217 protein-coding genes, 4 tRNA genes, 1 other RNA gene and 2 pseudogenes (2 of these 224 only partly in view) are annotated in these 230,686 nt (G+C 64.6%); 157 read left to right on the forward strand and 67 right to left on the reverse strand.

Annotated elements, in window-relative coordinates:
• Window positions 1-752: the 3' portion of a ParA family protein gene (locus AC5WEY_RS11970; protein ID WP_495646057.1), read on the forward strand. 43 nt of this gene lie to the left of the window's left edge; 752 of the gene's 795 nt are visible here — the last part of the coding sequence; the start codon falls outside the window, past its left edge; it ends in the stop codon at window positions 750-752.
• A gap of 22 nt (window positions 753-774) precedes the next feature.
• Here AC5WEY_RS11970 and AC5WEY_RS11975 read toward each other — a convergent pair whose 3' ends face one another.
• On the reverse strand, window positions 775-2,028 hold the full coding sequence (locus tag AC5WEY_RS11975; RefSeq protein WP_495646058.1) for an Rv3212 family protein: 1,254 nt from the start codon (window positions 2,026-2,028) through the stop codon (window positions 775-777).
• 9 nt (window positions 2,029-2,037) lie between these two features.
• A complete protein-coding gene (locus AC5WEY_RS11980; RefSeq protein ID WP_495646059.1) occupies window positions 2,038-3,699 on the reverse strand; it encodes a DEAD/DEAH box helicase in 1,662 nt (553 codons plus the stop codon).
• A gap of 303 nt (window positions 3,700-4,002) precedes the next feature.
• On the opposite strand from AC5WEY_RS11980, the gene AC5WEY_RS11985 reads away from it, so the two are divergent.
• Both AC5WEY_RS11985 and AC5WEY_RS11990 read left to right on the forward strand, forming a co-directional pair.
• Window positions 4,003-4,722 (forward strand): ferritin-like fold-containing protein, encoded by a 720-nt coding sequence (locus AC5WEY_RS11985; RefSeq protein ID WP_032376916.1) that lies wholly within the window; start codon window positions 4,003-4,005, stop codon window positions 4,720-4,722.
• Between the two features lie 107 nt (window positions 4,723-4,829).
• Window positions 4,830-5,057 carry a DUF3107 domain-containing protein gene (locus tag AC5WEY_RS11990; RefSeq protein ID WP_200936588.1) on the forward strand — a complete coding sequence of 76 codons (228 nt, stop codon included), beginning with the start codon at window positions 4,830-4,832 and terminating at the stop codon, window positions 5,055-5,057.
• A 73-nt stretch (window positions 5,058-5,130) separates the two neighbouring features.
• On the opposite strand, the gene fasR is transcribed toward AC5WEY_RS11990, so the two are convergent.
• Entirely contained in the window at window positions 5,131-5,784 is a 654-nt protein-coding gene (fasR, locus tag AC5WEY_RS11995; RefSeq protein WP_032378141.1) for an HTH-type transcriptional activator FasR, read from the reverse strand.
• 300 nt (window positions 5,785-6,084) lie between these two features.
• Here fasR and AC5WEY_RS12000 point away from each other — a divergent pair, with 300 nt between their 5' ends.
• The 3 genes from AC5WEY_RS12000 (at window position 6,085) to AC5WEY_RS12010 (ending at window position 9,337) form a co-directional block, all read left to right on the forward strand.
• Entirely contained in the window at window positions 6,085-7,164 is a 1,080-nt protein-coding gene (locus AC5WEY_RS12000) for a DUF3152 domain-containing protein (RefSeq protein ID WP_495646060.1), read from the forward strand.
• A 91-nt stretch (window positions 7,165-7,255) separates the two neighbouring features.
• Window positions 7,256-8,422 (forward strand): adenylyltransferase/sulfurtransferase MoeZ, encoded by a 1,167-nt coding sequence (moeZ, locus tag AC5WEY_RS12005; RefSeq protein ID WP_495646540.1) that lies wholly within the window; start codon window positions 7,256-7,258, stop codon window positions 8,420-8,422.
• A 60-nt stretch (window positions 8,423-8,482) separates the two neighbouring features.
• Window positions 8,483-9,337, forward strand: a complete 855-nt coding sequence (locus AC5WEY_RS12010; protein WP_032403554.1) for a TIGR02569 family protein — start codon at window positions 8,483-8,485, stop codon at window positions 9,335-9,337.
• Here the strand turns inward: AC5WEY_RS12010 and AC5WEY_RS12015 are convergent.
• On the reverse strand, window positions 9,327-10,016 hold the full coding sequence (locus AC5WEY_RS12015) for a FadR/GntR family transcriptional regulator (protein ID WP_495646061.1): 690 nt from the start codon (window positions 10,014-10,016) through the stop codon (window positions 9,327-9,329). The two genes, AC5WEY_RS12010 and AC5WEY_RS12015, sit on opposite strands and share 11 nt — an antisense overlap.
• Window positions 10,017-10,097: 81 nt before the next feature.
• Here AC5WEY_RS12015 and AC5WEY_RS12020 point away from each other — a divergent pair, with 81 nt between their 5' ends.
• From AC5WEY_RS12020 to AC5WEY_RS12045, 6 genes are all read left to right on the forward strand, one after another.
• Entirely contained in the window at window positions 10,098-11,339 is a 1,242-nt protein-coding gene (locus AC5WEY_RS12020) for an MFS transporter (RefSeq protein ID WP_495646062.1), read from the forward strand.
• 225 nt (window positions 11,340-11,564) lie between these two features.
• Window positions 11,565-12,968, forward strand: a complete 1,404-nt coding sequence (locus AC5WEY_RS12025) for a nitrate/nitrite transporter (protein WP_495646541.1) — start codon at window positions 11,565-11,567, stop codon at window positions 12,966-12,968.
• A gap of 60 nt (window positions 12,969-13,028) precedes the next feature.
• Entirely contained in the window at window positions 13,029-15,524 is a 2,496-nt protein-coding gene (nirB, locus tag AC5WEY_RS12030) for a nitrite reductase large subunit NirB (RefSeq protein WP_495646063.1), read from the forward strand.
• Between the two features lie 124 nt (window positions 15,525-15,648).
• The gene (nirD, locus tag AC5WEY_RS12035) at window positions 15,649-16,026 is read left to right on the forward strand and encodes a nitrite reductase small subunit NirD (RefSeq protein ID WP_495646064.1); all 378 of its coding nucleotides are present in this window, start codon (window positions 15,649-15,651) and stop codon (window positions 16,024-16,026) included.
• Window positions 16,023-17,234 carry a uroporphyrinogen-III synthase gene (locus AC5WEY_RS12040; protein ID WP_495646065.1) on the forward strand — a complete coding sequence of 404 codons (1,212 nt, stop codon included), beginning with the start codon at window positions 16,023-16,025 and terminating at the stop codon, window positions 17,232-17,234. Before nirD ends, AC5WEY_RS12040 begins: the two co-directional genes overlap by 4 nt.
• A complete protein-coding gene (locus tag AC5WEY_RS12045; RefSeq protein WP_495646066.1) occupies window positions 17,234-17,950 on the forward strand; it encodes a sirohydrochlorin chelatase in 717 nt (238 codons plus the stop codon). The genes AC5WEY_RS12040 and AC5WEY_RS12045 overlap by 1 nt, the downstream gene beginning before the upstream one ends.
• On the opposite strand, the gene AC5WEY_RS12050 is transcribed toward AC5WEY_RS12045, so the two are convergent.
• The 4 genes from AC5WEY_RS12050 to AC5WEY_RS12065 are packed head-to-tail and all read right to left on the reverse strand — an operon-like array spanning window position 17,907 to window position 21,266.
• A complete protein-coding gene (locus tag AC5WEY_RS12050) occupies window positions 17,907-19,691 on the reverse strand; it encodes an NTP transferase domain-containing protein (RefSeq protein ID WP_495646067.1) in 1,785 nt (594 codons plus the stop codon). The two genes, AC5WEY_RS12045 and AC5WEY_RS12050, sit on opposite strands and share 44 nt — an antisense overlap.
• A gap of 13 nt (window positions 19,692-19,704) precedes the next feature.
• A complete protein-coding gene (locus tag AC5WEY_RS12055) occupies window positions 19,705-20,151 on the reverse strand; it encodes a PaaI family thioesterase (protein WP_495646068.1) in 447 nt (148 codons plus the stop codon).
• Window positions 20,148-20,489, reverse strand: coding sequence for an MGMT family protein (locus AC5WEY_RS12060; RefSeq protein ID WP_495646069.1), 342 nt, complete (start codon window positions 20,487-20,489; stop codon window positions 20,148-20,150). The genes AC5WEY_RS12055 and AC5WEY_RS12060 overlap by 4 nt, the downstream gene beginning before the upstream one ends.
• On the reverse strand, window positions 20,490-21,266 hold the full coding sequence (locus tag AC5WEY_RS12065) for an alpha/beta hydrolase (RefSeq protein ID WP_495646070.1): 777 nt from the start codon (window positions 21,264-21,266) through the stop codon (window positions 20,490-20,492).
• A 108-nt stretch (window positions 21,267-21,374) separates the two neighbouring features.
• Between AC5WEY_RS12065 and AC5WEY_RS12070 the strand changes: the two genes are divergently transcribed.
• Both AC5WEY_RS12070 and AC5WEY_RS12075 read left to right on the forward strand, forming a co-directional pair.
• Complete coding sequence (locus tag AC5WEY_RS12070; RefSeq protein ID WP_495646542.1) at window positions 21,375-24,686, forward strand: ATP-dependent helicase; 3,312 nt, start codon at window positions 21,375-21,377, stop codon at window positions 24,684-24,686.
• A complete protein-coding gene (locus AC5WEY_RS12075; protein ID WP_495646071.1) occupies window positions 24,683-28,090 on the forward strand; it encodes an ATP-dependent helicase in 3,408 nt (1,135 codons plus the stop codon). Before AC5WEY_RS12070 ends, AC5WEY_RS12075 begins: the two co-directional genes overlap by 4 nt.
• On the opposite strand, the gene AC5WEY_RS12080 is transcribed toward AC5WEY_RS12075, so the two are convergent.
• The gene (locus AC5WEY_RS12080) at window positions 28,065-28,451 is read right to left on the reverse strand and encodes a DoxX family protein (protein ID WP_495646072.1); all 387 of its coding nucleotides are present in this window, start codon (window positions 28,449-28,451) and stop codon (window positions 28,065-28,067) included. The genes AC5WEY_RS12075 and AC5WEY_RS12080 overlap by 26 nt on opposite strands.
• 105 nt (window positions 28,452-28,556) lie before the next feature.
• On the opposite strand from AC5WEY_RS12080, the gene AC5WEY_RS12085 reads away from it, so the two are divergent.
• Complete coding sequence (locus AC5WEY_RS12085) at window positions 28,557-29,624, forward strand: potassium channel family protein (RefSeq protein ID WP_495646543.1); 1,068 nt, start codon at window positions 28,557-28,559, stop codon at window positions 29,622-29,624.
• A 24-nt stretch (window positions 29,625-29,648) separates the two neighbouring features.
• Window positions 29,649-30,551 carry an NAD(+) diphosphatase gene (nudC, locus tag AC5WEY_RS12090; protein ID WP_495646073.1) on the forward strand — a complete coding sequence of 301 codons (903 nt, stop codon included), beginning with the start codon at window positions 29,649-29,651 and terminating at the stop codon, window positions 30,549-30,551.
• 7 nt (window positions 30,552-30,558) lie between these two features.
• Here nudC and AC5WEY_RS12095 read toward each other — a convergent pair whose 3' ends face one another.
• Window positions 30,559-30,828 carry a mycoredoxin gene (locus tag AC5WEY_RS12095; protein WP_057477747.1) on the reverse strand — a complete coding sequence of 90 codons (270 nt, stop codon included), beginning with the start codon at window positions 30,826-30,828 and terminating at the stop codon, window positions 30,559-30,561.
• An 89-nt stretch (window positions 30,829-30,917) separates the two neighbouring features.
• Here AC5WEY_RS12095 and AC5WEY_RS12100 point away from each other — a divergent pair, with 89 nt between their 5' ends.
• From AC5WEY_RS12100 to AC5WEY_RS12110, 3 genes are all read left to right on the forward strand, one after another.
• The gene (locus tag AC5WEY_RS12100) at window positions 30,918-33,032 is read left to right on the forward strand and encodes an ATP-dependent DNA helicase UvrD2 (RefSeq protein WP_495646074.1); all 2,115 of its coding nucleotides are present in this window, start codon (window positions 30,918-30,920) and stop codon (window positions 33,030-33,032) included.
• A 143-nt stretch (window positions 33,033-33,175) separates the two neighbouring features.
• On the forward strand, window positions 33,176-33,472 hold the full coding sequence (locus tag AC5WEY_RS12105) for a hypothetical protein (RefSeq protein WP_495646075.1): 297 nt from the start codon (window positions 33,176-33,178) through the stop codon (window positions 33,470-33,472).
• 154 nt (window positions 33,473-33,626) lie between these two features.
• The gene (locus AC5WEY_RS12110) at window positions 33,627-33,962 is read left to right on the forward strand and encodes a WhiB family transcriptional regulator (RefSeq protein WP_495646076.1); all 336 of its coding nucleotides are present in this window, start codon (window positions 33,627-33,629) and stop codon (window positions 33,960-33,962) included.
• 34 nt (window positions 33,963-33,996) lie between these two features.
• Here AC5WEY_RS12110 and AC5WEY_RS12115 read toward each other — a convergent pair whose 3' ends face one another.
• The 3 genes from AC5WEY_RS12115 to AC5WEY_RS12125 all read right to left on the reverse strand — a co-directional run bounded on the left by AC5WEY_RS12115 (window position 33,997) and on the right by AC5WEY_RS12125 (window position 37,804).
• Complete coding sequence (locus tag AC5WEY_RS12115) at window positions 33,997-35,307, reverse strand: ABC1 kinase family protein (protein ID WP_057477504.1); 1,311 nt, start codon at window positions 35,305-35,307, stop codon at window positions 33,997-33,999.
• An 80-nt stretch (window positions 35,308-35,387) separates the two neighbouring features.
• Window positions 35,388-36,272, reverse strand: a complete 885-nt coding sequence (locus AC5WEY_RS12120; RefSeq protein WP_495646077.1) for a hypothetical protein — start codon at window positions 36,270-36,272, stop codon at window positions 35,388-35,390.
• A gap of 122 nt (window positions 36,273-36,394) precedes the next feature.
• On the reverse strand, window positions 36,395-37,804 hold the full coding sequence (locus AC5WEY_RS12125; protein ID WP_495646078.1) for a zinc-dependent metalloprotease: 1,410 nt from the start codon (window positions 37,802-37,804) through the stop codon (window positions 36,395-36,397).
• 144 nt (window positions 37,805-37,948) lie between these two features.
• Between AC5WEY_RS12125 and AC5WEY_RS12130 the strand changes: the two genes are divergently transcribed.
• Window positions 37,949-38,974, forward strand: coding sequence for a YlbL family protein (locus tag AC5WEY_RS12130; RefSeq protein ID WP_495646079.1), 1,026 nt, complete (start codon window positions 37,949-37,951; stop codon window positions 38,972-38,974).
• A 26-nt stretch (window positions 38,975-39,000) separates the two neighbouring features.
• On the opposite strand, the gene AC5WEY_RS12135 is transcribed toward AC5WEY_RS12130, so the two are convergent.
• The gene (locus AC5WEY_RS12135; RefSeq protein WP_495646544.1) at window positions 39,001-39,579 is read right to left on the reverse strand and encodes a PPA1309 family protein; all 579 of its coding nucleotides are present in this window, start codon (window positions 39,577-39,579) and stop codon (window positions 39,001-39,003) included.
• A gap of 276 nt (window positions 39,580-39,855) precedes the next feature.
• On the opposite strand from AC5WEY_RS12135, the gene AC5WEY_RS12140 reads away from it, so the two are divergent.
• Window positions 39,856-42,816: a UPF0182 family protein gene (locus AC5WEY_RS12140; RefSeq protein WP_495646080.1), complete on the forward strand. Its 2,961-nt coding sequence runs from the start codon at window positions 39,856-39,858 to the stop codon at window positions 42,814-42,816.
• A 92-nt stretch (window positions 42,817-42,908) separates the two neighbouring features.
• Here the strand turns inward: AC5WEY_RS12140 and AC5WEY_RS12145 are convergent, their stop codons facing one another.
• Window positions 42,909-43,472, reverse strand: coding sequence for a transglycosylase family protein (locus AC5WEY_RS12145; RefSeq protein ID WP_495646081.1), 564 nt, complete (start codon window positions 43,470-43,472; stop codon window positions 42,909-42,911).
• Window positions 43,473-43,974: 502 nt separating this feature from the next.
• On the opposite strand from AC5WEY_RS12145, the gene AC5WEY_RS12150 reads away from it, so the two are divergent.
• Window positions 43,975-44,051 (forward strand) — tRNA-Met (locus tag AC5WEY_RS12150).
• A gap of 56 nt (window positions 44,052-44,107) precedes the next feature.
• The gene (locus AC5WEY_RS12155; RefSeq protein WP_495646082.1) at window positions 44,108-44,623 is read left to right on the forward strand and encodes a putative immunity protein; all 516 of its coding nucleotides are present in this window, start codon (window positions 44,108-44,110) and stop codon (window positions 44,621-44,623) included.
• 42 nt (window positions 44,624-44,665) lie between these two features.
• Here AC5WEY_RS12155 and AC5WEY_RS12160 read toward each other — a convergent pair whose 3' ends face one another.
• Window positions 44,666-44,836 carry a hypothetical protein gene (locus AC5WEY_RS12160; RefSeq protein WP_495646083.1) on the reverse strand — a complete coding sequence of 57 codons (171 nt, stop codon included), beginning with the start codon at window positions 44,834-44,836 and terminating at the stop codon, window positions 44,666-44,668.
• Window positions 44,837-44,905: 69 nt separating this feature from the next.
• Between AC5WEY_RS12160 and AC5WEY_RS12165 the strand changes: the two genes are divergently transcribed.
• Window positions 44,906-45,451, forward strand: coding sequence for a GNAT family N-acetyltransferase (locus AC5WEY_RS12165; RefSeq protein WP_495646084.1), 546 nt, complete (start codon window positions 44,906-44,908; stop codon window positions 45,449-45,451).
• Here the strand turns inward: AC5WEY_RS12165 and AC5WEY_RS12170 are convergent.
• The 4 genes from AC5WEY_RS12170 to AC5WEY_RS12185 all read right to left on the reverse strand — a co-directional run bounded on the left by AC5WEY_RS12170 (window position 45,424) and on the right by AC5WEY_RS12185 (window position 49,924).
• On the reverse strand, window positions 45,424-46,701 hold the full coding sequence (locus tag AC5WEY_RS12170) for an RNA polymerase sigma factor (RefSeq protein ID WP_495646085.1): 1,278 nt from the start codon (window positions 46,699-46,701) through the stop codon (window positions 45,424-45,426). The two genes, AC5WEY_RS12165 and AC5WEY_RS12170, sit on opposite strands and share 28 nt — an antisense overlap.
• A 16-nt stretch (window positions 46,702-46,717) precedes the next feature.
• Window positions 46,718-47,062 carry a YciI family protein gene (locus AC5WEY_RS12175; RefSeq protein ID WP_495646086.1) on the reverse strand — a complete coding sequence of 115 codons (345 nt, stop codon included), beginning with the start codon at window positions 47,060-47,062 and terminating at the stop codon, window positions 46,718-46,720.
• 184 nt (window positions 47,063-47,246) lie between these two features.
• Window positions 47,247-48,470, reverse strand: coding sequence for an acyl-CoA dehydrogenase family protein (locus AC5WEY_RS12180; RefSeq protein ID WP_057477513.1), 1,224 nt, complete (start codon window positions 48,468-48,470; stop codon window positions 47,247-47,249).
• A 44-nt stretch (window positions 48,471-48,514) separates the two neighbouring features.
• Window positions 48,515-49,924: an acyl-CoA dehydrogenase family protein gene (locus AC5WEY_RS12185; protein ID WP_495646545.1), complete on the reverse strand. Its 1,410-nt coding sequence runs from the start codon at window positions 49,922-49,924 to the stop codon at window positions 48,515-48,517.
• Between the two features lie 142 nt (window positions 49,925-50,066).
• Here AC5WEY_RS12185 and AC5WEY_RS12190 point away from each other — a divergent pair, with 142 nt between their 5' ends.
• The gene (locus AC5WEY_RS12190; protein WP_495646087.1) at window positions 50,067-50,435 is read left to right on the forward strand and encodes a DUF1304 domain-containing protein; all 369 of its coding nucleotides are present in this window, start codon (window positions 50,067-50,069) and stop codon (window positions 50,433-50,435) included.
• Window positions 50,436-50,442: 7 nt separating this feature from the next.
• Here the strand turns inward: AC5WEY_RS12190 and hisN are convergent, their stop codons facing one another.
• Entirely contained in the window at window positions 50,443-51,234 is a 792-nt protein-coding gene (hisN, locus tag AC5WEY_RS12195) for a histidinol-phosphatase (protein ID WP_495646088.1), read from the reverse strand.
• 92 nt (window positions 51,235-51,326) lie between these two features.
• On the opposite strand from hisN, the gene prfB reads away from it, so the two are divergent.
• From prfB to AC5WEY_RS12290, 19 genes are all read left to right on the forward strand, one after another.
• Window positions 51,327-52,439, forward strand: a complete 1,113-nt coding sequence (prfB, locus tag AC5WEY_RS12200) for a peptide chain release factor 2 (RefSeq protein WP_027496571.1) — start codon at window positions 51,327-51,329, stop codon at window positions 52,437-52,439.
• A 3-nt stretch (window positions 52,440-52,442) separates the two neighbouring features.
• Window positions 52,443-53,342 (forward strand): mechanosensitive ion channel family protein, encoded by a 900-nt coding sequence (locus AC5WEY_RS12205; protein ID WP_037155702.1) that lies wholly within the window; start codon window positions 52,443-52,445, stop codon window positions 53,340-53,342.
• Complete coding sequence (locus AC5WEY_RS12210; protein ID WP_057477517.1) at window positions 53,339-53,785, forward strand: Rv3103c transmembrane domain-containing protein; 447 nt, start codon at window positions 53,339-53,341, stop codon at window positions 53,783-53,785. The genes AC5WEY_RS12205 and AC5WEY_RS12210 overlap by 4 nt, the downstream gene beginning before the upstream one ends.
• Window positions 53,786-53,871: 86 nt before the next feature.
• Entirely contained in the window at window positions 53,872-54,561 is a 690-nt protein-coding gene (ftsE, locus tag AC5WEY_RS12215) for a cell division ATP-binding protein FtsE (RefSeq protein ID WP_027496574.1), read from the forward strand.
• Window positions 54,562-54,627: 66 nt separating this feature from the next.
• On the forward strand, window positions 54,628-55,533 hold the full coding sequence (ftsX, locus tag AC5WEY_RS12220) for a permease-like cell division protein FtsX (RefSeq protein ID WP_057477518.1): 906 nt from the start codon (window positions 54,628-54,630) through the stop codon (window positions 55,531-55,533).
• Window positions 55,534-55,616: 83 nt separating this feature from the next.
• The gene (gene smpB / locus AC5WEY_RS12225) at window positions 55,617-56,090 is read left to right on the forward strand and encodes an SsrA-binding protein SmpB (protein WP_032397704.1); all 474 of its coding nucleotides are present in this window, start codon (window positions 55,617-55,619) and stop codon (window positions 56,088-56,090) included.
• Window positions 56,087-56,953, forward strand: coding sequence for an EamA family transporter (locus tag AC5WEY_RS12230; protein ID WP_495646546.1), 867 nt, complete (start codon window positions 56,087-56,089; stop codon window positions 56,951-56,953). Before smpB ends, AC5WEY_RS12230 begins: the two co-directional genes overlap by 4 nt.
• A 31-nt stretch (window positions 56,954-56,984) precedes the next feature.
• On the forward strand, window positions 56,985-58,445 hold the full coding sequence (locus AC5WEY_RS12235; RefSeq protein ID WP_495646089.1) for an SDR family NAD(P)-dependent oxidoreductase: 1,461 nt from the start codon (window positions 56,985-56,987) through the stop codon (window positions 58,443-58,445).
• Window positions 58,446-58,510: 65 nt separating this feature from the next.
• Window positions 58,511-58,881: a transfer-messenger RNA gene (ssrA, locus tag AC5WEY_RS12240) on the forward strand.
• 118 nt (window positions 58,882-58,999) lie between these two features.
• Window positions 59,000-59,659: an alpha/beta hydrolase gene (locus tag AC5WEY_RS12245; RefSeq protein WP_495646090.1), complete on the forward strand. Its 660-nt coding sequence runs from the start codon at window positions 59,000-59,002 to the stop codon at window positions 59,657-59,659.
• Entirely contained in the window at window positions 59,656-60,927 is a 1,272-nt protein-coding gene (locus AC5WEY_RS12250) for an NAD(P)/FAD-dependent oxidoreductase (RefSeq protein ID WP_495646091.1), read from the forward strand. The genes AC5WEY_RS12245 and AC5WEY_RS12250 overlap by 4 nt, the downstream gene beginning before the upstream one ends.
• Window positions 60,918-61,697, forward strand: a complete 780-nt coding sequence (locus AC5WEY_RS12255; RefSeq protein ID WP_495646092.1) for a DUF1365 domain-containing protein — start codon at window positions 60,918-60,920, stop codon at window positions 61,695-61,697. The genes AC5WEY_RS12250 and AC5WEY_RS12255 overlap by 10 nt, the downstream gene beginning before the upstream one ends.
• Window positions 61,694-63,007 (forward strand): class I SAM-dependent methyltransferase, encoded by a 1,314-nt coding sequence (locus AC5WEY_RS12260; protein ID WP_495646093.1) that lies wholly within the window; start codon window positions 61,694-61,696, stop codon window positions 63,005-63,007. Before AC5WEY_RS12255 ends, AC5WEY_RS12260 begins: the two co-directional genes overlap by 4 nt.
• Window positions 63,004-64,329 carry an SAM-dependent methyltransferase gene (locus tag AC5WEY_RS12265; protein WP_057477524.1) on the forward strand — a complete coding sequence of 442 codons (1,326 nt, stop codon included), beginning with the start codon at window positions 63,004-63,006 and terminating at the stop codon, window positions 64,327-64,329. Before AC5WEY_RS12260 ends, AC5WEY_RS12265 begins: the two co-directional genes overlap by 4 nt.
• A 56-nt stretch (window positions 64,330-64,385) precedes the next feature.
• Window positions 64,386-65,117 (forward strand): DUF1295 domain-containing protein, encoded by a 732-nt coding sequence (locus AC5WEY_RS12270; RefSeq protein ID WP_495646547.1) that lies wholly within the window; start codon window positions 64,386-64,388, stop codon window positions 65,115-65,117.
• Window positions 65,118-65,203: 86 nt separating this feature from the next.
• Window positions 65,204-66,844 carry a phosphoglucomutase (alpha-D-glucose-1,6-bisphosphate-dependent) gene (gene pgm, locus AC5WEY_RS12275; protein WP_057477525.1) on the forward strand — a complete coding sequence of 547 codons (1,641 nt, stop codon included), beginning with the start codon at window positions 65,204-65,206 and terminating at the stop codon, window positions 66,842-66,844.
• A gap of 77 nt (window positions 66,845-66,921) precedes the next feature.
• Window positions 66,922-68,079: an MFS transporter gene (locus AC5WEY_RS12280; protein WP_057477754.1), complete on the forward strand. Its 1,158-nt coding sequence runs from the start codon at window positions 66,922-66,924 to the stop codon at window positions 68,077-68,079.
• 25 nt (window positions 68,080-68,104) lie between these two features.
• Window positions 68,105-68,851: a DsbA family protein gene (locus AC5WEY_RS12285; RefSeq protein ID WP_495646094.1), complete on the forward strand. Its 747-nt coding sequence runs from the start codon at window positions 68,105-68,107 to the stop codon at window positions 68,849-68,851.
• A gap of 127 nt (window positions 68,852-68,978) precedes the next feature.
• Window positions 68,979-69,051: transfer RNA gene (locus AC5WEY_RS12290), tRNA-Ala, on the forward strand.
• Window positions 69,052-69,134: 83 nt separating this feature from the next.
• Here the strand turns inward: AC5WEY_RS12290 and AC5WEY_RS12295 are convergent.
• Complete coding sequence (locus AC5WEY_RS12295; protein ID WP_057477755.1) at window positions 69,135-69,479, reverse strand: histone-like nucleoid-structuring protein Lsr2; 345 nt, start codon at window positions 69,477-69,479, stop codon at window positions 69,135-69,137.
• Window positions 69,480-69,998: 519 nt separating this feature from the next.
• On the opposite strand from AC5WEY_RS12295, the gene AC5WEY_RS12300 reads away from it, so the two are divergent.
• Together AC5WEY_RS12300 and AC5WEY_RS12305 are read left to right on the forward strand one after the other, a co-directional pair.
• Window positions 69,999-71,105, forward strand: coding sequence for an N-acetylmuramoyl-L-alanine amidase (locus AC5WEY_RS12300; protein WP_495646095.1), 1,107 nt, complete (start codon window positions 69,999-70,001; stop codon window positions 71,103-71,105).
• 11 nt (window positions 71,106-71,116) lie between these two features.
• Window positions 71,117-72,160: a CobW family GTP-binding protein gene (locus AC5WEY_RS12305; protein WP_495646096.1), complete on the forward strand. Its 1,044-nt coding sequence runs from the start codon at window positions 71,117-71,119 to the stop codon at window positions 72,158-72,160.
• Window positions 72,161-72,165: 5 nt separating this feature from the next.
• Here the strand turns inward: AC5WEY_RS12305 and AC5WEY_RS12310 are convergent, their stop codons facing one another.
• From AC5WEY_RS12310 to AC5WEY_RS12320, 3 genes are read right to left on the reverse strand one after another with little or no spacing between them, the layout of a single operon-like run.
• Entirely contained in the window at window positions 72,166-72,579 is a 414-nt protein-coding gene (locus tag AC5WEY_RS12310; RefSeq protein ID WP_495646097.1) for a molybdenum cofactor biosynthesis protein MoaE, read from the reverse strand.
• Window positions 72,572-73,591 carry a bifunctional molybdenum cofactor biosynthesis protein MoaC/MoaB gene (gene moaCB / locus AC5WEY_RS12315; RefSeq protein WP_495646098.1) on the reverse strand — a complete coding sequence of 340 codons (1,020 nt, stop codon included), beginning with the start codon at window positions 73,589-73,591 and terminating at the stop codon, window positions 72,572-72,574. The genes AC5WEY_RS12310 and moaCB overlap by 8 nt, the downstream gene beginning before the upstream one ends.
• Window positions 73,579-74,769 carry a molybdopterin molybdotransferase MoeA gene (locus AC5WEY_RS12320; RefSeq protein ID WP_495646099.1) on the reverse strand — a complete coding sequence of 397 codons (1,191 nt, stop codon included), beginning with the start codon at window positions 74,767-74,769 and terminating at the stop codon, window positions 73,579-73,581. The genes moaCB and AC5WEY_RS12320 overlap by 13 nt, the downstream gene beginning before the upstream one ends.
• 180 nt (window positions 74,770-74,949) lie before the next feature.
• On the opposite strand from AC5WEY_RS12320, the gene moaA reads away from it, so the two are divergent.
• Window positions 74,950-76,011: a GTP 3',8-cyclase MoaA gene (gene moaA / locus AC5WEY_RS12325; protein WP_495646548.1), complete on the forward strand. Its 1,062-nt coding sequence runs from the start codon at window positions 74,950-74,952 to the stop codon at window positions 76,009-76,011.
• A 22-nt stretch (window positions 76,012-76,033) separates the two neighbouring features.
• Window positions 76,034-76,288 carry a MoaD/ThiS family protein gene (locus AC5WEY_RS12330; protein WP_495646549.1) on the forward strand — a complete coding sequence of 85 codons (255 nt, stop codon included), beginning with the start codon at window positions 76,034-76,036 and terminating at the stop codon, window positions 76,286-76,288.
• 34 nt (window positions 76,289-76,322) lie between these two features.
• On the opposite strand, the gene nadE is transcribed toward AC5WEY_RS12330, so the two are convergent.
• Window positions 76,323-77,168 (reverse strand): NAD(+) synthase, encoded by an 846-nt coding sequence (nadE, locus tag AC5WEY_RS12335; RefSeq protein ID WP_495646100.1) that lies wholly within the window; start codon window positions 77,166-77,168, stop codon window positions 76,323-76,325.
• Between the two features lie 67 nt (window positions 77,169-77,235).
• On the opposite strand from nadE, the gene AC5WEY_RS12340 reads away from it, so the two are divergent.
• On the forward strand, window positions 77,236-78,018 hold the full coding sequence (locus AC5WEY_RS12340; RefSeq protein WP_495646101.1) for a fructosamine kinase family protein: 783 nt from the start codon (window positions 77,236-77,238) through the stop codon (window positions 78,016-78,018).
• Between the two features lie 10 nt (window positions 78,019-78,028).
• Here AC5WEY_RS12340 and AC5WEY_RS12345 read toward each other — a convergent pair whose 3' ends face one another.
• Entirely contained in the window at window positions 78,029-78,628 is a 600-nt protein-coding gene (locus AC5WEY_RS12345) for a TetR/AcrR family transcriptional regulator (RefSeq protein WP_495646102.1), read from the reverse strand.
• 104 nt (window positions 78,629-78,732) lie between these two features.
• On the opposite strand from AC5WEY_RS12345, the gene AC5WEY_RS12350 reads away from it, so the two are divergent.
• The 7 genes from AC5WEY_RS12350 to nrdF all read left to right on the forward strand — a co-directional run bounded on the left by AC5WEY_RS12350 (window position 78,733) and on the right by nrdF (window position 85,022).
• Window positions 78,733-79,299: an NAD(P)H-dependent oxidoreductase gene (locus AC5WEY_RS12350; RefSeq protein ID WP_057477759.1), complete on the forward strand. Its 567-nt coding sequence runs from the start codon at window positions 78,733-78,735 to the stop codon at window positions 79,297-79,299.
• A gap of 43 nt (window positions 79,300-79,342) precedes the next feature.
• Window positions 79,343-79,465 (forward strand): type B 50S ribosomal protein L36, encoded by a 123-nt coding sequence (gene ykgO, locus AC5WEY_RS12355; RefSeq protein ID WP_027496600.1) that lies wholly within the window; start codon window positions 79,343-79,345, stop codon window positions 79,463-79,465.
• A 414-nt stretch (window positions 79,466-79,879) separates the two neighbouring features.
• Window positions 79,880-80,113: a redoxin NrdH gene (locus AC5WEY_RS12360; RefSeq protein WP_032398330.1), complete on the forward strand. Its 234-nt coding sequence runs from the start codon at window positions 79,880-79,882 to the stop codon at window positions 80,111-80,113.
• A 24-nt stretch (window positions 80,114-80,137) separates the two neighbouring features.
• Window positions 80,138-80,599 (forward strand): class Ib ribonucleoside-diphosphate reductase assembly flavoprotein NrdI, encoded by a 462-nt coding sequence (nrdI, locus tag AC5WEY_RS12365; protein WP_057477534.1) that lies wholly within the window; start codon window positions 80,138-80,140, stop codon window positions 80,597-80,599.
• 35 nt (window positions 80,600-80,634) lie between these two features.
• The gene (nrdE, locus tag AC5WEY_RS12370; protein ID WP_057477535.1) at window positions 80,635-82,800 is read left to right on the forward strand and encodes a class 1b ribonucleoside-diphosphate reductase subunit alpha; all 2,166 of its coding nucleotides are present in this window, start codon (window positions 80,635-80,637) and stop codon (window positions 82,798-82,800) included.
• Between the two features lie 91 nt (window positions 82,801-82,891).
• Entirely contained in the window at window positions 82,892-83,986 is a 1,095-nt protein-coding gene (locus tag AC5WEY_RS12375; RefSeq protein ID WP_495646103.1) for a hypothetical protein, read from the forward strand.
• Window positions 83,987-84,056: 70 nt separating this feature from the next.
• Window positions 84,057-85,022: a class 1b ribonucleoside-diphosphate reductase subunit beta gene (gene nrdF, locus AC5WEY_RS12380; RefSeq protein ID WP_057477537.1), complete on the forward strand. Its 966-nt coding sequence runs from the start codon at window positions 84,057-84,059 to the stop codon at window positions 85,020-85,022.
• A 24-nt stretch (window positions 85,023-85,046) separates the two neighbouring features.
• On the opposite strand, the gene AC5WEY_RS12385 is transcribed toward nrdF, so the two are convergent.
• The 4 genes from AC5WEY_RS12385 to AC5WEY_RS12400 form a co-directional block, all read right to left on the reverse strand.
• Window positions 85,047-85,244: a type II toxin-antitoxin system antitoxin gene (locus tag AC5WEY_RS12385; RefSeq protein ID WP_495646104.1), complete on the reverse strand. Its 198-nt coding sequence runs from the start codon at window positions 85,242-85,244 to the stop codon at window positions 85,047-85,049.
• A gap of 3 nt (window positions 85,245-85,247) precedes the next feature.
• Window positions 85,248-86,165, reverse strand: a complete 918-nt coding sequence (locus AC5WEY_RS12390; protein WP_495646105.1) for an SPFH domain-containing protein — start codon at window positions 86,163-86,165, stop codon at window positions 85,248-85,250.
• Between the two features lie 99 nt (window positions 86,166-86,264).
• A complete protein-coding gene (locus tag AC5WEY_RS12395) occupies window positions 86,265-86,738 on the reverse strand; it encodes an NUDIX hydrolase (RefSeq protein WP_495646106.1) in 474 nt (157 codons plus the stop codon).
• A 4-nt stretch (window positions 86,739-86,742) separates the two neighbouring features.
• Window positions 86,743-87,828, reverse strand: a complete 1,086-nt coding sequence (locus AC5WEY_RS12400) for an iron-siderophore ABC transporter substrate-binding protein (protein WP_495646107.1) — start codon at window positions 87,826-87,828, stop codon at window positions 86,743-86,745.
• A 301-nt stretch (window positions 87,829-88,129) separates the two neighbouring features.
• Here AC5WEY_RS12400 and ctaD point away from each other — a divergent pair, with 301 nt between their 5' ends.
• The 4 genes and pseudogenes from ctaD to yczE form a co-directional block, all read left to right on the forward strand.
• Window positions 88,130-89,920, forward strand: coding sequence for an aa3-type cytochrome oxidase subunit I (ctaD, locus tag AC5WEY_RS12405; RefSeq protein ID WP_057477541.1), 1,791 nt, complete (start codon window positions 88,130-88,132; stop codon window positions 89,918-89,920).
• Between the two features lie 144 nt (window positions 89,921-90,064).
• Window positions 90,065-91,291 carry a phosphoserine phosphatase SerB gene (gene serB / locus AC5WEY_RS12410; protein ID WP_057477542.1) on the forward strand — a complete coding sequence of 409 codons (1,227 nt, stop codon included), beginning with the start codon at window positions 90,065-90,067 and terminating at the stop codon, window positions 91,289-91,291.
• Window positions 91,288-92,109 (forward strand): peptidyl-tRNA hydrolase, encoded by an 822-nt coding sequence (locus tag AC5WEY_RS12415; protein ID WP_495646108.1) that lies wholly within the window; start codon window positions 91,288-91,290, stop codon window positions 92,107-92,109. The genes serB and AC5WEY_RS12415 overlap by 4 nt, the downstream gene beginning before the upstream one ends.
• Before the next feature lie 79 nt (window positions 92,110-92,188).
• Window positions 92,189-92,770 (forward strand): annotated as a pseudogene (yczE, locus tag AC5WEY_RS12420) (membrane protein YczE); the annotation flags it as partial.
• An 11-nt stretch (window positions 92,771-92,781) separates the two neighbouring features.
• Here the strand turns inward: yczE and glgX are convergent.
• Entirely contained in the window at window positions 92,782-94,947 is a 2,166-nt protein-coding gene (gene glgX, locus AC5WEY_RS12425; protein ID WP_495646109.1) for a glycogen debranching protein GlgX, read from the reverse strand.
• Window positions 94,948-94,978: 31 nt separating this feature from the next.
• On the opposite strand from glgX, the gene AC5WEY_RS12430 reads away from it, so the two are divergent.
• The 5 genes from AC5WEY_RS12430 to AC5WEY_RS12450 are packed head-to-tail and all read left to right on the forward strand — an operon-like array spanning window position 94,979 to window position 99,754.
• On the forward strand, window positions 94,979-95,821 hold the full coding sequence (locus tag AC5WEY_RS12430) for an ABC transporter ATP-binding protein (protein ID WP_057477763.1): 843 nt from the start codon (window positions 94,979-94,981) through the stop codon (window positions 95,819-95,821).
• A gap of 50 nt (window positions 95,822-95,871) precedes the next feature.
• A complete protein-coding gene (locus tag AC5WEY_RS12435) occupies window positions 95,872-96,687 on the forward strand; it encodes an NUDIX hydrolase (protein ID WP_495646110.1) in 816 nt (271 codons plus the stop codon).
• Between the two features lie 26 nt (window positions 96,688-96,713).
• Window positions 96,714-97,493, forward strand: coding sequence for an enoyl-CoA hydratase/isomerase family protein (locus AC5WEY_RS12440; protein ID WP_057477544.1), 780 nt, complete (start codon window positions 96,714-96,716; stop codon window positions 97,491-97,493).
• 58 nt (window positions 97,494-97,551) lie between these two features.
• Window positions 97,552-98,541, forward strand: coding sequence for a class I SAM-dependent methyltransferase (locus tag AC5WEY_RS12445; protein WP_057477545.1), 990 nt, complete (start codon window positions 97,552-97,554; stop codon window positions 98,539-98,541).
• A gap of 40 nt (window positions 98,542-98,581) precedes the next feature.
• Window positions 98,582-99,754 carry a THUMP-like domain-containing protein gene (locus AC5WEY_RS12450; RefSeq protein WP_495646111.1) on the forward strand — a complete coding sequence of 391 codons (1,173 nt, stop codon included), beginning with the start codon at window positions 98,582-98,584 and terminating at the stop codon, window positions 99,752-99,754.
• Here AC5WEY_RS12450 and AC5WEY_RS12455 read toward each other — a convergent pair.
• A complete protein-coding gene (locus AC5WEY_RS12455; protein ID WP_495646112.1) occupies window positions 99,742-101,064 on the reverse strand; it encodes an outer membrane protein assembly factor BamB family protein in 1,323 nt (440 codons plus the stop codon). The genes AC5WEY_RS12450 and AC5WEY_RS12455 overlap by 13 nt on opposite strands.
• A 148-nt stretch (window positions 101,065-101,212) precedes the next feature.
• Between AC5WEY_RS12455 and AC5WEY_RS12460 the strand changes: the two genes are divergently transcribed.
• The gene (locus AC5WEY_RS12460) at window positions 101,213-101,974 is read left to right on the forward strand and encodes an acyltransferase (protein ID WP_495646113.1); all 762 of its coding nucleotides are present in this window, start codon (window positions 101,213-101,215) and stop codon (window positions 101,972-101,974) included.
• A 57-nt stretch (window positions 101,975-102,031) separates the two neighbouring features.
• Here AC5WEY_RS12460 and AC5WEY_RS12465 read toward each other — a convergent pair whose 3' ends face one another.
• From AC5WEY_RS12465 to AC5WEY_RS12475, 3 genes are read right to left on the reverse strand one after another with little or no spacing between them, the layout of a single operon-like run.
• The gene (locus AC5WEY_RS12465; RefSeq protein WP_495646114.1) at window positions 102,032-103,279 is read right to left on the reverse strand and encodes a glycosyltransferase family 4 protein; all 1,248 of its coding nucleotides are present in this window, start codon (window positions 103,277-103,279) and stop codon (window positions 102,032-102,034) included.
• Window positions 103,276-104,808 (reverse strand): 1,4-alpha-glucan branching protein domain-containing protein, encoded by a 1,533-nt coding sequence (locus tag AC5WEY_RS12470; RefSeq protein WP_495646550.1) that lies wholly within the window; start codon window positions 104,806-104,808, stop codon window positions 103,276-103,278. The genes AC5WEY_RS12465 and AC5WEY_RS12470 overlap by 4 nt, the downstream gene beginning before the upstream one ends.
• 23 nt (window positions 104,809-104,831) lie before the next feature.
• Complete coding sequence (locus tag AC5WEY_RS12475; protein WP_495646115.1) at window positions 104,832-105,620, reverse strand: class I SAM-dependent methyltransferase; 789 nt, start codon at window positions 105,618-105,620, stop codon at window positions 104,832-104,834.
• Between the two features lie 220 nt (window positions 105,621-105,840).
• On the opposite strand from AC5WEY_RS12475, the gene AC5WEY_RS12480 reads away from it, so the two are divergent.
• The 10 genes from AC5WEY_RS12480 to ligA all read left to right on the forward strand — a co-directional run bounded on the left by AC5WEY_RS12480 (window position 105,841) and on the right by ligA (window position 116,735).
• Window positions 105,841-106,641: an electron transfer flavoprotein subunit beta/FixA family protein gene (locus AC5WEY_RS12480; RefSeq protein ID WP_057477551.1), complete on the forward strand. Its 801-nt coding sequence runs from the start codon at window positions 105,841-105,843 to the stop codon at window positions 106,639-106,641.
• Window positions 106,642-106,683: 42 nt separating this feature from the next.
• Window positions 106,684-107,640, forward strand: a complete 957-nt coding sequence (locus AC5WEY_RS12485; protein WP_057477552.1) for an electron transfer flavoprotein subunit alpha/FixB family protein — start codon at window positions 106,684-106,686, stop codon at window positions 107,638-107,640.
• A 148-nt stretch (window positions 107,641-107,788) separates the two neighbouring features.
• Entirely contained in the window at window positions 107,789-108,607 is an 819-nt protein-coding gene (locus AC5WEY_RS12490) for a GNAT family N-acetyltransferase (protein WP_495646116.1), read from the forward strand.
• On the forward strand, window positions 108,604-109,533 hold the full coding sequence (locus AC5WEY_RS12495) for a lysophospholipid acyltransferase family protein (RefSeq protein ID WP_495646117.1): 930 nt from the start codon (window positions 108,604-108,606) through the stop codon (window positions 109,531-109,533). The genes AC5WEY_RS12490 and AC5WEY_RS12495 overlap by 4 nt, the downstream gene beginning before the upstream one ends.
• Before the next feature lie 83 nt (window positions 109,534-109,616).
• On the forward strand, window positions 109,617-110,855 hold the full coding sequence (locus tag AC5WEY_RS12500; RefSeq protein ID WP_495646118.1) for a cysteine desulfurase family protein: 1,239 nt from the start codon (window positions 109,617-109,619) through the stop codon (window positions 110,853-110,855).
• Complete coding sequence (gene mnmA / locus AC5WEY_RS12505; protein ID WP_495646119.1) at window positions 110,855-111,943, forward strand: tRNA 2-thiouridine(34) synthase MnmA; 1,089 nt, start codon at window positions 110,855-110,857, stop codon at window positions 111,941-111,943. Before AC5WEY_RS12500 ends, mnmA begins: the two co-directional genes overlap by 1 nt.
• Window positions 111,940-112,959: a methionine synthase gene (locus tag AC5WEY_RS12510; protein WP_495646120.1), complete on the forward strand. Its 1,020-nt coding sequence runs from the start codon at window positions 111,940-111,942 to the stop codon at window positions 112,957-112,959. Before mnmA ends, AC5WEY_RS12510 begins: the two co-directional genes overlap by 4 nt.
• Before the next feature lie 133 nt (window positions 112,960-113,092).
• Window positions 113,093-114,280: a GGDEF domain-containing protein gene (locus AC5WEY_RS12515; protein WP_495646121.1), complete on the forward strand. Its 1,188-nt coding sequence runs from the start codon at window positions 113,093-113,095 to the stop codon at window positions 114,278-114,280.
• 66 nt (window positions 114,281-114,346) lie between these two features.
• Complete coding sequence (locus tag AC5WEY_RS12520; RefSeq protein WP_495646122.1) at window positions 114,347-114,529, forward strand: hypothetical protein; 183 nt, start codon at window positions 114,347-114,349, stop codon at window positions 114,527-114,529.
• 55 nt (window positions 114,530-114,584) lie between these two features.
• Window positions 114,585-116,735, forward strand: coding sequence for an NAD-dependent DNA ligase LigA (gene ligA / locus AC5WEY_RS12525; RefSeq protein WP_495646123.1), 2,151 nt, complete (start codon window positions 114,585-114,587; stop codon window positions 116,733-116,735).
• 15 nt (window positions 116,736-116,750) lie between these two features.
• Here the strand turns inward: ligA and AC5WEY_RS12530 are convergent, their stop codons facing one another.
• A complete protein-coding gene (locus tag AC5WEY_RS12530; protein WP_057477560.1) occupies window positions 116,751-117,401 on the reverse strand; it encodes an ACT domain-containing protein in 651 nt (216 codons plus the stop codon).
• Between the two features lie 299 nt (window positions 117,402-117,700).
• Here AC5WEY_RS12530 and gatC point away from each other — a divergent pair, with 299 nt between their 5' ends.
• From gatC to AC5WEY_RS12545, 3 genes are read left to right on the forward strand one after another with little or no spacing between them, the layout of a single operon-like run.
• Window positions 117,701-118,000, forward strand: a complete 300-nt coding sequence (gene gatC / locus AC5WEY_RS12535) for an Asp-tRNA(Asn)/Glu-tRNA(Gln) amidotransferase subunit GatC (RefSeq protein WP_057477765.1) — start codon at window positions 117,701-117,703, stop codon at window positions 117,998-118,000.
• On the forward strand, window positions 117,997-119,469 hold the full coding sequence (gene gatA, locus AC5WEY_RS12540) for an Asp-tRNA(Asn)/Glu-tRNA(Gln) amidotransferase subunit GatA (RefSeq protein ID WP_495646124.1): 1,473 nt from the start codon (window positions 117,997-117,999) through the stop codon (window positions 119,467-119,469). The genes gatC and gatA overlap by 4 nt, the downstream gene beginning before the upstream one ends.
• Before the next feature lie 6 nt (window positions 119,470-119,475).
• Window positions 119,476-120,558 carry an alpha/beta hydrolase gene (locus AC5WEY_RS12545; protein WP_495646125.1) on the forward strand — a complete coding sequence of 361 codons (1,083 nt, stop codon included), beginning with the start codon at window positions 119,476-119,478 and terminating at the stop codon, window positions 120,556-120,558.
• 37 nt (window positions 120,559-120,595) lie between these two features.
• Here the strand turns inward: AC5WEY_RS12545 and AC5WEY_RS12550 are convergent, their stop codons facing one another.
• From AC5WEY_RS12550 to AC5WEY_RS12560, 3 genes and pseudogenes are all read right to left on the reverse strand, one after another.
• The gene (locus AC5WEY_RS12550) at window positions 120,596-121,342 is read right to left on the reverse strand and encodes an alpha/beta-hydrolase family protein (protein ID WP_495646126.1); all 747 of its coding nucleotides are present in this window, start codon (window positions 121,340-121,342) and stop codon (window positions 120,596-120,598) included.
• A 14-nt stretch (window positions 121,343-121,356) separates the two neighbouring features.
• Window positions 121,357-121,995, reverse strand: a pseudogene (locus AC5WEY_RS12555) (alpha/beta-hydrolase N-terminal domain-containing protein); the annotation flags it as partial.
• Window positions 121,992-122,636, reverse strand: coding sequence for a hypothetical protein (locus AC5WEY_RS12560; protein ID WP_495646127.1), 645 nt, complete (start codon window positions 122,634-122,636; stop codon window positions 121,992-121,994). The gene AC5WEY_RS12560 and the pseudogene AC5WEY_RS12555, both read right to left, overlap by 4 nt.
• 246 nt (window positions 122,637-122,882) lie before the next feature.
• Here AC5WEY_RS12560 and AC5WEY_RS12565 point away from each other — a divergent pair, with 246 nt between their 5' ends.
• From AC5WEY_RS12565 to gatB, 4 genes are all read left to right on the forward strand, one after another.
• On the forward strand, window positions 122,883-124,040 hold the full coding sequence (locus tag AC5WEY_RS12565; RefSeq protein WP_495646551.1) for a sensor histidine kinase: 1,158 nt from the start codon (window positions 122,883-122,885) through the stop codon (window positions 124,038-124,040).
• A gap of 10 nt (window positions 124,041-124,050) precedes the next feature.
• Entirely contained in the window at window positions 124,051-124,713 is a 663-nt protein-coding gene (locus AC5WEY_RS12570; RefSeq protein WP_082520974.1) for a response regulator, read from the forward strand.
• Window positions 124,714-124,814: 101 nt separating this feature from the next.
• Entirely contained in the window at window positions 124,815-125,846 is a 1,032-nt protein-coding gene (locus AC5WEY_RS12575; RefSeq protein WP_057477565.1) for an ATP-dependent 6-phosphofructokinase, read from the forward strand.
• Between the two features lie 52 nt (window positions 125,847-125,898).
• A complete protein-coding gene (gene gatB, locus AC5WEY_RS12580) occupies window positions 125,899-127,410 on the forward strand; it encodes an Asp-tRNA(Asn)/Glu-tRNA(Gln) amidotransferase subunit GatB (RefSeq protein WP_495646128.1) in 1,512 nt (503 codons plus the stop codon).
• Between the two features lie 57 nt (window positions 127,411-127,467).
• Here gatB and AC5WEY_RS12585 read toward each other — a convergent pair whose 3' ends face one another.
• Window positions 127,468-128,616 carry a PQQ-dependent sugar dehydrogenase gene (locus AC5WEY_RS12585; protein ID WP_495646129.1) on the reverse strand — a complete coding sequence of 383 codons (1,149 nt, stop codon included), beginning with the start codon at window positions 128,614-128,616 and terminating at the stop codon, window positions 127,468-127,470.
• Between the two features lie 84 nt (window positions 128,617-128,700).
• Here AC5WEY_RS12585 and AC5WEY_RS12590 point away from each other — a divergent pair, with 84 nt between their 5' ends.
• Window positions 128,701-129,702: a DoxX family protein gene (locus AC5WEY_RS12590; RefSeq protein ID WP_495646130.1), complete on the forward strand. Its 1,002-nt coding sequence runs from the start codon at window positions 128,701-128,703 to the stop codon at window positions 129,700-129,702.
• Window positions 129,703-129,771: 69 nt separating this feature from the next.
• On the opposite strand, the gene ilvD is transcribed toward AC5WEY_RS12590, so the two are convergent.
• Together ilvD and AC5WEY_RS12600 are read right to left on the reverse strand one after the other, a co-directional pair.
• Window positions 129,772-131,613, reverse strand: a complete 1,842-nt coding sequence (ilvD, locus tag AC5WEY_RS12595) for a dihydroxy-acid dehydratase (RefSeq protein ID WP_495646131.1) — start codon at window positions 131,611-131,613, stop codon at window positions 129,772-129,774.
• Window positions 131,614-131,672: 59 nt separating this feature from the next.
• Window positions 131,673-132,095 (reverse strand): PH domain-containing protein, encoded by a 423-nt coding sequence (locus AC5WEY_RS12600; protein WP_495646132.1) that lies wholly within the window; start codon window positions 132,093-132,095, stop codon window positions 131,673-131,675.
• Between the two features lie 365 nt (window positions 132,096-132,460).
• Here AC5WEY_RS12600 and AC5WEY_RS12605 point away from each other — a divergent pair, with 365 nt between their 5' ends.
• The 5 genes from AC5WEY_RS12605 to AC5WEY_RS12625 all read left to right on the forward strand — a co-directional run bounded on the left by AC5WEY_RS12605 (window position 132,461) and on the right by AC5WEY_RS12625 (window position 138,825).
• Complete coding sequence (locus AC5WEY_RS12605; RefSeq protein ID WP_495646133.1) at window positions 132,461-134,419, forward strand: acetolactate synthase large subunit; 1,959 nt, start codon at window positions 132,461-132,463, stop codon at window positions 134,417-134,419.
• The gene (gene ilvN, locus AC5WEY_RS12610; RefSeq protein WP_008717436.1) at window positions 134,416-134,919 is read left to right on the forward strand and encodes an acetolactate synthase small subunit; all 504 of its coding nucleotides are present in this window, start codon (window positions 134,416-134,418) and stop codon (window positions 134,917-134,919) included. The genes AC5WEY_RS12605 and ilvN overlap by 4 nt, the downstream gene beginning before the upstream one ends.
• A gap of 61 nt (window positions 134,920-134,980) precedes the next feature.
• Window positions 134,981-135,982 carry a ketol-acid reductoisomerase gene (ilvC, locus tag AC5WEY_RS12615; protein ID WP_179274679.1) on the forward strand — a complete coding sequence of 334 codons (1,002 nt, stop codon included), beginning with the start codon at window positions 134,981-134,983 and terminating at the stop codon, window positions 135,980-135,982.
• Between the two features lie 187 nt (window positions 135,983-136,169).
• On the forward strand, window positions 136,170-137,765 hold the full coding sequence (gene serA / locus AC5WEY_RS12620; RefSeq protein WP_057477572.1) for a phosphoglycerate dehydrogenase: 1,596 nt from the start codon (window positions 136,170-136,172) through the stop codon (window positions 137,763-137,765).
• A 49-nt stretch (window positions 137,766-137,814) separates the two neighbouring features.
• The gene (locus tag AC5WEY_RS12625; RefSeq protein ID WP_057477573.1) at window positions 137,815-138,825 is read left to right on the forward strand and encodes a 3-isopropylmalate dehydrogenase; all 1,011 of its coding nucleotides are present in this window, start codon (window positions 137,815-137,817) and stop codon (window positions 138,823-138,825) included.
• A gap of 79 nt (window positions 138,826-138,904) precedes the next feature.
• Here AC5WEY_RS12625 and AC5WEY_RS12630 read toward each other — a convergent pair whose 3' ends face one another.
• Window positions 138,905-140,182 carry an MFS transporter gene (locus AC5WEY_RS12630; protein ID WP_495646552.1) on the reverse strand — a complete coding sequence of 426 codons (1,278 nt, stop codon included), beginning with the start codon at window positions 140,180-140,182 and terminating at the stop codon, window positions 138,905-138,907.
• A 90-nt stretch (window positions 140,183-140,272) separates the two neighbouring features.
• Here AC5WEY_RS12630 and AC5WEY_RS12635 point away from each other — a divergent pair, with 90 nt between their 5' ends.
• From AC5WEY_RS12635 to AC5WEY_RS12645, 3 genes are read left to right on the forward strand one after another with little or no spacing between them, the layout of a single operon-like run.
• A complete protein-coding gene (locus AC5WEY_RS12635; protein ID WP_057477575.1) occupies window positions 140,273-141,046 on the forward strand; it encodes a fumarylacetoacetate hydrolase family protein in 774 nt (257 codons plus the stop codon).
• A 7-nt stretch (window positions 141,047-141,053) separates the two neighbouring features.
• Window positions 141,054-142,529 carry a glutamate--tRNA ligase gene (gene gltX / locus AC5WEY_RS12640; RefSeq protein WP_057477576.1) on the forward strand — a complete coding sequence of 492 codons (1,476 nt, stop codon included), beginning with the start codon at window positions 141,054-141,056 and terminating at the stop codon, window positions 142,527-142,529.
• 46 nt (window positions 142,530-142,575) lie between these two features.
• Entirely contained in the window at window positions 142,576-143,586 is a 1,011-nt protein-coding gene (locus AC5WEY_RS12645; protein ID WP_057477577.1) for a YihY/virulence factor BrkB family protein, read from the forward strand.
• Here AC5WEY_RS12645 and AC5WEY_RS12650 read toward each other — a convergent pair.
• The gene (locus AC5WEY_RS12650; RefSeq protein ID WP_057477578.1) at window positions 143,538-145,109 is read right to left on the reverse strand and encodes a bifunctional 3'-5' exonuclease/DNA polymerase; all 1,572 of its coding nucleotides are present in this window, start codon (window positions 145,107-145,109) and stop codon (window positions 143,538-143,540) included. The genes AC5WEY_RS12645 and AC5WEY_RS12650 overlap by 49 nt on opposite strands.
• A gap of 245 nt (window positions 145,110-145,354) precedes the next feature.
• On the opposite strand from AC5WEY_RS12650, the gene AC5WEY_RS12655 reads away from it, so the two are divergent.
• Together AC5WEY_RS12655 and AC5WEY_RS12660 are read left to right on the forward strand one after the other, a co-directional pair.
• Window positions 145,355-145,426 (forward strand) — tRNA-Gln (locus AC5WEY_RS12655).
• A 90-nt stretch (window positions 145,427-145,516) separates the two neighbouring features.
• Window positions 145,517-145,589: transfer RNA gene (locus tag AC5WEY_RS12660), tRNA-Glu, on the forward strand.
• A 62-nt stretch (window positions 145,590-145,651) separates the two neighbouring features.
• Here the strand turns inward: AC5WEY_RS12660 and AC5WEY_RS12665 are convergent.
• Together AC5WEY_RS12665 and AC5WEY_RS12670 are read right to left on the reverse strand one after the other, a co-directional pair.
• On the reverse strand, window positions 145,652-145,819 hold the full coding sequence (locus AC5WEY_RS12665; RefSeq protein WP_162248334.1) for a DUF5302 domain-containing protein: 168 nt from the start codon (window positions 145,817-145,819) through the stop codon (window positions 145,652-145,654).
• Window positions 145,820-145,936: 117 nt separating this feature from the next.
• On the reverse strand, window positions 145,937-146,665 hold the full coding sequence (locus tag AC5WEY_RS12670; protein ID WP_057477579.1) for an IclR family transcriptional regulator: 729 nt from the start codon (window positions 146,663-146,665) through the stop codon (window positions 145,937-145,939).
• A 144-nt stretch (window positions 146,666-146,809) separates the two neighbouring features.
• On the opposite strand from AC5WEY_RS12670, the gene leuC reads away from it, so the two are divergent.
• The 3 genes from leuC (at window position 146,810) to AC5WEY_RS12685 (ending at window position 149,734) form a co-directional block, all read left to right on the forward strand.
• The gene (leuC, locus tag AC5WEY_RS12675; RefSeq protein WP_057477580.1) at window positions 146,810-148,234 is read left to right on the forward strand and encodes a 3-isopropylmalate dehydratase large subunit; all 1,425 of its coding nucleotides are present in this window, start codon (window positions 146,810-146,812) and stop codon (window positions 148,232-148,234) included.
• A 45-nt stretch (window positions 148,235-148,279) separates the two neighbouring features.
• Window positions 148,280-148,897 (forward strand): 3-isopropylmalate dehydratase small subunit, encoded by a 618-nt coding sequence (gene leuD / locus AC5WEY_RS12680; protein WP_057477581.1) that lies wholly within the window; start codon window positions 148,280-148,282, stop codon window positions 148,895-148,897.
• Window positions 148,898-149,047: 150 nt separating this feature from the next.
• Window positions 149,048-149,734, forward strand: a complete 687-nt coding sequence (locus AC5WEY_RS12685) for an HU family DNA-binding protein (protein WP_032377009.1) — start codon at window positions 149,048-149,050, stop codon at window positions 149,732-149,734.
• Window positions 149,735-149,825: 91 nt separating this feature from the next.
• On the opposite strand, the gene AC5WEY_RS12690 is transcribed toward AC5WEY_RS12685, so the two are convergent.
• The 3 genes from AC5WEY_RS12690 to cofC all read right to left on the reverse strand — a co-directional run bounded on the left by AC5WEY_RS12690 (window position 149,826) and on the right by cofC (window position 153,809).
• Window positions 149,826-150,761 (reverse strand): NUDIX hydrolase, encoded by a 936-nt coding sequence (locus tag AC5WEY_RS12690; RefSeq protein WP_495646134.1) that lies wholly within the window; start codon window positions 150,759-150,761, stop codon window positions 149,826-149,828.
• Entirely contained in the window at window positions 150,761-152,881 is a 2,121-nt protein-coding gene (locus tag AC5WEY_RS12695) for an RNA degradosome polyphosphate kinase (protein WP_495646553.1), read from the reverse strand. The genes AC5WEY_RS12690 and AC5WEY_RS12695 overlap by 1 nt, the downstream gene beginning before the upstream one ends.
• Before the next feature lie 157 nt (window positions 152,882-153,038).
• On the reverse strand, window positions 153,039-153,809 hold the full coding sequence (gene cofC / locus AC5WEY_RS12700) for a 2-phospho-L-lactate guanylyltransferase (protein WP_082520976.1): 771 nt from the start codon (window positions 153,807-153,809) through the stop codon (window positions 153,039-153,041).
• 121 nt (window positions 153,810-153,930) lie between these two features.
• Here cofC and AC5WEY_RS12705 point away from each other — a divergent pair, with 121 nt between their 5' ends.
• Both AC5WEY_RS12705 and AC5WEY_RS12710 read left to right on the forward strand, forming a co-directional pair.
• A complete protein-coding gene (locus AC5WEY_RS12705; protein ID WP_057477584.1) occupies window positions 153,931-154,929 on the forward strand; it encodes an NAD(P)H-dependent glycerol-3-phosphate dehydrogenase in 999 nt (332 codons plus the stop codon).
• Between the two features lie 73 nt (window positions 154,930-155,002).
• A complete protein-coding gene (locus AC5WEY_RS12710; protein ID WP_495646135.1) occupies window positions 155,003-156,109 on the forward strand; it encodes a D-alanine--D-alanine ligase family protein in 1,107 nt (368 codons plus the stop codon).
• A 9-nt stretch (window positions 156,110-156,118) separates the two neighbouring features.
• Here the strand turns inward: AC5WEY_RS12710 and AC5WEY_RS12715 are convergent, their stop codons facing one another.
• Entirely contained in the window at window positions 156,119-156,727 is a 609-nt protein-coding gene (locus AC5WEY_RS12715; protein WP_057477585.1) for a DUF3515 domain-containing protein, read from the reverse strand.
• A 3-nt stretch (window positions 156,728-156,730) separates the two neighbouring features.
• Window positions 156,731-156,979: an Lrp/AsnC ligand binding domain-containing protein gene (locus tag AC5WEY_RS12720; protein ID WP_057477770.1), complete on the reverse strand. Its 249-nt coding sequence runs from the start codon at window positions 156,977-156,979 to the stop codon at window positions 156,731-156,733.
• Between the two features lie 121 nt (window positions 156,980-157,100).
• Between AC5WEY_RS12720 and AC5WEY_RS12725 the strand changes: the two genes are divergently transcribed.
• The 3 genes from AC5WEY_RS12725 to AC5WEY_RS12735 are packed head-to-tail and all read left to right on the forward strand — an operon-like array spanning window position 157,101 to window position 159,412.
• On the forward strand, window positions 157,101-158,159 hold the full coding sequence (locus AC5WEY_RS12725) for a thiamine-phosphate kinase (protein ID WP_442970940.1): 1,059 nt from the start codon (window positions 157,101-157,103) through the stop codon (window positions 158,157-158,159).
• 39 nt (window positions 158,160-158,198) lie between these two features.
• Window positions 158,199-158,723, forward strand: a complete 525-nt coding sequence (locus tag AC5WEY_RS12730; RefSeq protein ID WP_057477587.1) for a gamma carbonic anhydrase family protein — start codon at window positions 158,199-158,201, stop codon at window positions 158,721-158,723.
• On the forward strand, window positions 158,720-159,412 hold the full coding sequence (locus AC5WEY_RS12735; protein ID WP_495646136.1) for a uracil-DNA glycosylase: 693 nt from the start codon (window positions 158,720-158,722) through the stop codon (window positions 159,410-159,412). The genes AC5WEY_RS12730 and AC5WEY_RS12735 overlap by 4 nt, the downstream gene beginning before the upstream one ends.
• A gap of 37 nt (window positions 159,413-159,449) precedes the next feature.
• Here the strand turns inward: AC5WEY_RS12735 and AC5WEY_RS12740 are convergent, their stop codons facing one another.
• Complete coding sequence (locus AC5WEY_RS12740; protein ID WP_495646137.1) at window positions 159,450-160,286, reverse strand: enoyl-CoA hydratase-related protein; 837 nt, start codon at window positions 160,284-160,286, stop codon at window positions 159,450-159,452.
• 88 nt (window positions 160,287-160,374) lie between these two features.
• On the reverse strand, window positions 160,375-160,566 hold the full coding sequence (gene rpmB, locus AC5WEY_RS12745; RefSeq protein ID WP_008717389.1) for a 50S ribosomal protein L28: 192 nt from the start codon (window positions 160,564-160,566) through the stop codon (window positions 160,375-160,377).
• A gap of 263 nt (window positions 160,567-160,829) precedes the next feature.
• Here rpmB and AC5WEY_RS12750 point away from each other — a divergent pair, with 263 nt between their 5' ends.
• From AC5WEY_RS12750 to smc, 14 genes are all read left to right on the forward strand, one after another.
• Entirely contained in the window at window positions 160,830-162,509 is a 1,680-nt protein-coding gene (locus tag AC5WEY_RS12750; protein ID WP_495646138.1) for a DAK2 domain-containing protein, read from the forward strand.
• Between the two features lie 12 nt (window positions 162,510-162,521).
• Window positions 162,522-164,786: an ATP-dependent DNA helicase RecG gene (gene recG / locus AC5WEY_RS12755; protein WP_495646139.1), complete on the forward strand. Its 2,265-nt coding sequence runs from the start codon at window positions 162,522-162,524 to the stop codon at window positions 164,784-164,786.
• 111 nt (window positions 164,787-164,897) lie between these two features.
• A complete protein-coding gene (locus tag AC5WEY_RS12760) occupies window positions 164,898-168,314 on the forward strand; it encodes a pyruvate carboxylase (protein WP_495646140.1) in 3,417 nt (1,138 codons plus the stop codon).
• Window positions 168,311-168,865, forward strand: a complete 555-nt coding sequence (gene rsmD, locus AC5WEY_RS12765; protein WP_495646141.1) for a 16S rRNA (guanine(966)-N(2))-methyltransferase RsmD — start codon at window positions 168,311-168,313, stop codon at window positions 168,863-168,865. Before AC5WEY_RS12760 ends, rsmD begins: the two co-directional genes overlap by 4 nt.
• Before the next feature lie 35 nt (window positions 168,866-168,900).
• Complete coding sequence (gene coaD, locus AC5WEY_RS12770; protein ID WP_495646142.1) at window positions 168,901-169,389, forward strand: pantetheine-phosphate adenylyltransferase; 489 nt, start codon at window positions 168,901-168,903, stop codon at window positions 169,387-169,389.
• 135 nt (window positions 169,390-169,524) lie between these two features.
• Complete coding sequence (locus AC5WEY_RS12775) at window positions 169,525-170,313, forward strand: DivIVA domain-containing protein (RefSeq protein WP_495646143.1); 789 nt, start codon at window positions 169,525-169,527, stop codon at window positions 170,311-170,313.
• 90 nt (window positions 170,314-170,403) lie between these two features.
• Window positions 170,404-171,012, forward strand: a complete 609-nt coding sequence (locus AC5WEY_RS12780; RefSeq protein ID WP_495646144.1) for a YceD family protein — start codon at window positions 170,404-170,406, stop codon at window positions 171,010-171,012.
• Window positions 171,013-171,195, forward strand: a complete 183-nt coding sequence (rpmF, locus tag AC5WEY_RS12785; protein ID WP_032397784.1) for a 50S ribosomal protein L32 — start codon at window positions 171,013-171,015, stop codon at window positions 171,193-171,195.
• A 26-nt stretch (window positions 171,196-171,221) separates the two neighbouring features.
• A complete protein-coding gene (gene rnc / locus AC5WEY_RS12790) occupies window positions 171,222-172,004 on the forward strand; it encodes a ribonuclease III (RefSeq protein ID WP_057477594.1) in 783 nt (260 codons plus the stop codon).
• A complete protein-coding gene (gene mutM, locus AC5WEY_RS12795) occupies window positions 172,004-172,870 on the forward strand; it encodes a bifunctional DNA-formamidopyrimidine glycosylase/DNA-(apurinic or apyrimidinic site) lyase (protein WP_495646145.1) in 867 nt (288 codons plus the stop codon). The genes rnc and mutM overlap by 1 nt, the downstream gene beginning before the upstream one ends.
• A gap of 51 nt (window positions 172,871-172,921) precedes the next feature.
• Window positions 172,922-173,350: an OsmC family protein gene (locus AC5WEY_RS12800; protein ID WP_057477596.1), complete on the forward strand. Its 429-nt coding sequence runs from the start codon at window positions 172,922-172,924 to the stop codon at window positions 173,348-173,350.
• The gene (locus AC5WEY_RS12805; RefSeq protein ID WP_495646146.1) at window positions 173,350-174,249 is read left to right on the forward strand and encodes an SMP-30/gluconolactonase/LRE family protein; all 900 of its coding nucleotides are present in this window, start codon (window positions 173,350-173,352) and stop codon (window positions 174,247-174,249) included. The genes AC5WEY_RS12800 and AC5WEY_RS12805 overlap by 1 nt, the downstream gene beginning before the upstream one ends.
• On the forward strand, window positions 174,246-174,521 hold the full coding sequence (locus AC5WEY_RS12810; protein WP_495646147.1) for an acylphosphatase: 276 nt from the start codon (window positions 174,246-174,248) through the stop codon (window positions 174,519-174,521). Before AC5WEY_RS12805 ends, AC5WEY_RS12810 begins: the two co-directional genes overlap by 4 nt.
• Window positions 174,522-174,585: 64 nt before the next feature.
• Window positions 174,586-178,239 (forward strand): chromosome segregation protein SMC, encoded by a 3,654-nt coding sequence (gene smc, locus AC5WEY_RS12815; RefSeq protein WP_495646148.1) that lies wholly within the window; start codon window positions 174,586-174,588, stop codon window positions 178,237-178,239.
• A gap of 11 nt (window positions 178,240-178,250) precedes the next feature.
• On the opposite strand, the gene AC5WEY_RS12820 is transcribed toward smc, so the two are convergent.
• Window positions 178,251-178,883, reverse strand: coding sequence for an MSMEG_1061 family FMN-dependent PPOX-type flavoprotein (locus AC5WEY_RS12820; RefSeq protein ID WP_495646149.1), 633 nt, complete (start codon window positions 178,881-178,883; stop codon window positions 178,251-178,253).
• Window positions 178,884-178,976: 93 nt separating this feature from the next.
• On the opposite strand from AC5WEY_RS12820, the gene ftsY reads away from it, so the two are divergent.
• The 12 genes from ftsY to trmD all read left to right on the forward strand — a co-directional run bounded on the left by ftsY (window position 178,977) and on the right by trmD (window position 191,740).
• Window positions 178,977-180,350 carry a signal recognition particle-docking protein FtsY gene (gene ftsY, locus AC5WEY_RS12825; protein ID WP_495646150.1) on the forward strand — a complete coding sequence of 458 codons (1,374 nt, stop codon included), beginning with the start codon at window positions 178,977-178,979 and terminating at the stop codon, window positions 180,348-180,350.
• A 202-nt stretch (window positions 180,351-180,552) separates the two neighbouring features.
• Entirely contained in the window at window positions 180,553-181,842 is a 1,290-nt protein-coding gene (locus AC5WEY_RS12830) for an ammonium transporter (protein WP_495646554.1), read from the forward strand.
• A 72-nt stretch (window positions 181,843-181,914) separates the two neighbouring features.
• Window positions 181,915-182,253: a P-II family nitrogen regulator gene (locus AC5WEY_RS12835; RefSeq protein WP_019664269.1), complete on the forward strand. Its 339-nt coding sequence runs from the start codon at window positions 181,915-181,917 to the stop codon at window positions 182,251-182,253.
• Window positions 182,243-184,774 carry a [protein-PII] uridylyltransferase gene (locus tag AC5WEY_RS12840; RefSeq protein ID WP_495646151.1) on the forward strand — a complete coding sequence of 844 codons (2,532 nt, stop codon included), beginning with the start codon at window positions 182,243-182,245 and terminating at the stop codon, window positions 184,772-184,774. The genes AC5WEY_RS12835 and AC5WEY_RS12840 overlap by 11 nt, the downstream gene beginning before the upstream one ends.
• 204 nt (window positions 184,775-184,978) lie before the next feature.
• Entirely contained in the window at window positions 184,979-185,938 is a 960-nt protein-coding gene (locus AC5WEY_RS12845) for a M23 family metallopeptidase (protein WP_495646152.1), read from the forward strand.
• Between the two features lie 147 nt (window positions 185,939-186,085).
• Window positions 186,086-187,645 (forward strand): signal recognition particle protein, encoded by a 1,560-nt coding sequence (ffh, locus tag AC5WEY_RS12850; RefSeq protein WP_032403595.1) that lies wholly within the window; start codon window positions 186,086-186,088, stop codon window positions 187,643-187,645.
• An 18-nt stretch (window positions 187,646-187,663) separates the two neighbouring features.
• Window positions 187,664-188,773 carry an amidohydrolase family protein gene (locus AC5WEY_RS12855; RefSeq protein ID WP_495646153.1) on the forward strand — a complete coding sequence of 370 codons (1,110 nt, stop codon included), beginning with the start codon at window positions 187,664-187,666 and terminating at the stop codon, window positions 188,771-188,773.
• Window positions 188,766-189,596, forward strand: coding sequence for a CPBP family intramembrane glutamic endopeptidase (locus AC5WEY_RS12860; protein WP_057477603.1), 831 nt, complete (start codon window positions 188,766-188,768; stop codon window positions 189,594-189,596). Before AC5WEY_RS12855 ends, AC5WEY_RS12860 begins: the two co-directional genes overlap by 8 nt.
• A gap of 186 nt (window positions 189,597-189,782) precedes the next feature.
• Window positions 189,783-190,259 carry a 30S ribosomal protein S16 gene (rpsP, locus tag AC5WEY_RS12865; RefSeq protein WP_269603229.1) on the forward strand — a complete coding sequence of 159 codons (477 nt, stop codon included), beginning with the start codon at window positions 189,783-189,785 and terminating at the stop codon, window positions 190,257-190,259.
• Window positions 190,256-190,498, forward strand: a complete 243-nt coding sequence (locus AC5WEY_RS12870) for an RNA-binding protein (protein ID WP_008717313.1) — start codon at window positions 190,256-190,258, stop codon at window positions 190,496-190,498. Before rpsP ends, AC5WEY_RS12870 begins: the two co-directional genes overlap by 4 nt.
• 15 nt (window positions 190,499-190,513) lie before the next feature.
• A complete protein-coding gene (rimM, locus tag AC5WEY_RS12875) occupies window positions 190,514-191,056 on the forward strand; it encodes a ribosome maturation factor RimM (RefSeq protein ID WP_057477605.1) in 543 nt (180 codons plus the stop codon).
• 3 nt (window positions 191,057-191,059) lie between these two features.
• Window positions 191,060-191,740: a tRNA (guanosine(37)-N1)-methyltransferase TrmD gene (gene trmD / locus AC5WEY_RS12880; RefSeq protein WP_032377039.1), complete on the forward strand. Its 681-nt coding sequence runs from the start codon at window positions 191,060-191,062 to the stop codon at window positions 191,738-191,740.
• Between the two features lie 5 nt (window positions 191,741-191,745).
• On the opposite strand, the gene AC5WEY_RS12885 is transcribed toward trmD, so the two are convergent.
• A complete protein-coding gene (locus AC5WEY_RS12885; RefSeq protein ID WP_495646154.1) occupies window positions 191,746-192,702 on the reverse strand; it encodes a hypothetical protein in 957 nt (318 codons plus the stop codon).
• Between the two features lie 68 nt (window positions 192,703-192,770).
• On the opposite strand from AC5WEY_RS12885, the gene AC5WEY_RS12890 reads away from it, so the two are divergent.
• From AC5WEY_RS12890 to AC5WEY_RS12950, 13 genes are all read left to right on the forward strand, one after another.
• Window positions 192,771-195,119 (forward strand): Tex family protein, encoded by a 2,349-nt coding sequence (locus tag AC5WEY_RS12890; protein ID WP_495646155.1) that lies wholly within the window; start codon window positions 192,771-192,773, stop codon window positions 195,117-195,119.
• Between the two features lie 107 nt (window positions 195,120-195,226).
• Window positions 195,227-196,075 carry a hypothetical protein gene (locus AC5WEY_RS12895; protein WP_495646555.1) on the forward strand — a complete coding sequence of 283 codons (849 nt, stop codon included), beginning with the start codon at window positions 195,227-195,229 and terminating at the stop codon, window positions 196,073-196,075.
• Window positions 196,076-196,213: 138 nt separating this feature from the next.
• Window positions 196,214-196,555 (forward strand): 50S ribosomal protein L19, encoded by a 342-nt coding sequence (rplS, locus tag AC5WEY_RS12900; protein ID WP_032378188.1) that lies wholly within the window; start codon window positions 196,214-196,216, stop codon window positions 196,553-196,555.
• Window positions 196,556-196,698: 143 nt separating this feature from the next.
• The gene (gene lepB, locus AC5WEY_RS12905; RefSeq protein ID WP_495646156.1) at window positions 196,699-197,475 is read left to right on the forward strand and encodes a signal peptidase I; all 777 of its coding nucleotides are present in this window, start codon (window positions 196,699-196,701) and stop codon (window positions 197,473-197,475) included.
• Entirely contained in the window at window positions 197,472-198,230 is a 759-nt protein-coding gene (locus AC5WEY_RS12910; protein ID WP_495646157.1) for a ribonuclease HII, read from the forward strand. The genes lepB and AC5WEY_RS12910 overlap by 4 nt, the downstream gene beginning before the upstream one ends.
• 37 nt (window positions 198,231-198,267) lie before the next feature.
• Window positions 198,268-198,573, forward strand: coding sequence for a DUF2469 domain-containing protein (locus AC5WEY_RS12915; protein WP_008717288.1), 306 nt, complete (start codon window positions 198,268-198,270; stop codon window positions 198,571-198,573).
• Between the two features lie 414 nt (window positions 198,574-198,987).
• A complete protein-coding gene (locus AC5WEY_RS12920; RefSeq protein ID WP_057477611.1) occupies window positions 198,988-199,332 on the forward strand; it encodes a histone-like nucleoid-structuring protein Lsr2 in 345 nt (114 codons plus the stop codon).
• Window positions 199,333-199,702: 370 nt separating this feature from the next.
• Entirely contained in the window at window positions 199,703-200,059 is a 357-nt protein-coding gene (locus AC5WEY_RS12925; RefSeq protein ID WP_094618652.1) for a YraN family protein, read from the forward strand.
• Window positions 200,059-201,564 carry a YifB family Mg chelatase-like AAA ATPase gene (locus AC5WEY_RS12930; protein ID WP_495646158.1) on the forward strand — a complete coding sequence of 502 codons (1,506 nt, stop codon included), beginning with the start codon at window positions 200,059-200,061 and terminating at the stop codon, window positions 201,562-201,564. The genes AC5WEY_RS12925 and AC5WEY_RS12930 overlap by 1 nt, the downstream gene beginning before the upstream one ends.
• Window positions 201,561-202,682 carry a DNA-processing protein DprA gene (gene dprA / locus AC5WEY_RS12935; RefSeq protein ID WP_495646159.1) on the forward strand — a complete coding sequence of 374 codons (1,122 nt, stop codon included), beginning with the start codon at window positions 201,561-201,563 and terminating at the stop codon, window positions 202,680-202,682. The genes AC5WEY_RS12930 and dprA overlap by 4 nt, the downstream gene beginning before the upstream one ends.
• Before the next feature lie 93 nt (window positions 202,683-202,775).
• Window positions 202,776-203,558 (forward strand): siderophore-interacting protein, encoded by a 783-nt coding sequence (locus AC5WEY_RS12940; protein WP_082520981.1) that lies wholly within the window; start codon window positions 202,776-202,778, stop codon window positions 203,556-203,558.
• Window positions 203,559-203,627: 69 nt separating this feature from the next.
• Entirely contained in the window at window positions 203,628-204,554 is a 927-nt protein-coding gene (locus AC5WEY_RS12945) for a tyrosine recombinase XerC (protein WP_495646160.1), read from the forward strand.
• A 304-nt stretch (window positions 204,555-204,858) separates the two neighbouring features.
• On the forward strand, window positions 204,859-205,941 hold the full coding sequence (locus AC5WEY_RS12950; protein ID WP_495646161.1) for a MinD/ParA family ATP-binding protein: 1,083 nt from the start codon (window positions 204,859-204,861) through the stop codon (window positions 205,939-205,941).
• A gap of 3 nt (window positions 205,942-205,944) precedes the next feature.
• Here AC5WEY_RS12950 and AC5WEY_RS12955 read toward each other — a convergent pair whose 3' ends face one another.
• Window positions 205,945-206,451, reverse strand: a complete 507-nt coding sequence (locus AC5WEY_RS12955; RefSeq protein ID WP_495646162.1) for a M23 family metallopeptidase — start codon at window positions 206,449-206,451, stop codon at window positions 205,945-205,947.
• A 347-nt stretch (window positions 206,452-206,798) separates the two neighbouring features.
• On the opposite strand from AC5WEY_RS12955, the gene rpsB reads away from it, so the two are divergent.
• The 6 genes from rpsB (at window position 206,799) to AC5WEY_RS12985 (ending at window position 211,864) form a co-directional block, all read left to right on the forward strand.
• Window positions 206,799-207,689 carry a 30S ribosomal protein S2 gene (gene rpsB / locus AC5WEY_RS12960; protein ID WP_057477617.1) on the forward strand — a complete coding sequence of 297 codons (891 nt, stop codon included), beginning with the start codon at window positions 206,799-206,801 and terminating at the stop codon, window positions 207,687-207,689.
• Between the two features lie 158 nt (window positions 207,690-207,847).
• Window positions 207,848-208,672 carry a translation elongation factor Ts gene (gene tsf / locus AC5WEY_RS12965; RefSeq protein WP_037189637.1) on the forward strand — a complete coding sequence of 275 codons (825 nt, stop codon included), beginning with the start codon at window positions 207,848-207,850 and terminating at the stop codon, window positions 208,670-208,672.
• Window positions 208,673-208,836: 164 nt separating this feature from the next.
• On the forward strand, window positions 208,837-209,565 hold the full coding sequence (pyrH, locus tag AC5WEY_RS12970) for a UMP kinase (protein ID WP_057477618.1): 729 nt from the start codon (window positions 208,837-208,839) through the stop codon (window positions 209,563-209,565).
• A 55-nt stretch (window positions 209,566-209,620) separates the two neighbouring features.
• A complete protein-coding gene (frr, locus tag AC5WEY_RS12975) occupies window positions 209,621-210,178 on the forward strand; it encodes a ribosome recycling factor (RefSeq protein ID WP_057477619.1) in 558 nt (185 codons plus the stop codon).
• Window positions 210,179-210,212: 34 nt separating this feature from the next.
• Window positions 210,213-211,127, forward strand: coding sequence for a phosphatidate cytidylyltransferase (locus tag AC5WEY_RS12980; protein WP_495646163.1), 915 nt, complete (start codon window positions 210,213-210,215; stop codon window positions 211,125-211,127).
• 17 nt (window positions 211,128-211,144) lie between these two features.
• Entirely contained in the window at window positions 211,145-211,864 is a 720-nt protein-coding gene (locus tag AC5WEY_RS12985; RefSeq protein WP_495646164.1) for a class I SAM-dependent methyltransferase, read from the forward strand.
• 21 nt (window positions 211,865-211,885) lie between these two features.
• On the opposite strand, the gene AC5WEY_RS12990 is transcribed toward AC5WEY_RS12985, so the two are convergent.
• Together AC5WEY_RS12990 and AC5WEY_RS12995 are read right to left on the reverse strand one after the other, a co-directional pair.
• Window positions 211,886-212,728, reverse strand: coding sequence for an HpcH/HpaI aldolase/citrate lyase family protein (locus AC5WEY_RS12990; protein ID WP_495646556.1), 843 nt, complete (start codon window positions 212,726-212,728; stop codon window positions 211,886-211,888).
• 90 nt (window positions 212,729-212,818) lie between these two features.
• Window positions 212,819-213,259: a LapA family protein gene (locus AC5WEY_RS12995; protein ID WP_057477623.1), complete on the reverse strand. Its 441-nt coding sequence runs from the start codon at window positions 213,257-213,259 to the stop codon at window positions 212,819-212,821.
• Between the two features lie 166 nt (window positions 213,260-213,425).
• Between AC5WEY_RS12995 and rlmN the strand changes: the two genes are divergently transcribed.
• Window positions 213,426-214,577, forward strand: coding sequence for a dual-specificity RNA methyltransferase RlmN (gene rlmN / locus AC5WEY_RS13000; RefSeq protein WP_057477624.1), 1,152 nt, complete (start codon window positions 213,426-213,428; stop codon window positions 214,575-214,577).
• 8 nt (window positions 214,578-214,585) lie between these two features.
• Here rlmN and AC5WEY_RS13005 read toward each other — a convergent pair whose 3' ends face one another.
• Entirely contained in the window at window positions 214,586-214,855 is a 270-nt protein-coding gene (locus AC5WEY_RS13005; protein ID WP_283275530.1) for a DUF2631 domain-containing protein, read from the reverse strand.
• A 213-nt stretch (window positions 214,856-215,068) separates the two neighbouring features.
• On the opposite strand from AC5WEY_RS13005, the gene puuE reads away from it, so the two are divergent.
• On the forward strand, window positions 215,069-215,968 hold the full coding sequence (gene puuE, locus AC5WEY_RS13010; RefSeq protein WP_495646557.1) for an allantoinase PuuE: 900 nt from the start codon (window positions 215,069-215,071) through the stop codon (window positions 215,966-215,968).
• 1 nt (window position 215,969) lies between these two features.
• Here puuE and AC5WEY_RS13015 read toward each other — a convergent pair whose 3' ends face one another.
• Window positions 215,970-216,491 (reverse strand): DUF1990 domain-containing protein, encoded by a 522-nt coding sequence (locus AC5WEY_RS13015; RefSeq protein WP_495646165.1) that lies wholly within the window; start codon window positions 216,489-216,491, stop codon window positions 215,970-215,972.
• 119 nt (window positions 216,492-216,610) lie between these two features.
• Here AC5WEY_RS13015 and dxr point away from each other — a divergent pair, with 119 nt between their 5' ends.
• The 5 genes from dxr (at window position 216,611) to AC5WEY_RS13040 (ending at window position 223,012) form a co-directional block, all read left to right on the forward strand.
• Complete coding sequence (dxr, locus tag AC5WEY_RS13020) at window positions 216,611-217,750, forward strand: 1-deoxy-D-xylulose-5-phosphate reductoisomerase (RefSeq protein ID WP_057477627.1); 1,140 nt, start codon at window positions 216,611-216,613, stop codon at window positions 217,748-217,750.
• A 5-nt stretch (window positions 217,751-217,755) separates the two neighbouring features.
• Window positions 217,756-218,976 (forward strand): M50 family metallopeptidase, encoded by a 1,221-nt coding sequence (locus tag AC5WEY_RS13025; RefSeq protein ID WP_057477628.1) that lies wholly within the window; start codon window positions 217,756-217,758, stop codon window positions 218,974-218,976.
• 61 nt (window positions 218,977-219,037) lie between these two features.
• Complete coding sequence (gene ispG, locus AC5WEY_RS13030) at window positions 219,038-220,177, forward strand: flavodoxin-dependent (E)-4-hydroxy-3-methylbut-2-enyl-diphosphate synthase (RefSeq protein WP_057477781.1); 1,140 nt, start codon at window positions 219,038-219,040, stop codon at window positions 220,175-220,177.
• A gap of 121 nt (window positions 220,178-220,298) precedes the next feature.
• Window positions 220,299-221,135: a GNAT family N-acetyltransferase gene (locus AC5WEY_RS13035; protein WP_495646166.1), complete on the forward strand. Its 837-nt coding sequence runs from the start codon at window positions 220,299-220,301 to the stop codon at window positions 221,133-221,135.
• A 62-nt stretch (window positions 221,136-221,197) separates the two neighbouring features.
• Window positions 221,198-223,012 carry a penicillin-binding transpeptidase domain-containing protein gene (locus AC5WEY_RS13040; protein ID WP_057477630.1) on the forward strand — a complete coding sequence of 605 codons (1,815 nt, stop codon included), beginning with the start codon at window positions 221,198-221,200 and terminating at the stop codon, window positions 223,010-223,012.
• 12 nt (window positions 223,013-223,024) lie between these two features.
• Here AC5WEY_RS13040 and AC5WEY_RS13045 read toward each other — a convergent pair whose 3' ends face one another.
• Complete coding sequence (locus AC5WEY_RS13045) at window positions 223,025-223,906, reverse strand: helix-turn-helix transcriptional regulator (RefSeq protein ID WP_495646167.1); 882 nt, start codon at window positions 223,904-223,906, stop codon at window positions 223,025-223,027.
• A 137-nt stretch (window positions 223,907-224,043) separates the two neighbouring features.
• Between AC5WEY_RS13045 and map the strand changes: the two genes are divergently transcribed.
• Both map and AC5WEY_RS13055 read left to right on the forward strand, forming a co-directional pair.
• On the forward strand, window positions 224,044-224,919 hold the full coding sequence (gene map, locus AC5WEY_RS13050) for a type I methionyl aminopeptidase (protein WP_495646168.1): 876 nt from the start codon (window positions 224,044-224,046) through the stop codon (window positions 224,917-224,919).
• Window positions 224,920-225,041: 122 nt separating this feature from the next.
• Window positions 225,042-226,571 carry a cobyric acid synthase gene (locus tag AC5WEY_RS13055; RefSeq protein WP_495646558.1) on the forward strand — a complete coding sequence of 510 codons (1,530 nt, stop codon included), beginning with the start codon at window positions 225,042-225,044 and terminating at the stop codon, window positions 226,569-226,571.
• On the opposite strand, the gene AC5WEY_RS13060 is transcribed toward AC5WEY_RS13055, so the two are convergent.
• From AC5WEY_RS13060 to AC5WEY_RS13070, 3 genes are read right to left on the reverse strand one after another with little or no spacing between them, the layout of a single operon-like run.
• A complete protein-coding gene (locus AC5WEY_RS13060) occupies window positions 226,555-227,250 on the reverse strand; it encodes an ABC transporter permease (protein ID WP_495646169.1) in 696 nt (231 codons plus the stop codon). The two genes, AC5WEY_RS13055 and AC5WEY_RS13060, sit on opposite strands and share 17 nt — an antisense overlap.
• Window positions 227,247-228,170, reverse strand: coding sequence for an ABC transporter ATP-binding protein (locus AC5WEY_RS13065; protein WP_495646170.1), 924 nt, complete (start codon window positions 228,168-228,170; stop codon window positions 227,247-227,249). The genes AC5WEY_RS13060 and AC5WEY_RS13065 overlap by 4 nt, the downstream gene beginning before the upstream one ends.
• Window positions 228,167-228,529 carry a GntR family transcriptional regulator gene (locus AC5WEY_RS13070; RefSeq protein WP_495646559.1) on the reverse strand — a complete coding sequence of 121 codons (363 nt, stop codon included), beginning with the start codon at window positions 228,527-228,529 and terminating at the stop codon, window positions 228,167-228,169. Before AC5WEY_RS13070 ends, AC5WEY_RS13065 begins: the two co-directional genes overlap by 4 nt.
• Window positions 228,530-228,635: 106 nt before the next feature.
• Here AC5WEY_RS13070 and AC5WEY_RS13075 point away from each other — a divergent pair, with 106 nt between their 5' ends.
• Window positions 228,636-229,202: an alpha/beta hydrolase gene (locus AC5WEY_RS13075; protein ID WP_495646171.1), complete on the forward strand. Its 567-nt coding sequence runs from the start codon at window positions 228,636-228,638 to the stop codon at window positions 229,200-229,202.
• Here the strand turns inward: AC5WEY_RS13075 and mtr are convergent, their stop codons facing one another.
• A complete protein-coding gene (mtr, locus tag AC5WEY_RS13080) occupies window positions 229,203-230,594 on the reverse strand; it encodes a mycothione reductase (RefSeq protein WP_495646172.1) in 1,392 nt (463 codons plus the stop codon).
• On the reverse strand, window positions 230,591-230,686 hold the end of the coding sequence (locus tag AC5WEY_RS13085) for an alpha/beta hydrolase (protein ID WP_495646173.1). The gene runs 945 nt beyond the window's last position; 96 of the gene's 1,041 nt are visible here — the last part of the coding sequence; the start codon falls outside the window, past its right edge — the gene reads right to left on this strand; the stop codon is at window positions 230,591-230,593. Before AC5WEY_RS13085 ends, mtr begins: the two co-directional genes overlap by 4 nt.

The raw sequence follows: 230,686 nt of genomic DNA on the forward strand, positions 1-230,686 counted from the left end.
CCAAGACCACCACGGTGGCCTCGCTCGCAGCAGCGCTCCACGCGCTCGACCGACGTGTCCTGGTGGTCGACCTCGACCCGCAGGGCTGTTTGACGTTCTCTCTGGGGCACAACCCCGACAAGCTCGAATCCTCGGTACACGAGGTTTTGACCGGGGACGCCAAGGTGGAGGATGTGCTGATCGAAACGGCGGAGGGAATCGTCCTGTTGCCGGCCACGATCGATCTCGCCGGTGCCGAGGCGCTGCTGCTGATGCGGGCGGGTCGCGAATTTGCACTGAAGCGTGCGCTCGCTCCCATACTCGACGACTTCGATGTCGTCGTCATCGATTGCCCGCCGTCACTGGGGGTGCTGACTCTCAACGGCCTCACCGCCGCGCAGTCGGTGTTGGTACCTCTGCAGTGCGAAACACTCGCCCATCGGGGAGTGGGTCAGCTGTTGCGAACGGTGTCCGAGGTTCAGCAGATCACCAACCCCGACCTGACGTTGCTCGGTGCGCTCCCCACGTTGTTCGATGCTCGAACCACCCACAGCAGGGACGTACTCGGTGATGTCTCCGACCGATACTCGCTCCCGGTCCTCGCGCCGCCGATCCCGCGGACCGTTCGCTTCGCCGAGGCCAGTGCGTCGGGCGCGACCGTACTGTCGGGACGAAAGAACAAGGGCGCGCAGGCATATCGAGAACTGGCCGAGAACCTCCTGGCGCACTGGAACGACGGAGCCGAGCTGAAGACCTACGATCCAGCCTCGTAGCACCGGTAGTACGACGGCCTGATCAGCCCAGCGCGACCAGGTCGTCGCCGCGCTGCTCGACGATCACATCGCCGATCACCGACGTCTGCACCGGACCGACGTAATCGCCCCGGTCGACGGGTATGTCGTCGATCGACACGCCGGTGGCGAGATCGACCACCGCGATACCGTCGGGTACGGGGACGATGAGTCGGCCGGCCATGACGGTGCCGCTTCCGAGGGCTCCGGGGATGGACCACACGGGGGACAAGCCGGTGGAATCGAGCGCCTGCACCCCGGCACCGGTGAACCAGGTGAACACCGAGCCTGCCTTCGTCGCGGGCAGATTCGGTGACTCCTGCTCGGGGGACACAGACGAAGCCAGGTCGAATTCGGATATCCGCGACGCCGAGTTGTCGTACAGTCCCACTCGATCGGGTGCGCCGTTCTCGGCTGGAAGGTACAGTGCCACAACGCTTTCGGTGACGGCAATGATATGTCCGGCAGTAGGAGAATCGGGCCCGGGAACGAGCTCGGGCACCACCGTCGACCCGTACTCCTCGGGTTCACTCGCGTCCTTGGGAGCAGGGTTGACGAGAGACAAGCGCGCAGCAGCTTCGCCCGGGCATTGCTCCAGCACGGCGGTCCGCGAGTTCGTCGACGCCGAGGACAGCAGCGTGCACCCGGTTCTCGGCTGACTGCCCGGATTGACCGGGGCGTTCACGCGGCCGTATTCGAGGGTGCGCACCATGTCCGATCTCCACAGCTCCATGCGGGTGTTGCCCCTCGACGTCACGTAGGTGCCGTCGGACGACAGGCGAACCGCATCGTCGGCATCGGACGTGCGCTGCGCCTTGCGCTGTCCTGTGGATCCGTCGAGTTCGGTCACCTGGGAGCAACCGCGGTCGTCACGGTAGACCGCGACTGCGGTGTTCCATGCTGCGACCACCGAGCACAGCGGGAGATCGCGCGTGTACGACCAGGACTGTTCACCCGACCGCGGATCGCGGCCGAGGACGGAGCCGCCGTCGGCAGTCACCACCGTGGATCCTGCGACTACGGGAGCCGGGGTACGCGTCGAGTCCGTTGCTGCGCTCGGCGCACGCCACAGCTCGGTCAGCGCGGTGGGTACCGATGCGGCCGGTTCGAGCAGAGGTAGCGGCTCCGCTGCCGACACCGACGTGGTACCGCGGGCGTCGCCGGTCAACCAGGCAACGCTCGCGGCCACGACCACCACCACTGCAATGACGGCGGCGACGACGAGGTCGTTTCTTGTCCGACGTTCTGGAGCCAACACGAAGGAAGACTATTCCGAAGCGCCCGCAGTCGACGGTCCGGCATCGGCCGAGGATCCGCTGGAGCGACGGCGCCTGCGGCGGCGTGGGGCAGTCTTGGTGGCCGTGTCTGCGGATGCCGCATCGGCCGTATCGGCTTGTCCGACAACCGAAGTGGCGGCAGAGTCGGAATCGTTCGACGCCGAGGCGGAGCCTGTGGTGTTGTCGCCGCCCTGCCCTGCGCGAGTGCGACGGCGACTGCGTGAGCGGCGGGGCTTGGTCGCCGACGACGCGTCGGTGGCAGGCGCTCCCGCAGCGGTCTCGCCGTCTTCCTCCACCTTCTCCGGGGCACGCGAGGGGGCTGTGCGTACGGTGCCGGTGGCGTCGGTGGCGATACCGAGGTCGGTGAACAGGTGCGGTGAGCTCGAGTACGTCTCGACCGGATCAGGCATACCGAGACCGAGCGCCTTGTCGATCAGCTGCCAGCGGGGGATGTCGTCCCAGTCGACCAGGGTGACTGCGATGCCGGTGCGTCCAGCACGGCCGGTGCGACCGATGCGGTGCACGTAGGTCTTCTCGTCCTCGGGGCACTGGTAGTTGATGACGTGGGTGACGTCGTCGATGTCGATTCCGCGCGCTGCGACATCGGTGGCGACGAGGACGTCGATCTTCCCGGTGCGGAACGCCTTGAGAGCCTTCTCGCGTTGGACCTGACCGAGGTCACCGTGAACGGCACCGACCGAGTAGCCGCGCTCGGCAAGCTCGTCGGCGACCTTCTGGGCGGTGCGTTTGGTGCGAGTGAACACCATCGTCGCGCCGCGACCCTCGGCCTTAAGGACCTTGGCGACCATCTCGACCTTGTCCAGTGCGTGCGCCCGGTAGACGTGCTGAGCGGTGCGGTCGTGGACGGCGGACGACTCCGCTTCCTCGGCCCTGATGTGCGTCGGCTGCGTCAGGAACGTGCGAGCCAGCGTGATGATCGGGCCGGGCATCGTGGCGGAGAACAGCATCGTCTGACGCTTGTCGGGGACCATGCCCAGGATGCGTTCGATGTCGGGCAGGAACCCGAGGTCGAGCATCTCGTCGGCTTCGTCGAGAACCAGCACGCCGACCTTGCCGAGGATCAGGTGATTCTGCTTGGCGAGATCGAGCAGACGACCGGGAGTTCCGACGACGACGTCGACCCCGTTCTGCAGCGCGCTGATCTGAGCCTCGTACGGGCGGCCACCGTAGATGGAGAGCACCTTGACGGGGCCGTTGGCACCGCTGAGGTACTTCGAGGCGTTCTCGAGGTCGGAGCTGACCTGGACACACAGTTCACGGGTCGGCACGATGATCAGGGCACGCGGGGTGCCGTCGAGCGGTGAGGTGCCGGAGTTCTCGGTGGCGAGCCGGTGCAGCAGTGGAACACCGAAGCCGAACGTCTTGCCCATACCGGTACGTGCTTGACCGATGAGGTCGTCGCCCGCGATGGCGAGCGGCAGCGTCAGCTCCTGGATGGCGAAGGTGCGCTCGATTCCTATCTCGGACAGAGCCCGAACGATGGCTGCGTCGACGTTCAGCTCCGCGAACGTCGGAGGTATGTGGGTGTCGTCCAACTGGGCCGACAACGTAGTGTCGCCGGTCTCGGATTCTTGGTCGATGACTATCTTGCTCAGGGGACTGGCCTTCCTCGTGTTCGAACGCGCGCACAAGGAAGGGCACAGGCCTATTGCCGGCCGAAGTCGATGCCCTCAATCCGATGTGATGTCGCCGTCAGCCTCAGCGCGGCCACGGACTGCGATGTCCGCTGCGGCGAAGCTGTCGAGGCGACCCGGATCAGGTGCGCGCACATTATCGATGACCATCGCGTGTTCTTCGGTCCGTTCCATCGGTCCGCGAGCGACGATCGAGCACCATGGTAGCTTGCCGAGCCGAATTCACCATCGTCGGCCGGTCACGGCAGGTACGACGCGCGCCGCGGCGGGGCGTCGCGCACGGGACTACGATTGCCACCCATGGGAGCCCACTCGCCGGAGTCGTCGTCGTCCATAGATGCATCCACCACGCTCGTCGAGCCGGCCGAGCCGGCCATCGCGCACGATCACCCGGGAGTTCCGGACTTGTTCGCGGTCCTCGCCTACGGCGAGATCTCGGCCTTCTATCGGCTGGCCGAGGATGCGCGAATGGCGCCGTCGATGGAGGGGCGCGTGGCCCTGGCCAGCATGGCGGCGGCGGAGATGAGCCACTTCGAGACGCTGGAGCGAGCGTTGTCCGTTCGGGGTCTCGACGTCTATGCCTCGATGGCTCCGTTCGTGCGTGCTCTGGACGAGTACCACGCATCGACCACTCCGTCGACTTGGTTGGAGTCCCTGGTCAAGGCCTACGTGGGCGACGGGATCGCAGCGGACTTCTACCGGCAGATCGCGCACAGCCTCGATCCCGACGTCGCGGAGATCGTGCGAGACGTACTGGCCGAGACCGGACATTCGGAGTTCGTCGTCCACGAAGTGTCCGAGCGGGTTCGTGCGAGCTCGCAGGACAAGGCGCGGCTGATGCTGTGGGGCCGCCGTCTGCTCGGCGAAGCCATCACCCAGGCGCAGTTCGTGCTCGCACAGCGCGAGTCGTTGACCGATCTCGTCATCACCGCCTCGGGCGACCTCAACGGGGTGGTCGCGTTGTTCGATCGGATGCAGGAACAGCACTCGGAGCGGATGTCCTCGCTCGGCCTGGACTGACGCGTCCGGTGCCGTGTTCGCTGACAGCACAGGGCGTCGGTCGGCTGGGCCGATCTCGCTGCACTAGCCTGGCGTGAGCAGAGTTGTCGAGAGTTCGGAGGTTGACCGTGGAGGTCAAGATCGGTGTTTCGGAGAGTTCCCGTGAGCTCGTCGTGAACAGCACGCAGTCCCCGGCCGAGGTCGAAGCGCTCGTATCGACCGCCTTCGCCGGTAAGGACGGAGTGCTGTCGTTGGAGGACGAGAAGGGACGCAAGTACTTGATCCAGGCCGCCAAGGTGTCGTACGTCGAGATCGGCCCGTCCGATGCTCGAAAGGTCGGATTCGCGACCTCCTGAGACCGCCGGGATATACACACGCCCCTCACTCGACGTCGAGTGAGGGGCGTGTGGTGTAAGCGAACAGAAATTTCTACGGGGCTTGCAACGGCACGTGGGACAGACCGCCCCAGGCCAGCGACACGGTGGTGTCGACCGCGTCTTCCTTCGATATGGGCCGGTCGGCTTCCAGCCAGTATCGGGCGGTGAACTGGCTCGCTCCGACCAGACCGACGGCGAGCACCCTGGCCCGGTACGGATCGAGTCCGGAGTCGTGAGCGACAAGATCGAAGACGGCGTCGACGCACGCTTCGGTTGCCTGTTCGACGCGTGAGTTGACCTGAGGATCGCCCATCAGATCGGACTCGAACACCAGGCGGAAGCCCTGAGTGTCGGTGTCCACGAAGTCGTAGAACGCCAGCACCGCGGCGCGTACGCGCTGTCGGTTGTCGGTGGTCGAGCGAAGAGCCTGGCGAACGCCCGCGATCAATGTGTCGACGTAGCTCTGCAGTACCGCCAGGTAGAGCTCGAGCTTTCCGGGGAAGTGCTGATACAGGACCGGTTTGCTGACACCCGCGCACTCGGCGATCTCGTCCATTCCGGACGCGTGATATCCGCGGGTCACGAATATTTCGCTCGCAGCGGCGAGCAGCTGCGCCCGACGGGCATCGCGCGGCAGCCGTGCGCTGCGTCGATTGCCGGTAGTGGCCGGCCGGTCCGAGGACCTCCGGTCGTCGAGATCTGTCATCAGTTCCGTTCCCATCCGCGTCGCCTACTGCGCTCGTCTTGGTTCGACAGCGAGCGATCCGTCGTGAACTTCCGGCGGGTGGCCATCGGTTCGGATCACTCGTAGCGCAGATCACGGGCAACGATACGCGTGGCGTCTCGCACGGTCGGGATCCTGGGGGACCGGACGCGAATTGCGTCGAAGCCGGATCGCGTCCGACGGTTTGTTTGTAGGATGTTTCCGTACCGAGAACCCGATAGTTCCGGTCTCGTTGTCGGCGTGCCGAACGGCGAGCGGTGAGGATTGTGAGATCGTGATCGAGTGACTGACCGAGGCGGGCCGCGTATCCGCGGTGGGGTGCAGTCGGGCGGCGTCGACGACCAGTACGACGACCGGTTGGACGATATTCCACGCACGGTGGGTAGCCGCGGATCTCATCAACCACTGCGCGCGCAGTGGGATCCGACGCAGCGTGAAGTAAAGCAACGCACTCCTCGACCCGACCGCGACGTTCGCAAACAGAGCAAGATCGGAAAGTTCGCTTCGACCTACGGCTGGCGGGCATACGCGGTACCCATCCTGATCGTGGTCACCGCGCTCGTGGTCTTCGACGCGGTGCGCACCGGCGATCCGGTCACCGGCAACGTTGCGCAGTCCACCAATGCAGATCCCGGATTCGGCACTCTGAGCTCCGATACGACGTCGGGGACCGGAGTTATCGGTGTCCCGCCACAGGCGGACGGCAATTTCGCGTCGTCGATCTCCTCGGGTGAACTACCGGACGGCGGCCCCTTCGCGGTCCAAGGTGCCGGAACGTGGCACACCGTGGCCGGTTCCACCGAACAGGTGGGCCAGGGGACCGAGCGGGTGTTCACGTACACGGTCGAGGTGGAGGACGGTGTCGACACGGTCGGATTCGGCGGCGACGAGTCGTTCGGCCGTCTGGTGGACCAGACGCTCGCCAATCCCAAGAGTTGGACGAACGACCCGCGATTCGCGTTTCGGCGAATCGATCAGGGTGACCCCGATTTCAGGATCTCTCTGACGTCGCAGATGTCGATCCGGCAGGCGTGCGGTTACGACATTCAACTCGAGGTCTCCTGCTACAACCCGGGCATCGAACGAGTCGTTCTGAACGAGCCGAGATGGGTTCGCGGAGCGATCTCGTTCCAAGGCGACATCGGCTCGTACCGCCAGTATCAGATCAACCACGAGGTTGGTCACGCAATCGGCTACCAGCAGCATCAGCCGTGCGAGGCCGACGGTGGCCTGGCGCCGGTGATGATGCAACAGACCTTCGGCACGTCCAACGACGACATCGCGCGCTTGGATCCGGAAGGCGTCGTACCCATGGACGGCAAGACATGTCGATTCAATCCGTGGCCGTACCCGCGATCGTGATCGGCTGGGTTTCGGCGTAGCCGGGGATTAGATTCGAACACGGCGATCGGGATCACCGGCCGTCGTGTCGATTCGAGGAGCGTCGCTGCACGTGGTCCACCTACCTCCGCTGGTCGAACCCGCGGGCGAACTGACGCCCGAGGACGTCGCGCGATACAGCCGTCATCTGATTATTCCCAGCGTGGGGATGGATGGTCAGAAGCGCCTGCGCAACGCCCGTGTACTCGTCATCGGTGCCGGGGGACTGGGTTCACCTGCATTGCTCTACTTGGCAGCCGCTGGTGTCGGGACTCTGGGAATCGTCGAATTCGACGAGGTCGAACTGTCCAATTTGCAACGACAGATCATCCACGGCCGATCCGACGTGGGTCGTTCGAAAGCCGACAGTGCCATGGACTCGATACTCGAGCTCAACGACGGCGTCGAGGTGACGCTGCACCGTGTTCGGCTCGACTCGTCCAACGCGGTCGAGCTGTTCGCGCACTACGACCTCGTGCTCGATGGAACCGACAACTTCGCTACTCGATACCTCGTGAACGACGCGGCCGCACTGGTGGGCATCCCGTACGTGTGGGGTTCGATCTATCGGTTCGAAGGCCAGGTGTCGGTGTTCTGGGATGCAGCGCCTGGGGGAGTCGGCATCAACTATCGCGACCTGTACCCCGAGGCTCCGCCGCCGGGAATGGTGCCGTCGTGTGCAGAAGGTGGCGTACTGGGAGTGCTGTGCGCTTCGATCGGTTCGATCATGGTGACCGAGGCCATCAAGTTGATCACCGGAATCGGCGAGACGCTGTTGGGTCGATTGATGATCTACGACGCACTGGCGATGAGCTACAGAACGGTGCGGTTGACCCGCGATCTGCATCGAACTCCGATTACCGAGTTGATCGACTACGAGGCATTCTGCGGAGTTGTCTCGGCTGCCGAATCCGCCGGCGAGGAAGTCACTCCGGTGCAGCTCCGGGCGATGATGGAGTCCGGGCGCGAGGTAGCTCTCATCGACGTGCGTGAACCGGTCGAGTGGGACATCGTTCGCATCGACGGCGCACGCCTGATTCCCAAGGATCGAATCCTCTCCGGTGCGGCCATGGCCGAGCTGCCGCAGCACGTGCCGATCGTGCTCTACTGCAAAACCGGTATCAGGTCCGCGGAGGTGCTCGATGCAGTGGTCGGTGCCGGTTTTTCCGACGCGTCCCATCTGCGAGGCGGAATAGTGGAGTGGGCCAAGCAAATCGACCCCGGTTTGCCTATCTACTGAGGCGGTGCGCGTGTGCGCGTCGTCCGCAGTGGCGCAGCGATCGGCGGTAGCGTGGCGAGCGTGAGCTCTGTCGAACCTCCTCAGCACGTGATCTCTACGTTCGGGCTGCGCGATGTCGAGCCGGCACCCCTCGGAGCGGACTGGGACGGAGGGTGGCGTTTGGGTGATGTCGTGCTGTCTCCGGTAGCAGACCACGCCCGCGCAGCCTGGTCGGCCAAGGTGCGTGAGACGTTGACGGTCGACGGAGTTCGTCTCGCTCGCCCTGTTCGGTCCACCGACGGTCGGTACGTCGTGTCTGGCTGGCGTGCAGACACGTTCGTCGCCGGCGAACCCGAGCCCCGGCACGACGAGGTGGTCTCGTTGTCGTTGCGTCTGCACTCGGCGACGGCGCAACTCGAGCGCCCTCGCTTCTTGGTTCAGCCACCCGTTGCGCCGTGGGCGGATGTGGACGTGTTCGTTGCAGCCGACAGAGCCGCGTGGGAAGCCGTCCCGCTCCGGTCGGCGCGCGGTGCAGGCGCACCCGAGCCGTCCTCCAGTGACGGCAAAAGCAGTCTCGAATTGGTCAAACAACTTGCGACACTGCGCAAACCCGTCGAGTCGCCGGATCAACTGGTACACGGTGACCTGTTCGGAACGGTGCTGTTCTCGGGCAGCGACGCACCCGGAATAAGCGACATCACCCCGTATTGGCGGCCGGCACCGTGGGCTGCCGGCGTGGCGGTGGTGGATGCGCTGTCTTGGGGGGACGCCGACGACGGCCTGGTGGGTCGCTGGGACGATCTACCCGAGTGGCCACAGATGTTGCTGCGCGCGTTGATGTTTCGTCTCGCCGTTCACGCGCTTCATCCGCGTTCGACGTCGGAGGCCTTTCCTGGTCTGGCTCGAACAGCGGACCTGGTGCGCCTCATTCTGTGAATTCCGCTGCGCCGGCCGGTTGTTCGGACAGTTCGTGGAACAGTGATCGGGCGGCATCCGTCGCTCGAGCGGCGTCACCGTCGATGACTGCCTCGACCAGCGCGGTGTGCTCGGCCACGTAGTCGTCGTCGTGGTCGAGGAAATGATCCGTCATCGCCTCGTGGATGACCGGAAGCAGCGAGTCGTAGAACTCCAGATAGATGGCGTTGTGGCTTGCTGCGACGATGGCGCGATGCAGCTGCGCGTCGATCCGGACGGCGTCCGCGAGAGGGGCCTCGTCCGACCACGCCGCGTTGCGATCCTCGAGCGCGCCCAGCATGACTCGTATATCTTCGTGGTCGCGTCGATCCGCGGCGAGCGCGGCCGCAGTGACTTCGAGTGTCTCGCGGAGTTCGGTGACGTCACGGTGCCGGGCATCGGAGAAGTACTTACCCAGGGTGCCGCCGAGGTCCGAGCAGGTCATGACGAACGTGCCCGAACCCTGCCTTCGCTCGACCATGCCGGCGTGTACGAGAGCCTGGACCGCTTCGCGAACGGTGTTTCGGCCGGTGCCGGTGATTTCGCAGAGTTCCGGCTCGGTGGGGATGCGGGTGCCCACCGGCCATCTCTGCGACGTGATCTCGTCGCGCAACTGAGCGGTGACCTGGGTGATCAGGCTCGATCGCTGGACCTGCCGCACGTGGGCTCCTCGGGCTGTGAATGTTTTGCCGTCGATAGTAATGCTTTGCACCCGATGATCCGGTCATCCTATGATTACGTGGTGAGTGCGCTTACCGTATCCGAGACCACCCCGACCGGCATTTCGCTCGTTCGCGGCCGCATATTGGTATTCGCCGCCATCGTCCTTTCCGCCCTGACGCTGCGCGCTGCGGTGACGTCGATCAGTCCGCTGTTCGGCAGGATCGGAACCGACCTCCACTTCGGATCCTCGGTGATCGGCGTCGTCGGTATGTTGCCGCCGGCGATGTTCGCCGTGTTCGGATTGGCGACGCCGTTTCTCGCCAAGCGCACAGGCCTCGAGCGAGCTGCGCTGCTGGCCATGGCACTCACCACCCTCGGTATGGCCACTCGGGCGTTTGCACCGAACACCGTCTCGTTGCTCGTGCTGTCCGCGATCGCCCTCGCGGGCATGGGGATCGGGAATGTCGTCATCCCGCCTCTGGTGAAGCGGTACTTCTCGGATCGACTCGCGTTGGTCAGCACCATCTACATCTGTGTCATGCAGGTCAGCACCATGGTTCCGCCTCTGCTGGCTGTGCCTGTGGCCGACGCTCATGGTTGGCGCGTGTCCATCGGCGTCTGGGCTGTCGTCGGACTGGCCGCGGCGTTGCCGTGGCTCGGAGTGGTGGTGGCCCGACGCGGCCGCGACGCAGACGACGTGTCGGGCGAGGCCGGATCGGCGGCGGTCCATGTCGAACCGGCCGGTCGAATCCACCGGTCCCCGCTGGCGTGGGGGATGGTGATGATGTTTGCGATGACGTCGCTGATCACGTACTCGATGCTCACCTGGCTGCCGACACTGCTGATCGACTCGGGAATCGGTGAAGGGTTGGCCGGCGCTTCGGTCGCCGCTTTCGGCGCGATGGGCTTGGTCACGTCGTTGGCTACTCCGACTCTCTGCGCGAAGATGCGCAATCCGTTCGGCCTCGTTGTCGTCGCCGCGGTCTGCTATTTCGGCGGCTTCTCCGGTCTGCACTGGTCGCCTGCGGCCGGAACCGTGCTGTGGGTGTGCCTGATAGGGCTCGGCACGATGACTTTTCCGATGTCGCTGACGCTGATCAACCTCAGAACCCGTTCTGCGGTGGGTTCGTCCTCGTTGTCGGGGTTCACCCAGGGGCTGGGTTATGTGGTGTCCTCGACCGGACCGATCCTGTTCGGTGTGTTGCACACCGCATCCGGTGGATGGGGTCTGCCGTTGGCTCTGCTGACCGGATGTGTGGCTGTTCTCCTGGTCGGAGGATTCTTGTGCTGTCGACCGAGAATGCTCGAAGACACCTGGTGACCCGTCCCGGCCGTTGATGCTTCATCTCACGTTCGTCCGCAACCGCGCGTGAGACCAAGTTAATCAGCGAGTCACCGCAGGCAGCGCCGCGGCAACATGGCTTTTCTATGTTCGGTCCACACACCGATCAGGAGGCCACCCGTGACCAGCCTTTCTCGTAGCGCTTCGGCAGACGCCGACTCAGCGACCACCGCGTCCGTTCCCCCCGGAACCGTTCCGGTTTCCGTGAACCATCACATTGCGCACTGGAATTCCGAGGACGTCGAGGCCTGGGAGGCCGGTGGCAAGCAGATTGCCAAGCGCAACCTGATCTGGTCGGTCATCGCCGAGCACGTCGGGTTCTCGATCTGGTCCATCTGGTCGGTGATGGTGCTGTTCATGCCGCTGTCGGTCTACGGTATCGACGCGGCAGGAAAATTCTTCCTCGTGGCCGTCCCCACGCTCGTCGGTGCCATCCTGCGGATTCCGTACACCTTCGCCACCGCCAAGTTCGGTGGGCGTAACTGGACCATCTTCAGCGCCTTGGTGCTGTTGATCCCCACCGTGTTGACGATGTACTTCATGCTCAATCCGGCGTCCTACACCACGTACATCATCGTCGCGGCGTTCGCCGGCCTCGGCGGCGGCAACTTCGCATCCTCCATGACGAACATCAATGCGTTCTATCCCCAGCGCGAAAAGGGATGGGCGCTCGGACTCAACGCGGGCGGCGGCAACATCGGTGTCCCCGTCATCCAGCTCATCGGCTTGTTGGTCATCGCTACCATCGGCAACACCGCACCCGAGATCGTCTGTGCCGTGTACCTCGTGTTCATCGCGATCGCCGCCGTCGGTGCCGCGTTGTACATGGACAACCTCGACAACCAGAAGACCAACGGCCGCTCCATGATCGACGTGCTGAAGTTCTCCGACGCGTGGTGGATCGCGTTCCTCTACATCGGAACCTTCGGGTCGTTCATCGGCTTCAGTTTCGCGTTCGGTCAGGTGTTGCAGATCAACTTCCTCGCCGGACTCACCGACGGGGCACCGGCAACCCCTGCGCTGCAGGCGCAGGCTTCGCTGCAGGCCGCTCAGATCGCCTTTCTCGGTCCATTGCTGGGATCGCTGTCGCGGCCGTTCGGCGGCAAGCTGGCAGACAAGATCGGCGGCGGCAAGATCACCCTGTACACGTTCGTGGCCATGACCTTCTCCACCGGCATCCTGGTTGCGGCCAGCACGTGGGACGACTCGACGCCCGGCGCGGCCAGCGGCACTGTCATGGTGCTCTTCGTCATCGGGTTCATCGCGCTCTTCTTGCTCTCGGGCTTGGGCAACGGGTCGGTCTACAAGATGATCCCCGCCATCTTCGCCGCGAAATCGGTTCAGCTTCAGGGCATGACGGTCGACGAGCAGCAGCACTGGTCGCGCAAGATGTCCGGAGCCCTCATCGGCATCGCCGGTGCGATCGGAGCTCTCGGCGGCGTCGGAATCAACCTGGTTCTGCGGGCGTCGTATTCGGGCACCGCGAAGTCCGCGACCACCGCGTTCTGGGTGTTTCTCGGCTTCTACATCGTGTGCGCGATCGTCACCTGGGCGATCTACCTGCGCAAAACCAACTCTGCCGACGCCGACGCACCGGTAGCCGTCTGACGCCCCATTGCAGGCGCACTCGAAACCTCTGCACGGCAACGAATATCGGAAGGACCCGCAATGAAGAGCGCGGTAGTGGTAGGTCACGGAATGGTCGGACACCGATTCGTCGAGGCGTTGCGTGCGCGCGACGATGCGGCCGAGTGGAAGGTGACGGTGCTCTGCGAGGAGGCCCTTGCCGCGTACGACCGAGTTGGTCTGTCGTCCTACGTCGGTGCCTGGGACCACAAGGAACTGGCGTTGGCGGGCAACGACTATCCCGGCGACACACTCGTCGAGATGCGTACCGGAGTGCGGGCAGATCGCATCGACCGTGACCACCGCACCGTCGTCACTTCCGCGGGGGACACGGTCGAGTACGACGCGCTCGTGCTCGCCACGGGGTCGTATCCATTCGTGCCACCGATCCCCGGGCACGACCTCCCGGCCTGCTTCGTCTACCGCACCCTCGACGACCTGGACAAGATTCGAGCGCGGGCAGACGCCGCAGGACCGGGTGCCGTGGGAGTCGTCGTCGGCGGCGGATTGCTCGGTCTCGAAGCCGCGAATGCGCTGCAGAAGATGGGCATGACCCCGCACGTGATCGAGTTCGCTCCTCGGTTGATGCCGCTGCAGGTGGACGAGGGCGGAGGCGCGCTGCTGGCTCGTCTCGTCACCGAACTCGGATTGAACGTTCATGTGGGAGTGGGCACGTCGTCGATCTCCGAGAACGACAGCGCCGGTCTGACGGTCGAACTGAGCGACGGCAGCACTATCGACGCCGCGCTGTTGGTCTTCTCCGCCGGTGTGCGTCCCCAGGATCGGCTGGCCCGCGAGAGTGGTCTCGAGGTCGGCGAGCGCGGCGGCATCATGGTCGACATCGGTTGCACTACATCCGATCCCGCCGTCTACGCGATCGGGGAGTGTGCCGCAGTCGAGGGCCGATGCTACGGTCTCGTTGCCCCTGGTTACTCGACGGCAGAGGTGGTGGCCGACCGATTGCTCGGTGGCGCAGCGCAATTCCCCGGTGCCGACATGTCGACCAAACTCAAGCTCATGGGCGTCGACGTTGCGAGCTTCGGCGACGCGATGGCTGCCACACCGGGTGCGCTCGAAGTGGTGTTCAGCGATGCGCCCAAGGGCACGTACGCCAAGCTCGTCGTGACCGACGACGCGAAGACCCTTCTCGGCGGCATCCTCGTCGGCGATGCTTCCGCGTACTCGCTGCTGCGTCCGCTCGTCGGACGTGAACTGCCCGGCGACCCGGGAGCCCTGATCTCACCGGCAGCCGAACAGGTCGGGATCGGTGCACTGCCTGACGACGCCGAGATCTGCTCCTGCAACGGCGTGAGCAAGGGCGCCATCTGCTCGGCGATCGCCGACGGGGCCTGCGATCTGGCGGCCGTGAAGAACTGCACCACCGCGGGCACCACGTGTGGCGGATGCCTGCCCTCGATCAAGTCACTGCTCGCGGCGTCGGGAGTCGTGCTCTCGAAGTCGTTGTGCGAGCACTTCTCTCAGTCCAGGGCCGAGCTGTTCGAGATCGTTCGGGCCACGAATACCCGCACCTTCTCGTCGCTGATCGCCAAGTACGGCAAGGGAACCGGCTGTGACATCTGCAAGCCCGTCGTCGCGTCGATCCTCGCATCGACGTCCTCCGATCACATTCTGGACGGCGAGCAGGCCTCGCTGCAGGACACCAACGATCACTTCCTGGCCAACATCCAGAAGAACGGCACGTACTCGGTGGTGCCGCGGATGCCCGGCGGTGAGTGCACGCCCGAGCAGCTCATCGTCATCGGCGAGGTCGCTCGTGATTTCGGGCTGTACACCAAGGTGACGGGCGGGCAGCGCATCGATATGTTCGGTGCCCGCGTCGAGCAGCTGCCTGCGATCTGGAAGCGCCTCGTCGATGCAGGCATGGAATCGGGTCAGGCATACGGGAAGTCGCTGCGCACGGTGAAGAGCTGTGTCGGCTCCAGCTGGTGCCGGTACGGGGTGCAGGATTCGGTGGGGATGGCCGTCGACCTCGAGAACCGCTATCGAGGGCTGAGGTCCCCGCACAAGATCAAGTTCGGGGTCTCGGGCTGCGCACGAGAATGCGCCGAGGCCCGTGGCAAGGACGTCGGCATCATCGCGACGGAGGGTGGTTGGAACCTCTATGTCGGCGGAAACGGTGGACAGTCACCCAAGCACGCTCAGTTGCTCGCCTCCAACCTCGACGACGCCACACTGGTCAGCTTCATCGACCGCTACCTGATGTTCTACGTCCGCACCGCAGATCGACTGCAGCGGACCGCGCCGTGGCTCGAGTCGCTCGACGGGGGACTCGATCATCTCAGAGCCGTCGTGGTCGACGACAGCCTCGGCATCGGTGCCGAGCTCGAAGCCGACATGGAGCGACACGTCGCCGGCTACAAGGACGAGTGGGCAGGCGTGCTCGAGGACGACGAGAAGCTCGGTCGATTCGTCTCGTTCGTCAATGCCCCGAGCGAGGCCGATCCGACCATCGCGTTCGACGAGTCCGGAGTCCGCAAGGTCCCGGTGTTGATGGGAATGCCGCGCGTCGGGGCGTAGGCCGCCGAACGAGGTCCTGACAACCGGCAGGTCACAAAACTGAGCGCATGTGCACAGGTGAGTAATCGCGACTTAACGGGCCAGAAACACAGACAACGTGGAATAGCTGACCAGGAGGTACGCCATGACTGTCATCGACTCACGTACAGCGGTACCGAACGACATTGCTCGTAGTTGGACCCCGGCCTGCACACTGGACGCACTGATTCCGGGTCGCGGGGTAGCGGTGCTCCTGCGCGGCGGCACCCAAGCGGCGCTGTTTCTGCTCGACGACGGACGACTGTTCGCGGTGGGCAACATCGATCCGTACGGGCGCGCAGCGGTGATGTCGCGCGGACTCGTGGGAGACCGCGGGGGCGAGCCCACGGTCGCATCGCCGTTGCTCAAGCAGGTCTTCTCCTTGGTCGACGGGCGCTGCCTCGACGATACGGCGGTCGGTCTCGGATCCTTCGAGGTCTCGTGCGTCGAGGGTGTCGTGCTGGTCCGCGGCGGCTCTACGTGAGCGAAATCGCCGGGGCAGGAACGCCCCTGGCCGGGTTCACCGTCGGGATCACGGCATCGCGTCGGGCCGAGGAGTTCGCAACTCTGCTCGAGCGGCGGGGAGCAACCGTGATGCATGCCCCCGCGATCCGCATCATCCCGCTCGCGGACGATGCCGAGCTGGAACGCGTGACCGCCGCGATCATCGCGCATCCGCCCGAAATTACCGTTGCCACAACGGGAATTGGATTCCGGGGCTGGATCGAGGCCGCCGACGGATGGGGGCGGGCAGAAGAACTCGGATCGGCGCTGGGGGCGTCCCGGCTGCTGGCCCGCGGCCCCAAGGCCACCGGTGCGATCAGGGCCGCCGATCTCCGTGAGGAATGGTCGCCCGCCTCCGAATCCTCCGCGGAGGTGCTCGAGCACTTACTTGCCGAAGGGGTCGAGGGCAAACGTATTGCCGTGCAGCTGCACGGCGCGACAACCGAGTGGGAGCCGATCCCGGACTTCTGCGAGGTACTGCGCTGTGCCGGAGCCGAAGTGGTTCCGGTACCGGTGTATCGATGGACGGCCCCCGACGAGCAGGGCCCGATGGACCGCATGATCGAAGCCGTCGTTGTCGGCGATCTCGACGCTGTCAGCTTCACCTCGGCACCCGCGGTGGCGTCGATGCTCATGCGCGCCGACGAGAACGGGGTCCTCGAACCCCTGCTGCAGTCGATGCGCACGCGGGTACTTCCGGTCTGCGTGGGGCCGGTGACGGCGGCACCCCTCGAACAGCTGAACGTGACCACGACGCAGCCGGCGAGGGCGCGTTTGGGCGCACTGGCGCGGCATATCGCGGAGGAATTGCCGAGGCGGACCGGTCGTCTTCACGCAGGCGGACACGTGGTGAGCGTGCGCGGCCGGTGCGTGGTGGTCGACGGTGAAGTGCGACCGGTGTCGCCGGCCGGAATGGCGTTGATGAAGACGCTGGCTCGCAATCCTGGACGTGTCGTCTCCCGGGAGGATCTGCTTGCGTCCTTGCCCGGTGGCGGAGGTGACACCCACGCGGTGGAAACAGCGATGACCAGACTCCGGTCCTCTCTGGGCGCGCCGAAGGCGATCCAGACCGTCGTCAAGCGTGGGTATCGGATCGCACTCGATCACATCGAGACCGAAACCGACTGCGATTCCGACGAGCCCGCCGTGCACGCGCGTGTGGCCGTCGTCGAAGGAGGGAAGTACTGATGACCCCGACTCTGGTTTTGGTAGCACACGGCACCCGAAACCCCCGTGGTGTCGAGATGATCGCCGCACTTGCCGATGCAGTGTCGACGCAGATCGGTGCCACTCGTGTGGCATTCGTCGACGTGCTCGGGCCATCCCCGGCCGAGGTGCTGCGCGATACCCCCGGATCGGCGGTCGCGGTGCCGGCATTTTTGGCATCGGGCTACCACGTCCACACCGACGTACCTCGAGAAATTGCGGAGAGCGCCCATGCCTCGGTCGCGGTCACCCGTGCTCTGGGGCCGGACCCTGTACTCGCGGAGGTCATGCTCGATCGACTGCGCGACTCCGGTTGGCGCACAGGCGATTCGATCGTGCTCGCCGCTGCAGGGTCGTCCGACCCCCGAGCGCTGGCAGAACACGTTCGAGCCGCGGCGATGCTGGCCGACGTCGCTCGGGTGCCGGTACGCATCGGATACGTGGCCACCGCTGTGCCCACGGTGGCCGAGGCGGTCTCGGCTCTGCGCGACGAGGGGCACTCTCGAATCTTCGTCGCGTCGTATCTGTTGGCGCGGGGGCTGTTTCACAACCGTCTGGCCGACGCAGGTGCAGACGGCGTCGGTGAGCCGCTGGGAGTCCATCCGGCAATCGTCGATCTGGTGGTGGACCGCTATTTCGAGGGTGTTCGGTCACTCACCGCGGCAGCGGAAGAATGGTCACCGGCTCGTCGGCGGTGATCTCAGCGGGAACCAGTGCGAGCGCATCCCGTCCGACCAAGTGGCCCAGGTGTGCAGTGCGTACCTCGGTATCGGCCCGCCAGCGCGTGCCGTCGACGGTGACAGGGACGAGGCGTGGGACGGCGAATCGAACGTCTGCGGCGTTGGACAACTGACCGATCCGTTGTGGGCGGACCGTTCTGCGGGTGAGCGCGTCCACGATCGCGGGTGCCGTCAGCAGTGTGGTCGCAACGGCTGCAAGCGGGTTGCCGGGTAGGCCGAGCACCACCGTCCCGTCCGGCAGTGCCGCGGTGATCTGCGAACCGCCGGGTCGAACACGCATCCGGCCGACGATGGCTTCCGCGTCGAGTGCTGCCAGCGTCGAGCGCAGTTGATCGGCGGCCCCGCCACCAGTGGCTCCGACCACGATGACGACCTCCAGATCCTGTGTGCGAGTCAGGACGTCTCGAAACTCCGCCGCCGAGTCGTCGAGCAGTGTCACCTCGACGACCGCGATGCCGCAGTGCGCCAGATACTCCGGCAACACCGAGCCGAGAACATCTCGGGTCTCGCCTGGAGCCAGTGGACCGCTCGATCGAATCTCGTTGCCGCTGATTACTATTCGACCACGAACCGGACCGCGCACCGTGACGTCCAACACTTCCGCGCTGGCGGCGAGAGACCGTACCGCCGCATCGATCGGAGTTCCGGCCGCGACGAGTTCGGTGCCCGGCAGCCAGTCCTCGCCGCGTCGACGTGTGTCGTCGGATTCGCCTGTGTTCGACAGTCGACGTACCGACCCGTCCGGATCGCGGGTCACGTGCTCGTCGCGCACCACCGTCGTCGCCCCGGGCGGCAGCGCAGCACCGGTCGCGATGCGCACCGCCGTACCGTCGACGAGTCCGGTGATATCGGTACTTCCGGCGTAAGCGATCTCGGGCCGCAGAGTCCATGGCTCGGAGCCGCAGACGGCGTAACCGTCCATCGCGGAGATGTCGACTGCCGGTAACGCGGTCTGGGACACGAGGGGTTCCGCAAGGACGGTTCCAACACTGTGCTGCAAGGAAATTCGAGCGGTCGGCAGGGGACGGAGGCTGCTTCGGATGCGCTCCATCGCCTCGGCGACCTCGAGCGTCTGCGACGGCTGCGCGGCGAGTCGAGCGGCCCGCAGCTCGGCAGGAGTGTCGCAGTCCTCGATACCGGGTAGCGCGATGACCTGATGATCGACCGGAACGATCCGGCGCATCGGTACACCTTCGGCCGAATCGAGCTGTGCCACAGCGGATCGCAGCGTTGCTTGCTGCCATACTCCCAACAAGAATTGCGTGCGGCCCGCACTGTCGCGAGCGAATACCGCATCTGCTTCGGAGTGTGCGATGGACTCGATCAGGGACCCCAGTGCGGCGGAGTCGAGAAATGGAATGTCCGACGCGACAACGGCCACCAGATCTGCGGTGTGCTCTGATGGGGCGTTGTCATCGAGGGATCGTAGTCCTGCGGCGAGAGCAGCAACAGGTCCACCGCCGGCAGGAGACTCGCGAGTCTGGACGACGTGATCCGCCACACCGTCACGTGGTGGACCCACCAGAACCGTTCTACGGCAGTTCGATACGGCGTCCACGGCGATGTCGACCAGGCGACGACCGCCGACGGTCAGAGCCGGCTTGTCGACTTCTTTCGACGCAGGTGAGAGCTCGGGATCGACCATCCTCGAACCGCGACCGCCGGCGAGGACGATCGCATCGCAGACCGGTTGCGTCATGTTTCGAGAGCTCTCATGTCGGCAGAGGCACGTTCTGTAGCCGAACCTGCCCACGCGCAATCGTCTTTCCGCTGTCGGAGGCAGTAATCGTGACCAGCCACAATTGCTGAACACGGCCCTGCTGCAGCGGTTCTGCGACAACGTCGACGCGTCCGCCTTTGCTCGCGCGCAGGAAGTCGGTGCCGTTGTGCACGCCGACGGCGAACTCACCACGATCCTTGACCGCTTCACTGGCACCGATACTGGCGGCGCTCTCGACGGCGGTCGTGTAGACCCCGCCGTGTACTACGCCCCACGGGGTGAAGTGCTCGTCCGTCAAGTCGATGTGACCCGACACCCGGGTGCCCGAGACCTCGTCGACGACCAGTCCGGCAGAGGCGACGAAGGTGCTCGCCTTCGACAGGGCGAACTTCGACGTGGGACGTGGATCGAACTGCCCGAGCCCGTCTCTGATGTTCATCCTCCGAGGTTAGTGGTCGAGTCGAGGGGCGATGGGAGCGCCCCGAAGTCGAATCGAATCGACTTCAGCGGGACTCTGCCGTCGTGGACTGCCACTCCCTCGCTGCGCAGCGTCTCGAGCTGCCGGGTGGCCAGGTGCGGAGCGGGCCTGCCACTGGCTCCGAGGACGCGATGCCACGGTAGGTCGGCGGAGTCCGTTCGCATGATCCATCCCACGATGCGTGGGCTCGACAGGTCTGCAGCTGCCGCGATGTCTCCGTACGTGGCGACGTATCCCGGCGGAATGGACGCGACCAATGCGCGAACTCGCTCGACCTGGTCTTCGGTGATCGGTGCCATCTAGAGCACGGATCGCACCAGCTCGGCCACTTCGACCGGCTTGGCCTGGCCGACCATGTGATCACAGTCCAGTTCGACGGTGCGCAGGTTCTCACCGAGCTTCTCTCGCAGTGCAGCGAGGAATTCGTTTGTGACATAGGGAGGTTCGACACGCATGGCCCGAACCACGATAGTCGGGACGCTCTCGGCGGGAACCACGATCGGTCGAGCCAGCTCGCCCCACGTCGCAACGATCGCCGGGATCGACATTCGCCACGCCACCTTGCCGCCGTCGGCCGGAACCAGGTGGTCGGCAACCTCGCGGTCGAGCAACTCGGTGGGCACGTCCGCCCATGCTCCGTGGATCTTCTCCGACCGCGCCTCGTCGGCGTCGGTGTAATCGGGGGACTTGGCGGTTGCCTCGGCCACGTCGAGCAGCTCGTCCGGCGGCAGAGCGATCGCGGGATCGAGCAGAATCAGCGCCCGCACCGCATCCGGGAACCTCTGTGCGAGGTGGACGGCCAACGCGCCGCCGTACGAATGTCCGAGCACTACGACCGGACCCCGCGCGTGGGCGTCGAGTACTGCTTTCAGGGCCGTGACCTGGGCGTCGATGTCCCAGGGCGGCGTGGCCGGGGAATGGCCGTGGCCGATCAGATCGGGAGCCAGAATTCGGGCTTCGGGCAGGTGATTGTCGGCGAGATCCCACCAGCGGGCACCGTGGCCGGTCACACCGTGAACGGCGAGGATTTCGGGACCGTCTGCGGGTCCGAACGTATGCAGATTCAACTCGGGCACGTCGACCACTATGCCGCATGGAGTGCCGCCGCGGATTCTGCCGGTCCACTGCAGGGGCCTCGATGCTGAGGCGAAGGTTGTCGGTGGTCCGTGATTGCATCTGTACCCATGAGCACGGACGGCAGACACGGCGCGACGGTCACCCTCGTCCGGGCACCCAAGGTGGATCTTCCCGCCCGCACGTGGGCCGGCGCGGCCGCTCGGCTGTTGTCGTCCCGACCGAATTCGGCGTCGGAGGCGGCGCAGGGTGCGCCCCGGTGGAATCCGTGGCAGATACTCGGTGGACCCGGAACGGGAAAGACATCGCTCGTCGCCGACTACGCGGTCTCGCGCATCGTCTCCGGGGATCCGGAATCGGTTCTGGTGCTAACCCAGTCCAAACGGGCGGCCACCGCGGTGCGTGAGGTGATCACCTCCGGCCTCTTCAGTGGAGACCACGCGCTGAGAGCGACACGCGAACCGTTGGTACGTACTGTGCACTCCTATGCCTTCGCGGTGCTCAGGCTGCAAGCGTCTCTCTACGGCAACCCGCCACCGCGGCTGCTGACCGGAGCCGAGCAGGACGCCGTGGTGCGCGAGATGCTGAGGGGCGACCTCGAGGACGGTGCCGCCGAGTGGCCGGAGCGGTTGCGTCCGGCACTCGGCACCTCAGGGTTCGTGACCGCTGTGCGAGACATGATGCTCAGGTCCGCCGAACGCGGAATCGGGCCGGAAGACCTCGTCAAACTCGGTCGCAAGCACAGCAAACCCGAGTGGATTGCCGTCGGACGATTCGCCGCTCGGTACGAGCAGGCCATGTTGCTGCGCGGGGCAGTGGGCGTCGAAGCTGCGGGAGCCACGGCACCCGGTCTGGATGCCGCAGAGCTAATCGGTGCCGCTCTGATGGCCTTCGCCACCGATCCGGATCTTCTGCGCAGTGAACGTGCCCGCATCCGCCACCTCGTCGTCGACGACGCGCAACACCTCGATCCTCAAGCGGCACAATTGGTTCGGCTGATCGGTACCGATACCGAATCGACCGTCGTCGCGGGGGATCCCGATCAATCCGTGTTCACGTTTCGTGGTGCCGATCCCACATTCGTGGCCGACCTGGTCGAGGTCGATTCGCCACGGCGAGTAGTGCTGACGCGCAATCACCGATCCGTGTCGGAGGTTGCCGAGTTGACCGACATCGTGGCAGGGCGATTGCCCGGGCTCGGCCGGCACCGGTGTCCCGAACCGGTGGCCGTTGCCCGATTCGGGAACCCTTCGGGACGAGTGCATGTTGCGTCCTCGCCGGCCAAAGAAGCCGCGATCATCGCCGACGCCATGCGACGGGCCCACCTGATCGACGGGGTGCCGTGGTCCGAGATGGCCATCGTCGTGCGGTCGGTGCCGAGGACCGTCGCACCGCTGCGCCGGGCGCTGCACGCAGCGGGTGTTCCGATGGTCACGCCCACCTCGGAGCTTCCGCTGCATCGCCAGCACGGGGCGGTGGGTCTACTGCTGGTACTCCGTGCGATTTCCGATCCGACGTTCGACGGTGAAGACGCACTGGCATTGCTGTCCGGGCCGATCGGCGGAGCCGATCCGGTCGGTCTTCGTCGATTGCGTAGGGGCATGAGAAGACTCGAGCTCGCATCGGGCGGTGAACGCGACTCCGCCGAACTTCTCAGGGGCGTTCTCACCGACGATTCCCGCGGAAAGAACGAGGGGTTCGGCGGACTGTCGGATGTGGAGTCAGCGCCGCTGCGCAAAGCACTCGGCGTAATCCGGAAGGCCAGGGCGGTTGCCCGGACGGGCCGCGGTGTCGAGGACGTGTTGTGGGCAGCGTGGCAGGCGACGGGTCTCGAACGTCGGTGGGCCGGCGCGTCGGCGTGGGGTGGCTCGGCCGGTGCCCAGGCAGACCGTGACCTCGATGCTGTGGTTGCTTTGTTCGATGCGGCGGCAGCCTATGTCGACAGGCTGCCGCGCGCGCAGATCGGTGGATTTCTCGATTACATTGCGCAGCAGGAGATTCCCACGCTGAGCTCCCATCGACCCACGGTTCGGGCCGATGCCGTCACCCTGCTCAGTGCGCATTCGGCTGCGGGTCGGGAATGGGAGCTCGTTGCGGTGGCCGGGGTTCAGGAAGGCCTGTGGCCGGGCCTTCGAGCGCGCGGAAGCCTGCTCGGGACCGACACGCTGATCGACCTCGTGTCCGGGAAGTTCGACGCCGGAGCAGCACTCGACGGGCGGCTGTCGAAATCGGCACCCCTGCTCGCCGAGGAGCGCACGCTGTTTCTGGTCGCGTGCAGTCGAGCTCGATCGACTCTGCTCGTCACTGCCGTCGATTCCAGTACCGGCGATGCCGACCTCGTTCGTTCTCGCTTCGTCGACGAACTGCGCGGGGTGGACGTCGACGGCGAGTCCCTCCTTCCGCTCGAAGCGCCCGAGTCCGCACATCGGGTGTTGGCGCTGCCGATGCTGGTTGCCGAGCTGCGCAGTGTCGTGTGCGATCCAGTCGTTGCCGAACACGATCCGGACAAGCGAGCCCGGGCTGCTCGCCATCTGGCAACTCTCGCGGACGCCGGTGTCCGAGGCGCGCATCCGGACGAGTGGTTCGGGGTGGCAGGGCTCAGCAATGCCGAGCCCTTGTGGCAGCTCGGGGACGGTCCGGTGCCGTTGTCTCCGTCCACAGTGGAGCAGCTCACCACGTGCCCGCTGCGGTGGATGCTCGAACGGCACGGCGGCAACGACGGTGCCAACACCCATGCGGTCACCGGAACCCTCGTGCACACCCTGGTGCAGGCGGTGGCCGGTCGTATGCCACCCGAGCAGCTTCGCCGCGCGCTCGAAACAGCATGGGATGCTGTGGATCTGGGGTCGCAGTGGTACTCACGACACGAGCTCGATCGAACCGGAGCGATGCTCGAGACGTTCGAGAATTGGCTACAGGGCAGTCGCGGTGAGCTCACCGAGGCCGGCGTCGAAGTGCGGGTCGAGGGAATTCTGGACGCCCGGTCGGAGGACGAGCCGGCGGTGGCGTTGCGCGGACGAATCGACCGACTCGAACACGACCCGGACGGTCGGCCGGTGATCATCGACGTCAAGACGGCGAAGACCGTCATGTCGAAGGAGGACGCACGAAACCACCACCAGCTGGCCACCTATCAGGTTGCTGCTGCAGCCGGTGCGATCGAGGGCGAGCCCGCGGGCGAACCCGGCGGAGCCCGGCTGGTGTTCGTTGCCAAACCGCACAACAAGGACGGGGCGACTCAGCGCGTACAGGAAGTTCCGACACCGGAGAGACTCGAGGAGTGGCGGGACACCGTGCACCAGGCCGCATCGGCAACACAGGGGCCGACATTCGAAGCGCGCGTGAACGATGGCTGCAGGCACTGCCCGGTCAAGTCCAGCTGCCCGGCACACGAGACGGGACGGCAGGTGACCGAGCAGTGACGACACCGACAAAGAAGCGGACCGGTTCGGTGCGGGTGTCGCCGGTCGAGCTCGCCCGGGCACTGGGACAGAAGCATCCGCCGACCGACGAGCAGGCTGCGGTGATCGCGGCCCCGCCCGGCCCCATGCTCGTGGTGGCAGGAGCGGGGGCGGGCAAGACCGAGACGATGGCCGCCCGTGTGGTGTGGATGGTGGCCAACGGTTTCGTCGACCCGGACCAGGTGCTCGGCCTGACCTTCACGCGAAAGGCCGCGCAGCAGTTGACGTCTCGGATCAGGGCGCGGCTGGCTCGGCTGGCCGGATCCGATCTGGTGCGCGCACTCGATCCCAGTCTGGCACTGCGTGAACGGATTCTCGGTGCCGAGCCCGAAGTGAGCACGTATCACTCCTACGCAGGCCGACTGCTCACCGAGCACGGCTTGCTGCTGCCGATCGAACCGTCCGCGACACTGCTCTCGGAAACCGAACTGTGGCAGCTGGCGCACCGCGTCGTCAGCACGTGGGACGGCGACCTGGACACCGACCGAAACCCCACGTCGGTGACCGAGGCGGTACTGGCGCTCTCGGGCCAGTTGGCCGAGCATCTCGTCGATCCCGATGAGCTGCGCCACGCACACGTGGAGTTGGAGAAACTGGTACACACGCTCGGGCCTGGCCCGCGACAACGCGGCGGCCCGACCAAAGAGCTGTTGAACATCCTCGACGCGCAGCATCAACGAATCGGGTTGTTGCCGTTGGTGGAACGGCTGGGCCAGACTCTGCGCCGGGAGGGCGCACTGGATTTCGGCTCGCAGATGTCGATGGCGGCGCGGGTCGCGGCCGAGCATGCCGAGGTAGGAACAGCCGAACGGCAACGTTTTCGGTTGGTGCTGCTCGACGAATACCAGGACACCGGGCATGCCCAACGCGTCCTGCTGTCGTCGCTCTTCGGATCCGGCGGCGACCCCACCTTGGCGTTGACGGCGGTCGGCGATCCGATGCAATCGATCTACGGCTGGCGCGGTGCCTCGGCCGCGAACCTGCCACGGTTCGCCACCGACTTTCCGCAGGCCGACGGTGGCCCCGCCCCTCGACTGGAACTACTCACGAGCTGGCGAAATCCGCCCGAGGCGCTGACTCTCGCGAACCTGATCACCGATCCGCTACGCCGCGTCGGTGTTCCGGTGCCGACTCTGCGGGCCCGTCCGGGAGCTGTTCCCGGGGACGTCCGAATTGCCGTCACCGATACCGTTCTCGACGAACGCGAGTGGATTGCCGACCGGATCGCGGGGGAGTACCGCTCGGCCCTGGAGCAGGATCGGCCACCGCCCACCGCGGCAGTTCTGGTGCGACGCAACGCCGATGCCGAACCGATCGCAGAGGTACTGCGCAGCCGCGGATTGCCGGTGGAGGTCGTCGGTCTCGGCGGCTTGCTGCATGTTCCCGAGGTGGCCGACATCATTGCGATGCTGCGACTGGTCGCCGACCCGACTGCAGGCAGTTCCGCTGTGCGCATCCTCACCGGTTCTCGATGGCAGATCGGGCCGACGGATCTGCGGGCCCTCTCCCAGCGCGCCCGAGAACTCGAGATCCGCAGCGGCTACGGCACCACGGGTCGGGTCGACGACTCCGAGACGTTGGATGCCGCGCTCGGCAGCGCACTGCCCGGCGAGCAGTCCGAGCAAGCGGGGCTGGCAGACGCCATAGCCGACCCGGGTCCGGCGGAGCGGTACTCGGAGGTCGGCCACCGGCGGATCGTCGCCCTTGCGGGTGAACTGCACCTCCTGCGCGACCGGATAGGGCAACCGCTGACGGAATTGGTCGGCGACATAGAGCGGGTCATGAACATCGGTGTCGAAGCGCAAGCCCGAACACCGATCGGTATCGACGGGGCAGTCGGCCGCGAACATCTGGATGCATTCGCCCACGTGGTGGCCGATTACGCAGACAATCCCACCGCCACAGTGACCGGATTCCTGTCGTTCCTCGCTGCCGCGGAGACGGTCGAGGACGGCCTCGCGCCCGGCGAGGTCGACGTCGCCCCACACCGAGTTCAGGTGCTCACCGTCCACTCCGCGAAGGGCCTCGAATGGGAGGTCGTGGCCGTGCCGCACGTGGCGAAGGGCGTGTTCCCGTCGTCGAACGCGTCCTCGACCTGGCTCGGTGCCATGGCCGAACTACCGCCGTCGCTGCGCGGTGATCGCGCGCTGGACGGTGAGGGCTCCGAGGGCGTTCCGGTTCTCGAGCTCGACCAGCTGTACAACCGGAAGGACCTGGAGGATGCGGTAAAGAACCACAAGGACGCGCTCGCCCGGCGTCGGCTCGCCGAGGACCGGCGACTGTTCTACGTTGCTCTGACCAGAACCGAACGGGTGCTGTTGGTGTCCGCGCACCACTGGGACCAAACGTCGACGAAGTCGCGTGGGCCGTCGGAGTTTCTCGACGAACTGCACAGGCAGGTCAGCGAATCCGACGACGCCGCAGCTGTGATCGAGCAGTGGGCCCCGGCTCCGGAGGACGGAGTGGAGAACCCACTCGGAGCGGTACCGCACACGGCGTCCTGGCCGCGAGACCCGCTCGGACCCAGACGTGATGCGGTCGAGAGCGGCGCGCAGGAGGTGCTACGAGCACTGTCGGATGGTCCGGCAGCGCAGCTCGATTCGACTGACAGCACTGACGACCCGAACTTGGACGACCCGGAGAACTGGGCTGCCGACGTCCGGACCCTGCTGGCCGAGCGGGCAGCGAGGTCGGTTTCAGGAGTCGACGTGGCCCTACCGGGCAACCTGTCGGTGACCCAGTTGGTGGACCTGGCCGCGGATCCCGATGGCCTGGCGTCGCGACTTCGTAGGCCGTTGCCTTTTCCTCCGAATCCGTTGGCGCGCAGAGGAACTGCATTTCACGCCTGGGTCGAGCGGCGGTTCGGCGCAACTCGATTGCTCGACCTCGACGAGTTGCCGGGCTCGGCCGATACCGGTGCGTCGGCCGACGTCGACCTGGAGACGTTGCAGCAGGCGTTCCTGGACTCGGAATGGTCGTTGCGCAGCCCCGTGGAGGTCGAGGTTCCGTTCGAGACGTCCGTGGCGGGCACGGTGCTGCGCGGCCGAATCGACGCCGTGTTCGCAGACCCCGACGGCGGCTGGACCGTCGTCGACTGGAAGACCGGTGCAGAGCCGACGGCGTCGGAACAGCAGGCAGTGGCGATGCAACTCGCGGCCTACCGATTGGCGTGGGCCGAGCTGATGTCGATCGGGCAGGCAGAACCGGTGTCGCTGGACCGCGTCCGCGCGGCGTTCCACTATGTCCGCAGCGGTCACACCATCTCGCCCGAGAACCTCCCGGACGCAACAGCTTTGGCCGAACTTCTCGAGGGTCCGGCCGTGTCGACGCCGATCGACGCTACGGCGCGTTCCGGCGAGCCTTGAGAGCCTCGGTGACCAACGGGATCTGCAACGGGAGGCGGGCGATCATGGCTGCTTTGAGCGCCGGTGACGTCTTGGAGCTCTGCACGTACTTCCACGCGAGGTTGATGTTGGCGGGAAAGACCGCAACGAACAGGGCGGCCGCCAGCGCGCCTCCCACGCGGCGCGTCGACGGAGCAGCCAAGGTCGCGGCCACCGCGAGCTCGGCGACGCCCGAGACCTGGGTGTACGTGCGAGCCGAACCCGGCAGTGCCGTCGGAACCTGCGCGTCGAAGAACGTCGGCGTGACGAAATGAAGGATGCCGGCTCCGGTGAGCAGTCCGGCGAGGCGCAGTGCGGCTGCCTGACTCGATCGCTGTGTCATGCACTTACCGTGCCACATCCCGAGTCGTCGGCACGGATCCGTCGCGCGGGGTTACGCTGCGTGCCGTGAATGATCTCGACTTCTGCGCACACTTCGGCGGGCGACGTGGCAGGTAGGTTGCGTGCGCGCCTGAGCGACAGTGGCGCGCTGACCGACAAGCCCGACTTCGCGCTCGTGGGAGTGCTCCGAGTCCCGGAGCTCGAATCGAGCCCGTGGAGCGCGATCTACAAACGCGTACTGATGGCGCTGGGCATTCTGTTTCTCGCAGCGTTCGTGGTGTACCTCGACCGCGACGGTTACAGCGACAACCAGAACGGCGAACTGTCCTTTCTGGACGCGTTCTATTACGCCACGGTGTCGCTGTCCACGACGGGATACGGTGACATCGCACCGATGAGCCCGTCGGCGCGGCTCACCAACATTCTTGTCATCACACCACTTCGGGTTCTGTTCCTCATTCTGCTGGTCGGAACGACGCTGTCGGTTCTCACCGAGCGGTCCAGACAAGCATTCAAAATTCAGCGATGGAGACGCAGCGTGCGCAATCACACCGTGGTCATCGGTTTCGGCACCAAGGGCCGGACCGCAGTCGACGCGATGCTCGGAGACGGTGTACCGGCCTCCGACATCGTTGTGGTCGACACCGATCAGACGGTGCTCGATGCCGCGTCGGCCCTGGGCCTGGTCACCGTCCACGGTTCGGCGACCAAGTCGGACGTGCTCAGACTCACCGGAGCCCAGCACGCGTCGGCCATCATCGTCGCGACCAACCGAGACGACACCGCTGTACTGGTGACTCTGACCGCTCGTGAGATCGCTCCCAAGGCCAAGATCGTCGCGGCCATCAGAGAAGCGGAGAACACCCACCTGCTGCGTCAGTCCGGTGCCGATTCCGTGGTCGTGTCCTCGGAGACCGCGGGTCGGTTGCTCGGCATCGCGACCTCCACACCGTCCGTGGTGGAGATGATCGAGGACTTGTTGACGCCGGAGGCAGGCTTCGCGATCGCTGAGCGCGAAGTCGAGCGCGACGAGGTGGGCGGCTCTCCACGGCATCTCACCGACATCGTGCTCGGAGTCGTGCGGGGCGGCAAACTGTTCCGGGTCGGCACTCCGGAAGTCGATGCCGTCGAGGCGTCCGATCGCCTCCTGTACATCCGTCGTGTGGGTGAGTAACGAAGTCCGAGTAGGGTTCCGAGCGTGCCGAAATTCCACCTCGCTCACCCACCTCGCCTCTCTCGGTCACCCCTGAACAGGGCCGAGGAACTACGCCGAGACACCGCCGCGCTTGCAGCCGGCTGGTCGACCGGCCGACTACTGAATGTCGACGGCAGAGGCAGATTCGGCGTGGACGAGGACGGTTTGATCCTCACCCCCGCCGTGGATGTTGCGCCGGAGCCCACGGCCGATGCGGTCTTTCTCGGGATCCACGGGGACCGGTACCTATGGACCAGGCGGGTGGAGATCGTGGACGGCACGCTCGGGGATCTGCGTACCGACGGTGATCGCTTGGACAGCACTGCACTGTCGATGGTGACCGGCGCGTTGGCGATCCTCAATTGGCATGCGAGCGCACAGTTCAGCTCACTCGACGGCGCGCCGTCGGTGCCGTCGAATGCGGGGTGGTCTCGCACCAGTACGTCCACCGGTCACGAGGAATTTCCCCGTACCGATCCCGCAGTCATCTGCCTGGTCCACGACGGCGTCGACAGGGTGTTGCTGGCTCGTGCACCGGCCTGGCCCGAGCGGCGGTTCTCGGTTCTTGCGGGCTTCGTCGAGGCCGGCGAATCGCTCGAAACGTGTGTGGCACGGGAGATCAAGGAAGAAGTCGGCCTCGACGTCTCCGACATCGACTACCTGGGCAGCCAGCCGTGGCCGTTCCCGCGTTCGGTGATGATCGGGTTCTCGGCCGTCGCCGACCCGGAGCAGCCCTTGCTTTTCCAGGACGGCGAGATTGCCGAAGCCCACTGGTTCGATCGAGCCGAGGTGGTCGCGGCGCTGGAACTGGGCGACTGGGGATCGGAGTCGAGCTCCCGATTGCTACTTCCCGGTTCCATCTCGATCGCGCGCGGAATGCTCGAAGCGTGGGCGGCCACGGCCTGACGTCGGATCAGAGCGACAGCGCGCGCTTGACCTCGGCGAGACCGGGATTGGTTGCGGTCGAGCCGTCGGCGAAGAGGACGGTCGGCACCACATGGTTACCGTTGTTCACGCTTCCGACGAACTCGGCCGCTTCGGGGTTCTGCTCGATGTCGATCTCGGCGTATGTGATTCCCGCCTCGTCGAGCTGAGTCTTGAGTCGGCGGCAGTATCCGCACCACGTCGTGGAGTAGACGGTGAGTGCGGCTGGGGTCTGCTGAGTGTTCTCGGTAGTGGTCACGTCAAGAGTCAACAGGAGCACCGACGCCGTTGTTCCGGCAGGCTCGGGCCCGGGCGGAACTGTCGGTGCGCACTGACACAATGGTCCACATGGCTGACGACGCGATGACCACCGGACTGGATCCGGAGCAATCCGCGGCGGTATTGGCTCCACGTGGCCCGGTCTGCGTTCTCGCCGGTGCCGGCACGGGCAAGACGCGCACGATCACTCGACGCATAGCGCACTTGGTCTCGGCGGGGCATGTCTCCTCGGGGCAGGTGCTCGCGGTGACGTTCACCGCTCGCGCTGCGGGCGAGATGCGAGGTCGCCTCCGTGAGCTCGGGGTCGGGGGAGAGGGGCCTCCCGTGCAGGCCCGGACGTTCCACGCCGCGGCGATGCGGCAACTCAAGTACTTCTGGCCGCAGGTCGTCGGAGACACCGGCTGGCAGCTGCTCGATCGCAAGTTCACCGTTGTTTCCCAGGCGGCGAATCGCGCCGGAGTGTCGACCTCGACCGACGCGATCCGTGATCTGGCAGGTGAGATCGAGTGGGCCAAAGGCTCGTTGATCGCGCCCGAGGATTACCCGCGTATCGCGGCGAGCAATCGCCGCGACGTCCCGATGGATGCCGCCAAGGTCGCTGCCGTGTACGCCGGGTACGAGGAGCTGAAATCTCGAGGCGGGGACGGCATGTTGCTCGATTTCGACGACCTCCTCCTGCACACGGCCGCAGCTCTGGAAGAGCACTCGTCGGTGGCCGACGAGTTCCGCGAGCGGTATCGCTGCTTCGTCGTCGACGAATACCAGGACGTGACACCGCTGCAACAACGGGTGCTCGACGCCTGGGTGGGCGATCGTGACGATCTCACCGTCGTCGGGGATGCGAACCAGACCATATATTCGTTCACCGGCGCGTCCCCCCGCTATCTGCTCGACTTCTCTCGCAAGTATCCCGAGGCCACGGTGGTTCGGCTCGAACGTGATTACCGGTCGACGCCGGAGGTGGTGTCGCTGGCGAATCGTGTCATCGGTGCCGCTCGCGGACGTATTGCCGGCACCCGGTTGCAATTGATCGGTCAGCGGGAGAAAGGGCCCGAGCCGGAATTCTTCGAGTACGACGACGAACCGGCGGAGGCCGACGGAGTGGCGCGCGCGGTCAAGAGGCTGATCGCGAAGGGGGTCGAGCCGGCCGAGATCGCGATTCTGTACCGCATCAACGCTCAGTCGGAGGCGCACGAGCAGGCGTTGACCGAGATGAAGATTCCGTATCAGGTGCGCGGCGGCGAGGGCTTCTTCACCAGACCGGAAGTGCGGCAGGGAGTCAACGCGCTGCGGCAGGCAGCCGGTTGTGACGATCTCCCCGACGTCGCACAGTCCGGCGACGGCCTGACGGCTCTGGTGCGGGCCGTGCTTGCCCCGCTCGGCCTGACGGCGGCCGAGCCGACCGGTGCACAGGCCCGCGAGAAGTGGGCGTCGTTGGGTGGTCTGGTGCAGCTCACCGAGGAACTTCTCGTTCACGAGCCGGACCTGACCCTCGAGAAGTTGCTGGGGGAGCTGGCTGCGCGTGCCGAGGCGCGGCATCCTCCGACGGTGCAGGGTGTGACGCTGGCCTCCTTGCACGCGGCGAAGGGCTTGGAGTGGGACGCAGTGTTCATCGTCGGTCTCGCCGACGGAACTCTGCCGATCTCGCACGCCATCGGCAACGACCCCAGCGCCAACAACGAGGCCGCGATCGAGGAGGAGCGCAGACTGCTCTACGTCGGTGTCACGCGCGCCCGAGTCCACCTGCATCTGTCCTGGGCGCTCGCCCGCAACGAGGGTGGGCGCAAGTCGCGCCGGCGGTCGAGGTTTCTCATCGGTCTCGTGCCCGAGGATTCGCCCGCCTCGCGTATCGCGGCACCCGCTGCCAAGAAATCAGGACCCAAGTGCCGGTTGTGTGGGAAGCCGTTGATCGGTACGTCCGCCACCATGCTCGGTCGATGCGAAAGCTGTCCGTCGAACGTCGACATCGCCCTGTTGGACGCCCTGAAGTCATGGCGACTGGACAAATCCCGTGAATTGAAGGTGCCGGCGTACGTGGTGTTCAGCGACAACACGCTCACTGCCATCGCCGAGCAGCAGCCGCAGGACGAGCGAGGACTTGTCGCCATCCCCGGAATCGGTGCCAAGAAGTTGGAGCGGTTCGGCGAGGACGTACTCGCCGTCGTGCGTGAAACGGACAGTTGACCGGGCGGGTAGAAATAGCCGAAAACTGCTGGTCAAAAATAACTTGTGCAGATATCGGCGGGGGGCTTAGTCTGTTTCTCGTGTCGCGGGAGACCGCGCACTGCCCAATCCGCCTTCGAGACCAGAACAGGAGCTGAAGAGAAATGATCAACATTTTCGACGCCACCGTTGCCGATGCAACCGTCGCACTCAGCCCTGTCCTCGATACCGCGCCCATCGGCACTCCCGCTGCAGGCGCAGCCGCTGACTCGGTTGATCCGACGTGGATCCGCTCCTCCGCTTTCGGCCCGATGCACCAGACCGCTTCGGCGGCCTACGGGTCGCATTCCGCCCAGGTCGCCCTGGCACCAGGAGCGAAAGCCGTTGCTCAGGCAGCCCGCCGTCACCGCGCACCACGTGCGTCCGTGCTCGACAGCAGATACCGACTTCACTGTCGGTAAACGCTTCGACAAGCCCCACCAGGCCACGGACCCGCACTCGCGGACCGTGGCCTTTCTCGTTCAGGTAGTTCCTCTACCCGTACGTGAGGCCGACATGGTTCGCATCATCCCTCGAACCGACAACGACGCCGCACGAAAAGTAGAGGAGACCGACGTGTCAACCGCCACGATCCGGACGACATGCCGACCGGAGTCCGAAAGTGCCTACGCTGCACAGTGTTCCACTGGAATAGGCTCGACCGAACTGGCCCAACTGCAGCTGTCCGTACCCTGCCGAGCGGCGAACCCCGACATGTGGTTCGCCGACACCCCTGCCGAGCTCGAGCAGGCGAAGGCGCTGTGCGCTCAGTGCCCCATCAGGCGTACCTGCCTGGATGCGGCATTGGACCGTGCCGAGCCCTGGGGTGTGTGGGGCGGAGAGATCCTCGATCAAGGAGTGGTCATCGCCCGGAAACGTCCTCGCGGACGACCACGCAAGAACGCAGCATGATCTCCGGAACGGATACCCGGCTTCACCGCATCGTTCAGTCGGTGAAGCCGGGTAACCACTCGGTGAGGATTGCCATGTACGGCGCGTAGGCGTCGAGCTGGGCGCAGATTCCTACCAGTCCACCGAGAACGCGGAAGATCATCACGTATTCGGCGGGCATGTTCAGTGCTCGAACAGTGCGAAACTGAGCACTGTTGAAATCCGCGGCAGTACCTGCAGCCTTCTGCAACCACGCGCGGGTGAAGTGGAACGACTCGGTGTGGATCGGGTCGGTGAAGGGGCGTAGGTAGTCCGCAATTTCCTTCTCTGTCACCGTTCGGCCGGGCACCACGAAGCCGCTTTCGGTGAACAACACCACCAGTTCCTCGAACCTCTCGTCCCGCGCGAGCGACACCATCCGGCCCAGAACGGGTGGCAGACCGTCGGGCATCGGAGCGCACGCACCGAAATCGATGACGCCCATGCGCCCGTCGTCGAGCATCATGAAGTTGCCTGGATGTGGGTCGGCGTGCAACAACTTCGCCCGAGCGGGTGAGACGAACGCGAACAGGGCCAGGAGCTCGCCTGCCCGGTTACGTTCCTCGGCCGTACCGCTGGCTATGACGTCGGCCAACGGTCGACCCGTCATCCATTCGCTGACAACGACTTTGGGCGCACTGGCAACAATCTTGGGAATTGCGAATTGCGGATCGCCCGCGAACTCCTTGCTGAACGCCCGCTGATTCGAGGCCTCGATACGGTAGTCGAGCTCGTCCTCGGTGCGGGCCGTGAGCTCTTCGAGCACCGGCTTGACGTCGGTCCCCGCGAGCACGGTGCTGAACAGGTTCGCGAAACGCGACAGAGTCTTGAGGTCGGAGCGCAATGCAGCGTCGGCACCGGGATACTGAATCTTCACTGCGACGTCGCGTCCGTCCGACCACGTGGCCCGGTGCACCTGGCCGATGCTCGCCGAGGCGATAGCTGTGTCGTCGAAATCGAGAAAGCGTGATCGCCACGCTGTTCCGAGTTGTTGATCCAGCACTGTGTGGACCGTCTTCGCCGGCATGGGCGGGCCCTGCGCCTGGAGCTTGGTGAGGGCTTCCCGGTACGGCTCGGAATACTCCTCGGGAACTGCGGCTTCCATCACCGAGAGCATCTGCCCCAGCTTCATGGCACCGCCCTTGAGCTCGCCGAGAACGGAGAAGAGCTGTTCCGCAGCTTTCGCGGCCATGTCCGCATCGATCTCGTCGCGATTTCCGCCGGCGAGCTTCTTGCCGAAGCCCATGGCAGCACGCCCCGCCATTCCCAGTGGGATGCTGGCCAGTTTTGCAGTACGAGTCGATCCACGGCGCGGTATGTCAGACACGACTCCATCATGGCTGAACCTTCCGACAATTGCTCGGACCCGCGTATTACGACCTGTATCGACCGAGGTGATCGCCTCGATCAATGCCAGCAATCACAGTGCGGGTGCTTGCGCCACAGTCTTTTGTGCACCGTGGCTGCACGCGCTGCGAGATTCAACTCCATGGTGCAGTCGGCGGTTTCGGGCATCGACCCGTCGGAGCGACCGATGAGCGGCTCGAGCTGGGCGAATGCAAATGCCGCCGTGGCCAGCACCGTCGCGCTGCTGGCATGACCGACGGTACCGAGCAGCTGAGCCGACAGGTGTGGCCATTCGGGGTCGAGGTCGCAGCGAGTCAGATCTGCGCACCGCAGGCAACTCGTTCGGCCTGGCAGGACGAAGGGGCCGACCACACCCTTCCCGTCCCGCAGCCGCACCTGCAGATGTGGGATGCGTAGACGGACCAGATCGGTCACCAATCGCGGCTCGGCGACCAGATCGTCGGCGAGTACGACGATGTCGTAGGTCCACGCATTCACGGTGGACTGTGGGTAGCGAGTAGGCGTCAGGCTCGACCGGCTGACCGCTGCGCTGGTTCGACTCAGGCCCGACGCCAACGCGTCCGACAGCGGTCCACGCCCCATGAGGTGGACGGTGCGCACCGTCCCGGGCGCGTCCGGCGTCACGTGCTGCGACACGGCGGGCATGTTCGTTCCGTGCATCAGCAACCCGGATTCCTCCAACTCGCCGAGCATCGCCGACGTTCGGTTGGCGGAGAGCCCCAATGTCATTGCGTGACAGACGATATGAGGTCTCGACCGGCCGGCGGCGAGGAGCCGAAGGACTTCGAGTATCGAACCCGGCTCGGCCCCGGGAGGCGGAGTGACGACAACGCTGGTCTCGGGGCTCCAGCCCAGTTGAACGGTGCCGTCCCGTCGAGGCAGTATCGCCACCGCGGGATCGAGTCGAACGGTCGGTGTGATCATGAATCACACTCTGACAGCGATCACTTCCGCGAACTCCCGCCCGGGGCACGTTATCCACAGGGGTGCAGTGCCTCCGAGCAGGCGTTCGACGGAGAAGCGGAACTCGAGCGAAAACTGCCCGGTCAGCTTGTGGATGAACCCTTTTCGGGATCGTCGTCGCTGCTGTCGTCGCTTTTGTTCTGGTCGTCCTTGCCCGCGGCCTGTTCGGCTTCTGCGCGTTCTTTGGCCTCCATCGCCTCGAGCTGGGCGATCGGGTCGTCGAAGTTCGACGTTCCACCACCGACTACGCGGTCGATGAACGATGCAGGGTTGTCCAGGTCCGACGAGTCGGGCAGCAGGTCTGGATGCGCCCACACTCCGTCGCGTCCCTCGATGTCGGCTGCGGCGAGGAGCTGGCGCCATAGGTCTGCTGCCTCGCGGACCTTTCGTGGACGCAGTTCGAGGCCGACCAACGTGGCGAAGGTCTGCTCGGCCGGGCCGCCGGAGGCCCGACGGCGGCGGATGGTCTCGCCGAGTGCCACAGCCCCCGGCAGTCGGTCGCCCAGCGCAGCTGCGACCACGGTCTCGACCCATCCTTCGACCAGGGCCAGGAGTGTTTCCAGACGCTCGAGAGCATGCTTCTGCTCCGGCGTCGTCTGCGGCTCGAAGGCACCCTGCTGCAGAATTGCTTCGATCTTCGACGGATCGGTCAGCGCGGACGGGTCGAGGCCCGCCGCTGCCTCCTCGATTGCCGAGAAGTCCATTCGGATCCCGCGCGCATACTCCTCGACTGTGGCCAGAACCCGCTGCCGCAGCCATGGAATATGGCTGTAGAGCCGCTGGTGCGCGGCTTCCCTCGCCGCGAGAAACACCAAGACCTCGCGCTCGGGTTGCTCGAGTCCCTCACTGAACGACGCGATGGCCGACGGCAGCAACGCCGCTGTGCCCGACGGTCCGAGCGGTAGGCCGATGTCGGTGGAGGTGAGTACCTCCTTGGAGAGCTGACCGAGTGCCTGGCCGAGCTGCGAGCCGAAGGCCATTCCGCCCATCTGCGTCAGCATGCCCATCATGGGTCCGGCCATCTGCTGGGCCTCGGCGGGAAGACCGGATGTCCACATCCCCGAAATTTGCTCGGCGACGGGATCGCACAGTCGCTTCCAGGTCTCGATCGTGTTGTCCAGCCAGTCGACCGGTGTCCATGCAGCCGTCTTGGTAGCACCGGCAGGCAGGGTCGTCGCCCCGTCGAGCCACAGCTCGGCCAGGTGTGCGGCATCCGTGATGGCTTCTCGCTCGCCTGCCGATACCGGGCTGAAGTCACCCATCTGCTGACGGGCCAGCTGTTTGGCCAAGTCGTAGTTGACCGGTCCGGAACCGGTCCCGCCGGCAGTGCCCATGCCACTGAGCATCTGACCGAACTGGGTGAGCATCTGGCCCAGCTGGGCAGGGTCGAACCCCTCCGCACCGAAGCCGAAACCGGCGGGGTTGCCCGAACCGTCCGGATCCTTCTTCTTGTCCGGATCGTCGTCGGAAGCACCGAAACCAAAATTGCTCATGTCTCAACGGTACAAGCCATGTGCACGCGGAGCGCGGAAGATCGTCACGCTGACGGCGAACAGATCACGCTCGTCGCTGCGTGTGACAGGCTCCGGCAGGGGCGGTATCGGCGGCCCGGCGCGTTCGGATCTAGTGTCTACCGAGTGAACCGAAGGATCGCCACTCTTGTCGCTGCGCTGGTACCGGTGGTGGTGCTGGGCGTCACCGGATCGGTCGTCACCGTTCCGTTCGCCGCTCTCGGCCCCGGCCCCACGTACAACACCCTCGGCGATGTCGACGGAGTGCCCGTGGTGCAGATCGACGGAACCGAAGTCGATCCGACGGCGGGGAATCTGAACATGACGACTGTTGCCGTCCGGGATCAGCTCAATCTGTTCGAGGCCATCGGTTTCTGGGCGAGCGGCCGTCAAGGCCTCGTTCCGCGCGAGGAGGTCTATCCGCCGGACAAGTCCAAGGAAGAAGTGCAGGAGGGCAACCAAGCGGATTTCGAGGAGTCCGAATCCAGCGCCGAACTTGCCGCTCTGCACCACCTGGATCTGCCGGTGTCGTTGGCTGTGGCGAGCGTGGCCGAGGATGGGCCCGCCGCCGGGGTGCTGAACGTGGGGGACACGCTCGTCTCGGTCGGCGGCAGCCCGGTAGCCACCGCGTCGGCAGTGCGTGAGGCCGTCAGCGCCCGAGCGCCGGGCGATTCGCTGGACATCGAGTACGTGCGAGACGGTACGACGCAGACGAGTGCGGTGGTTCTGGGCGGGCGGCCCGACGACGCATCCAAGGGCTACCTCGGCGTCACTCCCGAAGAGCAGCCCGACGTCCCGTTCGAGGTGAAGTTCAACCTCGCGGACGTGGGCGGGCCCTCGGCCGGGTTGATGTTCAGCCTCGCCGTGGTGGACAAGCTCAGCCCTGGTGAATTGAGCAACGGGGAGTTCGTCGCAGGTACCGGAACCATCGATGGCGAGGGCACGGTCGGCCCCATCGGCGGCATTCCGTACAAACTGATCGCTGCCCGGGAAGCGGGAGCCACCACGTTCCTGGTTCCGGATGCGAACTGCGGTGAGGCACTGCAGAACGTCCCCGACGGACTCCGCCTGGTGCGTGTCGAATCGTTGGACAGTGCTGTCCAGTCTCTGCAGGCGATCGGCTCAGGTGCCGACGCGCCGTCCTGCAGCTGATCCGTCTCTCGGGGTGGACGCCGCCGCTAGTCGTCTTCGACGGTGTCGAACGTGGCGTAGAGCCCATGAACGACGTTGGGTGCCAGGTTTTCTGCGATGCGAAGATCGATCGGCGCGAAGGGGTCGGCGTCCTCGTCGGGGTGTAATTGCAGCAGCGTCAGGGATGGGCCGTCCTTGACGACCGCGACGATCAACCGTGCATCCCGCTTCTCGGGATGGTTCTCGGCGGCCGAGCGCGCCGCCCGGTCTGCTGCGTCCGGATCGGCGAGTAACGGCATCAAGGCATCGTCGAGGGTCGATTCGGCGGCCGGAGGAAGTACGACGATCTCTTGCACCAGAGCGCATCCGACGACACCCTCGGGCCACGTCGAGGTGGCAAGGAATTCGTCGAGGGCGGGAGAGCCGCCCGTGATGTCCTCCGGGAGCGAGTGTTGCTGAATCGGAGTCAGGGCAGCGCCGTCGGCCAGATCGTCCAGCAGACCGGGTTCGGCTGCTGCCAGAGTTGCTGTGGGTACCAAGGCGAACATCTGGGGGGCCTGGTGCCATCCGCCTGCGTCGACGAAATCCGCCACTTCGCGCGCGCACCGGGCCAAAGCGTCCGACACATCCTGTCCACCGGACTCGGGGTCGAACTCGTCACCGAAATCGTCTCGGCCGGGCAGTCCGTCACTGTCGTTGCTCACGGCACTATCCTCGCATCCGGATCGTTCTACGGATGCCGACCCTCCTGACCTGCGGTCGACAGCGGCCGCGGTACGGGCGTCGCGGCCGTAGGATCAACGTACGTACAGTAGGGCGAAACGGACATGCGGTGCACGGAATGTGCACCGCCTCGGTTATCTGCGGCGCCGTCGGCGTCGCCTGAAGTTGGAGTGTGGCTCGTGGGCATGAGGCCCCCCACCGGTATGCCGTCGTTGTCGCGGCGAAGCCGGATCTTGCTCGTACTGGCCTTGGTAGCGGCAGGTCTGCTGCTCATCGGTCCCCGTCTGATCGACATGTACACCAACTGGCTGTGGTTCGGCGAAGTCGACTTCCGTGGCGTGTACACCACTACTCTGCTGACGCGATTGGTGATATTCCTCGTCGTCGCTCTGGTCGTCGGACTCATCGTGTTCGCGGCATTGTTGTTGGCATACCGCAACCGTCCGGTGTTCGTGCCGGTGGCCGGTCCCAACGATCCGATCGCGCGGTACCGCACGACGGTGATGAGCCGGTTGCGCCTGTTCGGTATCGGAATTCCGGTGGTGTTCGGCTTCCTGTCCGGCATGATCGCCCAGACCAATTGGGTGACCGTGCAGCTCTTCCTGCACGGCGGGGACTTCGGTCAGACCGACCCGCAGTTCGGACTGGACGTCGGGTTCTACTCGTTCGACCTGCCGTTCTATCGATTCATTCTGAACTGGTTGTTCGTTGCCATCGTGGTGGCCTTCTTCGCGAACCTGGTGACGCAGTACGTGTTCGGCGGAGTCCGGCTCGCCGGACGCGAAGGTGCACTGACCCGCTCGGCGCGAATTCAACTCGCTGTCATCGCCGGCAGCTTCGTTCTGCTCAAGGCCGTCGCGTACTGGTTCGACCGGTACACGTTGTTGTCGAGCGGTCGCAAGGAGCCGACCTTCACCGGTGCCGGATTCACCGACATCAACGCCGTGTTGCCGGCGAAACTCATCCTCTTGGCCATCGCAGTGATCTGCGCGATCGCATTCTTCTCCGCAATCTTCCTGCGCGACCTCAGGATTCCGGCGTTGGCCACGGCGCTGCTGGTGCTCTCGTCCATCCTGATCGGTGCAGTCTGGCCGTTGGTGATGGAGCAGTTCTCGGTGCGTCCGAACGCGGCCGACAAGGAGAGCACGTACATCGAGCGCAACATCGCGGCCACCCGGTCCGCCTACGGGTTGACCGATGACGTGGTCACTTACCGGGACTACTCCGGTGAAGCGGCCCTGAGCCCCGGTGAGGTGGCGTCGGAATCGGCGACGATGTCCAACATCCGTCTCCTCGATCCGAACATCCTTGCACCCACCTTCACCCAGCAGCGTCAGATCCGTAACTTCTACGGATTCCCCGACACGCTGGCTGTGGACCGTTACCCGGATGCCGACGGCAACCTACGCGATTACGTTGTTGCCGCGCGCGAGATCTCACCGCAGACGCTCGACGCGAACCAGCGTGACTGGATCAACCGCCATACGGTGTTCACTCACGGAAACGGCTTCGTGGCAGCACCCGCCAACTCCGTCGACGAAGCCGTCGCCGACGAATCCAGCGGTGGGCGGGGCGGCTACCCGAATTATCAGGTGAACTGGATCGAGAACGATTCCGAGGGCACGATTCGCAAGGACGGCCCCGGCGACCTCGATCAGCCGCGTATCTACTTCGGACCGGTCATCGCCAACTCCGACGCCGACTACTCGATCGTCGGTTCCACCGGCGAGCCCCGCGAGTACGACACGGACAGCAAGAGTTACACCTACGACGGTGCAGCGGGCGTGGACGTCGGGAACTTCTTCAACCGGTTGGTGTTCGCGAGCAAGTATGCCGAGCGCAACATCCTGTTCTCGAGCGTGATCGGCGATCAATCCAAGATTCTGTTCAACCGGGATCCTCGAGACCGCGTCCAGAAGGTCGCTCCCTGGCTCACCACCGACGGCTCGACCTACCCGGCGATCGTCGAGGGCAAGCTGGTCTGGATCATCGACGGATACACCACGTTGGACAACTTCCCGTACGCCCAGCGGATGTCACTCGAAGACGCCACTGCCGACAGCATCGAGTCGACCACGACGCGTGCGCTGCCGAGCCAGGAAGTGTCGTACATCCGAAACTCGGTCAAGGCCACTGTCGATGCCTACGACGGCACCGTCAAGCTCTACGAGCAGGACGAGAGCGATCCGGTGCTCAAGGCGTGGGAGGGCGTGTTCCCCGGGACCGTCATCCCGAAGGACCAGGTGTCGCCCGAATTGCGCGACCACTTCCGCTACCCGGAGGACCTGTTCAAGGTCCAGCGTGAGCTGCTCACCAAGTACCACGTCAACGATCCGCGAGAGTTCTTCACCAACAACGCCTTCTGGGAAGTTCCGACCGACCCGACGGCGGAGAACACCTCGGCCAAGCAGCCTCCGTACTACGTGGTCGCGTCCGATATCTCCAAGGAGGAGAACCAGGCGTCGTTCCAGCTGACCAGTGCATTGGTCGGTTACCGTCGAGAAGTGCTCGGCGCGTACGTCAGTGCGGATTCGGATCCGGACAACTACGGCAAGATCACCGTGCTGAGGTTGCCGACGGATACGTCCACCCAGGGTCCGAATCAGGTGCAGAACCAGATGACGACAACGACGGACGTCTCCGAGAGCTTGGGCATCGTCCGTCGTGAGAACACCGTCGAGTTCGGCAACCTGCTGACCCTGCCGGTCGGCAACGGTGGGTTGATCTATGTGGAGCCCGTATACGCCTCGCGCACCAACGAGGCGTCGGCGTACCCGCAGTTGATTCGAGTGCTGGTCTCGTACGAGGGTCGAGTCGGCTATGCCGCTACCCTGCCCGAAGCCATCGAGCAGGTGTTCGGAGCAGGTGCCGGACGGACCGTCACCGCACCCGGTGAGACCGACGGCACCACCCAGCCGGGTGCCGTACCGGAGACGGCGCCGTCCGACGGCGGTACTCCGTCGACAACTCCGGCACCGGCCACCGGTTCCTCGACGACTCGGGATGCGGCCGTCTCCGGTTTGAATTCCGCTCTCGCCGCGGTGCGCACCGCGCAGCAGAGTGGAAGCCTGTCGGACCTCGGCACTGCACTCGAGAATCTGCAGACCGCCGTCGACGCATACAACCGCGCAGGTAGCTGATCTCCCGCTGACATGAGCGAAAGAGCCGCCTCACCGTTTCGGTGAGGCGGCTCTTTCGTTGTGCAGCTGCAGCTCGTGTGAACTGCTCGGGATCAGCGTCCGATGGGAGCGAGCACGGGGGCGTTCGCAGCAACGAGGTGCTGGAACTGAGTGCTCAGGCCGTACTGGTCGGCCAGCTTGGATGCCGCGTCGAATGCGCCCTGTGCAGCCTGTGTGACGGCTGCAGCTTCCGGTGCGACGGCCGGTGCGGGTGCCGGAGCCGGTGCTGCCTTGGGAGCCGGTGCCGGCGCGGCCTCGGGCTCAGGAGTCGAGGTGCCGGTGGTCAGCTGCTGACCGCAGACGGGCCATGCGCCCGGTCCCTGGCTCTGCAGGGTGTTCTCCGCGACGCGGATCTGCTCGGCCTTGGAGGCGTTGGCCGGCGATCCGGAACCGCCGTTGGCCGTCCAGGTGCTCTGCGAGAACTGCAGGCCACCGTAGTAGCCGTTTCCGGTGTTGATGCTCCAGTTGCCACCGCTCTCGCACTGTGCGACACCGTCCCAGTTGTGGGGGGCTGCGCTGGCGGTTCCGGCAGAAAGGCCGAGGGGGATTGCTACGGCGGCACCTGCGATGGCGGCCAATCCGAGTGCACGCTTGCCGAAATTGTTCTGTGTGGTCATGCGGGGTGAATCCTCTCCGCGCTCGACTGGCGCGACTGGCCTGCAATCGTTTCGCCGGTGTGATGGCGAGAATGACCAGGCACTTCGTATCGTCGCGGCTCTGCCCCCGTACGTCTTGGGGACCACACCCGCGGGGCAGAGCAAAGGGAGCGGCGGGGTGGTGCAGGCCCAGCGGTTTAGGGCCGTCCGTGAAGGTAGTCGAGGATTCACTCAACGTCACGGAGCGATTTTGGGACGACCTGTGACCACCTGGTGGGAAGGGTGGGGGTCTTTTGCCAGCTCAGTTGGGCTCGTAGCGCTAATGTTTCCCCTTCGTAACCCGACTGTTATGTGAGGTGAAACACGCACGAAAAGAGACGCGGAGCACTATTTTTCACGCGCTTCGCCGTGATAAACGCGGGGAAGGAATGCCTCGAGTGCATGCGTTCGGCGGGCGGGGAGGCGCGCGATTGTCACGTGATTTGCATTGGCCGTACGCGCGGGAGTAACTTCGTAGATGCATCGCGGGGTGGAGCAGCTCGGTAGCTCGCTGGGCTCATAACCCAGAGGTCGCAGGTTCAAATCCTGTCCCCGCTACCACTACGGAAAAGGTCCGAGGCTATCGTCTCGGACCTTTTTCGTGTTCTTATCGGGGCATGATTCTCCCGGCCGTCAGAGACCCACGGTTGATCACGGTGCACCGCGGTGGCTTGTTGTCCGACGACGACCATCGAAGCCTGGCGCTGTGGGCCGCCGAGTGTGCGGAACACGTGCTGGGCTTGTTCGAGGCGGCGGAGCCTTCCGATTCGCGGCCGCGTGAGGCAGTCGAGGGCATTCGGGCGTGGATACGCGGTGAACTGGCGATGATGGCGACCCGCGCCCTGGGCGGCCACAGTATGGGTGCGGCACGGCCCCTGAGCGGCGCTGCACGCTTTGCTGCCTACGCCGCCGGCCAAGCCGCGTGTGTGGCACACGTACCCGAACACGACCTCGGAGCGGCTGCCTACGCGATCAAGGCGGTCCAGGCCGCCGCACCTAGCGGCAGGGAGACAGGTGCCGGGCGAGGGGAACTCCGATGGCAGCGGAATCGACTACCGGACAGCGTGCGTGAGTTGGTGCTGGAAGACCAGAAGAAGAGAAACAGTATCTGCTGGTCCGTGTTCGACGACTGATCAACCGAACGTGGTTGCGGATCTCGGCTATTCCTCGAGGATTCAGTCCGAAACCTGCTCGTGCCCATCGTCACTGGTGGCCGTTTCGGTGTCTTCGGACTCGTCGGCGGTGAGGTCGACCGTGTCGACACCCTCGAGCGCCGTCAGTTCTTGCTCTGCCTCTGCGATGAGGCCCTTCGCGTTCTCTTCGATCTTCTTGACCCACTCGGCCATGACTGTCACACCCTTCGCTCGATCGTGTACCACCGGTCTACCAGACTTCGTGCCCCTACGATCCATCGTGTGCACACTCGAACCTCACGCCTCGATCTCGACGTGCCGGTCGCTGCCGATCTCGATGCGCTGTACGCGATATGCAGCGATCCGCAGTCGTGGACCCACTTTCCCAGCCTGCGGCACACCGATCCCGGCGCGACCGAACGAATGTTGCTGGGCCGGTTGGAGCAGTGGCGGCGGGATGGATTGGCCACGTGGATCATTCGTCAGCGCGGCAGCCGCACGATCAGTGGCTACGGTGGGTGCTCGAAGCGGCAGAACAACTTCTGGAATCTGGGCTACCGACTTCATCCGGACGTGCACGGCAAGGGATACGCCACCGAGATGTGCGAGGCCGCCATCGAGAGCGCACACCGAACCGAGCCCGAATTGCCGATCGTGGCGTACCTCCTCGAACACAACGTCGCGTCGGCCCGAGTGGCCCAGCGCGTGGGGCTGGAGTTGATCACCCGTGGGCCCGACGTCGGTAATCCCGACGCCGACGCAGTTCGCTTGGTGTACGCCGATCGGCCGTTGAGCTCGATTCAGATGAACTCGGTTCTGTCTTCTTGAGCGATACCGTTCACGTCGGCCAACCTGCGCAGTAGCAATCGCTTCTCGGGTGCGGTGCGTGCACGATCCAGAGCCTGTCGATACTGCTCTGCTGCCTCGTCGAGCCGGCCGATTCGGTGCAGCAGATCCGCTTTCGCCATCGGGTACGGGTGGTAACGACGCAGCGTCGGCTCGTCGGCAAGCAGATTCAGCTCGTGCAGGCCCGCCGCGGGACCGTCGCGCATGCCTATGGCAACCGCTCGATTCAAGGCGACGATCGAATTCGGGCCCTGATTCATCAATACGTCGTACAGAGCAACGATCTGGTGCCAGTCCGTACTGTCCGTATTCGGCGACTCGTCGTGCAGCGCCGCGATGGCTGCCTGCACCGCATAGGGCCCGCTCGGTCCGCTACGGAGAGCGTCCACCACGAGTTCCGTACCTTCGGTGACGAACTCGGCGTTCCACAATCGCCGGTCCTGGTCGGCAAGCAGCACGATGTCGCCCTGCGCGTCGATCCGCGCTCGGCGTCTGGCGTCGGTCAACAACATCAATGCCAGTAGGCCGGTCACCTCGGACTCTGTCGGCAGGGCAGCGTGCAGCAGCCGTCCCATACCGATTGCTTCGGTGGTGAGGTCGATACGGCCCACTCGATCGCCCGATGTCGCCGAGTACCCCTCGGTGAAGATCGAATAGACGACTTCGAGCACCATCGGCACTCTGCCGCCCAACTCGTCCTGGCCCGGAACGCGGAAAGGTATGTGTGCGACGCGAATCTTGTTCTTGGCTCGCACTATTCGTTGCGCTGCCGTGGCAGGAGGGATAAGCAGAGCGCGGGCCACCTCGGCCGTGGTGAGACCGGCCAGGCATCGAAGAGTCAAAGCGAGGCGGTCGCCGGCAGCAAGTGCCGGATGCGCGCAGGTGAAGAACAATTGGAGTCGGTCGTCGGGTAGATCGTCATCGAGTGAGTTTTCCGGGAATGGTTCGCTCCGATCCGAATCGGCCTGCAGTACCCCGATCTTCGCGGCGAGCCTCTGGTCGCGTCGCAGACGATCGACCGCTTTACGGCGGGCAGTGGTGAGCAACCAGGCGCCGGGCTTGGCCGGTATGCCATCGACCGGCCAATGCTTCATGGCCGCCTCGATGGCATCCGACGTCACCTCTTCGGCAAGATCGAGATCGCGATAGCGCTGCACCAACGACGCGAGCAGCATCGAGCGTTCGGCTCGGAAGACCGATTCGACCGCGCGAGGGATCTCGAGTTCACTCACCGAACGATCCCGTACGTCAGAATTCGGCGAGCGGACGAACGATCACGGTGCCGCCGTCCTTCGATCCTGGGCATCGCGTCGCCCATTCGAGCGCGGCATCGAGGTCGGGAACGTCGATGACGTCGTAGCCGCCCAGTACTTCGTGTGATTCGGCGTACGGCCCGTCGGTGACGGTGCGTTCTCCGGTGGCGGCGTCGACACGCACCGCGGTGGCAGTGGTGAGGTCGGCCATCGCATGACCGGAGACGTAGACGCCTGCTTCCTTCATTTCCTTCTCGTAGGTCATCCAGTCCTCCACGCTGCTGCAACCCGGCGCTGCTCCGGGTGCGGTGTTTGCGTTGATCAAGAGGATGTATTTCATGGTGCGCTCCTGGGTTCGTTACCTCGGTGTCGCGGCGCGAGTCGCCGTACACGAAGACGACGCTCGAGAAGACACGATATCGACACCGGCGTCCACAATTTTCGGTGTGCACGAAAAAGCGGCACCGGACCGTGGGTCCGATGCCGCTCTTTCGTTCACTGCGTGGCTCGACGAGCCGAGTGGATCACTTCAGTTCTGCGGAAGTCTTTCCGAGCACTCGTCGGGCAACGATGAGCTGCTGGATCTGCTGGGTGCCCTCGAAGATGTCGAGAATCTTGGAGTCCCGGCTCCACTTCTCGAGAAGCGGGCGTTCGGAGTAGCCGTAGGTGCCGGCCAATTCCACTGCCTTGAGCGTGATGTCGACCGCCGAGCGACCGGCCTTGGCCTTGGACATCGAGGCCTGAAGAGAGTTGGGCTCCTTGTTGTCGGCCATCCACGCTGCGCGCAGTGCGAGCAGATGTGCTGCCTCCCAGTCTGCTTCGAGTCGCAGGAACTCTGCGGCGGCCGCGTGCTGGTTGTAGGCAGGCGTCTCGTAGGAGATCTCGACCCCGGCGTCGACCAGGATGGACCGCAACTCCTCGAGCGCCGCGCGTGCGACGCCGATTGCCATACCCGCGACCAGAGGACGCGTGTTGTCGAACGTCTGCATGACGCCGGCAAAACCCTTTTCGACGTTCACCTCGGCGGTGCCGAGGAGGTTGTCCTTCGGGATCCGGCAGTCTTCGAGCAGCAGTGCTGCGGTATCGGACGCCTTGATGCCCAGCTTGTGCTCGAGGCGTGCGACCGACAGACCCGGAGCGTCACGCGGTACGACGAACGACTTGATGGCCGCTCGGCCGAGTGACTTGTCGACCGTCGCCCAGACGACGATGTGTGAGGATCGTTCGCCGGCGGTGACGTAGATCTTCTCGCCGTTGAGCACCCACTCGTCACCGTCGAGCACCGCGGTGGTGGTGACGGCTGCGGAGTCCGAGCCGAAGCCGGGCTCGGTGATGGCCATCGAAGCCCACACCTTGCCGAAGCGCTCGAGCTGCTCGTCGGTGGACACTGCGGCGATCGCCGAGTTTCCGAGTCCCTGGTAGGGGATCGACAGGGTGAGGCCGACGTCGCCCCAGCACGTCTCGATCACGTTCACCAGAGCAGACATGTTGCCGCCGTTGGAGTTCGCGGTCTTGCTGGGCTTGGGAGCGGACTCGCTGTCCTTCTCGCGGCCACCGGCAGCGCCGCCGATTTCGCCACCGGCGTCGGACATGCCTTCGACCATCGACGCCATCGTGTCGAGTTCCACCGGGTACTCGTGCTCGGCGAGGTCGTATTTGCGGGAAATCGGGCGGAAGATCTCGGCAGCGACCTGGTGAGCCTGATTCGCCTGCGCCCGAAGCTTCTTGGGAAGTTCAAGATTGATCATCGTGTGTGTCCTTGGGTGAGTGCCATGGAATTCGGGGCGACGAGCTAGATGAGAACGATGCCCTCGGCGACGCCGACGGACCGCAGATCGCGGTACCAACGCTCGACCGGGTGCTCCTTGGTGAAGCCGTGACCGCCGAGCAGCTGCACGCCGTCGGAACCGATCTGCATCCCCTTCTCGGAAGCGAGCCGGCGAGCCAGCGCAGACTCACGAGTGAACGACAGTCCCTGCTCGGCGCGAGATGCACCACGCAGCGTGACCAACCGCATGCCGTCGAGCTCGATGGCGATGTTGGCGACCATGAAGGCCACGGCCTGACGGTTGCTGATCGGCTCACCGAAGGCAACACGGTCGTTGACGTAGGGAACGACGTAATCGAGCACTGCCTGGCTGGTACCGACGGCCAGCGATGCCCAGCCGAGGCGAGCAAGGCCGATCGCGGCGCTGTACTCGGCGGCCCGCTGATCTGCATCACCGTCACCGAGCAAGGCCGATTCGGGCACTGCGACGTCAGTCAGGATCAGCCGGCCGAGGCCTGCTGCGCGCAGGCCCATGCTCGGGTCTGCCTCGACGACAAGGCCTTTGGAGTCGGACTCGACGATGAAGAATGCGGGGTGACCTTCCAATTCCGCGGCAATGACGAACAGCTCGGAGCTTCCGGCAGCGGGCACGAGGCTCTTGACGCCGTTGAGCTTGTAGCCACTGGGGGAGCGGACGGCCTTCGTCTGCAACGCGTAGGGGTCGAACAATGCGCGTGGCTCGTTGACGACCACGGCGGCATTGGGCACTTTTTCGCCCACAAATGCCGGCAGGTAGGTCTTCTGCTGGGCGTCCGTTCCCCACTGGGTGAGTGCGACGGCTACACCACTGGGAGCCAGAATCGGCAGAGCCAAGCCCATGTCGCCATGAGCAAGAGCTTCGGCGACGAGCGAGTTCGTGACGGCTCCGCGCTCGGTGGCGGCACCGTCGAGTTCCTCGGGGACATTGATCAGCGTGATGCCGAGCTCGGCGGAACGACGCACCAGATCCTCCGGTGAGGAGGCGTTGTGATCTGCGTCGAACGCGGCCGGCCGGAGGATTTCCTCGGCGAACTCCTTGACCGTCTCGACGATCATGCGCTGTTCGTCGTCGGGGGTCAGGTCGAAGTAGCTCAGGTTCTTGGTGGCACCGTCGTCGAGGCGCTTGGGCTTGCCGCCGCCGGTGACCTTGGCGAACGTACGATTCGCCGCGCCGAGTGTCTTGAACCCGGTTTTGGTGCTCTCGTACGTCACCCGGTCGATCGTTTGGCGGAGGTTGTACTTCTCGACCAGTTCCGATCCGGTAAGGGCGGTCAGAACGCGCATGGCGGTTCCGATCGCATCTCTCTTGAACGGGTTGAGGCCAACCGCAGAAGTATCGCGGGGCACCTTCGGGCGCTTCGCGTCGACCACACTGTCTTGCTTGCTCATGATCACCAGTTCCTCGGCGTCGGTCACGGACTCCACAGATCTTACTCCCGAGTAAGTTAGCTGTCTACTGTCGAGTAAGTACCGGTGGCGCACGACACCCCGGCAGTAGTTCGTATCCTGCGTCGTACCGGTGTGACAGGCTGTTTCCGTGCATCCGACAGCTCAGATCTTCGCGGCCCTCGCCGCAGCCCTCCACGTCGCCATCTTCGTCATGGAAAGCGTGCTCTGGTCCAAGCCGGCCGTATGGGCAAAGTTCGGTGTCGCGAGCCAGAACGACGCCGACATCACCAAGCCGATGGCCTTCAACCAGGGCTTCTACAACCTGTTTCTCGCCATCGGCATCGTGGTCGGCCTCATCGTGGGCGGCTCGGCCGGCGACGCCATCGTCTACTTTGCGTGCGCGAGCATCGTCGGCGCAGCGCTGGTGCTGGCCACCGGCGGGGCAAAGTACTTCCGGCCTGCATTCGTGCAGGGAATCACTCCGTTGATAGCCCTGGTGCTGGCTGCGGTTCTCTGAGCCGGTTTCAGGTGCTCGGAAACAGGTGGCCGAGAACCTCGTTGTGCAGCAGGCCGTTGGTGGCCCCCGCGCTGCCCCCGTGCGGCCCCGCGGTGCCGTCGAGTGCGCTGAAGGTGCCGCCGGCCTCGCGAACGAGAATGTCGAGTGCCGCCAGATCCCACAGTGACACCTCGGGTTCCACTGCGATATCGACAGCCCCCTCGGCGACCAGGCAGTAGGAGAAGAAGTCCCCGTAGCCGCGCACCCGCCAGACGGCATCGGTGAGGTCGAGGAATTTGTCTCGGATACCGAGATCGGACCAGCCGGAGAGACTGGAGAAGCTCAGACTCGACGACGCCAACGAGTCGACCCGCGAAACCGTGATCCGGCGCGCGGTATCCCTGTCCGATGTAGTCCATGCCCCCTGCTCGTGTGCGGCCCACCAGCGTCGGTTCAACGCCGGGGCGCTGACGACGCCGACCTGCGGTACACCGTCCTCCAGAAGAGCGATCAGCGTTGCCCACACGGGTACACCGCGCACGAAGTTCTTGGTGCCGTCGATGGGATCCACCACCCACTGTCGGCCGCTGAAGGTCGCGGTGCCGCCGAACTCCTCACCCAGCAACGCATCGTTCGGACGCTCTGAGCCGAGCTCGGCTCGGATCATCGTCTCCACCGCAAGATCGGCGTCACTCACCGGTGTGAGGTCCGGCTTGGAGTCCACCGAAAGATCCAAGGCCAGAAATCGCCGACGGGTGATTATGTCGGCCTCGTCGGCGAGCCGGAGGGCAAGGGCAAGATCGGCGGAGTAGTCGGTCACCGGGTAAGACTAACGACGGGTACCGGTGACCGTGCCCGGTGTTGCTCGGGGGCGGTCGGGCGAGGGTTCGGGTGCCGGTAACCTTGACTCTCGTGCATCCCGACGTTTCTGCAGACCTGGCCGAGCTCGACACCACTCTGTCCACTGTCGAGTCGGTTCTCGACGTCGAGGAGTTGCGGCGACGCATCGACGAGCTGGAACACCAGGCAGCGTCACCTGACCTGTGGAACGACCAGGAGCACGCTCAGCAGGTGACCAGCCAGCTGTCCCACGCGCAGGCCGAACTGCGCCGCGTCGAGGAACTTCGGCAGCGTCTCGAAGACATGCCTGTTCTGTACGAGCTCGCCGAGGGTGAAGAAGGTGAGGCGGCCGCGTCGGCCACCGCCGATGCCGACGCCGAGCGCGCATCCCTGCGTGAGGACATCGCAGCCATGGAAGTGCGAACCCTGCTGTCCGGGGAGTACGACGCCCGTGACGCCCTGGTCAACATCCGCTCCGGCGCAGGCGGAATCGACGCCGCCGACTGGGCGGAGATGCTGATGCGTATGTACATCCGCTGGGCCGAGAAGCACGGCTACGGGGTCGAGGTCTACGACACGTCCTACGCGGAAGAGGCCGGCATCAAGAGCGCCACGTTCGCGGTCAAGGCTCCGTACACGTACGGCACGCTGTCGGTCGAGCAAGGCACTCACCGTCTCGTCCGCATCAGCCCGTTCGACAACCAGGGCCGACGGCAGACCTCCTTCGCCGAGGTGGAGGTTCTCCCGGTCGTCGAGACCACCGACCACATCGAGATCCCCGAGAACGACATTCGAGTGGACGTCTACCGCTCGTCCGGGCCCGGCGGGCAGTCGGTCAACACCACTGACTCCGCCGTCCGGTTGACGCACATTCCGACCGGCATCGTGGTGACCTGCCAGAACGAGAAATCTCAGCTGCAGAACAAGGTCTCCGCCATGCGAGTGCTGCAGGCCAAGCTGCTCGAGGTCAAGCGTAAGGAAGAGCGCGCCGAGATGGACGCGCTCAAGGGTGACGGCGGCAGCTCCTGGGGTAACCAGATGCGCTCGTACGTGCTGCACCCGTACCAGATGGTCAAAGATTTGCGTACCGAGTACGAGGTGAACAATCCGTCTACTGTTCTCGACGGGGACATCGACGGATTCCTGGAGTCGGGCATCCGTTGGCGAATGCGAGGGGAGCAGTAACCGATGACGGCCTGGTTGAACGTGACGCCCGAGGTCAAGCTCAACGGCCTCGGAATCGTGCTCTACATCCTCGGTGGGTTGCTGGCCGCGCGGTTCGTCACCTGGACCGGATCTCGAATCACTGCCCGTATCGATCAGAACTATCAGCACAGTGATGCACTCGTGCGGTCCGAGGCCGCCAAGCACCGGCATGCCCTTGCCCAGGTCATCACCTGGGTGCTGGTCACGCTCATCTACATCCTCGTCACCATCGAAGTGTTGCGTCGCTTCGGTTTCGGCGTCGGAGGTCTCGTGGCCCCTGCAACGGTCATCGGTGCCGCCCTCGGCTTCGGTGCCCAGCGCGTGGTTCAAGACATTCTTGCCGGCTTCTTCATCATCACCGAACGTCAGTACGGATTCGGCGACGTCGTGCAGATCGCCGTCAACGGCTCTGCTGAAGACGCCGAGGGCACCGTCGAGGACGTGACGCTCCGCGTGACTCGGGTGCGTAGCGTCGACGGCGAGGTCATCACGGTCCCGAACGGGCAGATCGTCAAGGCGATCAATCTGTCGAAGGATTGGGCGCGCGCCGTCGTCGACGTCCCGGTCCCCAGCACCGCAGATCTCACCCAGGTGAACGCGTTGCTCCGCGCAGTCGGCCGTGACGCATTCGCCGACACGCGCTTGCGTCCGCTCCTGCTCGACGAACCGACCGTGATGGGCGTGGAGAGCATCGAGGTGGGGCAGGTCAACGTGCGCTTGGTCGCGCGGACGCTGCCGGGCAAGCAGTTCCAAGTGGGGCGGGAGCTTCGAGTGAGAGTGGCCGCCGCCCTGCAGCCCGAGGGCATCAACGTGGCCCCCGACGTCAGTACGGCCGGAGTTGCACCGGAATCGTCGGGACGAGATCGGACGGAAGATCAGTGAGCACACCCGACACCGGAACCGAACGCTCGCAACGAAACTGGCGACAGTGGCGCATTCCCAACAAGATCTACGGCCGCGTCCGCACGTCGACCGTGGCCTTCGGTATCTGCTTCGTGCTCACCGGCCTGCTGTACGGCCAAGTCAGTGCCGATATCGCCGAGAGGGACAAGCAATCCATCGAGGGCCCGATCGCCGTCGATCCGTCCGAGCTCACCCCGTACACCGAGCCGCAGACCACTCGGCCGAGAAATTCGACGACGTCGGTCGCCCCCACTCCTACGGCCACCGCCGATGCGGAGCCGACAGGAAGCGTCGAACAGACCGGTGAGCAGGCGTCGACCACGACCGCACCGTCGACCACCACCGCGCCTTTCGGCGTCCCGATCCCGCCGGCTCTACAGTCGCTGATACCCACCCAGCCTGCGCCGACATCGTCGCGCTGACGCGCTCTTTACCGTCTCTCGGGACTCGCCGCGGTGCCTGCACGGGTCCGACGGTTACCGGCGGGTAAGGACTACACTGGCGACCCGTGATCAGCACCTCGAATGTGTCGAAGTCCTACAAGACCTCCACCAGGCCCGCCCTGGACAAAGTGACGGTCTCGATCGACAAGGGCGAGTTCGTGTTTCTGATCGGCCCGTCCGGGTCGGGCAAGTCGACGTTCATGCGGCTACTCCTCAAGGAGGAGACGCCCACCTCCGGTGACATTCATGTTGCCGATTTCCATGTGAACCGATTGGCGGCCCGTCGCGTCCCACGATTGCGGCAGAGCATGGGCTGCGTCTTCCAGGACTTCCGTCTTCTGCAGCAGAAGACCGTGGTGGAGAACGTTGCCTTCGCGCTCGAGGTGATCGGCAAGCCACGTTCGATGATCAAGCGCACCGTCCCCGAGGTGCTGGACCTGGTGGGACTCGGCGGTAAGTCCGATCGTCTGCCGAACGAGCTGTCCGGTGGCGAGCAGCAGCGTGTGGCGATCGCTCGGGCGTTCGTCAATCGCCCACTGGTTCTGCTCGCGGACGAGCCGACCGGAAACCTGGACCCGGATACGAGCCAGGACATCATGCTGCTGCTCGAGCGCATCAACCGAACCGGAACGACGGTTCTGATGGCGACCCACGACAATCACATCGTCGATTCGATGCGCCGCCGCGTCGTCGAACTGGACAACGGACGAGTCGTTCGCGACGAGGCTCGCGGGGTCTACGGCGTCGGGCGCTGACACCGGCCCACGGACAAGACCGCACAGACTTCTCGACCGAACGAATCGAAGGGCTCGGATTCCGCGATGCGCGCAAGTTTCATCTTCAGCGAGGTCCTCACCGGACTGCGCCGCAACATCACCATGACGATCGCCATGATCCTGACGACCGCCATCTCGCTCGGCCTGTTCGGCGGCGGATTGCTGGTAGTGCAGATGGCAGGGAAGACCCAGCAGATCTTCCTGGACAGAGTCGAAGTGCAGATCTTTCTCACCGACGACATCTCTGCCACCGATGCGGATTGCGCGCAGGACACCTGCGCCACGTTGCGCTCGGACCTCGAGAGCACACCATCGGTGGTCTCGGTGCAGTACCTCAACCGCGAGGACGCGGTCAAGGACGCAACCGAGCGAGTGTTCAAGGATCAGCCCGAACTGGCCGAGCTCGTCAGTGCCGACAGCTTTCCCGCGTCGTTCAAGGTTCGCCTGAGTGACCCCGAGCGGTTCGGGGTGATCAACGACAACTTCGAGAATCGACCCGGCGTGCAGAGCGTGCTCAATCAGCGCGACCTGGTCGAGCGACTGTTCAGTGTGCTCAACGGTGTGCGCAACGCCGCCTTCGCGATCGCCACGGTGCAGGCGATCGCCGCAATCCTGTTGATCGCCAACATGGTTCAGATCGCCGCGTTCACCAGGCGGACCGAGGTCGGCATCATGCGGTTGGTCGGTGCCACCCGTTGGTACACCCAGCTGCCGTTCCTGCTCGAGGCGGTGGTTGCGGCCCTGATCGGATCTGCGCTGGCGATCGCAGGCCTGTTCACAGCAAAGAACATGTTCATCGATGACGTGCTCTCGGACGTGTATCAGGCCAACATTCTGGCCCGGATTTCGAACAGTGACGTTCTGCTCGTCTCACCGTTCCTGGCGCTGGTGGGAGTCGGCATGGCAGCGGTGACGGCCTACATCACGCTGCGTCTGTACGTGCGCGAATAAATTCGCTTGCCGTTCGGTTCTATGCTGGAGCGGTTGCCCGTGGAACCGATCCATCCGGCGAACGCTCGAGAAAGGGCCCTGCAGTGAGAGAGAAGGGCCGCAAGGCCATCGCGACCAATCGCAAGGCGCGGCACAACTACTCCATACTCGACGTCCTCGAGGCCGGAGTCGCCCTCGTCGGGACCGAGGTCAAGAGTCTGCGTGACGGCAAGGCCTCGCTGGTCGACGCCTTCGCGACCGTCGACGACGGTGAGATCTGGCTACGCGGACTGCACATCGCCGAATACACGCTCGGTAGCTGGACCAACCATGCGCCGCGGCGAAACCGCAAACTGCTCCTTCACCGTCGTGAGATCGACCGCCTGGCAAGCAAGGTCAAAGAGGGAAACCTGACGCTGGTGCCGTTGTCGATGTATTTCTCCGACGGCAAGGTCAAGGTCGAGCTGGCGTTGGCCAAGGGTAAGCAGGATTACGACAAGAGACAGTCGTTGGCCAAGCGCACCGCCGAACGCGAGGTCACTCGTGAGCTGGGGCGTCGTGTGAAGGGCATGCGCTGACCGCTGTTCTGCTCGCTCTGGTAGCTGCCGTCGGCTATGGGGTGAGCGATTTCGTCGGTGGTGTCGCATCCCGCCGGGTAGCGGCATTGCGCGTGGTCATCGTCTCGTACCCACTGTCGCTTGTGATCGTTCTGCTCGTAGCACCGTTCGTCGGCGGCACGATCGAACTGTCGGCGATGCTGTGGGGGCTGGCCTCGGGTGTAGCAGGCGGCGTTGCAGTGTGGTGGTTCTACCTTGCGCTCGCGGCCGGGCCGATGGCCGTGGTCTCGCCGGTCACCGCCGTCCTGGTCGCCGGTATCCCGGTGCTGGTCGGGCTGTCGATGGGCGAGCGTCCCGGCATCATCGCGTTCGTCGGTATCGCCGTCGCCCTGGTGGCCGTGGTGCTTGTCAGCAAAGAATCCCCGGACGAGGTGACCGGTGAAGTCGCAGGCGGTCGGGAGATGAAGTTCACCCGAACCGTGGCCTGGTTGACGGTCGGTTCGGGTGTGACCTTCGCTTTTGCGTTCATTTTTCTGCATCGGATCGGCGACGGAAGCGGACTGTGGCCGCTCGCGGCGTCGCGTGCGTCGGCAACCGCGGTGGTCTGGGTCGTAGCTCTGGCGTCCGGGCACTTCTCGCCCCCGCACGGCAGCGTGCTCAAACTTGCGGCATTCGTCAGCGTCCTCGACGTGGTCGCCAACGCCGCCTTGATCTACGCCTATCAAGACGGTCTTCTCTCGTTGGTGAGCGTCATCGCCTCGCTGTATCCGGCGGCGACGGTCCTGCTGGCCATGGTGATGCTCGGTGAACGAGTCGGCACTCTGCAGAAGATCGGAATGGCGTTGGCGCTCGGCGCGATCGCGATGATTGCCCTCGCTGGTTGAACTGGCCCGGTCGGGGGTAATGACCTCGTTTATGACAGCTTCCGATTCGTCGTCCGACATCCCCGTGGCTCAGGACGACGGACTGCCTCCTCGCGTTCTCGTGACCGGTGCCACGGGCTACCTGGGCGGTCGTCTGGCCCCGCGCCTGCTCGACGAGGGCTACCGGGTCCGCGTGCTGGCGCGCACCCCCAGCAAGCTCGACAACGTGCCGTGGGCGGCGGACGTCGAGATCGTCAAGGGCGATCTGAGCGACCGAGAGTCGCTGAAGGAGGCGTTGACCGGAGTCGACGTCATGTACTACTTGGTGCACTCGATGGGAACGGCGGGACATTCCGATTTCGCCGACACCGAACGCGACAGCGCCGAGAACGTCGCAGCCGTTGCTGCCGAGTGCGGCGTCGGGCGCATTGTCTACCTGGGCGGCTTGCATCCGCCCACCGGGGAACTGTCACCACACCTGAAGTCACGCGCCGAGGTAGGTCGCATTCTGATCGAGTCGGGCGTTCCCACCGTAGTGCTGCAGGCCGGTGTGGTGATCGGATCGGGTTCGGCATCGTTCGAGATGATTCGCCACCTGACCAACCGGCTTCCGGTGATGACAACTCCGCGGTGGGTGCACAATCGCATCCAGCCCATTGCTGTGCGCGACGTGCTGCACTATTTGATCGGGGCCGCGAGCGCGCCGATCGCCGAATCCAGGACCTTCGATATCGGTGGGCCGGACGTGATGCAGTACGGCGAGATGATGAACATCTACGCCGACGTCGCCGGACTGAGGGAGCGCCGCATCATCGTGCTTCCGGTCTTGACTCCACGGCTGGCCGGCCACTGGATCGGGCTGGTGACGCCCATTCCGCGTGGGCTGGCGATGCCACTCATCGAATCGCTGCAGTACGACGCGGTCGGTCACGAGATGGACATCGACGCCGTCGTGCCGCGCCCGGAGAACGGACTGACGGGCTACCGCGATTCGGTTCGATTGGCGCTGCGCAAAATCGACGACGGCGAGGTCGAGACGAGGTGGACCGATGCCACCGGTACCGCGGCACCGTCGGATCCACTGCCTTCGGACCCTGATTGGGCCGGGGAAGTGGTGTACACCGACACTCGGGTTGCCAGGAGTGCGGCCAAGTCGAGCGCTATCAGACCGGCTCTGGAACGCCTGGCCGACTCCGACGTGCTCACCGGTTGGCATCGTGACGCCACCGGACCCGACGCCTCGGCGTCGGGCACCGAACACACCACGCGGCTCAAGTCCTCGACCCGGCTTCCCGGCGAGGCGTGGCTGGACCTGACGGTCGGCGGAACGGCGAAGCAGCCCACGATCGAGCAGCGTTTGGTGTTCTTCCCACGCGGACTGGCCGGGCGAGCGGTGTGGTATGCCTCTCTGCCGGCGCGACTGGTGATGGCGCGTCGTATGTTGCGGACGGTAGTGCAACGCGTGGACGCCGATGCGGCCTCGAATTCTGCGGATCGCCGGGTCGGCCGTTAATGGAATGAATGTGGCCGGGCGAGGCGTTACACTGAACAGCCCGGGCACGGTGTTCGGGAACATACGGGGCTGAACGGTTTCGACTTTGTATGTTGAGTCAGGGGAAGCGTGTCGGTGCAGGCGAGAGACCACCGTAAGCGTCATCGCAACCTTATAAGCGCCGATTCCAATCAGCGCGACTACGCACTCGCTGCCTAAGTAGCGACTGCGTGTCTGTCAGTCCGGGCTTGCCCTCGGTCCGGGTACTGGCATCAGCTAGAGGGCTTACCGATTCATCCGGCCGCGGGATGATGAGGAACATCAAACAGTGGCTGGGATCGTCATCCTGACTTGTTCGCGAGATCGGGAGATCCAAGTAGAGACATAGCGGACTGCACACGGAGAAGCCCTGGCAATGCAGCAGAGGACCCGGGTTCGATTCCCGGCAGCTCCACCGCAGAAGACCGGTCCGAGAGAGACTCTCTCGGCCCGGTCTTCTTTGCTTTGTCGGACAGGTCACATGTGCCCCTCCGAACCGATCCCACCCGAATCGGCCTCGGTGCCGAATAACCGGCATGAGCAACGAGCCGACTCCAGTACTGCGCACCGGCAGGCGGGTGTCCGCCCCTGCATTGGTCGTGTTGGTCCTCGGCGGCGGCAAAGACGTCAGCCGGGCGCGCAGTCGACCGTGGCACCTGGCCGGTCTGCGAATGTGGCCCTTCACCTGGATGCTTCGGCGTGTGGGACGCGCACACGACATTTCGGTGCAGCAGTTGCAGTACCGGTTCCGCGGCTGGAACGCCCCCGAACGGTCTCCGGTCGAGGACGCCCGGTGGGCGTTGAACCGAATCCGCGCCGAGCATCCTGACGTTCACGTGGTGGTCGTCGGCCATTCTATGGGCGGCCGCACCGCAGCTGCCCTGATCGACGACCCTTCCATCGTGGGTGTCGTCGCTTTGGCCCCGTGGTGGCCGGAGGGGGCGGAGGCCGATGCGTCCGGGCCGGGTAAAAAGCTGCTCGTGATGCACGGAACTGCAGACAAGTGGACCGATCCGAGAACCTCGCGCCGGGCGACCGAACGTGCGTCGGAGCGCGGGGCGTCCGCTCGCTACCTTTCCGTTCCGGGTGGGCATTTCATGCTCCGCAATCCGCGGCTGTGGTCGAGGGCGACGCGTGACTTCGTTCTCGGTATCGCCGCCGATGTGCAGGTCGACTGCATGGGCACCCAGTCGTGACGCGCCGTCGGGTTGCGGTTGTCGGGAGCGGTGTCGCCGGACTGACGGCCGCATACGCCCTGTCGAAGAATTCGTCGGTGACGTTGTACGAGGCGGACTCCCGCCTCGGGGGCCACGCGGACACGCATTACGTGGACGGCCCGGACGGTCCGGTAGGAGTCGACACCGGGTTCATCGTGCACAACGACCGCACGTATCCGACGCTGCTTCGACTGTTCGACGAGCTCGATGTGCCTACTCAGGATTCGGACATGAGCATGTCCGTGCGCTGCGACGGGTGCGGGCTGGAGTATTCGGGTGGCCAGGGCATGCGCGGAATCCTCGCGCAACGTACGGCGGTGTTCAAGCCACGATTTGTGTCGATGTTGCTCGATGTCAAGCGGTTTCACCGGCTGGCGACCGAATTGCTCGACCGGGACGACTCCGCGGATTCCGACATCACCCTCGGACGTTTTCTCGCCCAACACTCGTTCTCGGCATATTTCGGATCCCACTTCATGACGCCGTTGGTGTCGGCGGTGTGGTCGTGTGATCCGGACACTGCTCTCGCTTACCCAGCTCGCTATCTGTTCTCCTTTCTTCAGCACCACGGAATGCTCACCGTCACAGGGTCTCCCACCTGGCGTACGGTCACGGGCGGGTCGATCGAATACGTTCGGCGGGTGTCGTCGCGTATCGACGAGGTGCTGGTCGATACCCCGGTGCGCGCGGTCTACAGGTCGCACGACTCCGTGCAGATCCGGGACGGTCACGACGATCTGCGCACGTTCGACGCCGCCGTCGTCGCGGTTCATCCCGGTGCAGCGCTGAAGATGCTCGCAGAACCGACTGCGCTCGAACACAGCGTTCTCGGAGCGATGCCGTACTCGACCAATCACACTCAATTGCACACCGACTCATCGGTGCTACCACGAAACGTCAGGGCTCGGGCCTCGTGGAACTACCACCTCCCGTCCTGTGCCGCCAGGCCCGACCGAGTTCTGGTGAGCTACGACCTGACGAGGTTGCAGCGATTGGACGACACGCATCGAAGAATGTTGGTCACCCTCGGTGGAGCGGATCGCATCGACCCGAACACGGTGCTCGACGACATGACCTACGAGCACCCGCAGTACACCCCCGAATCCGTGGCAGCGCAGCGACGGCTTCCCGAATTGGACACCGATACGGTGGCGTTCGCCGGGGCGTACCACGGCTGGGGATTTCACGAGGACGGTGCGTTGTCCGGAGCACTCGCTGCACGACGGGTCGGTGCCACGTGGCTCTGACGTCCGTTCTGCCGGCCACTCGCGCACACGGAGCGGCCCTCTATGTCACGCGGATCGATCACGTGCGGCGCGCGCCTATTCGAAACACGTTCTCGTACAAGAGTTACAGCTGGTTCGTCGACCTCGACGCATTGCCCGAACTCCCGCGGATACTGCGGCCGCTGGCCTCGTTCGATCCCCGTGATCACCTCGGAGACCCCGACTCGACCATCCGCCGGAACGTCGACGCGTTCCTGGCGGAGAACGGTATCGATCTGGGCGGCGGACGAATCACGATGCTGGCCAGCGCGCGGGTATTGGGGCACACGTTCAACCCACTGAGTGTCTACTGGTGTCACGACCCGGTCGGAGACCTCCGCTGCGTGGTGGCCGAGGTGCACAACACCTACGGAGAGCGATACCGGTATCTCCTGCATACCGATCGTCGCGGCGCGGCCCGGACCTCCAAGAAGTTCTACGTCTCGCCGTTCAACGACGTCGACGGTGAATACTCCATGCAGCTACCCGAGCCGGACTCCGCACTCCGCCTGTCGATCGTGCTCGAACGTCCCGGTCAACCTCCGTTCGTGGCGACCGTCGACGGCCGTCGGCGCGAGGTGACGACGCGGTCGATTCTTCGCACCGCACTCGAGATCCCGATTGCGCCGCTGCGAGTGGTTGCACAGATCCGCTGGCAAGGCATTCGGCTCTGGGCGCGGGGCCTGAAGATCGTGCAGAAACCTACCCCTCCGGGGGAACGAGTATCCCAGAAGGAAGAGGCCCACAGATGACGACTGTGTCGAGATCCAATTCTGTGTCGAATCCGTACGGTGGTGCCGCCACGGGTCCGCGCCCGTCGGTCGATCCGCGCGTCTGGCCCCAGATCGCGCATGTTCCCGGCGGCATGAAGGTTGCTGCCGCCGCGCCCGTCGCCAATGTCCTGTTCCGTCGTGCGGTCGCGGGACTACAGGTCCGGGTCGCGATGCCCGACGGCGAAGTGATCGGAGCCGGGTCGGACGACGCACCGTTGATGACCGTCTATCGGCCACACGACTTCGCGGCACGGGTCGGCGACAGTGGACTCATCGGATTCGGTGAGGCGTACATGGCCGGAGACTGGGATGCCGAGGACCTCACTGCCGTGCTCGAGGTCTTCGCCCGGCGGATGGCGTCGCTGATTCCCAAGTCCCTGCAGCGACTCCGAGGGCTCTATATCCCGAAACCGCCGCGGAGCGAGCGCAATACGACGAAGAACACGCGATCCAACATTTCACGGCACTACGATTTGTCCAACGACCTCTTCGAGCTCTTCCTCGACGACACGATGACCTACTCGAGCGCGTTGTTCGCCGGATCGGGAAGCGACAACGACAGTGAGGAGCTCGCCGACGCCCAGCGTCGCAAGATCGACCGGCTACTCGACCGCGCGGGCGTCGGAGATGGAAGCAGGGTTCTCGAGATCGGCACCGGATGGGGCGAGCTGGCTATCCGAGCGGCCGCTCGCGGTGCGACGGTACGGTCGGTCACGTTGTCGACCGAACAGCAGGAACTCGCGCGCAAGCGTTGCGCCGCTGCGGGTTACGGAGATCGGATTCAGATCGATCTGCTCGACTATCGTCTGGTCGACGGCGAGTACGACGCGATCGTGTCGGTCGAGATGATCGAGGCCGTCGGTCATCAGTACTGGGGAACGTACTTCGAGACGATCGACTCGTTGCTCGCGCCGGGTGGGCGAGTTGCCCTCCAGGCCATCACGATGCCGCACGACCGCATGCTGGCCACCCGAAACACCTACACCTGGGTACACAAGTACATCTTTCCCGGCGGGTTCCTCCCGTCGGTGCGGGCCATCGAGGAAGTGACCGAGCAGCACACCTCGCTTCGGGTTCGCGAGCGTCTGTCCATGGGCGACCACTACGCGCGCACCTTGGCGCTGTGGGACAGCCGCTTCCGCGAATATCGAAGCGAGGCAGAGGATCTCGGTTTCGACGAGGTGTTCGCGCGTATGTGGCACTTCTACCTGTGCTACTCGGAGGCCGGATTTCGATCCGGGTACCTCGATGTTCAGCAGATCGTGCTCGACCGAAGGGACAATCGATGACCACCTCGACACTTTCCGTGGACCGGACCGATCGCAGCGTCGGTGTCGCGCATCGGATTGCCGAATTGATAGAGCCCTTGGTGGGTGGTCCACTTCCCGTTCGGCTGGAGGCGTGGGACGGATCCGTCGCAGGCGATGCCTCGGCACCGAGAGTGCTGTTGCGGAGTCCGAGCGCCCTTCGTCGATTGCTGTGGAGCCCCGGCGAACTCGGTGCTGCGCAGGCGTACGTAACCGGGGAGTTGGACGTCGACGGCGACCTTGCCGCGGCTCTCGATCACGTGTGGGGTGTGGTGCGTGAGCGCCGACTCTCGGCGGTCCGACCGGGGCCGGCGTCCCTACTGCGATTGGCGAGACTGGCGAAGGATCTCGGAGTGTTCGGCCGCCCACTCCCGCCGCCCGTGTCGCAGGCCTCGGTGAAGGGGCGGCTGCACTCGGTGCTCCGCGACCGCGCTGCGATCAGCCACCATTACGACCTGTCCAACGATTTCTACGAACTGGTCCTCGATTCGCACATGGCGTACTCGTCCGCGTACTGGACCTCGAATTCGCCGGACTACACCCTCGATGACGCCCAGCGCGACAAACTCGATCTCGTGTGTCGCAAGATCGGTCTCGACAAGCGCACCGGACAGCGCTTTCTGGACGTCGGCTGCGGCTGGGGGTCCTTGAGCCTGCATGCAGCTCAGGAATACGGAGCGAAGGTCGTCGGCGTGACGATCTCCCGCGAACAGAAAGCGTTCATCGACAAGCGAATTGCCGATCGGGGACTGCAGGACAACGTCGAGATCAGAATCCAGGACTACCGGGAGATTCCGGACGGCCCGTTCGACGCGGTGGCGTCGATCGAGATGGGTGAGCATGTGGGGGAGGCCAACTACCCGACCTACACCGCCGCGCTGCACGCCAACGTCAAGCCGGGGGGACGCGTGCTGATCCAGCAGATGTCGCGGAGAGAAGGCGACAACCCCGGCGGCGGAGCATTCATCGAATCCTTCATCGCGCCGGACATGTACATGCGCCCGGTCGGGCGGACAGTTGCCATGATCGAGGAGGCGGGGCTCGAGGTTCGGGACGTGCATGCGCTCCGGGAGCATTACGTGCGGACCGTCGACGTCTGGACCGAGCGCTTCGAGGCGCGCTTCGACGAGGTGGTGGCAATGGTCGGTGAAGAGGTCGCCCGGGTGTGGCGGTTGTACCTGATCGGCGGCGGAATGGCCTTCCGGGACAACCGGATGGGCGTCGACCAGATTCTTGCGGTCCGGTCGGAGAACGGATCGTCCGAGATGGAACCGGTTCGACCGGTCTGGGTACCCGCGCGGTGAACTGGTCCGATTTCCTGACCGTATCGCTCGCGAGCCTCGGCGGCACCGCCGTCCTCATGGTCGTCACCGCCCTCATCGGTGCGCGTATCGGACGGCACAACGTCGTGGACGTGACGTGGGGCGGCGGCTTCGTTCTGATCGCGCTGATCTCGGCTGCGACCGGCACCGGTGAAACATGGCGTCGATTGCTGCTGCTGGTGCTCGTCGGTGTGTGGGGACTTCGGCTCGCACTGCACGTCTTTCAGCGCTCACGTGGACACGGTGAGGATCCGCGCTACACCGAACTGCTGTCCAAGGCCACCGGAAACGAAACCCTGTATGCCCTGCGCAAGATCTATCTGACGCAGGCGGCCGCCTTGTGGTTCGTGTCCCTGCCGTTGCAGGTGTCCGCTGTCGCACACGGATCGGTCGTACCCGTGGTCGTGCTCGGGGTGCTCGTCTGGATTCTCGGATGGACGTTCGAGGCAGTGGGTGATGCGCAATTGAAGGCCTTCAAGGCCGACGCGTCGAACAAGGGCAAGATCATGGATCGTGGTCTGTGGTCCTGGACGCGGCACCCCAACTACTTCGGAGACTCGGCGGTGTGGTGGGGACTGTTCCTCGTGTCGGCGTCGGCGTGGCCCGGGGTGTTCACGATTCTGTCGCCCATCGCGATGACGTACTTCCTGGTGTTCGCCACCGGCGCACGGTTGCTCGAGCGCAGCATGGAAAAGCGTCCGGGATATCGCGAATACCAGCAGCGGACCAGCTACTTCCTCCCTCGGCCGCCGAAAGGACCCAGCAAGTAGCTCGCGGGCGGGGTAGCGGCGTTAGGGTTGTCGAGGAGCTCGATCCATCGATCGAGTTCGGTTCGACCACAACGAGGAGGCGCATCGTGGCGCACGAGAGAGCTGGAACCACTGCATTGCCGGAGGATCTGGTGGATCTTTCGCAACTCGTGACGGCGTACTACTCGCGGGTTCCCGACGTGTCGGAGCCGAGCCAGCAGGTGGTGTTCGGTACGTCGGGGCATCGTGGGTCGAGCCTGGATTCGGCGTTCAACGAGGCGCATATCGTGGCGACCACCCAGGCGATCGTGGAGTACCGCGCTGCGCAGGGCATCACCGGGCCGTTGTTCATCGGCAGGGACACCCATGCGTTGTCGGAACCGGCGTGGACGACTGCGCTGGAAGTGTTGGCGGCCAACGATGTAGACGTATTGGTCGACTCGGGGGATCGATACACCCCCACTCCCGCCGTCAGTCATGCCATTCTGCGATACAACGAGTCCGGCCCGGCCGCGAAGGCCGACGGAATAGTGGTGACCCCGTCGCACAACCCGCCCCGGGACGGCGGCTTCAAATACAACCCTCCGCACGGTGGACCCGCCGACAGTGATGCCACGTCGGTCATTGCCGCTCGCGCGAACGAGCTACTGCGCGAGGGTATTTCGGGCATCAAGCGGGTGACTCTCGCTCAGGCGTTCGCGGGGAGCGTGTCGCGGTACGACTTCCTCGGTACCTACGTGGACGATCTGCCGAACGTGCTCGACCTCGATGCCATTCGGGCAGCCGGGGTGCGCATCGGTGCCGATCCGTTGGGCGGCGCAAGCGTCGACTACTGGGACGCCATTGCCGAGCGTCACAACCTGGATCTGACCGTCGTCAATCCGTTGGTGGACGGCACGTTCCGATTCATGACGCTCGACACGGACGGCAAGATCAGGATGGATTGCTCGTCGCCCAATGCGATGGCGTCGCTCATCGCTGCTCGAGACCGATTCGACATCTCGACGGGCAACGATGCCGACTCCGATCGGCACGGCATCGTCACTCCCGACGGTGGCCTGATGAATCCCAATCACTACCTCGCCGTGGCCATCGACTACTTGTTCACTCATCGGCCAGGTTGGTCACCGACGGCGGCGGTGGGCAAAACACTGGTGAGCTCGTCGATGATCGACAGGGTCGTCGCCGGACTCGGCCGTCGGCTGCTGGAGGTGCCCGTCGGATTCAAATGGTTCGTACCCGGCCTACTCACCGGTGAACTCGGGTTCGGCGGTGAGGAGAGCGCCGGCGCGTCGTTCCTTCGGCACGACGGCCGAGTGTGGACCACCGACAAGGACGGAATCACGTTGGCGCTGTTGGCGTCGGAGATCACCGCTGTCACCGGATCGACGCCGTCTCAGCGCTATGCCGAATTCACTGCGAAGTTCGGCGATCCGTCGTATGCCCGCGTCGATGCACCGGCCACCCGGGAGCAGAAAGCGGTTCTCGCCAAGCTCTCGCCGGACCAGATCACCGCCACCGAGCTGGCCGGCGAACCGATCACGGCGACGCTGACCGAGGCTCCGGGCAACGGGGCTGCCCTCGGTGGCCTGAAGGTGACGACGGAGAGCGCCTGGTTCGCTGCGCGCCCGTCCGGAACCGAGGACGTGTACAAGATCTACGCGGAGTCGTTCCAGGGCGCAGACCATCTCGCCCAGGTGCAGGCTGCAGCACGTGAACTGGTGTCGTCCGCACTCGAGAGCTCGTGACCGACTCACCTTCACCCGACCACGACAGTTCCGCTCGCGAGCCGGCGTTCCAACCCGGAGGCAAGCTTCCCCCGGAGATCTGGGTTCTGGTGTCGGCGGCGTTCGTCATCGCGCTCGGATTCGGGATCGTCGCGCCCGCTCTGCCACAGTTCGCGCGGGAATTCGGCGTCGGATACACGGCGGCGTCGGCGGTCATCAGTGCGTTCGCTCTCATGCGGTTGCTGTTCGCCCCTGCCAGTGGCGCTCTGGTGCAGCGGCTCGGCGAGCGACCCGTGTACTTGATCGGACTGCTGATCGTTGCGGTGTCCACCGGTGCGTGCGCTCTGGCCCAGACGTATTGGCAGCTACTGCTCTTTCGCGGACTCGGCGGCATCGGTTCGACGATGTTCTCGGTGTCGGCACTGGGATTGCTGATCAGGATCAGTCCTCCGACCAGTCGTGGCCGCATCTCCGGCCTGTATGCGACCGCTTTCCTGCTGGGAACCATCGGCGGTCCGCTCGTCGGCGGCGCGCTCGTGGGATTCGGTCTGCGGGTGCCGTTCGTCATCTACGCAGTGGCTCTCGTGATCGCCGCTGCCGTCGTGTATTTCACCCTGGGTAATTCCGACCTCGTCAAACGGGAGAAGGGCTCGGCACCACCCACGATGTCGTTGCTCGCCGCGCTGCGGATCCCGTCGTATCAGGCGGCGCTGGCGTCGAATTTTGCCAACGGTTGGGCAGTGTTCGGTGTTCGGGTGGCGCTGGTGCCGTTGTTCGTCGTCGAGGCGATGCAGCGATCCGAGGTGTTCGTCGGTGTCGCTCTGACCGTGTTCGCAGTGGGAAATGCGTTGGTTCTCACCAGCGCAGGTCGCCTGTCCGATGTGCGCGGACGCAAGCCCTTCATGGTGGGTGGGTTGGCGGTGTGCGGCCTGGGCACCGTCGTGATGGGCTATGTGCACGATCCGGTGTTGTTCCTGGTGGTGTCGTTGATCGCCGGCATCGGATCAGGTCTGATGAGTCCTGCCCAGCAGGCATCGGTCGCTGACGTGATCGGTTCGAAGGCGCGCGGGGGACCCGTGTTGGCGGCCTTCCAGATGGCGTCCGACGTGGGTGCGGTGATCGGCCCGATCGTCGCCGGAATGATCGTGGAGCGGGTCTCGTTCGGTCCGGCGTTCGCCGTGACGGGTGCGCTGCTTCTGGTAGCCGGACTCTGGTGGTCTCGCGTACCCGACACCCTCGAGCGCGAGCGCACCTGACACGCACATCCGTAGTATTCGGTCTGTGAGCCAGAAGAAGACATCGAGCACGAAACATACGCCACAGGCGACGTCCAACACGATGACCTACGTATTGGGCGGTATCGCATTCTTGGTGGTGGTGATAGTCGTCGTGGTCGCGATCATGTGGCAGAGCGGAAGCGATGCCCCACGTAACGACGGTTACGGATCCGTCAAGAATCCCGAGGTCGAATTGTCGTTGCCAGGTGACGGTGTGGTGCAGCTGGCGCGTCCGGGAGCACAGCGTGTCGTCGATGTCTTCGAGGATCCGATGTGCCCCTTCTGCGGTGATCTAGAAGTGAAGCACGGCCAGGAGTTGGCTCAGAAAATCGACGACGGCATCGTCGCGGTGAAATACCACCTGGTCAATTTCCTCGATGCGCAATCGGCCTCGGGTGACTATTCGACGCGGGCCGTGGCCGCGTCGCACTGCGTGGCGGCGACGGAGAACGCTCGGGTCTACTCCGCTTTTCACAGCGGATTGTTCGACCCCGAATTCCGCCCGGAAGAAGGTGCAGACTCGGACAGAACCGATGCAGAACTGGCGGACCTCGCTCGTTCCTCGGGTGCGAGTGACCTGGCGGTCGAATGCATCGTCAGTGGTGCACAACGAGATGCCGCGGTGGCGGATGCGAACACAGGACGCGACGCGCTTGCGGCATCGGGAGCGCGGGGGACACCGGGTGTGTTGGTCGACGGACAGGTGGTCGACGCGCTGGGAGACTCGGAATGGTTGGCCACGATCAACTGATCCAGCGCCGTGGGTGCGGCCGGTGGTCGAGTTCTCGGTACCGGCCGGACCAGGTGATTTGTTGCTGTTGCGACCGATGGTGTAACTTCGTTCGAGCAACCGCATGAGCGGTTGCACGCAGTAACTCGGGGCTATGGCGCAGCTGGTAGCGCACCACACTGGCAGTGTGGGGGTCAGGGGTTCGAGTCCCCTTAGCTCCACCGAGATAGTCTGTTCCGAACAAGAAAAAGCGCCGCTCTCGAGCGGCGCTTTTCTCGTTCCGTTGCTGTACGTCAGCGGTGACTCAGTGGGCCGCGTCGAAGGCCTGCTCGACCTCGGCGGGGATTCTGCCCCGCGCGGAGATATTGTGGCCGTTCGCCTTCGCCCATTCTCTGATGGCTTTGGTTTGATTGGCATCGCGCTTGGCGCCGGCTGCAGAGGTAGTCGACTTCTTGGTCCGCTTTCCACCGACCTTGGTGGAGTGTTCGATGTAATAGTCGAGCTTGCGGTGAAATTCCTTGGCGTTCTTGTCGCTCAGGTCGATTTCGTAGGTGACTCCGTTGACCGAATAGGTTATGTGTTCGCCACCGGATTCGATCGGTTTTTCGTCGATGTCGTCGACTAATTGCACATAGACTTTTCTGGCCATGCTGAAGCTCTCCAATGGTGCAGGGGATGATGCGGGGATGTCCAGATCGAACTGAACCGACTATACGGCCGAGCAATGTGTTTATCCATGCAGGCCTGGGAATTGTTACTCGATTCGCAGAATTGCCGGGAATCGGATCCGGCGGTCGTCGAAACGTAAGGGTGTGCGCGAGTGCATTGTTCCGGCGCGATGTCGCTGCTTATCGAAATCGACGACCGACCGGCCGGAGCGCAGACAATTTTCCATCCTCGGGTCGGTTCACGGTGGTCGAAGTGGGGAGACGGCGCGCGGTTGCTCGAAGCCGCCCGTGCGTCTGCAACAGATCGATTACGGAACGCATTCTTTTCACTAACGAAAGATCATTCGCGGCGCGTCGAGCACAACATCTGGTTCACTCGAGGCGCAAGTGTCTGCTGTTTCGCGTGTGTCCCGTGTTGTCGGCGACCCACTGCGATCAGCGCAACCGAAGGGCCGAGAGGGGAGTAGCGCCACCTGTCACTCCGGTGCGCTCGACAGCATATGAAATCTGCACAAATCACCATGTCGGCAACAACAGCGCTGATGTGCGCGGGAATCCTCGGTGCGGGCCTGATCGGCGCTGCTCCAGCAACAGCTGCTCCGTCCGCCACGACTCCGTCGACGACTGGTAGCGAATTGTCGGGCAAGACGGTTTTTCTCGACCCGGGCCACCAGGGCACCGCACATTCGCAGAACCTGCAGCGCCAGGTGGACGACGGCCGAGGCGGGACGAAGAATTGCCAGACCACAGGAATGACCACCGTGGACGGCGTCCCCGAACACACGATCAACTGGAAGGTCAGCGAACTCGTTCGGTCCAGTCTGGAGAGCTTGGGTGCAACGGTGAAGACCAGCCGCGCCGACGACTCCGGGTGGGGCGGATGCGTCGACGACAGAGCGCGTGCGGCGAGCGAGTCCGGAGCCGACGTCGCCGTGAGTATTCATGCCGACTCCACGAGCACGGCGACCGATGCCGATAAACACGGATTCCACCTGATCGTGCCTACGTTGCCGATTCCAAACGCAGCGGCCGACGCGGCCCAGTCCGAAGGAGGACGGTCGGCGTCGACGCTGATGCGCGACTCGTACGTTCGGGCCGGGTTCGAGCCGGCCAACTACGCAGGCGTGGACGAGGGAATTCAGGAGCGCTCGGATGTGGCCGGGCCGGCACTGACCACCGTCCCGTTGGTATTCGTCGAAATGGGCAACGGATCCAACCCCGACGACGCAGCCCTTCTCGAAGGTGCAGACGGTCAGTTGAAGCATGCGATCGCAATCTCGACCGGAATAATCGACTACCTGCTCGGTGCCGAGACTGCGTCCGCGCCAGCCGCGGCGACTACGACCACCCCGACGACGACGGCTGCCGCCCCTGCGGCGAAGACGACCGACACTGCTGCGCCCAGCGAGTCCTCGGCTACCGGAACGAGGAGCATCGGAGCGCCGACGGCAGGCCGCAGTGCGCTCTCGCGATTGCTCGACAGCGTCTCTCCGTACGTCCAGACGTTCGGAGTGGACGGATTGAAAGGGCTCGCCACCCCGGAGAACGTCAGCAGTGTGTCCACCTTCGCGCAGGGCCTGCTGAAACAGATTCTTGCTGCCCGGTAGTCTCGGACGCCGTGACGCGTCGAAAAATACCGGTGGTGATAGTCGCGGGCTTCCTCGGCGCGGGCAAGACGACTCTGCTCAATCACCTGCTGCGCAACGATGCCGGAATCCGAATCGGCGTCGTGGTCAACGATTTCGGAGCGATCAACGTCGACTCCATGCTCGTCGCAGGGCAGGTCGACTCGATGGTCTCCCTCGGCAATGGATGCATCTGTTGCGCGGTGGACATCAGCGACATGGATGCGATGTTCGACGCCCTCGCGCAGCGCCGTTCGGAGATCGACGTCATCGTGGTGGAAGCCAGTGGCCTCGCCGAACCCCGCAATCTGATCCGAATGGTCCGAGGTAGCGAGAACGAATTCATCGTCTACGGCGGCCTCGTAGCAGTTGTCGACGCGGTGGAATTTCCACAGACTCGCGTCTTGCATCCCGAGATCGACCAGCATCTGCAGTTGGCCGATCTGGTGGTGTTGAACAAGTCGGACGCGGTCTCGGAGTCCGGCCGCTCCGCAGTCGTGTCCACCGTGCGGTCCATCGTGGGGGACGTCCCCGTCGTCCCCATCGCGTTCGGTCGAGTGGACCCGCTGCTGCTGTTCGACCGTCGGGACGACCTGTCGGTCGAGTCGACGATCCCCGTTCAGTTGTCGTTCGACGAGCTCCTACGTGAAAACCACAGTGACCACGACCACGAGCACCACCTGCACGCCCAGTATTCTCATACCGAGTTCGTCAGCCCCGATCCCATCGACCCACGACGACTGATCGAGTTTCTGGAGAATCCCACCGGAAATCTCTACCGCATCAAAGGGTTCGTGCACTTCGCCGTGCCGGGCTATCCGCAGAAGTTCATCGTGCACACCGTCGGCCGACACATTCGGTTCGAGGCGACCTCGTGGGCGCGGGGTGAGACCGAACAGACGTCATTGGTGCTGATCGGTACAGACCTCGATGCAGAGGCCATAGAGAAACGACTGCGAGCATGTGTGCGGGAGCAATCCGAGCACTGCGATGCGTCGTCGATGCTCCCCGTACACAGATACCTCGACGCTGGGTAGAACTCCTACAGTCCGACCCATTCGGTGCGTCCGCCCTCGAATCCCTGCCGTTTCCAGATCGGGACCTCGGCCTTGATGCGTTCGACCAATCGTGCGCAGGCCTCGAAGGCCTCGGCGCGATGGGCGGATCCGACGGCTGCCACCAGTGCGAGGTCTCCGACGCGCAAGTCTCCGACGCGATGTACCGCAGCGACCTCGAGGCCGGTCTCGGCGGAGACCTCGGAGCAGCATCGGTTCAAGAAGCGTTCCGCGTCGGGATGCGCACGGTATTCGAGTGTTTCCACCGCCTGGCCGCCATCGTGGTCGCGGACTATCCCGCTGAACAGAACTACGGCACCGTGGTGTGAATCCTGTACGGCTGCTTCCACTTCGGCGGTGCTCAACGGTTCACTGGAAATGCGTGCGACGAGTTCACTCATCGTGGGGTCCTCCTCCGGCGATCTGTGCCAAGACATGGTCGAGTAGTGGATCGAGAACTGCGAGACCGTCCTTGACGCCGCCCGGCGAGCCCGGCAGATTGACCGTCAGCGTGCGGCCGATCAGTCCCGAAACCCCTCGGCTGAGGACCGCGTGCGGCGTTGCGGACGTCCCGCGGGTACGGATGGCGTCGGCGATCCCCGGCATGTCGATGTCGAGGAGAGCGGCAGTTGCCTCGGGAGTCGCATCGGTGGGCGATACGCCGGTGCCTCCGGTGCTGACGATCAACGACGGTTCGCCGCGCAACGCGTCCTGCAGGCCGGCCGCTATGTCGGCGTCGGCGTACACCAGCGGGCCACGAACGGTGAAGCCTCGATCGTTCAACCAGGACGCGATGGTGGGGCCGGTGGTGTCCGGTCGAGTTCCCTTCGCGCCGCCGGTGGAGGCCACCAGCACCACTGCGGACCGCGTGGTGTCGAGCGTCGGGGCAGCGTCGGCGGCGGGAGTGACCGGTACCCCGTCTCGCTGCCAATGACCATGCTTACCACCGCTTTTGGTGATCAATCGGACGCCGTTCATCGTGGCACCCGGGTCGACGGCCTTGACCATGTCGTGCAGCGTGAGACCAGCGACCGCCACCGCGGTCAAGGCCTCCATCTCCACCCCGGTGCGTCCGGTGGTGCGCGCCGTGGCCTCGACCGTGATCGACGAGTCGGTGAAACCGAACGAGATCTTCACCGACGAGAGCGCGAGCTGATGGCACAGCGGGATCAGTTCCGACGTCCGCTTCGCTGCCGAGATTCCCGCGATACGGGCAGTGGCAAGTACATCGGCCTTGGGCATGTCGTCCGCGCGCACGAGCGCGATGACCTCGGCAGTGGTGACGAACTCACCGGCGGCGACGGCCGTGCGCGAAGTCTCCTTCTTGTGCGCCACATCGACCATGCGTGCGCGGCCCTGATCGTCGAGATGAGACAGGTGGGGTCGGGGGGCGTCGGTGGTCACAGTGGCCATACCTCCACGTCGGATCCTGCGGCGAGTTCGGTTGTGTCGGGGTCGATGTCGATCAGAACGTCGGCCCAGGCCAATGCAGCGACCAGATGGGACCCCGGGCCTGCCACGAGCTCCACTCGGCCGTCGTCCCGCACCCGGCCACGGAGAAGCTGTCGGCGGCCCGGCCGCGAGACGATCGATTCGTGCAAGATCGCGGTGCTCGGGAGTATCGGAGAAAGACCGGCTGCTCGCCGAACTATGTTGCGCGCGAACATGATGTACGAGACAACGGTGCTGACGGGGTTGCCGGGAAAGCTGAGCACCGGGGTGCCGTCGAACAGTGTCATGCCCTGCGGTCCGCCCGGCTGCATACGGACCGACCCGAAGGTGCCGCCGAGTGGACCGAGAACGTCCTTGACCACCTCGAAGTCGCCCATCGAGACGCCGCCGGACGTGATGATCAGTTCCGCCGATCCTCTTGCTTCGTCGAGAACCTCGCGAAATCGTGTCGGATCGTCGGAGCTTCGCGCGACGGCAACCACTTCCGCGCCGCTGGCCTGTAGGTGGGCCGCAAGGGTGATGCCGTTCGAGTCGTAGATCTGACCGGGAGTGAGAGTCGATCCGGCCTCGACCAGTTCGGCACCGGTGGTCACGACGGCCACGCGAGGACGCGAGCGCACGGCGACCTCGGCGAAACCGACAGCCGCGAGAACCGAGATGTGCCGGGGTTCGAGTACTCGACCGGCCTCGACGAGAACTGTTCCGACGCGCACGTCGCTTCCCTGTTCACGAACGAATTCGCCTGCGCCGCGGCCGCGTTCGATAGTCACCGAACCTTCCGACGATATCGTCGTGTCCTCGACGGGGACGATGGCGTCGGCCCCGTCGGGAATGGGTGCGCCGGTCATTATCTTTGCCGCGCTACCTGTAGCGAGAACGGCCGATTCCGTGGGGCCTGCAGCGATGATGGTCGAGACCTTCAGCGTCACCGGGGTCGTGGCGACGGAACGCGAATCGACTGCGTAGCCGTCCATCTGCGAATTTCGGAAGAGCGGTAGATCGACCGGCGACCGCACGTCCTCGAACGAGACTCGCCCCAGTGCCTTGGCCAGGGGGATTTGCTGCGCAGTTCTGGTGCCCAGTGCCGCGAGAAGAGTCTCGACCGCGGCGGCATGCTGCTCCACGGATACGGCGCTCACTGCGCTGGTCCGGTGATCGCGCGCTTGTGCTCAGCAGTCATGGGTGCCAATCCTAAGCACGCCGACAATGCCGGCGAGTGTGGGCTGCGGCATACTGGGTAGACACGTCTGAGACAGGCGTGCTCGAGATCGACGAAGGTGAGGTAAGAGGTGACGGTGGACAGTGTCACCTCGCTGGGCATTCCGGTGTTCGGCGGTGCTGCTCCGACAGATCGGTCGTCGCAGGCGAATTTCGTGTCGGATCGGCCGGACGTACCCCACCTGATCGACCGCTTCGGCCGAGTCGCCCGCGACTTGCGTATCTCCATCACCGAGAAGTGCTCGTTGCGGTGCACCTACTGCATGCCGGAGGAAGGGCTTCCGGCCATTCCTGCCGCGAACCTGCTCACGCCGGCCGAGATCGCGCGAGTGGTGTCGGTGTCCGTGCGGCTGCTGGGTATTCGCGACGTGCGGTTCACCGGCGGCGAGCCACTCATGCGCCGCGACCTCGACGAGATTCTGCGGCTGTGCTCCGATGTTGCGGCAGGTGTTCCGCTGTCGATGACCACCAACGCAGTGGGTTTGGAGCATCGGGCCGGGGCACTGGCCGATGCCGGGTTGACCCGGGTCAACGTGTCCCTGGATTCGGTCGACCGCGAGGATTTCGCGCGGCTGACCCGACGCGACCGACTGCCGTCGGTGCTGGCCGGCATCCGAGCGGCGAAGCGAGCGGGCATCGGTCCGGTGAAGGTCAACGCCGTTCTGATGCGCGACACCCTGTCCGGTGCAGTCGATCTATTGCGCTGGTGTCTCGAAGAGGGCGTGGCGCTCCGCTTCATCGAGCAGATGCCGCTCGATGCCGACCACGAGTGGGCTCGCGCGAACATGATCGATGCCCAGACATTGCTCGACGAGCTGTCGACCGAGTTCGAGCTGCGTGAAGTCGGACGCGCCGATCCGTCGGCACCGGCCGAGGAGTGGAGCGTCGACGGTACCGACGCGACCGTCGGAATCATCGCCTCGGTGACGCGCTCGTTCTGCGGGGATTGCGACCGCACGAGAGTGACCGCCGAAGGAACCATTCGGTCATGCCTGTTCAGCGACGACGAAACCGATCTACGCGGGGCGCTGCGAGGCGGTGCCACCGACGACGAGTTGGCCGCCGTGTGGCGTGGGGCGATGTGGAACAAATGGGCCGGACACGGTATCGACGCCGAAGGCTTCGTTCCACCCACCCGCAGCATGGGAGCGATCGGTGGTTGACGTGCAGTCGATCGAGGACACCATGCCCTCGACCGAGGTCGAAGTGCGGTACTTCGCCGCCGCCGTCGACGCGTCGGGGTGCGACTCGGAGTACGTCACCGTGCCCGCCGGAGCCACACTCGCCGACGTGCGAGACGTGATCCGGTCGAAGCACGGCGCGAAGATGGACCCGATCCTGCGCGTGTCCGCTTATCTCGTCGGGGACGACCTCACGCGCGATCTGGGGCGTGAGGTCGGCAGCAGAGTCGATGTGTTGCCGCCGTTCGCAGGCGGCTGATCGTCGCGTTCGGCTTTGCGTCCGCTCGCCCGGCTCAGTGGGAGCTCTTCCACCAATCGTCGAACGGCGTGACCGGCACCGCTCGCTTGTGGCGCGTCGCCATGAACATCTTCTCCAGCTTGTCGGCGACGTCGTCGGAGACGTCTTTGCCCTCGAGATAGTCGTCGATCTGTTCGTACGTCACGCCGAGTGCCTCCTCGTCCGGCAGTGCGGGGCGATCGTCCTCGAGGTCTGCGGTGGGGACTTTGCGCCACGTGCTCTCCGGTGCACCGAGTTCACGGAGCAGTGCGGCACCCTGACGCTTGCTCAGGCCGGTGAGTGGAGTCAGGTCGACACCACCGTCGCCGAATTTGGTGAAGAACCCGGTGACGGCCTCGGCAGCGTGGTCGGTGCCGACCACGACGTAGCCGAGTTCTCCGGCGATGGCGTATTGCGCGACCATGCGCTGGCGAGCTTTGATGTTGCCGCGAACGAAATCACGGACCTCGGCGGTTCCCAGGGCCTCTGCTGTGGCGGCCGCCGACGCGTCGGCAGCGGCCTTGATGTTGACCGTCACGGTTCGATCGGGGTCGATGAACCGTAGCGCGATCGACGCGTCGTCCTCGTCGGCTTGCACACCGTAGGGGAGCCGTACGGCGACGAACTCGGCCTCGTGGCCGTCGGCTCGCAGCTCCGTCACGGCTTGCTGGGCGAGCTTGCCGGTGAGTGTGCTGTCCTGTCCGCCACTGATACCGAGCACGAAGCCCGTTGCCGGGGTCGACGAGAGGTAGTCCTTGAGAAAATCCACCCTCCGGCGAACTTCCGTGACCGGATCGATGGTCGATTGCACTGCCAGCTCACGCGTGATGCTCGTGCGCACTTCCGAGTTGATGAATCCCATCAGCTCATACTAATGACGTCGGCAGGTCTGTGGCCGCGCGCACACGCCGTGCGTAGGGTCGGTCTTCGTGAGTGGATCCTCCGATACGTTCGTCAAACGAAACCCGCAGGCTCATCCCGACTTCTTCGCCGCCGAGGCACATGGGCTCCACTGGCTCGGTGAGGCGGGCGCGCCCGTCGCCCGAGTCCTCGGGTACGGGCCGACACACATCGAACTCGAGCGCTTGATCGCGGCGCATCCGACGGCGCCCGCGGCCAGAAGATTCGGTCGAGCGTTGGCGTACATGCACGGCGGTGGAGCAGCCGGCTTCGGCGCGCCGCCCGTCGGCTCCGACGGTGCACCCTTTCCCGGCCAACTGTTCATCGGGGCTCGTGCCATGAGCAATGCGGTGCACCGGACGTGGGGTGAGTTCTACGCAGCCGAACGGGTACTGCCCTTTCTACGAATCGCCGTCGATGCGGGCACCGTGACGCCGACCGAGGCTGCCACCGTCGAATCGGCGTGCCGCCGCGTTGCGGACGGCGATTTCGACGACACGGAGCCGCCCAGCCGAATTCACGGAGATCTGTGGAGCGGCAACGTGTTCTGGACCGAGGCAGGCGTGGTGCTGATCGACCCGGCAGCGCACGGCGGGCACCGTGAGACGGACCTGGCGATGTTGGCGCTCTTCGGGTGCCCCCTGTTGGAGGACATCGTCGACGGGTACGAGACGGTACATCCGCTGGGAGCCGGGTGGCGAGACCGCATTGCACTGCACCAACTGCACCCACTCGCGGTCCACGCAGCGGGGCACGGTCGCTCCTACGGTGTGGCGTTGCACACCGCGGCCACGGCAGTCGAGAAAATCTGAGTCGGGCGAGCTATCGAGCGCGAGTTGCTCTGCGTACCAGGTCTTCCCAGCCGTCGGCCAACCGGGCCATCGGCATTCCGAGATCGCGGTACTGGTGTAGTACCAGGGTGGCTTCGAGTGGTGTGAGCAGCCAGTGCGTCAGCAGTGGGAGATCCCCGTCGACGCCGGCCGCGCGGAGCAGCGACAGGACGTGGGTGAAGTTGACCATGTGTGCGGGGGCCGAGTATCGCGCGTCGGCCGACGTCTCGGCAGCCCGCAACACCTCGCCTTGAACATTGACGAACTCGAGACGAGCCCGGCCGAAAGCAACGAGACGGTCGATCGGATCGGCTCCGGGACCGAGTGGTGGATCGCCGAACATGAACGAGCGCTGCAACTTCTGCTCGGTGTGATCGAGAAGCGCTCGCATCAGCCCGGCGCGGTTGCCGAAACGGCGGAACACGGTGCCTTTGCCCACTCCGGCCTTGGTCGCCACCGCATCCATGGTGATGGCGTCGGCTCCGATGGTTGCCACCAGATCCGCTGCGGCGTCGAGCAACAGTCGACGGTTGCGTGCTGCGTCGCACCGTTCGGAGTCCTCACCCGCAATGGGGAGCATGGGTCCGGTCACGAATGTCAGCGTACCCTGTCGGGAACATAAGTGGACCATGGTCCGTTTGAATGGTATGAATTGACGTGACGACCACGTCATCCGAACTTTCGAAGGAAGATCTCATGTCAGACGCTCACGTACTCGTTCTCGTCGGAAGCCTGCGCGCCGAATCGGTGAACAAGCAGATTGCCGAGACTGCTGTCACCGTGGCACCCGCCGGCGCAGAGATCGTGGTCTACGACGGACTCGGAGATGTCCCCTTCTACAACGAGGATATCGACGTCGAGGGTTCCGTACCGGCTGCGGCGCTCGCTCTGCGAGCTGCTGCCGAGAAGGCCTCGGCCTTGCTGCTGGTCACGCCCGAATACAACGGCACCATTCCTGCTGTGCTGAAGAACGCCATCGATTGGCTCTCGCGCCCCTACGGTGCCGGTGCGATGGTGGGCAAGCCGGTCGTCGTCATCAGCGCATCGCCCAGCGGTAACGGTGCCAAGTGGGCACATGAGGACACGAGCAAGGCCGTGCGTATCGCCGGTGGTTCGGTGCTCGAGGACGTCCAGCTCTCCATCGGCAGCACCATGGACAAGTTCGGCTCGGCTCACCCGAGCGAGAATGCCGAGGTATCCGGAGAGATCGGACACGTGGTGGCCGAGTTGGTCAAGGCATCGAACGAACTCGTGAGCGCCTGACCGCTTGATGGTTTCGATAGTCGTTTTCATGTAGGGTGAGCTCATGAAGGTGAGAAACTCTCTGAAATCGCTCAAGAACAAGCCCGGTGCTCAGGTGGTCCGCCGCCACGGGGTGGTGTTCGTGATCAACAAGAAAGAGCCCCGGTTCAAGGCGCGTCAACGCTGACTGTCGCGCACGCGCTGACAACGGCCCCTCGGATTCGAATCCGAGGGGCCGTTCTCGTGCGCGGGAGGAACGGTTGTCCTAGGGGCTCGTCGCTGCCGATGCAGAAATGGGTGGTGACCGATAACACAACCCGAATGTGACCTGCGACACGCCGTAATGACGCGTCGATCCTCTCCCGGCAAGGCCGTGACCAGCGAATACCAAGCATGTTGTTCGCAACATCTCGTGTTGTAGTCAGATGTCGGACACTAGGTGTAGTGTTTGTCCGACCGAGAGGCCACAACTCGAAGAGCCAGCGAAAGCAGGTTCGAGCAGGTCGAAGTCGCCCTGAGCGGGAGATGTTCTCGGTGCCACACGCAGAGCACATCGGTCGCCGTCGGTGCACCCGATGGCGACAACGGAAAGAGGGACACCATGAGCATCACCGTTTACACCAAGCCCGCCTGCGTTCAGTGCAATGCCACCTACCGCGCCCTCGACAAAGCGGGTATCGAGTACTCGGTCATCGACATCTCGCAGGACCCCGAGGCGCGTGACTACGTCATGGCTCTGGGCTACCTGCAGGCTCCCGTCGTCGTCGCCGGTGACGATCACTGGTCCGGCTTCCGTCCGGATCGCATCAAGACCCTCGCAGCGAACGCTGCTTGAACAGAACGAGGAAGTGAGTGAGCGGTGAGTTCGCAACCGCAGTCGTCCCACTCACTGGTGTATTTCTCCAGCGCATCCGAGAACACGCATCGTTTCGTCTCGAAGCTGGATATCCCCGCAACGCGCATTCCGCTTCGTGATCCCGACGGTACGTTCCGAGTCCATGCCCCTTATGTTCTCGTCGTTCCGACCTATGGGGGAGGGACCACCTATGCCGGGCGTGACACCAATTACGTACCCAAGCGTGTGATCAAGTTTCTCAACGACGAGCACAACCGATCGTTGATTCGAGCGGTCATCGCTGCCGGAAATACCAATTTCGGTGATTCGTTCTGCTTTGCCGGAGATGTCATTTCGCAGAAATGTGCGGTTCCGTATCTGTACCGATTCGAGTTGATGGGCACCCCCGAGGACGTAGTGCGAGTCCGCGAGGGACTGGAGGACTTCTGGGAACGTGAAGTTCGCCGCGCGGCCCACACGCACTAGAGCATTACCCACCACATACCAGTAGGAGCATCGCAGTGGCACCGACCATCACCGACGCAGCACCCGCGCCCGCAACGATTCGCGGCGACGGCGACATGGATTACCACGCGCTCAACGCGATGCTCAATCTCTACGGCCCCAACGGCGAGATCCAGTTCGAGAAGGACCGCGAGGCTGCCAATCAGTACTTCCTGCAGCACGTCAACCAGAACACGGTGTTCTTCCACGATCTGGACGAGAAGCTGGACTACCTGGTCGAGGAGAACTATTACGAGCCCGAGGTTCTCGATCAGTACTCGCGTGAGTTCGTCAAGTTCCTCATCAATCACGCGTACTCGAAGAAGTTTCGGTTCCCCACGTTCCTCGGTGCGTTCAAGTACTACACCTCGTACACGCTCAAGACGTTCGACGGCAAGCGCTACCTCGAGCGCTTCGAGGACCGCGTGTGCATGGTCGCGCTCACGCTCGCAGCCGGTGACGAAGCCCTGGCCACCGATCTCGTGGACGAGATCATCGCCGGCCGATTCCAGCCCGCGACGCCCACCTTCCTCAACTCGGGCAAGAAGCAGCGCGGCGAGCCCGTCTCGTGCTTCCTGCTCCGTATCGAAGACAACATGGAGTCGATCGGTCGATCCATCAACTCGGCATTGCAGCTGTCCAAGCGTGGCGGCGGAGTTGCGTTGCTGCTGAGCAACATTCGCGAAGCGGGTGCGCCGATCAAGCGCATCGAGAACCAGTCGTCCGGTGTCATCCCCATCATGAAGCTGCTCGAGGACTCGTTCTCGTACGCCAACCAGCTCGGGGCACGTCAGGGCGCGGGCGCGGTGTACCTGCACGCGCATCACCCCGACGTCTACAAGTTCCTCGACACCAAGCGTGAGAACGCGGACGAGAAGATCCGAATCAAGACGCTGTCCCTCGGAATCGTCATCCCGGACATCACGTTCGAGCTGGCGAAGAAGAACGAGGACATGTACCTGTTCTCGCCGTACGACGTGGAGCGCATCTACGGAGTGCCGTTCGCCGACATCGACGTCTCGGAGAAGTACTACGAGATGGTCGACGACAAGCGAATTCGTAAGACGAAGATCAAGTCGCGTGAGTTCTTCCAGACTCTCGCCGAGCTGCAATTCGAGTCCGGCTACCCGTACATCATGTACGAGGACACCGTCAATCGCGCGAACCCGGTCAAGGGCAAGATCACCCACTCCAACCTGTGCTCGGAGATTCTCCAGGTCTCGACGCCCTCGACGTTCAACGACGACCTCTCCTACAGTCATGTCGGCAAGGACATCTCGTGCAACCTGGGCTCGCTGAACATCGCGAAGACCATGGATTCACCCGACTTCGGTAAGACCATCGCCGTGGCAATCCGCGGTCTGACCGCGGTCTCGGACCAGACCCACATCTTCTCCGTGCCGTCGATCGAGCAGGGCAACAACGACTCTCACGCGATCGGCCTGGGGCAGATGAATCTGCACGGCTACCTCGCCCGCGAGCGCATCCACTACGGGTCGACCGAGGGAATCGATTTCACCAACATCTACTTCTACACGGTGCTGTTCCACGCCATTCAGGCGTCGAACCAGCTGGCGAAGGCGCGCGGCCAGTACTTCAAGGGCTTCCCGGATTCCAAGTATGCGTCGGGGGAGTTCTTCGACAAGTACACCGATCAGGCCTGGGAGCCTGCTACGCCGAAGGTCGCGAAACTGTTCGCCGATTCCGGCGTTGCCATTCCGACTCAGGCCGAGTGGACTGCGTTGAAGGCGTCCGTTCAGGAGTACGGAATTTACAACCAGAACCTGCAGGCCGTTCCGCCGACCGGATCCATCTCGTACATCAACAACTCCACCTCGTCGATTCACCCGGTGGCGTCGAAGATCGAGATTCGCAAGGAAGGCAAGATCGGCCGCGTCTACTACCCGGCACCGTATCTCGACAACGACAACCTGGACTACTACCAGGACGCGTACGAGATCGGGTACGAGAAGATCATCGACACCTATGCTGCCGCAACACAACACGTCGATCAGGGCCTGTCGTTGACGCTGTTCTTCAAGGACACTGCCACCACTCGCGATATCAACCGCGCGCAGATCTACGCATGGCGTAAGGGCATCAAGACGCTGTACTACATCCGTCTGCGTCAGATGGCCCTCGAAGGCACTGAGGTCGAGGGTTGCGTCTCCTGCATGCTGTAGGGCTTTGCCCTCGTGCGCGTTTTGCGTAGCTGGAGCTACGCAAAACGCGCACGAACAGAAGTGTCGTACCTGCTGGGCATGATGACCGTCCATGGAACATGGTCGGGGGGACGGTCGAGAACTACAGGTTCTGATCGACACGCAGTGGGGGCTGTTCACACAGTCGCAGGTCACGGAGTTGGGATACAGCCGAAATCGCGTTCGCGCACTGGTGGACAGTGGAGCGTGGATCGCCGTTCTCAGAGGTGTCTACTCGATCTTCACCGGGCCGTTGACGCGGGAGCGGACCCTGATGGCAGCGCTTCTCTACGGAGGTGGACACGCAATGCTCAGCCACCGATCCGCTGCCGAAGAGTGGGGATTGCGACGGACCGATCCCGATTCTGCCGTCCACGTCACTGTGCCGTATAGAAAGTCTGCCTGCAATCAGCGCACGACGCTGCGCTCCGTGCCCAGGGTCGGAACGAGGCTGGTGGCGGGCATCGGACTATCGCTGCATCCCGGAGTGGTCGTGCACAGATCTCGTGCGCACCGGTACATCGGCGTACCAGGGGACATGCCGCGAACGACTTTGGTGGACACTGCCCTCGATCTGGCGGTATCGGAACCTACGCCGAGGCTGGCCTTCCACAGCTTGGTGTCGTCGGTGACTCAGCGAAGAATTCGATTGACGGACGTTCGGGAGCAGATTGCCGTACGCAGGCCGTACCGGTATCTGACAGCGCTGAGCGAAGCCGTTGAATTGCTCGCGAACGGCGTTCAGTCCGTTCTCGAACTCGAATATGCGATCAACGTCGAAGAGGCTCACGGGCTCCCGGCTGCCGAACGGCAGAGCGCGATACAGGTCGACGGTCGGACACTCTACGAGGACGTCCTGTACCGAGTGGGATCTCGCACGTTGACGGTCCGCCTGGACGGTCGTCGGTTCCATTCGATGCAGGAGGTCGCATTCCGTGATCGGCGACGTGACAATGCGGCCGAACTCGAGGGGCGTGCGCGACTGGTTTTCGGGTACGACGAGGTCAGCAGCGATCCGTGCGGCGTTGCAGAAGACGTTGTGCGGGTTCTTCGGCGTGAGGGCTGGGAGGGCGAACTCACGTCGTGCGCGTTGTGCGCCCCTCCAGGTACGCAAAACGCGCACGACACAGATCTTGTGTTAGCTATTGATGTCGGACACAACGGGTAGTGTTCGTGTCAGCGACTTTTCACGTAGCACCGTCCGCAATTCTCGCTCATCGACCTGTAGGTAGGCACCCATGGTAAAGCTCATCGATCGTGTCACCGCGATCAACTGGAATCGGGTCCAGGACGACAAGGACTCCGAAGTCTGGGAGCGTCTCACCAGTAATTTCTGGCTGCCCGAGAAGGTGCCGGTGTCCAACGACATCCCGTCGTGGGCAACACTGACCGCCGTCGAGAAGCAGCTGACGATGCGCGTGTTCACCGGACTGACGTTGCTCGACACCATCCAGGGCACCGTCGGTGCCGTCAGCCTCATTCCCGACGCGATCACTCCCCACGAGGAGGCGGTGTACACCAACATCGCGTTCATGGAGTCGGTGCACGCGAAGAGCTACAGCTCCATCTTCTCCACCCTCAGCTCCACCCGCGACATCGACGATGCATTCCGCTGGTCCGAGGAGAACGTCAACCTCCAGCGCAAAGCCGAGATCGTACTGAACTTCTATCACGGTGACGACCCGCTCAAGCGCAAGGTGGCGTCGACTCTGCTCGAGTCGTTCCTCTTCTACTCAGGCTTCTACCTGCCGATGTACTGGTCCTCGCGGGCCAAGCTGACCAACACTGCGGACCTGATCAGGCTGATCATTCGCGACGAGGCCGTGCACGGGTACTACATCGGATACAAGTACCAGAAGGGTCTCGAGAAGGTCAGCGAGGAGCGGCGCGAGGAACTCAAGAACTACACGTTCGAGTTGCTGTTCGAGTTGTACGACAACGAGGTCGAGTACACCCAGGACCTCTACGACGAGATCGGTCTGACCGAGGACGTCAAGAAGTTCCTGCGCTACAACGCCAACAAGGCATTGAACAATCTCGGCTACGAGGGTCTGTTCCCCAAGGACGAGACGGACGTGAACCCGGCCATTCTGTCCGCACTGTCACCGAACGCCGACGAGAACCACGACTTCTTCTCGGGCTCGGGATCTTCGTACGTCATCGGAAAGGCAGTCAACACCGAAGACGAGGACTGGGACTTCTAGAGGCCCCTTCGCGCGCCGCGCCGCTCACTCTTTCGGTGGGCGGCCCGGCGCGCGAATGTCTTTGGCTTCCTTGGGCATTCGGCCCTGGTCGCTCAATGCTCGACGCAGTAGGAACTCGATCTGAGCGTTGGTGCTCCGGAGATCGTCGGAGGCCCAGCGGGCGAGGGCGTCGTGCACCGCTGGGTCCAGCCGAAGCAATATTTTCTTACGCTCGACGGTCATGGCTCACTGGTACAGCGATCCGGTATTGACGACAGGTTGCGTGTCGCGGTCGCTGCACAGCACGACGAGCAGATTCGACACCATGGTCGCCTTTCTCTCCTCGTCGAGTTCGACCACGTGCTTCTCCTCGAGCTTCGACAACGCCATCTCCACCATGCCGACCGCGCCTTCGACGATCTGCTGACGCGCCGCAATGACCGCTCCCGCCTGCTGGCGCCGCAGCATTGCTTGTGCGATCTCCGGGGCATAAGCAAGACGGTTGATTCGGGTCTCGATCACCTCCACACCTGCCGACCGCACCCGCGCGTGCACCTCCTCCGACATCGCAGCGGTGATTTCGTCAGCGTTCTCTCGCAACGACATTCGGCCTTCGGCGTCGTACGGGTAGCTGCCGGCGATATGACGGACGGCCGATTCGGTCTGGACGGCGACGAACTCCTCGTAGTCATCGACCTGGAAGGATGCCAGAGCGGTATCGGCAACCTGCCAGACGACGATGGCAGAGATCTCGATCGGATTGCCGTCGGCGTCGTTGACCTTGGATTGACCGGTCTCGTGGTTGCGAATTCGCGTCGAGATGGCCCTGCGGTACGTCAACGGATTCGTCCAGCGCAGCCCCGGTGTACGCAGCGTCCCGCTGTACGAACTGCCGAGCAGCTGCAGAACGCGAGCTTGATTGGGTTCAACCAGAGTCAATCCCATGAGTGCCGGCAGCGAGAGCACGAACAGCACGACTCCGCCGGCTGTGAGCCCCACCGTGGAGAAGACGAGTCCGAGAGCGAACGCGGCGATTCCGCCGAGAAACAGCGCGAGACCGACGCCGAGCATCGACCAGCCGGGCAGATCCCAGCCGGTGCGCTCGGCGATGGTCGTGGTCGGTGTTCCCGTCGGCTTCTCGGCGACGGTAGCGGGTGCGGACATGAGAACCTCCCTCTCGATGTTGATACTAAAGTGATATCACATTACGAATCGAAAGGGTGACTGTTCGGCGGAGCTGTGCATTCGGTCCGGGTGGGGGAGTCAGCGTCGGAACCATGCCGACGGGTCGTCGGCGATGGCTTTCTCGATCCGCAATCGTGAAGTGGCCGTGAGTTTTTCGGGTAACTCGTCGAGCGCGAACCAGGCTACGTCGAGATTCTCGTCGTCGGCGACATGAGGGGTGCCCGCGATGTAGCGGGCAAGGAAAGTGATGTCCAGATACTGTGCGACATCGCCGTTGGGGTACGTGATCGGCTCCGTCACGTCGACGCTCGTCAACCGCACGATCGTGGCCTCGATGCCGGTCTCCTCGCGGATCTCTCGCAGCGCGGCCGGTGCCGGTTCTTCGCCCGGCTCGAGGATTCCGGAGACCACGGCCCAGGTGTTGTTGTCCGCTCGCAGAGTCAGCAGCACTCGGCGGTCGTCGCTCACGACGACCGCGCTGACACCGGACAACCAGAGCGGGGACGTACCGACGACGCTGCGGAGAGCTTGCACGAATTCCGGAATCGGCATCGCGTCAGGACACGTAGGCGTTCAGGGAAGCGGAGAGATCGGCCAGGATGGCACGCGCCGCGACAACTCCACTGCCGGACCAGACCGTGTCGTTCACGGCGAACACTCGCCCGTCGGTGACCGAGCCGAGTGCGTGCCATGCGTCGCTGTCCATCACCTCGCGACCGAAGGACTCGCCTTCGGTACCCGCGAATCGCACGTACACAATGTCGCCCTCGACTGGATCCAGATCATCCGACGCAACAGTGAAATCGGTATCGCGCTGACTTTGCGGCCGCGCAACACCCACCTCGGCGAGCACCTGTCCGGCGAAGGAGTTCGGACCGTCCACCTCGATCGTGTCCGCACCGAACCGGATGACCGACGCCTGCGTCTGCGTGGAATCGATCTCGCGACCGACCCGCTCGGCATCCGCAGAGAACGACGCGAGCTGCTCGAAACCGGCCTGCCCTCGGCCCAACGCTGCCGCGGACTGCAGAAAGGTGTCCTTCCAGCCCTGCCCGGTCTCGGTGAACACGGTCGGCGCGATGGCATTCAGGGAGTCGTAGCTTTCGGCACCGAGAGAATCGGCACCGAGGATGAGATCGGGGTCGAGGGCGGCAATCGCCCCGATATCGGGGGCTCCGACCGGGCCGACGGACGGAACGGACGACAAGCCTGTGCCGAGGTACAACGGTTGGTCTCCGTCTCCACGGAAATCCGGGTCGATCGTCGCCGCGCCGACGACGCGTTCCCAGATTCCGACCGCGCAGCTGGCGTCGAGTCCCGCGGCGTCGAGAACGACGATGCGTTGTGGGTCGGCAGGAATGGCGCTGATGCCCTCGGCGTGCCCAACGGGGCGGACATCGCCCTCGACTCCGGTTCGGTCCAGCGGGGCCAGTGCCGGGCACAGTCCCACGGTGTCCCGGTTGTTCCCGACCACACCTGCTCCGGCGATGTTCGTCGTTGTGCGAACGATGGTCGACGCGTCGTCCTGTGTCTCGGAATCGGAGCAGCCGACCACACTCACAGCCGCGGCAAGGAACGCCGCAACGACGGCGCCGGTCCTGCGCGATGCACACGAACGGGGGACTCGCAGGTGGAGTGGCAACGCGGGACTTCCTTCGACGGGTCGGGTGGTCTCACACAGTATCGGAAGACCGTTCTCGTAGAACACTCGAACGGGCACCGCCGAGGCCACTGAATCGACAGCGCGCGCGCTGCGCCCGGTGCCGCGGAAAGGCCCACAGCGCAGGCAGATCGCCCGATTCGAGCGGTGTCGAACGAGCCCAATACGACACACGGTAGGACCGGTTCGGCAAGTGTCGGTCCGACGGTCTACGATTCGAGTAGCGCACGACTAGATGACGTCGCCTCGTGATTCGGGGTCGGACGCGCAATCAGGAGGATCTGTGACTGCCCTAGCGCCTAGGCCCGCTCCCGCGGTGGATGCTGCTCGGCCGTTCCCGCCGAGGATGGGACCGAAGGGGTCGTTCCTGCACAAAGCGGTGACGACGACCGATCCCAAGGTCTTGGGAATCATGTACATCGCGACGTCGTTCGCGTTCTTCCTCGTCGGTGGACTGATGGCGCTGTTGATGCGCGCCGAGTTGGCCGTGCCAGGACTGCAGTTCCTGTCGAACGAGCAGTACAACCAGCTGTTCACCATGCACGGCACGATCATGCTGCTGCTGTACGCAACACCCATCGTGTTCGGGTTCGCCAACTACATCCTCCCGCTGCAGATCGGCGCACCCGATGTCGCCTTCCCGCGGTTGAACGCGTTCTCGTACTGGCTGTACCTGTTCGGTGCCCTGATCACCACAGCAGGGTTCATCACCCCCGGTGGCGCAGCCGACTTCGGATGGACCGCGTACACCCCACTCACCTCCGCTCTGCATTCCCCGGGCGTCGGTGCCGACCTGTGGATCATGGGTCTGGCTGTGGCCGGTCTCGGCACCATCCTCGGTGGCGTCAACATGATCACCACGGTGATCTGCCTGCGTGCCCCCGGCATGACGATGTTCCGGATGCCGATCTTCACCTGGAACATCCTGGTGACGTCAATTTTGATCCTGCTCGCCTTCCCGCTGCTGACGGCGGCGCTGCTCGGGCTGGCGGCCGACCGCCACCTGGGTGCGCACCTGTTCGACCCGGCAACCGGTGGAGTGCTCCTGTGGCAGCACCTGTTCTGGTTCTTCGGGCACCCCGAGGTGTACATCATCGCGCTGCCGTTCTTCGGAATCGTCTCCGAGGTGTTCCCGGTGTTCTCCCGCAAGCCGATCTTCGGCTACTCGGGACTGATCTACGCGACCATTGCCATCGCCGCGCTGTCGATCGCGGTGTGGGCGCACCACATGTACGCCACCGGCGCGGTGCTGCTTCCGTTCTTCTCGTTCATGACGTTCCTGATCGCGGTGCCGACGGGCGTCAAGATCTTCAACTGGGTCGGCACGATGTGGCGTGGCCAGGTGACCTTGGAGACCCCGATGTTGTTCTCCATCGGCTTCTTGATCACGTTCGTGTTCGGCGGATTGACCGGCGTTCTGTTGGCCTCGCCGCCGATCGACTTCCAGGTCACCGACAGCTACTTCGTGGTGGCGCACTTCCACTACGTGGTGTTCGGCACCGTGGTGTTCGCGACGTACGCCGGCATCTACTTCTGGTTCCCCAAGATGACGGGCCGGATGATGGACGAGGCCCTCGGCAAGTGGCACTTCTGGCTGACGTTCTTCGGCTTCCACGCCACGTTCCTCGTCCAGCACTGGCTCGGAAACGAGGGAATGCCGCGTCGCTACGCCGACTACCTGCCGTCCGACGGATTCACCGAGCTGAACGTCATCTCCACCATCGGTGCATTCATCCTCGGTGCCTCGACCTTGCCGTTCGTCTGGAACGTCTTCAAGTCCTACCGCTATGGCGAGGTCGTCACGGTCGACGATCCATGGGGCTACGGCAACTCACTGGAATGGGCCACCTCGTGCCCGCCGCCGCGACACAACTTCACCGAGCTGCCTCGCATCCGGTCGGAGCGTCCCGCGTTCGAGCTGCACTACCCGCACATGGTCGAGAGGATGCGCTCGGAAGCGCACGTCGGGCCGGGCGCACATGGCGGTAAGACCACGGCCGTCATGGAGCAGGCCCGCCGGGCACCGCTCGCCACCAGCGATCACGAAGGGTCCGGAGACCCCGACCCCAGGTAGTCACAGCACAGCGAGAGCCCCTCCCGGCTACCGGGTGGGGCTCTTCGCTTGCGACAATCTCGTGGCGCGTTCGGGTCGGCCCGCTCGCCGCGAGGTGACACGAAGACGTATCCGGCCGTTGGCCGAATGTGAAAGGGAGATCCGGTGAAGTCGAACGACACCGCAGTGCTGGTGACGGTGACGGGACCCGACAAGCCGGGCGTCACCTCGGTGCTCTTCGCGGCATTGTCTCGGCACGAGGTGAGCCTTCTCGACGTGGAGCAGGTGGTCATTCGCGGCAGGCTGACCCTCGGTGTCCTGTTGACTTGTCCGCGCGATCCCGAAGCGCTGCAGGAAGAGCTCGAAGACGCCATGGCCACGGTCGGGGTGCATGTGGACGTCGAGATCGGCGCTGCGCAGAGCGGTGGTCGGAGCCTGGGCACACATGTCGTCGTCGTTCTCGGTCGACCCGTGACAGCGCGGGCGTTCAGCACCATCTCGCGCGAGTTGGCCCGTCAGGGCGCGAATATCGACTCCATCCGCGGAGTTGCCGACTACCCCGTGACGGGCCTCGAACTGCAGGTGACTGCAACCGACACGTCACCGACTGCCGATGTCGCACTCCGTACCGGTCTCGCGGCGATCGCAGCGGGAATCGGTGTGGACGTCGCTGTCGAGAGGGCAGGCATCGCGCGTCGCTCGAAGCGGCTCATCGTGTTCGACGTCGACTCCACGCTGGTACAGGGCGAGGTCATCGAGATGTTGGCTGCGCGTGCCGGACGCGAGGAGGAAGTGAGAGCTGTCACCGAAGCGGCGATGCGCGGCGAGATCGACTTCACGGAGTCCCTCGAACAGCGGGTCGCCGTACTGGCAGGTCTCGACGAATCGGTCATCGACGAGGTGGGCGAAAGTCTGGAGCTGACGGCGGGCGCACGAACCACCATTCGAACCCTGCGACGACTCGGGTTCGCGTGTGGAGTCGTATCCGGAGGTTTCCGGCAGGTCATCGAAGGTCTGGCCCACGAACTCGAACTGGATTACGTCAAGGCGAACACGCTCGAGATCATCGACGGCAAGCTCACCGGCCGCGTGATCGGTGAAGTGGTCGACCGAGCGGCGAAGGCGACCGCATTGCGCGAATTCGCCGCGCAATCGGGAGTACCGATGGAGCAGACGGTGGCGGTCGGCGACGGAGCCAACGACATCGACATGCTCACTGCGGCCGGCCTCGGCGTCGCCTTCAACGCCAAGCCTGCCCTTCGCGAAATTGCCGACACCGCCATCTCGCATCCGTACCTGGATGCGGTGCTGTTCATTCTCGGCGTCACGCGCCACGAGATCGAAGCTGCGGATGCAGTCGACGGGGGAGTCCGTCGCGTCCCGATCCCATGATCGGCGAGCACCCGGCCGGCAGTCCCGAGATCGGATATCCCGAGGTCGGCGATGTGACACCTGAGCTGACCGGCGAGAACGACGCCGAAGAGTTCCTGGCGGAGAACACGTTCGACTCGCGTCATGCCGAGCTCGCCCGTGGGTACGGAGGAGCCGAGGATCCGGCAGACCCGGCGGACGTTCTGGCCATGCCGTTGGTTCTGCACATTCCGAAGACGGATCCGCCGTTGCGCAGCGAGTTGCTCGAGGCAGCCGCCCGGGCGACGGTAGCGCTGTGCCTCGACCCGCGTGTGGGTCCCGGTGCCTCCTGGCACGATGCCTTCGCCGAATGGACGTCGGCTCGAATTCGCAAGGTTGCCCGTCGGGCACGGGGTGCGCAATGGGCGGCCGCACAGGACGTCCCGGGAGTCACGGTCGTCGTGGGCGGCGCATCGGCACGAGCATTCGTTCCCGGTCGCGTCGGCGACCTCGATCCACGGATAAAACGGCTGCAGATCGGTGGTACCGATGTTCCACCAGACGAGGCATCCGAGCCAGGGGCGGGTCCGGTGCTGTGGGTCGATGCGTCGTTGTCCATGACGGTGGGGAAGGCTGCCGCTCAGGTGGGGCATGCCTCGATGTTGCTTGCCGGAGCGATGAGCGTGGAGGAGTGCCGAGACTGGGCGTCGGCGGGCTACCCGTGCTCCGTTCGTCCAGCGGATCGACAGCAGTGGGCACGCGCGCAGGACGAGGTTCGCGATGGGCGTGCCGTCGCGGTGCGAGATGCGGGCTTCACCGAAGTGGCACCGGGCTCCACGACAGTGATCGCGGTTCGCTGACGCCCGTGTCCCGAGTGGGGGGTCCACTGTCGTAGAACTGGCTATGCAGAACATATCCAGTAGTACGGAGACTGGGAGTATGTTCACCTCACCACGTCGCGCAGTCGCCGGTCGTCGTCTCCCGTCCCGGTTGGTTGCTCTCTACGTCGGGTTGTGGCTGTACGGGGCGTCCATGTCCTCGATGATCGCCGGTGGCCTCGGTGTCAATCCCTGGGACGTGTTCCACCAGGGCCTCGAACGCCACGTCTCGCTCAGCTTCGGGACCATCACCGCGCTCACCGGAGTGGCCGTGCTGCTGATGTGGATTCCGCTGCGACAGCGTCCGGGTCTGGGGACCGTGAGCAACGTCGTGGTGATCGCAGTGGCCGTGGATGCGACGTCGGCGCTGTTGCCGCATCTCGACGGTCTCGTGATTCGATCGCTGGCCATGGTGTCGGGGATCGTGCTGAACGCCTTTGCCACAGCCCTGTACATCGGTGCCGGAATGGGCCCTGGCCCACGCGACGGTCTGATGACCGGTCTGGTGGCGAGAACCGGGTGGTCGATCCGGCTCACCCGCACCGGAATCGAGTTGACCGTCGTGCTCACCGGTTGGCTGCTCGGCGGCACGCTGGGGCTCGGAACGGTGCTCTACGCCCTCGGAGTCGGTCCACTCGTGCAGCTTTTCATGACCTACCTGCCCGCGCTACGGAACACCAGCACCGTGGAGCCGGTCACCGATATCGTCGAACCTGCCTCCAGCGCAGCAGTATCCGGCGGTACTCCGTCCGGGTACGACGAATCGAGTACCGGGACGAACCGAGACGTCGACCAACTCGGGCAGGCCAATTTTATCTCGGCGGGTCCGCCCGAGTGCAGGATCAAGAGCGAACTCGCATCGTCGACCTGCCCGCCGTCCGAGGCGTAGGACCGGACGTCGGAACCGTCGACCCACGCTGCGATCGTGCGTACCGAGTCGTCGTTCCACCGATCCGTGTCGAATTCCCTACCGGCAGAGTCGAACCACACCAGGTCAGGTCGGCCGGTCGGCGTTGCACGGCCGGTGAAGAATTCCTGCTGTCGCAGCGTCGGAGCACTCGCTCGGACGCGCAGCAATCGGCCGACGAATCGAATCATGTTCTGATCGGCGCTGTTCCAATCGATTGCCCACGCGTCTTCGATCGGTGCGTCCTCGGGAACGCAGTACGCGTTGTTGTTGCCGAACTGCGTGTGGCCCAGTTCGTCGCCGGCGAGGAGCATCGGCGTACCGGTCGAGAGAGTCAACGTGGCCAGCAGGGCGCGCACGTGGCGACCACGGGCGTCGAGTACGGATGGATCGTCGGTCTCGCCCTCGACACCGTGGTTGACAGAGGAGTTGTTGTCGGTGCCGTCTCGGTTTTCTTCCCCGTTGGCTCCGTTGTGCTTTCGTTCGTAGGACACCAGGTCGCGGGCGGTGAATCCGTCGTGTGCAGTGACGAAGTTGATCGACGCCCACGGCAATCGGCGGCTACCCGCGAACAGATCCTCGGAACCGGCCAGGCGAGATGCCAGTTCACGAACGCCGTGGTGGCCTGCCCAGAAGCCTCGAACCGTGTCGCGGTAGCGATCGTTCCATTCGGACCACGCCATGCCGAAGTTTCCGACCTGGTAACCGGCACCGGTGGCGTCCCACGGCTCGGCAATCAGCTTGACCTGGGCCAGCAGGGGATCGACGGCTATCGCGGTCAGCAGCGGTGCGCGGGGGTCGAATCGCCAACCACCGGGCCGCCCGAGCGTGCTGGCAAGGTCGAACCGGAATCCGTCGACGCCCATCTCGTCCACCCAGTAGCGCAGACTGTCGCACACCATGCGTATGACCGCGGGCGATGCCGAGTCGAGGGTGTTGCCGCAGCCGGTCAGGTCGACGTCCGATCCGCGGCCGTCGAGCAAGTAGTAGCCGGGAGCGTCGAGGCCGCGCCAACTGATGGACGGCCCGTCGACCGAGGACTCGCACGTGTGGTTGTAGACGACGTCGAGGATCACCTCGATCCCTGCGCCGTGCATCGCGTCGACCATGGTGCGAAACTCGTCGACCTCGTTGCCGGTAACAGCAGCGAACCGGGGGTCCGGTGCGAAGTACGACCCCGTCGAGTAGCCCCAGTGGTTCCGCATTCCGCGGGCACGCACACCGGGCTCGGTGAAGGTGGTGTGGACCGGTAGCAATTCGATCGACGTGATGCCGATACGCGCGAGATGTTCGAGTACCGCGGGTTGGGCGAGTCCCAGGTAGGTGCCGCGAAGATGTTGAGGGACAGCAGGATTGCGGGCAGTGAAGGATCCCACGTGCAGCTCGTAGAGAACGGTGCGGTCCCAGGGCACGAACGGGCGCGCCGGTCGATCGGAGCGCGCGAGAGATGCGCGAACCACGGCGAGAGGGAGGTGCCCGAGCGAATCGCGAGTGCTGGGCAACCCGAACGGATCGTCGTCGTAGGCCAACAGAGCCGACGGGTCCCCGAATTCTCCACTGATCTGGCGCGCGGACGGGTCCAGCAGAATTTTCGCACCGTTGAATCGACGTCCCGCGTGTGGATCCCACCGGCCGTACGCGCGGAAGCCGTATCGGTCACCGGGTCGAACGCCAGGAACGAAGCCGTGCCGAACGCCGAACGTGCTGCTCGTCAGTTCCAGCCGTCGTTCGCCGCCATCCGGGTCGATCAGGCAGACCTCGATGCCATCGGCCTCGGGCGCGTGGACTGCAAATTGAGTACCAGTCGACATCGGGGTGGCCCCGAGAGGGAACGGTGATCCAGGTGGATTGGAGCCGGTTTCCGGGTCCGCTGTTCGATGGGCACCGGCGGGCAGATCGTGAGTGGGCGACACGCGTGCACATCCTGCCGTGAATGCAGGGTCGATGTGCGGGAAGATAGGCGTCGTGTCCGAACCAGATCCCGACCTGCTCGTAGATTTCACCGACGTCGTCGTCCGCCGTGGTGGTGTGACCTTGGTGGGGCCCGTCACCTGGAAGGTGGAACTGGACGAACGGTGGGTCGTCCTCGGGCCGAACGGTGCCGGAAAGACATCGTTGCTGCGCATTGCAGCGGCCGAAATCCATCCGACATCGGGTGTGGCCCACGTGCTGGGCGAGGTCATGGGCAAAGCCGACGTCTCCGAACTCCGGCCCCGGATCGGGTTGTCGTCGTCCTCGCTGGCCCACCGCATTCCGGCCGACGAGCTCGTGTCCGATCTGGTGGTCTCAGCGGGATACTCCGTGCTGGGGCGCTGGCGCGAGAAGTACGACGCAGTCGATACCGAACGCGCTGTGGAGATGCTGGAAAGTCTCGGTGCGGAGCACCTCGCCACCCGCACCTACGGCACCCTCTCGGAAGGCGAGCGCAAGCGGGTTCTGATCGCGCGTGCGCTGATGACCGACCCCGAACTGCTGCTGCTCGACGAGCCCGCGGCGGGCCTCGACCTGGGCGGCCGCGAAGAACTGGTGGCTCGACTTGCCGACATCGCCGCCGACCCTGATTCTCCTGCCACCGTGCTGATCACCCATCACGTCGAGGAAATCCCCCCGGGTTTCAGTCACGCATTGCTGCTCAAGGAAGGCGGTGTGGTGGCCCAAGGGCTGGTGGACGATGTCATCACCGCCGAGAACCTGACCGAGGCGTTCAGCCAGTCGATCTCGCTCGACCGTGTCGACGGTCGCTACTTCGCCCGCCGCACCCGTGCTGCCGGCGCGCACCGACGCTAGCGCTGGACCGGACCGATCTCACTGGGCTGCTCAGCGGTACGTTGCCTTTCATGAGCTCGAACAGTGCTGCCGATCACGTACCCGCACGTGACGCCTCGACAGTCATCCTGATCCGTGACGGACGCGTCCGTTCCGAGATAGAGGTATTTCTTCTCGAACGGGTAGGCGGAATGGCCTTCGCGGGCGGAATGACGGTATTTCCCGGCGGCGGTGTGGACCCGTCGGACGCTGCCGCTGACGTGGGGTGGGCAGGCCCACCGCCCTCCTGGTGGGCCGAACGCCTCGGAACCGACGAGGGCAAAGCACAAGCGTTGGTGTGCGCTGCGGCGCGCGAGACGTTCGAGGAGTGCGGAGTACTGCTGGCCGGGTCGGCATCGGATTCCATCGTGGCCGACACTGCGCCGTTCGCCGCCGAGCGAGGTCGACTCGAACGTCGCGAGCTCTCGTTCGCCGAATTCCTCACCGCCCACGATCTGGTGCTGCGCTCGGACCTGCTCAGGCCGTGGTCTCATTGGATTACACCGGTGGGCGAAGCGCGACGGTACGACACTCGGTTCTTCGTCGCGGTGCTCCCGGAAGGCCAGAAGGCGGACGGGGAAACCAGCGAAGCAGCGTCGGTCAGTTGGCGTTCGACCGGTGATGCCTTGGCTGATTGGCGACAGGGAAACACCATCCTGCTCCCACCGACGTGGAGCCAGTTGGACGCACTGTCTCGGTTCGACACCGTCGCCGATGTCGTCGAACACGAACGAGACATCATCCCGGTCCTCCCTGTTCTCACCCGCGAGGATGGCGCGGTCCGGGTGGTCTTCGACGGGGAAGACGCGTACTACGCCGGAGCGCGACATCCTTGGGCAGATCGCTGAACCGTCGCCGGGTAGCCTTTCCGCCCATGGCTGAGTTCGTGAATCTGGAAGTATCCGACGGCATCGGCACCATCCGCTTGGACCGACCGCCGATGAATGCCCTCGATCGTCAGATGCAGGAAGAGATTCGCCAGGCGGCGCGAGAAGCCACTGTGAACACCGACGTCAAGGCGGTCGTCGTCTACGGCGGCGAGAAGGTATTCGCGGCCGGTGCCGACATCAAAGAGATGGTGGCGATGTCGGCGGCGGAAATGGCGGAGATCGCTGGGGACCTGCAGGCCGCTCTCGGCTCGCTGAGTACCATTCCCAAGCCGGTGGTCGCCGCGGTCACCGGATACGCGCTGGGCGGTGGACTCGAGGTCGCTCTCGGTGCCGATCGTCGCATTGCCGGAGACAACGCCAAGTTCGGTGTCCCCGAAGTGCTCCTCGGTGTCATTCCCGGCGGCGGCGGCACTCAACGACTCGCGCGGCTGATCGGCCCGAGTCGAGCCAAGGACATGGTCTTCACCGGCCGGTTCGTCGGAGCGGAGGAGGCCCTGCGGATCGGTTTGGTGGACGAGGTGGTGGCCCCCGACGAGGTGTACAACGCTGCGCGGGCGTGGGCCGAGCAGTTCACCACGGGAGCATCGCGGGCGCTCGCTGCCGCAAAAGCCTCGATCGATCAGGGGCTCGATGTCGATCTCACCAGCGGCCTTCGTATCGAGGCCCAGCAGTTCGCGGCCCTGTTCGCCACCGACGATCGCACGATCGGGATGAAGTCCTTCGTGGCAGACGGCCCGGGCAAAGCGACCTTCACGGGCCGGTGACCCGGCCCGCGGAAACCGACGGAGTTGTTTCACAGCTACTGGATAGTAGGCTCGCCTGATGACTGCAAGCCCCCACGATCCTGCCCCGAACCCGCACGCCACTGCCGAGCAGGTCGAGGCAGCACGATCGGACACCAAACTGGCGCAGGTGCTCTACCACGACTGGGAAGCCGAGACCTACGACGACAAGTGGTCGATCTCCTACGACGAGCGCTGCATCGACTACGCCCGCGGAAGGTTCGATCAGGCTGTCTCCGGGGATGCCGACGCGCAGGCCGCTCTGCCGTACGGCCGCGCCTTGGAATTGGGCTGTGGAACCGGTTTCTTCCTGCTCAATCTGATGCAGGCGGGTATTGCGAACAAGGGCTCGGTCACCGACCTGTCTCCGGGAATGGTGAAGGTTGCTTTGCGTAACGCCGGGCACCTCGGTCTCGACGTGGACGGCCGAGTTGCCGACGCCGAGACCATTCCGTACGACGACAACACGTTCGATCTGGTGGTCGGACACGCAGTGCTGCATCACATCCCAGACGTCGAGCAGTCCCTGCGCGAGGTGTTGCGCGTGCTCAAGCCCGGCGGGCGATTCGTCTTCGCGGGCGAACCCACCACCGTCGGCAACTTCTACGCTCGCTGGCTCGGACGGATCACCTGGGAAACGACCACTCGCGTGACGAAGCTGCCGTTCCTGGCGAGTTGGCGCAAGCCGCAGGAAGAGCTCGACGAGTCTTCGCGAGCCGCTGCGCTCGAGGCCGTCGTCGACCTGCACACATTCGATCCCACCGATCTGGAAAGCATCGCGTTGTCGGCCGGTGCCGAGCGCGTGCAGGCCAACACCGAGGAGTTCGCCGCTGCCTTGCTCGGGTGGCCGGTGCGGACGTTCGAGGCGGCGGTCCCCGCGGGGAAGCTGGGCTGGAACTGGGCGAAGTTCGCTTTCGGCGGTTGGAAGACGCTGAGCTGGGTCGACGAGAACGTGCTGCAGCACGTGGTGCCGCGCGGGCTGTTCTACAACGTGATGATCACCGGCACCAAGCCCGCCCCTCGCGCTTGATCGGCTCGGGCCGCCGCACACCCCGCTTTCGAGTCCGCTAGTGGGCTACGACTTCACCGGCACCGACCTCGACTTCCTGGGAAGCGAGGCCGGTGCCGGAGCTCTTGCTGTGGTCGACGGTCTCGACCTGATTGCTCGAACTTCGGTGCGCGACACAGCTTTCGTGCGCACACGGTTCCCCGATCACGCGAGCGCCCTGATCGAAACCGTCACGGTCCGTCGCAAGGCCCGAGTGAAATTGTTCGGCTCCGATCATTGGCTGGTGACCGACGACGCCGTCCAGCAAGCCACTCCGACGCTCGTGGCGCGCAGGCGTGCCGCGCGGCTGGCCGGCCGTCGAGTACACGATGTGACGTGCTCCATCGGCAGTGAACTGGCGGTGCTGGCCGGGTCGGCCGAGTTGGCGGTGGGGAGTGATCTGGATCCGATCCGGCTTCGGATGGCCGCACACAACGTCCCGGGTGCAACCCTGCTGCAGGCCGACGCACTGACACCGACGACGCGGGGGACCGTCGTCGTTGCTGATCCCGGCCGACGAGCGGGCGGGCGGCGACGCCATGATCCGGCAGCGCTGCAACCTCCGTTACCGGATTTGTTCGACGCCTATCGTGGCCGAGATCTGGTGGTCAAATGTGCTCCCGGTCTCGATTTCGATACCCTCGAATGGCCCGGCGAGATCGAGGTGGTCTCGCTCGACGGGGGAGTGCGCGAAGCGTGCCTCTGGTCGGAAGGGCTCAGCGAGAGGGGCATTCGGCGTCGAGCGGCAGTTCTTCGATCCGACGGCAGTGCACTGGACATCACCGATTCCGAATCCGACGACATTCCGGTTCGGCCGCCGGGGCGATACATCGTCGACCCCGACGGGGCGGTGGTCAGGGCCGGCCTGGTTCGTCACTACGGTGCCAGATTCGGTCTGTGGCAACTCGATCCGAGAATCGCGTACCTGACCGGCGATACGGTACCGGCCGGGGTACGCGGCTTCCGGGTTCTGGAGCAGTCGAAATTTTCCGAGAAAGTGCTTCGGCAGCAACTGAATCGGATGGACTGCGGCTCGGTCGAGATTCTCGTGCGCGGGGTCGACGTGGATCCGGCAATATTGCGACCCAAGCTCAAGCTTCGTGGAACCGTCGCGCTCTCGGTGGTGATCACGCGCATCGATCGGTCCGCGGTGTCTTTCGTCTGCGCTCCCGGCGCGATCGATCAGCCGGTGTAGGTGAAGATCTCACCCAGGTAGCTGGCGGTGACCACCTGTCCGTCCGGCCCGATCGACGTACCGACGGTGGAGCCGACGACGTCGGGAACAGGCTGCGAGTCCACTGACTCGCCGGTTGCGGAGTCGAAGGTGATCAGCGCCAGTCCGTCGCCGTCGCGGACGACGGTGTGGCCGCGGCCGTCTGCGGACTGTGCTGCTGCTCCGGCCTGTTCGATATCGTCGCGCACCCACTTCCGCTCGACGGAATCACCGTTGTCACGCAATCCGATCAAGGTGCCGTCGCCCCCCGCAGGGACGATCGTGCCGTCCGAGGCGATCGACGGGGAGGCGCCGACGCCGATTCCGGTGCCCTCGGTCCACTTCTGCCGGCCGTCGGCGGTGTCGAATGCGGTCAATCGGCCGTCGACGTCGGCCACGTAGACCGTCGACCCGTCCTCGGACAACACCGGAGACGACGCGACTCCTGCGGGCAACAGGTCCGAGGACCATCGTTCGGTCAGCCCGGGGGAGCCGTCTCGGTCGTACTGCAGTGAGACGAGTTGCGGCGCAATCGAACCCGGACGCCACAGGGTGAGGTAGATCGCTCCGGTTGCCGCGTCGACCGCTGGTGCGGCGGGGACGAGGCATTCCGGCCCTCCTGCACTGCACTCGTCGAGCCCGGTGTCGACCGGCTGAAAATCGGAGTTCGGATCGGTGAGAAAGTTCGGCGTGGGAACGAGGTCGAGGATGGGCACTCGAAGCTGCCCGTTCTGTGTGTCCAGAACGCTGATCTGACCCATCTGGGTCACCGAGAGCAGGCTCCCGTCTCCGAGGAACTGAGCGGACTTCGGCACCCCGTACGCCGGTGTCCGCCAACGAAGTTGCCCATGGTCGTTGTACGAGTTCATGCCGCCGTCGTCACCGATGTACACGTTGATCGCGGAGTCGACGGTAGGCGTTGCGGTCACGACCGAAGGCCCGACGCGGTTGCACCAACGCTTGCGAGCGGAGTCGATCTCGAAGGAGAAGAGGTTGCACCCGGACTCGGTGGCGGCCGTGACGAACATCTGACCCGTCGAGCCGATGGACACCGGAGAGCTCACGGTGCCGCCGGTGGGCCGGGTCCAGTCCAACGTGAGAGGCGAATCCACCGATACTGCGGTCGATCCACTGTTGTGCGCGTTCGCGTGCGCTGCAGGCCACGAATCGGGTGAGAGCGGTTCGATGGCGGTGGTGTCGGAACTGCAGCCGCTCAGGGTCACCAGCACAATCGCAGCAGCGAACGCAGTGACCTTTCTGCCGGTCCTGCCGTGGGCACTGCCGCCGTGCATCGATCGCTCCCCATCAGTTCTTTCGTGCCCGACGCGGTGCCGGGGCGTCCTGTTCTCCTGCGCCGACGAGCAACAGTCGACAGGCAACACTAGCCCGCCGACGGGTGCCGGCAGAGGGCGGGCGAACGAGAAACTAGGGTGATCGTCCATGACGAGTATGTGGAACGCGCCGCTGCGGACACGCTGGCGCGGGTCGAGACGACGCGACACCGAGCAGGCGCGTTTCCTCACGCGTGCGTCCCTCGATTGGGTGCTCGCGAACAAGGCGTACACACCCTGGTATCTCGTGCGGTACTACCGATTGGCGAAGTTCAAGCTGGCCAATCCGCACGTCATTCTCAAGGGGATGGTGTTCCTCGGCAAGAACGTCGAGATCCACTCCACCCCCGAGCTCTCGCGTCTCGAGATCGGGCGTTGGGTACACATCGGCGACGGTAATGCGATTCGTTGTCACGAGGGTTCGCTGCGGATCGGTGACAAGGTGGTGTTCGGCAAGGACAACGTCGTCAACACCTACCTCGATATCGAGATCGGTGCTTCGACGCTGGTGGCCGACTGGTGCTACATCTGCGATTTCGATCATCGAATGGACGATGTGAACATGCCCATCAAGGATCAGGGAATCGTCAAGGGACCGGTGCGAATAGGGCCGGACACCTGGATCGCCGCCAAGGTGACCATTCTGCGCGAGACCAGGATCGGCCGGGGCTGCGTGCTCGGTGCCCATGCCGTGGTCAAGGGCGAGATCCCCGATTACAGCATCGCCGTCGGTGCCCCGGCAAAAGTCGTCCGCAACCGGAAGGACGCGTGGGAAGCCGGTGCGGCAGACCGCGCGAAATACGTTGCTGCGCTGGAGGACATTGCGCGCAAGAAGGCCCTCGGGCAGGCCGAGGCCGCGCGGGAGAGCTGACACCGAGGTGAGCGGAACTTCGTAGCCCTCTACGAAGTTTCGTGCACGTCGGGTGGCTCAGGTACGGCCGGGGAGGGCGCGTTCGACGATATGCGGACGGCCCAGCGGGTGGCGAACTTTGCGCTTGGCTTCCAGGTAGACCCGGGCTGTCGATTCGGCAACGTGTTTCCAGTCGAAGTCCACGGTGAGGCGTTCTCTGGCCGCTACCGCCCGTTCCTGCGCGGCGTCGGCGTTGTCGAGCACCTTCCGCACGGCCGCGGCCAGCCCGGCGACGTCCGCCGGCGCGAACGACAGGCCGGTGACACCGTCGACGATTGCTTCGCCGAGTCCGCCCGCGGTGGACGCGACCAGCGGTGTGCCAGCGGCGGCGGCCTCGAGGGCGATGATGCCGAACGGTTCGTATCGACTGGGCAGGACGATGGCGTCGGCTCCGTGCAGCCAACCGAGCAATTCGGTGTGGTCCAGGTTGCCCAGAAACGACACTGCGCGGCTCACCCGGTGCGTGCGCGCCAGCCCGGCCAACCACGCGAACTGCGTTCCCTCACCGGCGATGTGCAGGGTGGTACCCGGGTGGCTCCGCCGGATACGAGGGAGCGCGGCGATGGCGTCCTGGATGCCCTTCTCGTATTCCAGCCGACCCACGTAGAGCAGCTTCGCGGGCTCGGATCGGGGCTCCCGTCTGCGAAAGCTCCACGTGGAACCGTCGATTCCGTTGTGAATGACCGAAACCGCCGACTCGGTCACACCGAACAACGCGGTCACCTCGTCTTTCATCGACGCCGAGCAGGTGATGACCGCATCCGAGTCGTTCGCCAGCCACCATTCGACGGAATGCACCTGACGGTTCACCCGACCGGAGATCCAGCCGCTGTGACGTCCGGCCTCGGTGGCGTGGATGGTCGAGACGAGAGGTACGTCGTAGAACTCGGCCAGGGCGATGGCGGGGTGCGCGACGAGCCAGTCGTGGGCGTGGACGACGTCGGGCTGCCAGCCCTCGCCGAGTCCGGGTTTCGCCAGCGCAACACCGGCCCGGACCATCGCGTGTCCCATCGCGAGGGTCCATGCGAGCATGTCTTCTCCGAAGACGAAGTGAGCCGGGTCCTCCGCGACGGCAACCACGAGCACGCCGTCCTCGATGTGATGCGAGGTCGGGTGGGTTGCAGCGTCGGTTCCGGTGGGTCGACGCGACAGGACGACGACCTCGTGCCCGCAGCGGACCAGTTGGGTCGCCAGGTGATGAACGTGCCGACCGAGTCCGCCGACCACCACCGGAGGGTATTCCCACGACACCATCAGGATCTTCATCGTTGCCCCCCTGCAGATCCGAGCTCGCTGCCACGGTGCGCACCGGGTAGGCGGCGCGCGTCCAACGCGGGGAACAACCCGTCCGCGCGGTTCCACTGCTCCGCCAGTTCGGTCGCCCGGGTTGCCGACCCGCCGACGGCCGCAGCAGCGATCTCGCGCAGAGCGTGCGCGTGGACGTGCGCACGTTCCCGCGCATAACCGGCGGCGGAGTCCTTGCTGACCATGAAAGCCCAGTCGCTGGCCACGGCCATCAGTGTCTCACGCAGTATCTGATCGCTGACCCGATTGCGCAGTTCGGGCCCACCGTTTCGGCGTTGGTCCTCGCGGGCGGCATCGACGGCGTCGAGTGCGGTTCGCGAGACCTCGGAGTTCAGCTTCACCAGGTCGGCGACATCGTTTCCTGCCCACACCCGCCAGTCCTTGCCCGATCCCCACGACGAATCCTGCAGCTCCAGCGGTGCACCGACGTACCCCTGCTCGCGCGCATCGTTCAGCGTTCCGACGGTGATTCCGGCGGCCGGGAGTGCGCGCATGAGCTTGTCCAACCACTGAGGACCCTCGTGCCACCAGTGACCGAACAGCTCGGTGTCGAATGCAGCCACGACCAGAGCGTCTCGGCCGATCCGGTCGGATTCCGAGACCAGGCGTCGGCGAACCACCTCCACGAAGTCTACGACGTGGCGATCCACGGTTGCCGCAGCCCGTTCGGGGTCGTAGGGGGCCTTGTCGTTCGAGGCGACCGTGCGGCCGGTGACTCGGGCAGGTTTGAGTCCTGTGTCGTGATCGTAGGTGTGAAAATCCCGATAGGCACCGTGGCCCGGATAACCCGATTTCGGGGACCAGACGCGATAGCTGACCGGAAGATCTCGACCGAACGCGACGACGTCGGAACCCCATACGGGCCTGCCGAGAGAGGTGTCACCGCGCATCGCGGGGCCGTCGACCATGAAGTGCGAGACCCCGGCCGCCGCGTATTCGGATTCCATCCCGGGGGTGAAGCCGCATTCCGGTGCCCAGATGCCCGACGGAGCGGTACCCCAGCGTGTGCGGGCGTCCAACAGGCCCTCTCGGAGAGAGAATTCACGCAGACGCGGATGAAGCAGCGGTTGGAACGGGTGCGCGAGCGGGCCGCCCAGCAGCTCCACCGTCCCGGCGTCGAGCAGCGGCCGAAGCACTGCCGATCCGCCGTGCCGCCAGCGTGTCTCGAACTGTTCGAGGGCAGCTGCGGCACCTCGGTGTTCGCGAACGGACAGTTCTCGATCGCGGGCCTCGTGGGCGCGCAATTGCCAATTCCCGAGCCAATGATGCATACCCGACAGGCAGTGTGGATCGTCGAGCTGGGCCGCGAGGACCGGAGTGACTCCCAGCGACAGCACGTCGGTGTGGCCGTCGTCGGCCAAGCGTTCCAGAGCTGCGGTCAGCGGGAGGTAGCAGTCGGCCCAGGATTGATACAGCCATTCCTCGCCGACGGGCCACCTGCCGTGATTGGCCAACCAGGGAAGGTGGGAGTGCAGCACCAGAGAGAACATGCCCGGCACGGTGGTGCCGGATGTCACCCGATCACCGCACTCGAACTCTTCCGAGCGACGGCCACGAGGTCGAGGCTCTCGTCGATGCGGTCGGCGGCGATCTCGAAGTCGTCGATCGTGATCGCCGCGACGTCCTCGGCAAGCTCGGTCGGCCACGGCTCGCCTGCCAGAGCCCGTTCGATCTGTGCGTCGATGAAGGAGCCACCGTGTTTGGCATCGAGGGCGGCCAATGTGCTGCCGTGACGGACACCGGTGAGTCGGTCCACCTCGAGGCGGGCGTCGACGAGAAGTTCGGTCAGCTCGGCGGCGTCGAGTTCGCGGGTGTGGAACGGGTTGAGCGGTGTGTCGCGGCCCGGCGAGAACGTGATCCGGTTGGGTGTGCTGATCAAGAGCGTGCCGCCGGGCTTGAGAACACGATGCACTTCGGCGAGGAACGCGCCCTGGTCCCAGAGATGCTCGATCACCTGGAAGTTGACCACGACGTCGACGCTGGAATCGGCGAACGGAAGGCGGTCGAGGTTGCCCCGCAACATGCTCACCCGGGGGTAGCGCGCACGCACGTGCGAGGCTGCAGAGGCGTCGTAGTCGAGACCGATGACTTGTGTTGCAACATCGGCAATCATGTTGGCTCCGTAGCCTTCTCCCGATCCTGCCTCGAGTACGGTGCAGTCGCGACACTGCTCGACCAGGGCTCGGTAGACCACCTCGTGTCGGCGGAACCAATAGTTCTCCTCGGCGATACCCGGCACTGTTCGCTCGCCGGTGAGTGGGAGTGGATCCGGTACCGGTGCCTGAGCCGAAGAATCGTTCACCGACGGAAGGTTAGTGGAGGCGTGGGAGAGGTAAGCCAACGTGGTCTCCGTAACAGTCGGAGCGCAGATGTATGGTCGGACGGACGGGAAGGTAAGTTACCCATGAGTAACTACGGTGAGGTAACCTCGTCTCAGGCCGTAGAACTGCACCACCAGAACTGCACGAACCGTTAGAACACTCACGATCAGCAGAACATGACCAGGAGGTCGACGCAGACCCATGACGAACATCGTTGTTTTGATCAAGCAGGTTCCAGACACGTGGTCCGAGCGCAAGCTCACCGACGGTGACTACACCCTCGATCGCGAGGCCGCCGACGCCGTCCTCGACGAGATCAACGAGCGGGCCGTCGAAGAGGCGCTGCTCATCAAGGAAGCTCAGGGAGGTGAGGTCAAGGTTCTGTCCGCAGGACCCGATCGCGCCACCGATGCAATTCGCAAGGCTCTGTCGATGGGTGCCGACAGCGCAGTGCACCTCAACGACCCGAGCCTGCACGGCTCCGACGCCATCCAGACCGGGTACGCCCTGGCTGCGGCGCTGGGCAACGTCGCATTCGAGAACGACGAACCGGCCGATCTCATCATCGCCGGCAACGAGGCCACCGACGGACGGACCGGCGCTGTCCCCGCGATCATTGCCGAATACCTGCAGATCCCGGCGCTGACGCAGATGCGCAAGCTCACCGTCGCCGACGGCAAGGTCTCCGGCGAGCGCGAGACAGACGAGGGCATCTTCGGCCTCGAAGCCACGTTGCCCGCCATCGTGAGCGTCACCGAGAAGATCAACGAGCCACGGTTCCCGTCCTTCAAGGGCATCATGGCCGCCAAGAAGAAGACGGTGCAGACCATCACGCTGGCCGACATCGGTGTCGAAGACGGCATCGTGGGTGTCGACAATGCCGGCACGACGGTGACCTCGTCGACCCCCAAGCCTCCCAAGACTGCCGGCGAGCGGCTCACCGACGAGGGCGACGGCGGCGACAAGATCGCCACCTACCTCGTAGGCCAGAAGATCATCTGATCCCGCCCCACCGAGCAATCGAAGACAAACGAGGAGCAAGTCATGGCAGAAGTACTCGTGCTCGTGGAGCACGTCGAGGGAACACTGAAGAAGGTCAGCTCCGAGCTGATCACCGCCGCACGCGCACTGGGTGAACCGTCCGCGGTCGTCACCGGCCCGGTCGGCACCACCGACAAGGTCGCCGACGCCCTGGCCGAAGCCGGTGCCGAGAAGATCTACGCCGCCGAGTCCGACGACGTGGACGGTTTCCTTGTCACGCCGAAGGTCGACGTCCTGTCGTCCCTCGCCGAGTCGGTCTCGCCTGCGGCGATCATCACCGCGGCGACGATCGAGGGCAAGGAAGTTGCCGGCCGCCTCGCCGCCCGTCTGGGCTCGGGCTACCACAACGACGTCGTCGCGATCAACGGCGACGGCAGTGCCGTCTACTCCATCTTCGGTGGTGCGTTCACCGTCGAGGCCAAGGCCAACGGCGACGTCCCGGTCCTCTCGCTGCGTCCCGGCGCAGTCGAGGCCGAGCCGAAGGCCGGAGCAGGAACTCGCGAAACCGTCGAGGTGCCGGCGCAGGAAGACGGCACCGTGAAGGTCACCTCGCGTGACCCGATCGTGGGCGGCGACCGTCCGGAGCTCACCGAGGCAACTGTCGTCGTCTCCGGTGGACGTGGCGTCGGCAGTGCCGACAAGTTCTCGGTTGTCGAGCAGCTCGCCGATTCGCTCGGTGCCGCAGTGGGTGCCTCGCGTGCCGCCGTGGACTCCGGTTACTACCCGGGCCAGTTCCAGGTGGGCCAGACGGGTAAGACCGTCTCCCCGCAGCTGTACGTTGCGCTGGGCATTTCCGGAGCCATCCAGCACCGCGCCGGAATGCAGACCTCGAAGACCATCGTCGCAGTGAACAAGGACGAAGAGGCTCCCATCTTCGAGATCGCCGACTACGGCATCGTCGGCGACCTGTTCAACGTCGCGCCGCAGCTGACCGACGCAGTCAAGAAGCACAAGGGATAGCGACCCGTCGCTGCTCCACGAGAAGGCCCTCACCGCGTCGACGGTGGGGGCCTTCTCCGGTGAGGCGGGCAACCTTGTTCATGCAAACTCTTCCGACACGTTCCCCCGTCGACGCCCGGTAGTCTTCCTGGCTCGTTAGACACACCTCATGACCACTTCCGTCATGAGCTCGACTGCATCGATCGTCCCGGCCACCGACCGCTACTCACTCGTGTTGTCCACCGACCCGGAGCACCGGCTCGCGGCGCAGCGTCTGCGCCACGACGTGTTCGCGTCCGAGCCGGGATTTGCTGTCCCCACCGACCCCGACGGCCTCGACGCCGATCGGTTCGACGAATTCTGTGATCACCTTCTCGTCCGCGACCAGTGGACCGACACGTTCGTCGGCTGTTACCGCATGTTGCCGCCACCGGCTGCGGTGGCTGCGGGCGGCTATTACACGGCAACCGAATTCGACATCTCCGCACTCGATCCGGTCGGTATGAACATCGTCGAAATGGGAAGAGCTGCAGTGCATCCCGACCACAGATCCGGGTCGGTCCTCGGCCTGATGTGGGCGGGAATCCTGCATTACCTCGACGTGACGGGGTACGAGTGGGTGATGGGGTGCGTATCGGTTCCCATGCAGTCGGCCCCGGGTGAACCGGTCGGTGCCAACGTTCGCAATGTCCGAGACCGCCTGTTGGACAAGCATGCAACGGCGCCCGATCGGCGGGTTCGGCCCTACGCTCCGGTCGTCGTCGACGGAGTCGACCTTGTCGATATCGCACCCGCGAAGCGAACGTCCATGCCGCCGTTGATGAACGGATACCTCCGACTCGGGGCCTCCATCTGCGGTGAGCCGGCGCACGACCCCGACTTCGGGGTGGCGGATTTCGTCGCGTTGCTCGGGCTGCACGAGGCCAATACCCGCTACCTCGATCGGTTGCGCTCGGCCGCAACGACATTCGAGTCGGGTGTTCGATGACGCAACCGGTTGTGCACGCTCACGCGTGGATGCCGTCGTCGCCGTGCAGCGACGGCTGTCTACCCAAGAATCCGCCGACGGTGGGACGGATCGTTCTTGCCCTCCGGATCGTGCTGGCATTGATTGCGTTCGGAGTGCTGCCGGTGCTGGTCGTCCTCGGCGTGCCCTTTCCCGGGGTTCGCCGTTCGCTGACCCGGATCGGTGCTCGCACCCTGCTGTTCGCCATCGGTATCGACCTGACCGTGCTCGATGCTCGCTCCGATCGGGAAAGATCCAGAACTGCCGCCGGTGCACTGCACGTTGCGGGACACATCTCCTGGACCGACGTCGTGGTGCTCACCGCGGTACAGCCGTCGACCTTCGTCGCGCGTGCCGACCTGGTGGACTGGCCGCTGCTCGGCCACCTCGCGCGGGCCATGAAGGTGCTCCCCATCGATCGCGCTCGGCTGCGAGAGCTGCCCGGCGTCGTCGACCAGGTGGCCGAGCGGGTTCGAGCAGGCGGATCGGTCGTCGTGTTCCCCGAGGCCACCACCTGGTGTGGGCGGGCCTACGGCTCGCTGCGGCCGGCGTTGATGCAGGCGGCCATCGATTCCGAAACCTGGGTGCAGCCGATCCGGTTGCGGTACCTCGACGGGACCGGAGAGCAGACCACGGCGACCTGCTTCGTCGGCGACGAGACCATCGGCGCGTCCATCGGCCGGATCTTTCGACTCGGAGGACTGCGGGCGGAAGTGGAGTTCACGGCACCCGAGGCACCCGGCAGCGACCGGCGCGACCTCGCTCGCCGCTGTGAGGTGGCGATTCGTCGCGACGCCGGAGTGGAGCCCGCGGGACGACCCCGGAAGGACGTGTACGACCCCACGGTGCACGAGGTGATGGCAGAAGCCGAGCGCAGCCCGAGTGCCCCGGCGGTTGCGGCAGCCTGACCGAGGCGTCGACCGACGTGAGTGCGGACCCGCCTCGCGCAGGTAGGTCCGCACTCCGGGCAGCGGGTATCGTCTAGCCTGTTATGCCTTCTGTGCGCAGTACGACTGCTACCGTCCCGTCTCGGCCACCGGTGTACCTCGATCACGCAGCAACGACCCCGATGTTGCCGAGCGCGATCGAGGCGATGAACTCTGTGTTCACCACGGTCGGCAATGCGTCGTCTCTGCACACGTCCGGCCGATCGGCCCGCCGGCGAGTGGAGGAGTCCCGCGAATCGATAGCCGCAGACCTCGGCGCACGCCCGTCCGAAGTGATCTTCACCTCCGGGGGCACCGAAAGTGACAACCTCGCCGTCAAGGGAATCTTCGCAGCTCGTCGAGACTCCGACGCCGCGCTGACAAGAATCATCGCCAGCTCCGTCGAACATCACGCGGTGCTCGACGCGGTGGAGTGGCTCGTTGCGCACGAGGGTGCGAGTGTCACGTGGCTCCCGGTGGATGCCGACGGCCGAGTGACTCCGGACGTACTGCGCGCCGAACTCGCCCTGCACGCAGACGAGACCGCCCTCGTGACCGTGATGTGGGCCAACAACGAAATCGGTACCATCATGCCGATCACCGAGTTGGCCGGCGTCGCTGCCGAGTACGGCGTCCCGATGCACAGCGACGCGATTCAGGCCGTGCCGCATCTGCCCGTCAGTTTCGCGGACAGCGGCCTGTCTGCGCTGAGCATCGCCGCACACAAGTTCGGCGGACCCCAGGGCGTCGGCGCTCTGCTGCTGGGTCGTCAGGTTGCGTGCGTTCCCTTGTTCCACGGCGGTGGCCACGAGCGAGACGTACGTTCTGGCACTCCGGACACCGCGGGCGTCGTCGCGATGGCAGCTGCGCTGAGGTCGACCACACAGAATGCGTCTCGTCACCGTGCCGAGCTGAGTGCATTGCGTGATCGGCTGATCGCAGGAATTCGAGACATCGTTCCGGACGTCATCCTCAATGGTCCCGAGGGTGACGACCGGCTGGCGGGAAACGTCCATTTCACATTTCCCGGCTGTGAGGGCGATTCGCTGTTGATGCTGCTCGACGCAGCGGGAATAGAATGCTCGACGGGCTCCGCGTGTACTGCGGGCGTGGCCAGTGCCAGTCATGTGCTGATCGCGCTCGGCCTCGATCCCGGCGTCGCTCGTGGATCGCTGCGGTTCTCCCTTGGGGCCGGATCGTCCGATACAGACATCACCACCGTGCTTGCGGCCCTGCCGCAGGTCGTCGAACGTGCTCGTGCCGCCGGATTGGCCGGCGTCGGAGCTCGAGGAGGAAATCGCTGATGCGTGTTCTGGCTGCTATGAGCGGGGGAGTCGACTCGGCGGTGGCCGCGGCTCGTGCCGTGGACGAAGGCCACGATGTCGTCGGCGTGCACCTGGCACTGTCTACCGCTCCCGGTGCGCTTCGCACCGGTTCGCGCGGCTGCTGCTCGAAAGAGGACGCCGGTGACGCTCGTCGGGCCGCCGACGTGCTCGGAATACCCTTCTACGTCTGGGACTTCGCCGATCGCTTCAAAGAAGACGTCATCGACGACTTCGTGGCATCGTATGCAGCGGGCGAAACTCCCAACCCGTGCCTCCGGTGCAACGAGAAGATCAAGTTCTCCGCGCTGGCAGACCGCGCTCTTGCGCTGGGCTTCGACGCCGTGGCCACCGGACATTATGCCCAGCTACACGACGGAGTGCTACGCCGAGCCGTGGACGCGGACAAGGACCAGTCCTACGTCTTGGCCGTGCTGAACCAGGGCCAACTTTCGCGTGCGATGTTCCCTATCGGCGACACTCCGAAGTCCGAGATTCGCGAGGAGGCAGCCGAGCGCGGGCTGGCCGTCGCGGACAAGCCGGACAGCCATGACATCTGCTTCATCCCCTCGGGGGACACCCGCTCCTTCCTCGGCGCGCACATCGGAGTGCGCCCGGGCAAGGTCGTCGACTCCGACACCGGAGTCGAATTGGCCGACCACGACGGTGTGCACGGTTTCACCATCGGACAACGCAAAGGGCTCGGAGTCGAAGGGCCTGCCGCCGACGGCCGTCCGCGCTATGTCACTTCGATCGAGCCCGACAGCGGTACCGTCATGGTCGGTTCCGCTCAGAAGCTCGATGTCTGGGCCATCAGCGGAGACCGAGCGGTGTGGACCGAAGGCGTTGCACCGACCGGTCCTATCGAGTGCATCGTCCAGGTTCGCGCGCACGGCGGGCTGACCGAGGCCGTCGCCGAGGCGGTGGGCGACGGGGTGGAGATCCAGTTGCGTGCTCCACTCACCGGAGTGGCCAAGGGGCAGGCAGCGGTGTTGTACCGCAAGGACATTCACGGAGACATTGTCATCGGTAGCTCGACCATCTCGGGCACGCGATCCGAGCGCGAGTGACCGAGAGCACTTTCGCAGGGCTCGCCACCGGCATCGGTTCCTGGCCGGGCACCGACATTCGTGAAGCTGCCGCCATCGTTCTCGGTGAGTTCGACGAGTTACCGCACATCGTCGAACTGCCCGCACGCGGACTCGGTGCCGACACGATAGGGCGCACCGGAGCCATCATGGTCGACGTGGAACTCGACGTACGTACGTCCGGATACCGAGTCGTACCGCGTCCGATGCTTGCCGGTCGTCGGGCAAACGATTTTCTGGCCGAGGACCTCGATGTGCTCGAGGAACTGTGGGAGGTCTCGGGGCTTCGGGGCAGCGGCCGCACGATCAAGGTCCAGGCCGCGGGACCGTTCACGATGGCAGCTCAGGTCGAACTTCGGCACGGGCATCGGGCGTTGACCGACCGCGGTGCCGTCCGGCACTTCACCGAAGCCCTCGGTGAGGGACTGCGGCTGCACTGCGCGGAAGTGGCGCGTCGGCTCGGCGTCGACGTCGTGGTTCAGCTCGACGAACCCAGCCTCGCAGCCGTTCTGGCCGGGAGCCTGACGGGAATCACCGGGCTCGATACAGTGCGTCCGGTCCCCGAACCGGACGCACTCGAACTGCTCGACGTCCTCATGGAGACCGTTGCACTCCCAGTTGTGGTGCACTGCTGCGATTCCGACGTCCCCTTCGATCTGCTTCGCCGTTCACGAGCCGCTGCGGTCGCCGTGGATGCGGCCGGACTGCGCCGCACCGACTTCGACGGGATCGGCGAGTTGCTTCAAACAGGAAAGACGCTGATGCTCGGCTTGATTCCAGCGCAAGACCCCGAGCGGCCCAGGGGTTGGCGGGAACTGGCGGAGCCGGGCGTGACCTTGATCGATCGCCTCGGGTTCGATCGTTCGGTGCTCGCCTCCCAGATCTCGGTGACGCCCAGTTGCGGTCTGGCCGGCAGCACGCCGGAGTGGGCCCGTCGCGCAACAGGACTCGCCCGCGACGTGGCCGCGGCATTCGCCGACTCTCCCGATTCGTTGTGAGATAACACAGTCGCTTCGGGTGACCGTGCACAGACTCCATGGCCTCGAGCCCCACGAGTATTGGGACGTCGAACAGGTGTGACACTATTCACAGGGCCGTCGGGGGTCTATCGAATCGGTGGGAGTTCGGAACATGGCATCAGGCGGTCGCGACTTCGATGAGGTCGCCTCCATCCGACGTTCCGGCAGGCACCGCCGAGGTGTGCTGGCCAAACTCGCAGCCGCGACCTCCGACTGGTACCGAGCGCCGCACGATTTCGAGTGGATTCTGAACCACAGATCCACCCGCCCGCTGACCGGAATCATTCGCGCAGTTTTCGGCACGGCAACGATGATGTACGCGCTGACGTCGATCCTGATGCTCTTCAGTGACCTGGGGCCGCGCGGAACGACTGCGATCGGCTGGGTCGCGCTGGTGCTCGCGATCCAGGTCGCCGTCGCCGCTCGGTGTGTGCTCGGGCCGATCCCGGGAAAGAAGTGGTTCATCGGCTTTCTCGCCTTCGGCGACATCCTCACGACCTCGGTGTTGATTCTGTACGACCCCATCGCCTCACTCATCGGAACAGTGCTGTTCGCCATCACGGGCGCACTGTGCACCTATTTCCTGAGTCCGCGCCTGCTGGTGGCGCACCTGGTGTGGACCGCAACGTTCATCGTCGGATTCGGCATTCGCACCTTCGTGACGGTGATGCACGACGGTATGGGCTACATCGACGGGCCCGCTGTCGCGACCGCCACGGTGGTGTTGCTCCTGGCAACCGTAGGCGTGCCGGTGTTCGCTCAGGTTGCGTGGACCACGCTGTCCAACGATGCCAAGCGTTCCGTCCTCGATCCACTGACCGGGGTGTACAACCGTCGAGGCATCGACAGCGAACTGTTGGATCTGTGGCAGCAGGCCCAGAAGCGAGAACTGTCGATGGCATTCCTGGTCGTCGACATCGACAAGTTCAAATCCGTCAACGACCGATTCGGGCACAGCCGCGGCGACGACGTGATCGTTCGAGTCGCCGACCGACTGCGCCGCTTGGTTCGGCACCAGGGTGGAGTGCTCGCCCGAACCGGTGGCGAAGAATTTCTCGTCGCGCTGGCCGGTGACGCGCGGGCAATGGTCGATCTCGGCTTCGACATCGTTCGGGTGCTGTGCGACGCCCGTGACGACATCCCCGTCACCGTCAGTGTCGGAATGGCATTGCTGCGCGACGACTCGGCTTTGTGGGACGTGGGAACATCGGTGGTCGGGAGAGCGGCGCGTACTGCGGACGCCGCGATGTACCGATCCAAGCAGTCCGGCGGCAACAGTCTGGTGATCGACGAGATCTGAGTTCGCACTGTGCCCGTGGCTCGGTGCGCCGGCGTGCTCGCCCGAGGCCTCTGCGATGATCGTCGGATGGATCGACTATCGGATGCTCAACGACGCGGACTGCCTGCCGGAGTGCTGCTGTCTGTGATGGCTTCCGTGCTCGGCGGCATCTACTCCGACTCCTTCGTGACAGGTTTCGCACTGACTGCCGGTATCTGCGCGGTGGCGCTCGTGGCCGCGACGCTGTTGCTGGGACTGATGGGTCGCTGATCGCAGGGTGTCGGCCGCTGGGTCACTGTCGGTGGGGTCGGATAATCTTCGAGACGTGCCCGAGCCGACCGAATTACCCGCAGGAACCGACGACAGCGCAGGGACAGTCGGTGTAGAACTCGATGCCGCATCCTCTGCCGATCGCGAGCGATGGCAGACGCTGGCCGAGGAAGTGCGCGGCCACCAATTCCGCTACTACGTTCGGGATTCGCCCATCGTGTCCGACGGCGAATTCGATGCTCTGCTGCGTGAGCTCAACGACCTGGAAGAGGCACACCCGGATCTACGGACCGCGGACTCGCCGACCCAACTCGTCGGAGGCGGCTTCGCGACGGAATTCACCGCCGTGGACCACCTGGAACGAATGCTGAGCCTGGACAACGTGTTCGACCACGACGAGCTCCGTGCCTGGGCAAAACGAGTCGAGACCGAAGCGGGGCCGGACCTGCACTACCTGTGCGAGGTCAAGATCGACGGCGTCGCACTGAATCTGGTCTACGAGAACGGAACTCTCGTTCGTGGTGCCACCCGCGGCGACGGACGCACCGGCGAGGACGTGACCCTCAACGCACGCACCATCGACGACATCCCGGACACCTTGACGGGCAGTGCGGAGTACCCGGTGCCGGAGGTGCTCGAAGTGCGTGGGGAGGTCTTCTTCCGCCTCGAGGATTTCCAGGCTCTCAACGCCTCCCTCGTGGAGGAGGGCAAGCCCCCGTTCGCCAATCCGCGAAACTCCGCCGCAGGGTCGCTGCGACAGAAGAACCCTGCCGTGACCTCCAAGCGGCGGCTGGGAATGATCTGCCACGGGTTCGGGCGCATGGTGGGCTTCACCCCGGATTCGCAGTGGCACGCCTACCAGGCACTCGAAGCGTGGGGCTTGCCGATCTCCACGCACACCACCCGGGTGCGGGGGATCGAGGAGGTCCTCGAGAAGGTTGTCTACTGGGACCAGCACCGCCACGACGTCGAACACGAGATCGACGGTCTGGTGGTCAAGATCGACGAGATGTCGCTGCATCGGCGTCTGGGAACTACCTCCAGGGCACCGAGGTGGGCGATCGCCTACAAGTACCCACCCGAGGAGGTCACCACGACTCTGCTCGACATTCGGGTCAGCGTGGGCAGGACGGGCCGAGTGACCCCGTTCGCGTACATGACTCCGGTTCTCGTCGCCGGTTCGACGGTGTCGTTGGCAACTCTGCACAACGCCTCCGAGGTCAAGCGTAAGGGCGTGTTGATCGGCGACACGGTGACCATTCGCAAGGCCGGCGAGGTCATTCCGGAGGTGCTCGGACCTGTCGTCGACGCCAGGACCGGTGACGAGACCGAGTTCGTCATGCCCACCGAATGCCCGGAGTGCTCGACGCCACTGGCCCCGGCCAAGGAGGGGGACGCAGACCTCCGGTGCCCCAACTCGCAGTTCTGCCCGGCGCAACGGCGCGAGCGGGTGTTCTTCGTGGCCGAGCGGCAGCGATTCGATATCGAAGGACTGGGGTACGAGGCGGCATCGGACCTGTTGACCACCGGTGCGATCGAGGACGAGGGCGATCTGTTCTCGCTCACCGAAACGGACCTGATGAAGACGGCGATCTTCCGTACCAAATCGGGGGCGCTCTCGGCCACCGGTCGCAAGCTGCTCGACAACTTGGCCGTAGCGAAGAACCAGCCACTCTGGCGCGTCCTGGTCAGCCTGTCCATCCGGCACGTGGGGCCGTCGGCTGCCCGTGCATTGGCCGGAGAGTTCGGCAGTCTCGAACGCATCGAGGCGGCATCGGTCGAGGAACTGTCTGCGGTCGATGGAGTGGGCGGCACCATCGCAGCCGCTGTGTCGGAATGGTTCGACGTCGACTGGCATCGAGCCATCGTCGACAAATGGCGGGCCGCCGGTGTGCGGATGGAAGACGAGCGCGATGCCTCCATAGAGCGAAATCTCGAAGGGCTGTCGATCGTCGTCACCGGCTCGCTGACCTCGTATTCACGTGACGAGGCAAAAGAGGCGATCCTGCTCCGAGGCGGGAAGGCGGCGGGCTCGGTGTCGAAGAAGACTGCGTTCGTCGTCGTCGGCGAGTCCCCGGGTTCCAAGCACGACAAGGCGATCGAACTCGGTGTACCGGTACTGGGCGAGGCGGGATTCACTCGGTTGTTGACCGAAGGGCCCCAGGCGGTGGCACCAGCGCACACCGAATCTACATCGGACGACTGACCCGAAGCGGCAGCGTCAGTTCAGCACGGTGGCCACGATGCCCGCGAGGTAACCGAGCCGGGCCACCTCCGACGGTCGAAACTCCGGGCCACCCGGCCTTCCCAGCATGAGGACGGTGCCCGTGTTTCCCAGCGGAGCAACGGCGATCTGGGTGTCCATGTCGCGCCACACCTGCGGAACCCAGTCTGCATCTGCGTCCAGCGCAGCGGGGGCCGCCAGGGGGAACCACGGCAGCTCGGCGGCGTGGGTCTCGGGTGCTCCGGAGCTACCCACCAGGCGGAAGGGGCCGTGCGCGTTGGTGGCCACCACAGTGCTCCACCCGACCCGCAGAACCCGTGGGGCACCGTCGACCAAGACCTGCAATCGGTCGTCCGATGCAGCGGCGACGCGATCGATCAATTCGAGCTCTCGGTGGGTGTCGAGGACTCCGGTGTACGGCCGGATGGAATCGACGCGGACATCGTCGAGGTTTTCGGCGGCGGTGATCAGCGTGTCGGGAAGCGAACCGGGCGCGACCTCGACCACCAGATCGTCCACCGCGTATCCGTCACCGCGTTCGATGACGTCGAGGGAGAGAATGTCTGCGCCGACCGAACCCAGCGCGACGGCCAACGATCCGAGACTGCCCGGCCGGTCCGGTAGTTGAACGCGGAGCAGGTAGGACATGTCACGCTCCCTTTCGACTTCTGGCGTACTGCGGCCACCCAGCGTCATCGTTGCTGACGGGTGGAGGGAACTTGTGCACCCCGGCGCGAGCAATCCTTGCATCTTCGACCTGTGCGGCACGTCCCGCAACGCGGGCAGTGACAATTCTGACACCCGGAGCGCCGACGAGGAGTGCGTGCAGCCTGCGCGACGTGCCGCACTAGGCTGGACTGCGTTCGCGGACCCGTTCGGTTCGCTCTGCACAACCATGGGGTCGTTTCGTCCGGCTCCACTCCTACAGTGTGAAAGGGGTCCACGCGGTGCCTGACATCTCCCGCGACGAGGTCGCTCACCTCGCCCGGCTGTCGCGCTTGGCTCTCAGCGACGCCGAACTCGACGAGTTCGCCGGTCAGCTGGATTCGATTCTTCATCACGTCAAAGCCGTGGCGGAGGTGGCTACGGACGATGTTCCGCCGACGGCCAACCCCAGCGAGATCGTCAACGTGACGCGTCCCGACACGATCGTTCCCGGGCTGACGCCGGAACAGTCGCTCGCCGGCGCACCGAATGCGGAAGAGAGCCGGTTCGCGGTGCCGCAGATTCTGGGAGAGAGCGAATGACCGACCTGACGAAGCTGGACGCGTCCGAGCTCGCCGGCCGCATCCACGCGCGCGAGATCAGTGCAGTCGAGGTGACCCAGGCACATCTCGACCGGATTTCGGAGGTCGACGCAGACCTGCACGCGTTCCTGCACGTGGCATCGGCCGAGGCACTTTCCGCGGCGACCGACGTCGACGCAGGACTGTCTGCTGGTCGTGCGCCCGCGTCCGCGCTGGCGGGGGTCCCACTGGCACTCAAGGACGTGTTCACCACGACCGACATGCCCACCACGGCCGGCTCGAAGATTCTCGACGGCTGGATTTCGCCGTACGACGCGACGCTGACCTCGAAGCTGCGCGCAGCGGGTATCCCGGTGCTGGGCAAGACCAACATGGACGAGTTCGCGATGGGCTCGTCGACCGAGAACTCCGCGTACGGGCCGACCAAGAACCCGTGGGACACGACCAGGATCCCCGGCGGATCGGGGGGTGGCAGCGCGGCGGCGCTCGCGTCGTTCCAGGCACCGTTGGCCATCGGCACCGACACCGGCGGATCGATCCGCCAGCCGGCCGCACTGACCGGCACCGTCGGAACCAAGCCGACCTACGGCAGCGTCTCGCGCTACGGTCTGATCGCCTGCGCATCCTCTCTCGACCAGGGTGGTCCGTGCGGGCGTACGGTGCTCGACACCGCGCTGCTGCACGAGGTCATCGCCGGATACGATCCGCGGGACTCCACGTCCGTCGATACGGCAGTGCGGCCCGTGGTTGCAGCTGCCCGGGAGGGCGCTCGCGGCGACCTGTCGGGCGTACGCGTCGGGGTCGTCAAGGAATTGCATTCCGACAGCTACCAGCCCGGTGTGATCTCGTCCTTCGATGCCGCGGTGACCACGCTCACCGAACTCGGTGCCGAGGTCGTCGAGGTCTCGTGCCCCAATTTCGTTCACGCGTTGGCCGCGTACTACTTGATTCTGCCGTCCGAGGTGTCGTCCAACCTGGCTCGATTCGACGGTATGCGATACGGCTTGCGGGCCGGTGACGACGGCAAGCACAGCGCCGAGCAGGTCATGGCCATCACGCGCGCCGAAGGTTTCGGTCCGGAAGTCAAGCGCCGCATCATGATCGGGACGTACGCGCTCTCGGCCGGGTACTACGACGCTTACTACGGTTCGGCTCTGAAGGTGCGCACGCTCATCGCACGCGACTTCGATGCCGCCTACGAGAAGGTCGACGTGCTGGTCTCGCCGACAACCCCGACAACGGCATTCCCGTTGGGCGAGAAGGTGGACGATCCGATGGCGATGTACCTCAACGACCTGTGCACGCTGCCGACGAACCTCGCGGGTCACTGCGCAATGTCGGTGCCGTCGGGTCTCGCGTCCGAAGACGGTCTGCCCGTCGGACTTCAGATCATGGCTCCAGCGTTCGCGGACGAGCGGCTCTATCGCGTCGGTGCCGCCTACGAGGCCGCTCGCGGCGATCTGAGGTAATTCGCGGTGCTGCATCGGTGGGCTGCAGACCTGGCTCATCTACCTCTGCTGTCCGGTGCGGTGCCGACAGTCGCATTGACTGTGGCGGCGGTACTGTCACTGGCCACGATGTGTGCCGTCGTCGTACGGGTTCGGCGCGGCTCACGGCTGGGGCCGGTGTTCGGATCACTGAGCGCCCTCGGCATGCTGGCAGCGGTATTGGTTGCAGCGGCCGTACTCACCAATCTGACCGTCACCCGGTACCCCACGGTGGCGCTCGCACTGGGGCGTCAACCTGTCGTCCCGGTCGAGGGCCACGCCAGACTGGTCGATCTCGAGGTGCCCGGCACGGTGTCGCACTTCGATGCGCGGCCCGCGAAGATCTACCTTCCGGCCTCGTACGACGCAGGTGCAGACGACCTGCCGGTGCTGGTGCTGCTCACCGGCCAACCCGGTCACGTCGTCGACTGGATCGAGGGTGGCCGCTTGGTGCAGACGATGGACGCTTTCGCGGCCCGTCACGAGGGCGCTGCCCCCATCGTCGTCGTCGCCGATGGTCTCGGTGACACCGAGGCCAATCCGATGTGTATGGATTCGAACCTCGGAAATGCGGCGACCTACCTTTCCGTCGATGTGCCGCACTGGGTTCGGTCGAATTTCCGGGTGTCCTCGGATCCACGAGAATGGGCGGTCGGTGGATACTCCTACGGAGGAACCTGCGCCCTGCAGCTAGCAGTGACTGCACCGTCGGTGTATCCGACGTTTCTGGATATCTCCGGTGAGGACGAGCAACGCCGCGGCACGAGAAACGAATCGGTTGCCGCAGCATTCGGAGCGGACACCCCGGAGAACGAGGCTCGATTCGAACGAGCGACGCCACTGAACATACTGTCCCACAACAGCTTTCCTGATTCTGCCGGTGCCTTCGTCGCAGGTTCCGACGACGAAGAATTCAGACCGCAGACCGAGAGGGCCTTCGAGGCAGCCGTGGCTGCCGGTCTCGACGCTCATTACAGCGAGCTGCCCGGCGGACACTCGATGCAGGTATGGGCTCCGGCCCTGGAGCAGGAGATGGACTGGCTCGGACAACGATGGGGGCTGCTCGACTGACTCCGAAGTCACCGACACCGTGACATGAGGCCGGCCGTCACCGGCACCGCTGCATGCTGGTGCCCTGGTCGATTCCGTATCGGTGGCCGTGGCCGGCGTCCACGTCGAGAGCCGCTGCGAGATCGACGGACGTCTGGACGAAGCTGACGATCGGTAGCCACATCGGCGTCGGCGCATCGTGATGGGTTGCCGTTGGATCGGGTGCCGACCACAGCAGATCTGCAGACCATCGGACGACGGGGTCCGACGAGTTGGCGAGCACCGTTGCGCCGTCGGTGTTCACGGCTCCAGCAGGTGGGCCCGCCCACACGGCTCCGCAGATGACCGGATCCGTCCGGCGAAGGGACAAGTAGGTGTCGCTGCCCGCCACCGCCCCCAGGCTTTGGCCGTACACGACGATCTGCGGCGGTGTCGATTGGGTGGCCGCCCGGGCAGCGACCGCGCGTGTCACGGCCTCGGCCGAGCTGCGCGCCTCGTTCTCGGCGAACAAGAACGTCGCCCAGCTCGGCTTGTCGGAGTACTGCACTGCCACGGTCGCGACGTCCCCGCCGAATCGGGCTTCGGCACCCGTGACCGCATTCTCGTCCACCCATCCCGATCCGGTCGGTATCGCGACGACCACCACGCTGCGATCGAAAGCGCCGCGCGTTCCATGTCTGCGACGGCCAACGCTGCGCGTCGATCGAGCGTGGGTGCCGAGTCGAGGCCGACGTAGGTGCGCACGGTGTCGGCAGCGATGCCGCCGGAGACGAACTTTCTGCCCTCTCGACCCAGCGTGCCCCACGGAACGAGCGAGTCGGGGCCACCTGATCTCGTCGTCGTATTCGGTGCGGTGACCGAATCGTCCAACGCCGAGTTCGATGCCGAGAAAGATTTGGACATGGCCGACCAGAGCGCGGGCGCGGCGACAAGGTAGAACAGCATGCCGACGACCGCGATCAGAACGGTCGATCGCACACCGCCGAGTGCAGTGCACATTCTCCGAGTGGCAAGACCTGTTCCCCACAGGCTGAGAGCGACGCATGCTGCTCCACCGACGACGTCGACGGCGTAGTGCCAGTCCACTGTCCGGGTGCCCATCGCGGCTCGTAACTGGTTCTGCCACAGAATATTCGAGTACACCGCACCCATCGAGATCAGTGTTCCGATCCCCGCTGTCCACGCCCGCGCGCCGACTCGAGCGGGTCGGCGCGTGCCGAGAGCGCGCCCGCACGCCCAGACGAGGGCGAGCGCGATCGCCATCGATACGCCGATCAGCAATGCTTGGGTGGCGGCTGGGCGGGGGAGTAGAGCAGGAGCCGACGACATCGAGACCGCAGCTGTGAGTGCACTCGAGGTCTCGATTCGTGGTAGCCGGATGCCCGTCGAGAGTGGCGTAGCAACAGACGTTCCCGAAGAGCCGAGTTGCCCGGAGTATCTGGTGATCGAGGCGATCATGCGAGTTCGCCGAACCCCGGTACGGATGCTCGTGTACGCAGGTATCGGCTCGTCAGGAGAACCGAGAGTGCCATCAGGACAAGCGCTGCGCCGCCCAGCGCGATCGGCAGTGCGGGTTCGGCCACCGGTGCGCCGAACGACTGCCGCCACGAGTTCATGTCCACGGCGGCCGCGGCCACCGTTGCGGCGGCGTCGCAGGCCCGTCGGGATCCATCATCGGTTCGGTGGATGCAGGATGCATGCAGACGGCTCGCCAGCTGCCTGTCGATTGCGCGACGCCAGCCCGGATCCACGGTCTTGCCTGTCGAGGCGGCATACCGAAGGAGGTCGTATCCCAGATCGTGTGCTTGGCAGGAGGATTCGAATTCCGGAGGCAGCGGTACGGGCGAAGAACAGTCCCCGTGGGGATTGCCGGCCATGGCGTCGAGCACCCTCGGTCGGTAGCCCATCACCGATGCGAAGTCGGCGGGGATCGCTCGGGTCGCGGCGTCTGCCGACTCGGCGACGAGCGCGTGCACCGCTACGGCGACGGTCGAAGTTGTGTCGGGTGCCGACGGCGGGGGCGTCGCGGCACCGGTGGTCGCCATCACCGTGGCGGTCGCGGCGACGCGTATCGCGATGCGAGAAGTGTTCCTGTTCATGGCTTTCGACGCTACGAAGCGAGATGCCCGACGAGCATCGCACCGAGGTCTCGTTCGGGAGCCACGGTCGGTCTCGGTGTGCGGCCGGTTCGATACCGCAGGTGTGCGCGGAACTGATACTCAGGTATGACGCCTTCGTCGGCCCGTACTGCCTAGGCTCGGTCCGTGCGCAAGAACAGATCAGGAATTTCGAAGCCCGAAGCGGCGAGGCCTCGGGTACCGACTCGGATTGCCGGTGTCCGTTCGGTGGACGCGCTGATCGTTGTCGTCGGCGCGGTGCTGTATTCGATCGCATGGCCGACACTGCCGGTCACCCATCAGGTCTCGGGGCCGTTGATGCCCATCGTCGGTGCACTCGCAGCCTTTCCGTTCGTGCTGATTCGAGTCAATCCCGCGTTGGGGTGGGCGGTGTCGGCGCTGTCGGCTCTGGTCGTTCCCTTGGCGTTCGACCGAGCTCCCGGTTACGACTATCCGTGGCAGGTCGTGCACATTCTCGTCTTGTTGGTGCTGTTGTTCGCCGTGGCGCTGCGGTCGCCGCCGGCGGTGCTACTGCTGGCGTGGTCGGCCAGCATGCTGCTCTTCTTCGCGTACATGCCGGGCTCGGACGGAGTCGGTTGGTCCGTCGGTCTGACGGCGGTCGTCGTCTTCGGTCTCTTGATCCGCTGGCTTGTCCTCTCCCGCAAGCAACTTGCCCAGCAGGAGGAGGTCAGCGAACTCGAGCGCACCAGGCGCACGGTTCTCGAGGAGAAGGCGAAGATCGCTCGCGATTTGCACGACGTCGTCGCACATCACATGTCCATGGTGGTCGTGCAGGCACAGAGTGCGCCGTACCGACTCGACGACGTATCCGAGGCTGCCGCGTCGGAATTCGCATCGATCGGTGCCACGGCGCGCGAAGCACTCAACGAGATCCGGGGCATGCTCGGGGTACTCCGCAGTGAGGTACAGCAGTGGCAGGACGCACCGGCACCGAATGCAAGCGATCTCGAACGCACGCTCCGCGCGAGCCGTAAGGCCGGAATGGACGTGCGCTGGAACATCACCGGACCGGTCGAATCCATCTCCGAGACAACAGGGTTGGCTCTCTACAGAATTCTGCAGGAGTCGTTGTCCAATGCTGCGCGCCATGCCCCCGAGGCTGCGGTGGCCGTCGACGTCACGGTCACACGGAGCAGCGTTGTCATGACCGTGGTCAACGCGCCGTCGCCGGACATCGGTGTCGGACTTGTCGCGGGGGCGGATACCGGCGGGCACGGGATAGCGGGCATGCGAGATCGAGCACGGGCGGCACACGGGTGGCTGCACGCTGCCGCACTACCGGACGGCGGATTCGAGGTCGCGGTGCATGTGCCCCACGGGCTGCCGACTTCGACGGCACGGTTGGCCACGGACGATCTGGCCTAGGCTGACGAACGTGGTGACAACGGTCTTCATCGCCGACGACCAAGCGATGGTGCGGCAGGGGTTCGGCGCCCTTCTCGGCGCGCAGGCCGACATCTCGGTGATCGGGGACGCGGACAACGGCAGGACGGCGGTCAGCGAGGTGACTCGCCTGTTGCCCGACGTGGTGTTGATGGACGTGCGGATGCCGGAGATGAACGGTCTCGATGCCGCGCGGGCAATCCTCTCTGCCTCCTTGCCGTCGCCGGTACGAATCCTGATGCTCACCACATTCGACATCGACGACTATGTCTACGAGGCGCTGGCGCTCGGCGCGAGCGGCTTTCTGCTCAAGGATGCGCCGGCCGAGGAATTGATTCGAGGTGTGCGCGTCGTTGCCGCAGGCGAGGCCCTGCTGGCACCGTCGGTGACCAGACGGCTCATCGCGGACGTCACCGCGCGCCGCGGGGCGCGCCGTCGTCCGTCACCGCGTCTTAGCGATCTCACTCCGCGCGAACGCGAGGTGCTCGAACTCATTGCCACCGGCATGTCCAATTCCGAGATCGCGGGCTCGCTGTTCCTGGCCGAACAGACCGTCAAAACCCATGTGGGCAAGGTCCTGGGCAAGCTCGGGCTACGCGATCGCGCGCAGGCCGTGGTGCTGGCCTACGAGACGGGCGTCGTGACGCCGAAGTGAGCGGCGGACGGTACCGACGCGCGCAGCACACCACGTCCCATTAGGCTGACGACCGTCATCGGGTCCACTTCACGGGCCCGTAAGCAGAGAGGCGAAAATCGATGCGCATCGGAGTTCTGACCGGAGGCGGCGATTGCCCAGGGCTCAATGCGGTGATCCGCGCAGTGGTTCGTACCGCTGACGCGCGGTACGGCTCCACGGTCGTCGGCTTCCAGGACGGGTGGCGCGGCCTTCTCGAAGATCGCCGCGTGCAATTGCGCAACGACGACCGCAACGACCGGTTGCTCACCAAAGGTGGCACGATGCTCGGCACCGCGCGCACCAACCCGGATGTGTTGCGGGCCGGACTCGATCGGGTCAAGCAGACCCTCGAAGACAACGGCATCGACGTGTTGATTCCGATCGGTGGAGAAGGAACCCTGACCGCTGCCGCGTGGTTGTCCGAAGAGGGAGTGCCGGTGGTCGGGGTGCCCAAGACCATCGACAACGACATCGATTGCACCGACGTCACGTTCGGCTTCGACACGGCCCTGACAATTGCCACCGACGCGATCGACCGTTTGCACAGCACCGCCGAATCCCATCAGCGGGTGATGCTCGTCGAGGTGATGGGTCGGCACGCGGGGTGGATTGCGCTGCACGCCGGATTGGCGTCGGGCTCGCACATGACGCTCATTCCGGAGCAGCCGTTCGACGTCGAGGAAGTGTGCACTTTGGTGCGCAAGCGTTTTCAGCGTGGAGATTCACACTTCATCTGCGTCGTCGCCGAGGGAGCCAAGCCGATGGAGGGCTCGATGGAGCTACTCGACGGTGGCATCGACGAGTTCGGCCACGTTCGATTCACCGGAGTCGCCCATCAGCTCGGTGTCGAGATCGAACGTCGCATCAACAAGGAAGTTCGCACCACGGTGCTCGGCCACGTGCAGCGCGGCGGAACCCCGACCCCCTACGACCGTGTGCTCGCGACGCGATTCGGCGTCAATGCGACCGACGCGGCGCACGCGGGTGACTTCGGCAAGATGGTCTCGTTGCGGGGCACCGAGATCGGACTGGTATCCCTGGCCGAGGCGACCACACAGCTCAAGCGGGTACCGCAGACCCGATACGACGACGCCGCCGCCTTCTTCGGCTGAACCGGTGCACGTGGTTAACCGTGCGTCGTGTGCAATGCATAAACTACGGACCATGACTGCTGCAACCGTCGATCTGATCGATTACGACGAAGTGCTCGCCGCGTTCGACCCCGTGTTGGGCATGGAGGTCCACGTGGAGTTGGGTACGGAGACCAAGATGTTCTGCGGTTGCCCCACCGCGTTCGGTGCCGAGCCCAACACCCAGGTGTGCCCGGTGTGTCTGAGCCTTCCCGGCGCGCTACCGGTGGTCAACGCCGCTGCCGTGGAGTCTGCGATCCGTATCGGGTTGGCGCTCAATTGCTCGATCACTCCGTGGGGACGGTTCGCTCGGAAGAACTACTTCTACCCGGATCAGCCGAAGAACTATCAGATCTCGCAGTACGACGAGCCCATTGCCACCGAGGGCTACCTCGATGTTCTGCTCGACGACGGCAGTACGTTCCGCGTCGAGATCGAGCGCGCACACATGGAAGAGGACACCGGTAAGTCGACACACGTCGGCGGAGCGACCGGACGTATCGAGGGAGCGTCGCATTCGCTGCTCGATTACAACCGCGCCGGTGTGCCGTTGGTGGAGATCGTGACGAAGACGATCACGGGGACCGGAGCGCGCGCGCCCGAGGTAGCGCGTGCCTACGTCACCGCACTTCGAGATCTGCTGAAGTCGCTGAACGTGTCCGACGTGCGGATGGATCAGGGTTCGCTGCGTTGTGATGCCAACGTGTCTTTGATGAGGAAGACCGCCACCGAATTCGGCACCCGTACCGAGACGAAGAACGTCAACTCGCTCAAGAGCGTCGAGGTTGCCGTTCGGTACGAGATGCGCCGTCAGGCAGCGGTTCTCGAATCCGGCGGAGAGGTGACGCAGGAGACGCGGCATTTCCAGGAATCCGACGGCACCACCACCAAGGGCCGCAAGAAGGAAACGGCAGAGGACTACCGGTACTTCCCGGAGCCCGATCTGGCACCCGTCGCTCCCGACGCGGACTGGATCGAGCAGCTCCGCGGGACCCTGCCCGAGCTTCCGTGGCTGCGACGCGGCCGGATCCAGAAGGACTGGGGCGTCTCCGACGAGGAAATGCGCGACCTGGTGAATTCGGGTGCGCTGGAGCTCGTTGCGGCCACGGTGGACGCGGGGGCATCGCCGCAGGCTGCGCGGTCCTGGTGGGTGTCGTACCTCTCGCAGCAAGCCAATGTGACCGGAGTCGAGCTGGCAGATCTGGCGATCACGCCGGCTCAGGTGGCGGAAGTGGCCGCGTTGGTCTCCGACGGCAAGCTCAACAACAACGGTGCTCGTCAGGTGGTGGACGGGGTCCTCGCAGGCGAGGGTGAGCCGGCTCAGGTGATGTCCGACCGTAACCTGGTGTTGGAGAAGGACGACACGAAGCTCCAAGCCGCCGTCGACGAGGCGCTCGCTGCCAATCCTGGTGTGGTGGAGAAGATCCGCAGCGGCAAGGTTCAAGCTGCCGGTGCCATCGTGGGTGCGGTTATGAAGGCGACACGCGGTCAAGCCGACGCGGCCCGCGTCAAGGAGCTCGTCCTGGAGGCCTGCGGCCAGTCCTGACCGTCGATATCGACTGTGGCCGAGTGCAATTCGCGCTCGGCCACAGCTGTTTCTCGATCAGTCGATACCGCCGCCGCCGCCACCTGGGAAGGGCACCTTGACGACGCGGTCGTCGGTAGGGCCGGGCTCCGCGCCGTTCTTGTTCACCGTTCCGACCAGAATCTGACCGTCGGCGGAGCTCGTGGCCCCGTTCAACTGCCCGTACCGGTCCTGGATCAGGAGTGTCGGTTCGGCCGACACGGCTCCTGTGTTCGCGTCGGTGGTCAGCGCCGCAACAGCTTTCGCCGTCGTGAGGGCTACGGCCACACCGCCCTCGCCTGCCGCGCATCCGGCTACGCCGGGGCGGTCCGGCCACGTCCATACCGGGGAGAACACCGCGCCGAGTTTGTCTATGCGTTGCAGGCGGTCTTCGATCGCGGTGCGGTCGGTGACGTAGATGTTTCCGGCGCCGTCGGTGCACACATCGCCCGCCGTGCCGATTCCACTCAGTGCGATCTGCGGACGCGGGGGACTGGACGTCGGTGACAACGACGTGACGCGTAACAGCTTGCCGGACAGAGAATCCGGGTTCTGGGCTGCCGCCGGGTCACCGTTGTCGCCGGTGAGGACGAGCAGCTCTGTCGGGGTATAGAAGTCGATCGACCCACGATTGCCCGTCGCGCCGCGAGGAATTCCGGTCAAGATGTCCTTGGGGACGTCGCCGGGAGCGAGTCGAACCACCCTGGTGTCCGAGGTCGTGGTGACGAGCGCATAGAGCAGCTTGTCCTCGGCGTACGTCGGAGAGAGTGCGAGATCGAGTAGTCCTCCGTCCCCGGTGCCGTCGACGGCTATCCGGGCCACCTCGACCGGTGTGCGGCCGGCCGCGACCTCCATGATGCGACCGGTTCGGCGCTCGGCAACCAGCGCACTCTGGCCGTCGGGCAATGCCACGAGGCCGCCGGTGGTGTCCAGACATGTCGCGATCACCGACGGGTCCGGATCGACGCAGGGACCCGACGGCGGGGGCGGAGCACTCGGATCCGACGACGGCGGTGCCTCGCTGGGGGTCGTCGGTTTCAGCTCGGCAGCACCGACCTCGGGCGCAGGGGTGAACGGCGACGAGTTCGAGTCGTCGAAGCGGGCGCACCCGGCGAGCATGGCGGCCGTCATGGACAGTGCGACGACAGCGGCAGTGGCACTTCGAGGTGACGCTCCGACCGGCTTCATCCTTCGAACGGTACGTCAGCATCGGCGCGGACTCGCCACGCGGCCATGAGAGAAATCGGCGCATATCGGCTCTACTGTGGACAGGTGACCGACACACCGCGCGACCCCAACCGGCCGGACCAGTCGTACGAACCGGCCGAGAGCCCGTACGACAACCCCACTGAACAGATCCCACCCTCGCGCTCTGCGTCCGGCACATCCGCCTCGGACCGAGCCGATACCTCCGGCGCATCGACCACTGCGTTCGGTGCCCAGCGTTCGGATCGATTGCCTCGAACGGACGACGAGCTCGACTTCCCGTACTCGTCGACGTCCGACGCGCGTTCGTCCGACGCACGTTCATCCGATCCCAGGTCGACCGATGCGCAACCGACCGAGAAGATCCAGGCCTTCCGGCCGTCGGCCTACGCGGATTCGCCCACCACCGGTGCGTCGGCCGACAACTCGTCCTCGAGTGCGTACTCCGATGACTCCACCGCGTACCTCGGCACCACCGCAGGCGCGGCGCCGGCGGCAGCCGTAGCCCCGGAGCCCGAGATCCGTACCGAGACCGTCGAGGTTCCCGCACGTCGCGGCAGCACCGACCTCGGCCTGTTCGTCCTTCGCGTCACCATCGGCGCGGTATTCCTCGGTCACGGCCTGCAGAAATTGGTCGGCCTGTGGAATGGGCCGGGACTCGACGGATTCCAGAACTTGCTCGAGAGCTCGGGCTTTCGCTACTCGGAGATTCTCGCGATCGCGGCTGCTGCCGGAGAGACCCTCGGCGGCGCGTTGTTGATTCTGGGTCTGGCAACGCCCCTTGCGGGCGCGGCGGTGCTGGCGACCATCATCAATGCGTGGTGCTTCAAGCAGGTGGCAGAGCCCGGATTGCAGTTCTCCGGTAGCAGCGGCGTCGAGTACGAGACGGTTCTCGGTTTCGCCGCGGCCGCAATCATTCTGACGGGCCCGGGAAAGATCGCGTTCGACGGTCGCCGCGGGTGGGCCACGCGGCCGCGGATCGGATCGCTGCTGGCGCTCGTTGTCGGCATCGCCGCCGGAGTCTGCATCTGGATTTTCCTCAACGGGGCCAACCCCGTCGTTCGCTGATCTCTCGACATCGATCGAACCCATGTACGTGGCACCTCGTGGTGCCACGTACATGGGTTTTCCTGTTCATCAGGGCACGTAGCGAACGGCTCCCTTGTCGGCCGAGGTAGCCAACGCTGCATATGCGCGTAAGGCGGTGGTGACCGTGCGCCGGCGGTCCACCGGCTGCCACGGACGCTCGGACGCGAGCATCTTCGCTCGGCGGGTCTCGAGCGTCTCGTCGTCGACGAGGATTTCGAGAGTGCGAGTGGCGACGTCGATTCGAACCTGGTCACCGTTCTCGACGAGCCCGATGACTCCGCCGGCGGCGGCCTCGGGCGAGATGTGTCCGATGGACAGGCCCGAGGTTCCGCCGGAGAAGCGGCCGTCGGTGATCAGCGCGCAGACCTTACCGAGACCGGCACCCTTGAGAAACGCCGTCGGATGCAGCATTTCCTGCATGCCGGGGCCGCCCTTCGGGCCCTCGTAGCGAACGACCAGCACGTCGCCGGGTTGGATCTTCTTCTGCAGGATTGCCGAGACGGCTTCCTCCTGCGATTCGACGACCAGGGCCGGGCCCTGGAACGCGAACAGATCCTCGTCGATGCCAGCGGTCTTGAGGATGGCACCGTCGACGGCGATGTTGCCGCGCAGCACCACCAGGCCCCCTTCGACCGTGTATGCATGCTCCAGATCTCGGATGCAGCCGCCGGCGGCGTCGGTGTCGAGAGACGACCAGCGATTGCCCGTCGAGAACGGCTCTACCGTCCGGACGCCACCGGGTGCAGCATGGAACAGCTCGAGTGCTTCGTCGGACGCCTTTCCTGATCGGATGTCCCAGGTGTCGAGCCATTCGTCGAAGCTCTTCGTGTGCACGGTCGAGACGTCGGTTTCGAGAAGGTTCGCGCGGCGCAGTTCGCCGAGGAGAGCCGGGATTCCGCCGGCGCGGTGCACGTCTTCCATGTGGTAATCGGAATTGGGCGAGACCTTCGCCAGGCACGGGACCTTGCGGCTGATGGCGTCGATGGTCTCGAGGTCGAAGTCGACCTCACCTTCCTGTGCGGCAGCGAGGGTGTGCAGCACCGTGTTGGTCGATCCGCCCATCGCCACATCGAGGGCCATGGCATTGCGAAACGCGGCCGGCGTGGCGATGTTGCGCGGAAGAACGGACTCGTCCTCGTCGCGGTAGTACTTCAATGCGGCGTCGACGATGGTGGTGCCGGCTCGCGTGAACAGGGCGCGGCGGGCCTGATGGGTAGCCAGTGTCGATCCGTTTCCGGGCAGTGCGAGTCCGAGAGCCTCGGTGAGACAGTTCATGGAGTTCGCGGTGAACATTCCCGAGCAGGATCCGCAAGTTGGACACGCGCTGCGCTCGACCTCGTCGAGGCCTTCCTCGGACACAGCGTCGTTCGCGCTGGCGGAGATCGCGGTGATCAGGTCGGTGGGTGCCTGTGCAACGCCGCCGACGACGACGGCCTTACCCGCCTCCATCGGTCCGCCGGAGACGAAGACCGCCGGGATGTTCAGGCGCATCGCGGCGTTGAGCATGCCGGGGGTGATCTTGTCGCAATTGGAGATGCACACCAGGGCGTCGGCGGTGTGGGCGTTGGCCATGTACTCGACGGAATCGGCGATGATCTCGCGGCTGGGTAGCGAGTACAGCATGCCGCCGTGTCCCATGGCGATGCCGTCGTCGACGGCGATCGTGTGGAATTCACGGGGGACGCCGCCGGCTGCGCGAACGGCGTCGGCGACGATCTCGCCGACGTTCTTCAGGTGCACGTGGCCCGGAACGAATTGGGTGTACGAGTTCGCGATGGCGACGATGGGTTTACCGAAATCCGAATCGGTCATTCCGGTGGCGCGCCACAGCGAGCGTGCGCCCGCGGCATTGCGTCCGACAGTGGTGACCCGTGAGCGTAGCGGCGGCATATGCGTAGTCCTCGTTCGTTGCAGCGGTTTCTCGCATCGAAGAGGCTACTCGCCGTCTACTACTCCTCCTTCGACGCCTGGTCGCCGTCGTCCTCGGCGTCCGCTCTGGCCTTCTCTTCGGCCGCAGCGGCCGCGGCGTACGGATCGGTGATGCGGCCGCCGCTGGCAGCCGCGAGTTGGGGGAGGAGGTCGAACCGCACCAGCGGCAGCGACTTCTCGCTCTTGTCGGTCAGGACCACCCGCGCCCAGCGGCGATCCGGGAAATGCAGACCCGTCACCGATTCCCACTCGATGACGTCGGAGCCGACGAACCGTCGCGCCGTGATCGCGTCCGGAGTGACGACGGTGCGCACTCGGAGGACCCACACGAACGCAACGATCGGCAGGATCAGGAGCCAGCCCAGAGCCGCAGGCCAGCTGAACGCCGGCAGTGCTGTGCCGAACAGCAGCAGCCCCACGCCGAGCAGTGCAAGGCGCGGCATGCGAATGACCTGCGTGGTCGACGGTTGCTGACCCTCGGCACCGTTCGGTGGCTCGGAGGCAGTGTGGGATGATGGCAGAGGTGGTTCGGACTGCTGCGGAGACGACACCCATTCATCTTCGCATTGCATCTACGCGATCTCACATAATGGGATTGCGTCGTGACGAGTTTGACTCTTCCCTGTGCGCGCGCCTACCGTCGAGCGCGTGAAGCGGAATTGGATACTCGTAATCGGCCGGCGCGTCAACGCCTGAGCCGGTTGTTCAAACTCGCATCGACGCGCCACCCTCGTACAGCACTCGCTGACGGGGGTTTTTTCTTGCCCAGAGATCGCCCAGCACTTTCACATTCCTGAGGAAGCAATCAGTGAGCGCACCAACCGCACGCCCGGGGCCCACGACTCGTAAGTCGGGGCCGGCCGCAAGCCCGTCGACCACCAGCCCGTCCGCAGAAGCGGCGACCAACGGGTCGCGACGTCACGTCGCGCCCGAGAAGGTCAGCGGCGCACAGTCTGTCGTACGCGCCCTCGAAGAACTCGACGTCGACACTGTATTCGGCATTCCCGGCGGCGCGGTTCTTCCCGTCTACGACCCGCTCTTCGACTCCGTCAAGGTGCGCCACGTGCTGGTGCGTCACGAACAGGGCGCGGGCCACGCGGCAACCGGCTACGCCCAGGCGACCGGCAGGGTCGGGGTCTGCATGGCCACGTCCGGCCCGGGTGCGACCAACCTCGTCACCCCGCTCGCCGATGCCCAGATGGACTCGGTGCCCATTGTCGCGATCACCGGTCAGGTCGCGCGCAGTCTCATCGGCACGGACGGCTTCCAGGAAGCCGACATCTCGGGTATCACGATGCCCATCACCAAGCACAACTTCCTGATCACCGACGGCGCGGACATTCCGCGCATCATGGCCGAGGCGTTCTACATCGCTGCCTCCGGCCGACCCGGTGCAGTGCTCGTCGACATCCCGAAGGACGTGCTGCAGGCGCAGACCACGTTCTCGTGGCCACCGGAGATGCGTCTGCCCGGGTACCGCCCGGTCACCAAGCCGCACGGCAAGCAGGTTCGAGAAGCCGCTCGCTACATTGCCGACGCCAAGCAGCCGGTGCTGTACGTCGGCGGCGGCGTCATCAAGGCCAACGCTTCTGCGGAACTCCTCGAGCTCGCCGAACTGACCGGTATTCCGGTTGTCACCACACTGATGGCGCGCGGGGCCTTCCCCGATACCCACCAGCTCAACTTGGGTATGCCGGGCATGCACGGCACCGTGGCCGCGGTGGCCGCACTGCAGCGCAGCGATCTGCTCATCACGCTCGGGGCCCGGTTCGACGACCGTGTCACCGGTCAGCTCTCGTCCTTCGCGCCGGACGCCAAGGTCATCCACGCCGACATCGACCCGGCCGAGATCGGTAAGAACCGGTACGCGGACGTGCCGATCGTGGGCGACTGCGGCGAGGTCATCACCGAGCTGATCGAGGCTCTGCGGGCCGATCGCGCGACCGGAACGACGCTCGATCTCGAACAGTGGTGGGTCTACCTCGACGGCATCCGCAAGACGTACCCGTTGAGCTACGACCGTCCGTCCGACGGTTCCATGTCTCCCGAGTTCGTCATCTCCTCGGTCGGCAAGTTCGCCGGTCCCGACGCGATCTACTGCGCCGGTGTCGGTCAGCACCAGATGTGGGCTGCCCAGTTCATCAACTACGAGAAGCCGCGTACGTGGCTCAACTCGGGTGGCCTCGGCACGATGGGGTACGCGGTTCCCGCCGCCATGGGTGCCAAGATGGGCCTGCCCGACGCCGAGGTGTGGGCCATCGACGGTGACGGTTGCTTCCAGATGACCAACCAGGAGCTTGCAACCTGCGCGGTGGAGGGCATCCCGATCAAGGTCGCGCTCATCAACAACGGCAACCTCGGCATGGTCCGGCAGTGGCAGACCCTGTTCTACGAGGAGCGCTACTCCAACACCAACCTCGGCACACACGGTGCCGTCCGTATCCCCGATTTCGTCAAGCTCGCCGAGGCACTGGGTTGCGTCGGTTTGCGGTGCGAGCGGGAAGAGGACGTCGACGCCGTGATCGCCCAGGCCCGCGCGATCAACGATCGTCCGGTCGTCATCGACTTCATCGTCGGTGCCGATGCCCAGGTGTGGCCGATGGTGGCAGCTGGAACAGGCAACGACGAGATCATGGCCGCCCGCGGAATTCGTCCGTTGTTCGACGAGGACGAGACCGTGGGCAGTGAGCCCGGAATCGACGACGCCATGGAACGCGAGCAGGCGCCCCACCCGATGAACAACGACGTGAAAGGCACCGACCTGTGAGCACGAGCCATACCCTCAGCGTTCTCGTCGAGGACAAGCCAGGTGTGCTGGCCCGCGTCGCTGCACTGTTCTCGCGTCGCGGCTTCAACATCTCCTCGCTCGCCGTCGGCGGAACCGAGATTCCCGATATCTCACGCATGACCATCGTCGTGACCGTCGACGAATTCCCGCTCGAGCAGGTGACCAAGCAGCTCAACAAGCTCATCAACGTCATCAAGATCGTCGAGCAGGACGACGATTCCTCAGTGGCACGTGAGTTGGTGCTGATCAAGGTCCGAGCCGACGCCAGCGTCCGCAGCGAGGTCATCGAAACGGTGAACCTGTTCCGCGCCAAGGTGATCGATGTGTCGCCCGAGGCGGTCACGGTCGAAGCGACGGGCACCCGCTCGAAGCTCGATGCATTGTTGAAGATGTTGGATCCCTATGGAATTCGAGAAATAGTTCAGTCGGGAGTCGTTGCCGTCGGACGTGGACCGAAATCGATCACTGCGTCGCGGTAGCGGCCCAGTGACGAACACGCGTAAAACCCAAGAGGAAAGGTAACAACCAGTGGCAGTCGAGATGTTCTACGACGACGATGCTGATCTGTCGATCATCCAGGGCCGCAAGGTCGCTGTGATCGGATACGGAAGCCAGGGCCACGCGCACTCGCTGAGCCTGCGCGACTCCGGCGTCGATGTTCGCATCGGCCTGGCGGCGGGCTCGAAGTCCCGCGCCAAGGCGGAGGAGCAGGGCCTGAAGGTCGGCACTCCCGCCGAGGTATCCGAGTGGGCCGACGTGATCATGGTGCTCGCACCCGATACCGCGCAGGCCAAGATCTTCTCCGAGGAGATCGAGCCCAACCTGAAGGACGGCGACGCGCTGTTCTTCGGCCACGGACTCAACATCCACTTCGACCTGATCAAGGCTCCGGAGTTCGTCACCGTCGGCATGGTCGCACCCAAGGGACCCGGCCACCTCGTGCGTCGCCAGTTCGTCGACGGCAAGGGCGTTCCCGCACTCATCGCCATCGATCAGGACCCGAAGGGCGAGGGCCAGGCGCTCGCACTGTCGTGGGCCAAGGGCATCGGCGGAACCCGCGCAGGCGTCATCAAGACCACGTTCAAGGAAGAGACCGAGACCGACCTCTTCGGTGAGCAGGCCGTGCTGTGCGGTGGCACCGAGGAGCTCGTCAAGACCGGCTTCGAGGTCATGGTCGAGGCCGGCTATGCCCCCGAGATGGCGTACTTCGAGGTTCTGCACGAGCTCAAGCTCATCGTCGACCTCATGTACGAGGGCGGCATCGCTCGCATGAACTACTCGGTGTCCGACACCGCGGAGTTCGGCGGCTACCTCTCGGGACCTCGCGTCATCGACGCCGGAACCAAGGAGCGCATGAAGGCAATTCTGGCCGACATCCAGTCGGGTGAGTTCACGCGTCGCCTGGTCGCCAACGTCGAGAACGGCAACACCGAGCTCGAAGGCCTGCGCAAGGAAAACGCCGAGCACCCCATCGAGGTCACCGGCAAGAAGCTGCGCGACCTGATGAGCTGGGTCGATCGTCCGATCACCGAAACGGCATGATTCTCGTCGAATCGCGTTCGTACGCATACTGATCGAAGGGCACCGCTACATCAGGTGGCGGTGCCCTTCGGTGCGTGCTCGACGGTGGCGTCGCAGGCCGACGTCGCCGGCCACTAAACTGTTTCTGCTGCACCAGCTCCGAATTTTTACCGTCAACAGTCTCGAACCGACTTAGGGAGTTCTTCACGTGAGCCAGCCAGGCCGTCCTGTCGTTCTGATCGCCGACAAACTTGCGCAGTCCACCGTCGAGGCACTGGGTGACGGCGTCGAGGTCCGTTGGGTCGACGGCCCGGATCGTCCCGCACTGCTCGCTGCGGTTCCGGAGGCCGACGCGATCCTCGTGCGCTCCGCGACCACGGTCGACGCCGAGGTGCTCGCTGCCGGGACCAACCTCAAGATCGTCGCTCGCGCCGGCGTCGGCCTGGACAACGTCGACGTACCCGCAGCCACCGAGCGCGGCGTCCTCGTCGTCAACGCACCGACCTCCAACATCCACACCGCTGCCGAGCATGCAGTCACGTTGCTCCTGTCTGCCGCGCGCCAGATTCCCGCTGCCGACGCCACCCTGCGTCAGCACGAGTGGAAGCGCAGCAAGTTCAACGGTGTCGAGATCTTCGGCAAGACCGTCGGTGTCGTGGGCCTGGGCCGCATCGGTCAGCTGTTCGCGCAGCGTCTCGCCGCATTCGAAACGCACATCATCGCCTACGACCCCTACGTGTCCGCGGCCCGCGCGGCTCAGCTCGGTATCGAACTGGTGAGCTTGGACGAACTGCTCGAGCGCGCAGACATGTTCTCGGTTCACCTGCCGAAGACGCCCGAGACCAAGGGCATCATCGGCAAGGAAGCCCTCGCCAAGACCAAGCCGGGTGTCATCGTCGTCAACGCCGCTCGCGGTGGTCTGGTGGACGAGCAGGCGCTGGCCGACGCCATCACCAGCGGGCACGTCTTCGCCGCCGGCATCGACGTCTACGCCTCCGAGCCGTGCACCGACAGCCCGTTGTTCGAGCTTCCTCAGGTCGTCGTCACTCCGCACCTCGGCGCGTCGACCACCGAGGCCCAGGACCGGGCGGGCACCGATGTGGCCAAGTCCGTGTTGCTCGCTCTCGCCGGTGAATTCGTGCCCGACGCGGTCAACGTCAAGGGTGGAGCCGTCGGCGAAGAGGTTTCGCCGTGGCTCGAGATCGTGCGCAAGCAGGGCGTTCTGCTGGGTGCGCTGTCCGCCGAGCTGCCCACGTCGCTCTCGGTCGATGTACGCGGTGAGCTCGCCGCCGAGGACGTCGAGATCCTGAAGCTGTCTGCGTTGCGTGGCCTGTTCTCCGCCGTCATCGAGGACTCGGTCACGTTCGTCAACGCGCCCTCGCTCGCCGAGGAGCGCGGCGTCACCGCCGAGGTCACCACGGCGTCCGAAAGTGAGAACCACCGCAGCGTCGTCGACGTTCGGGCCGTGTACGGCGACGGCTCGGTACTCAATGTTGCGGGCACGCTCACCGGAACCAAGCAGGTCGAGAAGATCGTCAACATCAACGGTCGCAACTTCGATCTCCGCGCCGAGGGCAAGAACCTCATCGTCAACTACGCAGATCAGCCCGGCAGTCTCGGCCGGATCGGAACGCTGCTCGGCGATGCCGGGATCGACATTCAGGCCGCTGCACTCAGCCAGGACTCCGAGGGTGACGGCGCAACGATTCTGTTGCGCGTCGACAAGGACGTTCCGACCGAGCTCAGTGCGAGCATCGCGACCGCGGTGGGTGCGTCCACCATCGAGCTGGTCGACCTGTCCTGATCGCTCTCAGTCGATCGGACACAAATCGAACGAACACACGAGGAGTGAGATGAAGCTGGCCGTCATCGCCGGGGACGGAATCGGACCCGAGGTCGTCACCGAGGCGCTTGCCGTGCTCGACGTGGTCGCGCCCGGTACCGAGAAGACCGAGTACGACCTCGGTGCGCGTCGCTACAACGCCACCGGCGAGCTGCTGCCGGACTCGGTGTTGGCGGAACTGCGTGAGCACGACGCAATCTTGCTGGGAGCCATCGGTGATCCGTCGGTACCCAGCGGTGTGCTCGAACGCGGACTGTTGCTGCGCGCTCGGTTCGCGCTCGATCACCACATCAATCTGCGTCCGGCCAAGCTGTATCCCGGAGTTGTCGGTCCTCTGGCCGGCGACAAGGAGATCGATGTCGTCGTCGTGCGCGAGGGCACCGAGGGTCCGTACACCGGAAACGGTGGTGCGCTGCGAGTCGGTACACCGCACGAGGTCGCTACCGAGGTCAGCGTCAACACTCGCTACGGCGTGGAGCGGGTGGTGCGCAACGGTTTCGAGCGAGCACTCGCTCGGAAGAAGCATCTGACGCTGCTGCACAAGACCAATGTGCTGACCTTCGCAGGCAGCCTGTGGGCTCGCACCGTCGAGGAGGTCGCCTCGGAGTTCCCGGACGTCGAGGTCGCGTATCAGCACATCGACGCCGCGATGATCCACCTCGTCACCGATCCCGGTCGGTTCGATGTCATCGTCACCGACAACCTGTTCGGTGACATCGTGACCGACCTCTCGGCCGCAGTGACCGGCGGAATCGGTTTGGCCGCAAGCGGAAACATCGATGCGACCGGCACCAACCCGAGCATGTTCGAGCCGGTGCACGGCAGTGCGCCCGACATCGCGGGACAGCAGAAGGCCGATCCGACCGCTGCCATCCTGTCGGTGTCACTGCTACTCGATCATCTCGGCGATGCGGCGGGAGCCGCGCGAGTGGAAGCCGCTGTCGCAGCAGATCTCGCGCAGCGGGGAACCGCCGCGGCGTCGACGAAAGAAATCGGCGCACGAATCGCCGCTCGCCTGTAGCCAGACCACGACGAAATGCCACGGTAGGCCGACTGCCCACCGTGGCATTTCTGTTTCTCGGATATCCCGCCGGGCTGAATCAGCTTGTGCTGTCGGCTTTCTCGTCGGTGATGTCGCGACGTGGATCGTCGGGGACGATCGGCACGGAGAGCGCCGGGAAAATTGCCGACACCAGGAATGCGACGGGAAAGCTGATCGCGGCAAGTGCCCCGAACACCGGCGGCACGGCCGACGCGAACACGTACTGGCTCGTGTTCTGCACGCCGAGGGCGCGTCCGCTCCAATACGGTCCTGATATCTCTGCGACCGCGGTGAAGGCAAGACCGTTCGGGGCAACGGTGGCGACGGACGCGACCACCAGGAGGACGATCGCGGCAGGGGAGTCGAACCAGTCGGCGATGCCCAGACCCAGCATGCTGACGGCGGCAGTCACCGCGACCCACCGTAGGGGCCGCATGCGGCTATGGACCCGATCGGAGAGCGCGCCGACGCTCATCCGGCCCAGTGCGCCGAGAATCTGCGTCACCGTGACGAGGACGCCTGCCGCTGCTGCCGTCCATCCTCGGTCGGTCATCAGCCAGACGAGCGCGTACGTCCAGACCACGTACTGCGGGACCACCAGCAGTATCGACGTAGCGTGAATGCGCCACAGTTGCCTGCTGCCGCGGTACGGATTGTCGAGCAAACCCTGTTCCGCCGCATCGATGCGGTTCGGTCGCGGGGGGTCGACCACGGCAAGACACAGCAGAGCGGCTGCTGCGCACACGGCAGCAGGTACGAGCAGTGCCGCTCCGACGCCGTGGTCTCTGGCTATGGGTGGGATGGTCAATGCCGCAACGGCCACGCCCAGTGGCACCGACATCTGCCGGATACCCATCGCCAATCCTCGGCGATGCGGCGGAAACCATCCGACCACAACTCGTCCGCTCGCGCTGTTCGCACTGGCGGCTGCCATGCCGCCGATCAGCAGAAGAACGGCCAGCACGGGAATAGAGGTGCTGATCACTGCAGCGAGACTCGCGGCGGCCGTGAGGCCGAGCCCGATCACCAGGACGAGACGTTCGCCGATCCGGTCGACGAGGACGCCCCATGCGATGAGGGTCAACATGATGCCGACGGTAGGCATCGCAACGACGAATCCTGCCGTGGCCAGGCCGAGTCCTCGGTCGTCGTGCAGCGACGGTATGAGAAATGCAGCGCCGTTGATGAAGACGGCACCTGCAGTCTGCGCGAGCATTCCGAGTACGAGCATGAACCAGCGCCGTGTTTCGCCGATGCCGGCCAGTTGCTCGGTGGTGTTCATTCGGTCCTTTCCGCTTACTGCCCGTCTCACGATGTGGACATTATGTCTTGAGATATGGAACTACTCGAGGACATTACACCGGCGAAAGATCGACGGATCGGACGGCGTCGATGCGCGGGGAACGACGGTCGATAGACTTCTGGCATGCGTCTCGGTCGAATTGCAAGTCCTGATGGTGTGGCATTCGTGAGTATCGAAGGTGAGGGGGATGCCCGGACGGCTAAGGAAATTGCCGAACATCCCTTCGGCACACCGACGTTCACGGGTCGGTCGTGGCCGCTGGCCGATGTACGCCTGCTCGCGCCGATCCTGGCGAGCAAGGTCATCGCCATCGGCAAGAACTACGCCGCGCACGCGGCCGAGATGGGCGGCGAAGCACCGAAGGATCCCGTCATCTTCATCAAGCCGAATACGTCCATCGTCGGACCGGGTGCGGCCATCGTGCTGCCACCGTCGTCCGACGAGGTGCACTACGAGGGTGAACTGGCCATCGTGATCGGGCGTCCGTGCAAGGACGTTCCCGCGTCGAAGGCGTACGAGGTCGTTCTCGGATATACCGTCGCCAACGACGTCTCGGCCCGTGACCACCAGAAGAACGACGGGCAGTGGACTCGTGCCAAGGGCCACGACACCTTCTGCCCACTGGGGCCGTGGATCGAGACCTCGCTCGATCCCTCCGATTTGGAGATCAAGACCGAGGTGGACGGCGTTGTGAAACAACAGAGCCGTACTTCGCTTCTGCTGCATGATATTCCGAAGATCATCGAGTGGGTGTCCGCAGTCATGACGCTGCTCCCCGGCGACGTCATCCTCACCGGAACCCCCGAAGGTGTCGGACCCATCGTCGATGGTGACAGCGTATCGATCACCGTCGAGGGAATCGGTACCCTGACCAACCCCGTCGCAGCGAAGAAGTAGGGCACCGATGACCACTCCAGCAGACGTCCGCGTTCGGTTCTGCCCGTCTCCCACCGGTACCCCGCACGTCGGACTGATCCGAACAGCACTGTTCAACTGGGCGTTCGCCAGGCATCACGGTGGAGCCTTCGTCTTTCGCATCGAGGACACCGATGCTGCACGCGACTCCGAGGAGTCCTACGCCGCCCTGCTCGACGCGTTGCGCTGGCTCGGCCTCGACTGGGACGAGGGCCCCGAGGTGGGCGGCCCGTACGAGCCCTACCGTCAATCCCTGCGCCGAGAGCAGCACACGGCCGTCGTTCGGCAGCTGCTCGACGCCGGGGAAGCCTACGAATCGTTCTCCACGCCCGAGGAAGTCGAAGCTCGTCACAAGGCCGCCGGGCGCGACCCCAAACTCGGTTACGACAACTTCGACCGCGATCTGACTCCGGAGCAGCGCCAGGGCTTCCTGGACGAGGGCCGTGGAGCCGTCGTACGGCTGCGTATGCCCGACCACGATCTGACCTGGAACGACCTCGTACGCGGGGAGACCACGTTCAAGGCCGGGACGGTGCCGGACTTCGCGTTGACCCGAGGCAACGGAGTTCCGCTGTACACGTTGGTCAATCCCGTCGACGACGCCCTGATGAAGATCACCCACGTGCTGCGCGGCGAGGATCTGCTGTCGTCGACCCCTCGTCAGCTCGCCCTCTACGAGGCGCTGATTCGGATAGGTGTGGCCGATCGGACCCCGGCGTTCGGGCATCTCCCGTTCGTGATGGGCCAAGGCAACAAGAAGCTCTCCAAGCGTGATCCCGAAGCCGACCTGTTCATCCATCGCGATCGGGGATTCATCCCCGAGGGGTTGCTCAACTACCTTGCTCTTCTCGGGTGGGGCATCTCGGACGACCACGATGTCTTCTCGCTCGACGAGATGGTGGCGGCGTTCGAGATTTCCTCGGTCAATTCCAACCCGGCGCGCTTCGATCAGAAGAAGGCCGACGCGATCAACGCCGAGCACATCCGAATGCTGCCGGCCGACGATTTCGCGGCTCGGTTGCGTCAGTATCTGGTTGCGCGAGGACATCTCGTCGAACCGATCGACGAGAAGGTGTTCGCGGTAGCTGCGGACCTCATTCAGACTCGCATCGTCGTGCTGTCGGACGCGTGGGGACTGCTGAAGTTCTTGTTCGTCGACGAGACGGACTTCGAGATCGATCCCGCTGCTGCGGCCAAGAACCTCGGACCCGATGCTGCACCCGTTCTCGACGCCGCCATCGAGGCGTTGACGGCGTTGGCGACGTGGACCACGGCCGACGTGGAGGCCACTCTGAAGGAAGCGTTGATCGAGAAGCTCGAACTCAAGCCGCGCAAGGCCTTTGCTCCGGTTCGGGTGGGAGTGACCGGCTCCCACATCAGCCCACCGCTCTACGAGTCCATGGAACTGCTCGGCCGCGAGAGGACTCTCGCTCGACTGGCTGCTGCACGCGCTCGTATCGCGTGACGGCAGTTCGTCGGGGGCCGACACGATCGGTCGGAGATCTCCACACATGAGTGTCGCCGATCGACTGGACCGACTGCAGCGCAGGCGTCCGGCTCTCGGATATCCCATTGCTGTGGTGTACAAATTCGTCGACGATCAGGGCGGATATCTTGCCGCCCTGATCACCTACTACGCCTTTGTCTCGCTGTTTCCGGCGCTCCTGTTGTTCTCCACGGTTCTGGGCATCGTGTTGGTCGGTAGCCCGGAACTACAGCAGCAGATCCTCGACTCGGCGCTGGGACAGATTCCGGTGATCGGTGACGAACTCGGTCAGCCGGATCGAATCAGCGGCGGTGTCGTGGGCTTGGTCGTCGGTGGACTCGGATCCCTCTACGGCGGGCTCGGTGTGTCGGTGGCACTGCAGAACGCGACCAACACCGCGTGGTCCGTGCCCAAGAACGTGCGCCCCGACCCGATCCGCGCCCGCGTGCGCGGGTTGGGCCTGCTCGGTACTGTCGGAATCGCGACCCTGACGATCACGGCTGTCAATGTGCTCAGTGCAGCAGGATATTTCGGTCCCGAGGCCGGCCCGATCGTGTTCACCGTGGCCACCCTCCTGTACGTCGCGGTGTTCGTCGTTGCCTTCCGCTTGGCGACCGCCAGGCCATTGTCGGTCCGAGAAGTCCTGCCGGGTGCCATCGCGGCGGGCATCATCTGGCAACTGCTGCAGAGCTTCGGCAGCGTCTACGTGAAGTACGTGGTGAGCAATGCGACCGTCACCAACGGTGTGTTCGCCGTGGTACTCGGCCTGCTCGCCTTTCTGTATGTCACCTCGCTGTCCGTGGTGATGTGCATCGAAATCAACGTCGTTCGCGTCGATCGACTGTTCCCGCGAGCCCTGCTGGCACCCTTCACCGACGACGTGGAACTGACCGAGGGTGACAAGCTCACCTACACCGGACAGGCAGAAGCGCAGCGCAGCACCGCATTCGAGGAAATCGACGTCACGTTCGAGGACCCACCGAGTGTTCAGTCGGACTCCGACTCCGACTCCGAATCGGAAGCCGAAACACCGTAGAAGCGATCGATTCTCGTCTCCATCGGAAACCGCACGTCGGTGTCGCCGAACATCAATCGAGTGGCCGACAATGCAGCCGCGGCAACGGCTTCCGACACCCGGTCTGCATCGGCCTTCGGGCAGTGCACCACCACCTCGTCGTGCTGAAAGAACACCAGCTCGCCGGTGCCGGCTCCGATCTCGTCGCGCAACCGTCCGCGCAGATCCGCCAACAGACACAAGGCCCACTCCGCAGCGGTCGCCTGCACCACGAAGTTACGGGTGAACCGTCCGCGCGCGTGCGCGTCGCCGTTGGACCACCACTGCGCTGAGGGTGGTGGGCAGGCTCGCCCCAACCACGAGCGGACGACCTCACCCCGTTCGCCGGCGCGGGCGGCCTCTTCGACGAGTCCCACCGCACCGGGGAACCTGGCCCGCAGTCGTGTCAGCAGACCGCGAGCCTCACCCGACGTCGCGCCGTACAGAACTCCGAGAACAGCGACCTTGGCTTTGCCACGATCACCTTCGAACGATTCCGCGGCCACGGGTGCGTACAGATCGGCGGTGCCGGCAGCGGCAACCATGCGTGGGTCACCGGACATCGCCGCGAGAATGCGGGGTTCGAGTTGTCCGGCATCGGCGGCCACGAACGTATGTCCGGGATCGGCGATCACGCTGGCTCGCAACGGTTTCGGAATCTGGAGTCCGCCTCCGCCGCGGCTCGCCCACCGGCCCGAAACCACAGCACCGGGAACGTAGACCGGCCGGAACCGATCGCCTCGCACCCACGAGTCGAGCCAAGCCCACCCATTCGTGCTGTGCAATTTCGAGAGATCACGATGGCGCAACAGCAGGGGGACGGCGGGGTGATCGATCTCGCGGATGACGTGCGCGCGCGTGGAAGTCAGCTCGACGCCGGATCGGGCGAACGCGGCCACCACTTCCACCGGAGACGAAGGATTGACGCGTCGGCCGAACGCCGACGAGATCTCGCCTTCCAGCCCCACCAGAGCCGGGGGAAGCGATCCATCGACCGGGCGGGCGCCGAGCATCGACTCGAGATGACGCCGATGCGCCGCTGCCGAGAACGGCAATCCGTCGTGGGTCATCTCCGCGGCGGCCAGACCCCCGGCCGATTCCGCCGCCGCCAGCAGTTGCAGTGCGCGGTCGGCCCCGATGTCGTCGAATTGACGCCGGTACTCGGTGACCACCGCTGCCGGGTCGGACTCTGGATCCGCGTCGAACAGTCCGGGTCGCAGGTCTGCGGGTACGGACGGAGTGACTGCGGAGCCGGTTCGCATCGCCAGAATCGCACCGACGAGTGCGAGGTCGTGGCAACGGCTGACTCGTACCCCTCGTTCGAGGAGACGAGGATAGATCCGACCGGTGTCCTCCCATACCCATCTCGGGCGTTCGGACGCCTCGATATCGGCCACCGCTGCAGCCGGATCCTCCACCACGATGGGCGCGCGGCGGACCGAACAGTCGTCGTCGAGATACGTCAGTACCGCCTGCTCGCCGCGAGGAACGAGCACGACTTTCATCGGGCTGTGTGGCGTGTGTGAGCGGTCACGGAGACCCAGTCTGCTGCACGTGCGAGCCGAGGGTCAGGGCAGGCTCGTGCTTCGGCGACAGAGGCCGGTCGAGCGAGGGCAGCGCGCGACCGCGGCGCAGTTTTGGATGCTCTGAGCAGCCGATTTGGAGAATGGGTATGCACCTTTGATAGTCTCTATCCCGGCTCGAAACGCAGTGCACACCGATCGCGGTGAGCAGTTCGATTCAAGTCCATTGGGGTATGGTGTAATTGGCAACACAGCGGTTTCTGGTACCGCCATTCTAGGTTCGAGTCCTGGTACCCCAGCGAGCAGGTAGGGGCGATTTTGTCGCCGGTGCCGAGACAGTTAAGCTGATTCGGCACTCACAAGCTCGAAACAATGCAGGTGAAGTTCCTGGCCCCGTCGTCTAGCGGCCTAGGACGCCGCCCTCTCAAGGCGGTAGCGCGGGTTCGAATCCCGTCGGGGCTACAACCGACAACACCCTCTCGATCTTCGGATCGAGAGGGTGTTGTCGTTTCGGGCCGAGCGTCTCACACGCTCTTGCGGCGGAACATCTTCTGATGGTCGGCCGGTCCGTGGGCGTTGTTGACTTTCGGTCCACCGTCTTTGTGCTCGACGGAATTGTGGGCCTTGCTGTTCTTCTGCTCCAGGACCTCGCGGAACTTCTTCTTCAGTTCTTCACTGCCGGATTCGGGCATGGGGTGACTCCTCGCAGTCGACGACCGGCCGGTGAGGCCGTTCGAGACGAACGTACTCCTTTCTCGCCGCGCGTTCAGCCGGTTTTCGGGCGTCCGACCGGGGTCGGGGAGCATCGATCAGAGACGCTTGTGCAACGCGTCGGCTGCTGCGAGAAGATCCGCGGCCCAGCGCGCACCGGGCTTGCGTCCGATTCGGTCGATGGGTCCGGACACCGAGATCGCCGCCACCACAGTGTCGTTGCCGTCGCGAACCGGTGCCGCCACGCTTGCGACGCCTGGTTCGCGCTCGCCCGCGCTCTGCGCCCAGCCGCGGCGCCGTACCTCGATGAGTACGCGCTCGCCGAATTCTGCATCGGGCAGAACGGTTCTTTGGGTGTGCGAATCTGCCCACGCCAGAAGGACTTTGGCTCCGGAACCGGCCGTCATCGGCAATCGTGCGCCGACAAGCACTGTGTCGCGAAGACCTGTCGGGGGTTCCATGGACGCCACACAGACGCGCACCGTGCCCTCCCGTCGATAGATCTGCACACTTTCACCGGTGATTTCGCGCAGACGTGGGAGCACGGAAGCTGCTGCGTCGAGCAGTGCGTCGGACGCGCTCGCAGCGAGTTCTCCTAGGCCCGGCCCGGTGTGCCACAGGCCGTCGGCATCTCGTACGAGCAATCGGTGGGTCTCCAGTCCGACTGCGAGGCGGTGAGCGGTGGCGCGGGGTAGGTCCGTGCGCGCGCACAGATCACCGAGATTGCAGGGCTTCTCGGCCACTGCATGCAGCACCGCCATCGCCTTGTCGAGTACACCGATGCCACTCGCTTTGTCGACGAGGCCGCCCAGGCTATGCTGTCCCATAGAACGATATTAGCCTCCCGAATGCTGAGATTGCACAATTGTGAGATCTCTTGCGCGCCGAGAGGCATGATGTCGAGACGAGACGCACGGTGAACCAGCGACGTTCGCCGACGCGACGACAGAAAGACGAGGTCGACGACACCGATGTCCGAAACACCGAAGACTTTGGCCGAGAAGGTATGGGACCAGCACGTCGTGGTCCGAGGCGGAGGAGAAGGCGGCGCGCGTGAGCCGGACCTGATCTACATCGACCTTCACCTCGTGCACGAGGTGACCAGTCCTCAGGCGTTCGACGGTCTGCGATTGGCCGGCCGTGAGCTACGCCGCCCCGATCTGACGATCGCGACCGAGGATCACAATGTCCCCACGGCCGACATCTTCGCCCCCATCGCAGATCTCGTCTCGCGTACTCAGGTGGACACCCTTCGCCGAAACTGCGAGGAATTCGGAGTCCGGCTGTATCCGATGGGCGATCTCGATCAGGGCATCGTGCACATCATCGGGCCCCAGCTGGGTCTGACTCAGCCCGGGATGACCGTCGTGTGCGGAGACAGCCACACGTCGACGCACGGTGCCTTCGGCTCGATTGCGATGGGCATCGGCACCAGCGAGGTAGAGCACGTGATGGCAACGCAGACACTCTCTCTGCGTCCGTTCAAGACGATGGCGATCACCGTCGACGGCGAGCTCGCACCCGGCGTGACGAGCAAGGACCTGATCCTTGCTGTCATTGCCCAGATCGGTACCGGCGGTGGGCAGGGGTACGTCCTCGAGTACCGCGGTGAGGCTATCCGGAAGCTGTCGATGGAAGCGCGAATGACCATCTGCAACATGTCGATCGAAGCCGGGGCGAGGGCAGGCATGATCGCACCCGACGACATCACGTACGAATACCTGAAGGGGCGTCCGCACGCTCCGCAGGGAGCCGACTGGGACGCAGCAGTGGCGTCGTGGAACGAGCTGGCTACAGATCCGGATGCAGTGTTCGACAACGAGGTCCACATCGATGCCGATACGTTGACGCCGTTCGTCACCTGGGGCACGAATCCGGGTCAGGGTGCGCCGCTGGGAAGTACGGTGCCGGATCCGGAGGCGATGACCGACGAGGGTGAGCGGTTGTCGGCACAGAAGGCCCTGCAGTACATGGGTCTCGAGGCCGGCACACCGATCCGTGAGATCGCCGTCGACACCGTGTTCGTCGGTTCCTGCACCAACGGTCGGATCGAGGATCTGCGCGCCGTCGCGTCCGTTCTAGAGGGACACCGAGTTGCCGAGGGAGTGCGAATGTTGGTGGTGCCCGGCTCCATGCGGGTGCGAGCGCAGGCGGAGGAGGAAGGCCTCGGCGACATCTTCACTGCGGCAGGAGCCGAATGGCGTCAGGCCGGATGTTCGATGTGCCTCGGGATGAACCCGGACCAATTGGTGGCGGGTGAACGATCGGCATCGACCTCGAACCGTAATTTCGAGGGCAGGCAGGGCAAAGGCGGTCGTACTCATCTCGTCTCGCCACTGGTTGCAGCTGCGACCGCAATCCGCGGAACCCTTTCCTCTCCGGCGGATCTCGCGTAGAACGCGTCCCGCTCGGATCGATCGAACCCATTAGGAGAACATTCGATGGAAGCTTTCACCCGGCACACCGGTATCGGAGTTCCGCTCCGGCGCTCCAATGTCGACACCGATCAGATAATCCCCGCGGTCTATCTCAAGCGGGTGACGCGCACCGGATTCGAAGACGGGTTGTTCGCCGCATGGCGCTCGGACCCGAACTTCATCCTGAACCTGGAGCCGTACAACCGTGGCTCGGTACTCGTGGCCGGACCCGATTTCGGTACGGGATCGTCACGCGAACATGCCGTCTGGGCGCTGTCGGACTTCGGTTTCCGGGTTGTGATCGCGTCCCGGTTCGCCGACATCTTCCGTGGAAACTCGGGCAAAGCCGGGCTGCTGGCGGCCGAAGTGGAGCAGTCGGACGTCGAATTGCTGTGGAAAGCCTTAGAAGAACAGCCCGGTCTCGAACTAATTGTCGACCTCGTCGACAAGACCGTGACGGCTGGAACTTTGGTGGTGCGCTTCGCGATTGACGACTACACCCGGTGGCGTCTGCTGGAGGGTCTGGACGACATCGGATTGACATTACGCCAGGTAGAGGCCATTACGGAGTATGAAAAGTCAAGGCCTTCATACAAACCCCTGACCCTTCCAGCGCGGATCGAGACCCCGACCGAAAGCTGACCGGGTGGGGGTCCGACACGCTATGCGGCCCTGAATCATTCCGCGACGCCGAAATGAAAATTGGCGTGGCGCATAGACTCTTGACGACTTGGGGTTTACCGTTGTAGTAGTCGGTCCGACGATGGGCCACCATATAGCGGAGGAAATTCCATGAACAAGGCAGAGCTGATCGACGCCCTGACCGAGAAGTTGGGGTCTGACAGGCGGAGCGCCACAGAGGCTGTCGAGAACATCGTCGACACCATCGTGCGTGCAGTGCACCGCGGCGAAAGTGTCACGATCACAGGCTTCGGCGTGTTCGAGCAGCGTCGTCGCGCAGCCCGTGTTGCGCGCAACCCCCGCACCGGCGAGACCGTTCGCGTCAAGCCGACCAACGTTCCGGCATTCCGTCCGGGTGCACAGTTCAAGGCAGTCATCGCGGGCGGACAGAAGTTGCCTGCCACCGGGCCCGCCGTCAAGCGTGGTTCGGCAGCTGCTCCGGCCAAGAAGACTGCGGCTGCGAAGAAGACTGCTGCCAAGAAGGCAGCCGTGAAGACGACTGCCCGCAAGGCAACCACCGCTGCAGCCAAGAAGGCGGCACCGGCCAAGACTGCAGCCAAGAAGGCAGCTCCCGCGAAGACTGCAGCCAAGAAGGCAGCTCCCGCGAAGACCACGGCGCGTAAGACAGTTGCAAAGAAGGCTCCGGCCAAGACAACTGCTCGCAAGGCCGCAACGACGGCTGCGCCCGCCAAGAAGGCTCCGGCCAAGACGGCAGCCAAGAAGACCGTAGCCAAGAAGGCCCCGGCAAAGAAGGCTCCGGCCAAGAAGGCCCCCGCAAAGCGCGCAGCGAAGAAGTAGAGCCTGAAGGCTTCACATCTCGAACGAACGACAGCTGAGCCCCCGACTCGACATTCGAGTCGGGGGCTCAGCTGTCGTTCGGGTGCGTCCCTCAGACGCCGGTGACGAGGGTGGGCAGGGGGCTGGCGATGTGGTCGGCTGCAACGAGTCTGCCGTCGTGGCGAGAGAGCACCCAGACGCTGCCTTTGCGATTCCTGTTGGCCGGCAACGTAATTCCGTCTTTCTCGGCCCACCAGCGCATGAGGTCGGGGATCACCTTGCCCTGGCTGCACACCACGGGCGTGCCGGGCAGGTCGGCAATGTCGCGAGCGCGATGGCGCCCCTTGCGCGGGTCATCGGCGTATCCCTCCTCGGACAGCAGGTGCTCCGGGGTGATCTCCGTTCCCAACGATTCTGCGAACGGAGCCACCGTCTGAACGCACCGGGCACGGTCGGCCGAATACACCGCGTCGGCCCCGAATGCTCGAAGCAACGAGACCAGTGACTCGGACTGTCGTCGTCCGGTCTTGTCGAGCGGGCGATCGACGTCGTTGCCCTTGTACCGCGAACGCGAACCGGCGCTGCCGTGACGGACCAACAGGACCGTCGAGGTGTCGGCAGGTTTGGCCACGAACCGGCGAAGAATCTTGTGGTCCATGGGATACGAGAGTTCGCGACCGATATCCGCGGGTGCTATCCAGCGCACCTCGTCCACCTCCGCGTTGGGGACGAACTCGCCACCGGTTGCCTCCGCCGCCCAGTAGAGGACCTTCTTCATCCGGCGGTGGCCGGGGATCGGGTACGTGACGTAGGACAGCGACCGCCCCAGCCGCGAGTCGAATCCGGTCTCCTCCTTGACTTCTCGGACTGCCGCGTCGACAGCGGTCTCACCGGGATCGAGCTTTCCCTTGGGGAACGACCAGTCGTCGTACTTCGGCCTGTGGACCAACGCGATCTCGACGGCACCGTCGCTGTGCGGTGATCGTCGCCACAGAACGGAGCCGGCCGCAAAGATGTTGGCACGAGGGGAGCCATCGGACGTTCCCATCAGGACGCCTGATTCCTCCGGCTACGCATCAACTCCACCTGATGCTCACGGACTGTCTCACCCTGCGCCGGCGAGGCGACCCAACCGCCGTCCGGTCCCAACTCCCAGCAGCGAGTGGTGGGGTCGAGGGCGGAATCGAAGATATCACCGAGCTGGTTCGCCAGTCGCGAATCCTTGACCTGAGCCATTACCTCGACTCGGCGATCGAGGTTGCGGTGCATCATGTCCGCGCTGCCGATCCAGAACTCGTCGGCACCCTGGAAATGCAGAACTCGCGAGTGTTCGAGGAATCTGCCCAGGATGGAGCGAACCTCGATGTTCTCCGACAGTCCCGGAACGCCCGGCTTGAGCGCGCAGATACCGCGCACCACCACCTTGACCGGAACGCCCGCGATGGACGCGCGGTACAGCGCATCGATGACCTGCTCGTCGACCAACGCGTTCGCCTTGAGGCGAATCCCCGCCGCACGCCCCGCCTTGAGGTGTTCGACCTCGGCCTCGATGCGCTCGACGATGCCGCGGCGCACTCCGTACGGTGCCACGAGAAGGTTGCGGTACTTGGACTTTCGTGAGTAACCGGTGAGCGAGTTGAACAGGTCGGTGAGGTCGGCACCGATTTCCGGGGACGACGTGAACAGACCGACATCCTCGTAGATGCGTGCCGTCTTGGGGTTGTAGTTGCCGGTTCCGATGTGGCAGTACCGGCGAATCACCGACCCTTCGCGGCGTACCACGAGACAGGTCTTGCAGTGCGTCTTGAGGCCGACGAGGCCGTACACCACGTGTACGCCTGCCTTTTCCAGTTTGCGCGCCCACTCGATGTTGGCCTGCTCGTCGAAACGTGCCTTGATTTCGACCAGTGCAACCACCTGTTTGCCGGCACCTGCTGCATCGACGAGCGCATTGACGATCGGGGAATCTCCCGACGTGCGATACAGCGTCTGCTTGATGGCGAGCACCTGCGGGTCGGCCGCCGCTTGCTCGATGAAGCGTTGAACGCTGGTGGAGAACGAATTGTACGGATGATGCACCAGGACATCGCCGTCGCGCAGCGTCGAGAAGACACTCTTGGGGGTCTCGCGCTCGCCGAACGCAGCGTGGGTCGCCGGAACGAAGGGTGCGTCCTTCAGATTGGGACGGTCGACGCTGTAGACCTGCCACAGGCACGACAGGTCGAGCAGTCCGGGTACCTGGATGACGTCACCGGGATCGACATCGAGTTCACGGAGCAGCAATTCGAGCATGTGCTCGGTCATGTCGTCGGCGATCTCGAGACGAACCGGTGAGCCGAAACGCCTGCGGGCCAGCTCGCGCTCGAGCGCCTGCAGCAGATCCTCGTCCCGGTCTTCCTCGACCTCGAAATCTGCGTTGCGCGTGATGCGGAAGGCGTGCGACTCGACGACCTGCATGCCGGGGAAGAGTACGTCGAGGTGCGCCGAGATCAACTCCTCCATCGACAGAAAGGCGTCGATGCGGTGCGAGCCTTCGCCGCGCTTGACCCGCACGAAGCGATCGACGTTGTCGGGAACCTTCACGCGCGCGAAATGCTCACCCGTTGTGGAGTAATCCTTCACCGTCACAGCGAGATTGAGACTCAGGCCACTGATGTAAGGGAACGGGTGCGCGGGGTCGACGGCCAGTGGCGTGAGTACTGGAAAGACCTGTTCGGTGAAGTACTCCGAGAGTCGGACGCGTTCGTCGCTGTCCAGATCCGACCACCGGATGATCGCGATGCCCTCGGCGGTGAGCTCCGGCAGGATCGAATCCAGCAGCACTCGCGCATGTTTGAGCGCCAGCTCCTGGGTGCGTTCGCCGATCACCGCGAGCTGCTCGCGCGGAGTCATACCGTCGGCCGATCGAACGGATAGACCGGTTTCGTCGCGACGTTTGAGACCGGCCACTCGAACCATGTAGAACTCGTCGAGGTTCGACGCGTAGATCGCGAGAAATTTCGCCCGTTCCAAGAGAGGGAGCGACGAGTCCTCTGCCAGAGCGAGAACACGTGAATTGAAGTCGAGCCAACTCAATTCCCGATTCAGATAGCGATTTTCGGGAAGCACAGTGGCGATGTCGACCGACTGCGGTGTGGCGGCCGGTAGCGCGGAGGGGATACTCGGCATCGTGGCTGCGATCGGAGCGCTCCATACCGCCTCCGAATCGGTACCCGACTCGTTCTCCGTCGACGGATCTTCGTTGGCCGGCTGCGTGTCGTCTGTGCTCACCGGACGATCATCCCTCATACCCGACGTGCGTGAAACACCGAAGGGCGAAACTCGGTCACGCAGTTGTCGCCGCTGCGTCGTCACTCCATCCGAGCGAACGCAGGACGGCAGCCGTTGCCGGTCCGACCCCGAGCCGGTGTGCACTGCGGACGTCCATCGCTGTGTCGACGTCGAGCCGTAGTCCCGGCCAGATGCCGTCGAGTTTCTGGGCGCCGGACTCGGCGTGGCGTCGGGCGGAGTCCACCCCGAACAGAGGTGCGAGCTCACCGGGGGAGTCCTTGAGGATCAGCGCGGCGGTACCGGTGCCGTGATGATCGACCACCAGTGCTCGGCCTCCGCGGCGCGCAAGAGCGTATGCCTGAGCGAGTTCGGATGGTCGCATGGACGGTAGATCGGCTTGCAGCGCGATGATGTCGACGCGGGAGGCGTCGTCGTACCCGCGTCCGTGACCGACGACCTCGTCGCGCCGCAACACGGCCGCTGCGGATTCGAAGGCGTGATTGAGGCGTGCGTCCGGTGGCAGTGCGGGATCGCCGAGCGGTTCGTCGAACACTCGCGCGCCGATTCTGCGGGCGGTCTCTGCTACGAGGGGATCGGGGGTGACCACCGTCACCGAGCCCACCACCGAAACGGCGGCTGCGGCGGCCACGGTGTCGCTGAGCATCGCGAGCACCAACCGTGTTCGCTCGGGACCCGAGAAGTCCGCCGACAACCGCGACTTCGCCGTCGCGAGATCCTTCACCGCGATGAGGACTGCGACGGCGCGGCGGGCAGGGTCGGACGATGCGGCCACTCGGTCGCCGTCGTCGGATCGTGTTGCACCCATGGTGCTCGATCCTGCCAGCGTCGCGGATCTGTGCCGACTCCGACCGCCCGAGCCGGTGTGCGCGTTAGGGTGATGCGCGCGAAGCACAAGGGCATCGGCACGCAGGTGAGGGGTTGGCGGCATGAGCAGAGCAGCGGTGATGGGTTCGGGTTCGTGGGGAACCGCGTTCGCCAAAGTATTGGCCGATGCCGGGACCGACGTCACGATGTGGGCCCGCCGTGAAGAGCTCGCGGCGTCGATCACCGACGACCACGAGAACAAGGACTACCTCCCGGGTATCGAACTACCCTCGTCGATTCGCGCAACCAGCGATCCCGCTCAGGCTCTCGACGGAGCCGACATCGTGGTGTTGGCTGTGCCGTCGCAGAGTCTGCGGGCGAACCTGGGGGAGTGGACCGGCTCGATCCCGCCGCACGCGACGCTGCTGTCCTTGGCCAAGGGAATCGAGACCGGCACGCTCATGCGCATGAGCCAGGTGATCGCTCAGGTCACCGGAGCAGATCCGAGTCGGGTGGCGTGTCTGTCCGGGCCCAACCTTGCGCGTCCGATCGCCGAGGGACAGCCCGCCGCGACCGTCATCGCCTGCTCGGACTCCCAGCGCGCCCTCGAGATCCAGAAGTCCTGTGCCACCGGTTACTTCCGGCCGTACACGAACTCGGATGTCATCGGTGCCGAGATCGGTGGAGCCTGCAAGAACGTCATCGCTCTCGCGTGTGGGATGGCCAGTGGCGTCGGATACGGCGAGAACACCCTCGCGTCGATCATGACCAGGGGGCTGGCCGAGATCATCCGTCTCGGCGTAGCACTCGGTGCCACGCCGTCGACATTGTCCGGTCTGGCCGGGGTGGGCGACCTCGTCGCCACGTGTTCTTCGCCTCTCTCACGCAACCGCACCTTCGGTGAGCGCCTCGGTTCCGGTGGCTCCCTCGAAAGCGCGCAGGAAGCAGCGCACGGACAGGTTGCCGAAGGTGTGAAGTCCTGCACCTCGGTGCGCGCACTCGCCGAAAGCTACGACGTGGAGATGCCGTTGACCGATGCGGTGCACCGGGTGTGTCACGGCGGCATGTCCGTTCCGGACGCGGTCGGTCACCTGTTGGGACGACGTATCAAGCCCGAGTGAGGCAGTGTTCGCGGCCTCGTCACCGACAGGGCGAATCCGCGCCGAGCAGGCAGCGACGGTACGGTTTCTCATCGTGAGTACTCCCCGCATCAAAGTCGCCGTCGTCTTCGGTGGCCGCAGCAGCGAGCACGCGGTGTCCTGTGTATCGGCAGGCAGCGTGCTGCAGAATCTCGATCCGTCCACGTACGAGGTGGTCCCCGTGGGCATCACTCCGGACGGTGCCTGGGTGCTCGGCTCCGCCGATCCCGGTGCACTGGCGATTCACGACCGCGTACTGCCGACCGTGGACAAGGCAGGTGCCGCACTGACCCTCAGTACCGACCCCGGCCACGCCGGGGCGCTCATCGCCCTCGGTGAGGGAGAGGGAGCGACGATTTTCACCTCTGTCGACGTGGTGTTCCCGGTACTGCACGGGCCGTACGGTGAGGACGGAACACTGCAGGGCCTGCTCGAGCTGGCGGGCGTCCCGTACGTGGGGCCAGGGGTGTTGGCCAGCGCGGCCGGTATGGACAAGGAATTCACCAAGAAGTTGCTCGGTGCAGAGGGGCTTCCGATCGGTCGCCAGGTGGTACTTCGCCGTGGCGTCGACGACATCACCGCTGGCGAGCGAGACCGAATAGGGTTGCCCGCGTTCGTGAAACCGGCCAGAGGCGGATCGTCGATCGGTATCTCCCGTATCACCGAGTGGGATCAACTGGACGCCGCGATAGCCGTCGCGCGTGAACACGACCCCAAAGTGATCGTCGAAGGAATGATCCACGGCCGTGAGGTCGAGTGCGGGGTCCTCGAATTCCCGGACGGCACGGTGCGCGCGAGCGCTGTTGCCGAGATCCGTATCCCGGACGCGGATGTCGACGACCACGCTTTCTATGATTTCGACACCAAATATCTCGACGACGTGAGCGAATTCGATATCCCGGCTGCACTCGACGATGCGACCAGCGACCGCATTCGCGAACTCGCCGTTGCCGCTTTTCGGGCGCTGGACTGTCAGGGACTGGCGCGTGTGGACTTCTTCGTCACCGAAGACGGGCCCGTCATCAACGAGATCAACACGATGCCCGGATTCACCTCCATCTCGATGTACCCCAAGATGTGGGCGGAATCCGGTGTCGATTATCCGACGCTGATCACCACTCTGATCGACACCGCACTCGCCCGCGGCACGGGCTTGCGTTAGCTCCTTCCGCTATTGCAAGGGAGCCGGATCGAGTGCTTGCTGGGGTAGTGCATTCGACACCGCCGTCGATGCATCCTGCAACGGTGTCGGACCGGAATCGCCCGGAATCGTCAGGGCGATGTAGACACCGCGATCGACGACGAACCATGTGCTGGCATCGATTCCGTCGTCTTCCCCGGATACCTCGAACCATTGGACACCGTTTATCACCTGCAGCGGTGCGGCCACATCGAAACCGATCGGACGGGGTAGCCCGCAGCGCAACACGACCGGCTCGGCGTTCTCCTCGGCCGAGACCCACGCGCGAACCCCGGCCGGCGCAGGGTCGGCCAACTCGGCTGCGGTGTAGTCGCCCAGATCCGCGGGCAGGGCGTCGAGTAACGACGTGCATTGCGCACTCGTGGCGTCGGGGGAGTCGACCGGGCCCAACGCGACCGGATCCTGGACCGGCGAACGGTTCACCGCGATAGCGGCGACCAGAACTCCGACCACCAGCGCAACCGGCAACGCGATCGCGGTCGCGATCACGGCGGGGTGTCGTTGTTCGCGAGTGCCGTCGGTGTCGTTCTTGTCGTTCTTGGCGTCGTGGGCGTCGTTGCCGGCGTCGGTCGAGTTCACTGGCTATCCGACCGCCGAGGTCGGCTGTGGTGCGACGGGACAGGTGAGAGTACGAGTGATGGCGTCCACCTTCTGGATGCGGGAGACGATCTCGGCGACCTCGGCGTCGGATGCACCGTCGGCGCGCACGATGACGTCGTAGGGCCCGACGACAGCCTCGGCGGAGACCACTCCGTCGACGGCCTCGATCTGCTGCGCGACGGCCCTCGCCCGGCCCACCTCGGTCTGAACGAGGACGAATGCTTGCACCATCGGTGTTCCCTTTCGCTGCCGGACTTCTCGACTGTAAATTGGGTCGACTACGTTCTCAGTGCACACAACCTGCAGCGTCGGTGCTGTCCCGGCCGCCTCTGAAAGGTACCGCAGGCGGGCCATGCGCTCCGCGCGAGTCCGTCGCGCACCCACCGCGTTCTCGAGGAGGATCATCATCGACGACCCCGGCACCGAGTCGGACATGGACGACGAACGGACCGTCGCGCAGCTCGGCGAATTCGAGATCATCTCTCGCGCCGTCGCAGACCGCGTGCAACCTCCGTCGACGATCGTCGGGCCCGGTGACGACGCCGCCGTCGTCGCCGCGCCCGACGGAAGAATTGCGGCATCGACCGATATGTTGGTGCACGGCAGGCATTTTCGGCTGGACTGGTCCACTCCTGTGCAGATCGGCCGCAAGGCGATCGCGCAGAACGGCGCGGACATCGCCGCGATGGGTGCCCGGTGCTCGGGCTTTCTCGTCTCTCTCGGATGTCCGGCCGACACGCCGGTGCGGGTGACCGACGGTCTCAACGAGGGCATGTGGCTCGAGGCGGTGGCCGCGGGATCGGCGATCGTGGGTGGTGATGTGGTTCAGTCACCGGAGCTGGTGATATCGGTCACCGCATTCGGTGATCTACAGGGCAGGGCGCCGGTGTTGCGATCGGGCGCGCGTGTCGGTGACCTGATCGCCTACGCGGGGCGGCTCGGCTGGTCGGCAGCCGGATTGGCTCTACTGCGTGCGGACACGGACAGAACGGGCCACGACGCCGTGCTCGATGCACACCGGGTTCCCGTGCCGCCCTACCTCTCCGGGGTGGGGGCGGCCGAGGCCGGTGCGACGTCGCTCACCGACGTCTCCGATGGATTGCTGTCCGACCTGGGGCACATAGCCGATGCTTCGGACGTCGGAATGGATGTCGATTCCGGTCGGTTGGATGTTCCCTCCGAATTGCGTTCGGCAGCAACCGCACTGGGAGTCGACCCGCTGGATTGGGTACTCACCGGCGGTGAAGATCATGCTCTGGTCGGCACATTCGGCGATCACAGCGCCGTGCCGGCGGATTGGACGGTGATCGGGCGTGTCGAGCACCTCGGTGACGACCGAGCGAGTCGAGTGACCGTCGACGGCCGCGTCCATTCGGGTAGATCGGGGTGGACGAGCTTCGAGGGGGAGTGAACGCGGCCGACGTCCGATGGAGTCGGCTAAGTTGCTGAGATGGCTATCTACGCACTCGGTGATCGTGAACCCGACATTCATCCCGACGCCTACGTCCACCCGGACGCGGTCGTCATCGGGGCGGTGACCCTGGCGGCCGGATCCTCGGTGTGGCCCACCGCTGTTCTGCGGGCCGATTACGGCACCATCTCCATCGGTGCGGGGACCAACGTGCAGGACGGCACCGTGGTGCACTGCACACCGATCGACGCGACGGTGATCGGATCCGGATGCGTGCTCGGGCACAACGCACACGTCGAGGGCGCGACCATCGGAGACAACTGCCTCATCGCCTCGGGCTCGGTGGTGTTGAACGGGTCCAAGATCGGAGCAGGCTCGATCGTCGGCGCAGGAGCGGTGGTGCCGTTCAAGTTCGTCGTCCCCGAACGTTCCATGGCGCTGGGCGTTCCCGCGAAGATCCGGGAGGGCTACCAGGTCCCCGAGGGACACGTCGACATCAACGTGCAGATGTACTCGGCCAACGCCGCGTACTACCGCGACGCGCTGCGCCGGATCGACCGATGACGCCCCGGCCGCTCGCCGAGAGCGTCGAATCGGGGTGGGCGGACGCCCTTGCTCCTGTCGAGTCGAATGTTGCTGCGATGGGCGACTTTCTACGCCGAGAGCTTGCCGCCGGTCGGCACTACCTGCCTGCGGGTGAGAACGTTCTGCGCGCATTTAGCTACCCGTTCGACCGAGTGCGGGTCCTTATCGTCGGTCAGGATCCGTATCCGACACCGGGACATGCAGTGGGACTGAGCTTTTCCGTTGCACCGGAAGTGAAGCCCGTGCCGCGCAGTTTGAGTAACATCTTCAAGGAGTACTCCGACGACCTGGGGTTACCCACGCCGAGCAATGGTGATCTCACACCCTGGTCGGACCGTGGCGTGATGTTGCTCAACCGAGTGCTCACCGTCGAACCAGGGCAGGCCGCATCGCACCGAAAGAAGGGGTGGGAAGCGGTCACGGAACAGGCGATTCGGGCTCTCGTCGCCCGAGCCGAGAATTCCGACGCGCCGGGTCTGGTCGCAATCCTGTGGGGACGCGACGCGGCGACTCTGAAGCCGATGCTCGGATCTGTTCCCTACATCGAATCTGCGCATCCTTCACCCCTGTCCGCGTCGCGAGGGTTCTTCGGATCCAAGCCTTTCAGCCGTGTGAACGAGTTGTTGGTCGAAGGCGGGGACGAACCGATCGACTGGACATTGCCCTGATCGGACGCTGCCCTGATCGGACGCTGCCGTGATCGGATCAGGAGAAATCCGGACGACGCTTCTCCACGAACGCGTCGACGCCTTCTCGTCCGGCCGGTGACGATGCCGCCGCCGAGATCGACGCGGCTTCTGCATCCAACTGCTGTGCCAGACTTGAGGATTCGGAGGCCTGCAGTAGTGATTTGATGCCCCGGTATGCCGACGTCGGCCCGACGGCAAGGGTACGTGCGAGGCGCTCGGCCTCGTTGTCGACGATGTCGTCACCCACCAGTCGGCTGAGAATCCCGAGACGGACTGCCTCCTCTCCGTTGATGATCGAGTCGTTCAGCAAGATGTCCATCGCGCGGCCCGAACCGACGATGCGGGGGAGTGTCCAGGACATTCCCCCGTCCGGAGTGAAGCCGATCGAGGGATACGCGGGTCGGAGCTTGGTGGACGGTCCGCCGATGGCGATATCCGTCAGACACACCAGGCTCATGCCCGCCCCTGCCGCCCATCCGTGTACCCCGGCGACGATCGGCACGGTCACGGCGTCGAGTTCACGAACGAACGCATGAAATGCGTCTGCGACGGAACCGACGAAGGCGCTGCGATCGGCCGCACCGGCGAAATCGCGCACGTTGCCACCGGCGCAGAAATTGGGCCCACGACCGATCAGCAGGACGCTTCCGATCGCAGTCGAGCCGGCGTTGACGGAGCGGAGGGTCGACGTGCCCTCCTCGATGCCCTGGAGATCGAGCGAGGCACCGCCGGCCTCGGTGGCGACGACGATGCGCAGCACGCCGTCTTCGATGCTGACCTTGCTTGAAATGTCGGTATCCGTAGTGCTCACCCAGGGAACCCTATAGGACGTCCGACTATCAGTCGCGCACATGACTGTGCCCCGCCTCCGAATACGGGGGCGGGGCACAGATCTCGCACGCAGTCGAGGCCGTGGAGGAAAACGAAGAGCGAGGCTCGAATCAGCCCCGGACCACCTTGCCTGCCTTCAAGCAGGAGGTGCACACGTTCATGCGCTTGGAGTTACCAGGCGCAACCTGAGCGTGAACGGTCTGGATATTCGGGTTCCAACGACGGTTGGTCCGTCGGTGCGAGTGCGAGACCGACTTACCGAAGCCGGGCCCCTTGGCGCATACGTCGCAGACGGCAGCCATAGTCGCGAACTCCTTGATAGATGTTGATCGATACATGTGGTCGAAGACATCGAAACGAACTACGAGCAGATGCAAGGATTGCAATGCGTGAAGATCGCCTCGAGGCAACCCTGCAAGAATAGCGGCGCAGCACGCAAACACCAAACTGCCACCGCAGACGCTGCTGTGGGCTCACCGACGTTCCTGCCCGACTAAGCTTCGGGCACTGTCCGCGACCGGAGTACGGACAGGGTAGCGATGCAACGTGGGGGAGGCTGCTCGACGTGGTCGACGTTCTCGATTCGATCGACGCCGCGGCCCTGCGACGGTGGGCCTACCGGTGCGTCGACTCGCTCACTGCTCGGTGCGACGAGATCAATGCGCTCAATGTGTTTCCGATCCCCGACTCGGACACCGGGACCAACCTGATGTTCACCTTCCGGGCTGCGGTGGAGTCGATGCGAGAGGCTGGACCGGCCGCGGACACCCGCGCTGTCGGGCGTGCACTGGCCGTCGGCGCGGTAGCGGGTGCCCGTGGTAACTCGGGGGTGATCGTCTCCCAATTGCTGCGCGCGGTTGCCGAAGCCGCAGCCGACGGCCCGTTGGACACCGTCTCGATCCAGGCGATGCTGCGACGCGCGCAGGTGCTGGTCTCGGATGCGGTCAGTGTTCCCGTCGAGGGCACGATGCTCACCGTGCTCGCTGCGGCCGACCGCGATGCCGCGGCGCACGACGCCAATGTCGGCCTCTCGACGCTGGTGATCGACATTGCCGAGGCCACTGCTCGCGCGCTCGACAGCACGACCGACCAACTCGTCGAACTTCGCGAGGCCGGGGTCGTGGATGCTGGAGCGCTCGGGCTGTCGGTCGTTTTCGATGCGCTGGTCGAAGTGGTGACCGGCCGAATCCCGCCGCGCAGGCGTTACCGCCGCCCGCGAGATCGTGAACGAATACCGGTGGGCGACGGGTCGAGCGCGTCCACCGACTGTGCCGGAACAGCCGGGCCGACGATGGTGTCCACACACGGCCGGCCGTTGGGGTACGAGGTGGTCTACGTCGTCCACGGAATCGACGACGCGCAGGCGACCGAACTCCGCGCGGGGCTGTCCGATCTCGGCGACTCGGTAGTGGTGGCCGGTGACGGATCAGGGGCCTGGTCTGCGCACGTCCACACTGCGGATCCCGGTGCTGCCGTCGAATGCGGCATCGGCACCGGAAGCGTTCGCGGGGTGCGCATCTCGTGCTTCGGATTTGCCGAGTCTGGTGCTGAGGTCGGCGTCGATGCACGCCGCGGACCTGCACTGTCGGTCGGACGAGATATTTTGGCGCTGGTGGCCGGTGACGGTGCCGCGGATCTCTACGTTCAGGAAGGCGCGACGGTGGTGCGGTGCGACGAGCCGATCGACTCCTCGGTCCTGCTGCGGGCGATCGTCGCAGCCAAGCATCGCGAGGTCCTGGTGATACCGAACGGGGCGTTGTCCGCACAGGAACTGGTTGCCGTCGGTGCCGCAGCCCGAGCCGACGGCAAGGACGTGATGATGCTGCCCTGCTCGGCGATGGTTCAGGGATTGGCTGCGCTCGCGGTGCACGATGCCGCGAGGGCTGCGGTCGACGATGCGTTCACGATGTCCGAGGCGGCCGCGGGAACCAGGTGGGGTTCACTACGCATCGCGCAGGAACGGTCGCTCACCTGGGTCGGTATGTGCGAGCCGGGCGACAGCATCGGTCTGGCAGGGCAGGAGGTGGTGATCGTCGCCGCGCATCCGCTCGACGCGGGGTGCCGGCTCATCGATCAGCTTCTGGCCACCGGCGGAGAGATGGTGACGGTGCTCGTCGGGGATCGGGCTTCGGAGGACTTCGGTGCTCGGTTGGCCGAGTACGTCGCGGGTGCGCATCCAGGGGTCGACGTGGTGGTCTACGCAGGTGGGCAGCCCGGAGATCTCGTGCAACTCGGAGTGGAATAGGGAATTTCGGATATGGCAACGCTGGTGGATCGGCTCGATGACGTACTCGGAGCAGCGGCGGCGACCCCGCTCGCAGACACCTTCGGTATTCATACCGTCGAGGATCTGTTGCGGCACTACCCACATCGCTACATGACGCACGGTTCCGAGCTCGGCGAGAGCGAGCCCCCCGAGGGCGAGCACATCACCATCGTCGCCACGGTCGAGTCGGCGACGCTGCGCTCGATGAAGAACCGCAACGGCCAATTCCTCGCAGTCACGCTTGCCGCCGACGGCCAGCGGATCGAGGCCACCTTCTTCAGCCCGCACAAGCTCAAACACGTGGTTGTACCGGGTCGGCGGGGAATGTTCTCCGGCAAGGTGAAGTACTTCGGCAAACGGTGGAATCTCACCCACCCCAGCTACGTCATCCTGGGCGGAGACGACAACGACGGAGCCGTCGTGCCCGCGGGTCGCATCGTCGGGGGTGGAACTCTGGCCGGTCTGGCCCGCGGTGCGGTCGACTCCTCGGGGTCCGTCGACATGTCGGTGTTCGATCGGGCGTTCGTTCCCATCTATGCGGCCACCAAGGACGTCGAGAGTTGGACGTTCATGCGGTGCGTCCGGCAGGTTCTCGACCAACTCGACGACGTGACCGATCCGCTGCCCGAAGCGGTGCGACGAGAACGTGGACTCGTCGACATCGACACCGCACTGCGGTCGGTGCATTTCCCCGACACTGCGCAGGACAAGGACTCCGCCCGCGAGCGGCTCAAGTTCGACGAGGCTCTCGCCGTACAGCTCGTCCTCGCGGACCGTCGGCGAGACGCATCCACCCGCGTGGCCGCGCGATGCCCGCCGATCACCGACGGCATCGCCGTCGAGTTCGATCGCCGGCTGCCATTCGAATTGACGGCAGGTCAGCGCGACGTCGCAGCCGAGATCGCCAACGATCTGTCGGCACCACAGCCGATGTCGAGGCTGCTGCAGGGCGAGGTCGGCTCGGGCAAGACCATCGTCGCGTTGCGGGCGATGCTGCAGGTGATCGATGCCGGTCATCAGTGTGCGCTGCTGGCACCCACCGAGGTGCTCGCCTCTCAGCATGCGCGGTCGATCAGGTCGATGCTCGGCAGTCTTGCCGCCGGTGGTGAGCTCGGATCGCACGAGCTCGCGACCAAGGTCGCTCTGCTGACCGGTTCGATGTCCACTGCGGCCAAGCGGTCCGCACTGCTCGACGCCGTGACCGGAGACGCCGGGATCGTGATCGGTACGCACGCCCTCATCGAGGATCGTGTGGAATTTCTCGATCTCGCGATGGTCGTCGTGGACGAACAACACCGATTCGGCGTCGAACAGCGAGATGCGTTGCGGGCCAAGGCTCGCGGCAACACCAGTCCGCACTTGCTCGTGATGACGGCAACACCGATTCCGCGCACCATCGCGATGTCGACGCTCGGCGACCTCGAAACGTCGGTACTGACGGAGCTTCCGCGCGGCCGGTCACCGATCATCAGCAACGTAGTACCTGCCAGAGCCAAGCCCACGTGGGTGGATCGAGCGTGGCAACGCATCCGTGAGGAAGTCGCTGCTGGACGTCAGGCATACGTGGTCTGCTCGAGGATCGGCGACGGCGACGACGCCGAGACGGGAAAGAAGAAGACGGCCTCGAAGTCCGACGACGGTCCCGAGACCACGGCCGCGGTGGACATGTACGACACCCTCCGGGCCGGCCCCATGCACGATCTCCGGGTCGGGTTGCTGCACGGGCGGCTCTCCGGTGACGACAAGGACATAACCATGTCCGAATTCAACGCCGGCGAGATCGACGTCCTCGTGTGTACGACGGTGGTCGAAGTGGGTGTCGACGTTCCCAATGCGACGGTCATGGTGATCATGGATGCCGACCGCTTCGGAGTCAGTCAGCTGCACCAGTTGCGTGGTCGCATCGGTCGAGGCGGGCACCAGGGTCTGTGCATCATGATCAGCTACCTCAGCCCCATGGGCGGTTCGTTTGCTCGGCTCGAGGCGGTGGCCGCGACCAACGACGGCTTCGAGCTGGCAAAGTTGGACCTCGCCACCCGGCGAGAGGGCGATGTACTCGGGGCCGCACAGTCCGGCACGGTCAGCGGACTTCGGCTGCTGTCGTTCATCGACGACGAGGACATCATCGCCGACGCGCAGGACTGCGCGCGGACGTTGTTCGCACGAGACCCGTCGTTGGCCAACGATCCTGGCATCGCGTCGATGATGCGGTCGGCTTGGCGATCCGACCGGGTCGACTACCTCCAGAAGTCCTGACCCACCTCGAAACCTCCACTGCACCGTTTCAGTCGACATAATCGAAGAATTCGTCCCGGATGGTGAGATCAGTACGCCTCGGAGGCCCATGCTGCCGGGTAAGTTGAGCCAATGTTCTCCAAAGTTTTGGTTGCCAACCGCGGCGAGATCGCCATCCGTGCCTTCCGTGCTTCCTACGAACTCGGTGCCTCCACCGTTGCGGTGTTCCCGTTCGAGGACCGAAACTCGGTGCACCGGACGAAAGCCGACGAGGCATATCAGATCGGGGAGAAGGGTCATCCGGTACGGGCGTACCTCTCGGTCGACGAGATCGTCGCCGCTGCCCAGCGGAGCGGTGCCGATGCGGTGTATCCCGGGTACGGATTCCTCTCCGAGAACCCGGATCTGGCCGCAGCATGTGCCGAGGCCGGCATCACCTTCGTCGGTCCTTCCGCCGATGTACTCGAACTGACCGGCAACAAGGCACGCGCCATCGCGGCAGCGAAGGCCGCAGGACTTCCGGTTCTGGCGTCGTCGGAACCCTCGTCCGACATCGACGAGCTCGTTGCGGCGTCGGAGTCGATGACGTTCCCCCTGTTCGTCAAGGCAGTGGCGGGTGGCGGTGGCCGAGGGATGCGCCGCGTGGCCGAACCGGAGCAGTTACGTGAATCCATCGAAGCGGCTGCGCGCGAGGCGGAGTCGGCTTTCGGAGATGCGACGGTGTTCCTCGAGCAAGCCGTGATCGATCCGCGGCACATCGAGGTCCAGATACTTGCCGACGGCCAGGGCAATGTGGTGCACCTGTTCGAGCGTGACTGCAGCGTGCAGCGTCGGCACCAGAAGGTCATCGAATTGGCACCGGCACCGAACCTGCCTCCGGAACTACGGGAGAGGATCTGCGCAGACGCCGTTGCCTTCGCCAAGCAGATCAACTACTCCTGCGCCGGTACCGTAGAGTTTCTGCTCGATACTCGCGGCAATCACGTCTTCATCGAGATGAATCCGCGAATTCAGGTGGAGCACACCGTCACCGAAGAGGTGACCGATGTGGACCTGGTGCAGTCGCAGTTGCGGATCGCCTCGGGGGAGACGCTCGCAGACCTCGGTCTGCAGCAGGAGAACATCGTGTTGCGCGGTGCGGCGTTGCAGTGCCGTATCACCACCGAGGATCCAGCGAACGGCTTTCGCCCCGACGTCGGCCGCATCACCGCCTACCGCACTCCCGGCGGTGCCGGGGTTCGCCTCGACGGCGGGACCACGCTGGGTGCGGAGGTCGGCGCGTACTTCGATTCCATGCTCGTCAAGCTCACGTGCCGTGGCCGTGATTTCGACACCGCCGTGGCACGGGCTCGACGTGCAGTGGCAGAGTTCAGGATTCGCGGCGTCGCGACGAACATCCCGTTCCTGCAAGCGGTTCTGGTCGACCCCGACTTCACCGCAGGCCGGGTCACCACCTCGTTCATCGAGGAACGGCCGGAACTGCTGACCTCGCGCTCCTCGGGTGACCGTGGCACCAAGATTCTCACTTACCTGGCCGACGTGACGGTCAACAAGCCGCATGGTGAGCGTCCGTCCCCGGTGTACCCACACGACAAACTCCCTGCGGTCGACTTCTCCGCGCCGATTCCCGACGGCTCGCGTCAGCGGTTGCTCGCCCTCGGGCCCGAGGGTTTTGCTCGAGATCTGCGCAACCAGAAGGCACTCGGCGTCACCGACACCACCTTCCGTGACGCGCATCAATCCTTGTTGGCCACCCGGGTGCGCACGAGTGGTTTGCTCGGCGTGGCCCCGTACGTGGCGCGTACGACGCCGCAGTTGCTCTCCATCGAGGCGTGGGGCGGAGCGACATACGATGTGGCGCTGCGGTTCCTGCACGAGGATCCGTGGGAACGACTTGCAAGTCTGCGAGAAGCCGTCCCCAACATTGCAATTCAGATGCTGCTGCGTGGCAGGAACACCGTCGGCTACACGCCGTACCCGGAGAAGGTGACGCGCAGTTTCGTCGCCGAGGCCACCGACACCGGAATCGACATCTTCCGCATCTTCGACGCTCTCAACAATGTCGATCAGATGCGGCCCGCAATCGATGCGGTGCGCGAAACCGGAACTGCGCTGGCCGAAGTGGCGCTGAGCTACACCGGGGACCTGTCCAACCCGAACGAAGACCTGTACACGCTCGACTACTACTTGAAGTTGGCCGAGCAGATCGTGGAGGCGGGAGCGCACGTACTCGCCATCAAGGACATGGCTGGACTGCTGCGCGCGCCCGCAGCCAAGACGTTGGTGACGGCGCTACGGTCGAATTTCGATCTGCCCGTGCATGTGCACACGCACGACACACCCGGTGGTCAGTTGGCCACGTACTTGGCCGCGTGGGAGGCCGGTGCCGATGCCGTCGACGGTGCCAGCGCAGCGATGGCCGGAACCACCAGTCAGCCCGCGTTGTCGGCGATCGTCGCGGCGGCGGCCCACACCGATCGGGACACCAGGCTGGATCTGCAGGCCGTCTGCGATCTCGAGCCCTACTGGGAGGCCGTGCGAAAGGTGTACGCGCCCTTCGAGTCCGGACTGCCGGCACCGACCGGGCGCGTCTACACCCACGAGATCCCAGGCGGGCAACTCTCCAATTTGCGGCAGCAGGCCATTTCGCTCGGACTCGGTGATCGTTTCGAGACCGTCGAGGCCAATTACGCAGCAGCAGACCGGATGTTGGGCCGTTTGACCAAGGTGACGCCGAGCTCGAAGGTCGTCGGTGATCTGGCCTTGGCTCTGGTCGGTGCGGGAGCTTCGGCCGAAGAGTTCGCCGAAGATCCGAGTCGATACGACATCCCCGATTCGGTGATCGGATTCCTTCGTGGCGATCTGGGAACTCCTGCAGGTGGCTGGCCCGAGCCGTTGCGCACCAAGGCTCTCGAAGGCCGAGGTGCGGGCAAGCCGGTGACGCCCCTGACCGACGAGGACGAGAAGAATCTCGACGGCACGTCGGCGCAACGCCGTACGACTCTCAACCGCCTGCTCTTTCCCGGGCCGACGGCGGAACTCGAGGCACATCGCGAGAAGTACGGCGATACGACCCGGTTGTCGGCCAACCAGTTCTTCTACGGGCTGCGTCAAGGCGAAGAACATCGCGTCACCTTGGAGAAGGGAGTCGAACTGCTCATCGGGCTCGAAGCCATCTCCGATCCCGACGAGCGCGGCATGCGCACCGTCATGTGCATTCTCAACGGTCAGCTGCGACCGGTGTCGGTGCGCGATCGGTCCATCTCGAGCGAGGTGCCGACGGTCGAGAAGGCGGACCGCTCGAACTCCGGTCACATCCCGGCGCCGTTCGCCGGCGTCGTGACTCTGTCCGTCGAAGAGGGGCAGAAGATTTCGGCCGGTGACACCATCGCCACCATCGAGGCGATGAAGATGGAGGCGGCGATCACCGCTCCTCGCGGTGGCACGGTGACCCGGTTGGCGATCTCGGGCGTTCAGCAGGTCGAAGGTGGCGATCTGCTCGTCGTCGTCGGTGGGGGGTCGACGGGCGAAGAGGCCGGGAGCGAATGACGCGGATCGTGGCGGGTGTGGCAGGGGGCCGACGGCTCGCGGTCCCGGGCCAAGGCACCCGCCCGACTTCCGAGCGGGTGCGTGAGGCTCTGTTCAGCTCGCTGGAGAGCCGGATGGACCTCGACGGTGCAGCGGTTCTCGATCTGTTCGCCGGCTCGGGGGCGCTCGGGCTCGAAGCGCTCTCGCGTGGTGCATCGTCGGCAGTGTTGGTCGAGTCCGATGCGCGAGCGGCAGCGGTGGTGCGCCGGAACATCGATTCGGTCGGGCTGCCCGGAGCGTCGGTCAAGTGCGCACCGGTGGCCTCGGTATTGGCGGGGTCACCGGACGCGGAATACGACCTGGTGCTCGCCGACCCGCCGTATGCGGTCACCGACAGCGCGGTGACGGGTCTGCTGGACAGGCTCGTCACCGGGGGATGGCTGGCATCCGATGCCGTGGTCGTACTCGAGCGATCCTCGCGGTCGCCCGAGACCGAGTGGCCGGTGGGTCTGGTAGCGGAGAAGTCGAAGAAGTACGGCGAGAGTCGAATCGAGATCGCAGCGCGCTCGTAGCGATCGAATCCGGGCTCGGCTGATAAGTTCGCGGCATGACTGGCGCACTGTGTCCTGGATCCTTCGACCCGGTGACCAACGGTCATCTGGACATCTTCGAACGAGCGGCGGCCGCCTTCGACGAGGTCGTGGTCACCGTCATGGTGAACAAGAGCAAGAAGGGCATGTTCACCGTCGACGAGCGAATCGAGATGCTCAAGGTCGCGACGGAGCATCTGCCCAACGTCAGGATCGGATCCTGGTACGGTCTACTGGTCGATTACGCACGGCAAGAAGGCTTTTCGGCGATAGTGAAAGGTCTGCGCAGCTCGGTCGATTTCGACTACGAGTTGCAGATGGCGCAGATGAATCGCACCCTCACCGGGGTGGACACGCTGTTCCTGCCGGCGAATCCCGCGCACAGCTTTCTGTCCAGTTCGCTGATCAAGGAAGTCGCGACCTTCGGAGGGGACGTCACCGGGATGCTCCCATCTTTCGTTCAGGACCGATTGACCGCTCGCATCGCCGAGCGGGCAGCAGACTAGTTCCAGAAGCGACACACCGGGCGGGTATAGCGCAGACACGCACATCGGCAGGCAGACTGAGCAGCGCAGCACTGTGCGTCTCGGTCGCTCCGCGGTCGGCACGTGCAGTGGCAGATTCGACGATTGGGGTAACCGGTGTACCGCGTATTCGAGGCGCTCGACGAGCTCGTCGCCATTGTCGAGGAGGCGCGCGGCGTTCCGATGACCGCCGGATGCGTCGTTCCGCGCGGCGATGTCCTGGAACTGCTCGACGATGTTCGTGACGCCATCCCCGGCGAGCTCGACGACGCGCAGGACGTTCTGGACCATCGCGACAAGCTGGTGGGCGATGCCCGGGCCACGGCGGAGAAGACGGTCGGAACCGCCAACGCCGAAGCCCAGGACACCGTCGAGAACGCGCGGGATTCTGCCGATCGCATCCTCGCCGATGCCAAGGCGCACGCAGACCGCATGGTGTCCGAGGCGTCGGCGCATGCCGAGCAACTCGTGGCCGATGCCGAAGCAGAAGCAGAGCGGACGGTACTCGAGGGCCAGCGTGAGTACGAGGAACTGACCGTTCGAGCCCGCACCGAAGCCGACCGAATGATCGAGTCCGGCGCGATGTCGTACGAGCGATCGGTTGCCGACGGCACCGCCGAACAGAATCGGTTGGTGTCTCAGACCGAGGTGGTGCAGGCCGCGCACGCCGAGTCGGCGCGAGTGATCGACAGCGCTCACGCGGAGTCCGATCGAATGCGCAGTGAGTGCGACGTCTACGTCGACACCAAACTCGCGGAGTTCGAGGAGTTCCTCAGCGGCACCATTCGTTCCGTCGGCCGCGGTCGTCAGCAACTTCGAACCGGTTCCGGTGTCCCGGAATACGGCAGCGAGCCGTACGGCGAACCCTCGTACGGAAGCCAGGAAGGCCGTCGCAGCCGACACTGAGGGCGATGATTTGCCCTCGTATGCACGCATGCGTATCGTTGTGGGGTTGCTTACCGACGGTAGGCATATCGACAGTAAGGAAGAACAGCCGTGCCCCCGCCCAAGAGAACGACCCGTCCTGAACTGGACGACGGATTCGTTCTGGACATCCTCAACCTAGGTCGTCGACCCGGGTCGACGAAGACCATCGAGCGGACGGTTCCGGCTCCTTCCCGAATCGGCCTCGATGCAATCGCCATCGAAGCCGGAGTCCCGGTCTCGCTCGACCTGCAACTGCAGGCGGTATCGGAGGGCGTTCTCGTCACCGGTTCCGTACGAGCTGCCACTGCCGGCGAGTGCACGCGGTGCCTCGATCCGGTCAGCGGCAACGTCGACGTCTACCTGACCGAGCTGTTCGCTTACCCGAACAGCATCACCGAGGAGACCACGGATGCGGACGAGATTCACCGCATCGTCGACGACCTGATAGACCTCGAACCCGTCATCGTCGACGCGGTCGGTCTGGAGCTTCCACTCCACCCCGTCTGCAGTGACGAGTGCGAGGGATTGTGCCCAGAATGCGGCGTTCGCCTGGCGATTGCTGAATCCGGCCACAGTCACGATACAATTGATCCTCGCTGGGCTGGACTTGCAGCCAAATTTGGCGTGGATCCAGAACCGAGCACAGAACTTGTGAACAACGAAGCCGAGGAGAAGTAAGTGGCTGTCCCGAAGCGCAAAATGTCGCGTTCCAACACGAGGTCGCGTCGTGCACAGTGGAAAACCACTGCGCCCACCCTCGTGACGTGCCCCAACCGTGGTTGCGGCGAGAAGACCTTGCCCCACATCGCGTGCCCTTCGTGCGGTACCTACAAGGGCCGCCAGGTCGTCGCAGCGGTCTGATTCCCGCTCCTGTGACCAACGAAGTAGTGGATCGACACAACAACGATTCGCAGAAGAATAGTTCTACTGCCGTCAGCGGCGGGGACGACCGAGAGTCGCTCCTCGCCGCTATCGGTGTTTCTGTGTCGGAACCGCTGTTGACTCTGGCTCTGACGCATCGATCGTTCGCCTACGAGCACGGTGGTCTTCCCACCAACGAGCGCCTCGAGTTCCTGGGCGATTCGGTGCTCGGACTGGCGGTGACGGAGCACCTCTATGCGGTGCATCCCACCAAGTCCGAGGGCCAGCTGGCCAAAATTCGGGCGAGTGTGGTGAACATGCATGCCTTGGCGGAAGTAGCGCGCGGTCTCGGTGACGGCGGTCTGGGTCGGCATCTGCTGCTCGGCAAGGGCGAGGAGCAGACCGGCGGACGCGACAAGCCGAGCATCCTGGCCGATGGCATGGAGTCGATGCTGGGTGCTATTCACCTGCAGCACGGCATCGACGTAGCCCGCACCGTCGTTCTGACGCTGTTCGCCGGCCTCCTGGACCGCGCCCCCAAGCTCGGTGCAGGCCTGGACTGGAAGACGAGCCTGCAGGAACTGACTGCAGAACTTGCCCTCGGCGTTCCCGCGTACGAGATCGCGTCCACCGGACCCGATCACGACAAAGAATTCACTGCCACCGTGTTGATCGGCGGACTTCCCCGGGGCGTCGGAGTCGGCCGCTCGAAGAAGGAAGCCGAGCAGAAAGCCGCCAGTTTGGCGTGGAATACGCTGTCGGGCAACGACATTGCTGTCGTCGACGCGTCCTCGACCGACCCTTCCTGATGCCTGAACTACCCGAGGTCGAAGTCGTCAGGCTCGGTCTCGAATCGCATGTGGTGGGCAAGACCATCGACGCGGTGGAGGTACTGCACCCCCGTGCCGTGCGTCGACACGACCTCGGTGGTCTCGATCTGATCGGTCAATTGCGTGGTCAGCGCATCTCCTCGGCCCGGCGCCGTGGGAAGTACCTGTGGCTGGTGATGGAGCCCGGCGACTTCGCCACCGTCGTGCACTTGGGTATGAGTGGACAGATGCTGGTGCAACCACCGTCCGCGCCGGACGAGAAGCATCTGCGGATTCGGGCACGACTCGACGACGGCACCGATCTTCGGTTCGTCGACCAGCGAACATTCGGCGGCTGGGCTCTTGCCCCGATCGTGACGGTGAACGGCACACCGGTACCCGAACCGGTGGCGCACATCGCGCGAGACCCGATCGACCCGCTGTTCGATGCAGAATCCGTGGTGAACGTGTTGCGCGGCAAGCACACCGAGATCAAGCGAGCTCTCCTCGATCAGACCGTGCTGTCGGGAGTGGGCAACATCTACGCGGACGAGGCTCTGTGGCGGGCCAAAATTCACGGCAACCGCATCGCAGAAACATTGACTCGGCCTGCTCTACGTCGACTGCTGACCGCCGTGCACGCGGTGATGGGGGAGGCTCTGGCGCAGGGTGGTACCTCGTTCGATGCGTTGTACGTCAACGTCAACGGACAGTCCGGCTACTTCGACAGGTCGCTCGATGCCTACGGACAGGAAGGTCTACCCTGCTCCCGCTGCGGGGCACCGATCAGGCGTGAAAAGTTCATGAATCGCTCCTCTTTCAGCTGCCCCACCTGCCAGCCGCGACCCCGACACATCCGGAACTGACAGCGAACAGGCCATTCCGCAGGATCTGCACCACCGCCTAGTATTTCCGTCATGGCAGAACAGAGCACGCCGACCAACCTCTGGGTCGAGCGCACAGGCACCCGTCGCTACACCGGCCGCAGCTCGCGCGGAGCCGAGGTACTCATCGGTTCCGAGTCGGTCGAGGGTGTCTTCACCCCCGGTGAGCTGCTCAAGATCGCGCTCGCAGCATGCACCGGTATGAGTTCGGACGTCCCCCTGTCGCGTCGGCTGGGGGACGACTACTCCGCCACCGTCGAGGTGTCCGGTGCAGCAGATCGTGAGAACGAGCTGTATCCGGAACTCGACGAGATCCTCCGCGTCGACCTCAGCGCGATGGACCCCGACGCGCAGCAGCGACTGCTCACCGTCGTCGAGCGGGCTATCGACAAGGTCTGCACGGTGGGGCGAACCCTGAAGGCCGGTACGACGATCAACCTGGACATCGACGTGGACGCCTGATGAAGGCGGGGGCAGCGGCCGTCGTGGCGGGCCTTGTTCTCGCAGCCACGGTTACCTTGTCTCCCACCGCGGAGGCGTCGAGCACCTGCACTCCGTGGTCGGTGAGCACGGTGGCATCGGGATTCGGGCTGCTCGAGAATCTGGAGTTCGACGGCAACGGCCTCATGATCGTCTCGGAGACCTCTCCTCTCGGACCGGGTGCTTTACGAACCGTCGCGCCGAACGGAGACCGGGGCACTCTCGTGTCGGGCGTCGAGTCGCCCGGTGGACTCGTACGAGACGGAGACACTCTGTTCTTTACGACCGGAAACAGTGCTCTCGCAGGGCTTCTCGATACCCGAACAGGCACCGTCGACACCGTCGATCTCGGTACGGGGATTCGGTCGACGTATGCGTCGGGCCTGGCGATGCCCAACGGGCTGGCGCGATCGGAGTCGGGTGATCTGTTCACCACCCGCAATCTGGGCAGCAGCTCCGGCCTGACGCGCATTGCTGTCGACCGTTCGGTGTCGACCGTACGTACCGACCTGGGATCGGCCAACGGCATCGGTGTCGGCAACGGAAGAATGTACGTGGCCACCACATTCGACCTCGAGACCACGGTGACAGTGCTCGACGAGCAGGACCCGTCCGGTCCCTCCTCACGCATTCGCGTCGACGGAATCGGACCGCTCACGATGTCGGACGATCTGACCGTGGCGGACGACGGAACGGTCTATCTCGCACAGAATCTCGCGGGCCGGGTCGTCCGTGTCGATCCTGAGACCGGATCGTCCTGCGTCATCGCGACGGGGGTGCCGCTCACGTCATCGGTTGCTTTCGGAGGAGTCGGATTCGATTCGGAGGCGTTGTACGCCACGAGTTTCGACGGAACCGTCCGAAAGATGAGTCCGGTATGACGGACGAACGGCTGACGGCATGGGTGCACGGCTTGGTTCAGGGGGTCGGGTTTCGTTGGTGGACTCGCTCGCGGGCTCTGGAACTCGGATTGGTCGGGCACGCGACCAACCACTCGGACGGGCGGGTGCTGGTGATAGCAGAGGGTCCGCGTCCGCGCCTCGACGCACTCCTGGACATGCTCCGCGGCGGCGGCACCCCGGGCACTGTCACCTTGGTCGTCGAGAGTTGGGAGAGCGCCCGCGGTGGCCTCACTGGCTTCGTGGAACGGTGACCCGCTGCCGCCCGCGGACGGCTCGACACAAATCGCTGCGTACTACCGGTAAAGTACGGACGCTATGTATCTCAAGAGTCTGACGCTCAAGGGCTTCAAGTCCTTTGCTTCGGCGACGACTCTCCGTTTCGAGCCGGGAATCACCTGTGTGGTCGGCCCCAACGGCTCCGGCAAATCCAACGTTGTGGACGCTTTGACCTGGGTGATGGGTGAACAGGGTGCCAAGGCGTTGCGCGGCGGAAAGATGGAAGACGTCATCTTTGCGGGCACGTCCGGCCGCGCACCCCTCGGCCGCGCCGAGGTGACTCTGACCATCGACAACTCCGACGGTGCGCTGCCGATCGACTACTCCGAGGTCTCGATCACCCGACGCATGTTCCGTGACGGTGCCGGTGAATACGAGATCAACGGGAGTTCGTGCCGGTTGATGGACGTCCAGGAGTTACTCAGCGACTCCGGTATCGGCCGGGAGATGCACGTGATCGTCGGTCAGGGTCGGTTGGCGGCGATTCTGGAATCGCGTCCCGAGGACCGGCGGGCCTTCATCGAGGAAGCCGCCGGGGTGCTCAAGCACCGCAAGCGCAAGGAAAAGGCGGTTCGCAAGCTCGACGCGATGCAGGCCAATCTCGCGCGATTGACCGACCTGACAACCGAGTTACGCCGTCAGCTCAAGCCACTGGGCAGGCAGGCCGAGGTTGCGCGCCGCGCACAGACCGTGCAGGCAGACTTGCGTGACGCTCGACTGCGGTTGGTGGCCGACGACCTGGTGGCCAGACGGGAAGAATTCGCCAACCAGACCCAGGACGAGGAAGCGGCTCGCGAGCAGTATGCGATGGTGCAGGACGCCCTCGAAGCCGGAACGGTGGCGCTGGCGGAACACGAGCAGGCGGTGGCGAGGCTGACTCCGAGCGCCGAAGCAGCCGGGCAGACGTGGTTTCGTCTCTCCGCGCTGGCCGAACGAGTGAACGCGACGGTACGCATCGCGCACGAACGTGCTCGGCATCTGGATACCGTCCAGAGCACCGGTCGCGGCCAGGATCCGGACGAACTCGAAGCACAGGCCGAGCGCGTCGCCGAGGAGGAAATGGAACTCGTCGAGGCCGTCGAGATGGCGCGGGAAACTCTGGAAGCGGCCCGCGAGCAGCTCGCTGAGCGCGAATCCGCTGCCGCAGCCGCCGAGCGTGCTCACCTGGCCGCCGTCCGCGCGGTTGCCGACCGCCGTGAGGGATTCGCGCGCCTGTCCGGTCGAGTGGACACCTTCAGAACCAAGGTCGAGTCCATCGACGCCGAAGTAGCGCGGCTCTCTGTGGCCATCGACGAGGCCAGGGAGCGCGGCGAGTCGGCTCAACGTGAGTTCGAGAGCGTCCAGGATCAGATCGGCACTCTCGACGCGAGCGAACTCAGCCTCGATACCCACTACGAACGAGCGGTCGCCGCATTACGCCATGCCGACGCCCGGGTATCTGAATTGCAAGCGGAAGAGCGCATCGCGGGCAAGAGGGTGGCATCGTTCGAGGCCAGGATCGAGGCGCTCACCATGGGCCTCGAACGCAAGGACGGTGCCGGGTGGCTGGTGGAGAACCAGCAGGACGGTCTGTCCGGTCTGCTCGCCGGCCATCTCACGGTCGAGCCGGGTTACGAGATCGCGGTGGCCGTCGCCATGGGTCCGGCGGCCGATGCCGCGCACGCCGAATCGTTCGATGCTGCGCGCGCTGCCGTGTTGGCGCTACGCGCTGCGGACGGTGGTCGCGCTTCTATCGCGCACGGTAATACTGTTGCAGCACAACCGATTCGACGGCCAGCATTGCCGAACGGTGCTCGGTGGGCACTCGATCTGATCGAGTATCCGGATCGGTTGGCCGGGGCGATGGTGGCATTGCTCGACGGTGTGGCGGTTGTCGACTCGCTCGACGCGGCGCACCGGCTCGTCTCGGATTCGAGTGATTTGCGTGCCGTGACCACGGACGGCGACGTGGTCGAGCCGGGTTGGGTCACCGGTGGATCGGATCGTCGACCCAGCACCCTGGAGGTGCAATCGGCGATCGACACGTCGAGGGTGGAGCTGACGGCGGCCGTGCGCCGGGCCGAGGAGCTCGATGCCGCACTCTCCGGTGCTTTGGCGGAGCAGCGCGACCGGCGTGAATCCGCCGAGCAGGCGCTTGCGGCCCTGAACGAATCCGATGCTGCGATGGCCGCTGTCTACGAGCAGTTGGGCCGCCTGGGGCAGCTGGCGCGTTCGGCGCACGCAGAATCTGCGCGATTGACGACGCAACGTAGTTCCGCCGAAGCGAGCCGCGAAGAAGCGATCCAGCGCCTGGCCGAGCTCGAGGACAGTTTGCGGACGGCAGAGGACGAACAGAACGGTTTCGCGGGAGACGGCGAGAGCGGCGACGCGGCGACCACCATGGAACGCGAGATGGCAGCTGCGGCGCTGACCGAGGTGCGGGCGGTGGAGGTCGAGGCGCGGCTGAACGTACGAACCGCTGAGGAGCGCGCGCAGTCGGTGCGGGGCCGAGCCGATTCGCTGCGCCGGGCGGCACGAGCCGAACGCGAGGCCAGGGCGCGAGCCGAACGCGAGGGCGCAGCCCGGCGGCACGCCGCCGCGGTGGCTGCTGCCGTCGGCGAATCGGGTGAGGACCTCGCCGCTCGATTGGCCTCCGTGGTGGCTGCGGCGGCCCGAAGGCGCGACGAGCTTTCCGCCGAACGAGCAACGCGCACAGTCGAACTCGACAAGGTCAAGGAGCAGGTCCGGGCTCTGCAGGGACAGCTCGCTTCGATCACCGACGCCGTTCACCGGGACGAGGTCGCCCGTGCGCAGGCCGCACTGCGTATCGAACAACTCGAAACCACGATTCTCGAACAACACGGGATCGGCCTCGACGATCTGGTAGCCGAGTACGGCCCCGATGCGACGCTGCCTCCGACCGAACTCGAGATGGCAGAGTACGAGGCCGCCAAGGAACGCGGTGAGCAGGTGGTGGCCCCCGCGCCGATGCCGTTCGATCGCGCAACCCAGGAGCAGCGGGCCAAACGAGCCGAACGCGATCTCGCGACACTCGGCAAGGTAAACCCGTTGGCACTCGAAGAGTTCGCAGCCCTCGAGGAGCGCTACAACTTCTTGTCGACCCAACTCGAGGACGTCAAGTCTGCGCGAAAGGACTTGCTCGGCGTGGTCGCCGACGTCGACGATCGCATTCTGCAGGTCTTCACCGAGGCCTGGCTGGACGTCGAACGAGAATTCACCGGCGTGTTCGCCAAACTCTTTCCCGGCGGCGAAGGGCGGCTGATTCTGACCGACCCGTCGGACATGCTCACCACCGGCATCGAGGTCGAGGCGCGTCCGCCGGGCAAGAAGGTCAAGCGATTGTCGTTGCTCTCGGGCGGCGAGAAGTCGCTGACAGCGGTGGCCATGTTGGTGGCCATCTTCCGCGCCCGGCCGTCGCCGTTCTACGTCATGGACGAAGTCGAGGCCGCGCTGGACGACACCAACCTGCGTCGGCTGATCGGGTTGTTCGAGCAGCTCCGCGAGAAGTCACAGTTGATCGTCATCACGCACCAGAAGCCGACGATGGAAGTGGCCGACGCGTTGTACGGCGTGAGCATGCGCGGTGACGGCATCACCACGGTCATCTCGCAGCGACTGAACCGAGAACGCGTCGCGGTGGACGTAGCCGAGCCGGAGACAGCACCCGTGGTCGAACCGGACGCGGTCTCGTAGGACCGTCCCGCCTACTGCTTCGGGTAAAGCTGCTCCGAGTAGGACGGCCCGTAATATTCGCGCAGCTCCTCGACGGTCTCGGGGGCCTGCGGAATCAACGCCTTGGTCAGGGATGCAACATCGGGAATGGACTCCGCGTTCCACGTTTCCGGCTGCCACAACTTGGATCGCATGAACGCCTTGGCGCAGTGGTGAAACACCTGCTCGATGTCGACAACGAGGCACATGATCGGTCGGTGGCCCTTGACCGTCAGCTCGTCGAAGAACGGTGCGTCCGTCACCAGTGACGCGCGACCGGCGATGCGCAGAGTGTCACCTCGCCCCGGCACGAAGAAGTTCAGTCCGACGAACGGGTTCTCGAGAATGTTCCGGTACCCGTCCATCCGACGATTGCCGGGTCGTTCGGCCAGTGCGATCGTGCCGTCGTCGATGACGTGGACCAGGCTGCCGGGCGGATCGCCCTTGGGAGACACGTCGCATCGGCCACTCGCGTCCGAGGTACCCATCAGGCAGAAAGGCGACGCAGCGAGCCATTGCACGTCCAGCGGGTGCAATGTGCTGCGGTCCTTGTTCGCGGCACGAAAACTCGGCTGCCCGAACATCGCTGTCAATGTGTCGCCGTCGCGCACCGTCGTCCACTCCATGGCGGAGATGCTATCGACACGGCTCGGGTGAGGGACAGTGCTTTTCTCGGACGGAGCACCACCGGTGACGAACGGCCGTGAACGCCTGACAGGATGGGGTACGTGAGTAACCAAGCGTGGATCATCGTCGCGGCGATCGCCGCTGTCCTACTGGTCGTTCTCGTCGTCGGGCTGGTGCTCTCCCGTCGACGGAGAGTGTCGCTCAAGTCGGACGAGGCCGCGCGGATCGAGGACGCGGCCACCAAGGACAGATCCGGTGGCTACACGGCGGGTAGTGGTTTCTCGTTCAGCCAGGGCACGGCGACCGCCGAGCCGGTCCCGCCTGCCCCGAAGCCGGTCCCGCCTGCCCCGAAGCCCGTCCAGCCGGCTCCAGAGCCCGTCGAGCCGACGCCGGTGGTACCCACTCCCACTCGGGACGAGCCGGAGGTGGTCGACCCCGAGGTGCCGGTCGTCGAACCACAGGTGCCCGTTGTCGAACCCGCCGAGCCCGAGGTGCCGGAACCCGCACCGGATGCCGAAGCTCCTGCTCCTCGAATGGACACCATCGATCCCACGGAGGGTCGGCTGGATAGGCTCCGCGGTCGCCTCGCGCGCTCTCAGTCCGCTGTGGGCAAGAGCTTGCTCGGATTGCTCGGCGGCGGTGACCTGGACGAGGACTCGTGGGAAGAGGTCGAGGACACCCTGCTGATCGCCGATATCGGCTCGGCGACGACCGCCGAGATCATGCGCACCCTGCGCGAGCAGATGGCGGCGCGCAGCATTCGCACCGAAGCCGACGCCAGGGCTCTGCTTCGCGAAATTCTCGTTGCGCAACTTCATCCCGAGTTCGACCGGTCGATTCGGGCGCTTCCGCACGACGGCGCACCTGCCGTGCTGCTGGTGGTGGGCGTCAACGGCACCGGCAAGACCACGACCACAGGAAAACTCGCTCGTGTTCTGGTCGCCGATGGGCGGCGAGTGCTCCTCGGTGCCGCCGACACGTTCCGCGCGGCTGCCGCAGACCAGTTGCAGACCTGGGCCGAGCGGGTCGGGGCCGAGGTGGTGCGCGGCAAGGAGGCCGCCGATCCGGCTGCTGTTGCATTCGACGCAGTGAGCAAGGGAATCGAGAACGGTGTCGACGTGGTGCTGGTCGACACGGCAGGACGCCTACACACCAAATCGGGTCTGATGGACGAGCTGAGCAAGGTCAAGCGCGTCATCGAGAAGAGAGCCCACGTCGACGACGTTCTGCTCGTTCTCGATGCGACCGTGGGCCAGAACGGGCTCACGCAGGCTCGTGTCTTCGCGGAGATCGTCGACATCACCGGCGTCGTGCTGACCAAGCTCGATGGAACCGCGAAGGGTGGCATCGTTTTTCAGGTGCAGCGTGAACTCGGGGTGCCCGTCAAGCTCGTCGGTCTCGGTGAGGGTGCCGACGATTTGGCTCCGTTCGAGCCGGGAGCGTTCGTCGACGCACTGCTCGGCTGATCGCGCGCTCGGGGTTGCCCGCGAACCGGGTAAAAAGCACAAACGCCAGCACGAAACCTTTTTGCAACAGAATTCGGTCATGCGTTCACATGTCCGAAACACCCGAGTGTCACGGATGAAACTTCGTGAAACCAGTCTTCTTGCGTAACGGCGCGCCAACCGGTGTGCAGGAGAATGGAGGGTGTACGTGAGTCCCGAGGATATGTTGGCCAACTCCGGCAACGCCGCGTGGATGCTGATCGCAGCATCGCTGGTACTGCTGATGACGCCGGGCTTGGCGTTCTTCTACGGCGGTATGTCGCAGTCGAAGTCCGTGTTGAACATGATGATGATGTCGTTCGGGGCAATGGCCGTCGTCTCGATCATCTATTTCCTGTGGGGATGGTCGATGTCCTACGGGACCCAGGACATCGGCGGAGTCTTCGCCAACCCGTTCGAGTTCTTCGGGCTCAAGGATTCGATCACCGATGCGGACGGTAGTTACATCGTCGGTGCGTGGGGCTACGCCAACATCATCGATGTGGCCTTCCAGGTCACCTTCGCGATCATCACGGTTGCACTGATCAGCGGCTCGATCGCGGGCCGCGTCAAGTACGGAACCTGGCTCGCCTTCGCAGGTATCTGGGTCACCCTCGCGTACTTCCCGCTGGCCCACATGGTCTGGGGCGGCGGACTGCTCTCCGGATCCGAGAAGGGTCTGGCGGCAAAGATCTTCGGTACCACCGACGACGGTGAGGGCGGACTGGTTGCGAACGTCGCCCCGATCGACTTCGCCGGCGGCACGGTCGTGCACATCAACGCTGGTATCGCAGGCCTGATTCTCGCGATCATCATCGGCAAGCGCGCGGGCTTCGGCAAGGTTGCCTACCGCCCGCACAACCTGCCGTTCGTGATGCTCGGTGCAGCACTGCTGTGGTTCGGTTGGTTCGGATTCAACGCCGGCTCGGCCTTCGCAGCCGACGGCATCGCCGGTTTGGCCTGGGTCAACACGACGGCGGCCACCGCAGCGGCCATCGCAGGCTGGCTCATCACCGAGCGTATTCGTGACGGGCACGCCACCAGCCTCGGCGCTGCCTCGGGCATCGTCGCCGGTCTGGTCGCCATCACTCCGGCCGCAGGTGCACTGACGCCCGTCGGTGCCATGATCCTGGGCGTCATCGCCGGCGTTCTCTCTGCGCTGGCAGTGGGCCTCAAATTCAAGTTCGGCTACGACGATTCGCTCGACGTCGTCGGCGTGCACCTCGTCGCAGGACTGTGGGGAACCATCGGAATCGGCTTCCTCGGATCCGAGACCGGTCTCTTCTACGGCGGTGACTACAAGCAGCTCGTCGTACAGATCGTCATTGCGCTGTTCGCGCTGGTCTTCACCGCGATCGTCACCGCGGTGATCGCGTTCGCGCTCAAGCCTCTCGGCTGGCGCGTATCGGACGAGGAAGAGGCCAATGGCATCGACGAAGCCGAGCACGCTGAGACTGCATATGATTTCGCCTGACAAGGTAGAGATAGACGTGAACGCTGCACCGTACGACAACGGGCACTCGAGGTCTTGTGAAGGGAATCAAAAATGAAGCTGATCACGGCAATCGTCAAACCGTTCACCCTGGAGGACGTCAAGACGGGGCTGGAGCAGGCCGGCGTACTCGGAATGACGGTGAGTGAAGTTCAGGGCTACGGCCGTCAGAAGGGCCACACCGAGGTGTACCGAGGCGCGGAGTACTCGGTCGACTTCGTTCCCAAGGTGCGTGTCGAGGTAGTCGTCGACGACGCCGCTGTCGAGAAGGTAGTCGAGGTCATCGTCGAAGCCGCTCGCACCGGCAAGATCGGTGACGGCAAGGTCTGGGTTTCCCCGGTCGATTCGGTTATCCGAGTCCGCACCGGAGAACGTGGCGCCGATGCACTCTGACCCCAAAGGGTCTCGGGCCGGGGGCCCCGGTTCTGGCGCGAAAGCGTCAGGATCGGGGCCTTCGGTCTCCACGGGCTCTGCATCGAAGGGCACGAGCGATGCTGCAGCAGATCTCGCTCGCGCCAGAAAACAACTACTCGACGGCGGCACGCGCAACCGTCGCCTCGATGCTCCGTCGCTGAGGCAGGCTCTGGTCGATCTCCACGAGTTCTGGCTGACCACCAAAGGTGCAGAGCTGGGGATCAAACCGGACTCGGGCTTCGCGATCGTCGCTGTAGGCGGATTGGCGCGCCGTGAACTGCTGCCGTATTCGGATCTGGATCTGATACTTCTGCACGACGATCTCGAACCGCGAATCGTGGCCGACGTCGCCGACAAGCTCTGGTATCCACTGTGGGACGCCCATATCAAGCTCGATCACAGTGTGCGCACGGTGCCGCAGGCTCTACAGGTAGCCGCAGCCGATCTGACGGCATCGCTCGGGATGCTCGAGGCCCGCCATATCGCCGGTGACGTCGAGTTGAGCAATCTGCTGATCGGCGGCGTACGTCGCCAGTGGCGCACCGGAATTCGTGGACGCTTCGACGAGCTGATCACGCAGACCCACGGTCGATGGGCGCGTAGCGGTGAAATTGCGCATCGCGCCGAGCCCGAGCTCAAGAACGGTCGCGGCGGTTTGCGTGACGTACAGCTTCTCGATGCCCTCTCCATTGCCCAGCTCACCGATGGAATGCCCGGCCTCGGACCCGAATCACCAGGTGGTGGTTTGGCGTTCGCGCACGGAAGACTTCTGGACGTCCGCACCGAACTACACCGGGTGGCCGGCCGAGCGCGGGATCAACTGCGCGCGCAGGACGCCGACGAAATCGGTGCCGCACTCCGCATCGGTGATCGCTTCGATCTTGCACGCGTGCTGAGCGATTCGGCTCGCACCATCAGCTATTCGGTCGATGTCGGATTGCGCACTGCGGGTAATTCGCTTCCGAGAAAAGGCCTTTCACGTCTTCGTCGAGTGCCGGTTCGTCGTCCGCTGGACGAGGGGGTCGTCGAACACGCCGGCGAGGTGGTGCTCGCCCGTGACGCACGACCGAACAAGGACCCTGGCCTGATCATGCGCGTCGCCGCTGCCTCGGCACAGACCGGAATGCCGATGTCGGCATCGACACTCAACCGGTTGTCGGACAGCGCCCCCGAACTTCGCGAGCCCTGGCCGAAGGAGGCTCTGAACGATCTGCTGGTGTTGCTCGGATCGGGTCGCAAAGCCATCGCGGCCATCGAAGCGCTCGATCGAACCGGCCTGTGGGGCCGCCTCATTCCGGAGTGGGGCGCAGTGCGTGACCTACCGCCCCGAGATGCGGTGCACACGTGGACCGTCGATCGCCATCTGGTCGAAACTGCCGCCTACGCAAGCGCATTGACAACCCGAGTTGCCCGTCCGGATCTGCTCGTTCTCGGCGCGCTGATACACGACATAGGCAAGGGGCGCGGCGGCGACCACAGCGTGGTCGGTGCGGATCTCGCAATCCAGATCGGTAACAGGCTCGGGCTGTGGCCGTCCGACGTCGCGCTGCTGACCTCGATGGTGAGGTATCACCTGCTGTTGCCGGAGACCGCCACCCGGCGCGACCTCGACGACCCCGCAACGGTGCAGACCGTCGTCGACGCACTCGGTGCCGACACCATCCTGCTGGAGCTGCTTCATGCTCTCGCCGAGGCGGATTCGCTCGCCACAGGTCCCGGAGTCTGGGGGGACTGGAAGGCATCGCTCATTCGCGAGCTCGTGCGACGCTGTCGATTGGTGATGGCGGGGGAGTCTCTGCCGTCCCCGGATCCACTCGACCCCGCTCACATCGAGCTGGCCGCGCGGGGAGGTGTGCACGTCGACATCGCGCCGACGGACGGTCTGCACACCTTCGTCGTCACGGTCGTGGCGCCCGACACGCCGGGACTGCTGTCGGACGCGGCAGGAGTGCTGGCGCTGCACTCACTGCGTGTGCTGTCGGCTTCGCTGGGCAGTCACGAGGGGTCGGCGATCAACTCGTTCGACGTGGCACCGCTGTTCGGAGCGCCGCCGCAGGCCGGTCTGCTCCGACAGGAGATCATCCGCGCTCAGGCGGGTGAGCTCGACCTCGTTTCAGTACTGGACTCGAAAGAACGCGACGCCCGAGCCGAGACCGTCGAAGACGACGGCGAGGATTCGGCGGTGCCGGTTCTGTACGCCCAGGCTCCGCCCAGGGTCCTGTGGTTCGACGACCACGAACCAGGCCAGGTGATACTCGAACTACGAGCAGAAGACAGGCTCGGACTGCTTTGTCGGCTGGCGAGTGCCATCGAGCAGCAGGGCTCCGATATTCGCTGGGCTCGCGTGTCGACACTGGGCAGCTCGGTCGTCGATTCCTTCTGCATCGACCTGGCAGGCGAGGACAGCAGGGCGGTCCGAGAGGATCTCGAACGAGCCTTGCTCGCGGTTGTACCGGCACCGGAACCGCCCAAGCCTCCGGAAAAGCCTGAAGGCACCTGACCACAGCTCGGAATCGACCGACTCACCCATCCGCCGTGGTGACTTCTCACGAACTTTCAGCCGGTGGGTTTACCTCCGATATCGGTTTGTTATGTTCGTCACCACACGCAGGACGACTCGGCGAGATCACTTCTGCAGACTCCACACTGTCGGAACAGAGAGTCGTTCCTGCAGGCTCCACTGCTTTAGCGAGAGGCACGAACTGTGGGATCCCATCGACGGTCGAACATCTACACACCGGCCGACACAGCAACGGACGCGACGTCCGGCAAGCACCGCGCCGCAGAAGTGACCCCGGATACCGGTCGACGAGCCGCGACCATCGTCGCGGCTACCGGTGCCATCGTCGTCGGCGCGACGACGATGGGTGCAGGTACCGCGGGCGCCGCTCCGATTCCCGAGCCGCCCGCAGCAGGTTTTCCCTTCGCCATCCCGGAAGGTCTGCTGCCCGCGGGATTCGAGCTACCGCAGTTCGAGGTCCCACAGTTCGTACCCCCACAGTTCCTGCCACCGCAGCTCGCGCCACCCGTCGGTGCGCCGACGCAGGCCGCACCGGACCTGACTCCGGCACCACAGGGCACTCCGTCGGCGGTTCCGTCGGAGACGGCGACACAGGCACCGACTCCGGGACCGCTCGCTGCCCTCGGCCCCGAAGTGGACGCTGCCGCCCAACAGTGGCTCGACGACGTCGGATTCGGTGCGGCTGGTGCGGGGCCGACGTCGCCGCTCGAAAGTCTGCGCTCGTTGAAGAAGTCGACGGTCCAGCCCGTCGCCGGAGTGTTGACGTCGAACTTCGGATCGCGATGGGGTGCCCAACACAGCGGCCTCGACATCGCGGCACCCATCGGGACCCCCATCTACGTGGCCGCCGACGGCACGGTGGTCGACGCTGGCCCGGCAGCCGGGTTCGGTCTCTGGGTGAAGGTGAAGCACGACGACGGCACCGAGACCGTCTATGGGCACGTCAATGATTTCTCGGTGCAGCCCGGTCAGCGTGTCTCGGCCGGTGAGCAGATCGCCACAGTCGGCAACCGCGGCCAGTCGACCGGCCCGCATCTGCACTTCGAGGTACACGATCCCTCGGGCGTCAAGGTCGATCCCGCACAGTGGCTCTCGACGCGGGGAGTGGCAGTGACATGGAACGATTCCGCGCGCAACGCCTGACTCGGCTCCATCTTCCAGCAGCACGTCCGTCGCAGAACGACACGGCTGCTGCACGCCCCAGCGACGGCGGGTCGTGCTGGCGCTAGTCTGGTAACCGTGCCGGATTCGGCTCGTTTTCGGTGATCGGCTAGCTCAGGAGTGCAATCGGTGTTCGAATCCCTTTCCGACAGGTTGGCCGGGACTCTCAAGGACCTGCGTGGCAAAGGTCGACTGTCCGGTGCGGATATCGACGCCACGGCCCGCGAGATCCGTCTGGCTCTGCTCGAAGCGGACGTGGCCCTGCCCGTGGTGCGGGAGTTCATCAACCGCATCAAGGTCCGCGCGAAAGGTGCCGAGGTATCGGGTGCGCTCAACCCGGCGCAGCAAGTAGTCAAGATCGTCAACGAGGAGCTCGTCGGCATCCTCGGCGGCGAGACGCGCAGACTCGTCTTCGCCAAGAACCCGCCCACGGTGATCATGCTCGCCGGTCTGCAGGGCTCGGGTAAGACGACGTTGGCCGGCAAGCTCGCCAAATGGCTCAAGGGCCAGGGCCACACACCGTTGCTCGTAGCCTGCGACCTGCAGCGCCCCGGTGCAGTCAGCCAGCTCCAGATCGTGGGCGAGCGCGCGGGCGCAGCTGTGTTCGCGCCGCATCCCGGCACGTCGATAGGCGGCGGTGACAATGCACTCGGTGTCTCGGCTGCGGATCCCGTCGAGGTCGCGCGGGCCGGCATCGCCGAGGCGCGGAGCAAGCAGTACGACGTGGTCATCGTCGACACCGCCGGCCGCCTCGGCATCGACACCGAACTGATGAGTCAGGCCGCTGGGATTCGCGATGCCGTCGAGCCGGACGAAACCTTGTTCGTTCTCGACGCCATGGTCGGCCAGGATGCGGTCAGCACCGCCGAGGCGTTCCGCGACGGAGTCGGCTTCACCGGCGTTGTGCTCACCAAGCTCGACGGCGATGCTCGTGGCGGCGCAGCACTCAGCGTCCGTGAGGTGACCGGACAGCCCATCATGTTCGCGTCGACCGGCGAGAAGCTCGAAGACTTCGACGTCTTCCATCCCGACCGTATGGCCAGCCGGATCCTCGGCATGGGTGACGTTCTCAGCCTCATCGAACAAGCCGAGCAGCACTTCGATGCCGAACAGGCCGAGGCGACCGCCAACAAGATCGGCTCGGGACAGCTCACGCTCGACGACTTCCTCGAGCAGATGATGGCCGTCCGCAAGATGGGACCCATCGGAAATCTGTTGGGCATGTTGCCCGGCGCGGGTCAGATGAAGGAACTCGCCAACGTCGACGAGAAGCAACTCGACCGCGTTCAGGCGATCATCCGCGGCATGACTCCGCAGGAGCGAACCGACCCGAAGATCATCAACGCGTCGCGGCGACTGCGTATCGCCAACGGCTCGGGCGTCAAGGTGTCCGACGTCAATCAGCTGGTCGATCGGTTCTTCGAGGCGCGCAAGATGATGTCGGCCATGGCCGGTCGAATGGGTATGCCGGGTGCGCGTAAGCAGGTGCGCAACAACAAGAAGGGCAAGAAAGGCAAGAAGGGCGCTCGCGGTCCGACACAGCCGAAGATCCGCGGTGGATTCCCCGGCATGCCGGGCGGAATGCCTGCGGGTATGCCCGATCTGTCCTCCATGCCCAAGGGCCTCGACCAGTTGCCACCGGGGCTCGAGGGAATCGATCTTTCTCAGCTGAAACTGCCGAAGAAGTAAGCGACGCACGTGTCGGCGATGCGGGTGCGGGGCCGTGGACTGCCGGACGGGTCCGAGATCGATCTGTGGATCGACCACGGTGTCGTGTCCGTGGAGCCGATTGCCGACGCGGATTTCGTGTACGACGGCGGTTGGATTCTGCCCGGTCTCGTCGATGCCCACTGTCATGTGGGAATCGAGTACGGCGGGGGACACACGGACCTGCCCGGCTCGATCCGTCAGGCACACACCGAGCGAGGCGTCGGCGCGTTGCTGCTTCGCGACGCGGGGTCTCCGGTCGACACCCGCGAGTTGGACGAGCGAGACGACCTTCCTCGAATCATCAGAGCAGGCCGACACATCGCATCGCCGAAGCGATACATACCGGGTCTGGCCATCGACATCGAGGACGAGTCTCAGCTGCCCGAGGCCGTTGCACAGCAAGCGCGATTCGGTGACGGCTGGGTCAAGCTCGTCGGCGATTGGATAGATCGCTCGGCAGGCGATCTGCGGCCGCTGTGGACCGACTCGATCCTGGTCGACTCCATAGCCGCTGCTCATGCCGAGGGCGCGCGGGTGACCGCCCATGTATTCGGTGAAGATGCGCTTCCCGGACTGATCGCGGCGGGAATCGACTGCATCGAACACGGCACCGGTCTGACCGACGGGACCATCGAGATGATGGTCGATCACCGAACCGCTCTGGTGCCGACGCTCATCAACATCGAGACGTTTCCCGGAATCGCGGATTCCGCCACCCGGTACCCCGTCTACGCCCGGCACATGCGGGCGCTGCACGCGCGCGTCGCCGACACCGTCGGCCGGGCCCATGATGCCGGGATTCCCATCTACGCGGGAACCGATGCCGGTGGGTCCATCGCACACGGTCGCATCGCCGACGAGGTCGCGGCACTCACGCGCGTCGGTCTCTCTCCGACGGACGCCCTCGGTGCTGCCTGCTGGGACGCCCGGTCCTGGCTGGGACGACCGGGACTCGAGCACGGCGCACCCGCAGACCTCGTCGTCTACGCGGAGGATCCGCGCGGTGGACCGGACGTGCTGGCCAACCCGGAGCTGGTGATTCTGCGCGGACGCGTGACCGACAGAGGGTCACGCACGACGAGCAGATCGGAGGCCGGTGATGACTGATCCGTCCAACGGCGGCGGGCAGTTCGACCCGAACCGCCCGAGCTGGGCCGGAATGGCCCCGATGAACAACGTTCAGCAACAAGGCTCGGGCCTGTCCGAGACCTACTGGCGGGCCGAACAGGCCAATCAGCAGCGTCAGCGCGGTCAGCGATGGGGACTGCCGGCGGCAGCGCTCGTTCTCGGCCTCAATCTGGCGGGCTTCCTGCTCCTCGGACTCGTCGTCACGACCGAGACCTCTGCTCTGTTCGTCGTCGGCATCATGATTCCGAGCCTGCTGGCCGCAGGACTGGCCGTGGCGATCTCGATGTCTCGTGGCAACGGTCCCGTCGTGGATTTCGGTCTTCCCAGATCCAGTTCCGAACTGCTCGGTCAGCTTCGATCCGGATTGGCCTGGGGTGGTGTCGCGGTCGTCGGCGGTCTGCTTCTCGCGCTGGTGCTCTTGTCGAGCCTCGACCTCGAGGACCAGACCCCACTGGGCAACGTCACGGATACAGCTGTCGGATGGAAAGTCGCTCTGGCCGTGTGGATCTGGATAGGCGCACCGATCTGCGAGGAAACGATGTTCCGCGGCATGCTGTGGGGCGCGCTCGAGAAGCGCACCCGCCCGATGCCGATGGCCTGGCTGGGCAATCGATGGGTCGTACTCACGATCACCGCGGTCGTGTTCGCCGTCTGGCATCGCGAATGGTGGCGATTCGTTGTCCTGCTGTGGGGTGGACTGGCGATCGGCATCGCCAGAATGCGTTCCGGCTCGATCGTCGCGTCGACCACGGCCCACTCGATGAACAACACCCTGCCTGCCCTGGTGATCCTGCTGGCCTGATCGAGTCGTTGCCGAGGGCGATTCACGGTTCGCGATGCTCGTCTGGCACAATGAACAGCTGTTCGCCCGTCTTCCGGTTACGTACCGCGCGGCGGTCACAACAACCTTCAACGCAAAACCGGGTTCGCATGCCGTGCGAACCGCTGAATTGCGCCGTGACCAACTCTCGAAAGGCTCCACCAGAACATGGCTGTCAAGATCAAGCTCATGCGTATCGGCAAGATCCGCACCCCGCACTACCGCGTCGTCATCTCCGACGCCCGCACCCGCCGCAACGGCCGTGCGATCGAGACCATCGGCACGTACGAGCCCAAGCAGGATCCCAGCGTCATCGAGATCAACTCCGAGCGCGCACAGTACTGGCTTGGCGTCGGCGCGCAGCCGACCGAGCCTGTCGAGGCCCTGCTGAAGATCACCGGCGACTGGCAGAAGTTCAAGGGTCTGCCCGGCACCGAGGGAACCCTCCGCGTCGCCGAGCCCAAGCCGTCGAAGCTCGACCTGTTCAACGCCGCACTGGCGCAGGCCGATTCCGAGCCCCAGGGCGAGGCCACCACGGCGAAGAAGAAGAAGGCTCCGAAGTCCGACGACGCCGCTGCGGAGAGCACCGACGCCGCAGCAACCGAGACCGCAGACGCACCGGCCGCCGAGGCTGCTGAGAAGTGAGTGCCGTTGTCGCCGATGCCGTCGAACATCTCGTTCGCGGCATCGTCGCCAATCCCGATGACGTTCGCGTCGAGATGATCACCGGCCGTCGTGGCCGCACCGTGGAGGTTCACGTGCACCCCGACGATCTGGGCAAGGTCATCGGTCGCGGCGGTCGTACCGCCACGGCGCTGCGCACGCTCGTCTCGGGTATCGGTGGTCGCGGCATTCGTGTCGATGTGGTCGACACGGACCACTAGGTCACGCACACAATCATGGAGCTGGTCATCGGCCGTGTTGCAAAGTCGCACGGCATCAAAGGCGAAGTCGTCGTCGAGGTTCGCACCGACGACCCCGACGATCGCTTCGCGATAGGGACCGTTCTTCGCGGCCGCAAGCCTCGATCGAATGCTGCTCCCGCCTCGTACACGGTGGACGCCGTCCGGGAACACTCCGGGCGGCTTCTGCTGCGTCTGAACGGTATCGACGACAAAACGTCCGCCGATCAGATCCGCGGAACCCTGTTCGTCGTCGAGTCCACAGATCTTCCGCCGTCCGATGATCCGGACGAATTCTACGATCACGAGCTCGAAGGACTCACTGTCGTTCTGTCCGACGGCTCGGCAGTGGGGACGGTCCGAGAGGTACTGCACTCGGCAGCGGGTGAGTTGCTCTCCATCACGCCGGGGCCCGGTTTCGGCGGAGACACCCGCGCCGAAATTCTCGTTCCCTTCGTGGCGGCGATCGTGACGTCGGTGTCGTTGGCCGACAAGACGATCCAGATCGATCCGCCCGAGGGCCTGCTGGACCCGGAGTAGATCGTGCGTCTCGACGTCGTCACCATTTTTCCCGAGTATCTGACGCCGCTGCGAACGGCTTTGTTGGGCAAGGCAATCGACCGCGGTCTTGTCTCGGTGGAGGTCCACGATCTGCGATCGTGGACCCATGACGTGCACAAGGCCGTCGACGATTCACCCTACGGCGGCGGACCTGGCATGGTCATGAAGCCAACTGTCTGGGGCGACGCCCTCGACCACGTTCTGACCGAGGATTCACTCCTCGTCGTTCCCACTCCTGCCGGTGTTCCGTTCACCCAACGCACAGCCGAACGGTGGTCCACCGAGCAGCATCTGGTGTTCGCCTGCGGGAGGTACGAGGGTATCGATCAGCGGGTCTTCGACGATGCGTCGCGCCGCGTCCGCGTCGAAGAAGTCAGTATCGGCGACTACGTGCTCATCGGCGGTGAGGCGGCCGTCCTGGTGATGGCCGAGGCGGTAGTTCGACTCATGCCCGGAGTGCTCGGCAATCAACAGTCGCACCAAGAGGATTCGTTCTCCGACGGTCTGCTCGAAGGGCCGAGCTACACGCGTCCGGCCCGGTGGCGTGAACTCGACGTTCCCGACGTCCTTCTCTCCGGCGATCACGCGAAGATAGCGGCGTGGCGTCGTGCCCAGTCGTTGACACGCACCGCCGAGCGTCGCCCGGATCTGCTCGGCGACTGAGCAATTCAGCTGACAGTGCCGCCAGGGAAGAGCATCGAGACGAATCCGGTGAGAGTGTCCCTGGCATGCAGAGCACTGGCATCATCGCTCACATCGACCACTGCGGTGTCCGGATAGCTCTCCATGTCGTCGGCGTAGAAGATGTCCTCTCGTGACGAGAGAGCCAGCAGATAGCGATTGTCGACGCCTATCGTCCCGGTGGACAGGTGCACCCAGCGATCGGCGACACAGCACATCCAGCCCTGTTTGACTGCGTGCACGCTCTCGCCCGGTAGACCGTCGACGATTCCGAAATGCTGCTTGTAGCCGTCCGCGGCAATCGGCGCCGAACGCCGCAGCATGCCGATGATCACGTCCGTCGACGCAGTCGTCAGTCCACCGCTGCCGTTGAGCAAGCCCGCGTAGTACCCGACCAGGTCGCTCGGCGTGGTTTCGGTGTTGTACCACTGATCGTCGCCCGGTGCGGTGGTGCGTTGCAAACCGTATCGGGCCGCGACTGCGCGCACTATGTCCGACGTGCCGTAGCGGTACCAGAGGGTGTACGCAGCGTTGTCGTCGGAGAATTCCAACATGTCGGTTATGGTACTCAGTTCGTCGACCGAGACAGGGCGGTTCTCGGTTTGCGCCCGGAACATCACTTCGTCGGCGATGAAGAGCTTGGACACCGATGCAGTTTCGACCTGTACGTCGGCGTTGCTGCTGTAGAAGGAACCGGTCTGGCGGTCCAGTAATGCGAAGTCGACGTCGGCACCGCGAGCCTGCGCCGACGCGATCGCCATGGGGATTCGGGCTTCGAGAGCGACGCCGTCGACCTTCTGCATGTCGGGAAAGGGTGACGCTGAGGGCTCGGCGGTTGCTTTCGCGGCGGGATCGCCGGGTCGATCGTCCGGTGGAACCGAGCACCCTGCGGTGAACAGCAGTGCGGTGCAGACGACAGTCAGGAAGCGAGACACCCTGACCATGCGTGCATCTCTCCCAGACGTTGAACCGCTGACCGACCTGTCCCACATTAGCGGTAGGGTCCATCGCCGTGACCACTGCTCTGAAATCTGTGAACAAGCGCATAGCCGAAGAACTCGATGTTCGTGAAGAACAGGTTCGGGCCGCCGTGGAACTGCTCGACGGCGGCTCGACGGTCCCGTTCATCGCGCGGTACCGCAAGGAGGTCACCGGCACCCTCGACGATGCGCAGCTGCGGCAGCTCGACGAGCGGCTGCGGTACCTGCGCGAGCTCGACGAGCGAAGAGATGCCGTCATCGAATCCATCCGCAGTCAGGGCAAGCTCGACGACGCCCTCGAACAATCATTGATGCTGGCCGATACCAAGGCTCGCGTCGAGGACATCTATCTGCCGTTCAAGCCGAAGCGTCGGACGAAAGCCCAGATCGCGCGTGAAGCGGGGCACGAGCCCGTGGCCGATGCGCTGTTCTCCGACCCCACCACCGATCCTGCGCAATTCGACCAGGAGCAGCTCGACGGCGCACGCGCAATTCTCGTCGAGCGTTTCGCCGAGGACGCCGACCTGGTGGGTGAACTGCGCGAACTCATGTGGACCTCCGGCAAACTCGTTGCCACCGTTCGCAAGGGCAAGGAGGAGGAGGGTGCCAAGTTCTCCGACTACTTCGAGTTCTCCGAACCTTTCACGAGCCTGCCCTCGCATCGCATTCTCGCCACCCTCCGAGGCGAAAAGGAAGAAATACTCTCACTCGGATTCGAGCCCGAGCGCGAAGAACCGACACCCGGGGTGCCCAGCGTCTACGAGGGTCGGATCGCCACCAAGTTCGGGATCGCGAATCGAGGACGGCCCGCCGACAAGTGGTTGCTCGATACCGTCCGTTGGGCGTGGCGCACCAAGATGCTGGTGACGGTTTCACTCGACACCCGGATGCGACTGCGTCAATCCGCCGAGAAGGACGCCGTCGACGTGTTCGCGAGCAACCTCAAGGATCTGCTGCTCGCCGCGCCTGCGGGCAACCGCACCACGATGGGCCTCGACCCGGGCTTCCGTACCGGCACCAAGGTCGCCATCGTCGACGCCACCGGAAAGGTCGTCGACTACGACACGATCTATCCCCACAAGCCGCAGGGTAAGTGGGATCAGGCACTGGCCACTCTCGCCGGGCTCGCGGCCAAGCACGAAGTGGAGCTCATCGCTATCGGAAACGGCACGGCTTCACGTGAAACCGACTCTCTGGCAGCCGAATTGATTACCAAGTTCCCGGCTGCGAAGCTGACCAAAGTGGTGGTCTCCGAGGCCGGTGCCTCGGTGTATTCGGCGTCGGCGTACGCCTCGAGCGAGCTGCCCGAACTCGACGTCTCGATCCGTGGAGCGGTCTCGATCGCTCGCAGGCTGCAGGATCCGTTGGCCGAGCTGGTCAAGATCGATCCCAAGTCCATCGGCGTCGGCCAGTACCAGCACGACATCTCCGAAACTCTGCTCGCTCGCTCACTCGGAGCCGTGGTCGAAGACGCCGTGAACGCGGTCGGCGTCGACGTCAATACAGCGTCGGTGCCCCTGCTGTCGCGGGTATCGGGAATTGCCGGCTCGCTCGCCGAGAGCATCGTGGCGCACCGCGACCAGAACGGACCGTTCGCCAGCCGCAGCACCCTCAAGGACGTACCGCGCCTGGGCCCCAAGGCTTTCGAGCAGTGCGCCGGATTCCTCCGCATCTCCGGGGGAGAGGACCCACTCGATCGGTCGAGTGTGCACCCGGAGGCGTACCCCGTAGTCCGCCGCATCGTCGGCAAGGCCGGCGTCGGAGTGCGTGAAGTGGTCGGCAACACGGCCCTCCTGCGCCGCCTCGATCCTGCGGAATTCGTCGACGAACGATTCGGGTTGCCCACTGTCACCGACATCATCTCCGAGTTGGAGAAGCCGGGACGCGACCCGCGTCCGGAGTTCAAGACCGCGACTTTCGCGGCCGGTATCGAGAAGGTGGCCGACCTGAAGCCGGGCATGACGCTCGAAGGCGTGGTGACGAACGTGGCGGCGTTCGGTGCTTTCGTCGACGTCGGTGTGCATCAGGACGGTCTCGTTCACGTCTCGGCGATGTCGCACAACTTCGTCAAGGATCCGCGTGAGGTCGTCAAGTCCGGTGACGTCGTACGCGTCAAGGTCATGGAGGTGGACCTCCCTCGTCAGCGCATCGGATTGAGCCTGCGACTGGACGACGAGCCTGGGGCCTCCACCGGAAAGGACGCCCCCCGCGGACAGCAGGGAGAACGACCGCGGGGCCAGGGGCGAGCCGGCGGTACCGACCAGGGCAATCGGGGACGAGACTCACGACCCCAGCGAGAACGTCGCGGTGGTGCTCAACAGGCCGCACCGGCGGCCGGTTCGATGGCGGACGCGCTCCGGAAGGCCGGATTCGGAAAATAGCGACTGCTCGATGGTCGATGCCGTCCTGGGCGGCCCGGATCACGAATAGTGTGAAGTCCGACTCGCCGGTCGTTCGGTAGGAAGGACGTGAGACGCACGTGAGGTGGTTGCAACACGGGGTCATCGATCACGGTCGTCTTCCGCTTTTCTGCTTCCTGTTGGGTCTGCTGGTCGGATTTCTGTTGATCCGCCTCAGCGTCAGGATGATTCGCGCGGACGTGAAGTGGTGGCCCGGCAACATCACGCCCGGTGGGCAGCACATACATCACGTCGTGTTCGGGATCGTGCTCATGTTGCTGGCAGGGATCGGTCTCATCGCGGTGTATGTGGACGGATCGCAGACGATCGGCGCGGTCCTGGCCGCCGTCTTCGGCATCGGGGCCGCGCTCGTTCTCGACGAGTTCGCATTGATCTTCTACCTCCGCGACGTCTATTGGTCCGAACAGGGTCGTACGTCGGTCGACGCAGTGTTCGCTGCGGTGGCGTTCACGGGACTGTTGCTCCTCGGGTTCCACCCCTTGGCGCTCCTGAGCCCGGCGAGCTTTCGAGCCGATCCGGATCCGTGGGTCCGCGGGACACTGGCGGTACTGGCATTGGCCAACTTGGCTCTCGGTGTCATCGTTCTGCTCAAGGGAAAGATCTGGACCGGGTTGGTAGGGCTGTTCGTCCTGCCGATCCTCGTTTTGGCGGCGATTCGACTGAGCAGACCGAGCGCGCCGTGGGCGAGGTGGCGCTACACCAGCAGGCCGAAAAAGATGGGAAGAGCTCTGCGACGTGAGAAGCGCTGGCGCAGACCGCTGATCAGAGCCAAGATCTATTTGCAGGACGCAATCGCGGGCAAGCCCAGCATCGTCCATGCACGCGAGGCCACCGAGGACGAGTTGGCGCGCGTCGTGGTGCCGGCACCGGTGTCGGGCGCTGCCGTCTCACCCCGCGCGGAGTCGATTTCTCCGTAGGCATGATGGTCTGGCACAATGGTCGGGTTGCCTCTAGCAGGCACGGACCTCACTCGGAGTACGAACCAGTCGAGCCGCGCAGTCTGCGAGCCGCTCGGTTCCTCTACTCAAGCGCAGAACGCAAGGATGGCACAACCGATGAACACTCTGGACTTTCTCGACAATCAGTCGCTGCGTGGCGACATCCCCGATTTCCGCCCCGGCGACACCCTGAACGTGCACGTCAAGGTCATCGAAGGCTCGAAGGAGCGTATTCAGATCTTCAAGGGCGTCGTCATCCGGCGTCAGGGCGGTGGCGTTCGCGAGACCTTCACGGTTCGTAAGGTCTCGTTCGGCGTCGGCGTCGAGCGCACCTTCCCGGTGCACAGCCCCAACATCGCGCAGTTCGAGGTCCTCACTCGCGGTGACGTCCGTCGCGCCAAGCTCTACTACCTCCGCGATCTGCGTGGCAAGGCCGCCAAGATCAAGGAAAAGCGCTGATTGGTTCCGCCCGGATCCATATAGCTCCCATCATGCCGCGTCGCCCTCTCGGGCGACGCGGCATGATGCGTCTCGGCCGGTCCGAAACGCCGGTGCACAGACCGTCCGGCCGCGCAGACCAGCGTTCCGGCTAACCTGTTGACGTGACGCAGTCCCCACAGGATCCGACCGACGAGCCCGACGACGAGTCTTCGCAGAACGAGCGTCGGGATCGCAAGCCCCGATCGTTCTGGCGAGAGCTTCCGATTCTCATTCTGGTAGCGCTGGTGTTGAGTTTTCTGCTCCAAACATTCGTCGCTCGGGTGTACCTGATCCCATCCGAGTCGATGGAGCCGACTCTGCACGGCTGCGCGGGCTGTACCGGCGACCGGATCGTGGTGGAAAAGATCGGGTACCGCTTCGGTGACCCGAAGCCCGGCGACATCGTCGTCTTTCGTGGTCCGGATTCGTGGAACGACGAATTCGTCTCGCAGCGCTCCGACAACTCGATCATCCGCGGGGCCCAGGAAGTGGGCTCCTTGATCGGAGTCGTCGCTCCGGACGAGAACGATCTGGTCAAACGCGTCATTGCCACCGGCGGTCAGACCGTCGAGTGCTGTGACGATCAGGGCCGAGTACTCGTCGATGGGAAGCCGTTGGACGAGCCGTACATTCAGATGGATTTCCCGTTCGCCCCGGGCACGATGACGTGTGACACCGAGCTGAAGTCGGGACGCTGCTTCGACCCCGTGACCGTCCCCGAGGGCAACATCTGGGTGATGGGAGACAACCGGAGCAACTCACGAGACTCCCGCTATCACATCACGGACGAATTCACCGGGACTGTGCCGCTCGACAACGTGATCGGCAAGGCTGTCTTCATCGCCCTGCCCCCGTCACGGACCGGACTCCTCGATTCTCCCGACATCCAAGGTCGATGACGACGGCCCCCCGCCGCGCGCCTCGTGTACGAGCGACTCTGACGCGGTCGTCGTGGCCGCCACGTCCGGTCATCCGGCGAGCCGCCGGGTTGCGGACGATGGAGTCGGCTTTGGAACGCGGCGGTCTCGGGCCGGTTGCGGGTGTCGACGAGGCAGGTAGGGGAGCGTGTGCCGGTCCGTTGACGGTCGCGGCATGTGTACTCGGCGCTCGCGCCCATGCCGCGCTGGCCGATCTGGACGACTCGAAGAAGTTGACCGAGCGTCGACGCGAGGAACTGTTCCCAAAGATTCAGAAGCTGGCGCTTGCATGGAGCGTGGTGTTCATAGACGCTGCCGAAGTCGATCGCATCGGGGTGCACGTGGCGAACATCGAGGGAATGCGTCGCGCAGTTGCCGGGCTCGGCGTGACTCCCGGGTACGTGCTCACCGACGGCTTCCGGGTGCCCGGCCTGCCAATTCCGTCGCTACCGGTGATCGGCGGCGACGCCACCGCCGCGTGCATCGCTGCCGCGAGCGTGTTGGCAAAGGTCTCGCGTGATCGGTTGATGGTGCAGATGGACGAGGAGATTCCGGGCTACGGATTCGCCGTTCACAAGGGCTACAGCACGCGGGCTCATTCGGCCGCCATGATTGCTCTCGGCCCCAGCAGAGAACATCGAATGTCGTATGCGAATGTCGCTGCGGCGGCCGCAGGCTCCCCGCGAGACGACGACGCCGTGGGGCGAATGGACTGCCGCGACGCAGGTGCGCGATGATTACTTCTCACGCCCGACTGGAGGATGAAAGAGACCGATGAGTGCCGAAGATCTCGAAAAGTACGAAACCGAGATGGAGCTCTCGCTGTATCGCGAGTATCGGGACATCGTAGGTCAGTTCAACTACGTGGTCGAAACCGAACGTCGGTTCTATCTGGCGAACTCCGTCGAACTCATTCCGCACAACGCCGACGGTGAAATCTACTTCGAATTGAGGATGTCGGATTCGTGGGTGTGGGACATGTACCGCCCCGCCCGTTTCGTCAAGCATGTCCGAGTGATCACGTTCAAAGACGTCAACATCGAAGAGCTGGACAAACCCGACCTACGCCTTCCGGAATAGCGTGTTGCGGCGAACGCCGTGGCACATCGGCAGTCGACGGCGGTTCGCGTACGGGTGAAAAACGCCCGGCCTCACGCCGACGAGTCGCCGCACCGATAGTCGACGGTGTCGGTCGTGATTGTCGAAAAAAAAATTGGACAGCCGACCAAATCGTTCCGTGTGTCCTGTTTCATCGTTGGTTTCGGCGGAGAGCCACCTCTGGCAGAGGGCGGCGCGGTAGATTCGAGCCGCGAAAGTAACTGTGTGACAGAAGTATTCGATTTCGAGGTCTATTCTCTCGAAATGTGAGGCCATATCTGGGGTGATATTCGTAAGTTCGACGCGTCGCGTAACACCTGCAACTTCTTTGCACACATACGAGAATGGGTGGTAGAACTTGAATATCACATCCCCCAGACGTGTAAGAGGTACGAGATGGCACGCAAGACGCTTGTTCAGATGATCGACGATGTCGATGGATCGGTAATCAAAGACGGTCAAGGTGAATCCATCGAATTCGGCATCGGTGGAAACCAGTACCGCATCGATTTGAACCTCAAGCATGCGAACGAATTGCACGAACAGTTGGCTTTCTGGATCGAGCACGCAGAGAAGGTCTCCGGACGCCGTACGCGCAAGGGCGGCGCTACTCCGGCACCGGTTCGCGGCAAAGTCGATCTTCAGGACATTCGGGCATGGGCACGCGAGAACGGCCACGAGGTCAGTGCTCGCGGCCGCATCAGTCAGGACGTGCAGGCAGCATACGAGGCTGCCCACTGACCATGTGGTAGCACCGTTTACCTCGGTGCCCGAAAACGCTCTACCGGCATTCGATTTCGTGTGTCGACGCTGAGCATCAGCTCCGTCCGAATTTTCGTTTCGGGCGGAGTTTTGTGCGTGTGGGGGTCCTTGGATTCATGCGTGTGATGACCGCTGCCACCCGGCCGGCGAGCTGGTCCAAGCCGTAGCATGACGGTCTGACAATTCCGGCAACAGGTCTCTCACATCTGCCCGTTCGTCCACAGGCGAGCAGTTGTCCACAGGGTGATCACCCACCTGCGCTTTCATTGTTTCTCCTCGATTCGGACGTGCCACCTTCGGTAGCACGAATCGGCCGCGAAGTACGGCCGCAGAGTGGAGGAATGCGGATATGGCGACCAATCAGGAACTCGGTGCGCGCGGTGAGGACCTCGCGGTGCGCCATCTCGAGGACATCGGACTCGAGGTGATCGAGCGGAACTGGCGGCATCGATCCGGTGAGCTCGACATCATTGCGCGCGACGGTGACACGATGGTGTTCGTCGAGGTGAAGACGCGCTCGGGAATTGGTTATGGAACCCCGGCCGAGGCTGTCACCTACACGAAACAGGTACGAATCAGAGGGCTCGCATTGTCGTGGCTTGCCCTGCAACAAGGTCCTTGGGTTCAGATCAGATTCGACGTGATCGCTATCGTGGTCGGGCGAGACGACAATCCGGTGATCACTCACATCCGGGCTGCGTTCTGATGCCGCTCGGACGCGCGCATTCGGTTGCGGTCAACGGTGTCGACGGTGTGCTGGTGGAAATCGAAGCCGATATCGGGCAAGGGCTTCCGGGCACACATCTGGTCGGCCTGCCCGATACTGCACTGAACGAATCACGAGATCGCGTGAAAGCAGCCGTGAAGAACTCGGGTGGCACGTGGCCGGACAGTCGGGTGATTCTCGCACTGTCACCCGCAACGCTGCCCAAAGGCGGATCGGTGTACGACCTCGCTCTCGCGTTGTCTGTTCTCGATGCGGCGAAGGCCATCCCGCGCGGGAGTCTCTCGGAGACAGTGTTTCTGGGCGAACTTGCTCTGGACGGCAGGCTGAGGCCAGTTCGCGGGGTCCTGCCCGGGGTGCTTGCGGTCAAGGGTGCGGGCTGGCGACGGGTGGTGGTCCCGATGCAGTGTCTACCCGAGGCGGGCCTGGTGGACGGTATCGACGTGCTGGGCGCAGGCTCGCTCGGGGATGTCGTGGCGTGGCTTCGCGGCGAGCAGGGCTTGGAATCGCCGGTGCCGACCGAGTGGCATCAGGAGACCTATCCCGATCTCAGCGATGTGGCCGGGCAGGCGGATGCGCGGTGGGCTCTGGAAGTAGCGGCCGCCGGAGCGCATCACATCATGCTGACCGGTCCGCCGGGTATCGGCAAAACGATGTTGGCGCAGCGTCTTCCGGGAATTCTGCCGCCGCTGACCGAGTCCGAGGCGCTCGAGGTGACGGCCATACATTCGGTGGCTGGTCTGTTGACCACCGCGCGCCCGCTCATCACCTCGCCGCCGTTCATCGCACCTCATCATTCGACGTCGGTGAGCGCCCTGGTGGGGGGTGGAACGGGAATGGCCAAACCGGGCGCGGTCAGTCGCGCGCATCGAGGAGTCCTATTTCTGGACGAGTGCGCCGAGATGAGCGTTCGCGTACTGGAGGCTCTGCGGACCCCTTTGGAGGACGGCGAGATTCGCATTGCACGTCGAGACGGTGTGGCCAGATATCCGGCTCGATTCCAGCTGGTCCTGGCGGCGAATCCGTGCCCGTGTGCACCTGCGCGACAGGTCGATTGCGTCTGTGCGCCCACTGTTCGGCGCAAATATCTAGGAAAGCTCTCGGGTCCGTTGCTGGACCGTGTCGATCTCCGCATACAGATGATGGGCGTGGCGACGGGAGCGCTGGTCGACGAGGTGGGGGAGGGAACGACCGAGATCCGTGCTCGCGTGACCGGAGCCAGGGACGCGGCCGCACAGCGGTGGCAGGACTTCGGCTGGAGAACGAATGCGGAAGTCCCAGGACCCGCTCTGCGGCAGAGGTTTCGGTTGGCACGCTCGACGCTTGCACCGGTGGAGCGGGCGTTGCGGAACGGATCGTTGACCGCGCGGGGAGCAGACAGAGCGATACGGGTGGCGTGGACGTTGAGCGATCTCGCAGGGGGCACGGTTCCCGGTGCCGACGAGGTCGGAGCAGCATTGGATTTCCGCGACAGGGGAGTGGCATGACGCACGACGCACGCCGACTCGCGTGGGCATATCTGTCTCGAGTGGCGCAAGGCCCGCATCGACTCGTGGTCGACCATGCCGCTGCACAAGGCCCGGAAGCGGCTGCCGCGGCGGTTCGGGCAGGCGGATTGGGTGAGAGGCTGGCGGCGCGTGCCCACATCGACACCGCTGCAGCGGATCTCGATCACATCGCGGCGCTGGGTGGCCGGCTGATCACTCCTGACGACGACGAGTGGCCGGCGTGGAGATTCCTCGGCTTCGACGGCTCGGGTCTCACCGCCGGAGTGGACACCTGCCCACCGATTGCGTTGTGGGCGCTTGGAAATCGACCCGTCGCAACTGCTACCGAACGATCCGTCTCCATCGTGGGGACCCGTGCCTCGAGCCCGTACGGGGACCACGTGACCGCAGAAATTTCGGCAGACCTCGCGCTCGACGGTTGGACCATCATTTCCGGCGCGGCCTTCGGGATCGACGCCGCGGCGCATCGGGCGGCTCTCGGAGTAGAGGGAACGACGATGGCGGTGCTCGCCTGTGGCGTCGACCGTGCGTATCCGGCGGGGCATTCCCGATTGCTGCGACAGATAGCCGATCACGGCCTGGTCCTGAGCGAATACGCACCGGGCACCACTCCTGCCAAGCATCGCTTCCTCGCTCGCAACAGACTCGTTGCGGCACTCGGATCGGCTGTGGTGGTGGTCGAGGCCGGGTGGCGCAGCGGGGCTCGCAATACTGCGGCATGGGCGACAAAACTGGGTCGTCCGGTACTCGCGGTTCCCGGTCCCGTCACATCGCCTACGTCCAAGGGGTGCCATCGCATGATCCGCGACGGGGAGGCAGTGCTGGTGTCGAGCTCGCACGATGTCGTTGCCGAGGCCGGTGCCCTGGGATCTCCGGAGGAGTGGCGGCCCGACCTCTTTCGCGAGACGGACGCGCTCTCGGAGACCGGATTGCTGATCTACGACGCGTTGCCGGCAACCGGGTCATTGTCGAGCAGCGAGTTGTCCGAACGGTCCGGTGTACCGATCGGCAAGGTGCGCGCAGCGCTTCCCGTGCTGGAAATGGACGGCTTCGTGGCCAGCGACGAGACCGGGTGGTTCCGCGTGGTTCGGGGCTGACCGCCACGTTTGCCGAGCCCCGAAGGTAGGGTGTTAGGTAATGCTTAGTCGGTGCAGCACGCACCGACGTGTTCGCTCGAAGAGGGGTCCGAAGTGCCACGCAAGAAAACCACGCTGTCCGTCCTGCGCACCGAGGCGCTCACCCCGCACATGTACCGGGTGTATCTCGGCGGAGACAATTTCGACGACTTCGACGCGATCGACGAGACCGACGCCTACGTCAAGCTGTTCTTCGGAACCGACGACGATCCGATCATGCGCACCTATACCGTTCGATCCGTCGACACGAGTGCGCGCGAGATCGCGATCGACTTCGTGGTGCACGGCGACGAAGGAGTTGCCGGGCCGTGGGCCACCCGGGCGAAGCCGGGGGAAGAGATGTCGTTCTTCGGCCCGTCCGGTGGGTACGCCCCTCGGCCCGACGCGGACTGGCATCTGTTCGCAGGTGACGAATCGGCGATTCCCGCGATCTCGGCTGCCGTAGAGGCACTGCCCGAAGACGCCATCGCCAAAGTGTTCATCGAAGTTGCCGACCGTCACGACGAGATCTACATGGAAACGCTCGCCGTCGTCGACGTCACGTGGGTTCACCGGGGTGCCTCCTCCAACGAGGTCGGCGACGACCGAGCCGGCGACAACGCTCCCTTGATCGCCGCGGTCAAGGACACGGAATGGCTACCCGGCCAGGCACAGGTCTTCGTGCACGGTGAGGCGCAGGCCGTGATGCACAACATCCGGCCCTACATTCGCAAGGAGCGTGGGATCTCTGCCGAATGGGCATCGATCTCGGGTTACTGGCGTCGCGGACGCACCGAGGAGACTTTCCGAGCCTGGAAGCGTGAGCTGGCACAGGCGGAAGCAGGCGTCGACGCCTGAGCTCGCACCGATGTCGTTCCGGCGGCGTGTCCGGTTGTCGTGCGAGTCGTCAGCACCCAAGCTGAGACTATGACCGATTCGCTGCCGCCTCACCTCGGCATCCACGTCGAAGAGTTCGCCGAACATCTTCGACTCGGTCGAGAGCGCTCCGAACACACCATTCGCGCCTATGTCGCGGATGCTCGATCGCTCCTCTCGCATCTCGCGGACTCCGACCCCGATGCGACCATCGCCGATCTCGACCTCCGGGCCGTGCGCTCCTGGCTGGCCAAGTATTCGGCGGCCGGCGCGGCCAGAACCTCGATGGCCAGGCGTACCTCGTCTGCGCGGACCTTCGGCAAATGGCTCGAGCGGGTGGGGGCGGTGCAGGTCGGGCCTGCCGAACGGCTGGCGGCACCGTCGAGTCACCGGACTCTGCCTGGTGTACTGCGGCACAATCAGGCCGCCCAGGCGCTGGCGGCTGCCGAATCGGGTGCTGCCGAGCTCGATCCGATCGCGTTGAGGGATCGGCTCATCGTCGAGCTCCTCTACGCAACCGGGGTCCGCGTCGGGGAGTTGTGCGGACTCGACCTCGACGATGTCGACACCGATCGCCGCGTTGTCCGCGTTCTGGGCAAAGGAAACAAGGAGCGTTCTGCGCCGTACGGAATGCCGGCGGCACACGCTCTCGAGAAGTGGCTCGTCAGTGGCAGGCCGGAGTTGGTCGACGATCGGTCCGGGGCGGCTCTGTTGCTGGGTAGGAGGGGAGGGCGTCTCGACCAACGGCAGGCCAGGACCGCGGTTCACGCGGTACTCGAGACCGTTCCCGGTGGCCCCAGCCTCGGTCCGCACGGTCTGCGTCACACAGCAGCGACCCATCTCCTCGAAGGCGGCGCCGATCTCAGGGTGGTGCAGGAGTTGCTCGGGCACGCGTCCCTCGCAACCACGCAGATCTACACACACGTCTCGGTCGAACGGTTGCGAGCCGTGCACGATCAGGCTCACCCCCGGGCGTGAGTCGAGCGTCGGCGACGCTACGTTTGGTAGCGTCATGACCGACCAACCAGACCGAGTACGGGGGACCGTGGACCGCGACCGACCGCAGGGTGCTTCGGAACCGTGGTCGATGCATGTCCGTGAGAACCTCGCGGCCGAGGGGCAGGAGCCCGGCAACCGAAGCGGTGAGGCACCGGAGAACAGTTCTCGGCCGGCATCATCGGAGCCGAATGTCCGATCGCGCTCGACGCCGCGGCAGCCGCCACCTTGGCAAACTCCCGATTCGATCGAGCGGCGTGCCGTTCCACCGAGGTACAACCCGCCCGTGCCGCTGGAGCCGGGGCCGGTGGCCGCGGAGTTCGACCGACACACGCCCACGCAACCGCGGCCGGAGGAGTTCCCGGCACCTGGTGGAGGCTGGTCGCCGCAACCGTGGGCGGGTGCGCCGAACCCGTATCGCCCCACCAGCCAAGATCTGGGTGCCGATTCGCTGCTGAAGCGTCCCAAGCGAGCGTCGAACTCCGGATGGCGTCGAGGCGTTCACCGGCTGACCGGTGGTGTCATCAATCCGGGTGAGTCGACGGCCGAGGAGCGGTACCGAAATCAGGTCGAGCGAATCCGTCAACCTGTGCTCGGTGACTACCGGATCGCGTTCCTCTCCCTCAAGGGTGGTGTCGGCAAGACGACTACCACGCTCGGCCTCGGCTCGACGTTCGCGTCGTTGCGGGGAGATTGCGTCATCGCCGTGGACGCGAACCCCGACTTCGGCACCCTCGGAGAGCGAGTTCCCCGGCAGACGTCGTCGACCGTCCGCGACCTGTTGGCAGCCGCACCGAACATTCGGCGCTACTCCGACATTCGCGAGCACACCTCGCAGGCACCGAGTCGACTGGAAGTGCTTGCAGGAGAGCGCGACCCGGCGGCGTCCGAGATGTTCGGCGAAGAGGATTACCGAGCCGTCATCGACATGCTGCAGGTGTACTACAACCTGATCCTGACCGATTGCGGAACCGGCATCATGCATTCGGCGATGAACGGCGTGCTGCAGCTGGCCAACGCGCTCGTACTGGTGAGTTCCCCGGCGGTCGACGGTGCCCGCAGTGCCGCGGCGACATTGGACTGGCTCGAGCTGCACGGGTACGGACACCTGGTCGAGCGAACGGTCGTGGTGATCAGCTCGGTGCGTCCGGGCTCGTCGGCAGTGGACATGAACCTGCTGCAGCAGCATTTCCTCGAACGCTGTCGCGCAGTCCTCGTCGTCCCGTTCGACGAGCATCTGGCAGAGGGCGCGGTGGTCGATCTCGATCTGTTGCGCCCGCAGACCAGAAGCGCATTCGTCGAGCTCGCCGCCATGGTCGCGGACGATTTTCCGGCAGCGTCCGGCCGACACTCGGGTCCCCTGCGCTGACATTCACCGGCTCGGTTCGTCCACCGGTTTCAACCTGATCGGCCGGGTGCGTACCAGCGCCGTCGGATCCAGGTATTCGCGGCCTCGTCTGATGCCCCAGTGCAGACATGTGGGCGAGCAGCCCTCGTGTCCGAACGCCACCGAACCCAGCACCGTTCCGCGTCGGACCCGCGTTCCTGCTGTGACCGCGGCCGTCACCGGCTCGTACGTCGAGCGCAGTCCTCCCGCATGGTCGACCGATACGACGGGCTTTCCCGCGACCGAACCGGCGAACACCACCGTGCCGTCGGCCACCGCCAGTACCGATCGTCCCTCGTCGGCGGCGAGGTCGATACCGCGGTGTCCGGGGAGCCAATCCTGGTCGGGAAGGTCGAACGGGGTGACGATGCGGGGCTTCGGCTGCAACGGCCAGGTGAAATCGCCCGGAGCGGCCGATGCGACCGTCGTCGAGAGCGAGAGGCCGACCGCGACGCCGATCGACGATGCCCGCACGGCGAGACGAAAGTTCATCCGTCGACCATCTCCCGAATCAGAGCACCGAAACGGTAGTGAACGTCGATTGTGGACAACGGACTTCTTTGTCCACAGGTAGCGGAATCTCTTGACAGTCGGGCCTGGTTATGAAGGGGGCCGTGGCAGGTCTACACTCGTCGATGCGGCCTGTGCGTGCACGGGTCGACTTCGCGCGTCCGTTGTCATCGCATCGTCTGCCACGGCAGAACCATCGATGCGAGAACCGGTTGTCGGCGGTCCTGAGAATCCTCGTGGTTCGCGGGTCCGGCAACCCCAGCGGCCGCCAGGGCAGAGGTCACCGACACTCTGCGTCAACCGCACCATCGAAAGAGAGTTCTTCAGCCATGGCTGTAGTAACAATGAAGCAGCTGCTCGACAGCGGCACACACTTCGGACACCAGACCCGTCGCTGGAACCCGAAGATGAAGCGATTCATCTTCACCGACCGCAACGGCATCTACATCATCGACCTGCAGCAGACTCTGACGTTCATCGACAGGGCCTACGAGTTCGTCAAGGAGACCGTTGCCCACGGAGGCACGGTTCTGTTCGTCGGCACCAAGAAGCAGGCGCAGGAGTCCATCGCAGCCGAGGCGACTCGCGTGGGCATGCCCTACGTCAACCAGCGCTGGCTCGGTGGCATGCTCACCAACTTCCAGACCGTGCACAAGCGCCTCGTTCGCCTCAAGGAGCTCGAGGCAATGGAGCAGACCGGCGGCTTCGAGGGACGCACCAAGAAGGAAATCCTCATGCTCACGCGTGAGATGACCAAGCTCGACCGCACCCTCGGTGGTATCCGGGACATGGCCAAGGTTCCGTCGGCCATCTGGATCGTCGACACCAACAAGGAGCACCTCGCGGTTGCCGAGGCCCGTAAGTTGAACATCCCGGTGATCGCGATCCTCGACACCAACTGCGATCCCGACGTGGTCGACTACCCGATCCCGGGTAACGACGACGCGATCCGTTCCGCTGCGCTGCTGACCAAGGTCGTCGCGTCCGCAGTCGCCGAGGGCGTACAGGCGCGAGCAGGTCAGAACACTGCATCCGACGCCAAGCCCGAGGTCGGCGCAGGCGAGCCCCTCGCCGAGTGGGAGCTCGAGCAGCTCCAGCAGGCGTCACCCGCGGCAGACGCACCGGCCGCGGACGCACCGGCAGCAGAGGAAGCTCCGGCAACCGACGCTCCCGCTGCAGAGGCTCCGGCAGCAGAGGAAGCACCAGCCGCTCAGGCTTGATCGAATTCGGTCCCGGTTCACCCTCAGGGGTGGGCCGGGGCCGCTTCGGTATGTCAGGGTGGTGGTCGGAGCGGCTCCACAGTGAGCCCGTCGACCACGCCCTGGAACAGCATTTTTCGTCAACGCCCGTACCCAGACTTTGAGGAGGCTCGCCCACGATGGCGAACTACACTGCCGCCGACGTCAAGCGGCTCCGTGAGCTCACCGGCTCCGGAATGATGGACTGCAAGAACGCGCTCGCCGAGAACGACGGCGACTACGACAAGGCCGTCGAGTACCTGCGTATCAAGGGTGCCAAGGACGTCGGCAAGCGCGCCGAGCGCAACACCGCCGAGGGCCTCGTCGTTGCCGAGGGTGGAGTGCTCGTCGAGATCAACTCCGAAACCGACTTCGTGGCCAAGAACGACGAGTTCCAGACCTTCGCGGCGTCCGTTGCGGCGACGGCTGCAGCAGGCAAGCCGGCCGACGTCGATGCCCTCAAGGCGCTCGACCTGAACGGCAAGACTGTCGAAACGGCTCTGAACGAGCTGTCGGCGAAGATCGGCGAGAAGCTCGAGCTGCGTCGCGTCGTGTCCTACGACGGCAACACCGCCACCTACCTGCACAAGCGCAGCGCGGATCTGCCGCCTGCCGTCGGCGTCCTCGTCGAGTACACCGGTGACGGCGACGCCGCAGGCGACGCCGCTCGCGCCGCTGCGATGCAGATCGCTGCCCTCAAGGCCAAGTACGTCACGCGCGACGAGGTCCCCGAGGACCTGGTGGCCGCCGAGCGTCGCATCGCCGAGGAGACCGCTCGCGAAGAAGGCAAGCCGGAGCAGGCATTGCCGAAGATCGTCGAAGGTCGCGTGAACGGATTCTTCAAGGACGTCGTTCTCACCGAACAGAAGTCGGTGCAGGACGGCAACAAGACCGTCAAGGCCATTCTCGACGAGGCCGGCGTGACCATCACCCGCTTCTCTCGATTCGAGGTCGGCGCCAGCTAGTCTGCGCACCGGTCGGTCGAGGCGATGCCGTTCATTCGATTCCATCGAGTGGGCGGCATCGTTCGTGCGCGAGGCACGTCGGAGCCGTGTCCACCGACCGGGTACCGATAGGGCAGGATGATCGGTGAGTAAACCGTAGTGTTCGACGAGTACCGAGGAGAGCTATGACCGATCCGGCCCCTGACCGTCCCGGGTTCCGACGCGTGATGCTCAAACTGGGTGGGGAGATGTTCGGTGGAGGCCAAGTGGGGCTCGACCCGGATGTCGTGAACAACGTCGCCGAACAGATCGCCGAGGTGGTGTCCACCGGAGTTCAGGTCGCCGTCGTGATCGGTGGCGGAAACTTCTTCCGGGGTGCCGAACTTCAGCAGCGTGGAATGGATCGATCTCGGTCGGACTACATGGGCATGCTCGGCACGGTCATGAATTGCCTTGCGCTGCAAGACTTCCTGGAAAAGCAGGGCGTGGCGACGAGGGTGCAGACGGCAATCACCATGGGCCAGGTCGCGGAGCCGTACCTACCACTACGCGCGCGTAGGCACCTGGAGAAGGGCCGCGTCGTGATCTTCGGCGCCGGAATGGGGATGCCGTACTTCTCCACCGACACCACGGCAGCGCAACGCGCCCTCGAGATCGGAGCCGAGGTGTTGCTGATGGCAAAGGGCGTCGACGGCGTCTACTCGGCCGATCCGCGTCTGGACCCCGACGCAACGATGTTCGACACGATCACCCACCGCGAGGCGATCGAGCAGGGACTCAAAGTCGCCGACGCGACGGCTTTCAGCCTGTGCATGGACAACCAGATGCCCATGTTGGTGTTCAATTTGTTGGTTCAAGGAAATATTGCTCGCGCCGTGGCGGGCGAGAAGATCGGCACGCTGGTCACGTCGTGAACGTCACCGACACGACGGTGGGCGAATCGAGAACGAAGACGATGGAGGACAGATCGTGATTGACGAAGCTCTCTTCGACGCCGAAGAGAAGATGGAAAAGGCCGTATCGGTTGCACGTGACGATCTGTCCTCGATCCGTACCGGGCGTGCCAACCCGGGAATGTTCTCGCGCATCGTCATCGAGTACTACGGAGCACCGACGCCGATCACTCAGCTGGCGAGCATCAGCGTTCCGGAAGCTCGTCTGGTCGTGATCAAGCCGTACGAGTCCAATCAACTCGGGCCGATCGAGACCGCGATCCGCAACTCGGACCTCGGGGTGAACCCTACGAACGACGGCAACCTGATCCGTATCGGTGTTCCGCAGCTGACCGAAGAGCGTCGCCGAGAATTCGTCAAGCAGGCGAAGGGCAAGGGTGAGGACGCGAAGGTGTCCATTCGCAACGTCCGCCGCAAGACGATGGAAGAGCTCAAGCGGATCCAGAAGGACGGCGAAGCGGGCGAGGACGACGTCGTACGCGCGGAAAACGAGCTCGACAAGACAACCGCCAAGTACACCGCGTCGGTGGACGATCTCGTCAAGCGTAAAGAAGGCGAGTTGATGGAGGTCTGACCTCCGAAAGGAGTGGCTTTCACGACGGCAGACGATGAATCGCGAGGAGTTGACGACAGTGGTGGGACCGGATCGGCAGGAGGGCAGCGGTACGCCTGCCGGCTCGTCCGGGGTCGCTGCCGCGAAGTCCGCCGGAAAAGCCGGCCGTAACCTGCCTGCCGCGATCGGCGTCGGCGGCAGTCTGGGCGTCGGCTTGATTCTCGTGCTCGTGTTCGTCCCGCTGGTGTGGATCGGGGTCGTGGCCGTTGCATTGGCCGTCGCGACGTATGAGGTATCGAAGCGGCTTCGTGAGGGCGGTGTACTGGTTCCGCGCATCCCGCTGATCATCGGCGGTCAGGCCATGATCTGGCTGGGCTGGCCGTTCGGTGCCGTCGGAGTGCTCAGTGCTGCGGTGGGCACCGTCGTAGTCTGCATGGTGTGGTTGCTGCTGCGACAAGGGTTCGGCACCGCTCCCAAGAACTATCTCGAAGAACTGTCGGTCACTGTTCTGGTGGCGTGTTGGCTGCCGCTCCTGGCCTCGTTCGCCGTTCTGATGGTCCTGCAGGACAACGGTGCCGGACGCATCCTGGTCTTCGTCATCGGTGTCGTGTGCTCGGATGTCGGCGGTTACATAGCGGGCGTGTTGTTCGGGAAGCACCCGATGGCACCTGCAATCAGTCCGAAGAAGTCCTGGGAGGGACTCGTCGGATCGCTTGTCTTCTGCATCATCGGTTGCCTGTTGACGGTGACTCTCATCCTGGGGGCGAACTCGCTGATCGGTGTATTGCTCGGAGTCGTGCTGGTCGTCACGGGCACCCTGGGCGACCTCATCGAATCGCAGGTCAAGCGCGACCTCAGAATCAAGGACATGGGAACTTTGTTACCCGGCCACGGCGGCATCATGGACCGACTCGACTCGCTGCTGCCGTCGGCGTTCGTGGCATGGCTCGTGTTCACCGTGTTGCTCTGAGACGACTCCGTCGGACGATGCGCGGTGATCGCGGCAAGGTGATCCCGAGTCCCAATATCTGGCACTGGCCACACCTGTACGAGGCAGAGAACCGAGCTCAGGACGTCGATGGTGCCGTGTTCGAGGCGATCAGGTCTGCCGCGGACTGGGCCGCCAAGACAGTTGTCGACGTGGGCTGCGGAACCGGATTTCACCTCCCGATCTTCGCGCCCGATGCCGACAGCGTGCTGGGCGTGGAGCCGCACGAACCGCTCGCGGCCGTGGCGAGATCGCGGGTGGCCGACCTCGCGAACGTCGAGGTGCAGACCGCTGGAGCAGAGTCTCTACCGGTCGACGACGGTAGCGTCGATCTTGTTCATGCTCGCACGGCATACTTTTTCGGCCCCGGTTGTGGACCCGGTATCCGCGAGGCAATGCGAGTCCTCCGACCCGGCGGCGCGCTGGTCGTCGTCGACCTCGACGCAACGGCGTCTCCGTACGGTGACTGGATGCGTGCGGATCTTCCGCATTACGATCCAGCCGCCGTCGAGGCATTCTTCGACGCGCAGGGGTTCGAGCTGCAACGCATCGATACCAGATGGACGTTTCCCGACCGTCGAATCTTGCGCGATGTGCTGGGAATCGAATTCTCCCCGCGAGTAGCGCGCGTGGCGACACGGGCAGTCGACGGACTGACCCTGGGTGTGCGCTATCGCGTCCACGTTCGGTACAAACCGACGGGCGTCGAACTGAGGTGAGCCTGCCTCAGCGTCGAGCGATCACGACGCCGCGGAGATTCCGAAGATCTGAGCCAATTCGTTGATCTTGAGCGCTTTGGCCAGACGAGGCAGATCGCTGCCGTCCTTGACATGGGCACCGTCGGCACCGAGGGCGTCGATCACATCGTGCGCCCAGGACACATCGGTGGGGGAGGGAGCGAGTTCGCGGTTGACGATGGCGACCTGATCGGTGTGCATGCAGAGTTTGCCGGCCATGCCCATCGACAGCGTCAACGCAGCGTCGCGGCCGAGGATGCTGTCGTTCGCGGTCAATGTCGGACCATCGATGGGTCCGGGCAGTCGCGCGACCCGTGACGAGACGACCAGGCGTGAGCGTGGGTAGGCCATGGCCAGTGGATCGTCGCTCATGCCGGTGTCGCGTCGGAAGTCACCGCTGCCGAACGCGAGCCGAAAGGTGGAGTCGGCCCGTGCGATCTCGGTGGCGGCCTCCAGGCCGGCGGCCGATTCGACCAAGGCGAGGATCGGTGTGCCGTCGGCGAGGCGGGCGGCTGTCGCCTCGACCTGACCGCCACTCTCGGTCTTCGCGAGCATGACTCCCACGAGGCCGGGCAGACCCGACAATGCGGCAAGATCGTCGGCCCAGTACGGAGTCGTCGCGTCGTTGACACGGACCCACGCGGAGTTGCCCTCGCTCAGCCAGCGGACAACGGCCTCGCGTGCGGCAGGCTTCTTGGCCGGAGCCACCGCGTCCTCGATGTCGAGGATGACGGCGTCGACACCGGACGCCACTGCAGCGTCGAACGTGTCGGGCTTCGTGGCGGGTACCAACAGCCACGATCGAGCGCGGTCGGGTGCAACGCCGGATGCCACCGGTGTCTCCATGAAAGTAGTCACGTCATGCTCCTCGAGTGAAGTCGGGCACCGCCAACCTTATCGATTCAGTCGAACGGTGCCAGCTTCTGTACATAGTGTTCACGAACCGTGACGCTGATTCTTCTTTGCTGCGCGGCGTACCTGCAGGATGCGTGCGCCACCGGCCATGGCCATCACCAGTGCGCCCGCGATCGCGGCCAGCAACATGCTGATGCCGAGCGGTAGATCGAGCTGCCAGGCGAAGATCTGCACGGTGACCGAGTCGAGGTTCTGCACGATGAACACGAGGAGGACCACGAGGACGACTGCCCCGACCACCAATCCGGTCCACAGCGCGGCGGTCCGCGTATGAGCGACGTCCTTGGGGGTGTGTTGCTGTTCCGGAACGAATTCGGGGTCGGGTGCGGAATGGCCGTCCGAATCCGGGGTAGTGATCGGGGCGAGATCGCCGGAGGCACTCGCCGACCGATCGAATCCCGCCTTCGTCGACGCCGATGTGTCGAACTGTGCCTCGTTGCTGTCGTCTGCTCTGGTGGCCATGTGGATGATCCTTTCGCACGTGCGGTCCGAATGCACGCGCAATCGGTCCCGGCCTCAGTACCCGCCGAGGCACCGTCGAAAACCGTCGCGAATAGGACTGTGAGCACAACGGGTGGACAATGGTGAGCATGGAGTTGAGTCAGCAGAAACGACGCGGGGGTCGAGCATGAGTGATTCCGCAGCCGCAACGGACGGCGCGACCGAGCAGAAGAGGCCCAACCTTCCCCTCGTCTTCACCGCTCCCCGCCGGGGCATGCCGTCGCGCCACCTCGCCGACCTGGACAAAGAGGGGCTACGGGAGGCAGTGAAGGCGCTGGGTCTGCCAGCATTTCGGGCCGATCAGTTGGCGCGGCACTATTACGCGCGACTCGAAGCCGACACGACCAAGATGACCGACCTTCCGGCCGAGGCTCGCGAGAAGGTCGGTGCCGATCTCTTTCCCACGTTGCTGACGCCGATCAAGCACCTGGCATGTGACGACGGTGACACTCGAAAGACCCTGTGGAAGGCCAACGACGGCACGTTGCTCGAGAGCGTTCTGATGCGGTACCCGGATCGGGCGACTCTGTGCATCTCCAGTCAGGCCGGGTGCGGAATGGCCTGCCCCTTCTGTGCGACGGGCCAGGCCGGGCTGACGAGGAACCTGTCGACGGCCGAGATCGTCGATCAGGTCCGTTCGGCCGCTGCCGATCTGCGTGACGGCGTGGTCCACGGCGGCGAGGGCCGACTGTCCAACGTGGTGTTCATGGGGATGGGTGAGCCGCTGGCCAACTACAAACGCGTGGTGGCGGCAGTGCGCAAGATCGTGTCTCCCGCGCCCGACGGTCTGGGACTCTCACAACGTTCGGTCACCGTGTCCACGGTCGGTCTGGCTCCGGCCATCCGCAAGTTGGCCGACGAGGGACTGTCCGTCACCTTGGCGGTATCTCTGCACACACCCGACGACGAGCTCCGTGACACGTTGGTTCCGGTCAACAACCGGTGGTCGGTGGCGGAGGTGCTCTCCGCGGCCCGGTACTACGCCGATCAGACCGGTCGACGTGTCTCGATCGAGTACGCGATGATCCGGGACGTCAACGATCAGCCGTGGCGAGCGGACATGTTGGGCAAGAAGCTGCACAAGGCGCTCGGTTCGCGGGTCCACGTGAACCTGATCCCGCTCAATCCGACTCCGGGCAGCGAGTGGGACGCCAGCCCGAAACCGGTCGAGCGAGAATTCGTCAGACGAGTGATCGCGCAGGGCGTCTCGTGCACGGTGCGCGACACTCGTGGTCAGGAGATCGCCGCGGCATGCGGTCAGCTCGCCGCTGAGAACTGAACCGGGAGCTACCGGGGCTTGCGGCGAACGATCACGTCACGCACGACCAGTCCGACCAGGGTGACGGCAAATCCGATCAGCCACAGATCCTCGACCTTGCCGGTGTGGTTACCAATGATCATGAACAGCAGGAATGCGGCAACGACGATGGCGGCCACTCGCATCGCGCGGTTAGATTCGCCACTCCACCCCCATTCGGCGGACGGCACGTCCGGAACCTCGTGACGGGTATCGACGACCTGGTCGTACGAAGCGGTTTCCAGTTCGTTGTTTGCCACCGGTCGGTCCTCTCGGGTGATGATTCACGTTGACGTGCGCACGAGGCGTCGAGGCTGCCGCGTGTGGACAATATTGGCATACGACCGCCCGTCGTAGCCATCAGGGTTGCGCTCACCCGGCGCGAGTATCGACTTCGGTGAGAGACTGCCTCGGTGACGTCCGAGCGCCTTCCGCACCCGCTGACCCAGTTCCCGCTGAGCTATCCCCGCGACATGGTCGGGTACGGCCGAACTCCACCGGACGCCCAGTGGCCGGGAGGGGCGAACATCGCCGTCCAATTTGTCCTCAACTACGAGGAGGGCGCAGAGAACAACGTGCTCGACGGCGACACCAAGTCCGAGACGTTTCTGTCGGAAATGATAGGGGCGCAAGCGTTTCCGAATCGCCACATGAGTATGGAGTCCCTGTACGAGTACGGATCCAGGGCAGGCGTGTGGCGAGTACTCCGGGCATTCGAGAAACGAGACCTTCCTCTGACGGTGTTTGCCGTCGCCAAAGCCATGGAACGGAATCCGGAAGTGGTTGCCGCACTGGCAGAGCTCGGTCACGAGATCGCCTGCCACGGCTTGCGGTGGCTTTCGTATCAACAGATCGACGAGAACGTCGAGCGCGAGCACATGGCCGAGGCGGTGGCGATCCTGACGGAGCTGACCGGCTCGGCTCCGCTGGGGTGGTACACCGGGCGCGATTCACCGAACACGCGATCACTCGTCGTCGAACACGGTGGATTCGTCTACGACTCCGACTCCTACGCCGATGACCTGCCCTATTGGGAGAAGGTGTCCACCGGCAGTGGGACGGTCGATCATCTGGTGGTCCCGTACACACTCGATACAAACGACATGCGGTTCGCCTCACCGGGAGGCTTCTCGACCGGTGACGAGTTCTACGCACATCTCCGGGACGCGTTCGACGTGCTCTATGCCGAGGGAGAGCATGGCAGCCCCAAGATGCTGTCGATCGGACTGCACTGTCGACTGGTGGGCAGACCTGCTCGCATCGCGGCCCTCGAACGCTTTCTGGATCACGTGCAATCGCACGAGAAGGTATGGGTCGCCAAGCGAATCGATATCGCCGAGCACTGGCGCGCCGTACATCCCCCCGGTGCCTGACTCAACGGGCGGAACGGCACGCCTTCTCCAGCGCGCCGAAGTACCGGTCGGTGGCCAATGCCTGCCCGCGTCGACCCACCGGGCCGGCCAGTCTGGTGTACCAGCGCCCCGGCCGTGAGAACGCCGAGATGTGTGCGGTGACGATGCCGTCGGCAGGGGAGTAATCGATGTGGAAGAGTTCCTCGCCGGCCTCGGGGTGGCCGTCCAGGGTGCCGTAGGCGAACCCCTGGCGATTGGCCTCGTCGATGACGTAGATCACCCGGCACGGGATTCGAATCGGGCCGAGCGTGAGCACCACCACCGCGTCGGTGATAGCGGTGTCGGTGGTCGGGTGGACCTTGAGGCCCGCACCCCGATGCATATCCCACTGCATCAGGGCGTCGGCTCCGGCCCCGAATTCGTCGAGTCCGGATCCGATCACCCGCGACTTCGCCAGGTGGTGGTAGCCGGTCGGAAACCTGCCGTTCGTCGCCCCCACATCGGCGTAGTTGAACGATGCCGTGCGGTACTTCGAGACGTCCATGGCCTCCAGCGTGCCAGCCTTCGTCGACGCATAGGGGTTTCTCAGGCTCGGTAGGCAACAATGGACCGGTGCCAGACCATAGTGGAACGACCACCTCGGATCGCCCCGCGCCGATTCGCGTGCTGCTGTTGGGGAGTACCGGATCGATCGGAACCCAAGCGCTCGACGTCATCGCAGCCAACCCTGGTCGCTTCGTCGTCGTCGGTCTCGCGGCGGGCGGCGGAAACATCGACCTGCTGCGTCGTCAGATCGCCGAAACCGGTGTCGACCGTGTTGCCGTCGCCGATCCGGACGCTGCCGCCGCGCTCGATTTTCCGGGAACACTCAGTGGACCACGGGCAGTCACCGAACTCGTCGAGACGACTCCGGCGGACGTGGTGCTCAATGCGCTGGTGGGATCGCTAGGCCTCGAACCGACGCTCGCAGCGTTGAAAACCGGTGCCCGGCTCGCATTGGCCAACAAGGAATCACTGGTGGCCGGAGGCGAACTCGTCCTCGCTGCTGCCGCCCCCGGGCAGATCGTGCCGGTGGACTCGGAGCACTCGGCGTTGGCGCAATGCCTTCGCAGCGGCACCCGCAGCGAGGTGGATCGGTTGATCCTGACCGCGTCGGGTGGACCGTTCCGCGGGTGGACCGAGACCGAGCTGAAGTCGGTCACCCCGAAGCAGGCCGCGGCGCACCCCACCTGGTCGATGGGTCCGATGAATACCTTGAACTCGGCGACCCTGGTGAACAAGGGGCTCGAGCTGATCGAGGCGCATCTGCTCTTCGGAGTTCCCTACGACAAGATAGACGTGACCGTGCACCGTCAATCCATCGTGCATTCCATGGTCACATTCGTCGACGGCTCCACCATCGCCCAAGCCAGCCCACCGGACATGAAGCTGCCGATCGGTCTGGCACTCGGGTGGCCCGATCGAGTGCCGGATGTCGCTCGCGCACTCGACTTCACCTCGGCGTTCTCCTGGGACTTCGAGCCGTTGGACGATCGAGTGTTCCCCGCCGTGCAGCTCGCCCGCGAAGCCGGAATTCTCGGCGGGTCAATGACCGCCGTCTACAACGCGTCCAACGAGATCGCGGCCGAGGCATTCTTGGCCGGACACATCGAATTCCCGCAGATCGTGCAGACCGTGCGTGCGGTGGTCGACGGCGGTCGTGCGGACTGGTCGGCGGTGCCGACTACCGTGGACGACGTACTCGCGGCGGATTCCTGGGCCCGCGCGCATGCGCGTGAGCTCCTGAAGCAGAAGGGCGTCTGACTCACATGGTGTTCGCACTCGGCGTCGTGCTGTTCGCCGTCGGCATCGGTGTGTCGATAGCACTGCACGAGGCAGGACACATGTGGACCGCGAAAGCGCTCGGCATGAAGGTCCGTCGGTACTACATCGGTTTCGGCCCCAAGATCTTCTCCTTCCGGCGCGGCGAGACCGAATACGGTCTCAAGGCGATTCCGGCCGGAGGGTTCTGCGACATCGCCGGAATGACGGCGATCGACGAGCTCGCTCCCGACGAAGTCGAGCGAGCGATGTACCGCCAGAAGACGTGGAAGCGCATCGTCGTCATGGTCGGCGGCATCGCGATGAACTTCGTGCTCGGCATCGTGCTGGTGTACACGTTGGTGGTCGGGTGGGGAACGCCGGATCGCGTGACGCCGCCGACTGTCCAGGTCAGTGATGTCGTATGCATCGCTCCCTCGCAGACCGAGGACGGCACACTGGCACCGTGTTCCGGAAGCAGTCCTGCGGCCGAAGCCGGTCTTCGCCAGGGCGACGTCGTCACCGCCGTCAACGGTGAGCCGGCGCAGTACTGGTCCGAGGTCGTCGAAGCAGTGCAGGCGTCGTCCGGCTCGGTGGATCTGACCATCGAGCGAGACGGTTCGCCCATCGATCTGACCATCCCGATCACCGAGGTTCAGCGCTTCGTCACCGATCCGGACACCGGAGCCAAGGAATCGACCACGGTCGGCGCGGTCGGGGTCAGCGGCTCCACGATTGCGCCCCCGAATGTTCGGTACAACCCGATCGAGGCAGTACCCGAGACCTTCGTCTTCACCGGCGACATCTTCGTCCAGACCGGTAAAGCGCTGGTGCAGCTGCCCACCAAGGTGCAGGCGCTGTGGGAGTCGATCTTCGGCGGGGAACGTGGACTGGACACCCCGATGAGCGTCGTGGGTGCGAGCGTCATCGGCGGCCAGGCCGCCGAGAACGACAACTGGGCTCTGTTCGTCGGTTTGCTCGCCTCGCTGAACTTCTTCCTCGGTGCGTTCAACATCGTGCCGCTGCTGCCGTTGGACGGTGGCCACATCGCCGTGACCATCTACGAGCGCATCCGCAACATTTTCCGCAACCGCCGCGGTCTACCCGACGGCGCGCCGGTGGACTACATGAAGCTCATGCCGGTCACCTATGTGGTGATCATCGTTTTCATCGGGTTCTCTCTCTTGACACTTACGGCGGACATCGTCAACCCGATTCAATTGTTCTAAGTAGACTCGACAGTCGTAGCTAGGAAAGAAGGCCACTGTGTCCGTGTCAGTCGGATTGGGAATGCCCGCACCACCGGTGCCCGTACTTGCGCCACGTCGAAAGACCAGGCAGCTCCAGGTCGGATCGGTGGGAGTGGGTAGCGACAGCCCCATCTCGGTGCAGTCCATGTGCACCACCAAAACTCACGACATCAACGCCACGCTGCAGCAGATTGCCGAGCTGACGGCGTCGGGCTGCGACATCGTCCGTGTGGCATGCCCCACACAAGAAGACGCTGATGCGCTGTCTATCATCGCCAGGAAAAGTCAGATACCGGTGATCGCCGATATCCACTTCCAGCCCAAGTACATCTTCGCCGCGATCGAGGCCGGTTGCGCCGCAGTTCGTGTCAATCCCGGAAACATCAAGGAATTCGACGGCCGAGTCAAGGAAGTCGCGAAGGCCGCCGGCGATGCGAACATACCGATTCGCATCGGTGTGAACGCAGGCTCACTGGATCCCCGCCTGATGAAGAAGTACGGCAAGGCCACTCCCGAGGCGCTCGTCGAATCTGCGCTGTGGGAGGCCGGGCTGTTCGAGGAACACGGATTCGGCGATATCAAAATCTCCGTCAAACACAACGACCCTGTCGTGATGGTCGCCGCGTACGAGCAGCTCGCCGCTCAGTGCGACTACCCGTTGCACCTCGGCGTCACCGAGGCCGGCCCCGCTTTTCAGGGCACGATCAAGTCCTCGGTTGCCTTCGGGGCGTTGCTCTCCCGTGGAATCGGCGACACCATCCGCGTCTCTCTGTCGGCACCACCCGCCGAGGAGATCAAGGTCGGAAACCAGATTCTTCAGTCCCTCAACCTGCGCCCTCGCAAGCTCGAGATCGTCTCGTGCCCGTCCTGTGGGCGTGCTCAGGTCGACGTCTACACCCTCGCAGACGAGGTCACTGCAGGCCTCGAAGGCATGGAAATCCCGCTGCGCGTAGCCGTCATGGGCTGCGTCGTCAACGGGCCGGGCGAGGCACGCGACGCTGATCTGGGCGTGGCGTCGGGCAACGGCAAGGGCCAGATCTTCGTCAAGGGCAAGGTCATCAAGACGGTGCCGGAGGCGCAGATCGTGGAGACCTTGATCGAGGAAGCAATGCGCATCGCGGAGGAATTCGAGAAGGACGAGACTGCCGACGGCGGCGCTCCGGTAGTGACTGTCAGCTGAGCAGGGCGTCCCCGATCGTCATCCGGTTTGTCGCACTGCCACCGGGGGAACACGTTGTCTGGAATGATTCGGTAGACGCTCGGTCGGTGGTCACGCGGTAGGTGGGTCAGGAGGTCGGTAGGTGCTCAAGCTCCTCGGTGCGAAGCCTCTCGGTAATCGAGACACCGCACACGTGTTGCGGGTGCTCGACGCCGACCCGGTCGCTACCTGCATGGTCGCTGCTCGCGTCCAGGAATCCGGACTGGATCCCAGGTCCTTTCACGGTGAAATGTGGAGTCGGGGCGGCCCGGACGAATCATTGTGCTTCTACGGAGCGAATCTCGTGCCGCTGCTCGGATCGGGCGACGACCTCCGGTCGTTCGCGGACCGCGCGTGCCGCGGCCCCCGATTGTGTTCGTCGTTGGTCGGACGGGCCGAACTGACGCTCCCGCTGTGGGAGATGCTCGAAACCGACTGGGGCCCCGCCCGAGAGGTCCGCGGTGAGCAACCGTTGCTGGCCACGTCGGTTCGCTCGACTTTGCCACCCGATCCTCAGGTCCGTCTCGTCAGACCCGACGAACTCGACGTGTACCTCACTGCGGCCGTTGCCATGTTCATCGAGGAAGTGGGAGTAGACCCCCGACAGAACGACGGTGGCCGTGGATACAGACGCCGGATCTCGAGTCTCATTGCGGCGCAGCGTGCCTGGGCTCGATTCGAGGACGGCCGTGTGGTGTTCAAAGCCGAGATCGGATCGCAGTCGGCGACGGTGGGCCAAATTCAGGGAGTGTGGGTTCACCCCGACCTCCGCGGCCACGGTCTGGGCGCGTCCGGGACCGCAGCAGTGGTCGACTCGGTCGTTCGTCAGGGCCGCACCGCCAGCCTGTACGTCAACAGCTTCAACTACGTCGCCCGTCGCGCGTACGCAAAAATCGGCCTGACTCAGGTCGCGACCTTCACCACGGTATTGCTCGATTAGCTTGTCGTGAACCGCGTTTCGTTGCCATCGGTGAGGGGTGCGCCCTATTACGATGGGGCGCAATGAGATCACGTGGCGCAACCGAGGTGCGGTATCGAGTCGGCGTGGTGCTGGCCATCGGAGCCGTGGCCGCTGCCTCGCTCACCGGGTGTACCCCCAAGCCCGACGGTCCGGAACCCGCGGCCCAAGCTTTTCTCGCTGCCTTCGAGTCCAATGACATTGCAGCCGCCGCTGCGGACACCGACAAACCCGACGCCGCCGCCACCGCACTGACCGAGGCGTGGACCAATCTGCAGGCCGAGTCGTTGGACGCCCAGACTACGTCGGTACAAGTCGACGGCGATACCGCCACGGTCGGTTACACATACACCTGGCAGCTGCCCAAGGATCGGGTGTGGACCTACGACGGTCAGCTGAACATGGGACGCAGCGAGGGCAACTGGGTGGTTCGCTGGACGGCGTCGGACATCCATCCCAAGCTCGGCGACACCCAAACCATGGCGCTGCGCTCGACGGCAGCCCCGAGGGCCCGCGTCAACGAGCGTTCCGGAACCGATGTACTGGTGCCCGGCGTCGTCCATCGAATCAAGTTCGACGCAGCGGATGCGAACAATGTGGTGGCATCGGCGACTGCGTTGTCGACGCTGCTGACTCCGTTCGATGCGTCGATCACGGCGCAGTCCATCGTGGAGTCGGCCACTTCGGTCGACGGCGACTACCCGGTGGCGCTGCTGCGGGAGAGCGACTTTCAGCCGATATCGGCTGCACTCACCGAAATTCCGGGTGTCACAGCATCCGACGAGTCGGATCTGGTGTCGACCGACCCCACATTCGCGCCGGATCTGGTCGGCCAGGTCAAGAAGGCCGTCATCGACGAGGTCGACGGTAAAGCAGGCTGGAGCGTGGTGACCAGCAATCGCAACGGCGTCGACGTCGACGTTCTGACCGACACTCCGCCCGAGCCTGCTCCGTCGTTCTCGATCAGTCTCGATCGCAACATCCAGATCGCGGCACAGCGAGCGGTGAACGCGCGCACCGAACAGGCGATGACGGTAGTCATCCAACCGTCGACAGGTGCGATCCTCGCGGTGGCGCAGAACCCGGCCGCCGACCGGGACGGACCGGTGGCGTCCGCCGGTCTGTACCCGCCCGGATCGACGTTCAAGATCATCACCGCCGGCGCAGCAATTTCGAGCGGACTGGCGACCCCGGGCAGCACGGTTCCGTGCCCGGGTCGCATCGAGATCGGTGAGCGCAGTGTCCCCAACTACAACGAGTTCGCGCTCGGAAATGTGACCATGAGCACCGCGTTCACTCGATCATGCAACACCTCGTTCGCGAAGCTCGCCAGCGAGATGTCGCCCGACGCGTTGACCGTGGCGGCATCTCAGTTCGGCGTAGGCCCGGATTACGACGTCGTCGGGCTGCCGACGGACTCCGGTTCGGTCCCACCCGCGGACGAGCTCGTCCAACGAACCGAAGACGGCTTCGGGCAGGGCAAGGTGGTCGTCTCGACCTTCGGCATGGCCCTGGCCGCGGCGACGGTGGCCCACGGTTCGACTCCGGTGCCGAACCTGCTGGTGGGCCGCGACACGGTGATCAGCGGTGATCACCCGCCGATCGAACCGGCGATGGTCGACGGTCTACGCGGAATGATGCGCTCGGTGGTCACCAGCGGTACGGCCGAGCGGATCGCAGACCAGGGTGAGGTCTACGGAAAGACCGGTGAGGCCGAGGTCGATGGCGGCTCGCACTCGTGGTTCGTCGGTTATCGAGGCGACATTGCGTTTGCCACGCTCGTGGTGCGTGGAGGCAGCTCGGACAACGCTGTCGCGGTGACCCGGGAGATGTTCGAGCAGCTGCCGCCGGGGTACTGAGCGACCAGCGAGTCAGGACGTGACGATGCCCAACCGACGGCACGCCACCACGGCCTCGTATCGGGTACGAGACTCGGTCTTTCGCATCACGCTCCGCAGGTACGACTTGACCGTTTCGGCACCGATGGACAGGCGTTTCGCTACCTCGATGTTGGTGCAGCCCAACGCAACCTGTGAGATCACGTCGATTTCACGAGGCGTCAACAGGGGCGAAGCCTGCGGACTGGCATTGTCCACGTCGGCGGACAACACTCCCCGGCCGAGGGTCGCTGCCATGCGCGCAGTGACCAGATCGAGTCTGCGTCGGATCTTCTCGTCACCCACCGAGCGCGTGAGATCGGCCAGTTCCTCGTGAACGCTGCGGAGTTCGGCCGCCCGCGCGAGGTCCGAATCGGGAATCGATCGGGTGGTCGCCAGTAGGCGAATCCTGCGGTCGACCTCGTCGCGGACGGCTATTTCCTGCCCGAGGCGTCGCGCGGCCGCCGTCATGACGTCGCCGACGTGATCGCCCAGCGGACCGCGCTCGCGTACCGCGGCGTACATCACTATCCGAGCGACTCCCGCTACCACCACAGGCATCGCGAGTATCGATTTGAGGCCCTCTCCCAGCACCGGCCGGTCGAAGTGATGGGTGATCGACATGGACGATCCGTAATCGCTCACGGCTGCCGGTCTGCGCTGCTCCATGACGCGCCCACCGAGACCCGAGCGAGGTGGGATGGCGAGTCCGTCGAGGCCGCGGGTGCGGGTGCCCTGGAACTCGCTCAGATACAGAGTGTCCGAGGAGACTTCGCCGCCGAACACGACGGGCACATCCGAAGTTGCCGCCACCTGACGTAGTTCGGCGCGTAGGGCGTCACCGTCACGAGGGCGCAGCAGATTCGAGTGGACCACGATGCGTTCCTTCCTCCAGACGGCGGTCAGCGATGAACGTGACCCACATCATATCCACTGTCGAGAACGATCATCCGATGGCCCGCGCATCCTGCGCAGGTCGGAGTGTGGGTACGAGGCCGACTACTCTGGGGCACATGTCTGTGACCGCCGAGAGCAAGCCCCGTCAGCCACTCGTACCAGGCGTCGTATCGCCCGTTCTCGCGGTGCCCAAGTCGATCGAGCGACCCGAATACGCGTGGAAGTCCACCGTTGCCGAAGGAAGCGAACCGTGGGTGCAGACTCCCGAGGTGATCGAGAAGATGCGCGTGGCGTCGACGATCGCGGCCAGGGCCCTCCAGGAAGCGGGCCGCGCGGTGGCACCGGGAGTGACGACCGACGAGCTCGACCGGATCGCACACGAGTACATGATCGATCACGGCGCATATCCGTCGACGTTGGGCTACAAGGGATTTCCCAAGTCGTGCTGCACCTCGCTCAACGAGGTCATCTGTCACGGCATTCCCGACTCGACGGTGATCCAGGACGGTGACATCGTCAACATCGATGTCACCGCGTACATCGACGGAGTGCACGGCGATACCAACGCAACCTTCCTGGCCGGCAACGTCTCCGAGGAGGCTCGCCTTCTCGTGGAGCGTACGCACGAGGCCACGATGCGGGCCATCAAAGCCGTCAAGCCCGGTCGCGCGCTGAACGTCGTGGGCCGCGTCATCGAGTCGTATGCGCATCGGTTCGGGTACGGAGTGGTCGAGGATTTCACCGGACACGGCATCGGTACCACTTTCCACAACGGTCTCGTCGTTCTGCACTACGACCAGCCGTCGGTGGACACCGTCATCGAGCCCGGAATGACCTTCACGATCGAACCGATGATCAACCTGGGCACGATCAACGCCGAGATGTGGGACGACGGCTGGACGGTGGTCACACACGACAAGAAGTGGACCGCGCAGTTCGAGCACACCCTTGTGGTCACCGAGACGGGCAGCGAGATTCTGACCCTGCCGTGAGCGGAGCCTGCGGAGTGAATAGAAATTTGATACTGCCGTGAGCGGAGCCTGCGGAGTGAATAGAAATTTGATACTGCCGTGGGCGGAGCCTGCGGAGTGAATAGAAATATGATGCCGTGGGTCTGAAAGGTGCCCTGCTAATTGCGGGGACGACGTCGGACGCGGGTAAAAGTTTGTTGGTTGCGGGTCTGTGTCGCATGTTGGCGAGACGGGGAGTGCGGGTGGCTCCGTTCAAGGCGCAGAACATGTCCAACAATTCGGTGGTCACGCTCGACGGTGGCGAGATCGGTCGGGCGCAGGCGATGCAGGCGGCGGCCTGTGGGCTCGAGCCGAGTGTCCGCTTCAATCCGGTGTTGCTCAAACCCGGAAGCGACCGGACCTCGCAGTTGGTGGTGCGGGGACGCGCGGTGGCGCAGGTCAGTGCGAGCAACTACATCGAGCATCGGACCGCGCTGCGCGCAGTGGTGGCCGACGAGTTGGCCTCTCTGCGTCTCGAATTCGACGTGGTGATCTGCGAGGGAGCGGGTTCGCCCGCCGAGATCAATCTGCGGGCGACCGATCTGGCGAATATGGGGCTGGCGACTGCGGCATCACTTCCGGTGATCGTGGTGGGCGATATCGACCGCGGGGGAGTGCTCGCTCACCTGTTCGGCACCGTTGCTGTCCTGTCTCCGGAAGATCAAGCGCTCGTCGCGGGGTTCGTGATCAACAAGTTTCGGGGCGATCCGGCGCTGTTGGCACCTGGTCTCGACCAACTGCGCGCCCTGACCGGGCGGCCGACCTACGGAGTCGTCCCGTTCGCGGACGGATTGTGGATGGACGCGGAGGATTCCCTGGGAACAGTGGCCGATGCTCCGGTGGGGAGGCCGCGTCCTCCCGTCGGATCCCAGTGGCTACGGGTGGCGGCGGTGCGCTTACCGAGAATCTCCAACACGACCGATGTCGAGGCGCTGGCGTGCGAGCCAGGGGTGTCGGTGCACTGGGTCACCGAACCCTCTCGGCTCGAGGATGTGGATCTGGTGGTCATTCCCGGCAGTAAGTCCACGGTGTCGGACCTGGAGTGGTTGCGGCGCAACGGACTTGCCGATGCGATCGCGGCACGAGCCGCCTCGGGTCGGCCGGTGCTGGGTATCTGCGGCGGCTACCAGATGCTCGGCCGAACGATCGCGGATGCGGTCGAGTCGGGTGTCGGTGTTGTCGAGGGGCTCGGTCTGCTCGATCTCGAGATCGAGTTCGCGGCCGAGAAAGTGCTCGAGCAAGCGTCGGGTCGGGCAGAGCGGTTCGGTGCCCAGGCGGTGTCCGGGTACGAGATTCACCACGGACGGGTAGTTCGGAACGGTGACGATGCATTGCTGACAGCGTCTTCGGGCGATCGCGAGGGCAGTGTGCGCGGCAGTGTCGTGGGAACCCACTGGCACGGACTTCTCGAGTCCGACGATTTCAGACGATCCTTCCTTGCCTGGGTGGCGGCGAAGTCGGGTCGCGAGGGATTTCTGGTGGACCCCGGTACGTCGGTCGCGGCGCTGCGGGAGCAGCAGTTGGACCTGCTGGCCGATCTGGTGGAGGACAACCTGGACGTCGACGCCGTACTCGATCTCATCGAGCACGGCGTCGATTGTGAATTGAACAAGATTGTCACGCAGTTGCTTTGAGCAGTCCGACCCAGCTGGCCACGGACAGCACGGCGGTGATGATCAAGGGGATGACGACCAGTAGCAGAAGGCGTGAGGTATCGGTGAAGAAGCTGCCGACGTTGGGCCACCAGTTCTGCCAGGTCACGAGAATCGATCCGCCGCCGAAGAGTACGAGCGCACCGAGTCCGAGGGTGAACAATCCGTTTGTGCGGAAGCGCCGATAGACGACGCCGATGAATGCGCCGATGCCGCCCATCACCAGCATTCCGGTCACGAGGGCTGCCCACTGGAGTACAGGATTGTCAGTGGCAAATCGAGCGATTCCGAACATTCGGATCTTCTCGCCGAATCCACCCGTTGCGGCCTCGATGACCGACATCACGTAGACGATCGTGCCGATCGCGACGGATTGCGTGACGCCGACCAGTGCTGTTGCCGTCAGGAATTCACGCCGCGTGATGCTCAAGCCGAGTGCATAGGGAAAGACCTGGGTGATCGCGGTGAGGTAGAACGCGAGCGCAAAGCCGTACACCGCGAAAACTCCACCGGTGAAGTTGGACTCGGAGTCCGTTTCCGGTATGACGGAGAACAAGCCGTAGGTGATTGCGAAGATGATGGCCAGGATTCCCAGGGGCCAGGCGAACGTGGTTGCCCAGGAGGTGTTGTGGATTCGCGCGACGTTCAGTATGCGTTTCATGACGCTGCCTCCTCGGTTGCGGCGTTGGTGCGTTCGATGATCAACTGCTGCAACGGAACCGATTCGATGGTCAGGCCGGCTGCGGCTCCGTCCGATTTTTGTCTGTCGGTGAGTCGGCCGTCGATCGTCGCCCGCGCGCTGGCACCGAGGCTGGTTCGGTGCAGAGTTCGGTGTCCCGAGGTGAACGAGTCGACTGCCTGGGTGGGACCGGTGATCTCGAATGCGCGCTCGCGGAGGGCATCCGACTCGTCGTCGAGCACGATTCTGCCTTTGTCGATGAGGATCACGTGTTCGATGAGGTCGCTGACCTCGTCGATGAGGTGAGTGGACAGGACGACGGTCCTCGGGTGCTCGGCGTAGTCGGTCAGCAATCTGTCGTAGAACAAGTGTCGCGAGACCGCGTCCAGCCCCAGGTACGGTTCGTCGAAAAAGGTCAGTGGTGCCCGTGAGGCGAGTCCGATGACGATTCCGAGAGCCGACGTCATTCCTCGCGAGAGCTTCTTGATCTTGCGGCCGAGAGGCAGGTCGAAGTCGCGCAGCAACTCCGCGGCGAAGTCACCGTCCCAGTGCGGAAGGATATTCGACGCATGCGAAACGGCGTGCCTGACCTTCAAATCGTCAGGATACTTTTGGCTTTCTTTGACGAAGCACACGCGACTCAGCGCATCGGGGTTCTCCCACGGCCGCTGTCCGAACACCGACACGTCCCCGGCGCTCTGGCGCATCTGCGCGGTCATCATCTGCATGACAGTGGTCTTGCCCGCGCCGTTGCGGCCGAGAAAGCCGTAGATCTTGTTCTGTTCGATCTCGAAGCTGACGTCGTCCACGGCGGTGAACGAGCCGAACTTCTTGGTCAGGTGTGTGGCCGACGCGGCGATGGTGCCGGGTTCGCTGGTCGAGCCGAGAGTATGGACGCTCATCGTGCTTCCTCCCAGTTATCGAGCATGGTCTTGAGTTCGTCGACGGTCATGCCGAGCTTGCGTGCCTCGGTGACCAACGGATCGATGTACTGACGGGCGAAGAGGTCGCGGCGACGGAATCGCAGAGCGTCCCGAGCTCCTGTGGTGACGAACATCCCGATTCCTCGCTTCTTGTAGACGACGCCGTCGGCGACTAATTTGGCGAGCCCCTTGCCGGCGGTTGCTGGATTTATTCGATGAAACGCAGCGAGCTCGTTCGTCGAGGGAACCTGCTCCTCCTCGGCCAGCGAACCGTCGATGATGGAGTTCTCGACGAGCTCGGCGATCTGTAAGAAGATCGGCCTGCCCTCGTCCATCAGAACCGCCGCCATTGCGCGAAGGTTGGCTGCCTCACTGGTTCATTACTCATGTAACTAACCATAGAACCGATGCGGCATCCGTGCAAGAGGCAGTACCGTCGTCCTCATGGAGTTCACGCATGTGAGTGCTGCGAGCGGGCAATGTTCGGTGCGAGTCGCGGGACCCGACAGCAGGCACGCCGTTCTGTTGCTTCCCGATGCAGATGATTCGGTGGATGTGTACGACGCAGTCAGCGAACGGCTGCACAATTCGGACCTGAAAACCGTTGCGCTGGAGAGCATCGACGGCGTGAGCGACGAGGCGATCCTGGCTGTTCTCGACGAGCTGAAGCTGTCGTGGGTGCACCTCGTCGGCAGTGGCGCGGGTGCGGAATCTGCGTGGACTCTGGCAGCGAAGACCTTCGGCCGTTTTGCCAGCCTGATCGCGGTGAACCGGTGTCACCCGGCGATCGCCGACGAGCAGGGTTCGGTGCGGGCTCCGGACTGCCCGCCCGTCGAGTTGCCGACGACCCTGGTTGTCGGCAACTCACTCGGCCGGGCCGCCGCCGATGCCAGCGGACGGTTCGTCTACGCGGACTTCAGAGTGGTCCAACTCGACGGGGCGCTGAACGTCCCCATCGACGCATCGGCGGCGCTGGCTACAGAAATCGTGCTCCGCACCAGCCCCTGGTGATCAGAACTTCAGGTCGAGGCCCAGCAGTGCGTTCTCGACAACCTCGGGTAGTGCTGGATGAATCCAGTACTGGCCGCGAGCCATGTCCTGGGCAGACAACCCGAAGCTCATGGCCTGGATGAGGGGCTGAATCACCGTGGGTGCCTGTGCGCCGATGATGTGAGCTCCCAGGATTTTGCCCGTGCCCTTTTCGGCGATGATCTTGCACAGACCTTCGCTGTCCTCCATCGCCCAGCCGTAGGCGACGTCGCCGTAGTTCTGGACCTTCACGGTGATGTCCAACCCCGCGTCGCGGGCTTGTTCCTCGGTCATGCCCACCTCGGCGATCTGTGGATCGGTGAACACCGCCGCAGGAACGAACCGGTGGTCGTTCTTGCGCAGAGTCGAGGTGTCACCGTTCCACGCGTCCTGGAGCAGGTTGTACTGAACAACCCGAGCTTCCTGGTTGGCCACGTGCTTGAGCTGGTACGGCGACGAGACGTCGCCCAGCGCGAACACGCCCTCGGCGGTGGTGCGGCCGAATTCGTCCACCACGATGCGACCCTCGTCGTCCAGCTCGATGCCTGCCGTGCCCAGATCGAGTTTGTCTCCATTCGGTTCCCGGCCGACGGCGACGAGGAACGCGTCGCCCAGAACCTTGGTGCCGTCGGCCAGTTCGACGCCGTGCAGCGTGCCCTCGGTGACCGGACGGGTCTCGCCGGCCTCGAGATGGACGTCCCACTTGGCACGCGCCAGTTCGGTGAAACGCTTCGAGATATCGGCATCGAGCGCGCGCAGCAGCGCGTCCTTCCTGGCGACGATCGATACCTTGGAACCGAGAGCCGAGAAGACATGCGCGAATTCTGCTGCGATGTAACCGGATCCGAGAATCACCAGGTGTTCGGGAAGCTCCGGCAGGCGCATCACGTCACTGTTGGTGTGATAGCTGATGCCCGAATCGGCAATGGCCTGTGGGACTGTCGGCCGTGATCCGGCCGCGATGACGATCTGGTCGGCGGTGATGACGGTGCCGGTGCCGGTATCGATCGTGCGAGGGCCGACGAACGTCGCGTGGCCCTCGAACAACGTGACATTGGGGCTGCCCTCGGCGCGGTAGTGCTTGCCGCCCTCGGAGATGGGGTCGATCCGTCCGAAGACTCGATCGACGATGTCGCGCCAGCGCACCCCGTCGACGTGGGCGTCGACTCCGTACTTCGCCGAGTCTCGCACCGTCCGTGCAACTTCGGCCGCGTAGACGAACATTTTCGTGGGGATGCACCCGACGTTCAGGCACGTGCCACCGAACGTGGAATTCTCCTCCAGCAGCGCGATCTTCTTGTTGTCGAAGCGTGAATCGGCGATGGAGTTACCCGATCCGGAGCCGATGATCGCGATGTCGAAGTGTTCGGTCATGAAATGTGCCCGCTCTCGCTGTGGTCCTTGCCGGACGCATGGTCGGTGCTTTCTCCTCGGTGCAACCACTCGAGCCACTCGTCCATTTCCTC

This window comes from Rhodococcoides sp. S146-33, assembly GCF_059489205.1.

Bases quoted from the DNA above. Each gene is read 5' to 3' on its own strand.
- AC5WEY_RS11985 (WP_032376916.1), top strand. From the start codon at position 4,003: ATGGGAGCCCACTCGCCGGAGTCGTCGTCGTCCATAGATGCATCCACC.
- fasR (WP_032378141.1), bottom strand. From the start codon at position 5,784: ATGACAGATCTCGACGACCGGAGGTCCTCGGACCGGCCGGCCACTACC.
- nirB (WP_495646063.1), top strand. From the start codon at position 13,029: ATGAAGAGCGCGGTAGTGGTAGGTCACGGAATGGTCGGACACCGATTC.
- nirD (WP_495646064.1), top strand. From the start codon at position 15,649: ATGACTGTCATCGACTCACGTACAGCGGTACCGAACGACATTGCTCGT.
- AC5WEY_RS12045 (WP_495646066.1), top strand. From the start codon at position 17,234: ATGACCCCGACTCTGGTTTTGGTAGCACACGGCACCCGAAACCCCCGT.
- AC5WEY_RS12050 (WP_495646067.1), bottom strand. From the start codon at position 19,691: ATGACGCAACCGGTCTGCGATGCGATCGTCCTCGCCGGCGGTCGCGGT.
- AC5WEY_RS12055 (WP_495646068.1), bottom strand. From the start codon at position 20,151: ATGAACATCAGAGACGGGCTCGGGCAGTTCGATCCACGTCCCACGTCG.
- AC5WEY_RS12060 (WP_495646069.1), bottom strand. From the start codon at position 20,489: ATGGCACCGATCACCGAAGACCAGGTCGAGCGAGTTCGCGCATTGGTC.
- AC5WEY_RS12070 (WP_495646542.1), top strand. From the start codon at position 21,375: ATGAGCACGGACGGCAGACACGGCGCGACGGTCACCCTCGTCCGGGCA.
- AC5WEY_RS12080 (WP_495646072.1), bottom strand. From the start codon at position 28,451: ATGACACAGCGATCGAGTCAGGCAGCCGCACTGCGCCTCGCCGGACTG.
- AC5WEY_RS12100 (WP_495646074.1), top strand. From the start codon at position 30,918: ATGGCTGACGACGCGATGACCACCGGACTGGATCCGGAGCAATCCGCG.
- AC5WEY_RS12105 (WP_495646075.1), top strand. From the start codon at position 33,176: ATGATCAACATTTTCGACGCCACCGTTGCCGATGCAACCGTCGCACTC.
- AC5WEY_RS12120 (WP_495646077.1), bottom strand. From the start codon at position 36,272: ATGATCACACCGACCGTTCGACTCGATCCCGCGGTGGCGATACTGCCT.
- AC5WEY_RS12125 (WP_495646078.1), bottom strand. From the start codon at position 37,804: ATGAGCAATTTTGGTTTCGGTGCTTCCGACGACGATCCGGACAAGAAG.
- AC5WEY_RS12145 (WP_495646081.1), bottom strand. From the start codon at position 43,472: ATGACCACACAGAACAATTTCGGCAAGCGTGCACTCGGATTGGCCGCC.
- AC5WEY_RS12155 (WP_495646082.1), top strand. From the start codon at position 44,108: ATGATTCTCCCGGCCGTCAGAGACCCACGGTTGATCACGGTGCACCGC.
- AC5WEY_RS12160 (WP_495646083.1), bottom strand. From the start codon at position 44,836: ATGGCCGAGTGGGTCAAGAAGATCGAAGAGAACGCGAAGGGCCTCATC.
- AC5WEY_RS12175 (WP_495646086.1), bottom strand. From the start codon at position 47,062: ATGAAATACATCCTCTTGATCAACGCAAACACCGCACCCGGAGCAGCG.
- AC5WEY_RS12180 (WP_057477513.1), bottom strand. From the start codon at position 48,470: ATGATCAATCTTGAACTTCCCAAGAAGCTTCGGGCGCAGGCGAATCAG.
- AC5WEY_RS12205 (WP_037155702.1), top strand. From the start codon at position 52,443: ATGACGGCCTGGTTGAACGTGACGCCCGAGGTCAAGCTCAACGGCCTC.
- ftsX (WP_057477518.1), top strand. From the start codon at position 54,628: ATGCGCGCAAGTTTCATCTTCAGCGAGGTCCTCACCGGACTGCGCCGC.
- AC5WEY_RS12235 (WP_495646089.1), top strand. From the start codon at position 56,985: ATGACAGCTTCCGATTCGTCGTCCGACATCCCCGTGGCTCAGGACGAC.
- AC5WEY_RS12245 (WP_495646090.1), top strand. From the start codon at position 59,000: ATGAGCAACGAGCCGACTCCAGTACTGCGCACCGGCAGGCGGGTGTCC.
- AC5WEY_RS12260 (WP_495646093.1), top strand. From the start codon at position 61,694: ATGACGACTGTGTCGAGATCCAATTCTGTGTCGAATCCGTACGGTGGT.
- AC5WEY_RS12265 (WP_057477524.1), top strand. From the start codon at position 63,004: ATGACCACCTCGACACTTTCCGTGGACCGGACCGATCGCAGCGTCGGT.
- AC5WEY_RS12270 (WP_495646547.1), top strand. From the start codon at position 64,386: ATGGTCGTCACCGCCCTCATCGGTGCGCGTATCGGACGGCACAACGTC.
- AC5WEY_RS12295 (WP_057477755.1), bottom strand. From the start codon at position 69,479: ATGGCCAGAAAAGTCTATGTGCAATTAGTCGACGACATCGACGAAAAA.
- AC5WEY_RS12300 (WP_495646095.1), top strand. From the start codon at position 69,999: ATGAAATCTGCACAAATCACCATGTCGGCAACAACAGCGCTGATGTGC.
- AC5WEY_RS12310 (WP_495646097.1), bottom strand. From the start codon at position 72,579: ATGAGTGAACTCGTCGCACGCATTTCCAGTGAACCGTTGAGCACCGCC.
- moaCB (WP_495646098.1), bottom strand. From the start codon at position 73,591: ATGGCCACTGTGACCACCGACGCCCCCCGACCCCACCTGTCTCATCTC.
- AC5WEY_RS12330 (WP_495646549.1), top strand. From the start codon at position 76,034: ATGCCCTCGACCGAGGTCGAAGTGCGGTACTTCGCCGCCGCCGTCGAC.
- nadE (WP_495646100.1), bottom strand. From the start codon at position 77,168: ATGGGATTCATCAACTCGGAAGTGCGCACGAGCATCACGCGTGAGCTG.
- AC5WEY_RS12350 (WP_057477759.1), top strand. From the start codon at position 78,733: ATGTCAGACGCTCACGTACTCGTTCTCGTCGGAAGCCTGCGCGCCGAA.
- ykgO (WP_027496600.1), top strand. From the start codon at position 79,343: ATGAAGGTGAGAAACTCTCTGAAATCGCTCAAGAACAAGCCCGGTGCT.
- AC5WEY_RS12360 (WP_032398330.1), top strand. From the start codon at position 79,880: ATGAGCATCACCGTTTACACCAAGCCCGCCTGCGTTCAGTGCAATGCC.
- AC5WEY_RS12375 (WP_495646103.1), top strand. From the start codon at position 82,892: ATGGAACATGGTCGGGGGGACGGTCGAGAACTACAGGTTCTGATCGAC.
- nrdF (WP_057477537.1), top strand. From the start codon at position 84,057: ATGGTAAAGCTCATCGATCGTGTCACCGCGATCAACTGGAATCGGGTC.
- AC5WEY_RS12385 (WP_495646104.1), bottom strand. From the start codon at position 85,244: ATGACCGTCGAGCGTAAGAAAATATTGCTTCGGCTGGACCCAGCGGTG.
- AC5WEY_RS12390 (WP_495646105.1), bottom strand. From the start codon at position 86,165: ATGTCCGCACCCGCTACCGTCGCCGAGAAGCCGACGGGAACACCGACC.
- AC5WEY_RS12395 (WP_495646106.1), bottom strand. From the start codon at position 86,738: ATGCCGATTCCGGAATTCGTGCAAGCTCTCCGCAGCGTCGTCGGTACG.
- AC5WEY_RS12415 (WP_495646108.1), top strand. From the start codon at position 91,288: ATGATCGGCGAGCACCCGGCCGGCAGTCCCGAGATCGGATATCCCGAG.
- AC5WEY_RS12430 (WP_057477763.1), top strand. From the start codon at position 94,979: ATGTGCGGGAAGATAGGCGTCGTGTCCGAACCAGATCCCGACCTGCTC.
- AC5WEY_RS12435 (WP_495646110.1), top strand. From the start codon at position 95,872: ATGAGCTCGAACAGTGCTGCCGATCACGTACCCGCACGTGACGCCTCG.
- AC5WEY_RS12440 (WP_057477544.1), top strand. From the start codon at position 96,714: ATGGCTGAGTTCGTGAATCTGGAAGTATCCGACGGCATCGGCACCATC.
- AC5WEY_RS12445 (WP_057477545.1), top strand. From the start codon at position 97,552: ATGACTGCAAGCCCCCACGATCCTGCCCCGAACCCGCACGCCACTGCC.
- AC5WEY_RS12455 (WP_495646112.1), bottom strand. From the start codon at position 101,064: ATGCACGGCGGCAGTGCCCACGGCAGGACCGGCAGAAAGGTCACTGCG.
- AC5WEY_RS12460 (WP_495646113.1), top strand. From the start codon at position 101,213: ATGACGAGTATGTGGAACGCGCCGCTGCGGACACGCTGGCGCGGGTCG.
- AC5WEY_RS12465 (WP_495646114.1), bottom strand. From the start codon at position 103,279: ATGAAGATCCTGATGGTGTCGTGGGAATACCCTCCGGTGGTGGTCGGC.
- AC5WEY_RS12470 (WP_495646550.1), bottom strand. From the start codon at position 104,808: ATGTTCTCTCTGGTGCTGCACTCCCACCTTCCCTGGTTGGCCAATCAC.
- AC5WEY_RS12480 (WP_057477551.1), top strand. From the start codon at position 105,841: ATGACGAACATCGTTGTTTTGATCAAGCAGGTTCCAGACACGTGGTCC.
- AC5WEY_RS12485 (WP_057477552.1), top strand. From the start codon at position 106,684: ATGGCAGAAGTACTCGTGCTCGTGGAGCACGTCGAGGGAACACTGAAG.
- AC5WEY_RS12490 (WP_495646116.1), top strand. From the start codon at position 107,789: ATGACCACTTCCGTCATGAGCTCGACTGCATCGATCGTCCCGGCCACC.
- AC5WEY_RS12495 (WP_495646117.1), top strand. From the start codon at position 108,604: ATGACGCAACCGGTTGTGCACGCTCACGCGTGGATGCCGTCGTCGCCG.
- AC5WEY_RS12500 (WP_495646118.1), top strand. From the start codon at position 109,617: ATGCCTTCTGTGCGCAGTACGACTGCTACCGTCCCGTCTCGGCCACCG.
- mnmA (WP_495646119.1), top strand. From the start codon at position 110,855: ATGCGTGTTCTGGCTGCTATGAGCGGGGGAGTCGACTCGGCGGTGGCC.
- AC5WEY_RS12515 (WP_495646121.1), top strand. From the start codon at position 113,093: ATGGCATCAGGCGGTCGCGACTTCGATGAGGTCGCCTCCATCCGACGT.
- AC5WEY_RS12520 (WP_495646122.1), top strand. From the start codon at position 114,347: ATGGATCGACTATCGGATGCTCAACGACGCGGACTGCCTGCCGGAGTG.
- AC5WEY_RS12530 (WP_057477560.1), bottom strand. From the start codon at position 117,401: ATGTCCTACCTGCTCCGCGTTCAACTACCGGACCGGCCGGGCAGTCTC.
- gatA (WP_495646124.1), top strand. From the start codon at position 117,997: ATGACCGACCTGACGAAGCTGGACGCGTCCGAGCTCGCCGGCCGCATC.
- AC5WEY_RS12560 (WP_495646127.1), bottom strand. From the start codon at position 122,636: ATGAACAGGAACACTTCTCGCATCGCGATACGCGTCGCCGCGACCGCC.
- AC5WEY_RS12575 (WP_057477565.1), top strand. From the start codon at position 124,815: ATGCGCATCGGAGTTCTGACCGGAGGCGGCGATTGCCCAGGGCTCAAT.
- gatB (WP_495646128.1), top strand. From the start codon at position 125,899: ATGACTGCTGCAACCGTCGATCTGATCGATTACGACGAAGTGCTCGCC.
- AC5WEY_RS12585 (WP_495646129.1), bottom strand. From the start codon at position 128,616: ATGAAGCCGGTCGGAGCGTCACCTCGAAGTGCCACTGCCGCTGTCGTC.
- ilvD (WP_495646131.1), bottom strand. From the start codon at position 131,613: ATGCCGCCGCTACGCTCACGGGTCACCACTGTCGGACGCAATGCCGCG.
- AC5WEY_RS12600 (WP_495646132.1), bottom strand. From the start codon at position 132,095: ATGCCGCGCCTTGCACTGCTCGGCGTGGGGCTGCTGCTGTTCGGCACA.
- ilvC (WP_179274679.1), top strand. From the start codon at position 134,981: ATGTTCTACGACGACGATGCTGATCTGTCGATCATCCAGGGCCGCAAG.
- AC5WEY_RS12625 (WP_057477573.1), top strand. From the start codon at position 137,815: ATGAAGCTGGCCGTCATCGCCGGGGACGGAATCGGACCCGAGGTCGTC.
- AC5WEY_RS12635 (WP_057477575.1), top strand. From the start codon at position 140,273: ATGCGTCTCGGTCGAATTGCAAGTCCTGATGGTGTGGCATTCGTGAGT.
- gltX (WP_057477576.1), top strand. From the start codon at position 141,054: ATGACCACTCCAGCAGACGTCCGCGTTCGGTTCTGCCCGTCTCCCACC.
- AC5WEY_RS12645 (WP_057477577.1), top strand. From the start codon at position 142,576: ATGAGTGTCGCCGATCGACTGGACCGACTGCAGCGCAGGCGTCCGGCT.
- AC5WEY_RS12650 (WP_057477578.1), bottom strand. From the start codon at position 145,109: ATGAAAGTCGTGCTCGTTCCTCGCGGCGAGCAGGCGGTACTGACGTAT.
- AC5WEY_RS12665 (WP_162248334.1), bottom strand. From the start codon at position 145,819: ATGCCCGAATCCGGCAGTGAAGAACTGAAGAAGAAGTTCCGCGAGGTC.
- AC5WEY_RS12670 (WP_057477579.1), bottom strand. From the start codon at position 146,665: ATGGGACAGCATAGCCTGGGCGGCCTCGTCGACAAAGCGAGTGGCATC.
- leuC (WP_057477580.1), top strand. From the start codon at position 146,810: ATGTCCGAAACACCGAAGACTTTGGCCGAGAAGGTATGGGACCAGCAC.
- leuD (WP_057477581.1), top strand. From the start codon at position 148,280: ATGGAAGCTTTCACCCGGCACACCGGTATCGGAGTTCCGCTCCGGCGC.
- AC5WEY_RS12685 (WP_032377009.1), top strand. From the start codon at position 149,048: ATGAACAAGGCAGAGCTGATCGACGCCCTGACCGAGAAGTTGGGGTCT.
- AC5WEY_RS12690 (WP_495646134.1), bottom strand. From the start codon at position 150,761: ATGGGAACGTCCGATGGCTCCCCTCGTGCCAACATCTTTGCGGCCGGC.
- AC5WEY_RS12695 (WP_495646553.1), bottom strand. From the start codon at position 152,881: ATGCCGAGTATCCCCTCCGCGCTACCGGCCGCCACACCGCAGTCGGTC.
- cofC (WP_082520976.1), bottom strand. From the start codon at position 153,809: ATGGGTGCAACACGATCCGACGACGGCGACCGAGTGGCCGCATCGTCC.
- AC5WEY_RS12705 (WP_057477584.1), top strand. From the start codon at position 153,931: ATGAGCAGAGCAGCGGTGATGGGTTCGGGTTCGTGGGGAACCGCGTTC.
- AC5WEY_RS12720 (WP_057477770.1), bottom strand. From the start codon at position 156,979: ATGGTGCAAGCATTCGTCCTCGTTCAGACCGAGGTGGGCCGGGCGAGG.
- AC5WEY_RS12725 (WP_442970940.1), top strand. From the start codon at position 157,101: ATGCGCTCCGCGCGAGTCCGTCGCGCACCCACCGCGTTCTCGAGGAGG.
- AC5WEY_RS12730 (WP_057477587.1), top strand. From the start codon at position 158,199: ATGGCTATCTACGCACTCGGTGATCGTGAACCCGACATTCATCCCGAC.
- AC5WEY_RS12735 (WP_495646136.1), top strand. From the start codon at position 158,720: ATGACGCCCCGGCCGCTCGCCGAGAGCGTCGAATCGGGGTGGGCGGAC.
- AC5WEY_RS12740 (WP_495646137.1), bottom strand. From the start codon at position 160,286: ATGTGCGCGACTGATAGTCGGACGTCCTATAGGGTTCCCTGGGTGAGC.
- rpmB (WP_008717389.1), bottom strand. From the start codon at position 160,566: ATGGCTGCCGTCTGCGACGTATGCGCCAAGGGGCCCGGCTTCGGTAAG.
- recG (WP_495646139.1), top strand. From the start codon at position 162,522: ATGGCAACGCTGGTGGATCGGCTCGATGACGTACTCGGAGCAGCGGCG.
- AC5WEY_RS12760 (WP_495646140.1), top strand. From the start codon at position 164,898: ATGTTCTCCAAAGTTTTGGTTGCCAACCGCGGCGAGATCGCCATCCGT.
- rsmD (WP_495646141.1), top strand. From the start codon at position 168,311: ATGACGCGGATCGTGGCGGGTGTGGCAGGGGGCCGACGGCTCGCGGTC.
- coaD (WP_495646142.1), top strand. From the start codon at position 168,901: ATGACTGGCGCACTGTGTCCTGGATCCTTCGACCCGGTGACCAACGGT.
- mutM (WP_495646145.1), top strand. From the start codon at position 172,004: ATGCCTGAACTACCCGAGGTCGAAGTCGTCAGGCTCGGTCTCGAATCG.
- AC5WEY_RS12800 (WP_057477596.1), top strand. From the start codon at position 172,922: ATGGCAGAACAGAGCACGCCGACCAACCTCTGGGTCGAGCGCACAGGC.
- AC5WEY_RS12805 (WP_495646146.1), top strand. From the start codon at position 173,350: ATGAAGGCGGGGGCAGCGGCCGTCGTGGCGGGCCTTGTTCTCGCAGCC.
- AC5WEY_RS12810 (WP_495646147.1), top strand. From the start codon at position 174,246: ATGACGGACGAACGGCTGACGGCATGGGTGCACGGCTTGGTTCAGGGG.
- smc (WP_495646148.1), top strand. From the start codon at position 174,586: ATGTATCTCAAGAGTCTGACGCTCAAGGGCTTCAAGTCCTTTGCTTCG.
- AC5WEY_RS12820 (WP_495646149.1), bottom strand. From the start codon at position 178,883: ATGGAGTGGACGACGGTGCGCGACGGCGACACATTGACAGCGATGTTC.
- ftsY (WP_495646150.1), top strand. From the start codon at position 178,977: ATGGGGTACGTGAGTAACCAAGCGTGGATCATCGTCGCGGCGATCGCC.
- AC5WEY_RS12830 (WP_495646554.1), top strand. From the start codon at position 180,553: ATGTTGGCCAACTCCGGCAACGCCGCGTGGATGCTGATCGCAGCATCG.
- AC5WEY_RS12835 (WP_019664269.1), top strand. From the start codon at position 181,915: ATGAAGCTGATCACGGCAATCGTCAAACCGTTCACCCTGGAGGACGTC.
- AC5WEY_RS12840 (WP_495646151.1), top strand. From the start codon at position 182,243: ATGCACTCTGACCCCAAAGGGTCTCGGGCCGGGGGCCCCGGTTCTGGC.
- AC5WEY_RS12855 (WP_495646153.1), top strand. From the start codon at position 187,664: ATGCGGGTGCGGGGCCGTGGACTGCCGGACGGGTCCGAGATCGATCTG.
- AC5WEY_RS12860 (WP_057477603.1), top strand. From the start codon at position 188,766: ATGACTGATCCGTCCAACGGCGGCGGGCAGTTCGACCCGAACCGCCCG.
- rpsP (WP_269603229.1), top strand. From the start codon at position 189,783: ATGGCTGTCAAGATCAAGCTCATGCGTATCGGCAAGATCCGCACCCCG.
- rimM (WP_057477605.1), top strand. From the start codon at position 190,514: ATGGAGCTGGTCATCGGCCGTGTTGCAAAGTCGCACGGCATCAAAGGC.
- AC5WEY_RS12885 (WP_495646154.1), bottom strand. From the start codon at position 192,702: ATGGTCAGGGTGTCTCGCTTCCTGACTGTCGTCTGCACCGCACTGCTG.
- rplS (WP_032378188.1), top strand. From the start codon at position 196,214: ATGAACACTCTGGACTTTCTCGACAATCAGTCGCTGCGTGGCGACATC.
- AC5WEY_RS12910 (WP_495646157.1), top strand. From the start codon at position 197,472: ATGACGACGGCCCCCCGCCGCGCGCCTCGTGTACGAGCGACTCTGACG.
- AC5WEY_RS12915 (WP_008717288.1), top strand. From the start codon at position 198,268: ATGAGTGCCGAAGATCTCGAAAAGTACGAAACCGAGATGGAGCTCTCG.
- AC5WEY_RS12920 (WP_057477611.1), top strand. From the start codon at position 198,988: ATGGCACGCAAGACGCTTGTTCAGATGATCGACGATGTCGATGGATCG.
- AC5WEY_RS12925 (WP_094618652.1), top strand. From the start codon at position 199,703: ATGGCGACCAATCAGGAACTCGGTGCGCGCGGTGAGGACCTCGCGGTG.
- AC5WEY_RS12930 (WP_495646158.1), top strand. From the start codon at position 200,059: ATGCCGCTCGGACGCGCGCATTCGGTTGCGGTCAACGGTGTCGACGGT.
- dprA (WP_495646159.1), top strand. From the start codon at position 201,561: ATGACGCACGACGCACGCCGACTCGCGTGGGCATATCTGTCTCGAGTG.
- AC5WEY_RS12945 (WP_495646160.1), top strand. From the start codon at position 203,628: ATGACCGATTCGCTGCCGCCTCACCTCGGCATCCACGTCGAAGAGTTC.
- AC5WEY_RS12955 (WP_495646162.1), bottom strand. From the start codon at position 206,451: ATGAACTTTCGTCTCGCCGTGCGGGCATCGTCGATCGGCGTCGCGGTC.
- rpsB (WP_057477617.1), top strand. From the start codon at position 206,799: ATGGCTGTAGTAACAATGAAGCAGCTGCTCGACAGCGGCACACACTTC.
- tsf (WP_037189637.1), top strand. From the start codon at position 207,848: ATGGCGAACTACACTGCCGCCGACGTCAAGCGGCTCCGTGAGCTCACC.
- pyrH (WP_057477618.1), top strand. From the start codon at position 208,837: ATGACCGATCCGGCCCCTGACCGTCCCGGGTTCCGACGCGTGATGCTC.
- AC5WEY_RS12980 (WP_495646163.1), top strand. From the start codon at position 210,213: ATGAATCGCGAGGAGTTGACGACAGTGGTGGGACCGGATCGGCAGGAG.
- AC5WEY_RS12985 (WP_495646164.1), top strand. From the start codon at position 211,145: ATGCGCGGTGATCGCGGCAAGGTGATCCCGAGTCCCAATATCTGGCAC.
- AC5WEY_RS12990 (WP_495646556.1), bottom strand. From the start codon at position 212,728: ATGGAGACACCGGTGGCATCCGGCGTTGCACCCGACCGCGCTCGATCG.
- AC5WEY_RS12995 (WP_057477623.1), bottom strand. From the start codon at position 213,259: ATGGCCACCAGAGCAGACGACAGCAACGAGGCACAGTTCGACACATCG.
- rlmN (WP_057477624.1), top strand. From the start codon at position 213,426: ATGAGTGATTCCGCAGCCGCAACGGACGGCGCGACCGAGCAGAAGAGG.
- puuE (WP_495646557.1), top strand. From the start codon at position 215,069: ATGGTCGGGTACGGCCGAACTCCACCGGACGCCCAGTGGCCGGGAGGG.
- AC5WEY_RS13015 (WP_495646165.1), bottom strand. From the start codon at position 216,491: ATGGACGTCTCGAAGTACCGCACGGCATCGTTCAACTACGCCGATGTG.
- AC5WEY_RS13025 (WP_057477628.1), top strand. From the start codon at position 217,756: ATGGTGTTCGCACTCGGCGTCGTGCTGTTCGCCGTCGGCATCGGTGTG.
- ispG (WP_057477781.1), top strand. From the start codon at position 219,038: ATGCCCGCACCACCGGTGCCCGTACTTGCGCCACGTCGAAAGACCAGG.
- AC5WEY_RS13040 (WP_057477630.1), top strand. From the start codon at position 221,198: ATGAGATCACGTGGCGCAACCGAGGTGCGGTATCGAGTCGGCGTGGTG.
- map (WP_495646168.1), top strand. From the start codon at position 224,044: ATGTCTGTGACCGCCGAGAGCAAGCCCCGTCAGCCACTCGTACCAGGC.
- AC5WEY_RS13060 (WP_495646169.1), bottom strand. From the start codon at position 227,250: ATGAAACGCATACTGAACGTCGCGCGAATCCACAACACCTCCTGGGCA.
- AC5WEY_RS13065 (WP_495646170.1), bottom strand. From the start codon at position 228,170: ATGAGCGTCCATACTCTCGGCTCGACCAGCGAACCCGGCACCATCGCC.
- AC5WEY_RS13075 (WP_495646171.1), top strand. From the start codon at position 228,636: ATGGAGTTCACGCATGTGAGTGCTGCGAGCGGGCAATGTTCGGTGCGA.
- mtr (WP_495646172.1), bottom strand. From the start codon at position 230,594: ATGACCGAACACTTCGACATCGCGATCATCGGCTCCGGATCGGGTAAC.